The sequence below is a fragment of the Rickettsia tillamookensis genome, from assembly GCF_016743795.2.
In the GTDB taxonomy this organism is placed as follows: domain Bacteria; phylum Pseudomonadota; class Alphaproteobacteria; order Rickettsiales; family Rickettsiaceae; genus Rickettsia; species Rickettsia tillamookensis.
The window spans coordinates 980416-1211101 of record NZ_CP060138.2; the positions used below are offsets into that span (position 1 = coordinate 980416).

Genomic DNA, 230686 nt, shown 5'->3' on the forward strand with positions numbered 1-230686 from the left:
TTTTACAGGAGCAAATAAAAATTTTTCTAGAATAGTTAGCATATATAGTCATAATTATCTTATATACGAATATATATACTTTATAATAAAAGAAGAATAATAAAATATACAAATTATGACTAATATATTATTCCCGCAAAAGCGGAAATTCAGTACTGTTGCTGTCATACCGTGGCTTGTCCGGTCTTGTTGCATGGCTCGTTTTATGTCATTCCCGCATAGGCGGGAAGGAAATAAAAACATATAAAAAACTTGTTTTTTATATGTTTATTTTATCAAATGTGTAACTTCTTATAGATATTTAAAGTTATTTTTCTGGATTCCCGCCTACGCGGGGATGACATCGAGTAGACTTTTCGAGCCATGCAACAACGCTGGACAAGCCACGGGGTGACAATAATTCACTTCTCTTATAAATCTAATCTTAGCCCTGCTCTAACTATAGCTGAAGAGTTTAAAGGCATACCTTCGATAAATCCCGCTGTTTTGTAACCGCCTGAGCCGACTATCTTAAATGTTTCATTTAAGCTAAGCTCAAAATTAACTGCCCCAAGACCGCCTTGCTTACAGCTCTCTTTTAAAGGAGTAGCAGTTAACATTTTAGGCTGATTCCAAAATGCCGCTTCTAAACCTAAACCGACAAAATCGAATTCGATTAATTTATTTGCTTTAACTCCAACACCGTAAGACTTAAATTTCTGATTTTTGCCGTAATTAATATTAACTTGAATATATTTATTATCAACAACAAAATGGTTAACTAAACCACGCTCTAAACCGTATGGTGCAAGTATCGCTCTAGTCGCAGGTAAATATTTAACCGGTCCTAATTCAATCATCGGAATATTGTCAAGATCTCTATTCATTATAAAAGAATAAGCTGAATAGAATAAATAAGGATCAATTAAATCTAGATAAGCATAAGAACGTATCTTATTTTTAGTGATGTAATTTTTACCATATATTGAATTAATATTTTTTACGTAACCGTTAATATCATTCCCGGCTCTATCACTTTCATTAAGTTTAGTATTAAAAATATAGCTTGGCTGGTCTGTTCTAGTATGTATATATGCTATCCCGTAGGTAGGATTAATTTTGTTACTTGCCATATATCTATCTTTAATATTTTCAGATAGTACATAATCCCCTTGCATTCCCCCAACGTTTATAGCAGCTTGTTTATGCACTTGCAAAGAATTAAAATCTGTAGATTTAAACCAAGTGGAACCACCAAAAGGTCTTACTTCATATTTTGTTACTTTTAAGTCAAATTCTCTTGCTCTTGCTCCATGACCCCCTATTTCATGATTACCTACCATAATCCAAGATGTAGCAGTAAATCTTGTAATATAACTTAAGATTTTCATAGCTATATTATCTGAATCGGCAAACATAGCATCATCTAATTGACGATAACCTTCAATCAATGACATAGCAGCATCACTACTTGCTCTTGAGGACATATCTTTATCATAAGTAATTACATAGCTATAATTTTTTTTAGAATTTTCTTGAATTGTTATATCGTCATCAATATTTGATGCAGTTGCTAATACTGATGATGAATATAAAAGACAAGCAGCAATAGTTAAATTTAGTTTATTTAATTTCATAGTATCATTAATTTTTATTAATCATAAGTAGCTACAATATATACTATTTTAAATTTATGAATAAAATCTATCCTTCGGCTGAGGCTGCTCTTGAAGGACTTCTTTATGACGGCATGACTATAATGTCGGGCGGATTCGGTCTATGCGGTATTCCTGAAAATTTAATAAATGCACTTCTTAAAAGCAATGTTCAAAATTTAACGATTATAAGCAATAATTGCGGTGTTGATAATTTCGGACTTGGGCTTCTTCTTCAAACTAAACAAATAAAAAAAATGATTTCTTCGTATGTCGGAGAAAATAAGATTTTTGAGCAACAATATCTTGATAAAGTACTTGAGCTTGAATTAAACCCACAAGGAACTTTAGCTGAACGAATTAGAGCTGCTTGCATGGGAATTCCGGCTTTTTATACTAAAACAGGTATAGGTACAATAGTCGAAGAAGGTAAAGAAACAAAGGAGTTTAACGGCGAAAAATATATCATGGAAACAGCGTTGCAAGCCGATCTTGCTATTATTAAAGGCTTTAAAGCCGATAAAAGCGGCAACGTGATTTACAATAAAACTGCACGAAATTTTAATGCAGTCATGGCAGGTGCCGCTAAAGTTACAGTTTGTGAAGTAGAGGAAATAGTTGAGGTGGGAGAACTTGACCCTAACAATATTCACACACCTAATATTTTCATACAAAGATTAATAGTAGGTGAAAAATATGAGAAACGTATTGAGCAATTAACTGTCAGGGAAAAATAAGATATGGCTTGGAGCAAAGAAGAAATTTATCAAATAACCGCAGAGGAACTTAAAGACGGATTATATGTCAATCTTGGTATAGGTATGCCCACGCATGTAGCAAATTATATACCTAAAGGAGTGAATGTAATATTTCAAAGCGAGAACGGTATGCTTGGTATGGGACCGTTTCCTTACGCAGGAGAGGAAGATCCTGATTTAATTAACGCCGGTAAGCAAACTATTACTGCTATTCCTGAAAGCAGCTATTTCGACAGTAGCTTTTCATTTGGGATGATTAGAGGTTCACATGTCGATTTAACTATTTTAGGAGCTATGCAAGTCTCACAAAAAGGCGATCTTGCCAACTGGACTATTCCAGGTAAAATGGTTAAAGGTATGGGCGGTGCGATGGATTTGGTCGCTAACACCAAAAGAGTAGTTATTATAATGGAACATAATGCCAAAGACGGCGGTGCTAAATTATTAAAAGAATGCAGCTTTCCGTTAACAGGTAAAAAAGTAGTTAACAGAATAATTACCGATCTTGGAATTTTTGATATTGATAAAGATGAAATGATATTAGTTAGAAAGGCTGACGATGTTACTATTGAGGAAATAAAGTCTAAAACTGAAGCCGAGTTTATTGTAGGCTTATAGGAGAGGTGTGGTTTCGTATATTAGTAGTTTAGACGTCATTGCGAGGAAATTTACAATAGTAAATTGACGAAGCAATCTCAGGAGTTTGTTATTATTTCATGAGATTGCCACGCAGCCTACGGCTGCTCGCAATGACGATTTAGTTGTTATATGGAGAATAAAATGGTTAAAGTAGCTATCGTATATTATAGTGGATATGGTCATACTGCAAAAGTAGTTGAAGAACTAAATAAGAGCATAAAAGAAGCAGGAGCAAATGTTTCTATTATACAAATAAATAAAGAAAAACCTGATAATATCGATTGGGATTTATTAGATAATGCGGATGCTATCATTTTTGGAGTCCCAACCTATATGGGTAGCTTAGCCGGATCGTTTAAAATATTTATGGAAGCTACCTCAACTAGATGGGCACAGCAAAAATGGAAAGATAAAATAGCAGCAGCTTTTACTAATTCCGCCTCTTATTCAGGTGATAAATTATGTAGCATTCAGCAGCTATTTCACTTTGCTATGCAGCATTGTATGATTTGGGTTGGGCAAGCTGAAGCTGCTCCTAATTTTGCTGATCATGAGATGCCTGATCCGGATAAAATTAACCGCTTAGGTAGCTGGTCAGGACTTATGACTCAATCTAATCACAAATCCTCTCCTGATATTACTCCTACCGTGGGCGATTTAAAAACTGCTAATTTATTTGGTAAAAGAATAGTTGAAGTAACTAAGAAGTTTAAAGGGTAAAGTCCATAGCCGAGACAGCTTTGTTGCATGGTTCGGTTTTTCGTCATTGCGAGAAGAATTACGTAGTAATCAAGGCGAAGCAATCTCAGGAGTTTGTTATTACTTCATGAGATTGCTACGTCGCCTACGGTTCCTCGCAATGATGGCTTGGGTATCCACACAACAAAGTCTGCAGCCCACGCAGAGAAATAATATCTTAATTAACTTCTAACAAATGATGATGGTTTTTGTGAACTCCTATTACTTAGAATTTTTTGAGCATGCGTAGTCGTTTTAGCATCTCGTTCTCCTTTAGTTTTTAGAATTTTTGATTTATTACTATTAACACTAACATCACTCCAATTACCACTATCGCTTTCACTGCCACTACTGCTACTACTATCACTCATCTTCATAGCAACTCTTCGTGCTAAAATTGATGCAACTCCATTAGGTTTGTTAACATCCTGAGCAGGCTTACTATGCGAATGTGCAACCGGTTTTCCTGTATTAGGATCAAATTCAACTTTTCTTAGTTTGTGTTCACCTCTTATAGACTGCAGCAATAAGTCTCTAGAATCTTGTGTCTTAACATCCGTTTTTTCAACTTTTCTTAGATTTTTTGGTCCTGCTATTTCTCTCATTAAATCAGAAGTATCTATAGAAGGACGTGGTTGATTTTCCGGTTTTTTAACCGTAGTAGTAACTCCTACAGGTTTAGATAATGTCTCAGTCTGAGCCGGAGCCATAGTAGGCATAGGCGGTGGTGGCGGCGGAATGTTATTTTTCGATAAAGGAGGTGGCGGCGGTGGTGATGGAATATTATTTTGCGATAAAGGAGGCGGCGGCGGTGGTGATGGAATATTATTTTGCGATAAAGGAGGCGGCGGCGGTGGTGATGGAATATTATTTTGCGATAAAGGAGGCGGCGGTGTTACACTATTTTCCAAAGGTTTAGCTAGGGACGAATTTGCTAATATTGGTTCTTTTTTTGAAGCCATGTGATTTGTAAGGTTACTTACTATCTTTTGTAACTCCTCATTGTCAGGCAACTTTGCAATTATATCATTAATATTTCTTTCCTTATTTTCAATTAATTCCTCAAATTTATGCTTCGTTTTATATAATTGTTCATCAATCTTTCTAATTGTTCTAGTATTACTTTCTTTGTTTTTTGCTAAAACCTGCTCACTATTATTTACAAAAACATTTTTAACATTTTGCCAAATATTATTTAATTTTTCAAAAAATGTATAAGGTATTTCTTCCCTAATTTCAGCAACTCGTTTTTGTATTTCCTTAAGTTCTCTGATATTAGAATTCTCAGATATTAAATTTTGGATGTTTTGTTTTGTAGCATTTAAAGAATTATATTGTTTCTCTAGTTCTTCAGCCTTAATGAATTGTAAAGGATTTGTCATATTTAGAGCTGAAAATCTTTCAGGTTTACTCTTATAACTAAAATATACTTCCGATAATCTTTCTCTTTGTTCTTTAGATAAATCTTTCTTTGTTAAATCCTTAAAATTTTTTTCGATTTCTTCTTGTAATTCTTGCTTTAAAGGTGCAGATTTTTCCGCTATATTATATATCTTATTATCAATATCTTTTAATATTTTGTTATTATACTTTATTGCTTCATTTGTTAACTGTTCTTCACTTTTTACAAAAATATACTTTACATTAGAAACTGTTTTTACAAATCTTTTAAACCAAGGCAGCGATCTATTATGTTCTTTTTCTAGTTCTTTAGTTTCATTTTGTATTTCGATTAAACCTTGCAACTTCTTATTTTGTTCGCATAATTCATTTACTTGGCTTAATATAGTATTTAAAGCATTATTTTCTTGTGCTAATAATTTATTTATATCTATTTCTTTAGCCACGCCATACACCTACTATAAATTAATGTCGGCATTATAGTAAATTTCTCGTACAAAAGCAAAGGGAAAGTTAATTTATGTTAATATATTCTCAATAAATGAAAAGTAAATAGACGAAGTTCAACTTGGAAAAGAGCAAAGAGTTTGTAAACCGAGGAGCGGCAGCAGTTAATAAACGTTCAACATCCGAGGACTTACAAAGATATTGTCACCAATTTTGGGTGTTCAACGTTTATATCATTAACGTAATTTTAAGGATGATAAGCCTATAAGAGCAAATATAACTGAAATAATCCAAAATCTTATTACGACTTTTGATTCTGCCCAACCGTGTTTTTCAAAATGATGATGGAGCGGTGCCATTTTAAATATTCTTTTTCCTTTAGTAGCTTTGAAATAATATACCTGTAAAATTACGGATGCAGTTTCAATAACAAACAAGCCGCCGACTATAGCTAGAACTATTTCATGCTTAGTAATGACACTAATAATACCAAGTACACCGCCAAGACTTAGACTACCGGTATCGCCCATAAAAACTTCTGCCGGTTGTGCATTAAACCACAAAAATCCAAGACAGCTACCGACGAGTCCCGCACATAACACCGTTAACTCTCCGGTATTCGGTATATAGGTTAGCTGCAAGTAGTTCGAGTAAATTAGATTTCCTACTAAATAACTTATTAAAGCAAAAGAACCTGCAGTAAGAGCAATAGGAACGGTAGCAAGCCCGTCAAGCCCGTCCGTTAGATTCACGGCATTAGAAGAGCCGACTATAACAAATATAGCAAAAACTATATAAAAATAACCAAGATTCAAACTTAAATTTTTAAAAAACGGTACGTTAAGTAAATGACTTGGATTTTTATCTAGATATTCTAGTAAAATACATATGATTAAGCTAATAATTCCTTGCAGCAAAAGCTTACTTTTTCCCCTTACCCCGTAATGGTTATTTTTAGTTACCTTAGTATAATCATCCATAAATCCTATAATACCGAAGCTAATAAAACCAAATAACGTAATCCAAATATATTTATTAGTTAAATCAGCAAGTAATAAAGTAGAAAGACAACTAGACAAAATAATCATAATGCCTCCCATTGTCGGAGTACCTGCTTTTGTTTGATGCGATTCAGGTCCGTCTGAGCGTATAGGCTGACCGTTTTTTTGAAGAGATCGAAGAAATTTTATTAATATAGGACCGGTGATAAAACTAAGGCTTAGAGTTATAATAATAGCAAGACCACTACGGAAAGTAATATAGTGAAATAAATTAGCTATATGTGAATTATGAATATGAGGAAGTAAAAGATTGTATAACATTTGTAGATTTAAATTAAAAAGTGTGTTTTGATGTTGTTTATTGTTGCCTGGATATCAAATCGTCATTGCGAACAGGTATTGTTACGTGGACACCGAGCCGTCATTGCGAGGGGAGACATTGTTGCGTGGACCGGTAAAACCCACTGTGTCACCCCGTGGCTTGTCCACGGGGTCCAGAAAAACAATAAAAAATACTAATAATTTTAGTATTTTTAACTGGATCCCGTGGTCAAGCCACGGGATGACAGAGGTAAAATCGATCCACGCAGCCTACGGCTGCTCGCAATGACGATTGAGGAATCTTACAACATTAAAAATATCCTAGTGTATTTATTTATAATAATCAACAATCTTATCAAGTTTTATACCTCTTGAACCTTTTATTAAGATAAGCTCATTACCTTCAAATAAATCCGTAATATGTGTAATTAATTCATCAACATTTTTAAAGTATTTTTTAGCTATTTTGGGAGGTAGTAAATCATAAATATATTTAGCATTTACTCCTACTAAATAGACCTTAGAACAAGCCGCATCTAATATATACTGCACTAGTTCCTCATGTAATCGTTTAGAATTTTCCCCTAGCTCTAGCATATCGCCTATTATAGCGGTTTTATTCTTGGCAGGTACTTGTTTTAAATATTCTAATGCAGCTTTCATTGACTGGGGACTTGCGTTATAGTAATCACAAATTACACGAGAATTTTGTATATCGATAATTTTCCCTCTTCCTTCGGTTGGAGAAATATTTGCTAAGTGATTTGCAGCTATCTCTATATCTTGACCTAATATATCAACAATTAAAAGTACACCGGTATAATTTTCGGCAAAATGCCTAGGAATGAACGGTATAGTTACACTTAAGGACTTATTATTTATCTTGTACTTTAAGTGGACTTGCTCTCCTAGGTTCTCATATAAAACTAATTGTGCAGGTGTATTATGTGATGTGCCGAAGTTATATACCCTATTAATAGAGAGATTTTTTAATATCGATACTATTTTATTATAGAAATTAGTATCGGCATTAATAACGGCAATATCATTTTTGCTAAAATTTTCAAAAATCTCACATTTAGCTTCAGCTATATCTTTAAGTGAGCAAAAAAATTCTAAATGAGCTTCCGAAATATTAGTAATCATGGCAATATTCGGCTTTAATATTTGAACCAGCTCCCTTATCTCGCCTTTATGGTTCATGCCAAGCTCAAAAATAGCATATTCCGTATCATCAGCCATTGAGGCAAGATTAATGAGCATACCAAGCTTGTTATTAAAATTACCCCTACTAGCAAATACTAAAGAATTATGTTGTAATAATATTTTCAATGCTTCTTTAGTAGAAGTTTTACCGACGCTACCTGTTATAGCTATGAATTTAGCTTTTGAATTCTCTCGTTTATACAAAGCCATTTTTTGTAGAGCTTCAGAACAATCATCAACTAGGATAATTTTATCTTTATCATTTATCTCTACTTGCTTACTAACAATTACGGCTGCCGCCCCTTTATCTATAGCATCTAGAGCATAATCATGACCGTCTCTATTACCTTGAAGTGCTATGAATAAATCACCTTTTTTAACATCTTTGGAGTTGAATTGCACTTCATTACAATTGATGGAATTATTTATTGTTATACTAAGAGCAGCACTTAAAGTTTCAGAGTTCCAAATCATATTATAGTGTTTTGTATTGTTATGTTTATGTCATTCTTGCAAAATCAGAGCTTTAACCGTCATTGCGAGCGACTAAAAGGAGCGTGGCAATCTCAGGATTTTGGCATGAGATTGCCGCGTCAAGGCTTCGCCTTTCCTCGCAATGACGTTAGTTTCCTCACAATCTCAGCATCATCAAAAGGTAATTTCTTATCGCCTATAATTTGGTAATTTTCATGACCTTTACCGGCAATTAATAAGATATCGTCTTGTTTTAAATTATTTATACCATATTTAATAGCCTCTTCCCTGCCAGCTATTTCAATATAATTTGTTTTACTTATACCGCTTATGATTTCAGCTCTGATAAGCTTTGGATCTTCATTGCGTGGGTTATCATCTGTAATTATAACATAATCGGCGAGTTTTGCGGCTATGCTCCCCATAAGACTTCTCTTTGCTTTATCACGATTACCACCGCAGCCAAAAACTACGCTTAACTTACTATCACGTAATTTAATATTTTTCAGCTCTGTTAAAGCTTTTTCAAGAGCATCCGGAGTATGGGAATAATCAACAAAAATATTAGCGTTACCTATTCGCTCCATTCTACCTTTTACCGATTTAACTTGTGTTAGAATTTCGATGATTTTATTAAAATCAAATCCTGTATAATGAATACTAAGAGCGGCAATTAATAAATTACTAGCCTGAAAACTACCAATTATCGGTGTATTAAAATTATATTTTCTATTATTAAATATAAAGTCAATATTTTGTCCTTTTAAAGAACCATTAATTTTAGTTATTTCTAAATCACCTTTTTTTCCGACAGTTATAAATTTAATATTATGGTTATGTAGATAATCTTTAATAAATTCTATTTCTTCTATATCGGAATTTAATATTGCAAGACCGCCATGTAATAAATGGTCAGTAAATAATTTCAGCTTAGCTAATAAATAATTTTCTTTTGTATGGTGATAATCTAGATGATCCTGACTAAAGCTAGTAAAACATGCGATATTTACTTTTATTTCCCCAAGTCTTGCTTGATCAAGGCCATGGCTAGAAGCTTCAAAAGCTAAATATTCTATATTGTTTTCAGCTAAATTATGAGCGATTCTTCTAAAGCTTAAATAATCGAGTGTAGTCAACTCCGGCACATCATTTACAAGATAATCGCAGCCAAAAATCTCTACACCTATCGTACCTATAGATGCTGCTTTTTTCCTAAGTAATGAATATGTCTGAGCTATATAGGACACTACCGAGCTTTTACCGTTAGTACCGGTTACAGCTATTAGATTCTTTAGTTTTTTAGGATAGAAGATTTCTATAGCTTCATATAAAGCTGCTTGTACATCTTCTACGTAAATTACTTTATCATCTATAATAGTATTTTTTTTATTGTCTGTAATTACTAATGCTGCCGCCTGATTTAAAGCATCCTTAATAAAATCATTTCCATCGACATTTTGTCCTTTAATCGCAAAAAAGACATCATTCTCCTTAACGGTTTTAGAATTAATCGACAAACCTTTTATGTTATGTTTTTGGAATAATTGTTTTAGGTTATGGGGCATAAATAATATTACATATGTCATCCCGTGGCTTGACTACGGGATCCATAAAAAAAAGTGTTATCGTCATTGCGAGCAGACATAGGCTGCGTGGCAATCTCATCCAATATCCTGAGATTGCTTCGTCAAAATTTATAATTTTTCCTTGCAATGACGGAGTAGAAATGACATCAAACTTCTGCTAATTTCCAAAGTAACTGATTTGCTTCAACAATTATATTTTTATCTACCAATTTCTTGATATATACTAGCTTATTATCCGGTTTGATTTTTGCCTGATTAGAGTAAGTACTAACGAATTTCAAAATTTTATCGGTCATATCGGCATTTTTATAAAATTTAATCACAAATCCGTTATCTCCTGAATCTAAATTCTCAATATTTAACTTAAAGCATAATAGTTTTATTTTTACAATATCAAGTAAATTATTAAATTCAATCGGTAGTGAGCCAAATCTATCAATCATCTCATCTTTAAATTTCTCTACTTCTATCTCATTGCTTAAATTACCTATTCTTCTATATAGCCCAAGTTTAAGAGCTGAATCAGACACATAATTATCGGGAATAAAGACGGATAATCCTAAATTAATAGTCGGAATAAAGAGCTGCTCCGAGACAATCGGTTCATCTTTAAAAATAGCTATTTGTTCTTCCAGCATTTCTTGATAGAGTTCCGTACCTACTTCCTTAATTTGTCCTGATTGTTCTTCACCTATCAAATTACCAAAGCCCCGTAAATCCATATCATGACTTGCAATAGTAAAACCTGAACCTAAAGCACAACTATTTTGTATTATCTCTAAACGTCTTAACGAGTGCGATGTCATCTTTTTATGACTTGCTACCGTTAGATAGGCATAGCCTCGCACTTTACCTCGACCTATCCGACCACGCAATTGATATAGCTGGCTAAGCCCCAGCATATCGGCCTTATGTATGACCATGGTATTTGCTTCGGCTATATCAATTCCCGATTCTATAATAGTAGTTGAGACTAGTATATCGAATTTGCCGGCATAAAATTCACTCATAACCTCATCAATTTTACTCGGGGTCATTTTTCCGTGAGCTATTTTATAGCTTAATTCCGGCACGATTTGTTTTAATTGTTTTTCGATATCCTCTATATCTTTAATTCTTGGAACTACATAAAAGCTTCTTCCACCCCTAAAATGTTCGCGTAATAATGCATCTCTAATAATAACAGGATCAAACGGCATAACCACCGTCCGAACTTCCAGCCTGTTTAGAGGCGGCGTTGCAATAATGCTAAGTTCTTTTAAACCGGTCATTGACATTTGCAACGTTCTAGGAATCGGTGTTGCCGACATTGCAAGTACATGAGAAGAAGATTTTAGTGATTTAAGAAATTCTTTTTGACCGACACCGAAATGTTGTTCTTCATCGATTATTAACAATTTCAAATTAAAGAATTTTGTATTTTTGTGTAATAAAGAATGAGTGCCTATTATTATATTTATTTTACCGTTTTCAAGCTCTGATCTTATAATTTTTGCTTCTTTAGAACTAATAACGCTAGATAATTGCTTAATATTTAAACCAAATCCCTTAAACCTTTCTATGAACCTTGAAAAATGTTGACTACATAAAATAGTTGTCGGTACAACTACGGCTACTTGAGGTAAATGTTCATTTAGAGATTTTGCTACCATAAAGACGGCACGCATTGCTACCTCTGTTTTACCAAACCCGACATCACCGCATATTAACCTATCCATTAACATACCGTTTCTCAAGTCTTCTTTAATATCGTTTATAGCGGTTAACTGGTCTTCCGTTTCGCTGAAAGGAAAATTAGCACAAAATTTATCATATTCTTCAAGATCAAATTCAACGGAAGCACTGCTATTAAGTTTCCTTTTAGCTGCTATTTGTATTAAATGCAGTGCTATCTCTTTTATACGGTTTTTAAGTTTCGCCTTACTTCTTTGCCATGAGACGCTGCCAAGCTTATCAAGCTCTGCATTATCATTGCCGTATTTTTTTATTACCTCTATATTTTCAACGGGTATATATAATTTATCATTACCGGCATATAAAATCTTTAAAAAATCATGTAGTTTGCCTTTGATTTCTAAAGCTTCTAGCTTTAAAAACTGCCCTATTCCATGATCTTTGTGTACTACAAACTCACCTTCAGCTAAATTATCAAGCTCCAGCAAGATATTTTTAAGCTTTTTGTTAGTGTTTGTAGAGCTAGATTTTTCTTCTAATAATTCGCTAGCGGTAATAAATAAATATTCTTTAGTATAAAAGTTTTGATTTAAAGGAATTATCCCGACATTTATTACTGAAGCCTTAGCCTCATCTAATTTATTTATCTCATAATATTTATATTCATAATTTTGGGTGATGCTTTTAATTCTCTCAAGACCGCTTAAAGAAGCTGCACCTATTACGATTTTTTTAGAAGAATGAGCTTTAATAATCTCAAATAATTTATCGAAAACCGTTTTCTTTTCTATAAAGCTTGTAGCAGCTATATTTTCAATTAGAGTTGCTTGCTCAGAATTTTCATAACTAATCAATATATTATTTTTTTGTTCTAGTAATTCCGTTATTTCAGAAGCGGTAAAATATAAGCTAGTCGGTGAAAGGGTGGGATAGAAACTATTAAATTTAAGTTTATTCTCCTCTAACCTTGCTGAATAAAAATCATTATAACTATGCTCAAACTCTAAAATGGCTTGTTTTGATAAATTATCGAATATAAAAATAGGATCGTTTAGGTAATCTACTAAGTTAGAGCAGGAATTATAAAATAATGGAAGTAATTGTTCATATCCTGCGAATTTTCTTCCCGATATCACCGCCTCATATAAAGGATTATCGGTATGATTAACTCCAAAATTTCGTAAGTAATTATTCTTAAAATTACCGATTGTTTCAGAGTTTAAAACTATCTCATTTGCAGGACTAATAACGAGTTCGCTGCAAGATTTAGTTGAAATTTGTGTATCAATATCAAATTCTTTTATTGATTCAATATAATCCCAGCTAAAATTAATTCTATAAGCTTTAGGACCAGGCAATATTATATCAATGATTTCGCCTCTAACCGCAAATTCCCCGACATCGATGCTACTCGCATTTCTTGTAAAACTATTTTCTACTAGAAACATAGCAAGCTCATCCGTAGTAAATTTCATTTTAGGGGATAATTTCAAAAAATATTTAGAAAAAAAATCTTTCGGCGGTAATTTGTTTAATAAGTTCGCTGCATGAGTTATGAGTAATTTGCCGTTACTATTATCTGTTGTTAGCTTGGTTAATGTTTCTGCACGTCTAGATAAGATATTTGCATTTGGTGACGTATGGTCGTAAGGGATAGTATCATAGCTTGGAAAGTAATAAATATTTTCATTAGAAGAAAAAAATAATGCTTGCTTGTATAATTGCAACGCTTCATCTTCATTACTCGCACTTAATATCAAATCTTGCTTAAGATTCTTAGTAAAATTATGGATTGCAAAGAAAGATTTGGCAGCCGCCGGAAATTTTTGTTGTAACATTCTACAGGAGTTTATATTTTTGCTATTTTGCGTAATTTATCAATTATTTCGGCATCTAGATAAGAAGGAGCAGAAGATTTATTATTAATCCAATTATAAAGATCATTATCATTTTGATCAAGTATTAAAGTATAGCTTTCAAGTTTTTTTTCATCCATTAAGGATAGGTATTTTTCGGCAAAGCTACCGAGTATATAATCCATTTCTTTGCAACCACGATTTTTACTACGATAAAAAAGTTTCTTTTGTAAAGAGTTTTTATTTAATTTATTCATCTATAACATCTTGCAAAAATTTTTTATAATAATATTATTAAAATTATCAGATACCAAGATCATTTTAAAATGCTTTAATAATTAAGCACTCTAATAAATCCATATTCTATTAATTTTTATTTTTATCAATAACAGCAAAAAAGCGTAAATATGTCGGTTCAAAATATCTGTTCTACAAAAGCTTATGATATATTAATTTCAAATGATAATGCTTTTCTTGTGGATGTTAGAACAGAAGAAGAGTGGCAACAAGTTGGGATACCTCATTTAGATAATAAAAATAAGGTGATATTTTTGAGTTGGCAATTGAATAAAGATTTTGAAGATAATTTTTTATCTATAATTAAAGATAAAATAGGTGCAATAATATTTTTTCTATGCCGTTCAGGATATAGGTCATTTATCGCAGCAAATTTTATAGCTAATATGGGTTATAAAAATTGTTATAATATTAGTGACGGCTTTGAAGGAAATAATCAAGACAAAGGCTGGAAACAAAATAACTTACCGTGGCAGTTTTAAGTGAGTACTAATCAAATAATTTTAACGGATCAAGGTGATAATTATGTAAATGTCTGGAGTCACGTGGCTCAAGACCTTTACAATCATTACGGTGAAACTCTATATAATAGCTGGTTTAGTAAAGTCAATTTTATAGAATCTTCATTAAATACCGTTATTCTTTGTGCCCCTACTAACTTTGTTAGAGATTGGATAAAATCCAAGTACTCTATGGTCATATTGCAACTATTTCAACATTATAATAATACCATTAAGTCTATTGAAATAATTACTAAAGAGTTACCTGGGACAACCCAAACAGTTATAGAATTACCTACTAAGACTTTTGCCGATATCGGCAGCAGTGAGCTTAATTCGGAAAATATCTTTTCAACCCTTGACGTACGGTTTACTTTCGATAATTTTGTGGTTGGAGCCCCAAATGAGCTAGCTTATGCAGCAGCAAGAGCGGTTGCGGAATCATCAGGTGCGGTTTCTGAGTCTAATCCGCTTTTTCTATATGGCGGCGTAGGGCTTGGTAAAACTCATTTAATGCATGCAATCGGTTGGTATATCAAACAGAATAATCCAAGCCGCAAAGTGATATATATGTCGGCAGAGAAGTTTATGTATCAGTTCGTTAAAGCATTGCGTAACAAAGAAGTGATAGCATTTAAAGAAAAATTTCGCTCAGTTGACGTATTGATGATTGATGATATTCAATTTATTTGCGGTAAAGATAGTACACAGGAAGAATTTTTCCATACTTTTAATACTCTGATTGATAATAATCGTCAAATGGTTATTTCCTGTGATAGGTCACCTTCAGATTTAGATAATATTGAAGATCGGATAAAATCTCGTCTTGGGTGGGGCTTAGTTGCCGATGTTCATAGTACTACTTATGAGCTACGACTCGGTATTCTAGAATCTAAGATTGAGCAGATGAACGTTAAAATACCGAAAGACGTAATTGATTTTTTAGCATCTAAAATCGTTTCAAACGTTAGAGAACTTGAAGGAGCTTTAAATAAAGTGATTGCTCATTCTAATTTCACTTTAAAAGAAATTACCCTCGAAAATACACAAAATATTTTAAGAGATTTATTACGTTCTAATGAAAGAATAATTACCGTTGAAGATATTCAGAAAAAGGTAGCTAGTCGTTATAATATTAAATTATCCGATATGTCTTCTTCTCGAAGATTACGAGAAGTTGCAAGACCGCGTCAAATAGCTATGTATCTTAGTAAAGCATTAACGCCGAAAAGTTTAGCTGATATCGGTAAAAAATTCGGTAAAAAAGACCACACGACGGTTATGCATGCTATTAAGAAAGTAGAAGAATTGCTGGAAAATGATATAGAATTACGTGAAGAGATTAATTTGCTGATGAAAATATTGCAGAACTAACCCGTACCTTGACCAGTGTTGTTGCATGGCTCAGAAAACCTGCTGGGTGTCATACCGTGGCTTGTCCACGGTATCCAGTAAAACAACTAAAAATACTAATAATATTAGTATTTTTAACTGGATCCCGTGAATAAATCACAGGATGACAAAAAAAACTGAGCCACACAACAACACCGGCTTGACCACGGTATCTAGAAAAAAAAATAGACACATACTAATATTATAAGTTGTATTACTGGATGCCGTGGTCAAGCCACGGCATGACACAGTATGTTTTACCTATCATGCCCTCAAAAAACAATCCAGCAAAAGAAATCTTTTTAAGGCTATCCGGAAAATACCGAATTAACAGAATTATAGATAATTATGGTTATGGTGAGGGGATAGCGTATTTTCTACAGCTAAATTCACAAAGCTTCAGACAAGATAAATTTAAGAGCAAGCCTGCGGAGCGTACAAAAGTACGTGAGCAAAGGCTTGACTCAAAAAATTTGCTTGTATCAAGCTTTGTGAATGACGCTGTACCTGAAAGTTTAAACGAATTAATCTATAAAGAGGAATTGCAAATTCATTATAACGACTACGATTATCAAATCCCCGCTAATAAAGAATATAGATATGTTTTAGAAGATGATAATATTGTAAAATATTTTGCCAAAGCAGAAAATAGCTTATTTCATCGTTTAGATTTTATAGATAACTCAAGAGCTACAGGTAGCCATTTATGCGGCGAAGACCAATATAATGCTACCTATATATTTTTAAATCCTGATTCTTTTACTCTAAACTATAAAGTTCTAGGACCTCAAAAAGACTATAATATTAATACTGTTTTTAATCGTGTATAGTATACTCGATGAACTTGAAAAATTGGCTATGTCGTCTTTGTAAGTCCTCGAATGCTCAGGTATTATTATACGCTTCGCTCCTCGGCTTACAGCTAGATTACTCTTTTCCAAGTTGAACTTCGTATATCAACTCTTCATTTCATAGGAGTATATTAGCATCTTCTCCTATTAATTTAAAATATGCTTTCATATTATCGTCTATAGCATCAGGTACCAAAGTTTGATTAATGTTATCATCATTTTCATTATATATATCTATTTTTTTAGAAAGAGATATTTTTAATCTCTTTTTAGCTGAGACAGGAGAAATAGTTTGATTAAATTTTGCTGTAACATCTTTTAATACATCTTTGGTATATTCAGGTGCATCAATGTCATACCATTCTTTTATTTTATCGCATAAAATTTGTAGGATTTCTGGTAGGATTTTTTTAATATCTTTCTTTAGAGTTTCCTTTTTTTGAACTAAAAAACCTTCAATATTCTTTAAGCTTTCAGTAAATTCCAAGTAGGTTATTTCAATTAAATCCTTTAAATCTCTCGAAAAATCCTTTTTTTCAAGCAATTTAGTTTTTGTAAGCTTTAAATTGCGCTCTCCTTTATTATTTACTTCAAAAATTAAAGCAGTTAAATTTTGCTCTAATGAATTTAACAAATTCGTAGGACAAGGTTCTAGTTTATTAACTTTTTCTAAAAAAGATTTAATATCATTAAGGCTTATATTATCTATATTTTTACCTTTATTAAACTGTATTGCAGCCCTGACGCTTAAGCTTTGTGCTATATTTTCCAATTTAAAATTATTTAATTTTTCGCTAAGCCATTTTATTAAAATATTACCTTCTTTGATAAGTAATAGATCACCGTTTTGTACATTTGTAATGTCATAATCTATTGAGCAGGAATTTGGTAATACAGATTTATAGTTTTTAATTACGCCTCTTGTTTGAGCAACGGCATGCTCTATAGACATAGGAAAAAGCTCTTTATCAGATAGGAATATTCCATCTTTGTCAATAAGCTCTAAAAACATCGGAGCTGTAAATAAGGTCGCATTATTTCTATGCATCTCGACTATAAACAGCAAATGCGTTAATTTTTCAGCAAAGTAATTTAGTTTTCGCGGTAATTCTTCTGTATTTTGCGTTGGTTCTTTAGCATGTATAACTTCAAATATACGTTTTATAATAGCATGTTTATATTCGGATTCTTTCTCAAATTTGGATAAAACTTCATCGTATTTTCCTAAATCCGGTACATCGGTTTGTACATTACCGGTTTTATAATGTACTATATGATTAATCGTAAAGGTCTCTTCTCTAGTATTTGATATATTACATATAGTAGATAAAGCACTATTTGTTTCTTCTAAAATTCGATGCTTTAGCTGATTTTTATCATTCCTGTCAATCATTGCAGCAAAAGCTAAAAGCCCTTTGGAATCATGTATTGTATAATTTAATGGATTCTTACTTATGCTTCTTAAGTTGATATTACTGTTTTGTAATTCTTGTAATAATACTTTTTTAGCATAATCCGCAGTAATATTCTTATTTAAAGTAAACATCTTAGGAATAGAGCGATTCGGATTAAATACAGAATCTAATAGCCTTTGATAATCCTTATCACTTATATTTTCTTTGTTGTCATCTTTAAATAATTTACTTAAATGTTTATTAAAAGCAGTTTTAATAATATTAAAATTTTTTTCGCAATAATCATTATCTACAGTTAATATTTCGGATTTAATTTTTTTATAAATATCCCTAATAGCAGAATCTTTATAAAATCCATCGGCTAACTTATGCAATACTAAACCAAACCTAAGCTTTAGATCTTCAGAATCATTTATATACTTAATATCTAGTATATTTTTTAATAAAAAATCAAGATACCTTGGCAAAGTATAATTTTCTTTTGTCTCTTCATCAGAAGAGCTATCAAAAATTTTGTGTTTTAGTGTCATTATTTATAGTAGAATTAATATTAAATTATTCAGAAAAATATATTCCAAGGAGCGGGATTAAAGTTTTTTTTAAAGTATCTATAGCATCTAGAGTGTCTGCAGTATGTACATGAAACCCATCTCTATTTAATAATAAATCATCTATAATATCTATAATATTCAAAGTTTCACCCGTGGTACCTTCAAAGCAATTTTTAAGTGCTAAGATTTTAGTAATACTATTATTCTTAAAATACTTAAGTAATTTTTGTTTTGCATAAGTAATTTTGCCCTCTTCATTAGCAATGCTATCAAGCTTTGGTCCGACCCTACTCATCATTAAGTTTACTTCTTCAGCTAATAACTCAGGGTTTACACCCCTGTAGCTAACTAACATATCTTATACCCTTATAGTTATAATATTAGCTATATACTAAAATATTAATCATTAATCAAGTCTTCTTTACTAATAGTTACAATTTTTTGCATAAGTTAAATTTTGTTAAGTTTGTATAGATAAATTTATTGACAAAAGTTAATTTTTATTATATTTTGCTCTCTTAATATTTTTGAAAGGTGGTTATGGTAGATATAAGCAATACTAATAAGAGTAGCTTAGCACTATTTGAGGGCGGCGGAGTAAAAGGAGAGATCCATTTAGAAAAATTAAAAATAATAGAGCAAATAACCGGTAAGCCTACTTGCAAGATATTCGATTTTACTGGAGGGACCAGTGTTGGAGGACTTATTCCTATTTTGCTTAATTTACCGGATCCTAATAATCCCGGAAAACCTTTATTCAGTGCAGAGCAAGCTCAAGAACTGTTTGAAGAAATGGCACACGATATTTTTCCGGAAGGATTAACTTTTAGAAAATTTTGGAGTTTTAATGGCTTATTCAGCTATAAATTTTCTCCTGAACCATTAGTAAAGTTATTGAAAGAATATTGTAAGGATTATACCCTAAAGGATTTAATCGGTGATGTTGTAGTTACAGGTTATGATCTAAATAATAAACAAAATCCTCTTATGACTTTCTCTACTATAGAGGCTAGAAAAAGTGAAGATAATGATTATTACCTTTCAGATATAATACAAGGAATCACTGCAGCACCCGGATATTTCCCCAGCCACAATTTCAGTAATATAACCAATACTAAATTACATAAAATTATTGATGGTGGAGTATATGCTAATGACCCAACCTTACAAACATGGAAATTATTAAAAGAAAATAACTATAACATAGACAACGCTTTATATTTATCATTAAAAGAAGAAAATAATGATGATTACCAAACTGTTTGTTGCGGCGGAGGAATAATAGAGCTATTAAAAAATAATATGCCCGGTAAAATATTAGAAGCAACACAACAAGCTGATGAAATAACTGCCCAAAGAATTTTTGGTGATAAATTAATAGAAATAGCTACTTATATTCCGGAAAAACATGCTGAGATGAGTAATTCTAGTACTGAAAATCTTCAAGCACTAAAAGAATTTGCTAAAAAATCTATATATGAAAGCTCTACCTTTAGAGATGCACCTTATAATGAAAAGTTTAAAGAAGCTATTGATAAAATAATAAATAATTATAATGCAAATAATCCTGATGATAAAATTGTTATAAATGATTCTTATAAAGAGCTATTCCACATTAATACTTCTAATAACGAGCTTGATGAAGGCTTTGAAGAAGAGAATATAGCAAACAACGAGGATGCAGTTAATACACCGATAGCTCCAGCTCTAGATTCTAAAGATATAAAAGACATAGAACCTGGAAAAGAAGAATTATTAGCAGGTATCAAGGAATTTTTTAATCCATTTATCGAAAAAAATCCAGAAGCAAAAGCAGATATAGAGAATTTTTTACACGAAATAAAAAATTGGACATTAGAAGAAATTGAAAATGGTATTGTTAGTTTTAAAGAAGCTAGCTTAAAATGGCAAGCCGAGCAGAATAACCTTGATGTATTTAGTAGCTGTAGGATGGAAGCCTTAAAAGAGGATATTACTCTTGAGGGTGAAGAGCATACAGATGATGTACCGGGTTATAATGAGATTGTAGCATAATGATTTTTGGCATCTCTAACTTTCTTAATGTCATTCCTGCGTGGCATTGCCTGCGTGGATCAAAAACGCACTCGGTGTCATACCGTGGCTTGTCCACGGGGTGACACAGTGGGTTTTAGCGGTCCACGCAGGCAATGCCTCCTCACAATGACGAAAAACCGAGCCATGCAACAAGACCCACGGTCACTCTCAATGACGACACCTATCTTTAGTTAGAAATACTTGACTTTTTCTTATATAAAACCTAAATGCAATAAAACGAAATAGCAGAACTAATACTTAAAACGAAGCATAATAAAGCAAAATTGCTTATCGTTTCGCTGTGTATTTTAGAAACCAAATAAGTTACGGCAGCGATAACTACATAGTATATTGCACCGAATATAGATCCTGCTGTACCTGTTACTTTAGCGTAATCCTCAAGAGCATAACGAAGCGTTATAGGAATAAGTAGACTATGCCCAACCATATGAATCATCATCGGTACAAATATCATAGCAATTGCAAGATTTTGACTTGTTTGAACAAACTCTAATATAAAAGCATTTAGTGCAAATAATATACAACCACACACACTAAAAATAAATCCTAAGCCCATAACTTTTTTATCGTGTACATGGCGTTTTTTTATTAAATACCCTCCTAAAAACCCTCCAAAGATAGCGGCAAAAGATAATAGAAACGCTAATTTACCGTAAAAAGACGGGGCAACTTTCATTTTATCAATAAAAATAAAAGGAGCTTCTATGAAAAAACCATAATATATGCCGTTAAATGCACCAATGATAAAAGCATATAACCAAAGAATTTTATCTTTAATAATTACCTGCAAAACCTCAAAATATTTACTACTTTGCGAGAAATCTATATAAGAATTTGTTTCAGGTAAAACTTTATAATATAAAGCTAGTAATATAGTACCGGTAAGACTAAAAAATACAAACACATAATGCCAGTTTGAATATTCTATAATATAGCCCCCTATAGATGAACCGAGTGAAGGGATAAATAACAGCCACGGAGATAGACTAGCATAGACATATGATAACTCTGAGCCTTGTGATAGGAATCTCTAGCCATAGCCTGCCAATAACAGAGCCTACACTTACCCCAAAAGCTTGTACAAAACGAGCTATCATCAGCATTTCTATATTAACTGCAAAAATGCTAATAATTGAAGATACAACATAAATAAAAAGCCCGAGTAAAGCTATAGGTCTTCTACCGTAAATATCCGATAATCTGCCAAGCGTTAATATACCGAGAGCAAATCCTAAAAAATATAATGTAGAGGTAATTTGAGTAATACCGCCGTCAATGCCGAAATATTTGGTTAAACTCGGTAATCCTGAAGTATAAATTGTTTCCGTAGTCGGTGATAAAATAAATAAGCATAGAAGCATCCATGCCGGAATCTTCGCAATAATTTTCATAAGTGTTGTAAACTACATTTTTATGTCATTCTGTTGATTGCAGAAATCAGCTTTGTTGCATGGCTCGTTTATGTCATTCCCGCGTGTTATTGCCTGCGTGGATACCAAATCGTCATTGCGAGGAGCGAAGGGCGTTGTTGCATGGCTCGAAAAACCCGCTCGGTGTCATACCGTGGCTTGTCCACGGTATCCAGTAAAACAACTAAAAATACTAATAATATTAGTATTTTTAACTGGATCCCGTGAATAAATCACGGAATGACAAAGGTGAAGCCGAGCCACGCAACAATGCCACGCCTCCGCAGGAATAACATAAATAAATACTGCCGCTTTTACTGATTAATCCGCTCCAAACAAATTCTTTCCGTTAGCGTTTTTAATTTTTCTACTCTCTCAATCACGTAAAGTAGCTGTTCTTTAGTAATTTTATAATTTTTATCATATCTCGCATCAACGTAAGCTTTGCGAAGTAATTTAAAACATTCTTTTTGTTCGGGAGTTGCAATAGGAAACACTTGCAATAACTCACTATTATAATTTGCTGCTCTACTACCTAACTTTTTTATATCATGGAGTTTTGGTTTATAATTAGAAAAAACTAATAAAATAGCACTATATAAACTCTCGGTAGCTTGATGAAGATAAAAAGCACTTTTATTTAACTCACCTCTTTCAAATGGATATTTACAATCAATCAAAAATCCGCATCCACTTCTAAACCACTCTTCATAATAATCTTTAGCAATTTCTTTCATCTCACTCCAAGGTAAATCTTTAGCTTCGCTTAAGGTAAATTCCTTACTATCGTATAAAAGTATGCCTTCTTTTTTAATATCTGTGTAAAAATAACGCCCTATCTCTAACTGACTATTTACCTCGTCTATTGATTCAAGAATTATAGATATTTCTGAATCATATGGGATAATCTGATCTTTTATTACTCCCGTCTTTTCTAATCTTTTATATATTTTATCTTCCAACCTTAAAGTAACATGTCCTTTATATTTACCTTTTTTTAAAATTATTAAAATATCGGTATCGCTATGGTAACCGTTAGGCAAATCACGTACCCAATCGCCTCTAGCAAACGAACCATACAAGATAATCATGGCAATTTTATCTTGTGCAATATCTAAAATTTGCTGCACTATAAAATTAAGCCTTGCTTGGATTTTTAGCGAGCGATCAGGTAAAATTGTTTTCATAATATTACTTTTTTCGGTATTTTAAGTATTTTTCCGTCATTGCGAGAAGGCATTGTTGCGTGGATACCAACTCGTCATTGCGAGCGACCGTAGGGAGCGTGGCAATCCAGTAAAAATAATAAAAAAATGCTAAATTTAGCATTTTTTACTGGATTGCTTCGTCGAATTACTACGTAATTCTTCTCGCAATGACGGAAAACCGATCCACACAACAATGCCTCCTCGCAATAACGATATCCGCTTTTAGTTAGCAGTACCCATAGTAGCTATACGTTAAATCTAAAATGTACTATATCTCCATCCTGCATTTTATATTCTTTACCCTCTAAACGCATTTTGCCTACCTCTTTAGCTTTTGCCTCACTACCAAGATTTATATAATCTTCATAGCCGATAACTTCTGCTCTGATAAAGCCTTTTTCAAAATCAGTATGAATAATACCAGCAGCAGCCGGGGCAAACGTACCGTCTTTAAAAGTCCAGCTATGAGCTTCTTTTGGTCCTATAGTAAAAAAGCTTTTAAGGTTTAAGAGATTATACCCCTCTTTAATAACTTTACTAAGCCCAGTTTCCTCTAAACCTATAAATTTTAAAAACTCTTCTTTTTCTTCCATGCTTTCAAGCAAAGCAATCTCAGCTTCTATTTTTGAAGAAATTACAACGCTTTTAGCGTTTTCTTTCTTCGCTCTTTCTGCTACTAATTTTGTAAATTCATTACCGACTGCAGCATCTTTTTCAAGTACGTTACATATATATAAAACGGGCTTAGAAGTAATTAACTGCAATTGCTTTAAATTATCAGCTCCTAAAGTTTCATTTAACACTCTTGCAGGTTTACCGTCTGCCAGCACTTTATAAACCTCTTTTAACAGCTCTATCTGCTCTGCCATTGTTTTATCGCCTGACTTCAAGCGTTTTTCACTTGTTGCTAAACGCTTTTCAACCGATTCTATATCAGCAAGTATTAACTCTGTTTCAATAACCTCAAGGTCGTGAATTGGGTCGACTTTATTATGTACGTGCGTTATATCCTCATCTTCAAAGCAACGTAGTACATGCAATATTGCATCGACTTCCCTGATATGAGACAAGAACTTATTACCAAGCCCCTCCCCTTTACTTGCACCTTTAACGAGCCCTGCAATATCAACAAACTCAATATAAGACGGTATAATTTTACCGCTTCCGGCTAAATTTGCGAGTTTATGTAAACGCTCATCCGGGACTGAAACTTTGCTACTATTAGGCTCAATAGTACAAAACGGATAATTAGCGGCATCCGCAGCCTGACTTGCCGTTAAGGCATTAAATAACGTCGACTTACCGACATTCGGTAACCCAACAATTCCAAGTTTTAGTGTCATAAATTTTTCCTTAATAAGTACATAATAGAATCTTTCTCATAACCGTGTCTTGTAAATTCTATTTTATATCCTAGCTTCTCATAAAACGGTTTTGCTTGGAAGTCCATAGTCGATAAACAAACAAATGTACAGCTACGTTCACGTGCTAGATTTTCGGCTTTTTCTATTAACAAGCTGCCATAATTTTGGTTTCTATAATTTTCATTTACAAATAATGAACTAACATATAAAGCCCCCCAAAAACTTATTCCGCTAATTCCCCCGATAAAATCCTTATTTTGATCTAATAATGAAAAAGAAAAAGATTTTAGATCGCCTCTTAAATTTTTCTTTTCTCTAGCCTCTTTATTAAAAGCATCCCAAATTATAGCTGAATATGCTTTATCCATTTCTTCGGCATAAACAATTTCAAAACCTTGCGTCATAAATTTTTTCTTTTTATATCGTTCCTGCGTGGATACCAAATCATCATTGCGAGGAGGCATTACCAGCGTGGACCGGTAAACCCCACTATGTCACCCCGTGGCTTGTCCACGGGGTCCAGAAAAACAATAAAAAATACTAATAATTTTAGTATTTTTAACTGGATCCCGTGGACAAGCCACGGGATGACAGAGGTAAAATTGATCTACACAACAATGCCTTCTCGCAATGACGAAAAACCAATCCACACTTATCCAATCTTATTCTTAAATTCTTCTAATTTATTCTCTAATACTAAATCAAAGTTATTAGTGATTTTATCTATAGCTTGCAATGCGGTTTCATACTCGGATTTAGGGAAATTATTCAGTACGTAATCTGCTACATCCTGATTATTTTGCGGTCTACCTACCCCAACCCTAATGCGATTATAATTATTGCCTATAACACCGTCAATTGATTTTAAACCGTTATGCCCGCCGTTACCGCCACCCGTTTTGAATTTTATTCTACCTGTTTCTAAATCAATATCATCATGAATAACAAAGATTTTTGCGGGGTGGATATTATAATATGTTTTCACTGATATCACTGACTTGCCGGACAAGTTCATATAGGTAGTAGGCTTGATAAAAATTATCTTTTGTTCATCCCTAGTACTTTCAGCAATCTCGCAATTGAATTTTTTCTTTGTACTAAATGAGGAATTATATTGCTCTGCTATTTTCTCTATAGCAATAAAACCGATATTATGCCTCGTATATTGATACTCTTTTCCTGGATTACCAAGACCAATAACAAGAATCATAATATTTACCTAAAATGTAATGAATGGAAAATTTTTGAAGAAATATGGTTTGGAAGAAGTATATGAACATTCAGAATGTCATTCTCGTTTCTAACGGCATTGCCCGCGTGGATCGAAAAATGTTCTTATTGTCATACCGTGGCTTGTCCACGGTATCCAGTAAAACAACTAAAAATACTAATATTATTAGTATTTTTAACTAGACCCCGTGGACAAGCCACGGGGTGACAGTAGCGCATCCAAGCAGCTTACTTCCCTGCTTCAGCGGCTTGTTGTTCACTTTCAGCTTCGGTTTTTGCTCCTCTGCGTCCTATTATAGTTGCAAGGACAAATTCTTTTTTTGTAACAAAGCTACAGCCTTTCGGTAATTCTATTTTTGAAGATTTGAGCGAAGTAGCAATAGGCATATTAGTAACGTCGATAGTTACGTTTCTTGGGATATTATTAACATCACATAATAAAGTAACTCTTCTTTTTACTATATTAAAGTACCCACCTCTTTTAACGCCTAAAGCTCTTTCCTTCCCTTCATATACTACAGGTACTTCCATTTTTTGAGTTTTCTCTTCTAAAAAGACAAAATCAACATGGCGTACTATATCCGTAACAGGATGTAACTCCACGGCCTTCGGTAATACTTTATATTTTTTCTTATCAATCGTTAAATTAATTAACTGAGAGATAAAAGCCGGCTTTCTATAATATTTGGTTATTTCCTTTTCTTCTAAAGAAATACTGACAGGTGTTTTACCTGCACCGTAAATAATAGCCGGAACACGCCCTTCTCTTCTTAATGCTCTTGCCGCTCCTGTCCCGAATTCATTACGGGATTTAGCTTCAAGCTCTAATATTTCACTCATTATTTCAACACTTTAAACTTAAAAAAGATTATAATAGCTTCAATTAATATAAAATTCAAGTATTTTGTAAAATGCCTCATAAGGCATCGCTTAGAGAATGGTTGGTATCGTCATTGCGAGCGACTGAAAGGAGCGTGGCAATCCAAAAAAAAATAATAAAAAAAATTCTGTAAATCAGAATTTTTTACTGGATTGCTTCGTCGAATTACTAACGTAATTCTTCTCGCAATGACGTAAATTTTTCAAATAAAACGAGTATCTCACTCAATCCCTAAAAACTTGTGAGTTTGCAAGGACAACCTAGCACCACTTTCTAATGCTAATTTTACTGCTAACTCATTATTTTCGTCATTAAGTCTTTGGTTGTTTTGATCCATAGGTTGCACGAAAACCGGTATATTATAAGCTGTTTGCCCTACTTCCGGTATGAGATTATATTCTAAAATATTTTTAGCAACGATAAATTTCACTGCACTAATTTTAGGCAACAAATCTTCTCTTATTTTGCTATAACCGTTTTTACCCGCTTTCGGCGAACAAATTATAGACACTTCATTTGGCAAAGAGCGATATAACGTACCATTAGTCTCTATTTGGACTTTAAAATCTCGGTCTAATAACTTCTGGCATAGCAACTCTATAGGTTGACGCATCGGCTCACCGCCAGTTATTACTACTAAACTGATTGATTTTTCATTTTTAGAATTTAATGCCAAGCTTTCGACTTTATTCAAAATCTCAGCTATATCTACTAACTTAAAATCTTCAAACTTGGTATCACAAAAATTACAAGCAAGATTACACCCTCCGAGTCTAATAAAGATCGCAGGACAACCTACAAAAATGCCTTCTCCTTGTATAGTCTTAAAAATAGACTGTACCTCTAACTTAGTACCGTCACCGTTTAATATGCTTCTTTTAGGATTTTGTCCGAACATTTTCAGTATTAATTATGTATTCAGAATCCCCCATTATAGCAAATAGTTTTAAAAAATAATAGAGTTGTTTACTCAATAACAATTTAATCGAGTTCTGCAATATTATTCATAGGTGCATCACCTAAAGGAGTCATCTCTAACTTATCATTTATAATAAAAGGCTGGTAACTCTTCCCTAATTCTAATACTACTGATTCTGGATTTTCATCACATATAAATCTAATATAAGGTCTTCCCTCAAGTAACTGAAGCATTCTATCATCTACCGTAATGCTGCAATTTTTAGGGATATGAAATCTAATTGGTTTTCCGCTTGGTGCATTAAGGATATAATTAGTAATATCTTGAAAATTAGTATTTTTCATAGAATCTTAATTTTAGATTGAATTTATAACACTTAGAATATGATTTTTTCTTAAAAAATCAATAATTAATTTAGATTTAATTAAAAATTTATTTACATATGGTCTCTTAAAAAAAATCTTGCAATAATTAATAAAAAAATCTATTATCTAGTTTTCTATCTGTACGTGGCTTTGGTATGCCTAATTACGGTTTAAATCTAGTAAATACCAATTATAAGGAATAAATATGCCTAAATTAAAAACAAAATCTGCCGTAAAAAAACGTTTTAAACTTACTGCTACCGGCAAGGTTATCGCATCTCAAGCAGGTAAAAAACATTTTATGCGTCGTCGTACTAAAGCTCAAATTCGTAACCTTAGAGGAACTACAATACTTTGTCCTCAAGACGGATATAATATTAAAAAATATTTTTTACCGTACGGTATTAATTAATTTAATTAGGAGCTAAGCAATGACACGTGCAAAATCAGGAAAAATTTCCAAAAATCGACATAAAAAAATCCTTAAATTAGCCAAAGGCTATAGGGGTAGAGCTAATAGCTGTTTTAGAGTAGCTATTGAAAAAGTAGAAAAAGCCCTTCAATATGCTTACAGAGACCGTAGAAATCGTAAGCGTGATTTCAGAGGCTTATGGATTCAAAGAATAAATGCAGCAGTAAGAGAGCATGGGCTTGTTTACTCTCAATTTATGGGAGCTCTTAAAAAAGCAGAAATCGATATAGATCGTAAAGTACTTGCAGAACTTGCCGTCAATAACAGTGATGGATTCGCAAGTATCGTAGAAAAAGCAAAAGCACATATTTAGTTTAATTGTCATCCCGTGGCTTGTCCACGGGATCTCAGGACACAAGCTGTGATACAACATTCCGTGGACAAGCCATGGAATGACATGTTTATAACAATTAATTTTTATTTTCGTTCGGTATAAATATTATGAAACGTACATTTCAACCTAGCAATTTAGTTAGAAAAAGAAGACATGGTTTTAGATCTAGAATGGCTACTCCAACCGGAAGAGCAATCTTAAGAAAACGTCGTGCTAAAGGTAGACATAAATTATCTGCTTAAAATAATCTGACTTATCAAATTGTCTATTACCTCTTTAAAAAATCAAAAAGAATTTGAGCTTATAAATAAGCTTGGAAAGAAGTTCCATGAGAGATATTTTATTTTGGTAATAGCCAAAAAACTTCCTAAAATCTTCCTTGAATCAAAATATAACACCTTTTTAGGGATCAAAGTTAGCAGAAAGCTAAATAAAAAAGCTGTGGTTCGCAATAAAATTAAAAGACGTATAAGACATCTAGTTAGAATTATTGTTAGTGATTCTAAGCTTAAAGCTATAAAATTCGCAATGATTATTATTCCAAGAAAAGGATTTGAAGAGATAAACTTCTCACATTTGAATTGTGAATTAAGTAAAATAATTCTAAGAAATATTTAGATTTTATTGAATGGCTTAACATTGCTCGCTGTGGAGCGGTTTTTCCGTCATTGCGAGGAGACATTGTTGTGTGGATACCGATGTCATTCCTAGCTAAAAGCGGCATTGTTGCATGGCTCGGAAAACCTGCTGGGTGTCATACCGTGGCTTGTCCAGCTTTGTTGCATGGCTCAGTTTTTCGTCATTGCGAGAAGAATTACATAGTAATTCGACGAAGCAATCCAGTTAAAAATTCTGATTTACAGAATTTTTTTATTATTTTTTCTAGATTGCCACGTCGCTTCGCTCCTCGCAATGACGATTTGGTAGCTATGCAACAACACCGACTTGTCCAGGGGATGACAACAAAAAAACCGAGCCATGCAACAACGCCTTTAGTCACTCGCAATGATCATTAGATATCCATACAAGCAAACCTTCCACGGGAATAATATTGAATTTTATTACTTATGCTCCCTCTATCCCCTATCCTAATACCGGTACTTCTTCTACTACAGTAAGTGCTGTATCTATAGTAGCTTCTTCAGATATAATAGTATTTATAGCAGGATTATAATTTTTTACTAATTCCATAACTTCCAAATTATGCGTCTCTTCTGCCGTAGAAATAGTATAGCTGTTTACCTTTATAGTAGGATGCTCAAGTACAGCTTTCAGAATATCTAAATCACCTTTCTCTATAGCCTTATCAAGACTATAAGACTCTATCTTTGTAGTACTACAGCTTTTAGAATAGCTAAATCGCCTTTCTCTATAGCATTATTAAGATTAGAAAAGCTTATTTTAGTATTATCATACTTAAGTAAACAAATTAATAGTTCGTTATTCCCTTGCTCTATAGCTTTACTTATACTGCTATCAGTGTATAATCCCTTCTGATTTAACATAGTCTCTATCTTGCTTAGAGAAAATTTATTAAAATTATATGTTTCTAAGGTTAAAACTCTACTAAATACTCTGATTAACTCAGCTTGTGCTAGTTCTTTCGGTTCTGTTTCTATATTTAAATTAAATATTTCGGGATATGATTCATGATATTCCGAATGAATATTTTTATAAAACTTTACAAAAGCTTCATATTCTTTATGTAAAAAAGCCGGCAACTCCTCAATACTTTTCATGTTTTTAATTTTATCAGCACTTAAAGAAAAATTATGAATTTGATTGTCTAATTTATAGCTTATACTAAAATTTGATGCTGCTAATAAATGAAAATTATCTCGTATATACTCAATCAGTGAAGAGTCATTTTTTGTTCTAGCATCATAATTATTTTGAGCTAATTGCATAATATTTGCATCGCCGGCTTTGTTATAAGTACATAACACCATATTGCCCTGTACATAATCTAAATGATGTTGAGCTGCCCCTGAATGACAAGAAAATATATGAACAATGTTACATTGATTTTCAGTGGTATTATTTTGTATTTTATTAAGCAGTGTGATATCTAACACAGAAGTTGTACCTTCATCAGCAAATGTACTAATTAATAAGTAAGAAGGCTCAGGCATAAAATATGATTTAATTTTTCCCCATAAACCTAAATTAGTAGGTTTATAGAAAAACTCTGATCCATGTGCATTTATAAAATATTCACTATCTGTAGCTGAAGGTAAGTCAGCTAAGGTTTTTATTTCTTTGATATCAGGATTTTCATTTTTTATACTTACATCAGGGCCTTTAAGCAATATTTTTTGCATATTTACATCTTTATCCAATTAATTTAGTTACCATATTACGTGATAATTTCCATAGAATGTGGTAATTCTTAAAAAAGTCAAGAGAAAATTTAGAGTTGATAATTATAGATAATGGCATTACAAATAAGGCAAGAAAGGATAAGATTTAAAAAAATCTTATCCTAGTTGAGTTATACAAACAGAGTTTAGAAAGAACTTGAAAGATTGTTTATTGAATCTCCAGATCAGTATTTCCTAATATTGTTATATCTGAATTACTATCCGTATTTTCTTCCGTAAAATTTAAATTGAGTGCAATAGTCTTATTTAAAAGAATTTCAGGAGTTATTCCTTTATAATTTATATTTTCTATTATATTTTTTGAAACAATATTTGATCCTAGAGTTAGTGTACCCTCACCAGATATATTTAAAATGCTTCCTGATCCTATAGTTAGTAGACCAGCGATATTCAAAGATTTTCCTGTTTCTATAATTACGGTAGTATCAGAATTGAATGAGATATTAGTAAGAATCGTATTTGATTCTAGAACAAGTCTAAGAGTATTTATATTCATAGAGTCTAAATGAATATCTAAACAATCTTCAATCTTTATTTCTTTTAAATAATTTTCTTGTGCCTCTTGTGACATTTCAAGTAACTCATTTTTAGCAATAGTCATTTTTTCTGCTAGTTTATATAGATTTTTATCTTTTAAGAGATCTAATAAAAATTTTTTACTAGGTAACAACTGCAATAGTTCCTTATAAGTTATGGTATCGGAAAACCATTTTATTAACTTCCAATTTTCAAAAAAGAATTTTTTATCATTTTCCTCTGTTAGTGTTCTATAGAATTTTATCCGCTCATCATTTACCGTAAAATCCTCGGATAATTTTTTGAGAGTTTCTTCTAATCTACCTAATATTGCTAAATCAAAAAAATCATTACCGCTATGTAGCTGGTCATTATTAAGAGTAAGGATTGTACTATTTCCTGCTATTAACTCACATAACTTCTCTAACTCATTACCAACTACGTAATCAATATCTTTAAAACTAAGTTGCTTTTGTTTAAGTAATTTTTGAATATTTTCATTAAGAAGATAAGTTGCTTTTGTATAGTTTATTGCTCCAAGTTCATTTATGCCTTTTTGCTTATCATCTTCATAATAATTACGAGCAATTTCAAATAATCTTCTTACTATAATTCTAGCTTCAATAATTCTATCTTCATTTATGTTATTTTCCCTGGAATAACTACTAGCTAATATCTCTAACAATGGATAATTTGAAATAATAGATTCTATTTCTCCTGCACTTAACATTCCATCTTTAACTAACAAATGCTTTTCTGTTGATGCTTTAGGCCTTGACGCTTGCACCTCTACACTTAATTGTTTATAATTGTCTATACTTTCCTCATCTTGTTTTTTCTTATACGCATCTTCTATTTCTTTTTGCTTTAATTCATTACTCTTACTCCAGTTATAAGCCTCTTTTTCTTCTTCATTTTCAGCTTGACCGTTTTTAATACGCTCTATTTTGTTCTCTACTTCTACAATTTTTTCTTTTATAAATTTAGAAGACTCTATATATATTACCTTCAAAAACTCCTTATCTACATTCTTATCTTTATCTTTAATATATTTTCTAAATTCTGATTTTAATCTGAAAAACTCTTTCATAACCTCAGCATTCTCAATAGGCATTGATTGGTTAAGGTACTTTAAATTATTGTAAATATACTGAAAATTTTCTTTTTGCTTTTCATAGTCAAATAAAAATTCTGCTTTTATATACTCTTCAATAGCATCAATAACACTTACTACAAAACTTGTCTTTTCTACTTCAAAATCTAATTCGCTCATATTCAAATCCTAATTATTATTAAATTAAAATTTAAGAAATTTTAACTTTTGGTAATATAATAATTAATTAAGATAGTGTCAATGTCATATAGTCAATTCAATTGGATTTTCATACAAGAAGCAAGGAGCGAAACCTATAGACTAGTAGGCGAGTACAAATCAATTGACTATAAAATACGGTCATTGATTTTTATGTAAAATTCTCTCTAGGCTCTGTGAACATTTTTAATTGATTTACTATTTTGAGAGATTTTTTAGCGAAAATTAATAAGATTTTTGCCGGAATAGTTATTCATATTTCAAAAAAATCTTATAATTTGCAGCAAAAAATAATCAAAATTAAACCTTTTTAGAAATGCCCACAGAGCTTAACTATTATCAATAAAAACTTACAACCACTTCCGTTTCTTAAAATATTTATAGGTAATAATTGTAGATAATAGCATTAAGAATAAGGCTATAGGATAACCATATGGTGATTTAAGCTCAGGCATTACGGTAAAATTCATACCGTAAATACTGGCTATTAAAGTGGGTGGGAGAAAAAATATAGTAACCAACGAGAAAATTTTAATAATATTATTTTGTTCAATAGCAATCATACCAAGTGCTGCGTCTAGAGTTCTTGCAATCTCACTAGATATAAATTGTGAAAAATTAATTATTGAGTCTACGTCTCGAAGCAATGTATCTAATAGATCCTTAGATGCTTTATTTTGAGTTATTTGTGGAGATTTTAAAATATATTGAATAGCCATAGTTAAAGAAAATAAGCACTCACGACTTTTAGAAAGTAAATCACCCTTTCGACCTATTTTCTTTAATACATTGGTATGATCTATACGCAAATCATTAATGTTATTATCAAGTATTAAACGTCCATAATCATCAATATCCATACTAATCGACTGTACAATATTCGATAATCTTGTTACCATATTACGAAGTAACATAAATAAAATATTTTCTGCATTATGTTTGTTATTAAGCTGCTTAGCAAATTTATTTATACAGTCATTAAAGGGTATTAATTCTACATAACGAACTGTTATAAGACAACCTTTATGCAAAATAAATACTATAGAATGTGTTTCAGGAAATTCTTGCTCTTTATTAACGAGTTCCGTAATAGTTAGATATAACGCCTCATTTTCAACATATAACCTCTCGGAGATCTCAATTTGTGATATATCCTTTAAAGTCGGTATTTCTATATTTAATGTATTTTTTACTATTACTTTTTCTTCATCGGTTATATTGAATAAATCAATCCATAATGTGGATTCATTAATAATATATTCTTCATTTTTTACTATAGAATTATTTTCCTTTAAATATGTAGTTATCATATAATCTCAAATATGTTTTTGTAGAGATTAACAAATTTCATAATTTAAATCAAACTTTATAACTCTTCAGAAACATTTGGTTATATAATTTGAAGTTTTAATATTAACATTTTTAGAATATAATTAATGTACTTAACACTATAATAATACATTTGCTAGAATTATATGATAACTTTCGACAAGATGGAAACATTTCTTGGTTTGACAAAGAAGTTATTGAGTTAGGTATCTTATTTTTATTTCTAATAATTCCTACATATTTTGTAATAAAGAATAAGCTTTTTATAAATGCAATTTTTATAGCATTTTATCTTTTCTGCTACTTTGATCTTTTCGTATTGGTATATCGATTTTGTATCCCTTATTTTCTAAATAACAAATAATATACAATATAAAACCATCCAAAAAACCCATGAATGATAGCCCATAATATTGATTTATTCACATTAAATGATATTACTATTGCAAGTATTGTACCAAGAGAAATACCACCATATCCTAAGTAATTCATATATTTTACCCTTAATATTTTTTAATATTATTGTAGGATATTTATTATGTTTTATTAAGACATTTTATGAATTAAAAGTAATTAATTTATATATTATTGTTTAAAAACTACTTTATGAGACTGTTAACAAAATAGATTTAATGGATAAGATTTTTGAGAGGATATCTCCTATTTTAAAAAAATCTTATAATTTGCAGCTAAAAAAAGCAAAGAGTCCACAACATGAAAAATAACAACAGTTATTAAATGTTCAGCATTAGAGAACTTAAAAAGACATTACCGCCGATTTTTTAAGTTCTATCTAAATATATACGTTCCTTATAAAAGCAGAACTTTATATATTAATTATTTTTTCGCAGTAAGATTCCAAATTTTCTCTGCTTTACTTCCAAGCCACCAAAAGCTTATTCCTAGAATTGTAAAAAATACTGCTTTATGAGTTGTATTCCAAAAATATTCAAAAAATCTTGTATATAAATTAATAAATAAAAAAGTAACTCCGAATCCCTTAGTTATAGAATTATCTTGTTTTAAACCGTGATAAATAGCTGCTCCGGACATTAAAGCAAATAATAAAGACCAATGAAATAATTCTATCGGTTTTACCGAGTTTAAGTAATAATCTTCAGGGTCATAATTTCCAAATATTGATAATAACCACATTGCAATAAATGAATATAATAAACCAATTACAAGAGTTACTTGAGTAAAATGATTGAATTTTTTATTTTCCTCTAGTGCAAGAGCAAAAAATGTTAAGATTCCTCCAAATAATATAAAACGTAATGGATAATTCATACCTAAGTAATATGCTCCCCATCCTGACATATACCCGGTTTCTGCTCCCATCCAACTCCCTAGTGAAATTAAAGCAAAGCACCAAATTAAATTTGATTTAGAGAAATATCCTAATATGGCATAAACAATAAAAGATAAAAGCAATAAAATGGAAAAATGACCACTCCCTGAATCAAATGCTTTTCCTAGTTGATAAATAGCACAAGCAGTGGTTAAGACCCCTAAAAATAATATTGCCCAATTGCTAAAAATTTTCTCTGGTTTTTGTTGCTGTCTTTTAAAACCAACAAAATAAATTATTCCCGATAAAGTTGATAAGGTAATAAATTTCAGCAGATACGGAGCATTAAAAATATATTCTAATAATTCTCGTAGATAACGATCAGACAAAATAGCATTAATAGCAATAACTATACATATTAAAGAAATCCAAAAAGAATATCTAGCTAATTTCTTCCAATCAAAATTTAATATTTCTATATCGTTTTTAAGTAATATAGTCGTATTATCATCAAGTAAACCGGTGTTATTCCATTCATCTAATGCTGAAAAAAGTATCTTTGCCTGTGATTTAGCAATTTTCATAAGTTAATCTAAATATCTCCAAAATTTTAATAAAAAGATATTATTAATATAAAAATATGTCAAGAATTACTAGATTCTGTAGACAAACCTGCCTTTAGAAAGAGTATATGCAATAAGTCTAATGAGTACATAAGCAAATAAGTTTTGTTACCCATTACTTTAATTTTTTCTTTAGAAAAGATAGGATTGTTTTTGAGAAGAGATATAGGAAATTGAGAAAAGAAAATTATAGTCTTAAAAGCAAACAATTAGTTAAAGATAGTGACAGTAAATATTTGGACTGAGTAAAATTACTTATATAAATATAAGCAATATACTAATTTAGTCTTTAAGGAGGTAATCCAGCCGCAGGTTCCCCTACGGCTACCTTGTTACGACTTCACCCCAGTCGCTAATTTTACCGTGGTTGGCTGCCTCTTGCGTTAGCTCACCACCTTCAGGTAAAACCAACTCCCATGGCGTGACGGGCAGTGTGTACAAGGCCCGAGAACGTATTCACCGCGGCATGCTGATCCGCGATTACTAGCGATTCCAACTTCATGCTCTCGAGTTGCAGAGAACAATCCGAACTGAGATGTCTTTTAGGGATTTGCTCCACGTCGCCGTCTTGCTTCCCTCTGTAAACACCATTGTAGCACGCGTGTAGCCCAACCCGTAAGGGCCATGATGACTTGACGTCGTCCCCACCTTCCTCCGGCTTATCACCGGCAGTTTTCTTATAGTTCCCGGCATTACCCGCTGGCAAATAAGAATGAGGGTTGCGCTCGTTGCGGGACTTAACCCAACATCTCACGACACGAGCTGACGACAGCCATGCAACACCTGTGTGTGGTCCAGCCGAGCTGAAGGAAAGCATCTCTGCGATCCGCGACCACCATGTCAAGGGTTGGTAAGGTTTTTCGCGTAACATCGAATTAAACCGCATGCTCCACCGCTTGTGCGAGCCCCCGTCAATTCCTTTGAGTTTTAATCTTGCGACCGTACTCCCCAGGCGGAGTGCTTAATGCGTTAGCTGCGAAACCGAAAGAGATTCTTCCGATATCTAGCACTCATCGTTTACGGCGTGGACTACCAGGGTATCTAATCCTGTTTGCTCCCCACGCTTTCGTGCATCAGCGTCAGTTGTAGCCCAGATGACCGCCTTCGCCACCGGTGTTCCTCCTAATATCTAAGAATTTCACCTCTACACTAGGAATTCCATCATCCCCTACTACACTCTAGATTAGTAGTTTTGAAAGCAATTCCGAGGTTAAGCCCCGGGCTTTCACTTCCAACTTACTAAACCGCCTACGCACTCTTTACGCCCAGTAATTCCGAACAACGCTAGCCCCCTCCGTCTTACCGCGGCTGCTGGCACGGAGTTAGCCGGGGCTTTTTCTGCAAGTAACGTCATTATCTTCCTTGCTAAAAGAGCTTTACAACCCTAAGGCCTTCATCACTCACTCGGTATTGCTGGATCAGGCTTTCGCCCATTGTCCAATATTCCCCACTGCTGCCTCCCGTAGGAGTCTGGGCCGTGTCTCAGTCCCAGTGTGGCTGATCATCCTCTCAGACCAGCTACAGATCGTCGGCTTGGTGAGCCGTTACCTCACCAACTACCTAATCTGACGCGGGCTCATCCATCAGCGATAAATCTTTCCTCCGTAGAGAATATACGGTATTAGCTTTTATTTCTAAAAGTTATTCCGTACTGATGGGCAGATTCCCACGTGTTACTCACCCGTCTGCCACTAACTAATTGGAGCAAGCCCCAATTAGTCCGTCCGACTTGCATGTGTTAAGCATACCGATAGCGTTCGTTCTGAGCCAGGATCAAACTCTCAAGTTTGATTCTGTCAGTTTTACTTTAAAAAATTGACAGGTTTAATTATCACTTTTGTGATATGTACATGTTTACTGTCACTATCTATATCTAATTATTTACTTTTAAAAACAGCTGCGACTTTTTTTCATTTATCGCTTTGGATAGGTGTAGTTATATGCAATATAATCAGCCCTGTCAACTACAATTTTGAAATTATTTTATTTTTTTATTTAATACCTATTTATTTAACAAATTCTCTAATAATTCTTCAGAAGGAGTTTGCCCGTTTAACACTAAATTAGGGTTATTTAAAACCTCATCATCCAAGGGTTCAAACCTCCCTCCAAGATGCTTTGCTAGAAAGCGTTCTGTTATATAGTGATACGATATTTTACTATATGGATCACAAAAATTATGATTTTCATTTTTATATAAAGCATATATTACAGGAATATTATGTTTATTCATTACTTCTACCATTTTGTCCGATTCAGTTTGTTTTACTATTGAATCTTTAGCTCCTTGAATTATAAGTAATGGTTTTGTTATATTATTAGCATAAGTTATAGGGGATTGTTTTATTAACTTTTCCCTTTGCTTTTGCGTTTTATAAGGTCCTATGTTTATTTCTAATTTATTTCCTTTAAAATTGTAATTTTCAGGAAGATTTTTTAAAGATGCTATTAGGTCAGGAGGACCGGCAATATCTATACCGCAAGCAAAAAGTTCAGGTGTAAAAGTTAAACCCGCAAGTACTGCGTACCCACCATAACTAGGTCCCATAATAGCAATTTTTTTAGGATCGGCTATTTTATTTTTAATAGCCCAATTAACTGCATCTATTAAATCATATTGCATTTTTCTGCCCCACTCTCCATTTCCGGCATTTTGAAAACTTTTACCAAAGCCTGTTGACCCACGAAAATTAACACTTAAAACAGCATATCCTCGGCTTGCAAGCCATTGATGCTCTTTATTCATTCCCCATCTATCTCTACGGTTTGGTCCTCCATGAACTAAAAGAACTAAAGGCAAAGGTTTATTTGGATAAATTTTATTAGATAATACTGTAGTATTATTAGGCAAAGTAAGATAACTAACTAAATCTAAGCCGTCCCTAGATTTAATAATTACCGGATTCATAGGAGCAAGAGAATATTTTTCTAACTCAGATTTACTACTAAGTAAAAATTTAATTTGCTTATTTTCTCTATTATATTTGTAGTACTTAAAAGGTTTAATATCGCTGTCAAAAGCAACAATCCAAATTTTATCATCTAGACTACGATGTATAATATGCAAGTTACCTAAATTAAATTTTTCAAGATATTCAATATCTTCTTTAATAGAAAAATCTAATAATTTATACATAGCTTTATCATATTCAGTTACTACTGCTTGAACCTCTCTAGTAACCGGATGTACAGTTAAAATATTAATATCTGTCTTATCATCCTTAGCTAATAATTTCAATTTTCTGTTATTTAAATTTAGTAATTTAAGAGTAACCGTTCCATTACCTCGACCATCAAGTAAATAAATATTATTTCCACTAGTATCAAAATTAAGAAACTTGGTATTATCGATATCTTGAGGAGTTAACTTCATCAAAAATATCCATTTATTATTTTTTAACTGAAAATATTCTTTTTCACCTTTATTATTTTCACGCATTCCAATACGAATATTAAGATCATTATCAATTAGAAAACCAAAAAATTTGTTATTCTTCATGATAAGCTTTTTGGTATAATCAAGAAGATTTAATTCATAAATATCAAAATACTGCTGATCTAGAGACTTCAAGCCAATTAAGATTTTATGCGGCGTATTTACCCTTTTAGCAAAGAATTTAACTTTAATCTTACTTTCAAGAGTTATTAATGTTATATTTTTTGTTTCTAAATTATATATGTATAGTTGATTACTTTTGTAATTATCTTTACTTTGCAAATAAAGAATATGCTTACTATCATAAGCCCACATATAATCATATATACCTTGTTCCAAATTAAAAGAATCTATAATATTTTTTGAATTTTCACTATCTACAATCAGTAAACTTGCTCCTTTATTATACTTTCCAAAATAACTAATATATTTTCCGTTTGGGCTAAAATCTAACTTAAGTTGGTCAGGCGGTAAAAATAAAGTAGCCGTAGGAATAATATCATGTTTAAATTTTTCATCTGCATAAACATTAAAATTTGATAATATAAGTATTGATATAATAAAAACTATTTTTGATAGCATATTTTAAACCTTATATAATTTATAGTTGCATAATTACTATAAGCATAAAAATTATACTCATTTGATCGTATGGTTTTATTTTATACTATAAATTTTTAATTTACAATTATAGCTGCAAAAATAATTAGTTTTTGCAGCTATCAATAATTAAATAATGTAGAGGTTTTATGAGTAAAGACAAAAGTGGTTCTAAAAATGATAAGAGTGGTCCTTCAAATTTTTTCAGTGGTTTTTTTGATTCTATTACTAGAGCTGCGTGTGAAAGCACTAAAGAATCGTGGGGAGATAAGTGTCCTCACGATGTAAATGTTGGAGGGAATGTTTATGATCCTGGTGGTAAAGGCGATAATTACAGCGGCGGAGAAATCAGGCATGGGGGTGACTAAAAGAAACTTTTAAAAATTACAATCACAGGCTTTCTGAAAATAGAAATTCAATAAGCAATTTTTAGAAAGCCTAACTCACTACTGTAGCCCTACTTTTGACGTCCGGCTTTCAAATCCAGCTCTTTTAAATCGAATTTTATATCGATTACTGCTCCCTCTTCTTCTCTGTTCGCTATATCTAGAATGCCGCAATGTTCTTCAACTATTCTTTTGACTATAGCAAGCCCTACTCCCATACCTTTACTGCTGGTCGTAACATAGCTTTCGGTAGCTTTGCCTATTAGCTCAGGTGGGAATCCTTTACCGTTATCTATTACAATAACGCTAATAAAATCATCTTTAGCATCTATAGTAACTTCTATTTTTCCGGATTCTCGCCCTTCTATTGACTCTTCTGCGTTTTTCAATAAATTGATCATAACTTGATTTATTTGGGTAGCATCACACATAAAATCAAATTGATCTACGTTAGACTCAAATTTATATAAAATATTCTCATTAAGTAATTTACGTGCTTCAACAATATGCTTAACTAAATAAACTAATTCACTCTTCGTAAATTTAGGAGCAGGAAGACGTGCAAAAAGAACAAATTCGGACACTATATTTTTAATATCGTTAGTATGACGAATAATCATTTTTAAATAATTTTCAAATTCTGCCTTTTCCTTAATTTCAGGACTAAATTTCTTAAGCAATCTTTCAGAAGCAAGTAAAATAGGAGTTAACGGGTTTTTGATTTCATGGGCTACTTTTTTTGCAACATCCGACCAAGCCATCGCTCTCTGTGCTATAACTAAATCACGTTGCTGACGGGAAAGCTGCTTAATCATTCTATTAAATGCCGCATAAAGCGTACCTATTTCGTCTTTATCTACTTCATTTTCAGGCACTTGTACCGTTAAATCACCGTCTTTAACTTTGTCAGTTGCAGTAACTAATTTTTTAATAGGCTTTACTATTTTAGCGGTAAATATAACCCCAAAACTTATAGCTACAAAAAGAAGTAATAAGGCAATAAAGATAAACATTATAGAGAACTTAATCTGTATATTATCTATTTCGTTTTTAAGGCTATTATACTCGGCAGCTGCTCCGTTAGTTGCATCTACATGGTCGATAATTTTATTATCTACTAATCTACCGACTAATAAATACACATCATTATATTCTTTTAATTTAATCAGCATCCTTATTTTGGTTGGATCGGATTTTACTTCCACCGGTTCCCCTAAATCTGCTTTTTTAATTAAATGTGCGGGAATAGTTGCAAATGATAATGAAAAACTTAAATAACTATTAGCTACTATAGTATTAGTAGATTTGTTTAAAACTATAGCTTCATCAAGCGAACGCATCTCTGCTTCGGTATTAAGTGTTTTAGTAAATAAAGCGGGATTATGAATTAAATCATAATACATATCGCTTAAATCTTCAGCAACGGCTAGAGCCGTTTCTTTTAGCTGTAATTTATGCTCGGCAATATAAGATTCCGCAACTATTACCGATTGATCAAGAACCGTAGAAATCTTCTTATCAAACCAAGCTTGAACACTAAGATTAAAAAAATAAACAGAAAATACTGAGACAATTATAGTTGGAATAGCTGCAACTAAACTAAAAGCAATTACAATACGATTTTGTAATTTAGAACTATCGTTATTACTATTTTGAGTAAAAAATTTTTGAGTTAGTAAAACGCCTAAAATTAAAAAAATTGCTAAATCAACTAATAAAAATCCAATAATCGTACTAAAATTCTTTGATTCTAAAGATATTACATAAAAAGTAGCACAGGCAAAAATAATAGCTGCTATTGCTAAAGTAAAAATTAGTACTCTACTAGAAAAATAAGAACGTAAATTTTGTTTAAGATAACTAAGCATAGATACTGTTTAATATGACTATAACAGTTCTTTATAGCATAAAAAAAGCTAATTGGGAATATTTGTACTTTAATGTCATTCCTGCGGAAGCAGGAATCCAAAAAAAGCGAGATAAATCAAGCTTTTAAAAAGCTTTAAAGTAATGGATTCCCGCTTCTGCGGGAATGACATCGGACTATGGCATAACGACAGAAAATTACAAAGCAACCTACATAACAAAAAAGCTAGAAATATTAATATTTCTAGCTTTTTATTTAGTATTAAAATTGTTTGAAATTTTATTCATCAAACATTTTTTTACGAGCAAATTTTCTCTGTCTTCTTGCTGCTTCTTGTGCTTTACGAACACGCTTCGCTGAAGGTGTTTCATAATAACGCTGTTCTTTCATCTTACGAAAATAAAGCTCTCTTTGTAGCTTTTTCTTAAAATTCTTAAGCGTATTGTCACAATTACCGGCGTGAACATTTACTAGTATCACTAAAATTACTCTCCTTAAAAGATATTATAGGGTTAGACAATAACTTATATTATCTATATAATTAAGTTATTATGTCAAGGTTAAAAATATGAACATTCAGGAAGAACACAATATCAAAAAAATAAGCTTCGTGCAATCTTTATTAGAATTATTACCGTTTAATGAATGGAATAATAAGCTACTTGAAGAAGCAGAAGAAAAATGCGGCTTTGCTAAAGGCTATAGTTTAATAGTTTTTCCGGAAGGTTTATCTGAAATAATAGAATTTTTTGAAAGCTATTTAGATAATATTATGTTAGAGAGCTTAAGCAAGGTAGAAGAACCTCAAAAAATAAGAGAAAAAATATTTTTAGCGGTAAAGATCCGAATCAAATCGGTACTTCCTATTATTCATAGTAAGAATGCCGCTTATTTTGCGTTAAACCCAATGCAAGGAACTGAAGTTGCTTTCCGTAGTTGCGATGCTATTTGGCGTTATGCCGGTGATAAATCCCTTGATTTTAACTATTACACCAAAAGAGGTTTATTACTCTCGGTTTATGTCTCATCTATTCTTTTTTATATTCAAGACGAATCGGAGAATTACATTGAAACCGATAAATTTATTGAGACTTCCGTAGAAAATATAGTAAAAACTTTCTCACAGATGAAAAAATTACTCGACCCTTCAAATATTCCCATAGTTAGAATGTTTACGTAAATACACTCAGTTTTTATTGACTAAATTAAGTAATTTTTGGTCAAAAGTAAGTAAAGGCATATTTAAAGATTTGGCTTTAGCTAATAATATACAATCAACTATATGAATATTATATTTCGTATAATATTCTAAAGCATTTAGGTAACATTCTTTTTCACAATGTATACCTTTATAAGTAAGTAGATCTGATAAAGTAATAGAGATTTCATTGCGAGAAATTTTATAAACAGAAGATAGAACAAATATTACTTCAGTAAATATAGTTTGTTCTATTATTAAAATAATCTGTCCTACTTTGACTTGTTCAAATATTTCTCTTGTATGATTAAACATATCTTTATCATCGGCAAGCAAATATCTAACAATAAAATTTGTATCACATATATATTTCATTGTATTTCCTTAACATTTTTATGATGCGAAAATACACTATCTTTCCAAGCTTTATCTCTTACTTCTTCAAAAGAAAGTTCGGTATTTTTTTTATATTTTGCAAATCTGCCTCCTACATCTGAAACAGGAGATAATATAACTTTGTTATTATCATCAATTTCTATAGAAATAATATTACTATTTAAGATCTCTCTAACTTTTTTTGGTAGAACGATTTGTCCTTTAGAAGTAATGGCTAAAGTATTGATATACATGTTAATAATTATTTAATATGACTTACTAATAATATTATTATACCAAATTTAATAAGTAAGAAAAACTAAAAAAGTAATATATTAAAATTCTTGTATTATTACCTCTCTTGCATATAATTAAAATGTTTTTAATAAGTAATTTCTAAAATAATGACAAATACTAAATATTATCCTGAAGTTAGTTCAAATGCTGATTTTGCGGCTATAGAGCAAGAAATACTAAAATTTTGGCAAGACAATAATATATTCCAAAAATCTATTGATGATAGAAATGGAGAATCGGAATTTATTTTTTATGACGGACCACCTTTTGCCAACGGTTTACCGCATTACGGTCACTTACTTACCGGCTTTATTAAAGACGTATATGCTAGATACCAAACCGTAAAGGGTAAGAAAGTCGAACGTCGCTTTGGCTGGGATTGTCACGGTCTTCCTGCTGAAATGCAATCAGAGAAAGAGCTTGGTATTTCAGGGCGTCTTGCAATAGCTAATTTCGGTATAGATAAGTTCAATAGCCATTGTAGAGCTTCGGTAATGAAATATGCAGGTGAGTGGGAGCAATATGTAACACGTCAAGCAAGATGGGTGGATTTTAAAAATTCTTATAAAACAATGGATAAGAATTTTATGGAATCCGTCCTTTGGGCGTTTAAAGAATTATATAATAAAGGACTATTATACGAATCTATGCGGGTGATGCCTTATTCTTGGGCATGCGAAACACCGCTTTCTAATTTTGAAACAAGACTTGATAATTCTTATCGTGAGCGAGCAGATAAAGCTGTAACGGTGAGTTTTGTACTGAATGAGATTCCTGCGATCAATGGAATGACAAAAGGGAAAGAATATAGAATCCTCGCTTGGACTACCACCCCTTGGACATTGCCGTCAAATCTAGCCCTAGCAGTCGGTAGTGATATAGATTATGTATTAGTCCCTAAAGAAAATATTTGTTATATAATAGCCGCTTCTTCCGTCTCTAAATATGCTAAAGAATTAGGGCTTAGCGGTGAAGAAAATTTTGAGATAATTAAAGGCTCAGAGCTTCAAGGACTCCGCTATAAACCTTTATTTGACTATTTCGAGAATCATCCGAACAGCTTTAAGATATTTGCAGGCGATTTCGTGGTTGAGGGCGATGGCACGGGCGTTGTTCACATGGCTCCAGGCTTTGGTGAAGATGACCAAATACTTTGCGAATCAAAAGGAATCTCACTTGTTTGTCCTGTTGATAATAGCGGTAAATTCACTAAAGAAATTCCTGACTTAGAGGGTTTGCAAGTATTTGACGCAAACGACAAAATAATTATCAAACTGAAAGAACAAGGAAATTGGCTAAAAACCGAGCAGTATATTCATAATTATCCTCATTGCTGGCGAACAGATACACCTCTTATATATAAAGCCGTTCCGTCATGGTACGTAAAGGTTACGCAATTTAAAGATAGAATGGTAGAGCTTAATCAGCAAATAAATTGGATTCCACATCACGTTAAAGATAATTTATTCGGTAAGTGGCTTGAAAATGCCCGTGATTGGTCGATAAGCCGTAATAGATTCTGGGGAACGCCGCTGCCTGTATGGAAATCAGACGATCCAAAATATCCACGCATAGATGTTTACGGCTCTATAAAGGAATTAGAGAAAGATTTTGGGGTTAAAGTTACTGATTTACATCGTCCGTTTATCGATGAACTGACAAGACCAAACCCCAACGATCCAACCGGTAAATCAACAATGCGTAGAATCGAAGACGTATTTGATTGCTGGTTTGAAAGCGGCTCGATGCCATACGGACAAGCCCACTACCCTTTTGAAAATAAAGAATGGTTTGAGGATCATTTTCCGGCTGATTTTATAGTTGAGTATTCAGCTCAAACACGTGGTTGGTTTTATACTTTAATGGTGCTATCTACCGCTTTATTTGATCGTCCGCCGTTTTTAAATTGTATATGCCACGGTGTGATTTTAGACGCTACCGGTCAAAAACTCTCAAAGCGTCTTAATAACTATGCCGATCCGCTGGAGCTATTTGATAAATACGGCTCTGACGCTTTAAGAGTTACGATGCTATCTTCAAACGTTGTTAAAGGTCAGGAACTGCTAATCGATAAAGACGGTAAGATGGTGTTTGATACGCTTCGTTTATTTATCAAACCTATTTGGAATGCTTACCATTTCTTCACGATGTATGCTAATGCCGATTCGCTTAAAGGTGAGCTTAATTTTAGCTCTAAAAACGTACTTGATATTTATATATTATCTAAGCTTAAAATAGCTGTACAAAAAATTGAAGAGAGTTTAGATAATTTTGATACACAAACAGCTTATCATGCAGTTTCAGAATTTTTTGAAGTGTTGAATAACTGGTATATAAGACGAAGCCGAGCAAGGTTTTGGAAAAGCGAAAAAGATGCAGATAAACAAAATGCTTATAATACTCTGTATTCATGTTTAGAGACCATGGCTATTGCGATGTCGGCATTAGTGCCTATGATTTCGGAGGCGATATATAAAGGATTACGTCATTGCGAGGACACCTTGTCATCCCGTGGCTTGTCCACGGAATCCAGTAAATCAATAAACAGCCTGGATCCCGTGGACAAGCCACGGGATGACAGACCACTAGAATCACGAGATGACATTTCCGTCCACCTATGCAACTATCCTAATCTCTCAAACTTTGAGATAAATCACGAGCTAGTTGCAACTATGGATAACGTGCTTGATATTTGTAGTAATAGCCTGTTTATTAGAAGTACTGAAAATATACGAGTAAGACAACCGCTTGCTAGCTTAACTATCATTAGTAAACATAATGATAAACTAAAAAGCTTTGAAGATTTAATAAAAGACGAAATTAACGTCAAATCAGTAATTTATCGTGATGATTTAGAGAATTACGCAAGCAAAAAACTATCGATTAATTTCCCAATGCTTGGTAAACGTCTTCCCGCTAAAATGAAAGAGATAATAGCCGCTTCTAAAAAAGGTGAGTGGGAAGCTATCGCAGGTGGTTTAACTATATGCGGCGAAACCTTAAATAATGAAGAATATAAGCTAATTTTAGAGCCGTATTCACATATCAAAGGAGCAGCAAGTTTTGAGAATAATAGTAGCTTGTTAATACTTGATTTAGAGCTAACAGCCGAGTTAATAGAAGAAGGATACGCAAGAGACATTGTACGCTTCATACAACAGGCTCGAAAAGATGCCGATTTCTCTATAACCGACAGGATTTTAATTGAAATAATAAGCGAGTTTGATTTATCTAAGATAATTGATAATTATGGAGACTTTATTAAAGAACAAACTTTAGGCGAGTTTTCTAAAAATTTCACGCCTGATTATGTAAGTAAAGTAGAATTAGAGAACCATCAAATACAACTTAAAGTTAAGAGATCGTAAATTATTTTACTATCAATTAAGATATTGATAATTTACTTAGATTAATCTATAGTACGCACGCTATAAATTAATCTAGGTAAATTATGTCAAAAGACTCCTCCTTAAGCCCGAGAGAAAAAGGTTCTTGGATTAAAAACCGCTTAGGAACTAGTACCACGAAAACCACAAACACAGAAATTGTAATAACTCTAGAATATTTAAAACAATATTTTAATGCGTTTCATCCTCAAGAAGGAACAGCATTAAATATTGTAGCTAGCTTAGATAATCCGGATTTAAATAAAATAAATCTCATAGAAGGTCTTATATCGCAAGGTGCAAATAAATACAAAGCATTAGAATTTGCACTTAAAAACAATAAAGAACAAGCTGAATATTTACTTAATAATCTTACGTTTGAACCTAATTCTAGCAATACAAAACCAAAGTTTAACACTAGTAAAGTATTTTGTAGAAAAACAAGAAGCGGATGTCAATTTTAGTAATTTTGGTTTTAACCCATTAAGACTTGCTGCTGGCTTAGCAGAACCTTATAAAACAGATATTACATGTTATCTTTTAATAAAAGGAGCAACTTATTTAAATACAACCCTACAAGAAGCAACACAAGCTGGTCAAAATATAAACGATCTTCATAAGCAAATCTTTTTTAAAGCAATAAATGAAAATAACCTTGAAGTAATTAAAAAATTCGTCGATATATACGGTTTTGATGTTAATACTGAATATCGTTTTAACACACCGTTAAGTACCGCAAATTTAAAAAATAGAAAAGAAATTGCAAAGTATCTTTTATCTAAAAATGCTAATTCAGATGCAGCATTAGAAATAGCAATAATATCCGGTAATTTAAATGCGGTAAAAACATTATTAGATGCAGGGGCAAAGATTAACGGCAATAAAGATGCATCACCTTTAATGCTTGCATCAGAGCATGGACAAGTCACAGTAGTAAAATATTTACTTAAACACGGTGCTAACTATAATGTTAAAGGATGGGAAAAAGATAACTTACATAGTGATGTATCGTATCAACTAACTCAAATCACTGAGATTTCTAAATTATGTAAAAAAGCTAATTTTAAATATATATTAGAGAGGATATTAAAAACAAGTATAGCATCACATTATGACGGATATAAGGATTTATCATCAGAACAAATAAAGCAAAAATTTTCTAAATTCAAAAAATAACTGAATCAAGATTTACAAAATTTTACAGAAATTAAAGCACTGTTAGACGATTATTCTAACGGAAAGAAAATTCCAATAAATACACATATTATAGTAGAAGACGAGGGCTATGTTTCGGATTTTGACAAAGCTGAACCTAAATCAACAAAAACAAGCTCTAGGTTAGAACATACTCCTTCTAAATCAGGTATATTTCGTACTTTTTCGCTTAAGGAACTTAAGGAGCTGGATGAAGAAACTCCCTTAACCGGTGATATAAAAAATCTAAAAGATATATTTCATTCTGAACTTGAATAATGTTATTCAACAGAGAAAGGGAAGTATTGTTGAGTAGATACCCAATTCGTCATTGCGAGGAGGCATTGTTGCGTGGACCTGCTTTTCCGTCTGAGCTAAGAAGAATTACGCAGTAATTCAGCGAAGCAATCCAGTAAAAAATTCTGATTTACAGAATTTTTTTAATTATTTTTCTGGATTGCCACCTCGCTTCGCTCCTCGCAATGACGATTCGGGTATCCATGCAGCAACACCGATTTATTCACGGAATCCAGTTAAAAATACTAATAAAATTAGTATTTTTAGTTGTTTTTCTGGATTACTGATTTTAGTTAGAAATAACATCAAATAAAAAACCTCTTGTACATTTATTAGATACATATATATTACCATGAAACATGGGAATCATATTTCATGGTAATATATACTTTTTTATAAAAAAATCTAATTAAAATACGGAGGAACCATGGCTAATCCAAATCTTACGAAAGGAAATAATTATTTTAGGAATGAGCAATATAAAGAAGCTATAGAAGCTTATAGCAAAATAGATAAAAGTAGCACATCTTATCCTTATGCTCTGTTTAATATAGGAGAGTGTTACTTTCAACAAGGGAAATTTATAGAAGCCATAAAATATTATAGTCAGATCTCTGATAACCATTTCTCACTCTATCAAAGTGCTTTATTTAATTGCGGTAGTTCTTTTTACAATCTAGATAAATATGCTGAAGCTATAGAAATGTATAGTAAAATACACAAAAGCTCTAATTATTATCAAAAAGCACAATATTATTTAAGAGAGTGTCAATTTGAAGCTATAGAAATGTATAGTAAAATACACAAAAGCTCTAATTATTATCAAAAAGCACAATATTATTTAAGAGAGTGTCAATTTGAAGCTATAGAAATGGCTGATAAGGCGGACAAATCAATGATTTCATACATTGAGAAAAATTTTAACTTAATGGAATATATTCTCGAAGAAGAAACTAGCTTTAATATTTTATGTCTTGAGAAAGATACTAACTTTAGTATTTTAGGAGAAAATTTTGACTTAATGGATATATCTGAATAAATGAATATAGTAAACTGCTTTCTATTGTTGCATGGATAGGCTTTTCCGTCATTGCGAGGAGGCATTGTTGCGTAGATCGGCAAAACCTACGGTGTCACCTAGTTCGCTTGACCACGGGGTCCATAAAAACAATAAAAAATACTAATAATTTTAGTATTTTTAACTGGATCCCGTGGTCAAGCCACGGGATGACAGAGGTGAAATTGATCCACGCGGGCAATGCCCACTCGCAATAGCGATAGCAGAGTATATCAAGCAAATTCTAATAATACCTGTCCTCTTACAACATTATCCTTTTCATTAACAAAAATTTTAGCTATTTTTCCATCTCTTTCGGCAAGAAGCAGGTTTTCCATTTTCATAGCAGTTAAAATTATAATTTCTTGTCCTGCCGTCACTTCTTGCCCTTCTTTCACCTTTATCGCAGCAATCTGACCGCTTAGAGGAGCTTGTAGTTCGGAGCTTTCTTCTACCACTACTTTTGAGACCATTAACGCTTCAAGTTCTGATATACGAGGAGAACGTACAAAGGCTTTTACGCTAATACCGGCATGCGATAATAAATAACCGGTTCTAATATTCTCAATTTTTACATTTGTCTTTTTACCGTTAATTATAGCGGTAAAAAGTTCATTGCCTAAATTCCAGTTACTACGAATATATATTCTATCGCTTTCGTGACGTATATTATAGCCGTTTTCAACAGGTGTAATTAATACGGGAAATAGTTTATCATCGATAGTTACCACCCATCTTGTACCTATCTTGTTAGCCTGATTGTTAATATTGCCGGAAATTAAAGAAGCACGTCTTTGCTCTGATATATAAATAAAAATAGCTGTTGCTAAAAATACGGTAGTTACTTCTGAAGTTAGACTAGCTCCGGAAAAACCGTCAGGATATTCTTCTTGAATAAAGGCAGTAGAAATATCGCCGCTAACAAAGCGTGGATGCAGCATTACCGCTTCTAAGAAACTGATATTATGAGCAATACCGTTAATTATATAAGAACTCAAAGCAGAACGCATTACCTCAATCGCCTGCTCCCTTGTTTCACCGTAAGTACATAATTTTGCAATCATCGAATCATAAAACATACTTACTTCACCGCCAAGCCCAATCCCTGTATCTATACGGATATTAGGGCTCTTTGCAGGTTCGGAATAAGCTATAATTCTACCGCTAGAAGGTAAAAAACCTCGGCTTGGGTTTTCGGCACAAATTCGTGACTCAAACGCCCAACCTTTTAATTTTATGTCATCTTGCGTAAATGATAATTTCTCGCCGGCTGCGATTTTTATCATCTCTTCAACGATATCTATACCGGTAATTAGCTCAGTAACGGGATGCTCGACTTGCAATCTAGTATTCATCTCTAAAAAATAGAAATTTTTATCACTATCTACTATAAACTCAACAGTACCGGCCGAATAATATCCCACTTTTTGAGATAAGGATATTACCTGCCGATACATTTCTTGCCTTATATCTTCAGTAATAAAAGAACTTGGTGCTTCTTCGATTACTTTTTGATGGTGACGCTGTATTGAACATTCACGCTCTCCGAGACATACACTATTGCCGTATTGATCGGCAATTAGCTGAATTTCGATATGACGGGGAGTTTGAATTAACTTCTCAATAAATAACCTATCATCACTAAAACTATTGGCTGCTTCAAGCTTTGCCGACTCAAAAGCATTTGCCATTTCAGCAGGATTATTCACTACTCTCATACCACGTCCACCGCCGCCGGCTGCCGCTTTTACTATTACCGGAAAACCAATCTCTTTAGCGATATCCACCGCTTGCTTAACATCGTTTATAGTTCCCATATAACCCGGAACGGTGCTAACTCCGGCTTCTATCGCTATCTTTTTTGCTTCAATTTTATCGCCCATTTTTTTAATAGTTCCGGCACTCGGTCCTATTAAAACAACACCTTCTCTTTTAAGAATATTGGCAAAATTTGGATTTTCCGATAAAAAACCGTAACCTGGATGTACTGCACTTGCTCCACTTTCACGAATCGCTGAAATAATATTTTTAATAGATAAATAACTTTCCGTTGCAGGGGAATCACCTATATAATAAGCCTCATCTGCATGCTGCACATACATTGAGTTTGTATCTGCTTCAGAATATACTGCAACCGACTTTATTCCCATCTTTTTTAAGGTACGTATTATCCTAACGGCGATCTCGCTACGATTAGCAATTAAAATTTTATCAAATAATGGTTTATTCATAGTTTTATTATAAAGTAATCTTTATTATTATACTGCTGTCGAGGTCATTCCTAGCTCAGCATTGCCCGCGTGAACCGTTTTATGTCATTCCTAGCTAAAAGCGGGAATCCAGAAAAAAAGCATATATACAGCAAATTTTTGAAATTAAAAGCTCGCTTTATGCTGGATTCCCGCTTTTAGCTAGGAATGACAATTAAATATTACAACGGCAAATTATCATGCTTCTTCCAAGGTAATTCTACTTTTTTAGTACGCAGGAAATTTAACGCCTTACATATTCGCCATCTAGTATTTTGCGGTCTTATAATATCATCCAAATATCCCCTAGATGCCGCAACAAAAGGCGAAGTTACTACTTTTCTATATTCATCGATTTTTTGTTTTTTAGCTTCAGGGTCTTTACATTCTTCCTTAAATATTATCTCGGCTGCTCCCTCTGCACCCATAACAGCGATTTCCGAATTAAACCAAGCATAGTTTATATCGCCTCTAAGATGCTTGGAGTTCATAACTATATAAGCACCTCCATAAGCCTTACGGGTAATTACGGTAATCTTCGGCACTGTAGCTTCCGCATACGCGTATAACAGCTTAGCCCCGTGTTTAATAATACCGTCATGCTCTTGGGATGTACCAGGCAGAAATCCAGGCACATCAACAAGGCTTACTATAGGAATATTGAAAGCATCACAAAATCTAATAAATCTTGCTGCTTTTCTTGAGGCGTTTATATCTAAACATCCTGCTAAATGCAAAGGCTGATTAGCTACAAATCCTACCGGATAACCTTCCATATAACCAAAGCCAATAATGATATTCTTAGCAAAATCAGGTTGTAATTCAAAAAATTCTCCCTCATCAACAATACGCTCAACAAGCTCTTTCATATCATAAGGCTTATTAGGAGTGTTAGGTATTAACGTGCTAAGAGACATATCGACTCTATCGGCAGGATCAATAGTCGAACGAACAGGAAGAGGACTACGATTGGATGATGGAAGGAAATTAAAGAACTTACGAATTTCGAGCAATGCTTCTATATCATTATTGAATGCAAGATCGGCAACGCCGCTTTTAGTGGTATGCATTCTAACACCGCCGAGCTTTTCTTGGCTTACTTCTTCACCCGTAACGGTTTTTACTACATCGGGACCGGTTACGAACATATAAGAACTATTCTTAACCATGAATATAAAATCGGTTAAGGCAGGGGAATATACCGCACCACCGGCACAAGGTCCCATAATTAGGGTAATTTGAGGGATAACACCCGACGCTAAAACATTACGCTGAAATAATTCACCGTATCCGGCAAGAGCATCAACCCCTTCTTGAATTCTTGCTCCCCCTGAGTCGTTAATACCGATTACGGGAGCACCGGTTGCTATAGCTTGATCGATAATATCGCAGATTTTCTTAGCATGATATTCACCGAGTGAGCCACCAAGTACGGTAAAATCTTGGCTATAAATAAATACCAACCTACCGTTTATCGTACCGTGTCCCGTTACAACACCGTCACCTAAAAACTTTTTATCCTGCATCCCAAAATTATTGCATCTATGGGATACAAACATACCTGTTTCGGTAAAGCTATTCGGATCTAATAATACTTCTATGCGTTCTCGTGCAGTTAACTTACCTTTTTGATGTTGTGCGTTGATCCTAGCTTCACCGCCCCCTTGCCTTGCAATATTTTTTCTCTCATCCAGTAACTCAGGAGAGATTATATTACTTTGATTCATAGATATATTTTTTCTCTCATCCAGTAACTCAGGAGAGATTATATTACTTTGATTCATAGATTATTTATAGTTTTATTTCCAAAATATCCATAATATAATATAATAATGCTAATGTGAAAAGATAATTATTTATGTCATCTACCGAAGATACCAAAGAAGCATCGAAAAAAGCCAAACCGACAGCTAAATTTAATAACTTATCAACTGCTTTAAAAAAGAATTTACAAAGAAGAAAGAAAGTACAAAAAGAAAAGAATAATAAAGAAAAATATTGATATTAGGTCCTTATATCTATAAAGAGTGATAGAATAGAAAATAATTTTTAGGAGAATAAATGTGAGTTTACATGAAGTAATAATTAAAATTAGTAAAATTTTTTCTCTTTTTATTCCCAAACAGGATATAGAGGAATCTAATAATAATATTCCTGCTAATAGAGAAGCAATGCACGATTATTATGAAGATTTAAATAATCCTCATTAAAAAGTATTTATCTATATGCAATTTGACATATTAATATAAATTGCTAATATTTGGGGAGTTTAGATTTTGTTTTGAATCCTATGTCATTCCTGCGAAAGCAGGAATCCAGTAAAACCTACAAAAAACTTGTTTTTTTAGGTTTATTTTGTCAATATTAAGACTATTTTTTGGATTCCTGCTTTCGCAGGAATGACATAAATAAGCCATACGGGCAAAGCCAACACCTTGCAGCAATGACGATTTGAATCCAACAAAATTGGTATTTAAAATATTTTACATTATGGACACAAACAAATTATATCTTTTCAAAGATAGACGATTTTTACCAAACTTTATAGTACAGTTATGTGGTTGTCTTAATGATAATATATTAAAAAATGCTCTAGTAATCCTTATAACTTACGGTATTACTGGTTCTTTAAGTAAATATAATAATTTACTTGTTTTAATTGCTAATGCTACTTTTGTACTACCTTTCATAATATTCGCAAGCATAGCAGGACAAATTGCCGATAAATACGAACGTGCAAATCTTATTAAAATTATTAAGATTTGTGAAATCGGTATAATTGCCTTTGCAATTTATGGATTTCATCATAATAACCTGCTAATTCTATTCTGTTCTATTTGCTTAATGGGTATACACTCTACTTTTTTCGGTCCAATAAAATATAGCGTATTACCTGATCACCTAACTAAAGACGAACTACTTGGAGCTAACGGCTTTGTTGAAGCCGGAACTTTTATCGGTATTTTTATCGGTACTATAATCGGCAGCTATTATACAATCAGCAATAATTTTATAATTTATTCCTTAATTACCATCGCCTTTCTTGGCTTCATTACAAGCCTTTTCTCTCCAAAATCTAAAAATGCAAATCGTGATATTGAAATAAATTTTAATATTATAGATAAAAGCATAAATATGATTAAATATGCCAAAGCAAAAAAACAGATATATTTAGCTATACTTGGTATTTCATGGTTTTGGTTTATCGGAGCTGCTATAATTTCACAAATACCTTTACTTGCTAAGATAACTTTTAAAGCTGATGAGAATGTTGCTAACTTATTTTTAGCAGTTTTCTCGCTTGGTGTTGGGGTCGGTTCGTTTTTATGTAGCAAAATATTTGAAGATGAGATTACCGTAAAATATCTATTTATTTCAGCCCTAGGCATTAGTATTTTCGGTATTGATTTATTCTTCGCAAGTAGAATTAGCTCAGTTAACTATGAACCTACTCAGCTAAAAAGTATTTTGGTATTTTTATCAAAAAGACATAATTGGCGAATAGTTATAGATTTATTTTTCTTAGCAGCAATAGGCGGTTTATATATCGTTCCCCTTTTTGCTATATTACAGCATTATGCAAACCCTGCTCATCGTAGCCGAATTATTGCCGTTAATAACCTCATTAATTCCATTTTCATGGTGGGATCAACAATTATTTTATCTTTATTATTTTACCTAAATTTCACTATACCCTGGATTATATTATTTATTAGCCTAGCTAATATAATCGTCACTATATATATTTACCGTTTAATACCTGAAGTTAAAATTATTCCGTTTAAGCTATTACGAAGAATATTCCAAATCTGTTTTGATCTTATGTATAAGGTTGAAGTAAAAGGATTTGAAAATTTCCAAAAAGCCGGTAAAAAAGTAGTAGTTGTCGCTAATCATATTTCATATCTCGATCCACCGCTAATTGCTACTTACTTACGAGAAGAAATGACTTTTGCAATTAGTCCCGATATACAAAAAATATGGTGGATTAAACCGTTTTTACGTATGGCAAGAACTTTGCCGGTTGATCCAAGTAACCCAATGGCAATAAAGACTTTAGTAAAAGAAGTACAAAAAGATCAGAAAGTAGCAATTTTCCCTGAAGGTAGAATAAGCGTTACCGGCTCTTTAATGAAAATATACGAAGGACCGGGAATGATTGCCGATAAAGCCGGTGCTACTGTTTTACCGGTTAGAATAGACGGTACTCAATTTACTCATTTATCAAAATTAAAAAACATATTAAAAAGAAAAATATTTCCTAAAATTACTATAACCGTTTTACCGCCGGTAAAATTCGCTAATATGAATGCTGCAAGTAATCAAGAACGACGCAGTTATATATCTAGGACTCTTTATGATATCATGGCTGACATGATATTTGAGAGTTCAGACTATAAAAATACTTTATTCTCATCTCTTATAGAAGCTGCTAAAATTCATGGATTTAAGAAAAAAATAGTTGATGATTTTGAAAATAATACGGTTACTTATCGAGATTTAATATTAAAATCTTTTATCCTAGGTGATTTAATCAAAAAGAATAATATCTTTGGCAGAAATTTAGGCTTAATGTTGCCTAATACCACGAATACGTTAATTACTTTTTACGCCATGCAATCTAGCGGTTATGTTCCTGCTATAATTAACTGGAGCAGCGGCATAAGTACTATTATTAACTCCTGTAAACTTGCAGACATCAAGGTAGTTTACACTTCAAAACAATTTATTGAGAAAGCAAATTTACATGAATTAATAACTAACTTATTAGATTTCGGTATTAAAATAATATATTTAGAAGATTTTAAAAATCAGATTGGTACAGCTCTAAAACTAAAAGCAAAAATAGGAAGTTATTTTGCCCAAACTTATTACAACTATTTTTGTCGTAATCGTGATGACGAAAAACCGGCAGTGATAATTTTTACTTCAGGTACTGAAGGTGAACCTAAAGCCGTATTACTATCTCACAGAAATTTACAAACTAATAGATATCAAATAACTGCTAAAGTACCTTTTAGTCCTGAAGATATAGTATTTAACTCATTACCTTTATTTCATTGCTTTGGTCTTGGTGGTGCAATTATCACAACTTTAAACGGTATTAAGCTGTTTCTATATCCTTCTCCACTAAATTATCGCAGCATTCCTGAAGTTATATACGATATCGGAGCAACTATATTAATTTCTACCGATACTTTTTTAAACGGTTATGCTAATTATGCTCACCCATATGATTTTTACTCATTACGCTATATATTTGCCGGTAGCGAGAAATTAAAAGAATCTACAAGACAATTCTGGCTTAATAAGTACGGCATACGTATTTTTGAAGGATATGGGATTACAGAAGCCTCACCTATTATAGCTTGCAATACTCCTATGCATAATAAAGCAGGCACGGTAGGAAGATTATTACCGAAAATTGATTATAAGCTTGAGAAAGTAGAGGGAATAAATGAAGGGGGACGTTTATTTATTAGGGGTCCTAACATCATGCTTGGTTACTTAGACTTAGAAAGCAACCATACTTATAAAGAATGGTATGACACCGGCGATATAGTCAAAATAGATTCTGAAGGTTATATAACAATTTTAGGACGTTTAAAACGCTTTGCTAAAATAGCGGGGGAAATGATATCTCTTACAAAAATTGAAGAGCTTGCAAGCGAAATTGATCCTGATTCCTTGCACGCTGCTATTTCTATTCCCGATAAAACGCATGGAGAAAAGATTATTTTATTAACTACCGGTTCCGGTATAAATAGAGAAAATTTTGCAGATACAGTATCTAAAACTCAAATTTCTTTACTACATTTACCGAAAGTAATTATTACCGATTCAGAAATACCTCTGCTTGCAAACGGTAAAATTGACTATCTTGAGATTATGAAAAACGTGGATAGATTCTAACGTCATTGCGAGCGACTGCAAGGAGCGTGGCAATCTCAGAAATCTTGCCTGAGATTGCTTCGTCGACCCCTATGGCGTCTTCTCGCAATGACGAAAAAAAACTCTACACACAACAACGCCGGAGGGGTCACGGGGTAATATTTATTTTTTCTTTAGACTATTAATAGCAGCATTCAAAGCTAATTTAAACCACTTACCTAATAACTCTTGATCCTCCATAATTTCAGATAATACTTTCCAATATGATAGAGTTACAAGTTTACCTTTACTTTGATATACAAATGGCTCAGAACCGAAAGATTGAAAATATTCATAAGTGCTTAGGTCTGACTTAAAATATAATTCATTGCTCTTAATAATTCCTACCATAACACCACCCTTATATATACCATATCCACCAAACATTGGACGAACGGCTACTGAACCATATGGTTCTAACAATTCTTTGACATATTCAGTAAATTCATTTTTGTTCATAATAACCGCTTTAAATACAACAAACCATAAATAAACGTACCTAATATAATAAACAATGGAGTTAAAGGTAGGTCAAAATAGAAAGAGCTAAGGGCAGCACAAAAATTAATAAATAAAGAGATAAGAATTGATATTATAATCATCTGAGAGGGGCTATATGCTACAAACCGTGCAATCATAGCAGGAATAAGTAAAACAGCGGTTACCATCAATGCCCCGACAATCTTTATAGCAGAAAATACGGATAATGAGAGAAGAAGTAAAAATATTAGCTCAATAATATTAACCTTTAAGCCTTTTATGACTGCGATATCTCTATTGATAATGATAAGAAGAATTTGATTATAAAAATATACTATAAAGCTTATAATAGTTATTAGCACTACCCCTAGTATAATCAAATCATTAAAAGACACGGATAAAATATCCCCAAACAACAAATTCACTATATTATTCTGCAAAGAAGTAAAATAATTAATAACCAAAGCAACAGCTAGCATAAAGCTAGAAATCAAATTAATAACTGCATTTTTTTCAGCATTATTTTTAAAAATAAACACAAAAAATGAAAAAAGAATTGCAACTATTATTCCTGAATATATTAATGGGAAATGTGCTATAATGCTTATGCTAGCCGCTAAAAAACTACTATGAGCAAGCCCATCGCCAAAATAAATATATCTCTTCCATAGAGCAATGCAGCCAAGAGGAGCAAATATGCAGCTAATTAAAATTAAGGCTAGTATTATTAAAGTCATCTGAGTATATTATATATGTTTGTTATATGGCCTCTTGTCATCCCTTGAAGAGGACGGACTTGTTGCATGGTTCGAAAAACTCGTACGATGTCATTCCCGCAAAGGCGGGAATCCAGAAAAATAACTTAAATATTAATATAGAAGTTACATATTTGGTAAAATAAACCTAAAAAAACAAGTTTTTTATAGGTTTTACTGGATTCTCGCCTACGCGGGAATGACATATACTACTTGATAATAATATAATACCTATATCATAGACTATGTCTTCAATCGATAAAAAAGAATTAGAAAAATTTGAGAAAATTTCTCATAATTGGTGGAATAAGGACGGGGAGTTCGGTATTTTACATCGAATAAATCCTATTCGCCTTGAATATATAATAGAGAAAATAACCTCGCATTACAACGATATTTCTAAATTAGAAATATTAGACGTTGGTTGCGGCGGAGGATTAATTGCAACGCCTCTAGCAGCTGAGGGTTTTAACGTTACCGCCATTGATGCACTGCAAAGTAACATTGAAACGGCAAATGCTTATGCTAAGGAAAAGGGCGTAAAAGTAAATTATTTACAATCTACTATAGAAGAATTACCAAATGACAAGCTATATGATGTAGTAATTTGTCTTGAGGTTATTGAGCATGTAGAAAACGTGCAGCAATTTATACTGAATTTGGTGAAGCATATTAAGCCAAACGGTATGGCAATAATTTCTACGATTAACCGTACTAAAAAAGCTTATGTACTTGGAATAATAGTTGCTGAATATGCTTTAGGTTGGGTACCGAAAAACACTCATGATTATAGCAAATTCCTAAAACCGTCGGAAATTTATGAAATGCTTACGGATACCGACATTGAAATTAAAGAGCTGAAAGGCTTGGTATATGATCCGGTCAAAAATGAGTGGAAATTAAGCGATGATATAGACGTGAATTATTTTATGTGTTTGGGGAAGAAAACAAACCGTCATTGCGAGGAAATTGCATAGCAATTGACGAAGCAATCTCAGGATATTTGACGAGATTGCCACGCAGCCTACAGCTGCTCGCAATGACGTATATACATTTAAAAAAGATAATAAATGACTAATAACGTAATCACTAGATTTGCTCCGTCACCGACGGGGTTTTTACATATAGGTTCGGCAAGAACCGCTCTTTTTAATTATTTGTTTGCAAGGCATAATAACGGCAAGTTTTTGCTTCGCATTGAAGACACTGATAAAGAGAGGTCAACTAAAGAAGCGGTAGAAGCCATATTCTCAGGTCTAAAATGGCTAGGGCTTGATTGGGACGGTGAAGTTATATTTCAGTCTAAACGTAATGATCTTTACAAAGAGGCGGCACTAAAATTACTGAAAGAACATAAAGCATATTATTGTTTTACTAGCCAAGAAGAGATAGAAAAACAACGACAAAAAGCTTTAGAAAATAAACAGCATTTTATTTTTAATAGCGAGTGGCGTGACAAAGATTCGACCACCTACCCTACTGATATTAAGCCGGTAATACGTCTAAAAACTCCAAGAGAGGGCAGCATAACAATTCATGACACCTTACAAGGCGAGGTAGTAATTGAAAACTCTCATATCGATGATATGGTATTATTGCGTAGTGACGGCACTGCTACTTACATGCTAGCCGTTGTAGTAGACGATCATGATATGGGTATAACTCATATTATTAGAGGTGACGATCATTTAACCAATGCAGCAAGGCAAATCGCTATTTATCATGCTTTCGGCTATGAAGTACCGAGCATGACTCATATACCGTTAATTCATGGAGCAGACGGAGCAAAATTATCCAAAAGGCATGGAGCTTTAGGTGTTGAAGCTTATAAGGATATGGGATATTTACCGGAAAGTTTGTGTAATTATTTATTGCGTCTTGGATGGAGTCACGGTGATGATGAAATTATCTCACCGGCTCAGGCTATAGAATGGTTTAATCTTGATTCACTCGGTAAATCACCTTCTAAGCTTGATTTTGCTAAGATGAATAGCCTTAATGCCCATTACTTAAGAATGCTTGACAATGATAGCTTAACTTCAAAGACTGTAGAGATATTGAAACAAAATTATAAGATTAGTGAGAAAGAGGTAAGTTATATAAAACAAGCAATGCCGAGCTTGTTAGTTAGAAGCGAAACATTACTTGATCTAGCACGGCTTGCTCAAATTTATCTCATAGATTCGCCTATCATCTATAACCAAGATGCAAAAGAAATAATAGAAAATTTTGATACAGATTTAATCAAACAAGTTATAGAATCCTTAAGCAAACTTGAGCAGTTTGATAAGGAATCCGTACAGAATAAATTTAAAGAAATAGCAACTCATAATGGCTTAAAGCTAAATGACATTATGAAACCCGTAAGAGCTTTAATAACAGGTATGACTGCATCGCCTAGTGTATTTGAAATTGCAGAAATTTTAGGAAAAGAAAATATTTTAAAAAGGTTAAAAATTATATGAAAAATTGTATAAAAAAAATTGCTTTTGTTTTTAGCGGGTTAGTTATAATAACCGGTACTTTTGTTTTATATAGAGTAGAAAATGTCGATGCTTCATCAACTCCCAAAAAATACGGAGCTTGGACTTTAAACTGTACTCTTAATAATGAGAAAAAACAACTTTGCTTCTTATCGCAGCAAATTAATAATCTAGAGAAAGATAAAGAAAAAGAAATATTAGCCATTTATCACATAGGTTATTTCGATGGGGAGCAAGAAGAACAGGAATTAAAGATAATAGAAATAGTCCCGTCAAATGTTCAAATTCCGGCAGGTACAGTTATTAATAGCGGTGACAAACGAATATCAGCCGGAAAATACGTAAATTGTACGGTAAACGGCTGTCAGGCTTTAGCTGTTATTACAAAAGACGATCTAGACATGATTTTATCAAACGATAATTATATAGAACTAATTACCGCAGACGGCAAACAAGCTAAAATTTCCTTTATAAAAGACGGTCTAAAGGAAGGTCTAAAAGCTTTGGGTAGATAATAACACTGGAGCTTAAACCTTGATACTAAATCGTAATCGAACTATAGATTAATATTAATTTATAGTTCGGGTTACGAACCTTTATGCGGTACAGCATATTTCAGAAAGATTCAAACAAGATGAGTTTAAATGCAAACCTGCACAGCGTATAAAAATACGTAAGCACAGGCAAGTCATACAAAATTCGTTTGTATCAAACTTCATGAATCATGCTGTACACAACAATTGTTAGAGACTATCGATGCTCTGTCCTACTAATTCAGTTTCACCTTCAAAATAAAATGTACTCATGTCTATATTTTGCTTAATACATGTATGACCTAAACCTTCATGTGCAGAATTAGATAGTACTCCATTATCTAGATCTGTGGTCCATGTAAAAATTCCTCCAAGACCGTTTTTCTTTACATATTCTGCTTTAGCTTTAACAGTTCTAGGTGTGTCTATGGACATAAATACTTTTGATGTAGGATTGTAAAGAAAATCAGCATCAGCTATTTTATCAGTATAAAGTGTAAACCCATTTTTTCCTTTCCCTGTACTTGGATCAAAATAATTATTCCAAATATCATACTGCTCTGTAACACCGTTTTCAAAACTTCCAACTATATTAGAATCTACTTTAAATGTACCCTTCAATGGAGAAACTGACTCTATCTCTACCTCACGTGCATTACGGCTATAACTTGCATAACCTACATGCACATATTTCATATTGATACCCAGCCCTTTAAGATATTGTACAGATTGATCTATAGACCACTCTTTATCGCTACTATAAAGGTTAGTATGGTGTGCTAATTTTCCATCACCGTAGGTACCACCGAAAAGGTCATATGTCATCAAGTGAATTTGGGTCACTCCCGCATCAACCAAGTCTTTTATATTTGATAGTGCTAGTTTTGCAGGATCAGCTGCTGCTGCTATGGCAATGGCAACATCTTTATACTTATTACCAACGTCTAGTGCTGCTCTTAACTCTTTAACTAATAATGTATAATTCTTACCATCTTCCGGACCATGTGGGTTACCATTCCCTTCGGCTCCTGGATATTCCCAATCAATATCAATTTGTTTATACATTGGAAATTTGTCTAAAAACTTTACTACTGAATCAACGAATATTTTACGAGTTGCTGCAGATTCAGCCATTTTATGAAAAGCTTCACTCATAGTCCATCCACCAACGCTAAGAGCAAATTTTGTTCCTGCAGGACTTGCTGTTTTTAGATTATGAAAAGCACCTAATGCACCTTGAGCTTTTGCTTGACTGTATAAGTTTGGGTAGTCTTCACTATCCGTTAAAACCACAATTAACATATGCTGATATTAAAAAAATTTTTGATAAGAATATTGCCGATAGCGTAGAACGTTTAACAAGAATTAAGCCGTACGGTAAAATTAGCTCCGGTGAAATGTTAAATTTACTAATACAGGAACAAAGATATGATATCGCACTTATTAAAGTGTTTGATCGCCTACATAATTTACAAACTATAAATGCTAAATCTACGGAAAAGGCTTTAGAAACAGTAAAAGAAACTATAGAAAGCTTCTTACTCATAGCAGCTTATTTAGAAATACGAACCGTAGAACAACAACTATTAAATGTTTGCACTAATTTTATCAAGCAACATTTCCCTTCAGAACAAAAAGAAATATTTCAAAAAGTCGGTTTACGAAATTTCTTTTTTAAACTTCAAAATAATACAAAATAAATTAAAGAGTATGCAATACTACTTTAGAAAGAAAGTGTATATTAGCTAAAAACTATTTTTGTATTTCCAGTGTGCAGCTTCACCGCTCTCTGCATGATAATGCATCTTATGATCACGTATTTGTATCTCTATTTTATAATTATCCTCAGTTGTAATAATAGTATGTAAAGATTGATAGCCGTTTGGCTTAGGATTAAGAATATAATTTTTAAATTTATCCTTTTCATGCTCATAAAGATCATGAACTACTTTTAAAGCTTTATAACATTTCTCTTCATCTATTACCACTATTCTTATCGCAAAAATATCTGTTAATTCTTCTAACTTTATACCCTTACGATATAATTTATATAAAATTGATATTGGATGTTTGATCCTACCTGTTATTTGAGCAGTAATATCATGTTCAGATAAATTATGATTTAAATGTTTAATAACCCTTTGGAGCAAAACTACCTCCTTAATTTATACTAATTTAGTTAATAGTTATACTTACGAATAACTAAACACCAATTAAAGCAATAAACTTGATTAAATTCTATTAATATTTCTAATTAATTTGCTATTTTTAGTAAATATTCATAAAACCCAGCTTTAGTTGGATATTAATAGGAAAAATTAAGCTTGTGGCGAGCTTCGCACTACCCTACCCTATTATTTTTATCTTAGGTTTTTAGAAATGGCTACAAAACCTAGATTCACATTATTTAGATTTTTTTTAGAACCTAATTTTTTTAAGTTTTACATATAAAATTTAAATTATCTTATTTTAGTCTTTCTTAACTGTATAATTATAAGATTTTTTTAAAATAAGAATAGTAATTTTTCTAAAATCTTACTAATTTTAGTTAGCATAGTTAACCGACCAAAAACTAAAAACTTTTATTACTAATTTTTTAAATTAAACGAATATATATTATAGATTAAGCTTGCCTATAGCTTCAACAAAAAATTCATTCTTAATAATTAAGGCAAAACCGCTTTAAACCTTTTGATCTTCTATATGGGACTGTTAACAAAATAACTTTAATTGATAATTAATAAGATTTTTGAGAAGATAGCTATCCTTATTTCAAAAAAACCTTATAATTTGTAATTAAAAAGAATTTAATGAGCTTTAAAATTATTTTGTTAACAGCCTCATAGGATAAATACCAAAGGTTGAGCTATTATAATTAATTAAAAAATATTTGCAATCATTTATTGAAATAATTACAAGAAATTCTATATTTTATTTTTTAAGGAAGAGTTTTATTAAAGAATTTATTTTCAAATTAAGCAAAGAATCGCTTTAAAACCCATTTATTGCATAAATCAGTTTTTCAGTATCCTACTGATAATATGTTGTACGGTACGTTGTTAAAATCGTTATTATAAACAGGCATTGCCTGCGTGGACCACAAAACGCATTCGGTGTCACCCCGTGGCTTGTCCACGGTATCCAGTAAAACAACTAAAAATACTAATATTATTAGTATTTTTAACTAGACCCCGTGGACAAGCCACGGGGTGACGGCGGTAAAACCGATCCATGCAGCAATGTCTCCTCGCAATGATGGATAATAAGCAATGCAACAAGACGAGTTTATTAGATCTATTGCATAACCTATCTTATGGAGATATAGACTTAGAAGTCCATACCGCCCATGCCTCCCATACCACCACGCATTGGCGGCATTGAATCTTCTTTATCAGAAGGCTCGTCAACAATTAAAGTTTCCGTGGTAATAATTAACGAAGCAACGGAAGCAGCATCTTGAAGTGCAGTACGCACTACTTTAGCCGGATCGATAATTCCTGCTTTAATCATATCGACATATTGCATGTCTTGAGCGTTAAAGCCATAATTTTTATCCTTATGCTCTAGTAATTTACCAACTACTACGCCACCGTTTTCACCGGCATTTTCAACAATCTGTTTTAGCGGATCCTTTAAAGCTTCTATTACTATTTCAATACCTGCTTGTTGATCCTTATTCTCTACTTTAAGCTTTGTTAAAGTTTGTGATGCATGAAGTAATGTTACACCACCACCGGCAACAACACCTTCTTCAACCGCAGCTCTTGTAGCAGCAAGTGCGTCTTCAACACGATCTTTACGCTCTTTCACTTCAACTTCCGTAGCACCACCAACCTTTAATACGGCAACACCACCGGAAAGTTTGGCTAAACGCTCTTGTAGTTTTTCTTTATCATAATCAGAAGTAGTTTCAGCTATTTGAGACTTAATTTGCAACACTCTATCTTCAATATTTTTCTTATCACCGTTACCGTCAACAATTACGGTATTTTCTTTAGAAATTGTTACTCTTTTTGCCGTCCCTAGACTTTTAATACTCACATTTTCAAGCTTCATACCTAAATCTTCAGTAATAAGCTCGCCTTTAGTTAGGATAGCAATATCTTCCATCATTGCTTTTCTTCTATCACCAAAACCTGGAGCTTTTACTGCCGCAACTTTTAAACCACCACGTAATCTATTGACTACGAGCGTTGCAAGAGCTTCGCCCTCAACATCCTCAGCAATAATTAATAACGGGCGTTGTGATTGTACTACAGCCTCAAGTATAGGTAACATCGGTTGTAAATTTGATAATTTTTTCTCAAATAGTAAGATGAAAGGATTTTCAAGCTCAGCAACCATTTTCTCGGAATTCGTTACAAAATACGGTGATAGATAACCCCTATCAAACATCATACCTTTAACTACTTCAACATCGAAGCTAAAATTCTTTGCTTCTTCAACGGTTATCACGCCTTCTTTACCAACTTCCTCCATTGCCTTAGCAATTTTCTCACCGATTTCCTTATCACCGTTTGAAGAGATAGTACCAACCTGCGCGATTTCCTCTTGGCTATTGATTTTTTTACTAGATTTTTTAATTTCTTCTACTACTGCGTTTACCGCTAAATCCATACCACGCTTTAAATCCATAGGATTATAACCGGCAGCTACTAACTTATTACCCTCACGAGCTAATGCTCTAGCAAGTACCGTAGCTGTAGTAGTACCGTCACCGGCTACTTCTGCAGCTTTTGTAGCAGCTGATTTTAATAGCTGAGCTCCTGCATTTCTAATTTTATCTTTTAACTCGATCGATTTTGCAACCGTCACACCGTCTTTGGTAATTTTCGGTGAACCGAATGATTGCTCAATAAGTACATTTCTGCCTTTTGGACCTAAAGTAACTTTTACTGCATCTGCAAGTATATCAATGCCTTCTAGCATTTGCTCACGAGCTTTTGAGCCGTGTTTAATAAGTTTTGTTGCCATATTTAATTTCTCCTTAAAACAAATAATTAATTAATAATACCAAATACGTCGCTTTCTTTCATAACGATCAGTTTTTCGCCTTTAATTTCAATTTCGGTGCCTGCCCATTTACCGTATAAAACTTTATCACCTACTTTTAGCTCTAAAGGATGAATTTCTCCTTTTTTATTACGAATACCGTTACCTACGGCTACTATTTCACCTTGCATCGGTTTTTCTTTTGCGGTATCAGGAATAATAATTCCACCTTTAGTTTTTTCTTCGTGTTCGATAGGCTTTATTGCAATTCTATCATGTAATGGTTTAAAAGACATTTTAACCTCCAATTATTAAATCTTTAAATGTACATACTATATATATTTTATTTTTGCTAGTTCAAGGGGCAAGAATAAAAATTATTAGATTAAATGATTTTATTTATACTCTTCTGCTTTCAAGAATTGTTCTTTCATTTTATCAAGATTCGCATCTTCACCTATTAAGTACAGGCTGCGGGTACTCACCTCTCAAAATAAAATGAGGGTTCTAGAAATCATTTGAGTATACTACAAATAGCGAATTATTACATAGCCTCTAACATCCGAAGTTGTTTAAACAATTTATTTTGTAACCATATCCAACGACGATAAATATCTTCATTAGTTTGCTGAACGGCAATACTACGTGATTCAGCTATTGCTATAGTTAAATCATTATGCTTGCTTGGTGTTACTAAGAAACGTAAATAAGTTTCTGCAAGTTCTTTGTTCCCTAAAATCGGTGCAAGCGTATTTTGTATAAACTTATCCCAAGTCATATCAGCGTGATAAGCAAATTGTGCGAACGCCAAATAATTAATTTCATTTACTACATGAAAAGAACTAGCTTCAGCAAAAATCGTACAGCCTTTCATTCCGGTTTTTTTCATATGCGTAGCTATTTCTGCAAAATCTTCAGCAACTAATATATGCCGCTCATGATGCCACTGGCTGCCTATGTGAGTACGCATAATATTTCTACTACGCGGCATATTTTTTACATATTCACTAGTTAAATTCTTCTTTACTTGCGTATCCCAATAATTACGATTAACGCAAAATTGATAAATTACATTGTCAGGTAAATCTTTTTGAGAATCAATCGAATCTCGATTTAATATATTATCCCAATATACTTCTGCAACTAACCATAAATCGTTCTTTTTACTTGCTGCGACTTCAAAAAGTTTTGGGTAAAGTAGCTGCATATCTTTAAGAGACCAAGTGCTATCTACTTTACGTCGCTTTGTACAATCGTCACAACTACAGCTTCCATAATCACCGGTTTCAAAGTTAATACCGCCAATATCAAAAGTTTCAGTAAGCCATGAAATAGCTTCGATGTGGTATGCTAGATTTTCTTGCTTTGAAGGACAAGCAGCATCGCTATATGACGATTCCGGAAACCATAATTCCGGAAATTCAGGAATCGAAAAATGAACCGGCTTATCAAATTCTGCTCTCAAATGCGGGTTAGTTTTTAGCCAATTCGTTAGATTATATTTGTTATTACCCTCCCAATAAATACCGCCATACGCGTTAATTCCCACGCCCGGTAAAATACGAACTCCGCGTTCTTTTGCGTAGTTACAAAGTTCTTGAGCCGCCTTAATTCCTCCATGATTATCACGTAAAAAACCGTATATTGTAACCCCTGAAATACGATTAAGACTCATAAAATCGATTAAGCGTTTATAATCTTCTAAAAAACCGTTTGAAGGTTTCATATAATTATTAAAACATCCAAGTTCTTGCTTTCCGCCTTGATTCAAATACCAATTAGTACTGTGATCCCAAGTCCAAAAAACTCTATACGGTAATGCAGGTTTTTGAATAATATCTAGGTTTGGAATTATGTAATTATCCCTTTCCGACTTTATAAAATTATCACCTAATTCATTGACAGCATAAATAAGACCCGGTAAACCGCCTCCTATAGCTATTAAGAGGATTTTTCCTTTCCAAGGTAAAGTTTTTAACAAAAAGCCGTCTTCCGGTAAATCAGCAAGTCCTTGCTGTCTAATATCCTCAGGTAGTTTAATATATTGATCACTTGATAGAATTATGAGTATATCAGATTGACTTTGCAGCAAATCCTCAATACTATCTCTTTCCTGTATATAACATTCAGGGAAGTAATATCTTAACCTCCTCATAGGGTGAACAAACAACTTATGAGGATTCAATACGCAAACTCTTGATTGCCGTTTGATATGGTAATAATTCATAGTAAAAATCCTATTAGACCTCTTCGGAAACTCTACTTCTAGGGGTAATTTGTACGTCGATCCGGTACTCGAATCCTCACGTACTAGTATGTACGCTGCGGTTCTGCGTTCCGTGTCTCCTTCAAACTCCTCCCTATAAGCGAATTTCCGAAGAGGTCTATTGTTCATCAAAATTTTCTAAACTAACTCCATGTTTAGTTTTGCTCCATTTGAAAGGACAGAAAATTATTTCAAATACTGCTTTATATGAAGCTACGGTATGTAATATAAAATAACTAGCCCATAAGATCAAAGCTACTATATCCTGAAATTTTACTTTTCCGCTTTTTAAAGAATTCTTTAATATATACAGAGCAGTACTATAAAGATATAAAAGCGAAAAAATACTATTAACAAGCCATAAATAATTAATTATAGAATTTTTATTTATAACAATAGAAAATATTATAAAAGGTAAACTCCAAAAATTATAGGTAGATAAGCCGATAAAAATATAAATTGTTATTACTTGCAATAAAGTAAATTTTCGGTATTTATCTTTTTGTGCTTTAAATACAAAAAATGTTTGCAGAAAACCTTTAATCCAACGTGATCTTTGATTTAGCCAATTACCTAAACTATTCGGAGCTTCTTCTAGAGTATAGGAATCAAGGATAGCTACTTTATAGTTCTGTGAGTAAATTCTTATACCAAGCTCGGCATCTTCCGTTACATTATAAGCATCCCATCCGCCAAGCTTATTTAATATATCCGTTTTAAAATAATTACTAGTACCACCAAGAGGGGTAGGAAGTTTTAATAAACTTAATCCTTTCAAGATATATTCAAACCATAAACTATATTCTATATTAAACATTTTGGTTAAAATATTCTCATTTTTATTATAAAAATTGAGCTTAGCCTGAAGACAAGCATATTCTAGAGGCAAGTTTCTAAACATTTCTAGAGCTTTAATTAGCTGATCAGCTTCGGGCTTATCTTCAGCATCATATACTACTAGATACTCACCACGTGAATATTCTAAAGCATAATTAAGAGCCTTCGGTTTAGTTCTTGGTAGACTTTTCGGAACAAGTATAACATGAAAATAAGACGGTAAATTATATAAGGCTATTTCTTTAATCATTAGATAATCATCATCTTCAATAATAATTTTAACGTCTAGCTTATCTTTTGGATAATTAATTAATGAAATATTTTTAATTATTGACCTTAACTTACTTAATTCTTTATATAACGGTACTAAAACTGTATAAACCGGTAAAGCTTTTTCCTCATTCTGAGAAATTTGTGAGTTCGCCTTATGATTTTGAGTACTACTTGCTTTGCCGTCTATGTAGAGTCTCATGTCATTCCCGCGAAAGCGGGAATCCAGAAAAATAACCTTAATCTTAGTACAAAAATTACATATTCTTGATAAAATAAACCCATAAAAAACTTGTTTTTTATAGGTTTGACTGGATTCCTGCTTTCGCAGGAATGACATAGAGGAGTACAAGAATGACGTTTGTACCGAAGACGATTCTCTTACTGCCCTTATAAATAACAGAGATTTTAAAATATTTTGCAAACAATAGCTTATATTATTAGCAACATGAAATAAAACCGGCAGATAAATCAATGTGGCTATAAACACGACGAAAAATATTATTACTTTATTGGTATAATTAATATTCTTAGCAATAATCGGTCCAACTTTAAATCCAAGAGCATATTTTGCTTTGATACTAGTTAAATGAGCGAAATTTTTTTCTAATAATTTATAAAAATAATATTTCTTGATTAGCATTATAGGTCTAAAAATATTATTATTACTAAACAATATTTTTAGATCATTTATAGCAGTTATTTTATTACCATAAGCATCTTCATATATAAAATAACCATTCACTACATAAGCTTGTATACAAGAATAATTATAAATTTTAATATAAGAAATATTGCTTATTAGCGGTAATATTTTATTTTCATATAATATATCAATCATTATCTCATTATCGATAATTGCTTCTTCAATAATAGTTTTTAAATTAGTAATCTGCTCTTTATCTAATAAGTTTTTATCTTTAATTATCTGCAATATTATATCTTCATTTATACATCTAACCATGCTGAAAAATTTATTCCTGATATTTTATATTTCTTATTTGAAAGACTATAGTCCCAAAAATAACCGATTTGAGCCGTTAATGAATTTCTATTCTCTTTACCGAAATTAATTATCTTTGCAATTCCTAACTGTTCATAAACTGAACTATCATATACATAACCGTAATTTTGCCGAGTATGGTATTTTGTAAAACTAGTAAGCATCATGCCGTTTTTAAATTTAATTCCCTCGCAAGTAGAAAAATTATAATACATCTTCCGAGAAGAGAGATTATTAATTGAATGTCCAAGGCTAAATACATTTTGATTAAAGATAGTAACAGAGCGGATATTTTTAGACATTCCCATTAATAATGATACTTCTCCTAAAAAATCTTCTTTAAGTTTTTTACTCTTACTCATCAAAATTTTAGGCTGAGCCGAAATAACAAAATCGTTATCTTCAAATAACTTTAATTTATAGTAAATAGAAGCATCCGTGCTTATGTTTTTTTCATTCAAAAATTTATCTTCTTTATACAAAAAATGTATCCCTATATTCTGATTATCGGTAATACCGTATTCTATGCTACTATTTACAAATTGCTCATCTTGGTAAGATGATAATTCTACTATCTTCTGCTCTAATCTTTTTATTTGTCGCAAGATTTTTGCACGAAGACCTGAATTATTTATCATTTTCAGATATTCTTGTAGAGCTACTAACCTCTGACGTATGTATAAAACGGCTTCTTCTCTTTGCTTTTTCTCGTTTTTTGATATCTTATTAACTTTATTACCACCTACAATATATCTATATCTTCCCTGCTCTAACAACCATGCCGAGGCATGTACCTTATTAATATCAAAAACAATTATAAGGCATATTAGACAATAATATAATCTTAATGCCATAGCCGCTTAAATTTAAAAAACGTATTATAATAACAATTATAAATTGAGTAAAGGGCTGAATTAAAAAATTTTTAATTGAAGTAGTATATGAAATATTGTAGTAATGATTTTACAACTTAAAATTCATTTAAAGAGGAAAATATGGACGATCCCAAATATAGAACTATTACTTTTATCGAAAAAAATAGAACAGCAAATATTAACATATCCCCAGATAAAATAACAATTGGAGCTAATCAGCGGGTCATGTTTAAAAGCCTAGGTAATGTTGAGGAATTAATCTTAGGACCACATAGTAGTGTTAAAGTAACAGATCTTAATCATAAGGTATTTATAAATAATACCAATCGAGATAAGATAATTATATTATCAGGTGAACATATTGCTTTTGATGACCAAGACAATTCGTATACTTAAATAATCCTGGCGAAAGCTTGGTTGCGTGGATCAAAAAACGTTGCTATTGTCATCCCGTGGCTTGTCCACGGTATCCAGTAATTAAATAAATATAATAAGTTTTTAAAACTAAAAGCTCGATTTATCTCGCTTTTTCCTGGATCCCGTGGTCAAGCCACGGGATGACAGCGGGTGTAGCAACATCTCTAAGCCCCAAGCAATACTTGATTTTGTAGTTTAAATAATTCTGCTACGCCACCTTTAGCAAGTTTTAACATTGCTATAAACTGCTCTTCGGAAAAAGGTTCTTTCTCTGCCGTGCCTTGCACTTCGATTAAATTACCATTACCTGCAAATACAAAATTACTATCCACTTCAGCATCACTATCTTCTAAATAATCCAAATCTAGTATCGCCTCACCTTTATATATCCCGCAGGAAACAGCTGCAATTTGACTAATTAACGGATTTACCTTTAAAATTCTCTTTTTCATCAATGATCTAATAGCAAGGTGTAATGCTACGTAGCTTCCTGTTATCGCTGCCGTTCTAGTACCGCCATCGGCATTAATAACGTCACAATCTATAATAATCTGCCTCTCACCGAGTTTTTTTAGGTCAATTACACATCGCATGCTTCTTCCTATCAAACGCTGTATTTCTTGGGTTCTTCCGCCTTGCTTCCCTTGTGCCGCTTCTCTTTTAATACGCTGGGATGTAGAGCCTGGGAGCATGCCGTACTCAGCAGTAATCCAACCTTGATTCTGCCCTCGTAAAAACGGCGGTACGGTAGTTTCGCAAGTAGCACTACACATTACATGCGTATTACCGATTTTAATAAGGCATGAACCTTCCGCATTAACAAGAGGTGATAATTCTAATGAAATAGGACGTAATTGGTTGCTTTTTCTTCCTGACTGTCTCATAATACAATTTGTACTCCATAGGTAAAAATTAAGTAGTAGACGAAGTTTAATTTTTCAAATTAAACAACTATACCATTGAAAAATTTAGATTTTTTATTATATCTATATATATCTCAAAAAAGAATATAAATATAAAGTAAATAATATGATAGATGATAATATAGAAAATAATGAACACACAATAAATGATATTGCTGAAGAGATAGTTGAAACGGCAAATCCGGAGATAACAGCGTTAAAAGCAGAAATTGAAGAGCTAAAAGACAAACTAATTAGAACTACTGCCGAAATAGACAATACAAGAAAACGTTTAGAAAAAGCACGTGACGAAGCAAAAGATTATGCAATTGCTACATTTGCTAAAGAACTACTAAATGTTAGTGATAATCTTTCAAGAGCACTAGCACATAAACCGGCAAATTCTGATATAGAAGTCACAAATATTATTGCAGGCGTTCAGATGACTAAAGATGAACTGGACAAAATCTTTCATAAACATCATATTGAAGAAATAAAGCCAGAAATAGGATCAATGTTCGACTATAATTTACATAATGCAATTTCGCAGATAGAACATCCTGATCATGCACCGAATAGCATTATTACTTTAATGCAATCAGGATATAAAATTAGGGATAGACTGCTTCGCCCGGCTACCGTACAAGTAGTTAAAAAATCTTAATACTAAGATAGAACTTCAAAAATTGGCTACGTCGTTCTACAAGTTCTGCGGTACTGAACGTTTAAGTAACGGCTTTCGTTCCTCGTCTTGTGAACTCCTTGCTCTTTTTGAAATTGCGTCGAAGTATAGAAAATGGAAAAAATAATATGAATAGAACCGCTATATTTTGGCTAGTTTTTTTAGGGCTTTTTATAAGCGGTTTTATGCTAATTTCAGACGCAGTAAAACCATTTTTTATCGCATTTATAATATCTTACTTACTACAACCTGCTATAGGTTTTATCGCATCAAAATTTAAAATATCAAATAAATTTGCATCAAGCATAATTTATCTAATATTTTTGAGCATATTTTTCTTAAGCTTAACTATTTTAGTGCCGATAATTTATGGACAAATTTTTACTTTTATAAATAATATTCCAAAATATAAAAATTATTTACAAGCAGAAATATTACCGCCTATAATGGCAAAAATTTATTCGATAGAACCTGATATTGCCGATAAAATGAAGAATTCTTTAAGCAATTTTATAAATAGTATATTTACTATACTTGGCAGTATTGCTAATAATTTTTGGCGTTATACCATTATTACTATTAACATATTTGTTTTATTTTTGCTTATACCTATAATATTATTCTACTTCCTACGTGATTGGGCTAAAATTATTGCAAATATGAAATCATTATTACCTATAAAAACCCGACCGAAAATCCTTGAAATATTATCGGCAATTAATAATCTGTTATCTGCTTACATAAGAGGACAGCTAAATATTTGCTTATTATTATCTACTTATTATAGTATTGCATTTACTATAATAGGTATTGATCTCGCTCTTTTACTTGGCATTTTAACAGGATTTTTAGTTATTATTCCTTTCCTTGGTACTTTTATATCGTTTCTCTTAACTCTAATTATCGGCTATTTAACTTTTGGTGTAACTACCAAATTACTATATATAATGATAATTTATCTAGTTGGGAATATTTGTGAGTCTTATATTTTATCACCTAAAATTATCGGTGATAAAATAGGGTTGCATCCTCTTTGGATTATATTCTCGATTTTTGCCTGCGGCAGTTTATTTGGAATTATTGGAATATTTTTTGCTATACCGATTGCAGGTATTACAAAAATTTTACTTCTAAATCTAATTAAATTTTATAAATCTAGCAAATTCTATCGAATAGACGGCTAAAGATAAGATTGTTGTATGATTTTTAAAAAGCGATTGATGTCATTCCTAGTTAAAAGCGGCGTTGCCCGCATGGCTTGGAAAACCTGCTGGGTGTCATACCGTGGCTTGTCCACGGTATCCAGTAAAACAACTAAAAATACTAATATTATTAGTATTTTTAACTGGATCCCGTGAATAAATCACGGGATGACAACAAAAAAACCAAGCCATGCAGCAATATATATTTCGTTTTACTACTTCTAATAAATATCATCCTGATGAGTTTATTGTTTCTAGTTCTAACGAGCAAGCTTATAATATTATAAAAAATTGGCAGTACAACTTTGGCGTTAATCCTTATAAATTTACTTTATTAATTAAAGGACCTTCTTCGTCAGGAAAAACTTATTTAACCAAAATATGGCAAAATTTAAGCAGTGCCTATATTATTAAAGATATTTTTTTTAATGAAGAAATTTTAGAAAAATATAATGCTTTTATCATTGAAGATATTGAAAACTGGCAAGAACCAGCATTATTTCATATATTTAATATTATTAACGAAAAACAAAAATATCTTTTACTTACCTCATCTAATAAAAGCAGAAATTTTACTTTACCCGATTTATCTTCACGTATTAAATCAGTACTTAGTATTGTATTAAACTCACCTGATGATGAATTAATCAAAATTCTAATATTTAAGCATTTTTCTATTTCTTCGGTAACAATATCAGGACAAGTAATAGATTTTCTTTTAGTAAATTTACCTAGGGAATATTCTAAAATTATAGAAATATTAGAAAATATTAACTATTTTGCTTTAATTTCCAAAAGAAAAATAACAACTTCATTAGTCAAAGAAGTTTTAAATAAGTATAATAATAAAATATTGTAACTTTTCCCTTGACTTTAAATCTTCTTAATATAACCTTTCTATAAATTAACTTTTTAGAAAAAATTGTGTTGGGATACGAAAAAAAACAAAAAAATTTAAATAGAGAACAAAAACAGGCTATAGGCTTACTATCTATAGGTACTTTTTTAGAGTATTTTGATCTTATGCTATATGTTCATATGGCAGTACTACTTAATGAGCTTTTCTTTCCGCAATATGATACTCACGTTAATCGCCTTCTTGCAGCTTTTTCTTTTTGTTCTACTTTTGTTTTTAGACCCTTAGGAGCTTTATTATTTGGCTGGATAGGAGATAATATAGGCCGGAAATCTACAGTCATTATTACCACTATTTTAATGTCGTTTTCTTGTATCGTTATGGCTAATCTTCCTACTTATGCCCAAGTAGGTGCTAGTGCCGCTTGGATAGTAACAATATGCCGTATAGTGCAAGGTATGTCATCCATGGGAGAAAGAGTAGGAGCAGAATTATATTTAACGGAATCCGTAGGAGTTCCTAAACGCTTTCCTGCCGTAGCATTTGTAGGGGTATGTGCCAGCTTAGGATTAACTGTTGCTCTGGGCGTAGCAACCTTAGTTACATCCTATGACTTTAATTGGCGTATCGCATTTTGGGTAGGTGCAGGAATTGCTTTAATAGGGAGTGCTGCTAGGACTACTTTACGTGAAACACCGGATTTTGTTGATGCTAAGCGTAGAATACAAGAAACTATAAAAGATAGTAATATAATTGATGTAGCAAAGATAAAAAATAATCCTGTATGGCAAGAAAAAGTTAATAAGAAGACTGCAATCTATTATTTTTTAATACAACTAGCACAACCGGTATGGTTCTATTTTGCTTATATTCATTGTAGTAATATACTTAAAGATTCGTTACACTATACCGCTGAAGCAGTAATACATCAAAATTTCATTATTTCTATAGTAGAATTTTTTGTAGCACTAGCACTTACGTGTTTATGCTATAAATTTCATCCACTAAAAATTTTAAAAACGCAATTAGTAATATTTTTAACTTTTCTTCTATTTAGTCCATTAATATTAGATAATATAACACAAGGCTGGCAAATTCTCTTAATTCAACTAATTGTAGTTACTTTTTCTCCAAGTGAATTTCCGGCAATTCCAATATTTTATAAAAGTTTTCCGGTTTTTAAACGATTTACCTATGCTAGCTTTATATATGCTTCTTCACGAGCCGCTATGTATGTAATTAGTTCTTTTGGGCTTGTTTATTTAACAGAACGTTTTAATAATTTAGGATTGTTGATGATAGTAATTCCTATTATTATAGGCTATAGCCTCGGTATATCACATTTTAAAAAGCTAGAAGTTGAAGCAGGAAATTATTATTGAATATAAAAGGCGAAATGCGGCTTTCACCTTTTATATAAATTAAATTAGTTATATACTTTATCTTCTTCAGAGAGTTCAGTTTTAATTATTTCAAGCAGAGAAAAAACCTTACAATATTCTTCAAGCTTTTCGTTTATTTTTTGCAGCTCATCTAAAGCACTACTAAAATCTTCTTGTATTAAATAGGTTTCTACAGTTTTATTCTGCTCTAATGTTTTAAGCATAATATCTTGTAACAATTTATTATAGTGATTTTCTAACTTAGTTGTATTTGACATAATGATTAATAAATAGCTTTGTATTTTAATTAATATATGAATTTTTTAATAATACAATAACTTTTAGTTAGTTTATGTTATTATTTATCTCTCTTTGTTCTATTAACACTAATTCATGATAAAGATTTACCTTAAATTTGCATTTTAAGTAATTTAGTTATAGATAGCTATTAACAAATTTTAATAATTATTTATAATGCACTCTAAAACAGATTAAAGGCATACAAATAGAGCGAATAGAATGGCAAGACCTATAGAAGAAGAAAATAAATATGCACAATCACTAGAAAAAGATTTAGATATTGTAAAGGAACAGAAAAAAAAGGCATCATATAATAATATAGACACAGCACCTAAAAAGCGGTCTCCAATATTTAGAAGTATGGATGATATAGAAGTTATACAAAGGCGTAACTTGGAGCGTATAATTTCTCAAGAAACAGCAAAAAGTAAAGATGATTTATATATAATAGAGCAAGAACGGATACAAAAATTAATGAATAGAGGCACAAACGCCTTAAAAAACCATGAACAACAGCCAAATAGTGAGCATAAAGCACAACCTAACTCAAGAACCTCTAATATTCTAAATAGTATTAAGACCTCAAAAACATGAGGTAATATAAAGAAAGTAAGTAACATAACAGGAAAGATTCTTTTTAATAAAACCACAGCTAGTGTACTCGGATTAATAGCAAGTAGTATTATGCTGGCAACTATAGCACCAGCAACAGCTCCGTTTATGTTTGTATCAGCTGCTGCTATGGCAACATCTATAGTAGGTAAAGCAATAATAGATGTAGTACATACTCGAAAGATACGTCTTCTTACACAAGAAAATAAATTATTAGTAAAACATCGTGACGATTTGAGTAAACAACAAGCTCTTTTAAAAATTGACCCGAAGTTAAAAGATATTTTAAAAGATGATTTATATATACATAATGATCCGAATCAAACGAAAGGTAAAAATACTCAAAATACCAAATCATTATTTATAGCATCGGTTATAACAAACGGAATAAGTAATATAGTAAACGTAGCAGGGGTATCTGCAGCTATAATCGGTGGTGGTGTAGCACAAATAATTTCATCAATAAATATAGGATTACAATCATTAAAAGGTTCTAAAGATTCGGTAAATCAGATTCAGGATAGAATAAAGTTAATTAAGGAGTTAAACCATAATATTAATCAAGAAAAACAAAAAACAGATATAGGTAATTATAAAAATATCCAAGAATTAGCAGAGATAGGATATAAACAAGCTGTTCAAACTGAAGCATTAACCGCTTTATTACAAGATAAGAATTACTTTAAATTTAACGATCAAGAAAAACAACAAAGATTTAACCAGCTTAGTAAAGAAATAACACTAAGGACAGCATTAGAATATGCTGATACAAAAAAAATAACATCACAAAATATAATAGTAGACGTACTAAAAGATATAAATAGAACACATAATCCTTTTTATAAACAGCCAGAGCAAATAACTACCCATAAAAGCGTGTTAACAAAAGCAGTTGAAAATACAAATACTAATGATCATAAGGAATATAAAACGATACAGTTAAAAAAGAAATTAGATCTAAGCGGAACAGAAAATATAGTAAATAGAATCGGGAAACAATTAATTAATAACAATACTATTTCTAATAAAAATACAGATACGCCAAATAATTATATAAAAAGAATTGCAAAAAAAGATTTAGGGTTAATAAGGTAAAATAGGAAATCATCAATAAACCTCTTGCATAAGCTAATCTTATAAAGAGGAAACCCTCACCTCACACTGTAATATAAAAAAAGTATGTGAGAATATGAGTACCGGATTGACATACAAATATTTTTTTCTCTCAATTAGTTTATTATCATATTATTAATATCATTAATGAATAGGTAAAAATAAGCTAATAGTAAGTTGCACTTCATTTCCTTATTTATCGCATAAGGCGAAAATTCCTATTGACTTTTATGTAAAACAGTATAGATTTCTTTACAATTTAATTTTTTGTAAAGAATTTATGCTCGGCTATGAGAAAGAACAAAGAAGCTTAACAAGAGAACAGAAAGAAGCTGTAGGTTTATTATCTGTAGGAACTTTATTAGAATATTTTGATTTGATGTTATATATTCACATGGCTTCTCTTCTTAACGAATTATTTTTTCCTAAATTTGATGCACATGCAGCATTTCTTTTAACTGCTTTTTCGTTTTGTTCTACTTATGCTTTTAGACCAATCGGTGCTTTAATATTTGGATATTTAGGTGATAAGATAGGCAGAAAAAGCACAGTAGTTATTACAACTTTTTTAATGGCAGGTTCTTGTCTTGTTATGTCGGCTTTACCGACTTATGCTGAATATGGTGCCTTTGCTGCAGTAATAGTGACTATATGTCGAGCTGTTCAAGGAATATCGTCTTTAGGTGAAATAGTAGGAGCAGAATTATATATAACAGAAACTAATCAACCTCCAATTCAGTATCCTATGGTTGCTTTATGCGAAGTATTCGGTAATATAGGTGGAGTAGCAGCTTTAGGTGTAGCTGCTCTTGCTACTTCACACGGTTTTAATTGGAGATTAGCTTTTTTATTTGGAGCTGTTATAGCAATGGTGGGAGCTGTTGCTAGAACTCGGTTAAGAGAAACACCTGAGTTTACAGACGCCACAAAAAGACTTACAAATAAATTAGAAAATGTAGGTATTAAAAAAAATGATATTAATATTTCTATCTTAAATGAGGATAAGCTTAATATAAAAACTATATTAGCTTATTTACCCTTGGAAACTACAGGTCCTATTTGTTTTTATTTTTCATCTATTCAAAGTGGTGAAATATTAAAAAATAAATTTGATTATACTGCTCACCAGGTTATTAGTCATAATTTAAATGTAGGTATAACTTCATTAGTAGCTACTATTATACTCAGTTATTTAAGCTACAAAATACATCCGCTAAAAATTTTAAAAATACGTTGGACAATATTTACTACTGTATTTTTATTTTACCCTTACTGGCTAAATAATTTGCAATCCCCTTCACAGTTATTATTATTACAATTATTTGTTCAAATATTTGCTGTAAGAATATTTCCTGCTGCCCCAGTGTTTTATAAGCATTTTCCTGTTCTAAAGCGTTTTAGATGTGCCACTATTTCATTTGCTGTAGTACGAACTGTAATGTTTTTGCTAATCTCTTTTGGTCTAATCTATTTGATAGAATATTTTACTTATTGGGGATTATTAATTCTTGCTCTTCCTTTTATCATTTTATACAGATTTGGGTTAAATTATTTTGAAAAACTAGAAAATGAAAGAGCAGAAAATTTATTAAGCTAAAAAAGATTTTCTTGAATATTAAATTCTTTCTCTGAATATAGAGTAATATAACATAACTTATATAAATAATCTTCAAGTCTTATATTTTCTAATAGGATTGGAATAAACAAAAAAGACTTTAAAGTCTCTTCAATAATCTTTTTAGCCTTTTCAGGCGATTTAGCTCCTAAGGTTTGCACATTATGTATTCGATCAAACAATTTTATAAGAGCTGTGTCATGTTTTTTTTGTTTGATTAATAGATTTAAACTCTCTTCGGCACTAATTTTACCATATGGTTTGATTCTAGTTAAACCCTCTACGTGGTTTGCAACTTCTAGCCCAAAAATTGTAGCTATGACTTCTTCGGTAAGCTCTGTATCCTCAATAGTATCATGAAGTAGAGCAGCATTTATCATGTTAGAAGTAAAAAGCTTAGGGGCTTCTTCAGCTACAAACACCGCAAGCATAATCGCCACCTCAATCGGATGCGAATAATATGGATCGCCTGACTGACGCATTTGTGATCCATGATATTTACGGGCATAGAAAATACCTTTTTTAACTTCCTCTATATCGACAGGATTTTTTACTTTAGTGTTTAAATATTCGAGTTTATTAAGTAGTTTCTTAGCGTAAGCACATACTTCAAACTTTTCTTTCCAAGAGCTTAAATCTTTCATAAAAGTTATTTCTTATTTTTGTTAATAATTGGTTGATTATAATTAAAGTAAAAATTAAAAAATTGCAATAACAAATAGCTTTTTAACTTTAAATATATTAATAACCTTTGGTTAAATTGTATTTAAGCAACTATCATTTTATTTTATTAGCTGCTTTAACTTCTACTTCCTCTTGCAATTTATACTTTGCTATTTCTTTCCTCTACATTTGAAAAGCTAGTAAAAATAACGGCAAAAGTAATAAATAATGCGGAAAAGAATTACAGTAAAATTTAGAAAGGTTCCGGACAAGATAAATTTAAAGGCGAGCTAGCTAGGCGTATATTAACATGTGAGCGAAGGCGATAGTACCAAAATTCGCTTGTATCAAGCTTTATGAATTATGCTGTATATGAAAGATTCTAAAAACTCGTATGAATCAGGAAATTTATTCAGTGTTATATCGTGGCTTATTGACCACTATATAGAATTATTACGTGGATCGATTCCACCCATATCATCCTAGCTCGCTTGACCGCAGGTTTCAAAAAAGATAGCCAAGTAATGTAATATTATAATGAAATACGTAACTACGACTACAGCGAGATAAAAAAGATATAAACTGTCATACCGGGACTTGTTCCCGGTATCCAGAAAACCTTAAAAAGTTTTGGATCCCGTGTCAAGCCTATAGTACCAGACAAGGCTGAGCCATGCAACAACGCTCTGCTTTCGCAGGGATGACATATAGAGCTTTTTAAAAACTGTCCGGTACTATGGGTCAAGCCACGGGATGACAAATTAATAGCATACCGTTTTTATTTAACCCTAGCTATATCAATGTCTAAATGGACAATCTCTCCTTGTTTTCTTCTTGTCAATGAATTCGTAAACTTTATTAGACTTCTTCGGAAATGAGGATTTAGAGAGGAATTTGCAAAGAGACACTTCACTTTAAACTGGAGCGTACATACTAGTATGTGAGGATGAGTGGTAAGGATCGACGTACAAATTACCTCTAGAAGTAGAGTTTCCGAAGAGGTCTATTGCATGACACTAAGCGTGCTTCCTGATCTACGCAACAAAAAACTATAACTGTAAAGAACGTAGGAATTTAGACAAAGTAATAAAAATGCTAAAATTTAGTATTTTTTTACTAGATTATTTCGTCAATTACTTTGTAATTTTCTTGCAATGGCATTAAATTATTAACTAATATATACTTAGTTAATAATGCCATTTCACAAAGATACTGTTTTTCTTGATAGGTTTAACTATTGTAACATTTAAGACTGAAAAGCTTGAGTTTAAGGCTCATAGATTGCTTGATGTTTTCGTTGAAATACTAAAAACTTTCGATTGGTGGGCGATGACGGACTCGAACCGCCGACACTCTCGGTGTAAACGAGATACTCTACCAGCTGAGCTAATCGCCCATATTTTTTATTAATTAGTAAAATAACATTATTTATAATTAATAAGAAGTATACATAAGTAATTTATAGCAAAATTTTATTAGCTCTTGCTTTTAAATTACCTATAAAGTGTTATTTACTTTCGTTCAAACTTTTTATTTGTTTTGATAACCTGCTGATTTTTCTTGAGGCGGTATTTAATTTAATTATATTTTTTTTCACACCTTGCATTATCTTAGACTGAGCAACAGATAAAGCTAAGTTAGCATTTTCTTTATTACCAAGATTGATTTCATGTACAACTTTCTTTATAAAAGTTTTTATTGCACTAGATCTTTTTTTATTGATTAGAGTTCTTTTTACTGTTTGCCTAGCAGCTTTTTTTGCTGAAGAATGATTAGCCATTACCGAGTTCCTTATATTTTAATTTTTAATTTCTTCATTAGCATCTTGCTGTATGTTTCCTTTAGCATTAATATCTCTATCTACAAATTCAATATATGCTATCGGTGCTAAATCACCATAACGGAATCCGGCTTTTATTATTCTAGTATAACCGCCAGGTCTATCTTTATATCTGGTACCTAAAATATTTATAAGCTTTTCTACTGCTTTTTTATCTTTTATTTTTGATAAAACGCTTCTTCTTACCGTTAAATCAGCTTTTTTAGCTTTAGTAATTAGAGTTTCAATGTAAGGTCTTAATTCCTTAGCTTTTGGTAAAGTAGTTTTAATTTGTTCATGGGTTACAAGTGCTACAGCCATATTAGCGAGCATTGCTTGCCTATGGCTACTTGTTACATTTAACTTTCTACCTTTAATTTTATGTCGCATTTTTATTAGTCCTTAATTATAAGAATCTTCATAACGTTTAGATAATTCTTGAATATTTTCCGGTGGCCAATCCGGTACATCCATACCGAATCTTAAATTAAATTTTGCCAATATTTCTTTAATCTCATTTAAAGATTTTCTACCGAAATTTGGAGTTCTCAGCATATCGGATTCTGTTCTTTTTACTAGATCCCCTATATATATTATATTATCATTTTTCAAACAATTTGCCGATCTAACTGATAATTCCAATTCATCAACTCTCTTAAGTAAATAAGGTGAAAATGGTAAAGCATCAGTTTTAACTTGCTTATCTTCTTCCTGTTCTTCAAAAGAAATAAATAATTGTAATTGCTCTTGTAGAATACGTGCAGCTAAACCTACAGCCATTTCAGGTAATAAATCACCGTTAGTTTCTACAAACATAATTAATTTATCATAGTCGGTAACCTGACCTACTCTAGTATTTTCTACTTTATAAGTAACACTCTTTACTGGGTTAAATAAAGCATCTATAGCTATTTCACCAATAGGTAAATTATCCTCATAACTATTTGTGCTAAGTACATATCCTTTACCAACCTTACAGGTTAATTCCATTTCGAGCTGCTTATTCTTAGCTAGATTACAAATTACATGATCCGGATTCAGTATTTCTACATCATGACCTGTTTCAATCATACCGGCCGTTATAACACAAGGTCCTGTTGCTTTTAACTTGATGATACGTTTTTCCGCAACATGCATTTTTACTTCAATACCTTTAATGTTTAAAATCACTTCCGATACATCTTCTTTTACACCGGGTATAGAAGAAAATTCATGTTCTATAGCAGGGATCTTTATAGAAGTGATAGCTGCTCCTTGTAAAGAAGAAAGTAATACTCTTCTCATAGCATTACCGAGTGTTAAACCAAAACCTCTTTCTAAAGGTTCAACTACAATTTTAGCTTTATTATTGGTTTCCGGAAAATTTTCATAAGCGACTTTATTCGGCTTTATTAAAGTATTCCAATTTTTACTTAACGATAACATTTAATACCTATGATTCTCTTATACTCTTCTTCTTTTTGGCGGTCTTACTCCATTATGAGCAATTGACGATACATCTAAAATTGATGTAACCACAAAATTTTGCCCGAATAAAGCTCTCATTGCTGATTCACGCTGAGCTCCCGGTCCTCCAATCCTAATAGAAATAGTTTTTAGACCATATTCTTTTGCTTTTTCCGATGCTCTATCAATTGTTACTTGAGCTGCATAAGGTGTTGCTTTTCTTGCCCCTTTAAACCCATTACCTCCTGCCGATGCAGAAGAAATAGTATTACCTTGGATATCAGTAAATGTTACTATAGTATTATTAAATGATGCTCGGATATGCACAACACCAAGAGTGATAGTTTTTTTCTTTTTCTTAACTTTAACCGTCTGATTCATTATTTATACTCTATACTTAAACTATTATTTTACAGCTTTTTTCTTTCCGGCTATCGCAATAGCTTTACCTTTTCTAGTTCGAGCATTAGAATGCGTGTTCTGTCCTCTCACCGGCAACTTACGTATATGTCTAAGCCCTTGATAACATCTTATATCTTTCTTCTTCTTAATATTAAGCGTAACTTCTCGTCTTAAATCACCCTCAACTTTATACTCACTTTCAATAATATTACGTAAGCTTATTAACTCTTGATCCGTAAGTTCTTTAACTTTTTTATCTTTCGATATTTTTGCTTTATTACAGATCTCTGCTGCCATAGTAGGCCCAAGACCGTAAATGTAAGTTAAACTCACAACTAAACGTTTATTATCGGGAATATTAACACTTGCAATTCTTGCCACAAATAATCTCCAAAATTTTACTGGTAACTAGAAAATAATATAAAAATCTTTGATAAAGTCAATTTATTTTTAGTATTTTCTGTATATCAATTTCTATTTCTTGTTCATTTTTACTTCCATTAACTATATAAAAATTACCACTATTTTTATAATAATCTATTAATGGATATGTTTCTGTTTTATATACTTCAATTCTTTTTTTTATTACTTCTTCATTATCGTCTTTCCTATAATCAAATGTACTTGAACCGCAAACATCGCATACATTATCAGTTTTAGGCTGCAAGAAGTAACTATTATATATTTTACCGCAATTTTTACAACTATATCTTCCTAAAACTCTTTTAATTAATAATTCATCTGAAACATCAAAATATATTATTTTAATTCTTTCTTTAATAAATGATTCAAAGAATTTTGCTTGCTCTAAATTACGTGGATATCCATCTAATATATAGCCGTTTTTATATTCAGAGGATAATAAAAAATTTTTAATTACTTGATTAACTATTTCATTAGGGATAAGCTCCCCTTGCTTAACATAATTATTAATTAATTCTGCTTCACTAGTTGATGTTTTAATAATTGTTCTAAATATATCACCGATTGCTATATGTGGTAAATCAATTTTTTTAGCTATCTTTTTTCCTTGTGTTCCCTTTCCGGCTCCTGGAGGACCTAAAAAAATTACTATCACTATTTAAGCTCATTTTTAATTTTTTAATTTTACTTTCTTCATTAAACCTTCATACTTACTACTAAATAAGTAAGTTTGAATCTGAGTCATAGTATCAAGTACCACGTTCACTACAATTAAAAAACTCGTACCTCCTAAAGAAAGAGAAATTACATACTTATTCATTAATAGCTCCGGAATTACACATATTACACTTAAATATATCCCACCTATAACCGTAAGCCTTGTAAGTATATAATCAAAATAATCAGACGTATTTTTCCCTGGTCTTTTACCCGGAATATAAGCACCGTATTTTCTTAAATTATTAGCAGTTTCTTCAGAATTAAATACTATTGCAGTATAAAAAAAACTAAAAAACATAATTAATGCTACATATAATAAAATATATACGGGTTTTCCATGCCCTAAGTAATAAGTAAGCATGCCCATAGTTTCTGAATTACTATTAGAAAAATTAGCAAGCGTAGCAGGAAACAGTAAAATTGAACTAGCAAATATTGGAGGTATTACACCAGAAGTATTTAACTTGAGAGGCATATGCGTTGCTTCTCCTCCATAAATTTTATTTCCTACTTGTCTTTTAGGATACTGCACCAATAATTTCCTTTGGGCTTTTTCAAAAAATATAATTATAGCTATTAATACAACTACTCCAATACAAACAGCTAACGCTATTAAAGGCGATAATGCTCCTTTTCTTGATAATTCAAACATACTAATAATAGCACTAGGTACTCCCGAAATTATACCTATAAATATAATTAAAGACGTACCGTTACCTATTCCGCGTTGTGTAATTTGTTCCCCTAACCACATTAATAGCATAGTGCCTACAACCAAAGTAATTACGGTTGTAACCCTAAAGAAAAAACCCGCTAAAATTACTACAGGACCGGTATTTGTTACAATTGACTCTAAACTTATAGCAACTCCATAAGCCTGAAAAGAAGCAAGCAGAACCGTTAAATATCTCGATAGCTGATTTACTTTTCTTTTACCTACTTCCCCTTCTTTTTTTAAATTTTCTAAAGGTTTATATGCAACTGACATTAATTGGATGATAATTGAGGCGGTAATATACGGCATAATTGCTAAAGCAAAAATAGACATTCTACCTAGCGATCCTCCGGATAGCATGTTGAACATTCCGAGTATTCCGGATTGATTCTTTTCAGCCACACTACTTAAAGCAATTGAATCTATACCGGGTATAGGTATAAAAGACCCAAATCTACATACTATAAGAATGAGAATAGTAAAAACAATGCGACTAACTAAATCATTACCGGATTTTTTAGAAAAATTCTGCCCCATATACTATAATAATTTTCCACCTGCTTTTTCGATTAAATCCTTAGCTTTAGAAGAATAAGCATCTAATTTTAATGATAGGGGAGAAGCGAAATCATCACTACAAATAGATAATAATTTCACTAATTTCTTATTATTTTTATTATTAACTACTCCGGCTTCTACCAATTTTTCTTTTGTAATAGTATCAGCAGCACTTAAACGCCCATGGGCTAATGCTTCTTCAATATTATAAATATTTATTATATTGTATTTTTTAGTTGAAATACAATTAAATCCTCTTTTAGGTAGTCTTTTGATCATAGGTGTTTGACCACCTTCAAAACCTTTTATTGCAACGCCAGATCTAGATTTTTGACCTTTAATCCCTCTACCGCCGGTTTTTCCTTTACCGCTACCAATACCGCGTGCTATTCTTTTCTTATTTTTTTTAGCACCTATATTATTATATAATTCATTTAATTTCATTTTAAAGCTCTAATTACATATTTCCGTTTTTAACAAATGCTTTACCTTTTCAATCATTCCCTTGACTGAATTAGTATTTTGAAGAATAACACTCTTATTAATTTTGTTTAAACCAAGCCCGATTAATGTTGATCTTTGATCATATTTACGACCTATAGCACTTTTAACTTGAGTAACTTTTATATTATTATTCATAACTTCACCTATACTTAACGCAACATTATTCATTAACTTGAATATCAGAAGATTTTACAGATATTTCATTTACTTTTTTATCTCTTCTCATAGCAATAGATTTTGGTGATGCAAGTTTATTTAATGCATCAAATGTTGCAGAAATCATTGCGTAAACATTCGTTGAACCTATTGATTTAGCAACAATATCATGAACGCCTAAAGAATCAAAAATTGCTCTCATAGAACCTCCGGCTATAACGCCCGTACCTGCTTTAGCTCTTCTTAAAATCACTTTAGCAGCTCCACTTTTACCGACAACGTCATGGTGAATAGTCCTATTTTGATATAACGGCACTTTCATCATTCTCTTTTTAGCGGCTTGTTTTGCTTTTCCTCGAGCTTCGTTTACTTCTTTAGCTTTTCCGTGTCCCGCTCCGACTCTGCCAGCTTTATCACCGACAACTACATAAGCAGAAAAAGCAAATCTTCTACCGCCTTTTACTACTTTTGTAACTCTATTTACATCAACTAAAACTTCGCTTAAAGTCTCTTCATTTTTTTTAACTTTAGACATTACTACAACCTTATAACCTAAAATTTTATTTTCTCTCTAGCTGCATCAGCTAGAGCTTTTACAACACCGTGATACTTATATCCGCCTCTATCAAATACTACTTCTTTTATCCCTGCAGAATCAGCTTTTTTTGCTATTTCTTCACCTACTTTGATAGCATTTTCAATATTACAATGAGATTTTTTTAATTTTTTTATTTTCTCATCTAAAGTTGAAGCAGAAGCAATTGTTATAGACTTAGAATCATCAATAATTTGTGCATATATATGTCTACCTGATTTAAATATCGATAATCTAACTCTATTAGATGTTTTAGATATTTTATGTCTTATTCTACTTCTTCTTTTTTCAAATTTTAGCTTAGCACTACGCATATTTAACTCTTAAATTTAATTTTTCTTACCTTCTTTACGCGGTATAAATTGATTTTCAAATTTAATCCCTTTTCCTTTATAAGGCTCAGGCGGTCTCTGTTTTATAATAATTGAGGCAAATTGTCCTAATTTTTCTTTATCTGTTCCCTCAAGAATAATAATATTTTGCTTAGGCACCTCTATTTTAATATCTGAAGGTATTTCAATTTTTGTATTATGGCTTTTAGCAAGCATTAAATTTAAATATTTACCTTTTACCATTGCTCTGTAACCGACTCCGTTAATTTCGAGTTTAAGCTTAAACCCTTCTTTAACGCCGGTAACCATATTTGATATTATGCTTCTTGCAGTACCCCACATAGCACGTGCATTTTTATTTGCGGCTAAAGGTTTTACTAAAAGCTTATTTTCTGCCAATGAAATTGTTATATTACCTTTAAAAGTTTTTGATAATTCGCCTTTAGGTCCGGATATTTTTACTTCTAAATCGTTTAAACCAACTTTTACACCTTCAGGTATAGTAATCGGCAATTTTCCAACACGTGACATTTTTTTACCTTAAAATACTTTACAAATTACTTCGCCGCCGACATTTTTAATATGAGCTTCTCTATCAGACATAACACCATAAGGAGTAGAAAGAATATATATACCCATATTATTATAATATCCTTTCAAATCTTTAATAGCAGAATATACTCTTTTTCCAGGCTTTGATACTCTATGAATTTCACATATAGAAGCATCACCGTTAGCAGAGTATTTTAAAGCTACCTCAGTATAACTAATATTATTTTTTTGAGTAGTTATATAATCTTTTATATAACCTTCTTTTTGCAAAACATCTAAAATTGAAGTTTTAATTTTAGAACTAGGAAAAGAAACATTTATCAATTTGCTTTTATAAGCATTTCTAATTCTAGTTAACATATCTGCTACATTATCCGTCATTGACATATTATTTACCTATCGACTTTTACCAACTTGACTTAACTACACCAGGAACTAAGCCTCTACCTATTAATTCCCTAAGCTTATTCCTAGATATACCGAATTTTCTTGTAACACCTCTTGGTCTACCTGTAAGCTCACATCTATTTCTTATTCTAGTAGATGATGAATTTCTAGGTAATTGTGCAAGTGACATTACCAAAGAAAAACGCTCTTCTAATGAAATATTTTTATCATAAATTTTACTTTTTAGTGCTGAACGTTTATTATGTAAACTTTGTGATTTTTTTTTCCTACTTTCGTTCTTTTTTATAGAACTTACTTTTGCCATTATATATATCCTAAAAATTAATTATAAAAAGGTAAATTAAACCCTGATAACAAAAACTTACTTTCTTTATCTGTTTTAGCAGATGTAACGATTGTAATATCCATACCCCTTATTGTATCGATTTTATCGTAATTAATTTCAGGAAAAACTATCTGCTCTTTTAATCCAAAAGTAAAATTCCCTTTACCGTCGAAACTTTTATAAGAAAAACCGCGAAATTCTTTAACACGAGGTAACGCAACAATTACTAGCCTTTCTAAAAAATCATACATTCTATCTTTACGTAATGTAACCTTGCAGCCTATTTTCATACTTTCGCGTAACTTAAAGGTTGCAATAGATTTTCTTGCTAACGTTACAACCGGCTTCTGACCGGAAATCAAAGTAAGATCATTTACCGCATTATTAATTACTTTGGAATCGGCTATCGCTTCCCCTACTCCCATATTTATAACAATTTTCTTAATTTGCGGTATTTCATGCTTATTTTTATAAGAAAATTCTTTTTGTAAGTTTTCAATAATTTTTTGCTGATATAATTCTTTAAATCTTAACATTATTTACCTTCCTTACCGATAATTTCCCCTGATTTCTTTGCTACTCTAACCTTAGAACCGTCTTCTAAGAATTTAAAAGCTACTTTGGTAGGGTTACCAGTTTTTGGATCGATGTGTGCAATATTTGAGATATGTATAGGTAATTCTTTAGTTATTATCCCGCCTTCACTCATTTGATTAGGTTTAGTATGTTTTTTTACTAAATTTACTCCAGAAACAATTACTTTACTGTCCTCAGGAAAAACTTTTAATATTTTACCTTTTTTTCCTTTGTGCTTTCCGGTAATAACAACAACTTCATCACCTTTTTTTACTTTTAATTTAATCATTTATAATACTTCCTCTGCAAGCGACATTATTCTAACATATTTTTTCGCTCTAAGTTCTCTTGTAACAGGACCGAAAACTCTAGTACCGATAGGTTCATCTTGTTTATTCAAAAGCACTAATGCGTTTTTATCAAATTTTATTGTACTACCGTCAGGTCTTACTACTCCGGTCTTTGTACGAACAATCACGCCTTTATAAACATCACCCTTTTTAACCTTACCGCCGGGTATAGCTTCTTTAACAGATACAACTATAACATCACCCAGCTTTGCCACCATATGGTGAGAGCCACCTAAAACTTTAATACACATAACTTTTTTAGCACCGGAATTATCTGCAACTTCCAAGATGCTCTGCATTTGAATCATAAACTACTTCCAATTTTTTATACACGAGAGATAAAATAAACAATCTACCTTATAAAGTCAAAGATTAAAAAACTTTATTCCCCATTTACCACTAACCATGTTTTGGTTTTTGAGATAGGACGACTTTCAATTATACTAACTTTATCTCCTTCTTGATATTTATTTTCTGAATCATGAGCAGCATATTTTTTAGATACTTTCACGAACTTTTTATAAATAGGATGCTTAAACTTTCTTTCTACTTTTACTGTAACCGTCTTATCAGCTTTTGAACTTATAACCACGCCTTGTAACACTCTTTTCGGCATTTTAATATTCCTCACTATTAGATCTTTTTGTTAATTCAGTTTTAATACGTGCTATAGACTTTTTGACTAACGAAAACCTACTAGTATTTTTTAACTCACCTAAAGCTTGTTGAAATCTTAAATTAAACAATTCTTTTTTTAAAAGATTAAGGTTTTTATAAAGCTCTTCTATTGTTTCAGTAGATAACTTACTTCTTAATAATTTTAAATCATTCATAACGTCTCACTATCCTTGTTCTAACAGGTAATTTTGCACTTGCAAGCTCCAAAGCTCTAAGTGCAACATTTTCTTCTACCCCTTCAATTTCAAACATAATTCTTCCAGGAGAAACTCTAACTGCAAAAAATTCAGGAGAACCTTTACCTTTACCCATTCTTACTTCGGCAGGCTTTTTAGAAACAGGCAAATCCGGAAAAATGCGAATCCATAATCTTCCTTGCCTTTTCATACATCTAGTAGCAGCTTTTCTTCCTGCTTCTATTTGCCTTGCAGTAACACGCCAACCGTCTATAGATTTTAGACCAAATGATCCAAAAGCAAGCGTCGTACCTGCTTTTGCTTTTGAAGCAACTCTACCTTTATGAGCTTTTCTAAATTTTTGTTTTTTCGGAGCTAACATTTTAATACTTAAAATTAATTATATCTTTTATTTTCTGTATATTCACCTTTATAAATCCACACTTTAACCCCTATAACTCCATAAGTAGTTATAGCCTCAGCTGTTGAATAATCAATATCAGCTCTTAAAGTATGTAACGGCATTCTTCCTTCTATATACCACTCGGTTCTAGCAATTTCAGCACCTCCAAGTCGCCCTGAACAACTAACTCTTATACCTTGTCCACCTTGCTTAAATGAAGCCTGAATTGCTGTTTTCATAGCTTTTCTAAAAGAAACTCTTTTTTCAAGCTGTAGTGCTATAGTTTGAGCTACTATAGCAGCATCTATATTAAATTTTCTAACTTCGTGAATATTTATATAAACTTCTTTTAAAGAAGTCATTTTCTCAATAGCTTTTTTTAGCTTATCAATTTCACTACCGTTTCTACCTATAATGATATTTGGTTTTTTGGCATTAATATTAATTATAATACTTTTATTAGAAGGACGTTCAATTAAAACTCTGCTAACTTGAGCTTGATTAAAACCCTTATTTATTAAATCCCTAATTTTTAAATCTTGTATAAAAAGAGTTTTATAATGTTTTTCTGCATATAATACGGAATCCCAACCTTTAATTAAAGTCGGTCCAACTCTAAAACCATGTGCACAAACTTTCTGCCCCATTTTAATTATCCTCTTTTTCTGTAACAGTTATATAAAGATTACTAAAAAACTTATTTATTCTAGTTGCTCTTCCTTTTGCTCTCGGCATAACTCTTTTCATTACTAAAGCCTTACCTACAGTTGCTTTAGTAATAACCAATCTATCTATATCTAGACCTAAATTATTTTCAGCATTTGCAACAGCAGATTGTAAACAATCTTTTACAACTTTTGCAATTCTTTTAGGAGAAAAAGTTAATTGTACCAATGCTTCAGATACTTTCATATTTCTAATAAAGGCTGCAACTAAATTTAGCTTCCTTGGACTTACTCTAATAGATTTAGCTTTTGCCGTAGCAAAATTTTTATTTTCCTGTACCATATAAATCTTTACTTTCTTTTGACTTTTTTATCTGCTCCATGACCGTGAAATGTTCTAGTAGGAGCAAACTCACCTAATTTTCTTCCAACCATTTCTTCATTTACAGAAACCGGAATAAATTTATTTCCATTATGAACAGAAAAGGTAAATCCTACAAAAATAGGCAAAATTGTTGATCTTCTAGACCAAGTTTTAATCATTTCAGATTTACCTGATTCCATTAATTTTTGAACTTTCTTTATTAAATAACCGTCTACAAAAGGCCCTTTCCATATTGAACGTGCCATACTAATACCTAATTAATTTAAAATCTATTTTCTTTTCTTTACGATAAATTTTGAAGTACGTTTATTTTTACGTGTCTTCTTACCCTTTGTTGGGAATCCCCAAGGAGTAACAGGATGGCGTCCTCCTGAAGTTTTACCTTCACCACCACCATGAGGGTGATCTACAGGATTCATTGCTACACCTCTAACATGTGGTCTCCAACCGAGCCATCTATTTCTACCTGCTTTGCCTAAATTAATATTTTTTTGATCCGGGTTAGATATACTACCTATAGTAGCTTTACAATCTAAAGGTACTAACCTAAATTCACCTGATCTTAATTTAATCTGAGCATATCCCGAATCTTTACCCACTAGATCTACTGAAGTACCTGCAGACCTTGCAATTTGCCCGCCCTTACCAACTTTCATTTCAACATTATGTAAAGTAGTGCCGATAGGAATGAATTTTAAAGGTAAACAATTTCCTATTTTTATATCAGCATCTTGACTTGATATTACTCTATCACCTACAGATAATTTTTGCGGTGCTAGAATATAAGAATATTCCCCATCTTCATATTTTATTAAAGCAATAAAAGCAGTTCTATTAGGGTCATACTCTATTCTTTCAACAATAGCAGAAATATCTATTTTATTTCTTTTAAAATCAATAATACGATATAATTTTTTGTGTCCTCCACCTCTGTGCCAAGAAGTAATTCTACCTTGATTATTTCGTCCACCGGTTTTAGATATACCTTTGGTCAAAGATTTTAAAGGTCTGCCTTTCCATAAACTAGTTTTATCAACTTGAACTAACTCTCTAAGAGAAGGAGTAATTGGATTAAAGTTTTTTAAAGCCATTTATTTAATTCCTCCGGCAAAATCGATATTATGGTCTTTTTCTAATGTAACAATAGCTTTCTTTCTATTGATTTGAGTCCCTATAATTCCTTTAAATCTTTTCTTCTTACCTTTAACGTTTAAAATATTCACTTTCTTTACTTTTACTTTAAATATTTCTTCTATAGCCTTTTTAACGGTAAGTTTTTCAGCAAATTTATCTACATAAAAAGCGTATTTATTTTGTTCTGAAAGGGTTGTAGTTTTTTCTGTAATAATAGGTTTTCTAATTAAATCGTAATATTTATAAGAACTCATCTTAACCTCTCTTCTAAAACACTCACTGCTTCTTGTGATAATAGGACATATTCATGTCGTATTATATCATAAACATTTGCTCCTATTTGTGGAACAATCACAGTATTATAAATATTTTTTGCAGCTAAAGAAAAATTAGTATCTACTTCATTTCCATCTATTACAAAGAAACTTTTCCCTTGAAATTTGTTTAATATATTTACAAGAGCAGAAGTTTTAGGCTTATCTAACTTTAAAGAATCTATTACTAATAATTTTCCTTCAGCGAATTTCTCGGATAAAGCATGAATTAAACCAAGTTTTCGTACTTTTTTAGGTAACTTTGTTGCATGACTACGTACTCTAGGTCCGTGAGCTACACCACCACCACGCATCTGTACCGATCTAAGGGAGCCTTGTCTTGCATTACCTGTACCTTTTTGCTTAAAAGGTTTTTTTGTGGTTCCTGATACTTCTGATACTGTTTTAGTTTTATGGTTACCGGACATTGCTTTAGCTCTCTGCCAATCAATAACCTGCTTTATTATATCATCTCTGATAAATTCAACAGCAAATATATCTTCGTTTAAGCTAATCTCACCAACTTCTTCATTAGCAAGACTTAATATTTTAGTTTTCATCTTTATTTAACCTTATACAGTCTTATATAAAACTTTTATATAAATAATATTGCATGGCGTTTTGTTAATTTGATAATCTTTAACCTCAACAAACATGTCTAAATATCTATTATACAGTTATTGAAATCTTTTTTATTGCATCTTTTACTGAAAGATACGAATTTTTGTGACCTGGTATACTACCCTGAATCATAATAAGCTTACGCTCTTTATCAACGGCAAATATTTTCAAATTTTGAATAGTAACTTGGTTACATCCCATATGACCAGCCATTTTTTTGCCTTTGAAAACCTTTCCTGGATCTTGTCTTTGTCCTGTAGAACCGTGAGAACGATGGGATATAGAAACACCGTGAGAAGCTTCAAGACCTCTAAAATTATGTCTTTTCATACTACCAGCAAACCCTTTACCTATAGTAGTTGCCGTTATATCCACAAATTGTCCTGCCGTAAAATGATCTACTTCTAGACTTGCTGCTATATCAATAAAATTCTCTTCAGAAATTCTAAATTCTTTTAATTTAGTTTTAGGAAATATTTTAGCATTAGCAAAAACTTGTTTCATAGGCTTGGTTACTCTAGATATTTTTTTATCTTTTACACCTATAACCAAAGCATTATATCCATGTTTTTCTAGAGTTTTATGCCCTACTACTTGACAATCATCAACTTTTACTAATGTTAAAGAAATTCTTTCTCCTTTATCATTAAAAACACTAGTCATCCCAATTTTTTGAGCAATTATACCGGTTCTCATTTATTCCCCACTCTCTAATTCAATCACTACATCAACACCTGCTGCTAAATCAACTTTACTTAAAGCATCAACAACCGCCGGATTTGGATCATCTATAACTAATAATCTTTTATGCTTTCTAATTTCAAATTGTTCTCTTGACTTCTTATGTACATGAGGAGACCTATTTACGGTAAATCTTTCAATTTTTCTAGGTAAAGGAATAGGACCATTAATGTTAGCAAATGTTCTTTTAACAGCACTAACTATCTCTTTTGTAGCTTGATCAAGACTACGGTGATCAAATGATTTTAAACGAATTTTGATTTTATTTTTCATTCAGTAAACCTAATATTTAAACAGCAAGATGTTTTTCAGACATCTTAAAATATAAATACCTATTATTAAAAAATAATAGGTATTTATAAAATCAATTAATTAACTACTTTTGTTACTACGCCAGCACCAACTGTTCTACCGCCTTCACGTATAGAGAATTTTAACCCTTCCTGCATAGCAATCGGAGCAATTAGCTTAACTTTAAAATTTGCATTATCTCCAGGCATAACCATCTGCTTATCAGCCGGTAATTCTATCGTACCGGTAACATCAGTTGTTCTAAAATAGAATTGTGGGCGATAATTGTTAGTAAATGGAGTATGGCGACCACCTTCATCTTTACTAAGCACATACACTTCAGCTTCAAATTCATCATGCGGTTTTATACTACCCGGTTTTGCAAGAACTTGTCCTCTTTGTACTGCTTCTCTCTCTACGCCACGTAATAATATACCAACATTATCACCTGCTTCACCGCTATCAAGCAGCTTTCTAAACATTTCAATGCCAGTACAGGTAGAGGTTGTTGTATCTCTCATTCCAACTATTTCAACCGGCTCACCAACTTTAATTTTACCTGCTTCTATTCTACCAGTCACAACAGTACCTCTTCCTGAAATAGAGAACACATCTTCTATCGGCATTAGGAAAGGCTTTTCAGTTTCTCTAGTAGGTTGCGGTATATAGCTATCCACTGCAGCCATTAACTCATTTATAGCTTCTTCTCCTTTAGCTTCTCCATTTAAAGCCTGAAGAGCAGAACCTTTAATGAAAGGTATTTCATCACCCGGGAAACCGTATTTTGATAATAATTCCCTTACTTCCATCTCTACTAGTTCTAATAGATCAGGATCATCCACCATATCTACTTTATTTAAGAATACTACCATAGCAGGTACACCTACCTGTTTTGCTAGTAATATATGCTCTCTAGTTTGCGGCATAGGACCATCAGCAGCAGAAACTACTAATATTGCACCGTCCATCTGAGCAGCACCGGTTATCATGTTCTTTACATAGTCAGCGTGTCCCGGACAATCTACGTGTGCATAGTGTCTATTTTTAGTCTCATATTCTACGTGTGCAGTAGAAATAGTTATACCTCTTTCTTTTTCTTCAGGAGCAGCATCAATTTGATCATACGCTGTAGCTTTTGCTCCACCTGTCTTAGCAAGTACTATAGTTATTGCTGCCGTTAAGGAAGTTTTACCGTGATCTACGTGACCGATCGTACCTATATTAACGTGCGGTTTAGTTCGTTCAAATTTTGCTTTTGCCATGTTATTACTCTCTACAATTAGGTTTAATACAAGTTAATTTTTTATAAGTGCATTTTTTGCTAAATTTATTTGTTACCACTATCTCTGGAGCGGGTGATGGGAATCGAACCCACACAGCCAGCTTGGAAGGCTGGAACTCTACCATTGAGCTACACCCGCATTGTGGCACTGTTAATAAAATAATTTCAAAGCTATTTTGCTAACAATGCTATATCAATTTTATTCAGATTTATAAATATACACAATTATGTTTTATTTTTAAATAAAATTAAACATATATACATGAATCTTTTAAAATAAAATGATACGCTTCCCTGAACCATTTAAGTGGTGGAGGGAGAAGGATTCGAACCTTCGAACGCTTACGCGGGCAGATTTACAGTCTGCTGCCATTGACCACTCGGCCACCCCTCCTAAAGAACTTTACTGTATTAAATAGACTAATTCACTGTAAAATACAATATATAATTAGTATTAGGACTTAATAAAACTTCTTGCCGAATCATCAAATAAACAAATAGCAGCTTGCACATTTATTTAGTTGTAACTTTCTATAATAAATAGTAGTTTCTGTCAAGAACAAATTACTGACGGTTTTCAATAAGATGCAAAATAAAAAACTTGATTCTAAAAATTGTTATTATATGTATGGGAAACATCCTGTATTTTCTGCTCTAAATAATCCAAAACGTCAAATTGAAAATATTTTATGCACTAGGGAAATTTTTGATACAAACAAAAAATTAATAGGTACCAGATCTTATGAAATTGTTAATAACGATATCTTATCTAAATTACTGGAAAACCAAACACATCAAGGAATAGCTGCAAAAGTTAGACCAATTTTTTCTTACAATCTAGAGGACGTAGATATAAAAAGCCCAAAATGTAAAATTGCGATTCTTGATCAAATAACAGACACACAAAATATTGGAGCAATTATTCGTAGTGCCGCTGCTTTTGATATAAATGCTATAATATTACCTCAAGATAATTCTCCAAATGAAAGCGGCAGCATTGCTAAAGCGGCTTGCGGTACTTTAGAATTAATACCTATAATTAAAGTTACTAACTTACGCTCATGTATGAATTATCTTAAAAAACACGGCTTTTGGATTATAGGTCTAACAGGTTCTGCAAATGACTACTTTACCGATAAATTAATTTCCGACAAAATGGCATTAGTATTTGGCTCAGAAGATAAAGGCATGCGAAGATTAGTCGAAGAAACATGTGATTATTTAGCCAAAATCCCTATTTCTAAGAGAGTAGAAAGTCTTAATGTATCAAATGCCGCTTCTATAATTTTTCATTCATTACATAAATAATATTTTTAATAAATCAAATATTGTTTTTTATTTACTTCGATATAAATATTTAGTCTACTAAAATTAAAGTCATAAACTTTTATTATATCAATTAATTTGAGAGAAAAGTCATGAAAAGGGGACCAAATGAACAAATTATCGAGAGTTTTGAAAAACAATTAGACATATTTATAAATGAACTTACAGAAGAAGAGATAACAACGGCTATATTAAACAATTTTTTTGATAAAGTGATCAATAACCTCAAGAATGAAAGATTAATTAATGATACTATATTTGATATATATCAAGGTAAAGCAGTAATTACTAAACCTATATATTCCGATTATATAGAATCTTCCGAACCTAAATATAACGAACATTGGCAAAAATTTTATAGTTTTAATCGTAATCTTATGATAGAAAGCACATTAATATTTATTGCTAAGAATCTAAAAAAAGCTTCTTTAACAGACAAATTATATTATAGCTTTGCTAAATTAGCCCAGCAATTAGACTTGAATGCAGTAAGTGATCATTTTATGAAAAAAATAGATAATTATATAACATTTAACAATTTATGAAAAATTACAGAACCGAAAGCGATTCTTTTGGAGAAATTCAAATAGAAGAAAAATTTTATTGGGGGGCTCAAACTCAAAGATCTTTAGAAAATTTTAAAATAGGCAAACAACAAATGCCTGAAATTTTAATTCGTGCTCTTGCTATTTTAAAAAAATGTGCAGCACAGGTTAATTATGAGCTTGGTGATTTAGAAGCTAAAATAGCTACAAGTATCGATAAAGCCACAGATAGAATCTTAGAAGGCAAATTTGAGGATAATTTTCCTTTAGTAGTTTGGCAAACAGGTTCAGGTACACAAACAAACATGAATATGAACGAGGTTATTGCCTCTATAGCTAATGAAGAATTAACAGGTAAGAAAGGCGGTAAATCTCCAGTACATCCTAACGATCATGTTAATAAAGGACAATCATCCAACGACTCTTTTCCAACCGCTATGCATATAGCAACCGTACTTGCAACTAAACAGCGACTTATACCGGCTTTGAATAATTTACTTACCTCTTTGCAAGACAAGTCAAAAGATTGGGATAAAATCATAAAAATAGGACGTACCCACTTGCAGGATGCAACTCCTTTAACTCTTAAACAGGAATTCTCCGGATATATTACACAAATAGAGTATGCTTTAGAACGCATAGAGGATGCACTAAAAAAAGTTTATCTACTTGCTCAAGGTGGAACAGCAGTCGGCACAGGTATTAACTCAAAAATAGGCTTTGATATAAAATTTGCTAAGAAAGTGGCAGAGTTTACTAAACAACCTTTTAAGACGGCTCCTAATAAATTTGAAAGTCTAGCTGCCCACGACGCACTAGTAGAATTTTCAGGAACTCTAAATACTATAGCAGTTAGCTTAATGAAAATAGCAAATGATATAAGACTGCTCGGCTCCGGTCCAAGATGCGGTCTCGGTGAATTACATCTACCTGAAAACGAGCCTGGTTCTTCGATTATGCCCGGTAAAGTAAACCCTACGCAAGTTGAAGCTTTAACAATGGTGTGCAGTCAGGTGATGGGAAATCATGTTACGGTTACTATTGCCGGCTCTAACGGGCATCTTGAACTTAATGTATTTAAACCTGTAATAATATACAATATTCTACAATCTATAGAGCTATTATCCGATAGCGTAAATAGCCTTGTCACTCACTGCATTAATGGAATAGAACCTAACATAGCACGCATTAATGATTTACGTGATAAATCTCTAATGCTTGTTACGGCTCTTAATCCGCATATAGGCTATGATAATGCTGCAAAAATTGCTAAAGAAGCACATAAGCACGGAATAACTTTAAAAGAAGCAGCTAAAAAACTCAATCTTTTATCCGAAGAAGAGTTTGATAAAATAGTAGTTCCTGAAAAAATGGTTGGATAATCTTAGGTTTTTATAAGGATATTAATTTAAACTATTAATATTACTGTACAAAATCTTATAAATAGGCTATAGTAAATTAGTCTATTTATTATATTACCTATGTGAAGCAAAAGCTCATTTTTCCGATCTAATACAGCGTGTACAAGACGGCGAACAAATTACTATTTGTAAGCATAATACGCCGGTTGCCGTGCTTTCACCAATCACACACAGACCAAAAATAGAAAATGTAGTGGAAAAATTTGCTGAATTTAGTAAGGGTAAAACATTAGCACCTTATACTATTAAAGAGCTTCGAGATGAAGGTAGAAGATGAGTTCTAAACCATTTATAGCCGATTGCTCCATAAGCTGCTTCATGGTTCTTTAATGATGAACGTGATGAATATTCAGACTTTACATTAGATTATTGTTATAAATTTAGAGCAGTAGTACCATTTCTTTGGAAATTTGAAGTAACTAATACAATATTAATAGCAGCAAAACGTGCTAGAATAACTTCAGCAAAAATTATTAAAACTATAGATTTTTTAAACTCCTTACCCATCAATATATCAAATTTTGATTTTCCTATGTACGAAATTATGAATACTGCAAGAGCCAATAATCTTACTTCATACGATGCGACTTATTTATTAACTGCCATGCATGAAGGGCTTCCTATAGCCACTAACGATAAAGCATTAATAAAAGCATGTCATAATAACGGTGTTCCACTATTAAAAGAAAACTTATCTTAAACTTTTCATAAAATACTGTGGAAATTTTTAGACCGTGTGAAGAAAAATTTAATTATTTATATTTTTAGATATTTTTGAGCAAAAATTAATAAGATTTTTGCAGCAAATAGCTGTTCCTATTTCAAAAAAATCTTATAATTTGCAGCCAAAAAGAACAAAAATATATTAATTAAATTTTTCTTCACACAGCCTTAATCTTTTATTATACTTAAACATTAATTATATAAAATAAAAGAGTATCATGGTTTTAAATATAAAAGCTCCTGAAAATATAGTATTAAAGCCGACCATTACGGTTTTCGGCGTTGGGGGTGCAGGTAGTAATGCAGTAAATAATATGATTAGTGCTAATCTACAAGGTGCTAATTTTGTAGTAGCTAATACCGATGCACAATCGCTTGAACATTCTTTATGCACTAACAAAATACAACTTGGTGTTTCTACGACTAGAGGTCTTGGGGCAGGAGCTTCTCCTGAGGTTGGAGCACTTGCTGCTCAAGAATCAGAAAGCGAAATTCGTAGTTACCTAGAAAATAGCAATATGGTATTTATTACGGCAGGTATGGGCGGCGGTACAGGTACCGGTTCTGCACCGGTTATTGCACGCATTGCTAAAGAACTAGGCATCCTTACGGTTGGGGTAGTAACTAAACCTTTCCATTTTGAAGGCGGTCATCGTATGAAAACTGCCGATAAAGGACTTATTGAATTACAGCAATTCGTTGATACTTTAATTGTAATACCGAACCAAAATCTATTCCGTATTGCTAATGAACAAACGACGTTTGCCGATGCTTTCAAAATGGCAGATGACGTATTACATGCAGGCGTTAGAGGAGTAACGGATTTAATGATTATGCCGGGACTTATTAATCTTGATTTTGCCGACATTAAAGCAGTAATGAGCGAAATGGGTAAAGCAATGATGGGTACGGGTGAAGCTAGCGGTGAAGATAGAGCTATTAAAGCGGCAGAATCTGCAATTTCAAATCCGCTGCTAGATCATAGCTCAATGTGCGGTGCAAGAGGTGTATTAATCAATATTACAGGCGGTTCCGACATGACCTTATTTGAAGTTGACAACGCTGCTAATAGAATTAGAGAAGAAGTAGATAACCTTGATGCTAATATTATTTTCGGTTCAACATTTAATCCGGAACTAAAAGGAATTATCAGAGTATCGGTTGTTGCTACCGGTATTGATGCCGATAAAGTACCGACATATAAACCCGCAATAGCTGAAACTACCAATATAGTTCCTGAAGAAACTTATAATGAAGCTATAGTACAACCTACACAAATAGAAGAAATTCCTGATTTTAACAGCTATAGTACCGAAAATATTGAAATTACCGACTCTCCAATAAATCAAAATTTTATCGGAAATGAAAAAGAGCTAGGGTTACATGCAAATAGTTTCAACAAATCTGAAGATGACTCACCAAAACCATCATTTTTAGGAAAAATATGGGGTTCTCTGCGTGCTTCAAATAATCAAACTTTAGAACGCAAAAACATTGTTGTTAATACTCTAGATCAAGATAATAAAGAGTCTGATATTCATGACATACCGGCTTTTTTAAGAAAGAAACGGGATTAGATTAGAAAATGAATATAATTTCAGAACAGCATAAAAAAGAATTATTAGAAATAACTAAAAATTTTCCTGCAGATATTGCATCACTAATAGATTATTTTGAAGAGAAATTACAGCGTAAAATTGAATCTTATAAACCTTCACAATTAGAAGATTTTAAATTTTTTGTAATGAAAAGCTTTGCAGATGAAATTAATAATTCTAAAGGTGATAATAAGTATATTCAAGAGTTATTAGGAGAATTACAAATAATATGGCAAGACTTATTTGATGCAATGCTCGAAGGACAGCATATATATACTTTAAATATCGGTGATAAAATATACTCTACTAAATTAGATTTTACCGAATTAAATCAAAATAATATGCTGAATACCGAATTCAGCGAAACCTCTCTTGATCTTAATCCAATAGAAACACTGCCTAACTTTTCTAGTGACAAACACAAATATAAGACTGAGTTAGCCGTTATACAAACTATTCTAAATATACAAAATAATTACATATTATTTCCTAAGAATATAAGCCTAAAAGAACCAGTTACTATAGATATATTGAACGATTTACTATTATTAGGTGCTTATACTAAACATAATTTTTTTATTCTAATAACGGATCAGAAGTATATTTTAAATTACCGAATAACGAAAAACTTGCTATGAAAGTTTTTAGTCTCAATAATCAAAATATATATGAAAACAGCAAATTTAAAAATGCTATATTGTTTTTAAGTAAAAAAATAAACGAAAATGATGAAGCTGATTATAGTGAAGGCTTTAGTGCTGATATAACCGATGGCAAAATAAATTCTTTTTACATAACTCCTTTAGGCGAGATAATGGATTAATTAATTTAAAAAAACAACCATATGCAAAATAAAATTATACTATTTCTTATATTATGTTTTTTAAATACTCATTTATTAGCTAATACCGATAAGCGGTTAAAAGATATTGCCCCCTACCCTACGCCACTTGAAAATCAAAAGCGTTATGTAATTCATTTACCTACAGAGTCTAATGAAGAAAAGCTAAAAGTAGAATTGCAAGCAACAAAAAATGCAATGAAAGATTGTAATCGTGTTTGGTTTGGCGGTAAGCTGGAAACAAAAACTTTAGAAGGATGGGGATATAATTATTATATAATTGATCAAGTTAGCGATCAGCCTGCTAGTACAATGATGGCATGCCCTGGGGTAAAAGCAACCATAAAACCGGTTAGTGTATTTTTAGGCGATGAAACATTTTTAAGATATAATAGCAAACTACCTATCGTAGTATATGCTCCAAAAGATGTTGAACTACATTACGTTATTTGGCATCAAAATGATATAATAAATTCTGCAAAGGAAGGTTAGTATTATAGATATCGTCATTACAAGTAGCTGAAGTTGTTATTACATGACTTCTAGGTCATTCTCGCAGAAGCGGGAATCCAGCATAAAGCGAGCTTTTAATTTTAAAAATTTGCTGTATTTATGCTTTTTTTTCTGGATTCCCGCTTCTAGCTAGGAATGACATAGAATGCGGGAACGACATCGAAACTTAAAATCAACTCTTTTTAGTCAATACCTAAATTACTCAAAATCTTCCTCTACAGCTTCAACTTCTTGCACTTCCGGTACAAAATGTTTAAGCATGGATTCAATGCCGTTTTTTAAGGTGATAGTAGAGCTTGGACAACCAAGACATGCACCGCGAAGAGCTAATTTAACTACACCGTTTTCAAAGCCTTTATATATTATATCACCACCATCTTGTGCAACAGATGGACGCACTCTAGTTTCAATAATCTCTACGATTTGCTTCTCTATTTCCGAAAGCCCATCAAGGTTATGATTTACATTATCTGCTTTTGTACTTTCTTCAAATACCGGCAATCCTGAAATAAAATGATCCATAATAACCATTAAAATTTCAGGCTTTATAACTTGCCAATTACCTTCAGCTTGTTTAGTTATCGTTATAAAATCACTACCGAAAAATACTGATTTCACGTTATTAATATGAAATAGCGATTCAGCAAGCTTACTTCTTCCTTTCACTTCGGCAATATCGCTAAAAAATACCGGTTGGTCGCTACTTATTTCCTGACCCGGGAAAAACTTTATTGCACCCGGGTTTGGAGTATCTTCAGTTTGAATAAACATAATTAAATCACATTAATAAATTTGTTAACCATAATAACTTGATAGTACTATTTTGACAATAATATTTGTATTTATCTTAGAGATTATTGTATGGCACTGTTAACAAACTTTTTAATTTCACCATTGATCTTATTAAAATAAATTATTATTTTAATATATTATTAATTAATAACTAGATTATTATGCCTAAAAAATTTACTACAAGCAAAGGCGATATATATACTATTGATACTCCAAATGAAGAAAATTTATTTAAGAGCGTTATAAATAAGAATACTAGTGAAGCCTTAAATTATATTTTAAGCTTTGGTAACCCTCTTCCTGACAATATAAAAACAATATGTTATTTTGCTTTCGATGAAGCTAAACCAAATAATGTTATAACATTAAATAATGTTGGAACATCTCATAGTACTCTATCTTTAATTGCGGTTATTAATAATGATTTTGAAATGCTTAATTTATTAATAACATTTGGATTTGATATAAATAGCCATAGCGGAATAAACTATATTACCCCTTTAGGGTTTGCAGCAGACAAAGGATATGTAGAGATAGTAAAATTGCTTTGTGAGCAAGATGGTATTAAGGTTCAAAATGGATTGTTTTATGCGATTAGAGGAGAAAACAAAAGCAAAAGCATCGAAATAATAGATCTTTTAGTTCAAAAAGGTGCAATCATTGAGCCAGAGCATATTGAATTGGCAATTAGTCATTCAAATTTAAGCACATTTGAATATTTGTTTAAGAAGAAATTACCGGATATTGAAAAAAATAATTTAAAACTCATCGGTTCCTCACCGGATATCTCATCCATTGGCTATTTATTAGGTGAAGCTTCAAAATATCAAAATACAGAGGTAATAAAATTTTTATTAAATAGTGGATATAAACCTGAACAAAAATATATCGATAAATCTTTTGTATCAGCTGCAGACAATGGACGTCTAAAAACTTGTATTACACTAAAAGCTAATATAGAAGAACATACAAGACTAGAAGGTTTAAGCAAATACAAAAAATATCTTAGAGACACATATAGTGATTATTATAAAACTCATATAATATTTCTTTCCAAATTCTCTTATACGGACGAACCTGCGGAAATGTTCATGTTAGACAATGAATCGAATCTATTACTATTATCTATGAGTAGACCATTGAGGTCTAAATTATCTTCAAAAGATAGCTATATAATACACGATGCAATCAAGGAAATTTTTAATAACACACATCTTAATATTAAAGAACTTGAATTGGCACGATTTAAGGCAAGGATTGAATTTATAAAGATAACTACAGATGAAGACTTAGTTCCATTATCTAACAAATTAGCACCTCTATTTAGTCCGGAGCTAATACACGACCTATCAAAATTGGAAGAAGAATTATTTCCTGAAGTAAAGCTAGCCGGATTAGCGGATTAATTTAGGTGTTGTTGCATGGTTTGGAAAGCACGTTCAGTGTCATACCGTGGCTTGTCTACAGTATCCAGTAAAACAACTAAAAATACTAATAATATTAGTATTTTTAACTGGATCCCGTGAATAAATCACGGGATGACAAAGGTGGAGCCGAGCCACACAACAACAACCCTTTTAGCTAGGAATGACATAAGTCGGTAAATGCCTTATTAATATATAAGCCGGTATAAAACAAAATCCTGCTACGATAAAAAAATAAGTCCAACCTAAATAAGTAGCTGCATAGCCTGAAATACTACCAAACAATATGGTACTAATATAAGCAATAGAAGTAATTAAAGCAATTTGGGTTATACAATATTTAGAACTACAACATCTTAATTGGTAAGAAAAAAACGGCGACATAGTTAAGCCTTTGGTAAATTCTTGAAAAAAGACCGCTATATACAGACTTGTAATATCTCGATTATAAAAATAGAGATATAAAAAAGATAGGCTAGATAAAGCATGATATATTAATGCTCTTTTAAGCAAATAAGAATATTCATATTTCCGGCACAAAAAACCACCTATAAAACCTCCAAGGATTGTAGCACACATACCGAAAGCTTTATATCCAAGAGCTAAATCTTTCTTCGTATACCCGATATCGAGATAAAACATATTCGGCATAATTGAAAGAAAATTATCCTGAAGACGATATAGAAGCATAAAACTAACAATTATTAGCCATTTAGGTTTCTTGATAAAGTCATAAAAAGCATGCCAAAATCTATCAAAATCATTAATAATTATTTTATCTTTAAATTTAAGCGGATAAATTATAATTAATAGTAATGACGGTATACATAAAATTGCCATAGCACGATAAACATCTTGCCAAGATATGATAGTTGATAAATATAACGCTCCTGAACCTGCTATAAGTATACCTATTCTAAAGCCTGTAGTACAAGCTGCCTCACTTATACCCCAATTTTTATTTGTAATAAGTAACATCTGTGATGATTGAAGCAACATATCATAAATGGAAGAAAAAAATGCCACAGCTACTAAACATAAAGCAAATGGTATAAAATGAGTATTAGGGTTAAAATTTGTTAGAACATATACACAACAAATACAGCTAACCAAAGCAATAATTAAACAATATTTATATCCTCGCTTACTTAAAGGAGCAAAACTTACTTTTTCTAGTAAAGGACCCCATAAAAATTTAAATATATGAATAAAATTAACTAAACTAAAAAGCCCGATAGTGATTTTATCAAAACCGGATTCTCGAAGCCAAAAAGAAAGAGTTGAACCGGTAAGTAAATAAATTAAACCTCCGGGAAAAGAAATTATTAATATAAAGAAAATATTAGATATATATTGAAATCGTGAAAAATTTAAACTTATGAGCTTATTCTCCTTATATAAAATGATTTGATGTTATCCTTGTAAAATCTATGTCATTCCTGCGAAAGCAGGAATCTAGTTTCTAAAGCAAATTATATACTAAATTTTATATAATTCTTTTTGTTTTATAATTTTTTTACTAGATTCCTGCTTTCGCAGGAATGACATGAGAACCATGCAATACGTCCTACAAACTACGAGACTTTCTTTCTTTTATTACCGTAGTTGTTACCGTCAAAAGTTTTTTTGCGATTATTATCAAAAGAATTAAACTTTTTACCCTCACCATCGGCTCTTTTACCGAATGATCTTTTACGATTATTTTTATCACTCCTAAACTCACCGCGTGGTGTAGATTCTCCTTTATTTACTAGACGATCAATTGCACGCCATCTAATAACATCATCAGGAGAAATAAAAGACAACGCATGTCCGGTAGCCCCTGCTCTACCCGTTCTACCTATTCTATGTAAATAATCTTCAGGACACATAGGTAAATCATAATTAATAACATGCTGTGTGTGAGGAATATCAAGCCCACGAGCCGCTACATCAGTTGCTACCATTATTCTATGATTTGACTTACGAAATGATAAAATTACTCTTTCACGTTGACGCTGACTTAAATCACCATGTATAGCTTCTGCTTTATGATTTTCATATTTTAACATTTTAGCTAATTGATCGGCAGAGCGTTTAGTCTTCACAAAAATAATTACCGATCCTTCTCTATTACCAAGTTGTTTAGTTAATTCACTAAATTTTTCTTTATCAGAAACATGCATTGATTCCTGCTTTATTTCTGCGGCTGCTTTATTAGTAGCACCTACCGTAATACGTACTGGATTGTTTAGATATTTTTGAGAAACAGCAATAATATGTTTTGGCATAGTAGCAGAAAACATTAAAACTTGTCTTTTTTCCGGTAAAAATTTATTGATTTCTTCTAACTGTTCTTTCATCCCCATATCAAGCATTCTATCCATTTCGTCAAGTACGGTTATGCCTATGCGATCAATTTTTAAACTTCCTCTATTTAAGTGATCGATAATACGCCCCGGCGTACCGATAATCACTTTCGGATTCTTTTTTAATTGCATAAATTGTTTAGGCATCGGTTCACCGCCTATCAAAACTGCACTATTAATTTTATAGGATGTAGTTACTTTATTTAAAGTACTGTGTATTTGCGTTGCTAATTCTCTAGTCGGAACAAGAATTAAAGCAGTAGTTTTATTTTTAATAAATGAATCAATTAAAGGCAATAAATAAGCAAGAGTTTTTCCTGAACCTGTTTGGCTAGAAGCAAGTATGTCCGCCCCCGCCATTGCAACCGAAATCGATTGCTTTTGTATTTCAGTCGGCTCAGTGATATTCATTGTCTCAAGAGCAATAATTAATTCTTCAGATAAATTAAAATTTTTCATTATATAATCCAATATAGTTTTAAATCAAAATATGCACATTATTGATTAGACCTCTTACATAACCCATTTCTTAAAGATATATGAAACGCTCTCTCAGCCTTACATACTTAACTATAGTACGCTTGCGTAGAGTAGAAATCTCTTATTCCCTTTATTAAGAGCCTATCTGTAAATAAATTTTAACCGATAATTTAATCTTTTTGACTGCAAATTATAAGATTTTTTTGAAATATGAATAACTATTACTTCAAAAATCTTATCACTTTGTCGCTAAAAAAACTCTTTAATTACTAATTAAAATCTATTTACAGATAGCCTCTAAGATAAGTTATGCAGGTCTATTGTATAAAAAATAAGTTATAGTAAATTAAAATAACGACTTATATAATTATCCTGAATCAAAAAATATGCTTAAGCTAGATTACAAACCAACTAAATATATAAAACGATAATGAATAATGAAACTATTTTAGAATCTTATTCAAGCCAGAATAATATTATTAGATTTAGGGCATTTTCATGCCCTTTAGTAAAAATAATTTATTATACTTAAAATTATATAGGTTATTATAAGACAAAAACAAAATATTTACTATTTTGATAAAGATGACTAGGCTACCCTAAATTATAAACAATTTTGGATAGCTGCTTTTGGTATTATAAATATATTTATTTAATTTTGAGGTTAACAGCATAGGCTTTTCCTTGCTTTTCTTCAAGATCAAAAATTACATCTTGTCCTTCTTCAAGGCTATGTAAACCTGCTGCGTCTACGGCTGATTTGTGTACAAACACATCTTTGCCGCCATTTTCCTGTTCAATAAATCCAAAATTCTTCGTAGAATTATACCACTTAACTTTACCTACTATATTTGTAGCCATAAAAACCTTTATTAGATAGAAATTACTTATTTGAACTTAACACACGCTTATAATAACTAAAACTTAAATTTTACTTTAAATCTTACTTAAATATAAGAGCCGATAAAAATTCATTATGCAAAACTACCTTACCTTGCGGCATTTGTCAATAAACATGTCAATAACATGCAAGAGAAAGTATTACTTTCTGAAACTAATCTATCATATTATTACTATTTTGTCACTATTTAAGTTAATTATCTAATAAATTAATGAGTAAACTAACTATTTTAAAGAGGTTTAATAACTTTTTCATATCAGACTAATATATTAACGATAAAAGTACTTGCTTTTTTGTATTTTTTTTATTAATCTGTCCACTTAGAAAATACAGTTCTGTATTTATAACTGCCCGCGTGATGGAATGGTAGACATAACGGACTTAAAATCCGTGGAGCGTAAGCTCTTGCCGGTTCAAGTCCGGCCGCGGGTACCATTCGCCATTTTTAGGCAAATTCGCCAATGTATCAAACGGCGAACGCAGCATAAAGTCAAGCTTTTCAGCATTTTTTACTCAACAATACATACGCTTTAATAAATGTTGTTTATTATATTGTGCTTCAGAATTTGTAGGATCAAGTTCAATTGCTTTATTATAAGACTCAAGAGCTAACGCATATTTACCTAGTAAATAGAAAAAGCCGTATTTTTGAGTAAGATAGATTTATTAAATATATAATAATTACAATTAACAATTATAATTATTGACTTCTTTTAATTCCCCCTATAAATTACTTCTCTCAAATGATAATTAAACTCTATCATTAATATATAAGCTAATTTTAAAGAGTTAAAATATGGAAAATAAAGAAGAAGAAATTTTAACCTCTGAGTCTTATATTGATGAAGAGGAAGAAAAGCGATTAAAAGCTCAAAATGCAAGGAAAGAGCTTAAGTTAATACTAATAACTCTTGGAATAGTTTTGACTAGTTTTTTAACTTTCTGTTATTTCTTTTTTAATTATGCAGAAGAAAAAGCAGCAGAGTATAAATTACAGCAAGAACAAGAAGCTAAAGCAACTAATAAAACAGAATGAAGTTATTTAAATACCAAAGGATTAAAATTATTAATACTTCTTTAGGATTTAAAAGCTAATTATTATTGCAATTTTTTAACTTTTGCTTTAATTGTAATCAACTATTATTAATATAAATAAAATAACTTTTATGGAAGATATAAGCTCTTGGAAAGAAAAGTTTGAAATTTGCATTTACGCTAAAAAGCTACTTGATAAACTCGAATATTTAAACACTAAAGTAAAAAATCCTGTTGATATAGAGGAAGTCAAAAAAGCTATCTACTACGCTCGTAAATATCACGGTTCACAAATGCGTCAATCCGGCAATCCTTACTATTCTCATCCTATTGAGGTGGCGATTATGCTTGCGGTGTTTGTAGCTGAAGAAGCCCCCAAGCTTTTTACTTCTAACATGATAAATGCTGCTCTACTTCATGATACTATTGAGGATACAGAACTTACTGAAGAAATGATAAACGAAATTTTTAATAAAGAAATAGCAAAGCACGTAGAGGGATTAACTAGGGTAAAACCTTATGGAAAAATAAGTGCCGAGGAAAGCTTAAACCTATTAATCAAGCAAAAAAGATATGATACAGCAGTTATAAAACTTTTTGATAGAGTCCATAATATACAGACTTTAGGAGCTAAATCACCTGAGAAAGCTAAAAAAGTAATAAAGGAAAATCTAAGTGCGTTTGTAGCAATTAGCATGCACTTAGAAATACCTACACTAGTACAAAAATTAACTCAACTATGCTATACACATTTATCAATACAAAACCAACAAAAAGAATTGTTTATAGAGGATAATTCCCAGCTTCTTTTTCTACCTTTTCAAAATGAGATAAACCAATTGCAAAACCAGTTGCTACTAAAGCAAAAACAATAAATAGTCCCCAATAATTAAAAAACTTAGTTAAATAAACAAGACCAAAGGATACCACTACATACATTATAGCTCTTGATAAAGCATATGTAAGAGTAGCTGAAGTGAAACGTTTAAAAATTGGAAAATGTTTGTAAAAAATTGGAGCCGCAGGCATACTATCTGAAACAAATAAAATAACTAAACTCTGTAGGATAAACAATTCGGTAGGGCTTGTCATATTACTTAGAAAATAAGGAATAGCTACTGTAAAGATTATAAATGCCCCAAATTTTACTTTTAAGATTTTTAATGGATAAATCCAATAGCTTAAAAATGTTAATATTAGAAAGCCCAATAGATTTACTAATGAAATAAAGAAATTATGATTAATAACCTGTGCTGGGGTGTAATTGAAAACACGCTCTAGTACTTCACCACAATAAACATATATAAAGTAAAACATTACTGGCCAACAACATTCTATTAAAAAATATGCTAGAAAATTTTTGTTTAAAAGTTTAGTACTTATTACAGGATTATTTTTTATAATAGATAAATCTTGATTTGCAACTTCTAAAGTTTTTTTCAATTGACGTTTAGCGTCTGCAAATTCCGGGGTTTCTCGAAGGCTCCTTCTAGCTGTTGTACCTACAAGTGCTATTGCAGCCCCTATCCAAAAAACAGCACGCCAACTAAAACCTTGAGAAGTTACTAACGATGCAACCCCAAGTGCCGTAGTTCCTCCTAATGTTGCAAATACTGATACTACTGCAACAGCTACATATCTAATCGGGGGAGATATCATTTCAGTTAAGTAAATCTCTGCCCCTACTACTTCTCCCATTGATGAAATACCTTGAATAGCACGACATAAGGTTATAATCACCGAGACGGCAAGCCCTTTCTCTTCATAAGTTGGAAGATTTGCCATAATTATACAGCATATAGACATTAAGAAAGTCGTTATTATAACTGTAGTTTTTCGTCCGATAGTATCTCCAATCCAACCAAAAATTAAAGCACCAAGAGGTCTAAGAATGTAAGTAGAACAAAAAGCTAATGCTGTAAAAAGTGAAGAAGTAAAAGCATCTGTCTGAGGAAAGAATAGTTTATTAAGAAGCACTGCCATATGAACATATAACATAAGATCGAAGTATTCTAAAAAAGTGCCAGTCGATAATATGCCTATTGCTTTCTTTTGTTCTAAGTTTAAACTTCTCTGTTCTTTTTCATAGCCGAGCATAAATTCTTTATAAAAAATTAAATTGTAAAGAAACTTATACTGTTTTATATAAAAGTCAATAGGAATTTTCGCCTTATACGATAAATAGAGAAATGAAGTGCAACTTAATGCACTTACATATGTACTGGAATGTAAGAAGTTAAGATATTTCGCAGTTTTCTTTAGATATCTGCCCTATATATTTTACTTCATATTTCTTTTCTTGAGGTAATAGACAAGTATAGATTATTATTACGCATAAAACTTGTTGTTTAAAGATGTTTTAAACTATTCTAACGATAATCTTGAAACAACTATAATAAATAGATTTTTTAAATCAATAAATAGTAATTATCATTAACTATTAAAATCTTCTATTATTTTCTTTAAATCTATATTATTTAGGGAAATATGAGTTCTCAGTCCTTATCTTATGAGAAGACTATAGAATTAGATCCAAAAAATTTTGCATTTTATACTAATCAAGGTGCATCACTTCAGGCACTTAACAAATATGAATCAGCATTAGAAGCATATGATAAAGCTATAAAGCTAAATCCCAATAGCACCGGCTACAATAATCAAGGTGAAATATATAGAGTCTTAGGAAAATATGAGCAAGCAATTAAATCATTGAATAAAGCTATAGAATTAAAACCTGATAGTCCTAGTGCATATTATAATAAAGGTCTTACCTTGCATCAATTAGGAAAGTATGAGCTAGCAGTTGAGGCATATAATAAAGCCATAGAGTTGAATCCTGAAAGCTTTGAGGCATATTTTTTTAAAGGTTACACCTTGCATCGATTAATGAAATATGAAGAAGCACTAGAAGCATATAATAAAGCTATAGAAATAAATCCTAATTATTTTAGTGCATATTTCTATAAGGGAGTTATTTTTTATGTACTAGGTAATCAGATGTTGGCTATTGATTTATTTAATAAAGTGCTTGATGGAAATATTGATGACTCAAAGGATTACAATGATTACGGCGAAAAATTGATACTTTTGGAAGAGTATGAACTTGCTCTTAAAGCATATAATAAGGCAATTGAATTAAATCCAAATAAATTTGAAGCTTATATTAACCAAGGAGCAATGTTAAAAATGCTTGGTAAATATGAATTAGCACTTAAAGCTTATGATAAAGCAATAAAATTAAACCCTAATTATTTTGGAGCCTTTTATGATAAAGGTAATCTTTTATTTGAATTAGGAGAATATAATTTAGCTTTAGAAGCTTTTTCGAAAGCCATAGAATTAAATCCTACATACTCTAATATATATTTTAATCACGCAACTACATTAGAAAAATTAGGTAAATTTGATTTAGCATTGAATTCATACAATAAGATATTAGAATTAAATCCTGATGACTTAGAAGCAAAAGAAAAAAAGCAAGAAATATTAGATATGCAAAAATCTAAATGATTTAGTCGGCTGTACTGGGGCTTATGAAAAATATTTACAATTTTTATTTGAACTATCTCATACATATTTATTTTTTCTTTATTATCTTTATAATATTTGATAGATCATTCCAGGCATAGCTTACTTGATTTGGTGGTTTTATATTGATTTCTTTTAACTTCTCAAGTAACTGCTTATATACTATTTTTGAATTCATAATCTAATTATTTCTTAAATGGTTTGATTGGTTTATAATAAATTTTCGCAGCATCTACAGAGACTAACTCTTTTTCTGGATAACGAAGTGCAGTAAGTTTACCTCCAAATACACATCCTGTATCAATATTTATAGTATTATTAAGCCACTGTGCTTCACAAACAGGGGTATGCCCATAAACAATCAGCGTATTTCCTTGATATTCTTGGTCCCACGGATAACGAAGCGGTAAACCAAACTCATCAATTTCACCGGTAGTTGCACCATACATACAAAATTTACTTATTCGCTCAGAACTACGCCCTAGATCTTTTTCTTTAATGCCGGCATGTGATACTGCTAATTTTTCATTATCTAATATGTAATAGCTACTTAAACTTTCTAAAAATTCAAGAACAGATGCTTTAAATTCCGCCGGCTCGTTTTCTAATTGCTCAAGTGTTTCCTGAAGTCCATGAGCAATAACCACATTTCTTCTCTGAAGTTTTCGTTTTAGCTTGTCATCATGGTTACCGTTAACGCAAAAGGCAATAGATGAGGAAACACTATCCATTACTAAGCGTAATACCTCCGGTGAGTTTGGACCTCGATCTACTAAGTCCCCTACGAAAATAATTCGTCTTTCTTGAGGATGAGTAATAATATATTTATTACCTTTTTTAATTCTATAACCGAGCTTTTCTAATAAATTTTTTAACTCATCAAAACAACCATGTACATCACCAATAATATCAAATAGTCCTTTTTCTTGCTGCCTATTTATCTGCATTAATTGATGTTCAACTTCTTTATTTTCTTATATTTTAATATATTTTTAAGCAAAAATTAATAAGATTTTAGAAATTTATTTTTTAATAACTTTCTTGTCCTAGATATAAAAATTGATTAGTTGAGTTGAAAGTTAATTTATACAAATCTCATGTTCTATTAGTAGCACAATAAATATGTGATAAATAAACTAATTGAAAGAAAAAAATAAATAATATATAGTAATGGTTCATTTTTAGATTGAAAAGCAAAAAATACTATACTATCGTTGGTAGTTATAATTAAATATATTAAAAATATGCTTTTTCAATCACTAAATTTATACTCTATCTTAGTTGCAGGTCTTACAGCTACAATTATCGTTTTTATGCGTCAATTATCTTATTACAAACAACAAATTATTAATAAGGATTTAAAAATGATACCTGCATATTTTGATAAAAAAATGTTATATAAAATTCTTAATAATAACTGCGATAGATATTCTGCTCTTGAAATGATTGAATCATATTTTAAGTTGAAAACTGCAAGATCGTTATCATATGAAGAACTTGAAAATGATCAGCAATTAAGCGAATTATTTAGAGATTCTTTAAACTATTTTATTGATGATTTTACATCAAAATCTGATAAATCAGTTGCAATAAATAAAGTGTTTAGTATACAAGATGAACATAACCATACTCACAAATTATATGCGTTTTTAGAGAAAAATAAAATATCGGACAAAACACATCAAATGCTTATATATGTTAAAGCACCTTATATAATGACCAAAGATGACGAAGAAAGCTTAAACACTTTCATACACTTGGCTAAGATAATGTAGATTTCCCAAAATCAAAATCAGAAACTCTAGGTTCTGTGAAAGAAAATTATTTTAAAAAGCACCAGTAATTTATATTAAATCACAACTAAGGATTAAAAATTGTTGACTTATTTTAAGTATCTTTATATCGTAATTTACTTGAAATGATATTTAAACTCTATCATTAATTTTTAATAAACTTAAGATATTGGTAACGCATGGAAAATAAAGAAGAAGAATCAAATATATTACCTGAGTTTATAATTGATGAAGAGGAAGAAAAGCGATTAAAAGCTGAAAACTCTAAAAAAGAACTTAAGTTAATATTAATAACGTTTGCAATCATTTTAACTAGCTTTTTAACATTTTGTTATTTCTTTTTTAACTATATAGAAGAAAAAGCAGCAGAATATAAACTACAGCAAGAAGCAGAAGCAAAAAAGTTAGATAAAACTGAATGATGTGTCATCCCGCAATTTATTCTATTAGTACTGGATATTTTTTATTCTATGTCATTCTTAGCAACGGCGGGAATCCAGAAAAATAACTTAAATATTGATATAGAAATTACATATTTGGTAAAATAAACCTAAAAAAACAAGTTCTTTATAAGTTTTATTGGATTCCCGCCTACGCGGGAATGACATCGAGGTTTTTTCAAAAATTGTCTAGTACTATAGGCAGGGCCACGGGGTAACAGTGTCTAACATTTCGGCAATTCTTAAATAATCTTGAGGGGTAAGATTTTCAGCACGATAATTATCATTGATTTTCAACTGAGTTAATATTTCATGTATATTAGGTACAAGATTTTTCAGTGATGATTTAATCATTTTCCGTCGTCCTGCAAAAGCAAGTTTTGTTATTTGCTCAACTTTATTTATTAGAGCGATAGACGGCGGATTCTCTAAAGGTATTAGTTTGACTATCGCAGAATATACTTTAGGAGGTGGATAGAAAGCAGTCGGTGCTACGTCAAAGCATTTTTCAACTTTAGTAATTAACTGACATATTACCGATAACCTGCCATATGCTTTAGTTGACGGCATAGCACAAATACGTTCCACTACTTCCTTTTGTAGCATTAGCGTCATATTAGTAATTAACCGTGCTTCTTTCAGCCATCTAATTACTAACTCAGTACCTATATGATATGGTAAATTAGAGATTATAGTTACTTTATAGTCAATTGATTTGGGCTCGCCTACAGCGTCGCTTGTCGCTCTCCTATTAGTTATAGGCTCTACTCTCGGCTCCTTGTATCCAAATCCAACTGAATTGACTATATCATAGCCTAAATCCGTTAAATTTATTTTAAGAGCATCCTGCTTAATAATATTTAGATTAGGATAATATTCTTTAATCTCATTAAGGAGCGGGATACATCTCTCATCTGTTTCTATAACAGTTAAGGATTCAGGATTTTTCTGCAATATTGACCTAGTTAACCCTCCGGTACCGGGTCCTATTTCTAGCACTCTGCTATTTTCTACAAGGTTACTCGCACGTACAATTTTATCACATAGACTACTGTCAAAAATAAAATTTTGTCCGTGCTTTTTAAGGGGATTAATTTGATGAGATGCTGCATGTTTTGCAATTGAAGGGAGCATATGGCAGGTCATTCCCGCGTAGGCGGGAATCCAGTAAAACGTTTATTTTTATTCTGTTAATAATCAAGGTTATTTTTCTGGATTCCCGCCTTTGCGGGAATGACATAGAATAACCACATACTAAGACGGCAGCATTATTTTTATAGCTGCTTTCTTACGCATATTTTCAAACATTTTTTGTGCTTTTTGTGAAATCTTTTTATTGGTGAGGAAGTTTACTATATAATTATTTTCATCTTCATTAACATTTAAGATTTTTTTGCTACACACTAATATTATTTCAAATTTGTTATTTACTTCAAAAACATTGCTTGCTTTATCCGAGTTTAAGTCCTTTACAATAGTTTGTTTTACGCCTTCTATCTTGCTAAGCTTATCGGTAATAATTTGCATAGTAGCAAAATTATCATAAAGCGATTTTTTAACATCTGCACATTTTTTTAGTCGAGTTTTCAAATTATTCATCTGTGTAAACGCTTTATTGCCACCATCTTTAGATGTAAATATTTGCATTGAAATTTCTACGTCTTTTTGATCGCTAGATAAAATTGCGACATCTATTTCTTTATTACTTACTTGTACCGATCTTGATAGACTTGATAAAATATTCATTTTAATCAACTCGGATTTAATTTGGGAAATAAAACTATCAGGATTAACCGACCTGCTTTTTAGATATTGAAGAAGAGAACCGTGAGGCATTTTATTACGATCTTCAATAGATTTAATAGCGTTATCTATCTCTTCTTGCGGAATTTCTCTATCTCCGGCATATTGAAAAAGCAAAGATTCGTCAATTAAGCTCTTGATTGCTAAGTCACTTAGCTGCTTATCTTGAGCAGGCGTTAGACTTTCAACATTATTTAGTGCCATAATCATTTTTTTTCTAGCACGGAACTCATTAAGAGTAATAGGTTCATCATTTACGGATGCTACTATATTCGGCAGCGAAGCTTGTGCTACATTAAAAGCAAAAAAAACAGTAATGATTAATAATAATTTTCTCATATTTCTAGACTCACATAACGTAATAATTAGAATAATTTTTTATGTGGATAGCAACTCGTCATTGCGAGGAGATTACGAAGTAATTGACGAAGCAATCCAGTAAAAAATTCTGTAAATCAGAATTTTTTTATTATTTTTTCTGGATTGCCACGCAGCCTATGGCTGCTCGCAATGACGATTAAATATCCACACAAGCACAATGCTAAACTCACATGTTTAAAACTTTTAAACCAATAGAAATAGTCGGCGAAGAGGTAGTCTTTTTGATTCCTCTACTTCCATCGGCTAGATAATCGGAATAAATCTTTGCAGTAATTCTAACACAATCTTTAGCATATGTCACCCTAATAGTTCGAGTAAGTAAATTTGGAGAACGTCTAGAGAGATCAATACGTGCACCAAAGCCTACAGTCCAATTTTCTGCTAGCTGATAATTTATGTCTCCATAAAATTGTCGTACTCTATTATTTGAAACCTTTATACTTTCTACGGAATAATATTTTTTAAGGTTTGTAAGCTGAATAAAACTACCTAGCAAGTTAATCTTATCATAGTTAAAATTTCCTCCCACCTCATCTCTAATAGGTCTGAAATATTTATCTTTCCGAAAGCTATAAAACACTTCTAAATTATTAGAAAGATTACCTAGAATCTGCCCTACATTTTCCGTATCATCTGCAGGCAAATCTATACTATATCTTGTATTACGCGACTGTCCTAAAAATAATTTTAAATAATTTTCTTCTTTAGCAATACTAGTATTTAAGCCGTAACTTAATCTATTACCGAAATCATGACAATCAATACCGCTATAACGATTTGATAAAAAGATATTTTTTTCGGATAATTCATATTTAGCAGGATCAATTATAACAAATTTTTTATCTTTCTTAGATAGTTTACGTCCCATAGTAAAAGAAACTACCGGCTCAATAAGTAAATTTATCGTTTTTGTTATATTACCTACTAACGGATAACGCCATAAGGTTTGCAGTTCCGGTATATTTCTTTGAAATGATTTACTTTCTCTCGTCTTATCTAAATAAGCCCGTCTAGCAAGATAAAAATCACCTCTATCTTTTGCTACAAAATCAAAAATTTGCCCTGAAGAAGTCAGCACATTATGCATAAAGGATAGTTGCAAAGAGGTTCTAGCAACTTGTTTCCCTATTCTTTCTTTGTACATTAACGTATTATTTTCAACAACGATATGGCTGTTGTCATTATCATTCAAATTTATCACGTTTTTTGTATTGATTTTCGGTAATACTAACGGGTCAGTATACTTACTATCATTACTACCTAAGCCTTGAAAACTTAATCCTTCCGCCGAAAAATAATCAGCCTCATGAATTTTATTTAAGAATATTTTAGAAGTTAAATATGAAGCGTAGTTATTATAATAATTTTTTAAATAAGCTTTATCCGATGTACGTTCCACCCTGAAGCCGTAATCATAAACTTTATCGGTACTAATAAAATTACCGCTTGCTATATAATGATAAGAAGAAACTTTTTTATTTTTTACTATATTTCCGTCTTTTTTTAGAAAATACGGTAATTTACCGTAACTACCTTGAAAATTCATATTATCGGTATCATTCGGGCGATAACGTGCTTCTAGCTCATAAGTTTGATATTTACTAAAAATCCTTGGAGTAAGAGTAAAATCCATATTAGGTTTTGCACGTAGATATAGAGGTATACCAAACCCTTTATTTTTGACGTCAGGTACCAATAATCCGGAAGTTGCAGGGGCCGTAGGAGTCGGATGGAAAAAATACGGTAAGTAAAAAATCGGTACGCCGTATACTTCAAAAAATACGTTTTTATAAACTATTCTATGCTCTTCAGACTGAATATAAGTATCCTTAGCAGCAATTTGCCAAATAGGGTTTCTATTACAAGTAACATCGCAAGGGGTAAATTTGGCATGGTGCAGCTTAAGATTATTTTCATCTATTCTTTCGGCAAGTTTAGCAATTAAAAGATTATTATCACCGGAAAGCAAAATGAATTCCGATATGATCCCTTTCTTAAATTCGTCTTTTAAAACTGCTTTATCACCCTCTATTATTCTGTTTTGTTTATCCTTAATTCGGATATTACCTTCTGCCCATAAAATATCGTTTTCTATATCATAAAGTAAATTATCTGCCGTTAATAAATACTCATTCGTGATAATTCTTATATTACCTTTAGCATATATCAAATCCTGACTTTCGTTATACTCTACAAAGTCAGCAATTAGATTATTTATTTTAACACTTTGATTTTGCTTAAACGGTTGAGTAAAACTAACTAGAGGAAATATTACGATAATAATTAGGTATATTAGTCGCATTTATTATGTTATCTAAATATTCAATAGTAAAAAATAATAGCAGTTATCAATAATATAGCAAATAATAAAAAATTTTGCTTGCTCTTTTGCAGTGCAAGGTTATTCTATGGGGAGATGTATGACTGTGTCATACCGTGGCTTGTCCACGGTATCCAGCAAAATAACTAAAAATACTAATATTATTAGTATTTTTAACTAGACCCCGTGGTCAAGCCACGGGGTGACAAAAATAATATCAAAATGCTAGATAATTTCATTGCAAATCAAGCAACCAAAGAGTTTTCAGTTAGTGAGATTTCTAATAAAATCAAAGAATTATTAGAAAATAATTTTGGCTATATTAAGGTAAAAGGAGAAATTTCAGGTTTAAAAATAGCAAGCTCAGGTCATGCTTATTTTAACTTAAAAGAAAATACCGCTATTTTAGCTTGTACTTGCTGGCGTCCTATTCTTGCTAAAATCAAATTTCCTTTAAATGACGGTATGGAAGTGGTGATTAGCGGCAAACTTTCAAGTTATGCAGGTAATTCACGCTATCAATTATCGGTAGATAATTTGCAACCTGCAGGACTTGGGGCTATGTTGCAAATTCTAAATGAACGCAAAGCTCGTTTAGAAAAAGAGGGACTATTTAATAAGAAACGTATTCCTATACCTTTTTTACCTGATAAAATAGGCGTTATCACTTCAATAACCGGTGCCGTTATTAAAGATATTATTCATCGTATTCGTGAACGTTTTCCGACTCGGATAATAATATGGCCGGTTAGTGTACAAGGCGAAAATTCCGGTAATGAAATTGCTGAAGCAATTGAAGGATTTAACAATTTAGAAGAGATAAATAAACCAAGTGTTATAATTGTTGCTAGAGGCGGCGGTTCTATAGAAGATCTTTGGTCATTTAACGATGAGATATTAGTACGTGCCGCTTATAACTCAAAAATTCCTATTATTTCCGCAGTAGGTCATGAAGTGGATTATACTTTAATAGATTTAGCAGCCGATAAAAGAGCTCCAACACCGACTGCTGCCGCAGAATTTGCTGTACCGGTACGATCTATTTTAAATAATACTCTACAATCTTATGAAAAAATATTATTGAATAATACTAGCCGGTTAATTAAGTATCACGAACAAAATATAATAAATTACGATAAAATACACAGATATCTCTCTCACTATATGAATAATAGACAGCAATTACTGGACGAAACCGGTTTTAATTTGCTAGATGCTTTACCGTGCTTTATTGAACTACAAGAAACAAAGATTAAATCTTTTTCTAAAGAAAGAGTTAACCCTGCTAAAATACTCAATTACAAAACATTAGAATTAACACATCAAACAGCTTATCTATCAAAATCGGCAAATAATACTTTGAAAAATTTTGAGTATAAATTAGAATTAAATAGTATGTTACTTGCAAGCCTTGATTATAATAACGTATTAAAACGAGGTTTTGCTATAGTTAAAGGGGAAACGGGTAATTTTTTATCTTCTAAAATTACTGCTGCAAATGAAAAAATTTTTAATATTAAATTTTCTGACGGCGAAATTAAAGTAGTTCGTAATACCGTCATTGCGAGCGACTAAAAGGAGCGTGGCAATCTCAGGAATTAGTATTACCTCATGAGATTGCCGCGTCGCTTCGCTCCTCGCAATGACGATAAAGTATTGCCGCGGGATGACACGTTAATTTAAAAAAATACAAACCATGAAAATTTTAAAGCTTTTTATTTTTATACTTCTCATTTCTAAAAATTTTTATGCTTTGAGCATAGGTGCAAACGAACAACAAGCAATTTTAGAATGCGAAGGGACAGCCGATAAAAAAACTTTGATAAGGTATATAAATGAGCCTTACCAATACTTAATTGCTACTTCAAACGGTCATACTACCGTTTCCGGTATGGATATAGAATTAATTAACGCTATTGCTGCAAAAATAGGTATCAATATTGAGTATAATCAAGATAGCTGGTACCAAGATCAATTAGATATTCAAAGCGGCCATGCTGACATGACAGCAGGAGCTACTTATACTACTGAGAGAAGTAATTATGCTCATTTTTCAAAACCTTATCGTCTTGAAGAATTATCATTATTTATTATTGAACCACTTGCCAAAAAGTTAAATTTCCAAAATGTTAATGAACTAACAGCACAAATACGTCTATTTAATCTTCAGTTAGGAATAGTGAAAGGTACTGTATACGGAGATCCTAAATTTACGGAGTTTTTATATAATGAGAAAAATCAAGATATAATTAGAATATATCAAAATAATATGGAATTGATAAATGGAATAATAAAGAAAGAAATTGACGGTTTCATTAGTGATCGAATTGTCGGTGCCGTTAATATTTTAGGAAGAACAATAGACAGGAATATATTAGAAGTTCCCTTAAATATTAAAACTCCTCTACATTTAATGTTTAGCAAAAGAACTGTATCTTTAAATATAGTTGAACAATTTAATTTTGCGATAGATGATTTTCTTGCAAGTAACGAGTATAAAAAAATTATTAAGACATACATATACCATATTCTGTTGCCTAAATCTATAGATTCTCGTTGGTGCCATGTTATAGGTTTACTTGGTTGCCTTGCTTTTGCTTTTTCGGGAATTATTTTGAGTAGCAGAAAAAATAGTACTTTATTCGGTACATTTTTATTTGCGGTATACCATCTGTTAGTAGCTGTATAATGCTAGATTTAATAGTAAACCATGATACCGGGCATTTAAACTTCTATTTTACTCCTTCTTATTTCTATTACATATTTGTAGTAGTTTTACTCGGTTTTACAATTATTAAATTATTCAGCTATTATAATAAACAGATTGCTGAAGATAATTATTTAGAACAATCATTAAATAATATAGTAGCAATTTGCGATTCATTCGGACAAGCAACTTTTATAATTATAGGAGTTGCAATGGTTATTATTCACAAAATTGAGCCTCTAAGTTTTTGGGGACCGTTTTTTGCTTTCATTACGGCTAATTGCGGTGCAATATTACGAGATTTTATTATGAAAGAAAATTCAATTAAGAGGATACCAAGAGGAGTTAGTATTGAAATCACTGTATTATGGGGTATAGCTTTTAGCGTATTATTAGATATGTATGGTAGTAATCCAAATTATCATACAATAAAATATTCAATGATTATAGTAATTTCCGGAGCATTTATTACTAGTCTCTTAGTTTATCATTTTGGTTTTCTTGAGTGGCGATTCCGTAATGAAAAATTAGAAGATATAGAAAAACAAACATGAAGATAGCTACTTGGAATATTAATTCCATAAAAACAAGACTTAATTTATTGCGTAATTTTTTATCTAAAGAAAATCCGGATATTTTATTATTGCAAGAAATAAAATGCGAAACCGAAAAATTTCCTTTTGATGAATTATCCGATCTACCTTATAATTTTTATGTTCACGGGCAAAAATCATATAACGGTGTTGCTATAATTTCAAAATTTCCTGCCGATGAAATAATTAAGGATTTTCCGAATAATTACTGCAGTGATCAAGCAAGATTCTTAGAAATAAAATTATCATTACCTATAGGGTTTTGTAATATAATCTCGCTCTATGCTCCTAACGGTTCATTTGTCGGCAGCGATAAATTTGCAGCAAAACTAGCATTTTATGATAATTTTATCAATTATCTATCAACTAAAAAATCTTTTGACGAAAAAACTATTATAGGCGGTGATTTTAATATTGCCCCGTTCGATATTGACGTATATTCACCTAAAGCCCTTGCTGAAACTACTTGTTTTACTGAAATTGAACAAAAAAAATTACGTACTATTCTAAATTTCGGGTTTGAGGATTTATATAGATTGATACATCCGAGTAAACAAGAATTTTCATGGTGGGATTATAGAGCCGGATGTTTTGAACAAAATAAAGGTATGAGGATTGATATGATTCTTAGTTGTAATAATACTATTGACTATTTAGAAAATTGCTATATGGATTATAATTTAAGGACTCAAGAAAAACCTTCAGATCATATACCGGTAATTGCTAGTTTTAGGGGATAGCATGGATCGGTTTTCCGTCATTGCGAGAAGGCATTTTTGCGTGGATATCTGAGTCGTCATTGCGAGGAAAAACTGCAAGTTTTGACGAAGCAAGGAAAAAAAATTCTGATTTACGAATTTTTTTTATTATTTTTCTGGATTGCCACGCAGTCTACGACTGCTCGCAATGACGGGGTGGTGTCCACGCAGGCAATGCCTCCTCGCAATGACAATAAAATAAGAAATAAACATATGTCTCCAAAATTCATGAAATTTTACGAAAAATATATGACGATTGTCGGTACAATCGGCAATTTTATGTTTTATGTACAGGCTCATAAGATTTTCACCTGCAAATCTTCGGCTTCCGTTTCTATGCCTGCCTTTACTATAAGTGCTGTTGCTCTTTGTAGTTGGCTTGTATACGGTATTTTAATAAAAAACACCCCTATTATAATAGCAAATATAGTAGGTTTTATCGGGGCATTATTAGTTCTCTTAACCATAATAATATATTAATAATGACTAAGAAAATCATTACTTTAGTTGGTCGTCCGAATGTAGGCAAATCAACACTTTTCAATAGATTAAGCATACGTAAAAAAGCTATTGTTCACGATTTGCCGGGTGTCACTAGGGATAGAAAATATACAGACGGTAAAATCGGCTCTTTTGAATTTTTGTTAATTGATACCCCAGGACTTGAAGAGAATCCTGATAGTATGGGAGAAAGGTTAATGGAACAGACTACTAAAGCAATTTTAGAGGCAGATTTAATTTGTTTTATGGTTGACGGTAGAAGCGGAATATTGCCCGATGATAAGCTACTTGGTAGCTTTGTTAGAAAATATAATAAGCCTGCTATATTGGTAGTTAATAAATGCGAGAAAGCTTTTGATTTTGATAAAGAGTACTACAAATTAGGGTTTGATAGTATGGTGGCTATCTCTGCCGAGCATGGCACAGGCTTAATTGATTTATATGATGAGATTATTGCCAAGTTACCTGAAGAAGAATCAATCGAGACAAATATAGCCGATCCAATTAAAGGATATTGTTTACAGATAGTAGTTAGCGGCAGACCTAATGCCGGAAAATCTACTTTTATAAACGCTCTTATTAATGATGAAAGATTATTAACCGGTCCTGAAGCCGGTATTACTCGTGAATCGATTGAAATTGATTGGCAATATAAAAATAATCATATTAAATTAATCGATACTGCAGGACTCCGTAAAAAATCTACTATCACAGAATCTTTAGAAAAATTATCGGCATCAGATGCTATTAACTCTATTAAATTTGCTAATACCGTAGTCTTAATGATTGATGCTTTAGCCCCTTTAAAACAGCAAGATTTAAATATTGCAAGCCATGTGGTAAATGAGGGAAGAAGTATAGTTATAGTAGTAAATAAATGGGATTTAGTTAAAGAATCCGAAAAAGAAGCATTTCAGGAAGAGTTTTATTATCAGATAACTACTCATTTACCTCAGGTTAAAGGAGTCCCGGTGCTATTCATTTCAGCGATAAATAAACAAAATATTGAACAAGTTTTAGATGCTTGTCTTAAAATTTATAAAATTTGGAATAAGAAAATAACTACCAGCAAATTAAATGAATGGCTTAATTTTACTACGGAAGCACATCCACTGCCTCTACAAAAAGGCGGTAAAAGAGTGCGTGTAAAATATATGACTCAAACAAAAACCCGCCCACCTACTTTCAAATTATTCTCCAATAATCCGGAAAAAATTACCGATAGCTATACCAGGTATTTAGTAAATAATATGCGTGAAGCTTTCGACATGCCCGGCATTCCTATTAGATTTACTTATGTAAAAACCAAAAATCCTTATGTGTAGTTTAACATTCACTAATAACAGTTTAAGCACAGAAAAATCTGAATTAGATATATTACTAGATAATATTACTGACTCTAATTGTCATCATGAATTATTAAGTGATGATAAGACTAAAGGTAATGAAACATGGTAAATTATATACATGTTGAGCGGCTTATTATTTCTCTCTGTCATCCCGTGATTTATTCACGGGATCCAGTAAAACATATAAAAATTTATTTTTATATGTTTATTTTGTTAAACATGTAATGTAAGTAACAATGTTGAAGTTATTTTTTTCTAGCCCCCTAGTCAAGCTATGAGGTGACAGTGAAAAGCCCATGAACACTCACATTTTTCTATGCTCCTCTAACGGATTTTCCCATCTCTCTTTGTCTTTCTTCTAATACTTTACTTGTATGCGTTCCTATCGGTTCTTTATCTTTACTAAATTTACTTTTTCCTAAATTAACTATAGTTTCTGCTACTACTCCTAGAACTTTCGGATCTGACAATAATTTTAACGCCGGCACTATAACTTTACCGTATTCATGTTTGCTAAATTTATCGGCAATTTTAATTAATTCAGGTGCATGTTTACCGACTATCTTTACTAATTTTTCACCATCTAGTTTTAATTCTTGACCCTTAGGTGTTTTGTTTAAAAACTCATCTACAACAGGTCCTAAACTACTTGCATGTTTTGTTAATAGTTCAGGAAGGTCTTTTTCAATGATTTTACTTATTTCCGGATTATTATTTTTAATTTGTATCAAAGCACCAATCAATTCCTTTACCTCTTTTACCTTTTCTTCTTTTGATTTCTCTTCCTTCGGAAATGACTTAATTAACTGGGCTTTTTGTATTATATCGGCAATTTTATCGCTATCGGAAAGAGAGAGGCTTGCAAGTTTATTAATTGACGGCAGAGCATCTTTTAAAAAAGGCGTAGATGCGTCTAGTGCCTTATGTATAAACTCCGGATCTTTTCCTTTTGATTCTATTCTTCCCATTACTTTAGGATGTTTTAAAACATCTAATATACCCTGTTTATTACTATCTAAATATCGCGGTAATTCTTTTTCTAAAACAGGATATAAATTATCAATAATTTTTTTAGTATTTTCAACTAAATCTACTATTTGAGGCTTTTTGCCTTTTAATAATTCTTTTTTAGTTTCAGTATCTAACCCTTCCATATTTAGGTTAATTTTAGTCCAACGCTGATTTTCTTTAAGCTGACTATAAGCTTTTATAGCTGGAGGAACAGTTTTAATTAATTCCTCACTGGAATTTGCAAGTAGTGCTACTGTATTTGCAATTAATTCAGGTCTAACAATTTTTTGTGCCTTATTATTTATTATATTTTCCGTAATCTGAACTAATCCCTTTTGATTATCAGGATTTTTTAAAAATTGTACTAAATCTTTATTAATAAGGGGCTTTACTTTGTCTGAAGTAATAATGTCATGTATATTTTTTAATATAGCACCTTGAGATGACTCGTTTTTTTGTTTAACATTCTTATATATTTCTTGTACTTTTGGGTTTAAATCGCTTTCTAGTGCTTTAGATATTAAATCTACCCCTAATGTAGATAATTCTCTGATAAATTTAGGACTTATTTTGTCTAATACATTTATTTTGTCTGTTTCGGAAGTTTGAAAGTTTTTTGTTATTTTATTAAGTCGTTTGTTTAAAATAGGTGTAAGAAGATATGGGATAACGGTAGATTGCAAGATATTTTCTTTTGAACTAGCTGAGATAGTTTCGGAATGTAAAACAGTAGCACATTTTTTTATAAGCGGTTCTGCATCTACTATCATCTTGCAACCGGCTTCAATAGAACCTGCACTAGTAGCAGCACTTTTTGCATTTCTCAGGTTATTAATTTCTGTTACAAGGTCTGGTAAAACTTGAGCCGCTTCCCATGTAAATTGCAATGCACTCGCACCATCTCCGACTGCTTGTATAACACTTTGTATTATACCTAAATTATCTTTATTACGATCTAGATATTGTTTATTTAACTCATCATATTTTTTGTTACCTGTTTCAGCCCCAATAGCTGCCCATCCTGCTTCAACCCAAGAAAGGTTTTGATATTCTTCATCAAGTTGTTGCTTTATATCATCAATGGATTTCTGCTCTTGGCTTTTAGACATTTAAATACCTTTATATAATTTAGGTTCTTACGTACGATTTCTAAAAAGATTTAATTTTGTTAATTTTTAAAATCATGGTTATCTTGCAATGTTTTTTTACTATAATTCTTCATTTACCGGTAAATCCATATTAACCTCTCCACATAATGAAACAATATTCTCCCTTACCTGAGGATCTATATCCAGGTTGTTATGCTCTTTATTTCCCTGAGTCCAGTCGTAGTAATAAGGGTTAGGCCATAATTCCGTGACTTTTGGCAAAGATTCTGGCTGTATAGTACCAAACTTATACTCGCGTTTTAAAGCTTCAGCCGGTATCCCCCCTGTATCGCCAATACGATATATTTGCGAGTAATGCCAAATCGATTTAATATTATTATCAATATCTATATGGATTATATAATGTTTACGTTGTATATCATTAAAAAATGCCGCTGCTATAAGCGATATATCAGGATATTTTTCTATATTTACTAAAGCTATATTTTCTAAGTTTTCGGGGCATTGAACAATTCTATCTGAAGCCGTTAATCTTTTAAACTCTTCCTCGCCTATTTTTTCTTTTAGTCTACTTTTGTATTCTTGTTCTTTATCTGAAGGAAATACTATTTTATCGTTTTTACAATCAACTAAAAAAGGAGTTTTAATAGCATATTTAATAAATAAATCTTTTAGTTTCATAATAATAAATTTTTTAATATATGCGGCTATAATATTAATAATTTGTTATATGTCAAATCATATCTTCTAGTCTATCTAGGTAATGCTTTAAAAATCGTAACAACTTCGCTTCAGGGCTTAAGTTTTTCACAGCCCATTTTTTTATCCAAGGTTCGGCGAGCTGCCACATATTAACATTCCCGTCTAACTGCCTGCCTATCCCTTCAACCATTATCAAAGTCTTTTGCAATAGCAATAATTCCGGTTGTACTTCCATACCGAAATCTTCAGTGATTTTAAATAAATGTGCAAGTAACTTACCTATGGAAATATTTTTCGTGGGCGTACCTACAATAGGCTCAGTAACTGCTCTACAACTCCCTGCGAATAAATCTAAATCGGTATTTGATGGGATGTAGCCGGCTCTTAAATGTACTTTAGCAACCAATTTATAATCACGTTTTAAAAAACCAAATAAGCTTTCAGCAACGGCTAAACGATCTTTTTCTTTAAGTCTACCCATAATGCCAAAATCTAGTAGAATTATCTTACCTTGCTTGTTTACTAAAATATTTCCTGCATGTAAATCAGCATGAAAAAATCCATCTCTATAAGCTTGATTGAAAAACATTACGGCAAAATCCTGAGCTATTTTTGCGGGCTTTAATCCCATTTCTTTTAGCAGAACAGTATCATATATAGATGTTCCGTCTAACCACTCGGTGGTTAGGATATTTTCTGATGTTAAGTCCCAATATATTTTAGGGATTATCACATTAATATCATTTCGCATATTATCCATAAGCTCAGAAGAAGCTGCCGCTTCTAGCCTTAAATCAAGCTCAAATCTCATAGTTTCATGAAATTTATCAACTACTTTAATCGGTTTTAGCCTTTTTGCTTTAGAAAATTTTGAGATAATTTTTGCAAGAAAATATAGCAGCTTAATATCTCTATTATATTTTTTATGAATACCAGGACGCAGAATTTTCACCGCAACATATTCACCGGTTGTGAGTTGTGCCTTATGTACTTGCGAGATTGATGCGGCTGCGACTGGGTTGTCGTCGAAATGTAGGAAAGGGAGGGTGTCATTGCGAGCATTCGTAGAATGCGTGGCAATCTTTTGCTTACTTGCTGAGATTGCTTCGTCGACATAAATATCTCCTCGCAATGACGCTATCAACTTCCTCGCCACCCCACCATCAAACGGAGGTAATTTATCTTGCAGTAACCTTAAATAATCTGCTATCTCTGCCCCTACTAAATCCGGTCTTGTTGAAAGAGTTTGTCCGAATTTAATATAAATAGGTCCAAGATCACTTAAACAATCTATTAAACGTTTGCCGTAATCTTCTTGTGATTTTTTTATTAACGAGACAGGAGCAAAAAATAAAGCTAATATATAACCGATAAACCTGAAATATTTAGGACTTTTTGAATCAATTAGGATTTGTTTTTTACTGATGATACGAAAAATACGTATTAAATTAAAAAAATTACTTATCATATCTTATACGCACTGTGGATAGCAACTATTCCGCCGCTCAAATTTTTATAACTAACTTCTTCAAATCCTGCTTCTTTAAGCATTATTCTAAACTCGTCTTGCGAGGGAAATAACTCGATACTTTCAACCAAATATTCATATGCCTCTTTATTACCGGTGATTGCCTGACCGATGGTAGGTATAATACTAAATGAATAAAATTTATAAAAATCTTTAAAATAACTTTCTTTTACCTTTGAAAACTCAAGGCATATAAACTTACCCATCGGTTTTAGAACCCTATAAGCTTCTTTTAAAGCTTTATTAATGTCAGGGACGTTTCTAATACCGAATGCTATAGTATAATAATCAAAACTATTATCTGAAAAAGGCAGTTCTTCGGCACTTGCTACAGTAAATTTAAGGTTCTGAAATAAATTAAGATCAATTGCTTTTTTCTTAGCATTCTTTAGCATCTCTTCATTTATATCACTTAAAGTTAAAGCAATATTATTGCCTCTATCTCTTGCTTTTTTAGCAAGCTTTAAAGCTATATCACCGCTACCACTAGCGACGTCTAATATATTAGAGTTAAGATTTGGAATTTGCTTAATAAATTCATCTTTCCATAAGCGATGTAATCCAAAACTCATTAAATCATTCATTAAATCATACTTATCAGCAACATTAGAAAAAACGTTATTTACTAACCCTTGTTTTTTAGTGTAGTCTACTTTTTTAAAGCCAAAATTTGTTTGGTTCATAGTTTTTTATTATAAATATTAGTATCAAATGCCGGAACTTCCTGAAGTAGAAACTCTTAAAAACTCCCTGAAAGATAAGCTAATCGGGCTTATTATAGAAAATGTAGAGTTAAAAAGAGATAATTTACGTTATAAGCTATCCCCGCTTTTATCTACAGAAATCTCAAATACTAATATACTGGATGTTAGGCGTCGTGCAAAATATTTAATTATAGATTTTAATAATGATTATTCTTTAATAGTTCACTTAGGCATGAGTGGTAGATTTACTCTGCAACCTTCTAACTATGAAGCTAAAAAACACGATCATGTAATTTTTGATTTAAATAACGGTGAAAAGTTAATTTTTAACGATACTAGACGATTCGGAATGGTTTATAGCTATAAAACTAATTTTTTGGAGAAAGAGTTTTTTAATGATTTAGGTATAGAACCGTTTGCTGATTTATTGACGCTAGAATATTTAAAGGATAAGCTAACGACTAGAAAAGTACCTATAAAAAATTTAATTATGGATAATAAAATTATAGTCGGAGTCGGTAATATTTACGCTTCAGAAAGTCTTCATTTAGCTAGAATTCATCCGGATAAATTAGGTAGCGATTTAAAGGATGATGAAATAGAAAATTTAATTAAATCGATTAGAGAAGTGCTCGCTAAAGCTATAACTGCCGGTGGTACTACTCTTAAAGATTTTGTAAACGGCGATAACAAACCTGGCTATTTTACCCAGCAACTTACGGTTTACGGTAGAGAGGGACAAAGTTGTTTAAACTGCTCCGGTAATATTATCAAAGCAAAACATTCAGGAAGAGCTACTTTTTATTGTAAAACCTGCCAATATACTTGACATATTTTTTAAAACTATTTATAAAGCATTAATTCAACTAATGATTGTAATAGTATATGAAAATAAAGCCGGTGGTTATGGCAGGTGGCAACGGTAAAAGATTATGGCCCTTATCATCTAAGGATAAACCGAAACAATTTAAAAAAGTACTAGGCGAGCTAACGCTACTACAAGAAACTTTAAATAGAAATAAATTTCTAGGAAAACCTACAATAATAACTTCTGAAAAATACGAATTAATTACTAAAGAACAAGCAAAAGAAATAGATGTAGAAATAGAATTAATTACCGAGCCTTTACAAAAAAATACTGCCGTTTGTGCCATTATTACGGCATTATCGGCTAAAGCACAAGGATTTGATATTGTAGTATTACTACCTTCAGACCATCATATAGTGGATAATATAAATTATCTTAATACTATAAATAAAGCTTTACATTATGTTAATGAATTCGGTATTTGCACTATAGGTATTCCTATAAATGTTATAAGTACCGAGTATGGGTATATAAACACAGAAATATCAATTGCAGAAAATATTTATCTAGTCGATCATTTCATCGAAAAACCTATATTAGAACAAGCAAAAAAATATTTTCAAAGTAATGAATATTTTTGGAATTCAGGAATTTTTGTATATGATATTAACTTCTTCTTAAACTTAGCAATGAATCTTCAAGCTGACTTATTTTGTATTGCAGAAAAAGCATTTAATACTGCAGTAAAAAATGAGAATAGTTTGGCAATAGATGAGGAGGCTTATAATGAAATTGAAGCTATTTCTATAGATAATGCCATAATGGAATATATTTCGGGTATGGTCATGATAAAAGCTGATTTTGCTTGGAACGATCTTGGTACTTGGCACTCCTTATTGCAGGTAAAACATCAAAATATAAATGATAATTATTGCGAGGGAAACGTAGTAACAAGCAATACTACAAACTCTTTCATTAGTTCTAATAATAAATTAACTACCGTAGTAGGTCTTGACAATGTCATAATTATCGATACTATGAACGGTCTTTTGGTTGCCGATAAATCAAAAATGAATGAAATCAAAGAATTAGTAATGAAAATAGAACAAAATTAAAATGAATGATTTAGAGAAAGCTAAAATCCTATTTACTGCTCTTTTTAACGGAAAATCTGATTCATCACCGAATTATGAAATATATGAAAAAGCATTTCTAAATAATATTTTATCTTCTGAAGAAATAAAATTAGAAATTATGAAAGGAAATAATGAAGCTTGTTACATTCTTGCTAAAACTTACGAAATAATTAATCGTAATCCCCAAGATGAATATAACTCTATGTTATTAATATTGATTGGAAGTAAACTCGGAAATACAGAATGTACACAGCTTGTTCGTTCATATCCTACAAAATATACAAGCTTTGAGTCTACTGTTAATAATTTTATTCAGAATTATATAGGACAATCTAATATCACTTTTGATGATGCTATATTATCAGCTGCTTACTCCGATACTTTAAATACTTCAATTTTAGGAGACCAAAATTATAATAATATATATAACCATAGTTGAACACATATTATTACATAATTTACTACTAATATTCAAGGCTATTGACATAGTATTATTGCTTATATATCCTATTTTTATGAGGCTTAAACCTCATCATTATAGTAAAAGATGTTGAATTATATCCAATTTATAGGAAATATTTTATTTTTTTAAGAATATAGCGAATACCGGCAAATAGCTAACCCATTTACGGTATGAGGTATGTTTTTAAAAAATTAAAAGCTAATGGATAAATTGAACATAATTCAACTTCTTTTACTATGGGACTGTTAACAAAATAGCTTTAATTGATAATTAAATAGGTTTTTTAGCGAAAATTAATAAGATTTTTGCCGGAATAGTTATTCATATTTCAAAAAAATCTTATAATTTGCAGCAAAAAAGATTTTAATTAGCTTTAAAATTATTTTGTTAACAGTCCCATAAATATAGCTAATCTTATAAACTTCAAAAATCTGTAAGTTATAGGAACAATTTAGTAATAAAGAAGTTCATTTTAGTTGAGTTACAACATGGAAAATACTACAGAAGAACAAATAATAATATCTGAATTCAAAAATGATGAAGAGATAGATGAAGAAGAGAAAAGATTAAAAGCAGAAGATTCACGAAAACAACTTAAAGCAATACTAATAACATTTGGTATTATTTTGACCGGTTTTTTAACTTTTACTTATTTCTTTTTTAATTACATAGAAGAAAAAGCGGAAGAATACAAACAACAGCAACAACAAGAAATTCAAAAAACTAATAAGAGTTGAATATTAGATTACCACAATTCTCCTTTAATTATGGTCTTGTTACATGGATACTATATCATTCCAGCAAGGCATTGTTGCGTGGATACCACCCCGTCATTACGAGCGACTGCAGACCTTGTTGCATGGCTCGGCCTCGCTTTGTCATCCCGTGATTTATTCACGGGATCCAGTTAAAAATACTAATAATCTTAGTATTTTTAATTGTTTTACTGGATACCGTGGACAAGCCACGGTATGACACCGAGCGGGTTTTTTGAGCCATGCAACAAGACCGGAAATTGCTTAGCAATTGACGAAGCAATCCAGTAAAAAATTCTGTAAATCAGAATTTTTTACTGGATTGCTTCGTCAATTACTTACGTAATTTCCTTGCAACAACTATTTTTATACTGCCTTAAGTTTAGATTGCTTGAAATTAGTTTTATCAAAATCATAGATAAAATCTTTGATAATAGGTACTATAAACTGTTTAAATTTACTTCCGCTAAATACCCCGTAATGCCCTGCCCCTTTTTGTAAATGGTATCTTTTCATTGATTCAGGTATATTTGAACAAAGTTTTAAAGCAGCTTTTGTTTGCCCTACCGCTGCAATATCATCTAATTCCCCTTCAATACCAAGTAAAGCACATTTAGTAATATGTTTTAAATTAATCGGACGCTTCTCAGAAACTAATTTACCTCTTGCTAATGAAAATTGTTGGAATACTTCATCTATAGTTTGTAAGTAAAACTCTGCCGGCATATCCATACCTGCTAAATACTCATCATAAAATTTAATAGTATGATCGGCTTTTTTATAATCAGAATTTAATAAACTTTGCCATAATTCTAAATGTGAATCTATATGACGAAATAAGTTTAAACTCATAAAGCCGGCAAGTTGGAGGAAGCCGGGATATACTTTTCTTCCATGACCGGGATAGTTTGGCGGCACCTGCATTGTAACCATTTTGCAGAACCATTCTAAACTTTTACTTTGAGCAAATTCATTAACTGCCGTGGGGTTTTTTCTAGCATCAATAGGTCCGCCCATCAAAATCATCGAACTCGGCACATTCGGGCTATTACTCTCCGACATTAAGCTAATGGCGGCAAGCAGTGGAACAGTAGGTTGGCAAACTGCCATAGTGTGAACATTCGGTCCTATAAAATTGATAAACTCCATTACGTAATCAATATAATCATCCATATCAAAATGCCCGGCTTCAAGCGGCACGAAACTTGCTTCCGTCCAATCCGTAATATAAATATCGGTATACGGTAATAATTCTTGTACGGTTGATCTAAGTAAAGTAGCGTGATGCCCCGCCATGGGTGCTACTATTAATAATTTAGGTAATTCTTTTTTAAAACCTATTTTCTGAAAATGCCTTAGTTCACAAAAAGGCTTTTTTAGTATAACTTTTTCATTAATGTTATAGGTTTTATTATCAATAATTGTTTCAAGAATATTAAATTCGGGTTTTTCATATTTTCTAGTCATGCGTTCACAAAGCGTTAAATAAGAATGCATAATTCTTGCAAACCCATTATCCTCTAGAGACTCATGTTCATACGCCTCTTTCAGGATTTTTATACCTAAATGTATTGGAGCAATTTGTGCTCTAAGCCCCTCTAACATATAATATGTATAATTAGTACTTAAATCACAGTTCATCATAATTTATCCCCAAATCTAAAAATAATTAATATAATCATTTAGTTTAACATCAAAAATTTCTTTAGTAACATTAATTTTAGGGTTCACAACTTAAATTTTTATAAATGCGTGATAATAATGGTCTATGAGACTGTTAACAAAATAGCTTTAATATAAATAATATTTATTTTTTCTTCTTGTTTTGATTAGGAATTTTATTTACGTGGTCATTAATATTAAACCAAGTACTATCATTTACTTTCTGTTTTTTATAGAATGTATCAATATTATTTATATAATTTTCAAAATCTTTATTCTCTTCTGCTAACCTATTAGCCATATTCCAATCTATTTCCGGTCTTTCTCTAGCAGGAATTGATATTTTACTATCTTCAGGATTTTCTATATCTACTAAAATAAATCCTATACCATGCCTAGTACATAGCATTTCAAGTTCATGCCTGGTATCATTTTGTCTACTTTCAATTAAATCAGCAGCAACTAAATAGCCATAATGTGCCCATGAGGAATTTGATAAAGCCTGAAAAAAATATTCTCGTAAATTACTACGGTTGATTTTTGTTTTTGCTTCAAAAGACCAAAGTCGTGCTTGTTTTCCTGCATAATATTTAGCACAATCTTTAATTAGTAATCCCCATTTTTCATTAAGAACCTCCATACCTACCCAATCTGGATGTAACCACTTATTACCTTTAGTTCCTTGTTTATTTGAAGAAAAATTATGCTTAATAGGCATATTATGAATCTTCAATTTGTTTTGAAGATATAATGCAAGTGTATCACATACTTGCTCTTCGGTTATTTTATCTTCTTTATTTGCATTTATTTTAGGTTCTGTGGCTTGTTCATTATTGACATAGTAATCAGGGTTTTGCGAATAATAAAATTTTAGCTTAGGTTTTAGCTCCATTCTAATATTAGGTTCTTGTCTTCGTTCAGCAGAAAGCTTACTACTACTAATTTCCCCTGCATAAATTCCTATAATTTCCTTATCTTTTTCTTCTTGAGTCTTTGCTTCTAACAATCTCTTATTTGTACTTGCATTTGCTTTGAGTCTTGCTTCTTCAATGTGATTTTCTACAAGCCATTTTGCTATGCTATAAGGAGTAAATTTCTGCCCTTCATTTTCTTTTAAAAAACTAATGATAGCATTTTTGCGATCAAATTCCATATTAAATATACTAATAATTGAAACACTATAAAATATACCTGTTATTTTAAAAATTTCAACTTTAAATTATCAATCTTGATGATTTTATAAAGTATTATTTACATATTTTTCAAATTTAGAAAATAATATTTTAAAGTTACGAGTAGTAATATTTGCTACTTCTTTTGAGGTGATATTTTTGAGTTCGGCAACTTTCTCGACAACATATCTAACGAAAGCCGGTTCGTTTTGTTTGCCTCGCATAGGCGTAGGTGCTAAATAAGGAGTGTCGGTTTCAATCAATAATCTATCAAGCGGTACATATTTGACTATTTCTTGTAAATCAGTAGCATTCTTGAAAGTTATAATCCCTGACATCGAGATATATAAACCGATATCCAGCATTTTTGTTGCTAGATTTTTTGATGAGGTAAAACAATGGATTAGCCCGGGAAATTTACTATTACGCATTTCCGAGGTTAAGATATCTATTGTATCTTCGTCGGCTTCTCTTGTATGAACTATAATAGGGATATTAGTAGCGGCTGCAGCATGTATATGTGCTACAAACGAATCTTTTTGTAATTTTTTATCGTAAGGCTCGTGATAATAATCAAGCCCCGTTTCACCGATTCCGATAATTTTAGGGTGCTTAGTAAGCTTAATAATTACCTCAGCGTCTGAGCTCGGAAAGACGTAGTCTTGACGTGGCAATCTTTTCCAAGCTTCCTGAGATTGCCACAGCACTTGCAGTGCTTCGCAATGACTAATAGAAGAATTCACTTCACACGGATGCACTCCAACACTTGCAAAAACATTTTCATATTTTTCGGCTATTTCTAAAACAATAGGAAAATCTTCAAGCTTAGTACAGATAGTTTGCATATACTGCACATTATTTTCTAACGCTCTTTGAATGACGGAATCTAAATCCGTATCTTTAGTAAGTAAATTAAGATGACAATGTGAATCTATTAGCATATTATACTCTTAGTCAATGTGTCATACTGTGGAAAATCGTCATTGCGAGAAGAATTACGTAGTAATTCGACGAAGCAAGGAAGAAAAAAAATTCTGTAAATCAGAGTTTTTTTATTATTTTTTCTGGATTGCCACGTCTCTTCGCTCCTCGCAATGACGATTAGGTATCCATACAACAACGCCGGCTTGTCCACGGTATAACACATTATTCAAATCTTGGAAATATTATGGTAGGTTCTAAAATATCGCTACCCGCCCTTAAAGCATAATCACGTCCTAAATGCTTAAATAAACGCTCTTCTTTATTTACACCTAACTGATCAAGCATTTTATTTGCTGAATTCGGTATAAAAGGCAGAAGCATTATCGCAATATAGCGTAACACCTCTAGTAAAGTGTATAACACTTCTAGCATTTTATCCGGATCGGTTTTTTTCAAATTCCACGGTGCTTCACTATCAATATAGATATTTGCCTCTTCGGCTAAATTAATAATATTTTCAAGAATTTTATTAATCTCAGTTTTTTCCATCAATAAAATATTCTGCTCAGCAAATTTACTTGCGGTTTTTAAAATCGGTAGCTCATATATTTTATCTATAACATCTTGCGTAAGTAGCGGCACTTTGCCGTCATTATTCTTATACACAAAAGCTGTAGTACGCTGTAATAAATTACCTATCTTGTTTGATAGCTCGCTATTAATCCGGGTAATTAAATTACTACGAGCAAAATTACCGTCCGCACCAAAAGTTACTTCACGTATTAAAAAATACCTAACTTGATCAACACCGAATTCATCAATTAACTCAATTGGATCAATGGTATTACCAAGAGATTTAGAGATTTTCTGCCCCTCATTCGTCCACCAGCCATGAGCCATAATTGTTTTCGGCAGCGGAACTTCGGCAGCCATTAAGAAAGCCGGCCAATAAACCGCATGAAAACGTAAGATATCTTTACCGACTACATGCAAATCAGCCGGCCAAAATTTACCGTAATTACTTTGCTTGTCAGGATAACCGAGTGCCGAAATATAATTAGCAAGTGCATCAAGCCAAACATAAATCACGTGTTTTTCGTTATTCGGTACTTTTATACCCCAGTTAAAAGTAGTACGCGATACTGATAAATCTTTTAAACCTGATTTAACAAAGCTAATTACTTCGTTACGCCTTGATATAGGTCTGATAAAATCAGGATTTGCTTCATAAAACTCAAGCAATTTATCTTGCCATTTTGAAAGATTAAAGAAATAGCTTGGCTCTTTAACCCATTTAACAGGGGCACCTGTCGGTGCTAAACCGTCACTTGTAAGTTCCGACTCATCATAAAAAGCCTCATCTCGCACTGCATACCAGCCCTCATAAAATCCTTCATAAATAGTACCGTTATCTAGTAATTTCTGCCAAAAAATAGCGACTGCTTCTTTATGCCTGTTCTCTGTTGTTCTGATAAAATCATCATTGGAAATATTCATAGCATTCATCAGATGACGAAAACTTTCGGATGTCTGATCGGTAAATTTTTGTGGGTCGATATTTTTATTGATAGCTGCTTTTTCTACTTTCTGGCCGTGTTCGTCAGTCCCAGTTAAAAATATAACATCGAAACCTCGAAGTCGCATAAAACGAGCGATTACATCACTTGCAACGCTAGTATAAGCATGACCTATATGGGGAACATCGTTAACATAATATATAGGAGTCGTAACGTAGTAAGTGTTATTCATAAATGTTTTTTTATTAACTCATGTACTTCAACTGGACTTAAATCTGAAGCTTTAATTGTTTTTATTCTCTCAGGAAATCTATTACTTAATTCTTTAAAGCAATCATAGATTTTTTTATAAAAATCTATACCTCTTATGTCAAATTTATTACTCATATTTCGTGAATTAACTCTCTTAATAGCAGTATCCGGCTCTACGTCAATAAAAAACGTAATATCCGGCATAAGAGACGGCATTAAAGTTTTGTGCAGATTATAAACTAAATCTATACCGTTTTCTAGCTCTAATCCTTGATAACATGCAGTTGAATCAATAAACCTATCGCATATTACAATATATCCCTCTTGCAGAGCGGGCATAATCTTCCGTACCATATGATCATAACGTGCTGCCATAGCTTGTAATAGCTCGGACATGGGTAATAATTCTTCATGTACTAGAATTTCACGCATTTTTTCGGCTACAATAGTACCACCGACTTCACGAGTTAAAATAACGGGAGTATTTTGAGATTTTAAATATTCATAGAGCATTTGAGATTGAGTAGATTTGCCTATCCCTTCCCCTCCCTCAAATGTAATAAACTTTCCTTGTTTCAAATTATTCATTAATTACAATTACTTTAAGCTATAACTTTATAATCATATCTCTTAAAAAATTATTTACAAGGAAGATTACATACTTATATACTGCTGGTATTTCAAGAATTGAATTTTATTTTGATAGGCGAGTGAGCACAGCGTACACTATAATAGTACGTGAGCATCACGAGTCCTTGATAAAATGAAAGAACAATTCTTGAAAGATAAGTAGTATAATCCATTATAAATTTTAAATTATTAATAGATGAACAATTCATTAAGCAAAAGAGATATTTCTATCCTAATCGGTAATGCGATGGATCATTTTGATACCGCACTTTATGGGTTTCTTGCTCCGCTACTTGCTGGTATCTTCTTTCCGAATCATGATAAAATTGTCGCCTTAATACTTACTTATAGCGTTCTTGCCACCTCTTTATTTACACGTCCCATAGGCTCTTATTTTTTTGGCGTAATTGCTAAAAAATACGGCGGGATTTTTGCTTTATCTCATTCTCTAATCGGGGTTGCTTTAAGCACTGCTCTAATTGGTTTAATACCTTCACATGCACAAATAGGCTGGCTTGCACCGCTATTATTAGTTGTGCTTAAGACGTTGCAAGGAGTATATTCCGAGGGAGAATGTACTATTGCTAAATTATATATTCTAGAGAATAAAACCGAAACAAAAGCGTTTAAAGCTTCTTACCTTTATCAAACCTCTACTATGGTCGGTATTATTCTTGCTTCATTTATCAGCACTATAGTTTTAAATATAGAGTATAATGAATATTGGCGGTTATGTTTTATATTTGGTGGGGTTACAGCACTGATAGGTTACTTTTTAAGGAAAAGCAAGGATTACACATCATTGCGAACAACTAAAAGGAGCGTGGCAATCTCAGGAATTTTGTCTAAGATTGCTTCGTCAAAACTTACAGTTTATTCTTGCAATGACATAGCATCGTCACTATTATCCGACCTAACAACAATCTGGCATAACAAGCTAAATATCACACGAGTTATTTTTGTATCAGGTTTTTGGTATTTAACTTATATGATACCATTTGTATTGATGAATAGCTTTATTCCTCTTATTACTGATATATCTTTAGAAACAATGATGATTTTTAATACCGAGCTTACAATTTTTGATACATTTTTGATCCCAATAATTGGATATTTAACTAAAAAATTTCATTATCTTAAAATACTAAATGGTACTCTTATTTTAACGATTTTAACCATACTTCCTCTATGGTTCTTTTTAAATAATTCGTCTATATGGTATGTTAATTTTGTACGTATTTGGATCATAATACTCGGAGTTACTTTTTCAGTACCGTTAAATTGTTGGCTAAATGATTTATTTAAAACTGACTATAAATATATGCTAGTAGGTGTCGGGAATAGTATAGGTTCTTCACTAATTGGACGCCTTACCCCGTCAATCTGCCTAATGCTTTGGCATGTAACCGGCAGCTCTTTATCAATTGCGGTTTATATAACTGTAATCTCGATGATAACTTTATGGGCTGTTAGGGCGGGACGTTAATGAGATACCGCTTCTAAGTAAGCATCAGGAGTTACTCCTATAATGTCTGTTAGTTCTTTATAGCAATCCTCATTTACAAGTCTACAAAACTTAGGTACTTTATAAGATTCACAACCTGCTCTAATGTGTCCGGCGTACTCGATATCCATATAATTATTACGGATAATATGTATATATTCTTTAAATGCAGATTTATCTTTAGTGCCGTATTTGTCTGCTACTTTATCAAATATCATGCTATTCACATCTTCACGATTATAAACTTTCTGACTATTATACTCACTGCTACTCCAAAACTTTTTAGAATCAGTATACAAGCGATATTTCTCCCCTCTTGAAACCAAAGGGTCAGTAAATTTTTCTATAAAACACAAAAAATATGCTGAATAATAAAATTCTGCTGTTGGGTCTTTTATTAATGCTGCAAAAGATTTTTTATAAGTATTGTTTCTTAACATAGTTCATATCCTTTTTATTATTTAGAGTAATTGTACTAATAAAAAGTTAAAAAGTAAACTATTTTTTAATAAAATACTAAACTTAAAAGCAGTCCAACGTAATTATTAGCTCTGAACCTTGTCATGCAATTAACAGGTTCTTCAATGTCAAGAGTTACTACCTGCAATATCAGTAAAATTAAAGCAGCTAAAATAGGTAAATAGTCGATATTACATTTAGCTATATTTGTTGCTAGGATAAATAGCAATATAAATCCTATATACAACACATACAGCCAAAACTTATAATGCTTGTTCTCTAAATATATGCTTAAAGATTTCACTCCTATTTTCTTATCGTCTTTTATATCCATATATCCGTAAATCGTATCATAGCCGGTTGCCCAAAAACAGCATGCTAAATACATAATAATTGCTGCTAAATCAATTTTATCCTGAACTGCCGCATATGCTATTAACGCTCCTAATTTAAAGGTAACACCCAAAAAGATTTGCGGGAAGTAGGTAATACGTTTCATTAATGGGTATGTGCTAATCATTATTACCGCAAAAAAACCCGTATATACGGCTGTTTTACTTAAAAGCAGCAAAATACAAAGTGAGATAATGCTAAGAATTAAGAGTATAAAAACAGCATAAGAAATAGATAAAGCACCACTTGCTAAAGGTCGACCTTTAGTCCTTGCTACATACTTATCAAATTTTCTATCAAATATATCGTTAATAATACATCCACTACTCCTTGCAGTTATGCTACCTAGAATAAATAACGGCAATAAATGAGCTAATTCCGTGTTAGAAGGATTTGCAAGCAATAATCCAAATAAAGCAGGGAAAAAAACCAGCAAATAAGCTACCGGCTTATCCGCACGCATTAATTTTAAGGTAAGTAAAAGTTTGTTTGATGTCATTAATATTAAACTTTAAATTTAAATAAATGTAGCTATTTTATATGAATTAAGATAAAATACGCTGCAAGATAAAGCTACTAAATATTTTATGGTCAAAAAATTAAAGCATGATTCATTAGTAAAAACAGTAATGAGTGATCCAGTAGCAGCACAAGAATTTCTAGAATATTATTTACCTGATGATTTTAAGAACTTAGTAGATTTATCAAAAATAGTAGTAGAACAAGAAAGCTATATAGAGGAATCTTTAAACAAAAAATATAGTGATATAATATATAAAATTAGTACTAAGAGTAAAGAAGAAGCATTTGTATATGTGTTAATAGAAGCCCAATCAACAATTGATTATTGGACGGCTTTGCGGTTATGGAAATATACCTTATTGTTATGTGAAAGACATAAAAAAGGAAGAAGTAAATTACCGCTAGTTTATAATTTAGTTATTTACAATGGAAAAGAAGTTTATAATGCTCCAAGAAATTTGTGGAGTTTATTTACTGATAGTGTGATGGCAAAGAAATTAATGATGGAAGATTATCAGTTAGTCGATTTGCAAGCTATGTCAGATGATGAAATCGTCAAGAAAAAACATTTAGGTATGCTAGAATATATGATGAAGCATATCCATATGCGGGATATGATAAAACTATGGGAAAAGTTTTTAACAGAGTTTAAACATATTATAATACTAGATAAGGAAAGAGGTTATATTTACCTAAGATCATTCTTATGGTATACTAATGCAAAATTATCAAAACAAAAACAACCAGAATTAGTAGAAGTATTTACTAAGCATTTATCATCTAAAGATAAGGATACTATTATGAAAACTATCGCTGACACATATAGAGATGAAGGAAGACAAGAAGGTATACAAGAAGGCATTCAAGAAGCCAGAGGTGAATATAATAACTCAGTGAGTATAGCAAAAAGCATGTTTGCTCAGGGTTTTGAGATTCCTATTATTGCCAAAACTACCGGTTTTAAAGAAACTTTTATTCGTTCAATTGTAAAAAATTAATTAATCGTGCAAGCACCACTTGCACAAATTCTAAATCTCCAAATCATATCAATAGTAATAGCTCTATTGTCATAATCATATATAACCTTTATAATAAGATTCTTGAATCAACTATAAAATCTATGAAAGAATTTCCAAAAAATTACAATTTTACCGAAAATGAAAAAAAACGGCAGCAAATTTGGCAAGAGAAACAAATTTATGCTTATGATCCAAATATTTCAAAAGAAAACACTTATATAGTGGACACTCCGCCGCCGACTGTTTCAGGACAGCTACATATCGGGCATGTTTACAGCTATACGCAAACGGATTTTATCGTACGCTTTCAGCGTATGATGGGTAAGAATATCTTTTATCCTATGGGTTTTGACGATAACGGACTACCAACCGAAAGGCTTGTTGAAAAGCAGAAGCAGATCAAAGCTTATAATATGGGGAGAGATGAGTTTATAAAAATTTGTGAAGAGGTAGTAGCAAGTGAAGAAGAGAAATTTAGAAGCCTATTTAACCAAATAGCTTTATCGGTTGATTGGAGTTTAGAGTACCAAACTATCAGTCCGTTATCACGAAAAATATCACAAATGTCTTTTCTTGATTTAGTTAAGAAAGGCGAAATTTATCGTAATGATCAACCAATTTTATGGGATTCGGTAGATGGTACAGCTCTTGCCCAAGCTGATATTGAGGACAAGGAAAAAACCTCGTTCATGAATTATATAACTTTTAAAACCGAACAAGGATACCCGCTTACTATAGCAACTACAAGACCTGAATTATTGCCTGCTTGCGTAGCCGTATTCTATCACCCTGATGACAAGCGTTATAAGCATCTAGCAGGTAAATCAGCTATAACTCCGCTTTTTAATGGGAAAGTTCCGCTACTTGCCGATCCTTTAGTACAACAAGATAAAGGGACGGGACTGGTAATGTGCTGTACGTTTGGTGATCAAACGGATATTACTTGGTGGAAGACGCATAATTTACCTTTAAAAACTATTATTACTAAAAAGGGTACGATAGATTTCTCTCATGATATTGCTATAGACGGATTAAAAATTAAAGAAGCTCGAGCAAAAATAATAGATATTTTAAAAGAGCAAGAATTGCTTACTAAGCAAGAAGAGATAACTCATACCGTTAAATGTGCCGAGAGGTCAGGTGCACCTCTTGAGATATTAACCGTACCGCAATGGTTCGTTAAAACGATATCACATAAAGAAGCTCTACTTAAAAGAGCAAGTGAGTTAAACTGGCGTCCTAACAATATGAAAATTCGTTTAGAGAATTGGATTAATGCCATTAGCTGGGATTGGTGTATTAGTAGGCAGCGTTATTTTGGCGTACCCTTCCCTGTTTGGTACTCTAAAAGAGTAGGTGAAGAAGGAAAGATTTTATATGCCGATATTTCGCAGCTACCTGTCGATCCGTTAAAAGATTTACCTATTGGTTATAGTAAGGAGGAAGTAGAACCTGATTTTGATGTTATGGATACTTGGGCAACAAGCTCCGTTTCTCCTCAACTTTCCACTCATGGCATTTCTGATGATTTTGCTGTTAATAAAGATAGACATGATAAATTATTTCCGATGGATTTAAGACCTCAAGCACATGAAATTATTAGAACTTGGGCATTCTATACTATCTTAAAAGCTCATTTACACCAAAATACTCTACCGTGGAAAAATATCATGGTAAGCGGTTGGTGTTTAGCTGAAGATCGAAGCAAAATGTCAAAATCCAAAGGCAATGTTTTAGTTCCTGAAAAGCTGCTAGAACAATACGGTTCTGACGTGATACGTTATTGGTCGGCAAATTCAAAGCTAGGTGCTGATACTGCCTATTCTGAAGACGTTATGAAAAACGGCAAACGACTAGTCAATAAGCTTTGGAATGCTGCTAAATTTGTTTCTATACATTTTGAGAAATTAAAAGAGGAAGATAAACAAGCAAAGCTTTTAGATGTTAAAGAAAAAATCACTAACGAGTTTGATCAGTGGATGATTAATAAGCTAGTGGCGTTGGTTAAGCTAGCCACAAATGAGTTACAAAACTACGAATATGCAAATGCCATGCATCTGACGGAAAAATTCTTTTGGGCGATATTTTGTGATAATTATTTAGAAATAAGTAAAACAAGAAGCTATGACGAGGAGAGTAAAAATCCTAGCGGACAATATAGTAGCATATTAACTTTATATCATGTGATGCAAACTTTACTGAAACTATTTGCACCGTTCATGCCGCATATTACTGAAGAGTTATATCAGATATTATATAGTGAAAATTCTGTACACGAAAAAGGTAATTGGGTTAATTACGGTGACTTAAACTATAAAATCGACGCAAAAGGAGCAGAAGGACTGCTTGAAATCCTAGATATCGTCAGAAAATTCAAAGCTGAGAAAAATCTTTCTATTAAAGCTCCGATAAAATTGCTTGAAGTTAGCGGCATAGAATTATCTGCAGAATTAATAGAAGATTTAAAAAACGTCACATCGGCAGAAGAAATACAATTTGAGGACCAAGGTGATAAAATTAAAGTCAATGTTATCCTTTAAAAATATTATAGGCTTAATATTAATTATATTTGCCGGTATATTTTTTTATGCTTATATATTAGAACATGACTGGCGATATGTAACCTTAAGTGACGAACAAGTAAAAAAATATAGAATTAGCGAGGAAAAAGCTATTGCCCTTTATCAGTTAATGAAAGACACTCATGAGCTACTTGGTAAGAATAATATTAATTATTGGATAGAAGGCGGCACTCTGCTTGGAGCTGTTAGACATCAAGGTATAATTCCTTTTGACGATGATTTAGATATAGGGATAATGCACGAAGAAGAAATACACTTGCAGCAAATATTACCGCAATTTGAGCAACTCGGTTATACTGTTTCCTACGAGAGAGCTTATAATATATGCAAAAAAGCTTGTTTAGATATTTTTATTTTTCATAAAGAACAAAACAAATTTATATATACTAATTTAGCAGCTCGAGATAAGTATCCGAAGAGTTCATTTTATGATAATGAATTATATCCTTTAAAAAAATATAGATTCGGTAGTATAGAGGTTTATGGTCCCGCTGATCCTATAGGAAATCTAAATAGGCAATATCCAGAATGGGATAAGTATGCAGTGATAGAGCATTCCCATAGCTTACATTTACCTTTTTTATCGAATATCGAGAAAAAAACCAAATTTATACTAACGCAGGAATTGTTAAAACCGGCTCAGCCACTCGAACCACTAGAGGATAGAGTAACTTTTTAAAAAATATTATATTAACAGAGAAAATATAATTTAAGGTTCAAGGTGATAAAATTAAAGTTGATATTATCCTTTAAAAATATTTTACTCTTAATTCTTACTATTTTCGTCGGTGTATTGTGTTATGCTTATCTACTAGAACATAATTGGCGATATGTAACCCTAAGTGATGAACAAGTAAAAAAAATATAGGATTAGCGAGAAAAAAGCTATTGCCCTTTATCAGTTAATGAAAGATACTCATGAGCTACTTGGGAAGAATAATATTAATTATTGGATAGAAGGCGGCACTCTGCTTGGAGCCGTTAGACATCAAGGCATAATTCCTTTTGACGATGATTTAGATATCGGTATTATGCATGAAGACGAAATATTTCTGCAACAAATATTACCGCAATTTGAACAATTAGGATATCGTGTTCAACATCATAAAATTTATGTAATTTGCGGGGAGAGATGCTTAGATATTTTCGTATTTCATAAAGAAAATGATAAATTTGTTTATTCTAATCAGAGTATGCGTAATAAATATCCAAAGAGTTTATTTTATGATAATGAATTATATCCTTTAAAAAAATATAAATTCGGTAGTATAGAAGTATATGGTCCCTCTGAATATAAAGATTATTTGGATAGACAATATCCCGAATGGGAGAAATACGCAATAATATACAGCCCTCATAGCTTACATTTACCTTTTTTATCGAATATCGAGAAAAAAACCAAATTTATATTAACGCCGGAATTGTTAAAACCAGCTCAGCCACTCGGACCTCTAGAAGATAAAGTGAATATAGTCAATTCAGCTACATTTATTGGTATGTGCGAGGATATGGCTTATAATTAATGTCGAAATGGTCACATGATTTACATTTGACTAGATTACCTTTTTTACAAAAATTCATATCAAACAAATTGAGATAAGAAAGTAATAGCCGGTACTATCCATAAGCCCGGTTTATCAAAGCAAGAACCCGAAATAGCTTGTTTATTTTGAATCACTTGAAAACTAAACTTAGGTTTAAGTAATTCATGAAAATATTTTAAGCTTGAAGAAACGGTTGAGTCACTTACTTTTGCTTCCACTAAAATCCAAGGCTTCTCATCTTTTGTTATTACTAAATCGACTTCACGTTTTTGTTTATCACGAAGATAGTATAAACCAAAATCACCGAGTCCCGTTTCGTTCCAAAAATATACGGCTTTTAAAAGGTGAGAAGCTACAAGATTTTCAAATCTCGCTCCTATATCTTTTATTTGTGACCAGTCCCAAAGGTAATATTTAGGCTCTTTTATTAAGCTTTTTACAACATTTTTAGACCAAGGTTTGATCGCAAAACAATAATAATGCTTTTCTAGCAAAGATAGCCATCTTCTTATTGTTTGATCTGAAACTCTAACTTTATTAGCAAGGTTTGTATAGCTTATTAATGAACCGGCTTGCTCGTTTATAATACTAGCAAGCAATTCTAATGCATAAATATTATTTATATCTTCAGTATTTCTTACATCTTCTCTAAATAACTGCTCGAATCTTTGATTACTCCATATTCTATGAAATGTAGCCGTTGCTTTTAAATAGCTTTCTGCAAACCCTCCAAAATTTATTAGAGCTTCAAATTCATCTATAGTGATATTTTTGGGGCTTTTTATATAATCAATATTATTATCAAAATTTTTAGCTATTTCAGATACCGATAACGGATGCACGGTTAAATTTATATAACGCCCCATTAGGCTATCGCCGCCTTTTTTATATATATTTAATTTGGCACTACCTGTTATAATAAATTCAATATCTTCTCCGAATTTATCATAAAACCCTTTTACAAGATTTTTCCAATCTTTATATTTATGAATTTCATCTAATATTAAGCACGGTTTCTTATCGGATACGGTAGATAGTAGACTTTCAAAAAGCTCAGCATGTTTGTTTAAGATTTTATTTCTATCTTCTAGATAGTCCCAATTTAGGTAAATTGAATTGGGATTAGGCTTGATTACTTGTTTTGATATTGTAGTTTTTCCTACCTGTCTTGCTCCGCTTATAAATACAAGCTTACCATAGTTTGTTAGATATTCTTCAACTTGCTTTTTATATAACCTATCCATTATAATATCTCTATAAGTATTGCCAACATAAGACTTTTTTATGTCATTCTTGCTTTCGCGGGGCTTTGTTGTATGGATCGAAAAACCTACTCGATTTCATCCCCGCTTTTAGCTAGGAATGATATACAAGTCTGCTGGTAATGCCATAAGTTTATAAAAATATTATAAGTAAATGTCGAAATGGTCAAGACTATTCCGATATTTATAACGAAATGGTCACATAAATTACAAAACATATGCCTTATTTATTACCGGTTACCGCAACTACGATAGTTATTTTATTAGCTTTAATAATTTGGTTTTATGTGAAAACTAAAACCTTAAAAACGCAGCTACAATTCTTATCGGAGCAGAATTTAGAAATTAACAATAATAACCAATTATTGAACCAAGAAAAAATAGGATATTTACAGAAAATTGAGCAATTGAAGTGCAAAGTAGAATATCAAGAGCAAACTATTAAGGATTCAGAAAAAATAAGAGAGGAGTCATTTTCATCAGCAAAAGCTGCTTTATTTGACCTTGGGAAAGATTTATCCAAGCAATTAATAGAGATACATAAAATGGAAAACAATGCAGCAAGAGAGTTAGCCGAGAAAAATATCGCTACTGCTTCCGGAAAGTTTAATAGTGAGTTTGAGCGGTTGATTACGATGGTAGGAGCGTTAAATAAAGATATAGAACAATCGAAAGGCACGGTTGATTTGATAAAACAGTCGCTACTTTCTCCAATCGGTGCGGGGCTGCTTGCTGAAATTACGCTTGAGAATATTCTAAAATCTTCGGGCTTACGTCCTAATTTAGATTTCATTATGCAATACGGCTTAACTACGCTCGACAGTGGAAAGTTAAGACCCGACGCTCTTATTTTTCTTCCTTCCGGTAATTTAATGGTTATTGATTCTAAAGCTTCAAAGTTTCTAGTTGATGAGCAGGATAATAGCGGGAATCTTAGCAAAACTATGAATTATCATTTAAAATCTCTAGCTAATAAAGACTATGCCGAAAATATTTTAACTAATCTAAACAAAAAGGATCAGAGCTTTAACAATGTTATTACTTTAATGTTTTTACCAACTGAACAAGCGGTCGAAAAAGTCATTGCAGCCGACCCTGAATTTTTACAAAAAGCTTGGAGCTGTAATATCTTTCCCGTAGGACCTGCCGGGCTTATGAATATGCTATCATTTGCAAAATTTCAAATTACCGATCATCGTCGTTCAGAAAATTATAAGGTAATTATTGAAGAAGTAAGAAAATTACTAAGCTCTATCGGTACTATGGCTGATTATTCTCAAAAAATCGGTAATAACCTGCATAATATGGTTACTAATTACGATAAATTTGCCGCCTCGTTTAATCGTAATTTTATGTCGAGAGTTAAGAACATTCACAAACTCGGCATTGATTCAGGAAATAAAGCCATGCCAGCAGCATTAGAGCGTTATCAAATCGTTTCTTCTAAATCTGAGATTATCGAAGTAGAAGCAGAAAATCCACCACAAATAGAAGAAAAATTATAGAGGTATACTATAACCTTACCTATAATGCTCATAACGAATAATTTGTGTCGGATTCATAAATATCCTTGCATTATGCTTAGAACGCATACACTCATGTAGATACACATGCTCGCAATCTTCTTTTATAGAATCGTAAAAGCAGTTTTCAAAGAATTTTCTTTTATATATGGCAAGACTATTAAAACACGAATTTACCGGTAGTAAATCTGAATCCGGAGGATATATTTTCTGCATTAAAGCAAGGTTTTCCGTATCAAAATAACTCTTGCCGGTTTTTAGGTTATACTCATACGGTGTATAGGAAAATTCTTCATTACGAAAGGCAAAAGCATCATACATTTGTCCTTTGGAGTTAAATATTCCATTTGAGCATACAACATCCCAACGATCAATTTTGCTAAAACTGTCTAATATTCCCCTAATATCAATACCGTAACCTATATCCATATCAAGAATAATTACTATATCAAACTCATCAAATTCACTTGTATTTAAAATTTCTAGATATTTATTCCTAATATCCGCTAGGAACTTTATAGAAGGTCTTTTTTGGTTAAAAAAGTCCTGTGATATAATTTTTACTTTATGATTTATTAACTGCCACAAGTTTAGCATTAATTTTGTAGAATCGGTAGAATCATTTTCAAAAATTATTATTCTGTAATCTGAAAAAAACTGTCCTATATATTCTATATGACGCATTGCGTTTGGTAAATGAGGTACATTACTCCTTGTAATGCCGGCAAAAACAACCTTATGTTTACTCATCTCCAACTTACCGGTCTGCAGGTTTTCATCACTAATAACATCCAGTTTAGTAATTTTTTCTACAGGTAAAAATCTATAATAAAAAAAACGGATAAATGAAGAGTCGTACACATTTATTGTTCCCCAAATAATCATAAAAATTATAAGTATAACTTTATACACTCTCTGCCCCCCTAATTCTCCCGGCTTACAATATTATTATGCATATTAGCTACGTTTGTAAGGATTTGTTCCATAGTAAATTTATCGAGATAAATCTGATGAGCTTTTTTTGCCTTTTCATAAGCTTCTTCAGGATGAGACTTAATCCATTCTAAATGTTGATTTATTTGAGAGTATATTTCCTCAGGAGATTTGTTTAAAGTTTCTATATATAGTATATTATCACCAAAAGTTTCTTTTGCCCACGGCATTTCATCAACAATTACCAATGCTGAAGAACTAACAAGTTCTAAAACTCGTCCGGAAGGAAAGTTTTCCATAATATGATCTTCCGAATGCAATGCTAAACCAATACCGCTTTTTCTTATTGTATCAACAAATAACTGATCGTTATAAGGTATAAATCCTCTATAGGAATTAAGCAGTAACCAACCTGATCTAGGACCATACATGTCTACATCCTTACGTTTATCAAGTAGTTTATATAACTTTTTATATTTGAGACCAGAGCGAGTATTATCCCAATTATAACCACACATAAATAACCTCGAATAATTAATTTTAATAAACTCTGTTTTAGGTCGTGAAAACTTGAAATCAATTATAGGTATGGAAATATCTTCATAATATTGATTAATTTTTTTAAAATCCGTAACAGCAAGCAATCCATCAGATTTAATAGGTTTAGGACAATAATAGGGAACCAAAGCAATGTCTATCAAATATTTAGCATTATTTCTCAGACAAGGAAAATGTAAAATAAAATAGTGTCTAATATCCCCAACCTTACCAAAATCAGCTGCGGATATAGTAAAATCAGGATTAAATTGTCTAACTATACTATACATTCTAAAAATATCTATCGGATGCATATTAGTGCTTATTGAAATAAATAATGATTCCCACCCAAGATTATTCGCTGCTTGCTGTATCCTCATACAGGCCAAACGATCATGTCTGCATAGTATTGCAATTCTGTAAGGAACATTTGGATTTTTAGGAAGCTGTACGGTATAATTGTACTTTTCTAACTGTTTCTGTAATGAAAGGGACGAAAAATTATAATAAAGCCCCTGATATAGATCCTTGCGATATATACCATTTTTTCCTAGATCATAAATTTCTAATAACAAATATATTGGTAAAATTACTGCTAATAATATAAATGGAAAAATTAACACAAGTTTCGATTTATTTTTAATACGCATAAATACTCTAAAAAAAGAAATTAGTAATATTATAATTTTTTATACTAGATTCTGTCTACTTTTAATAGAATAATCATAATTAATCAAATATCCACAGAACCTAGACATGGTACTTCTTCTGTAGCATCAATATCAATAACTGTATCATCGTTTGTGCCTGAGGCAATTTTATTAAGCCAAGTAAGGGTAGTAGCGGTTTTCTCAGCAATATTTTTACCTGCACTACTAATTGCCTTACCAACATTTAAATCCGATATAGCAGTTGTTAAAACATCTATTAAAGTTGCAAGACTTAAGAATTTTAAATCTTTAATAGACTCAAACATTATTAAAGGTACTATCGCTACAGTCAATCTTGCCGCATCATTATAGTAAAACTTTTGAAAAAACACATCATTAGTTAATTTTTCGCCGGTGATATTTTCTATAACTTTATTGCCACAATATGTTGATACTAATAAAGAAGCAAGACGCATTAATTTAACAGAAGTAGAGGCATAAAACATTGGATCTTCATAAAATTCTAATTCTGGATTACGAAAATAAAAACAGATATAATCTAAAATCAGTGTGGCTATTGCCGAACACATAGCAGTACTCTTCCATACATGATAGGCACTAATGTCTGGTTCAATATTGTTAAAATCTATATCTTGATTGGTAAGTTTATTATATATTGCCTGAAGTTTTATTTGCGTATTCTTATCTTTTTCAGAATGTTTATATAATAACTGAAAATATGGTTTAATTTCTTCAGCTGTAAATTTCTTATTCTCAATTAAAGCCGGTACAATTTTATCATGCAAAAATTTAATTAATTTATTTTGCATAAAATTTGTAACTTTACTTTGTTCTTCTACTACTCCTGCAGCTGCAGACCATCGTAAAGCCGTATATACAATTATACGATTAATAATATCATTATTTAATAAATCGGGCTGTAACCCTAAATTAGCAGCATATCTAAAACAAATCGCAGTTGTATTTACGGCATCATTAGCAAAGCTTGGAGTGTGATCAAATAAAAATTTAATATCTTCAGCATTTTCATTGTCATTGTTATTTTCTAATGCTTGAAACATATTATTATTAATCTCTTTAGTTTGTCTATTTGATAAGACCGTACCTGGAAAAGATAATAAAATTTGTAGCATCGCAAGGCTAGTGGTCGGTAAAGCACATAACTCATACCAAGGATCCTCTTCATCAATTACATACGAACGTAAAGCAATTACACCGGCTATAAGAGCAGCATAAGTAGCTGCTATTTTACCTGAATGGTTGCTAACTAAATCTGATTTTTCAGTTAACCAAGAAGCAATTTTATGATCTTCATTATATTTATCAGTAGCTTTTTCTATTCTAGTAAGACTTTGCTCTAATGAATTAAGATAATTTGCAAAATTTAAATAAGCTTTTTTTACTATATTAAACTCAGCTTCATAAGAGGAAGATACATTTAAAGTATTTGTAAGTAATATTGCTTTAGCTATATAGCGATATAAAAAATACTCTCTCGTCAGAGGATATGCCATAGCATCGATTTCTTTGGCTGCTTTAATCAAGTTTTCAGATTGATCTAAATTATTTTTTAAAAATACTTGGGCTTTAGTAACAAGGATGCTAAACTCTAGTAAATTTATATCCCCTATATTATCTAGCATAGAATCAATGATATTCTTGTTTTCTACTCCTATTAGCTCCTGTAGCTTCATACATAAAAAATGATCTCGATTATTTATCTCTTCAAAACAATTGCTCCATTGAGAATGACCTATATTCTCATCTTGATACTTTCCGGTAGCAGCTACTTTACTTAACATTGTTTCTAAATATTGAGTATAAATAAAACTTTGATCGAGTAGCGTTAAATCTTTAAAATTTTTATCACAGAACCATATTTTCAATACCTCACCTAAATTAAAACTAGCAAGTGCTGTAGTAGTTTTCCATAATCTTACGCCTAAATTTGATATATCATTATAATATTTTATTATTACTTCTAGTTTATTACTCATAATTTCAATTAAATAAATATTAAAGTTAAAATAAAAAATATAAAAATCTCTTAATATTTATTCAAATCTTTTATATGTAATTATTTATAATTTTTAATTATTTTATTATGAGATAACATTAAAATCACACACGGGCAACGCCGATTTATGATAAGAGAGAAGAGTATTGGGGTACAAAAATTTTTAACTAAAAAATAATAGTTATGTACATAACATATCCTTTTTTATCTTCTATTTGCAACAGGATTTGATTAATGATATAAAAAATGTCAGTACCTAAATCGTCTATATTATAATGAGAATACTAGTAACAGGAGCTAACGGCTTTATTGGATCATATATTACCGCTGAATTATTAAAGAATAATTATGAAGTAATATGCTGTGTTAGAGATGTTGAATCTACCAGGAAAAAATTCCCTACTGCAGAAGTGATATATTGTGATTTTAATATAGACCTAACCCCACAAAGCTGGATAAATAGATTAAATAACATAGATATAGTTATTAATGTATCAGGTATATTAACGTCTAGTCATGCTAATAATATTGAAAATGTTCATGTCAATGGTCCAAAGGCTCTATTTAAGGCTTGCACCCTTACTAATGTAAAAAGAATTATTCATATTTCAGCTCTTGGAATAGATGAGGAAAAAAATACAGCTTATGCTTTAACTAAAAAAGCAACTGAAGCATATTTACAAACATTAGAAAATATAGATTGGGTAATTTTACAGCCATCTCTTGTTTACGCAAGCGGTTGTTACGGTGGTACCTCACTATTTAGGGCTCTTGCAACATTACCGTATTTTATTCCTTTAATAGGCGATGGTTTACAACAATTTCAACCTATTCATATTGATGATTTAACGAAAGTAATTATTCACTGTATAGAAAGGGAAGGAAAAATCCACAAATTATTAAAAATAGTTGGACCAGACATAATTACCATGAAGGATATCTTGCTTGGATTTAGAAGATGGCTTGGAGTTAATCCTGGAAGACTAATTAAAATTCCTCTAATATTCATTAAAATAGCAGCTAAATTAGGGGATTTTCTAAAAATAGGACCTATTAATTCTACTGCGTATAATATGTTACTTCAACCTAATATTGCTGATAAAAAAGATTTTATCGATTTTACTTCTATAATCCCTAGAAACTTGCAACAAGGTCTTGCAACCGAACCTTTAACCGTACAATCCATATGGCACGCTAGGCTCTATTTTTTAAAACCTATAATAAAAATTGTCTTAGGGCTATTTTGGATAATGACAGGAATTATTTCAAGCATTTTTGCTTATGATGCTAGTATGCAAATTATAATATCACTAGGATTTGACAAACAAATAGCACCTTATATATTATATGGAAGTTGCTTTACAGATATTATTCTTGGAATTCTACTAATTATCAAAAATAAAATAAGTAAGATATGTAGTTTACAAATTTTATTAATATTAGCTTATACTCTACTATTAACATATCTTAAGCCAATATTATGGCTAGATCCGCTTGGTCCGATATTTAAAAATATTCCAATAATATTACTTACTTTAGTATTAATGGCTATAGAACGAGATAAATAATGGATTATCTTTTTATAAAAACTATTCATATTATTAGCTCTACCATTTTATTTGGTACTGGAATCGGTACTGCTTTTTTTATGTGGTGGGCAAATAAAACCGGCGACTTGAATGCAAAGGCATACGCAGCTCGCACTACAGTTATAGCTGATCTTCTTTTTACTACTCCAACTGTGATAATTCAACCAGTTAGCGGCATAATATTAGTAAATATGCTTGGCTATAATTATTCTGATTTATGGCTTATCTTAACTTATATCGGATACATAATCGCCGGTAGTTGTTGGCTTCCGGTGGTATGGATTCAAATTCAACTACGAAATATGGCATTTGAAGCATTAAAACAGCGAACTCCCCTACCGGAAAAATATTATAAATTATTTAAATTATGGTTCTACCTAGGCTGGCCAGCATTTATCAGTTTGATTATTATTTTTTTCTTAATGGTATTTAAACCATTATAACATTAGTTTAGGATAAATTTTATCCTAAATTAGTGTTGTCCTATGGTCAAGCCGGTGTTGTTGCATGGCTCGTTTATGTCATTCCCGCGTGGCATTGTTGCGTAGATATCAAAACCGTCATTGCGAGGAGCGAAGCGACGTGGCAATCCAGAAAAATAATAAAAAAATTCTGATTTACGCAATTTTTTACTGGATTGCTTCGTCGAATTACTATGTAATTCTTCTCGCAATGACGGGAAAACCGAGCCATGCAACAACGCCGGTCAAGCCACGTGATGACACCGAATGCGTTTTTCGATACACGCAGGCAAGCCCGTAAGAATTACATAGAGAGGAAACAATATTTACGCCGGTATATCTTCAATAATCGGTTGTTTTTTGTTTGATTTTGTAGAAATGAGAGAGGTCATTATCGGTTCTACTAAGCCGTTAACTACCTCTTTTGTAATAGTAACGCGTTGTTTCTTTAGCTCAGCAACTTTATACATACTATCAAGCAAAAGATGTTCAAGTATTGAACGAAGTCCCCTTGCTCCCGTCTTTTTAGCTAGAGCTTTTTCGGCAATGGCTTCTAAAGCTGAATCGTCAATTACAAGCTCAGCATCATCAAGCTCGAATTGTTTCTGATATTGCTTTACTATGGCGTTTTTAGGCTTAGTTAGAATTGTAATTAAAGCTTCTTTATCTAACTCGTCTAAAGTCGTAACGATAGGTAACCTACCGATAAACTCCGGAATTAAGCCGAATTTAGTTAAATCTTCGATTTCTAGAGATTTAAGAATCTCACTATTATTTTTCTCTTTATCAATATTTACGTTAGCCGCAAAACCTATAGAACTATGATTAGTTCTTGCGGTTATAATGCTATCAATCCCCATAAAAGCACCACCGCAAATAAATAAGATATTTGAAGTATCTAACTGTACGAAATCTTGTTGCGGGTGTTTCCTACCGCCTTGAGGAGGCACGGAAGCAACTGTTCCTTCCATAATTTTAAGTAGTGCCTGCTGTACGCCTTCTCCTGACACATCTCTAGTAATGGAAGGGTTTTCCGATTTACGGGCAATTTTATCAACTTCATCAATATAAATTATGCCTTTTTGTGCTTTCGCTATATTAAACTCAGCTGCTATCAATAAACGTAGTAATATATTCTCAACATCTTCACCGACATAACCGGCTTCCGTTAAAGAAGTAGCATCTGCCATAGTAAAAGGTACGTCTAGAATTTTAGCAAGCGTTTGAGCAAGTAAAGTTTTTCCTGAGCCGGTAGGACCAATTAGTAAAATATTCGACTTATTAAGCTCAACGTCATTATTGCCGGATTGTACATATTCAAGTCTCTTATAATGGTTATAAACCGCTACTGCTAAAATCTTTTTAGCTTGGTCTTGCCCAACTACATAATCGTTTAGAATTGCACATATTTTTTGCGGCGTTGGAATTGAAGAAGTAATTTGCTTTAACTCAACTTTACTTTCTTCTTTCATAATATCCGTACATAAATCTATACATTCATCACAAATAAATACCGCAGGACCTGCTATTAGTTTTTTTACTTCATGTTGTTTTTTACTACAAAACGAACAAATCAATTCTTTTTTATCAGCTTCTACTACCATTAACTTTCTTTTTTATGTTTATTTTAATAGTTCTTATTATCGTCATTGCGAGGAAAAACTATAAGTTTTGACGAAGCAATCTCAGGAGTATTATTTTATGAGATTGCTACGCTCCTTGCAGTCGCTCGCAATGACGGTCAACAACACCCTATACAATCCTACCATACATATAATAATCTTTATGCTCATTTGCAACTATTTCGTATTTTTTAAGGATTCCCTCCCTAGCAAAACCACATCTCTCAAGAAGATTAATTGAACGAAAATTATCAGTAATTACTGTTGCCTGTACTCTTATAATACCAATATAATCAGCAAATTTTAATATATTTTTTATAGATTTTAACATCATACCTTGACCCCAAAAACTAGGATCTAGATCATAGCTTATTTCTGCTCTATGATGCTCTAGATTTATTATATTAAACCCTGCTGTACCTATCAATTTATTATCGTCTTTAAGGGCAATTCCCCAATAAAAGCTTCTATGATTTTTATATAAACTAGACCAATAACGTATTTCTTCTCTAGCTTCTTCTAAGTCTTTAGGTCTATTACTATCAGTTATATAAATAGCCATTTCTGACTTACTCATATAATTAAAATAATCTTGTGCATCATCTTCGACTAACGCACGTAAAACTATATCGTTTAAATCAAGTGCAGGAAAAGGAGCATATAAATATTCTCTATTTATCATACATAATTAATCGGGTCTTGTACATTATTCTTTTTAAAAGCATCGAGTCTTATCATGCAAGCAAGGCAATTACCACAAGATAAATCATCCTCCGTAGGGTCGTAACATGAAATTGTATTTTTATAATCTACTCCAAGCTCCAGCCCTGTTTTAATTATTTGCTCTTTTGTCATATCAATTAAAGGAGTATGAATGGTAATTCTGTTTCCTATATTGGTTGCCAAATTCGCCATTTCTTCAAAAGATTTAATATATTCAGGACGACAATCAGGGTAATTTGCCGAATCGCTTGTATGCACGCCTATAAAAATGTCTTTTGCTCCTATTACTTCTGCATACCCTAGTGCATAACTTAAAAATATCGTATTACGAGCAGGCACGTAAGTAACCGGCACATCTTCAGGTAGTTCGTTTACATCGTGATAATGCGGAACATCTATATTATTATCGGTTAAAGCAGAACCGCCGAAAGCTCGTAAATCTATACCAACAATCTTATGCTGCTTGACGTTATATTCTTTTATAAGCTCCTTAACTTTCCGAAGTTCTGCATTATTACGTTGTCCGTAATTAAAACTCATAGCATGAATTTCATACCCCATTTCTCTTGCTATTGCAAGAACCGTAGCAGAATCTGCCCCGCCGCTAACTAGAATAACTGCTTTTTTTTCTTCTTTCATTTATATATACTAATTACTTATAAAAATAATTATAATATAATTAAATAGAAATTATATAGAAATTTTTATGACTATGAAAATATTACCTAAAGAACAAGCTACTACTAAAAACAAAGACATTTTTTTAATTAAAAAAGAAAAAAACTTTAATCCAAAAGATATAAAATTAATACAACAATTATCAGGTAAGAGTACATCAACATGTCTACCGATGAAATAATGAAATTAACACGAGGTGAGTTCGTATAAATAGATTCGGCGTCATTGCGAGCGACTAAAAGGAGCGTGGCAATCTCGTCAAGTATCCTGAAATTGCTTCGTCAATTACTTCGTAATTTCCTCGTAATGACATTAAAATAGTCATAAATATTCTTGACTAAATCCTTCTGATAATCTAAATTTACGTTGTTAATTTATGGCGGGTGTAGCTCAGTTGGTTAGAGCATCAGGTTGTGGTTCTGAGGGTCGCGGGTTCGAAACCCGTCACTCGCCCCATATTTTAGTTTTATTGCCGTCATTGCGAGGAGCGAAGCGACGCGGCAATCTAGTACAAACATCCTGAGATTGCCACGCTCCTTTTAGTCGCTCGCAATGACGTTTTTCTTATGGATATCAAACTTTTATATAGACTAGCTAAATATCTAAAGTTCTATAAAAAAGACTTGATCATCGTTATGATCTCTTTACTTAGCGTATCAGCTTCATTATTACTAATCGGTAGTGTTTTTAGAAATTTAGTTGATAACGGCTTAAGCCAAGATCATATTTTATCGGTTGATAAATCTATATTATATATTTGTTTATTAATTATAATTTTAAGTATTGCTAGTTTTTTCCGTTCATATTTTATCAATAATGTTGCTGAAAAGGCAGTTAATCAAATAAGAAAAGAAGCTTATAGTAATTTAATTAATTATGAAATTGAAGAGTTTGAAGAACTAAAAATCGGCGATATAATTTCACGCCTAACAAATGATATAGATCAAATATCTACTCTCATAGTTAATTTCTTATCTTTTTTTATTCGCAATTCAGTGATGCTAATTGGCGGCGTTACTTTAATGTTTTTTGAAAGCTTTAAACTCGCTTCTATAGTAATTATTACCATTCCTATCTTATTAATTCCTTTAATTAAATTCGGCAAGCATGTTAAGGCTTTATCTAAAAAAGCCTTGGAATCTAAATCACTTTTAGCATCGGATATTGATGAAACTTTTAATAATATTAGAGCTATCTATGCTTTTAACAATCAAACAAATAAAATTACCGATTTTGATACTAAACTACAAAACTATTTAACATACTGCAAAACCCGTTTAAAAATTCGTGCTTTATTCTTTGCGATTTCAATAGCAATTATATTTCTTGCAATTACTTTAGTTGTTTGGATTGGAGCTTCGGATATAGTTAAAGGGAATTTATCTGCCGGTCAAATTATCTCGTTTATTTATTATGCTATTATTGCCGGCTTTAGTAGCGGCGGTATTTTCGAACTATTAAGCGAAATACATTTGCCTGTTACAGCCCTTGAGAGAATAATTACAATTATAGATAAGACGCCTATAGCACATAATAATTATTTAGAATTAAATAATCTAGGTCCAATCTCGATAGAATTTAAAAATGTTGATTTTACCTATCATTCAAGACCTAATTTAAGGATTATTAATAATATGTCTTTGAATATAAACGCCGATAAATTTATTGGTATTGTAGGTAAATCAGGCGGAGGTAAAAGTACCTTGATGCAGTTACTGTTGCGTTTTTACCGACAAGAAAGCGGCACTATCCTTATTAACAATCAAGATATAACTCTTTTAAATCCTACTGAAATTCGTAAATTAATTGCCTATGTTCCCCAAGAAGCTAACATTTTTTCCGGCACTATAAGGTCCAATATTATATTCGGTAATACGCAAGCAAGCGAAGACGAAATAAATGAGATAATAAAAATTACGGGAATAGAAGAATTTGCTGCTAAACTTCATGACGGTATCAATGCTAAAATCGGTGAGAGAGGAGTTAGATTATCAGGAGGACAAAAACAAAGGATAGCTATTGCTAGAGCATTATTACGTAAACCACAAATCTTACTTCTTGACGAAGCAATGAGTGCTTTAGATACGATGAGCGAACAGAAATTACTAGAATCTATAAAAGAAATAATGAAAGGGAAAATTATTATATCAATTGCCCATCGAATTAGTAGTATAGAATCAGCTGATTATATTTTAGTGATAGATAAAGGAGGAGTAGTCGCTGAAGGACCACATAATGATTTATCTAAAAACTCAGAAATCTATCGCAATATTTGTAGAGAACAGTTAACAGTATAAAGGGGCATGTCATTACTGCAAAAGTATTGCCTGCGTGGCTCGGTTTTCCGTCATTGCGAGAAGAATTACAAGGTAATTCGACGAAGCAATCTCAGGAGTTTGTTATTACTTCATGAGATTGCCGCCCTCCCTACGGTCGCTCGCAATGACGATTTGGTATCCACGCAATAATGCTGAGCTAGGAATGACAATAAAGTAGATAATTGATATATTTGTTACAATAAAAGCTCCGTAGTATAAAAAAATTTAAATATTAAATATAATTTAGCTTGAAAGCTGCCGTGGCTTTGTTATAATCGTAATTACAAAACAAAAAAGGTTTACAAAATGAAAAATTTATTAAAGATTTTATTAATTCTAGCTTTCGCAAGCCCAGTATTTGCTTCATCAATGCAAATGCCTGACCCAGCTTCAGTTACAACAACCCAAATACAAGCTATGAGTACTGACAATCAACAAGCTTGGGTTGCTAGTTTAACAGCAGATCAGTATAATATGCTAAGTCCTGATGTTCAAAAATGGGTAATGGAAAATACTACCGATGCTCAAAAACAAGCTTTAGGAATTAATCAGTAATATTTTAATTGATTTTTAAAATTGATAGGGGACTGTTAACAAAATAATTCTAATTGATAATTAAAAAGAATTTTTAGCGAAAATTAATAAGATTTTTGAAGGAATAGTTAATACTATTTCAAAAAAGTTTTATAATTTACAGCAAAAGTAAACTTAATTAGCTTTAAAATTTATTTTGTTAATAGTCCCATATGTTAGGAATAATTATTCTTAACATGTATCACTAAAAGTTTCTGCTTTCACTTCCTTTCAGTCTTCCTGTTATCGTGTCATGTATATACTCATTGATAAATAAAAATTGCTAGACGAGTATAAATATTCATTTATTCTTTCTTTAGTAAAATAATACATTGTCATTCCTGCGGAAGCAGGGCTCGGTTTTTCGTCATTGCGAACGAACATCGTTCGTGCGGCAATCCAGAAAAATTAGCAAAAAATGCTAATTTTAACATTTTTTTACTGGATTGCTTCGTCAATTACTACGTAATTTTCCTCGCAATGACGGAGTGGGATCCACGCAGCAACGCCTCGCAGGAATGACATTAGAGCCATACAACCACACTTTATTAAACTAACAATTACTTATGAAATTACTTATTACCGTAATCATCATGGAAATACTCGCTGGAGCGGAAATAGATTTATTCGTTCCAAGCTTCCCTGAAATACAAGATACATTCAACCTTTCAACTTTTATGACGGAACTACTACTCGGTGTAAATCTAACCGCTTATTGTATTACTTCGCTTATAGTCGGTAATTTAGGAGATAGGTACGGACGCAGACCGATTATTATACTCGGTTTACTGATTTTTAATCTTGGTAGTTTATTTTGTGTATTTGCAAATAATTATGAAGCTATATTATTTGGAAGATTTTTGCAAGGATGCGGGATATCATCGGTTGCAGTGCTAGTATATGTTGTTCTTGCCGATATTTATTCAGTACAAGAGCAGCAAAGATTAATGGGCATTTTAAACGGCACTATTGCCCTTTCTATGGCAATAGCACCGGTTATAGGTAGCTACGTCAATTTATTTTGGGGCTGGCGTGGTAATTTTGTTTTATTGCTTATAGTAGGTTTGATTAGTCTAATTCTTGGTATATTATTTATTCCGAAAAGAAAAGTTAATAAAAAAATACGTATTTCCTTAAAAGAATATATACCTATCTTCAAATCGCCAAAAGCTATATATTATATACTTACAATGATATTTCTTGCACAAGGATATTGGATATTTATTGGGATTGCTCCTATTTTATATATGCAAGATTTAGGTGTAACTTTAGAATATTTCGGACTTTATCAAGGAGCAATGGCGGCTCTATTCTCAATTATGAGCTTTTCAAGCGGTTATTGTTTTAAAAAATTCGGTATTAGAAATTGCTTCTATTTTGGAGTTATATTTATAATACTATTCCTACTAGGAAATAGCATATTAGTTATATATAATATTAATAATCCTTTAACTATAACAATAGTTACTTTATTATTATCTCTTGGCGTGATATATCCGATTAACATATTATGGCCATTGCTTTTAGAAGCTATTCCGGACGGTAAAGCTCGTATGACGGCTATGTTTACTGCGGCTAGATTGATTTTAACGGCATTTGGGCTGCAATTAGTAGGATTTTTATATAACGGTACTTTTACCCCTCTTGGCATTACTATATCCATTGTTACGCTATTTGGGTTAATAACATTACCTAAATTATTTAAGTACGATAAAGTCTTTGAGATTTCTGATAGAGTGTAGATAACATAACCGTCATAGCCTACTCTGTCACCCCGTGGCTTGACCACGGGGTCCAGAAATATAGCATAAAATACTAATAACTTTTTACTGGATCCCGTGGTCAAGCCACGGGATGACAATGAACAAAAATGATCAATAACAATTTTATTTTCAAGATAGCTTTCAGATATTTTAGAGCTAAGAAAAACGAAAAATTTGTTTCTATTATTTCTGCCTTTTCTTTAGTAGGCGTAATGATCGGCGTTGCAGCATTGATAGTAGTCATGTCTGTTATGAACGGTTTTCATATAGAGCTTACTAAAAATATTATCGGCTTAAACGGGGATATAGTGATAAATCGGCAAGGCGGTAGTATTGATAACTATGAAGAAATTAAAGCTAAACTCCTAAAACAAGATTATGTAAAGCATGTAACATTCATCGCTCACGGTCAAGCTTTGGCTCTTGGTAAAAGTAATAATAGCGGCGTGCTTGTTAAAGGTATGAAATTAAAGGATCTAAGTTTAAGAAATGAAATTTTTAAAAATGTAAATTTCGGTAGTTTTGATGATTTTCACGGCAAAAACGTAATAGCACTCGGAGAACAATTAGCAAGTAATTTAGGCGTAACAATTGGGGATAAGATTAGATTAATTTCACCAAATTCAGTTTCTACCGCCTTTGGCAGTATGCCAAGATCAAAAGAATTTAAAATTATCGCAATTTTCAATAGCGGTATGTATGATTATGATTTGACAACGATATTAATGCCGCTTACCGCAGCACAAAATTTCTTATCTCTCGGCGACGATATTAATTTAATCGAAATTAATAGTCTAGACCCCGATAAAGCTCTTGCATATTCATATAAAATACAATCATTATTAGGTCCAAACCTATACGTATTTAATTGGCAAACCTTAAATTCACAATTTTTAAGTGCCCTTGCTGTCGAGCGTACGGCTATGTTTACTATTCTATCTTTAATTATTACGGTTGCCGCCTTTAATATTATTTCAAGCTTATTTATGCTTGTTAAAGATAAAACTTCAGATATTGCAATTCTTAGAACTATGGGAGCAAGCACTAAACAAATAATGCTTATTTTTATCTATAACGGAATGTTTATAGGATTACTTGGCACAATACTAGGTGTAATCCTTGGTATTACTTTCTCTTATAATATTCAAACTATCAAGAATTATTTGGAGCGTATAACCGGTACTAAAATTTTCGAGGCAGCTATTTATTTTCTTTATAGTTTACCTTCAAAAGTAAGAGCTGAGGATATTATTTTAATTACCTCTTTATCTATAATATTGTGTTTTCTTGCGACAATTTATCCTTCTTATAGAGCCTCAAAATTAAATCCCGTGGATGCCCTAAGATATGAATAATACAGTCCTCATTCTAAAAAACATCTCAAAACATTACAGCCAAGGCAAAACTATTGTTAGAGTACTCGATGATCTTAATTTAACGGTTAATGATGGTGAATTAATCGCTATAATAGGTTCTTCAGGTAGCGGCAAATCGACTTTACTACATATTGCCGGCTTGCTTGATAAACCTACAAACGGTCAAGTCATCATACCAAATAGCAAGTATCAAAAATATCATCTCATTCGTCTTCATTATTTAGGTTTTATCTATCAACAACATCACTTACTTAAAGATTTTACCGCTCTTGAAAATGTTATTATGCCAAGGCTTATTAGCGGTCTGGATCAAAAAGAAGCAATAGAAGATGCAACAAAGATATTAGATGATTTAGGACTTGGGAAAAAACTCTATAATATGCCTGGAGAATTATCGGGAGGAGAACAGCAGCGAGTTGCTATAGCTCGGAGCTTAATTAATAAGCCGAAAATTATTTTAGCTGATGAACCGACAGGTAATTTAGACCCTAAAACCACAAATGAAGTATTTAATTTATTTTTAAAAGTAGCAAGAGAACAAAATACCGCAGTTATTATGGTAACACATAACCATGAGTTAGCACATAAAATGGATAAATTATATAAGCTAAAGCACGGATTATTAAATATAGCTTGATTTAAAGCTCAAAAATTTTAATAATTATATATAGATTCTGTGAAAATTTCTAAAAAGATTTAATTTTGGCTCTTTTTTGCTGCAAATTATAAGATTTTTTTGAAATATGAATAACATCCTATCAAAAATCTTATTAATTTTCGCTAAAAAATATCCCAAAATAGTCAATCAATTAGAAATTTTCACAGAACCTAATATTCTTTTAATAAAGGTTAGTAATGGCTGAGCCTATTATATTTACTCTTTTACTTGGCAATAAAGATCAGATATTAGAAAGAATAAACAATCAGGAAGCTCAAAATAAACTACCTATTATCCCGCTTCAAGTTAATAAAGAATCACATATATCCGATAAAGAACGTATTTTTTCGGAAATCTTAGAAAAATCCCGCAAAGAGGGCAAAACACCGATTTTTAACATTCAACTTAATAATAATGCAAAACCAATTTTTCGGGTACAAGATTTAATTAATTCACAAAATTTAAATATAAAAACTACTATTACTTTTGATCAATATAATTCATTAACCCAAAATCCTGAGCTAGAAGCTTATTGGAAGCAAATTATGGAAAAAGTTGATCATGTTTTTTTCACAAATGAAGCGGATCAAAATTTAGCTATAGCCGATGGTATAGTACCAAAAGATAAAACCACTACAATTACGGATATAAGTTTAGTAACATCTGTTTTTAACAATCTTGTATATGATCGTGAAATTGACCAGTTGCTCTCCAGTACGATACCTGACAAAGCAAAATTAGATAAACTAATAAAAACAGCTAAAAATCAAGGTGGTAGAGTAATTATAGAAACGTGGCCTATCTCTACGGATGAAGCAACGAATCTTATAACTGCTAAATTCGGTATTACCTCTGAAGATCAAATTTATGGATTGAAACTTGAAATTAATGAAATTTTAAAAGATCCAAATAACGCTGCTGAAAATTTTAAAAAATATGTATCACAAATATCTAGGCAATTTCAAAAAGATTTAGGTAAAGCTGAGGTAAATCCTATTGACTTTAATTTTAATACAAAGAAAGTTATGAAAGATAGAACTGAGGATATACAAAAAGAACAAACAACATCATATGAACCTCTACAAGAAAATCAACCACAACAGCAAGGTTTTTTTAGAAGAGTTTTTAACTATTTTAAAGATATAGTAACTAGTTTTAAAGAAACAATATTCGGCAAAAAAGAAGAACCTAAAACTCAAGAATCAACAACTCCAACTACGGAAGCAATGACGCAAGAACAGCAAGTAGCTGCTGCCCCTTCTATAACTCAACCGGAGCAACACATTTCTAAAAGCTCTCCGGTTATAGATTCAAGCTCGAGTCAAAAGCAGCAAGATAAGCCATTTGGTATGACGGAGCAAGACTATAAAGCGATGAGGGCTGCTAGTACTACTTTGCACCATGATAATCCAAGTAATAATATTAATATTAATGATTTTAAATATGATCTTTCACAAAAAGATCTCAATAACATAAAAAAACCTAAATATTGGTATACTGAAAATGATATTGTAAATATCTTGACAGCAGCGTTAGATGACAAAAAAGTTTCAATACAACCGGCCATAACTTTAGCAAATACAGTAGTTAAGGAAGAAATGCTTAGAGATCTTACTATAAAAGGTGAAGAGAAAGAAAGAGCCTTAGCAGAAATTCAAGAGACAAAAGCAATGTTTAAAGATGCTCCGGAAGTAGAACGAAACAACGTTTTAAAAGACCTTGAGGCTAGAGAAAAAATAATTACTCTACCGGGGATGCGGAACGTGCAAAACAGAGTAATGCACTATTAAAAGAAGCAGAATCCAAACAAAAAATTAACACGGATATTTTAAATAGAGCTACTAAAGATATACAAGAAAATGGGAAAGAATGTGCAGTGATACCGATAGAGATGGGTACCGGACATTGGTGTAACTTATTTATGACTCATAGTAAAGAAGATAATCAAACTATTATAACTTTTAATGATTCTTTCGGGCATCCTATAGGTAGTAATAATAATATATTACCTGATACAATAAATAAAGCATTTGAAAATAAAAGACCTCCGCTTGTTATTGATGAACAAATCAAGCAGCAAAATAATAATTTTGATTGTGGTCCTTATTCCGTAGAGACTATGATTAGAAAAGCTAACGGTCAGCCTATTCTTACTGAAAGTGAAGCACTAAATAAAGGACCAGAGTTAAGAGCAAAGCATGCACAGCTCGTTAGAAATAAACAGCAAGCTAGGGAAGTGACGAGTCAAGTCAAGGCGAATCCTTTACAACAATCAAGTAATAAATTTCAAAATATGATTAGTCAGAGAAAAAATGATTCATCGATAAGACGCTAGGTTCTTATGAGAAGAGATAATATATACTCGCCTCACTTTAAAAATTAGACCTATTCGAAAACTCACCTTATAGAGAAATTTGAAGGAGACACTTCAACTCGAACCGCAGCGTACACTTTAGCACGTGAGGATTCAAGTACCGGATCGACGTACAAATTACCTCTAGAAGTGAGTTTCCGAATAGGTCTATTAAAAAAACATTAGGCAAAATTTCTAATTCCTAATATAATTATTTATAGTTAATTTATATTTAACAAAAATGACTACCATACTTGTGATCGTTATTATAATAATGATTGCCTTATCTGCTTTATTTGCTGCTACCGAAACTGCTATTACCGCCTCCTCGCCGGGGAAGATTCATAAGCTTAAAATCGCCGGTAATAAGCGTGCTAAAACAGTTTTAGAGGTTCTTAAGAAAAAAGAAAAGGTCATAGGAACTTTACTAATAGGTAATAGTTTAATCAATACTGTTTGTACCACTATTGCTACTACTCTCTTTATTAGCTTTCTCGGAGATAACGGACCGTTAGTTGCTTCCGGCGTTATGGCTTTTATAATTATTGTTTTTGCCGAAGTAGTACCGAAAGCAATAGCCGTTGCTAAGCCTGAACAATTAGCATTAAAAATGGCTTCAACTATCGTAATATTTTTAAAGCTTTTCAAACCTATTAATATTGCTCTTGATTATATTACAAAAATATTTTGCTTCATATTTCGTATTAATTTAAATCCTCAAATATCAGGAACGGAAGAAGTAAGAGGCGTGATTGAGCATTACCACCAAGAAGGCGGAGTTTATAAATCCGATCGTAATATGCTCGGCGGGATATTAGATATACGTAATATGACGGTATCGGAAATTATGACTCACAGAAGTAGTATTATAGCCCTTAATATCGACCTACCTCATGAAGTGATAATTAAAACTTTATTATCGGGTGCTCATACACGTATACCTTTATGGCAAGATAATAGAGATAATATAATAGGGATTCTCAATCTAAAAGATTTACTTAAAGCATTATACGAAAATAATAATGATGCAAAAAAAGTTGATATTAATAAACTTCTAACTCCACCTTGGTTTATCCCTGAGAACGCACTTGTAGTAGACCAGCTACACGCATTTAGAGAACGTAACAATCATTTTGCTTGTGTTGTAGATGAATATGGTGATTTACAGGGAATTATTACTCTTGAAGATGTTATAGAAGAAATCGTAGGACCTATTACCGATGAACATGATAGACTTAATAATGAAATTATTAAGAAGTCTAATACCGAGTTCATTATAAAAGGAACTACGACTATTAGAGATATTAACCGAGAACTTGATTGGAATTTATCGGATGAGGATGCAAACACTATAGCAGGATTAATAATCCATAAAATTGCTAGAATTCCAAATCAAGGAGAGGTAATCGAAATATTTAACTTTAAAATAATAATTTTAAAGAAAATTGCCAATAAGATTGACAGTGTAAAAATTACTGTATTACCTACTACCGAGGAAACAATAAGCAGTGAGTGAAATCGGTAATTTTTTACTGCTAACAACGATGTGCTTAAGCGGGATGTCGATACTATTGTCATTCCCGCGTAGGCGGGAAGCCAGTATAACATATAAAAAATTAACTTCTTTAACAATAGTAAAATTATTTTTTCTAGATTCTCGCTTTCGCGGGAATGACATTTATTTCTACACAGCCGCTTTATGTTCTATACTTGCCTTTTTTGCCCTAGTCTATGCTTTTATTATTTCTGACTTTTCACTACAAAATGTTTTCTTAAATTCCAGTACTTTAAAACCTTTAATATATAAAATAGCCGGTAGTTGGTCGAGCCACGAAGGCTCAATGTTATTATGGTTTTGTTTATTACAAATCGTTAGTTGCTGTTATATATTTTTACTTGAAGATAACCGTCTTAAATTTTTATCTATTATTATTCTATCAGCCATACAACTATTTTTTAGCAGCTTTATTTATTTTACCTCCAACCCTTTTAATGTATTTTCTTTTGTACCTAAAGAGGGACTTGGCTTAAACCCTATGCTACAAGATATTGCTTTAAGCATCCATCCACCTCTGCTTTATTTAGGCTATGTCAGCTATGTAGTGCCTTTTACTATTGTTTGTACGAAGTTGGTATCATCCCGTGGCTTGTCCACGGGATCCAGCATAAAGCGAGATAAATCGAGCTTTTTGTATTTTTTATTACTAGATCCCGTGGACAAGCCACGGGATGACACGTTGCATCTCCTCAAAACATTTTCAAATATCGGTATTTTATTTACGACCATCGGAATTAGCCTAGGTTCTTGGTGGGCCTATAGAGAACTCGGCTGGGGTGGATTTTGGTTTTTCGATCCGGTAGAGAATATTTCACTATTTCCTTGGTTATCCGGAATTATGCTACATCATTCTATAATAGTTACTACCAAAACAAACCGTATAGTCCCCTTGCATAACTGGACGATAATCTTATCAATTGTTACTTTTTTGCTCGTAATATTTAGCACTTTTTTAGTACGATCAGGTTTTATTACCTCAATTCACTCTTTTGCATTCTCACCTGAGAGAGGAATATACTTACTTGGGATATTTTTGATTTTGAGTATTGGAAGTATAGGGTTGTATACTACAACGTCATTGCGAGGAGGTGCATTAGCATCGACGAAGCAATCTCAGGAAACTAGCCGAGATTGCTGCAGCCACTTTCGTGGCTTCGCAATGACGAATTGTGGAAACGGGATATTCTTAGGCAATATATCCTTCCTCCTTAGCCTTATCGTACTAATAGCCGCCACGCTTTATCCACCAATTTACTCTTTATTTGACGATAAACCAATTATTATTAATGAGACATTCTTCATTAATAATTTCATTATATTCGTTATCCCTATTCTTTGTACTATAGGATTATTTACTACCAGAAGCTCTATTAAAAAACATATTATAATTCTAATATTATCTCTAATAATTACTTATTTAATATCATTAAAATTAACATTTAGTGTTATATCGATTTTAACTATAATCGCATCCATATTTTTGATGCTTCATAATGTTCATTATCTTTTGATTAAAACTAATTATTTTAGAAACAGACTTAAAGCAAGTGCTGCTAGCATGATACTTGGGCATTTTGGTTTTGCACTAATTGCTTTTAGTATTACCCTGAACTCATTATTGCAAAGCGAAATGGATTTTACCGGCAGAGTAGGAACAAGTAAAACATTTAACGAATTTAAAGTAACATTGCAAAATATTAAGTTTGCTCAAGGTAAAAATTATTATAGACAAATCGCTGAATTTTGGCTTGAGGATAATAGCCGTAATATAACTATATTAAAGCCGGAAAATAGGCTTTATATAGTTGAGAAGAGCTTATCGCAAGAAAGTGATATATATTCTTACTTATTATATGATCTTTATGCAGTTTTAAGTAATATAGACGGCGATATAATTCATGCTAAAATATATTATAAGCCAATGATGAGCTTTATTTGGCTTGGAATTATTCTTACCGCTTTCGGCTTTTTTATTGCACTAATCAGAAAAAATTCTAGCTAATTTGAACCATCACATTTAAGGTTTAAAATTTTTATACTATTCGGATGATCAGCTCCAAATTTTTCTATCTGATTATTACGGAATTTTTCATACCAAAATTTCTTAGGTAAAGTACAGCTAGCTTTAGCGGCTACAAAATACATATTACTTATTTCATACACATTTTTCATATTTTCTTTATAGTTATTCCAATATATATTTTCAGCAGTAGCATAAGCATCTACCGCCTCCTCATTTTGATTAAGTAATACTAGTGCATCCCCTTCAGCAACAAACGTTTTTGCCAAATCTATATCCGGTGATATAATAATCTCTTTATTAGGTCTAGTTGTATCATTAAAGAAAATTGCTTTAGCTTTTTTGGCATATTCTAGAGCTTCGGTAACATCACCAAGTCCTAGCTTTGCTCTTGATTTTTGGGTAAAAATTCGTCCAAATACTTGATTTTCCTCTTTTTTATTCGATTTATTCATATCATATACTTGTTCTAATAAAGAAAAAGCTTCCTGATATTTCTTAAGATTATTTAATACATCTACTTTAATTAGATATGAACCGGTAAGAAATAAATCTTGAGGTTTCATGCCGTTTTCAATACAAGCATTTATAGTATCATCAATTCTTCTTAATGCTTCATAATTTTTACCCTGGATATTAAATAATTTAGCTTTTGCATAATATATAGTTGCTATATCAGTTTGATCTACTAGATTTTGATCGAACATAGCTTCCATAATTTGGATATTTTTTTCTGCTTCCTCTAGATTTCCTAGCTGAATATTGGATATAGCCGAACCGAAAACTACATTACATTTTATGGAATCATATCCTTTTACTTCCTCAAATACCTGCTTAGTTTTCGTATCATATTCAATTGCTTTTTTAGGATCCGACCAAGTTCTATAATACCACCCTATGCGTCCTAAATATGCAGCATAAGCAAATTTTTCTTCATTATTCATTGTCCATAATTTAAATTTACCTTTTTGATCGTTTTTATCAAACCAATTTACTAATTTTTTTGAGTTATATAAATCGGAAGAATTAGCATATTGTATTAATAAATTTAATTTTAACTCTAAAATTTTATATATTGATATATCGTATTTTTCTGCATTTTTTGTCATTATCTCAATATTATCCGATATAGTTTTAGCATTTCTAAAAATACGCCCCTTTACTAAACTTTTAGGTATAGAATTTAAAAGATTAGTAACACTAAGTTCAAGATATTCTTTATTTCCTTTATCTCCATTTATTTGTAATATTTTTTCATCTATAACATCATGCATTTCAAATATCGGATTAACTTCATTAGGTTCAATATTAGAGATCAAAGCAAATTTAGAAAGCTGATAAATATCATCATCTAGACTGTTCTTATCTTCAGTAATAGAATTTAATAATTCTTTTGAAAAACTTTGATTATTAAGCAGTGCTATCCCATCTAGTAATCTTTTAGCACTAGGCTTTAATTCATTGCTAACAAGTTTTATATTTAGCTCAATTTTATCCTTAGAGGCTTTTATCTTTTTCTTATATTCCTCTAAGTTCAAACCTTGTACTTGATTTAATATTTGTGCTCCTTGAACTACGAGAATCGGATATCCTCCAAATTCTTGAGTCAAAAAATTTATTAATTCCGGATTTTTATTTTCCAATATATTTTTTGCAAGTAATGCAGTTTCCGGCTTAGTGAAAGCATTTGCTTTGATTATATTAGATAATAATTCATCATCTTGAGAACAAACTATAATATTACCGTTATATTCCCAATTAATAAAATCTTCTATTTTCTTATTCTCACCTATTTTTAAATTATCAAACACCAACAACCATTTATCTTTACTTGCTAGATAAGCTATTAAATCTTTCCTCATCACTGCCATATCTTCTGAAATCACCGGTGATTTTACCTCGGTATTAATAGCTTTAGATAATTTGAGTAATTGCTGCTCTATATTTAGATTACAATCAATAAACCAAATTATGTTATAGTTTTCTTTATTTTCATAAGCGTACATCCTAGCAAGCTGAGTTTTACCCATACCGCTTATACCTACTACACTCGATTGCTTATATTTATTAAGATTTTCTTTTAGTTTTTCCAATTGCGATATATGGTTTATGAAATAACTAACCGGTACCACTAAATTTGATATTTGACTTTGAGCAAATATACTTCCGCTTATTAGAAGCATAATAATCCCTAATATATATTTTTTCATAATATTTATTAATTTTAAATTTCTAGCTGTAAAGCTTTATATCTTTTCGACTAAAAGTCAATAAAAATTTGAGGTTAATGAAGATATTGCACTGGGTGGAAAATTAGGTGATGTCATTCTCGCATAGCATTGCCCACGTGGATACTGAAAGTCGTCATTGCGAGGAGTCATTGTTAAATCCGTCATTGCGAGGAAAAATTGAAAATTTTGACGAAGCAATCTCAGGATATTTCGACGAGATTGCCAAGCTCTCTACGTTTGCAGCCTTGTTGCGTGGTTCAGGAAATTTGCTGGGTGTCATACCGTGGCTTGTCCACGGTATCCAGTAAAACAACTAAAAATACTAATATTATTAGTATTTTTAACTGGATCCCGTGAATAAATCACGGGATGACAAAGGTGGAATCGAGCCATGCAACAAGGCTTTTCGCTCCTCGCAATGACGACCTTCAGTATCCACGCGAGCAATGCCACGCGGGGATAATATAGAGTAGTTTTTGAGCCACGCAACAAGACCTGTAGGCACGAAGAAAGAATAAAAAAAAGCCCCCTTTTTTCAAAGAGGGCTTTTTCTTGGGGAACTTATAAACTTGCTAATCGGGAGCGATTAGAAGTTTACACGGACTTTTAGAGTACCTTGATGTGCAGTATATTTACTTGCAATCTGAGCATCGTAACCGATTCCGTATTCCATCTTAGCATCAGGTCTTATGCTTGCACTTAAACCTAAATTATAAGATGTTTTAGCAGTTCTGTCAGGCTGGCTGATGAACGGAGTAACTTGTCCATCTAACTGAGACTGAGTTTTAGATAATCTACCATTTACTTTGTGAACTACAAAAGCATGAGCTTCTGGATATACCGCAAGATCAGTTATATTCATAGTACCACCGGCTACTTTAGCACCTACTATTAAATCGGTTCTATCGCTAAACTTGCTGTTAACTTGCTTGTTTGCAACTGTTGTACCGGTTTCTTTGTAGTTTTCGTCAGAAGACTTTAAGTAGCTAAGTCCTGCCATTGGAGTTACTAATACACCTTGCATTGCGTTGTAATCATAACCGACCATTAAGTTACCACCGAATGTCATGTTATCGTAATTACCGGCAGCAATTTGCTTATTCATAGTACCGTTAGCATCGAAGAAGTAACGCTGACTTTTGTTCTTCACTTGGTTTAAGCTAAATATTGCACTACCTTGAGCAAAGAAGTTCTCAACAAGCTGCTGGGCACCATATAGAGAGAATGAGAAACCGTTAATGTCGGTTTTATCACCTTTCTTATAATCCTGGTGTTTTATATCAGTTTTAGTAATACCGATAGCAGCACCGATCATTAAGTTATCGTTAGCTAGCGTATCTAAACCGATTACAACACCAGTGGTTTTAGCTTTATAACCAGCTAAACCGCCTTTCTTACTTTGATGTGCATCAGTATAGAAAGGTTTTGCCCATATACCGTAAGCTACATTGTCAACAGCTTCGTCACCTGAAGAGACCGGACCTTGCGGAGTAGACATTAACCCCCCTTCAGCTCCTGCCATTTCAGCAGTTTCAGGAGTACCTAAATATCTAAGAGCCCCTAATCTGTTCCCAAGTTGAGCTTGGATGTCTTTTGCTACATCTAATTGTGCATTAGTTACGGCTGCACTTGTATCGGTAGTAATAGCTCCAACAAAGTTAGCAGAATCAGCACTATTTTTAGCTAAAAGAAGATTATTATACGCCGCAGTATTAGTTGAATTTACGAATGTCGTAACGTTCTGGCCTACACCCGGTACACCTGCAAATGGGCTATTTGCGATATCATTAGTAACTACTTTTGCTGCATCGTTAGTACGTGTTATTACATAATCTTGGTTAGCAGCACGTATTAAACCGTAATCTACGAAACGATTACTTCCGGTTACAGCAAAGTTAGGACCTCCTAAAGTACCGTTAAATCTAGCACCACCTTGGATTAAAGTATAAGTTTGTGTACCGCTGAAATTTGCATTGGCATTATCTTGTACGTTAATGGTTGTGGTTCCTGTAGTTGTTGCATTAACTTGAGCATTTTCCGCAATAACGATGTGACCTATATTGCCGTTTGATACCGTTAACGTTGTGCTAAGAGAAGTATTGCTTCCCCATGTTGAAGTACCACTTGCAAATGTTAAAGTGTTTGTAACAAGATTGATATTACCGTTAATAGCAGTAGTACCGCCGCCTAAAGCTACATTTGGTGATACAACAATTAAGTTAGTACTACCAAAATTGGTTGCCGTAGAATATATATTTCCTAGTAATTTTTCTAATGAACCGGTAGGACCTGTAAATTGTACGGAAGCTACAAGAGTCTCAGAGCTACCTATGTTGCCAACAGTTGCACTACCTAAGTAAGTTACATTACCATCATTAGCTTTAACGGTAACAACTGTACTTGTAGCAGTAGAGTCTGTTCCAACAGCAAAAATTACATTAGAGCCACCGTTAGCACTTCCAAGAGTAATTTTACCGTCGAAATCTGCTCCACCTACACCGCCTGCTTCATAGGTTAAACCATCATTAACTATTAAATTAGCTACAGTAGTATCACCTAAGTTTTTATAGTTTGTAGTTACTGTTACTTGCTTTAACTTTGGTGTACCATTACCAGCACCTAAACAGTAAATTGTACCTGGAGTATTAGGAATACCGCCGCTAAGTGTTACAGTACCTTGAGTGTCTTTTGTAGTACCGATACCTGCATATAATGTAGTAGCATTAACGATTATGCCGTTATCACTTCCAAGAACAAGACCTACGATATTATCCTGATCACCGATTGCTTGACCGTCAGCGATTGTACTATCAATACCAGATACGAATACAGCAGGAGCAGTAAAACCTGTAGCTGTTTTATTACCAACCTTACTTGTAATTGTTAAGCCGTCAAATGCGATACCGCTAGGTAAGAATAAACTTGCACCTAAACTTGCATTTTCAAAAGAAATTGTATCGGTTACAACAGCATTCCCAGCTCCATTACCGATTTGATTAATTACTATGTTACCGGGACCGGAAACTGTGAGTTGTTTTAAATCATTGACATCTACAACTTGTTTGTTTAATGTTACGATAATAGGATCAGCGTTAACGAATTCTACTATACCAGTATTATCAGCAGATTCGATAAAGTCTGCAGTATAGTTACCGCCAATTTGCAAGGTTGAAGCAGCTTCAATTGTAGTTTCACCGTCAAATATTGCATTACCTAAGAACTGAGCCGTAGTACCATTATTTAATTCTACAGTATTAAACTTATTACCTTGCTGTCCACCGACTATACCGCTTACTATATTTGTTCCACCGGCAGTAAAGCTGAACGTACCAACGTTAGGAGTAGCAGTAGTAATATTAGTAGCATATAAATTAACACCTTTACCGACATTTAATGTTGTGTCTACAGCTGCTGCACCAGCTGGAGCTCCAAAATTAATCTCTGCAAGTGGGTTTGCAGCACTACCTAAATTTGTACCGTCTGCAAGAGTTGTATTATCATTTACAATAGGATTAAATATTATTTTACCCTGATTTGCAGAATTTGTAGTTTTTGTTATTAAATAAGTATTGTGAGCAAGTTGTACTGAACCGTTATTTCCAATAACTAACTCATTAATAGCAACATCACCGCTATTTAAAGCTGTTTTACTTGAGCCGATATTAAATTGTCCAAGAGTTTTATTATTAGCTGCAATAGTACCAATATTACCGCTAATAGTTAAAGTTTGATTATTTGTTAGGCTACTTGCATCAACAACACCTGTTTTATCAGTAGTGATAGCTAAATCAAAATCAACTAAAATATTATTTTGAGTACTTGTTAATTTAATAGTACCACCATTAGCTTGGAAATCAATCGTTCCACCGGCATTAGCACCGATAATATTTGCTCCGCCAAGTGTTAATGTTTTTGAAGCATCGTTAGCTAAAGTAATACCTTGTAACGCAGCATTACCACCACCGTTACCTATATCACCGGTAATTGTAGCACTTCCATCTAACTGAATAGCACCGGCTGCAAGAGCAGCATTACCGACAAGAACAGTTTGGTTAACTTTACCGTTTATAACCGTACCATCAGCAAGTTTAAATACAGAACCAGCGTTTCCTAAACGTAGCTCAGCATTATGTGTTCCTGATAATTGGACAACTCCGACACCTGCTGCTTCGATTGCTGTAATTTTATTTGTTACCGCAACATTTGCATCAGCATTACCGCTTGCTAAAGTACCGTTAGCAGCAAAAGTTATCACACCCGCAGTATTACCGTTATTGCTAGTATCACCTGTGAAGTTACCTGTAAGAACCTTAGTATCAGGAACTGTAATTTGTGATGCAGTATTACCGAAATCAACGGCACCAAAGTTCGAGTTCTGGGTTATTGCAACTGTAGTAGCTGCTGTTTTAAATGCAGTAGTACCATCTGTACCAACATCAACTATGTGTCCAAAATTTACTTGTCCGCCTGCATTAGCACTTTGTATAACCATGTCTTTAGCATAAACTTGTCCAGCGATTGTTGCTGCATTACCATTATCTACGCTAACAACAAATCCTGCAGCTCTACCTGCTCCATTATTAGTACCTATTACTGCATTAGCAGGACCTGCATTAGCTATAAGTTGACCAGCTACTGCAGTAGTGTTAAATTCGATAATACCTTTTAGATCACCGCCTAAACTTCCTGTAACGTTAAAGTCGGTAGCAGCACCGTTGTTACTTAATAATACTAATCTACCTGTGCCGTCTGTTCCGTTAAAATTAATAGTAGCACCACCTACTTGTAAATTTAAAGCATTACCGGCAGTAGCATCAGTATTGAAAATGAAACCTTGACCATCACCGATATTAATTGTCTTAATAGTAGCAAAAGTTTTATCTGAAACTTGAATAAATCCATTAGTAACATTTAATGTACCGTTAGCACCATTAGCTATTACAGCATCACCTCCAAGTATAAGAGGAGCTTTTTGAGTTGTAGGGTTTGTTAAATTAAATACTAATGTAGAAGCCGCAGCACCAAAATCTATTGTTCCTATACCACTAAGATCATTATTGGCAATAGCATTACCACCATTAAATTGTGCAACAACATTTTGAGCATTTTTTGTAACAGCAGCTTGTGCAGCAGTAATACCTTGTCCTGTTATGGTAAGAGCTTTACCGGCACCAAGAGTAAGATTAAAGAAGTTACCGTTATTAGCAGCATTAGTGATAAATCCTAAAGTAGTATCTTCACTAACTGTCACTGCTAAATTGTTTGCAGTATCTAAAAACAAACCGTTAAAACTACCTGCTGGAGTATTAAAATTAATAGCGTTATTAGCATTAGCCGTAATAACTGCATTTAGAGCAACCGCAGCGTTTGCATTAGCGGCAGTTTGGTCAAATCCCGCACCGTCAACAGTTGTAGCAGCTCCAATTGTCGTTCTATTCTGCTGTGTAGCAGCACCCATAGCTGAGCCTGCGAAGCCTGCTACTATGGTAGCAGTAGACGCTGTTACCAATCCTGCGGAAATTAATTTTTTTAGAAAATTTGGTTTTTGAGCCATAATTTTTTTCCTATATTTAAGTTAAAATTTAGTACCTAGTATTAAAACAAACTTATCAAATGCGAGTCAAGATATCCCACATTTGATAAGGAAATAACCTAATATTTTGTTTCAATAGTTTCTAAACTACGGGCTGAGCATACTATATATTGTATATAATTACAAGCATCGCTGTAGTTTTTTTATAAAGTTTTAATAAATGTTATATTTTTATCACATTTACATCATGCTGTGACATACGGACCGTCATTGCGAGAAAAATTACGTAGTACTCAAGGCGAAGCAATCTCAGGAGTTTGTTATTACTTCATGAGATTGCCACGCCTCCCTACGGTCGCTCGCAATGACGGTTCTGGTATCCAACAATGCCTCCTCGCAATGACGAAAAAACTACTCTTCATTAAATATTAGCACTTCAGCAGTATTTTCCCATTTTAGCATTTCGTCGTATTTAGTATCCCAAATACGCATAATTTCTTTTTCATATTCTACAATTTGTTCTTCTAATCCTTCAAATTGTTTCACCATTTGACGTGCTTTAGAAAGTATCGTGTCATTACTAACATCAAAAACTTTTTTCAAATGACGGTCTTGTTCTTCTTTGTAATTTAAATGAGCTGCTCTACCAAGCTCAGCATCTTTATGCATATCTTCACTTCTTATCTGTATTTCAAAATTACGTTTAGAATGTAAAAGCTGCATTATATTATGAAGAGACTGATAGCCGTTGCTTTTTGGTCTATTGATATAATCTTTGGTGTATAACCAATCTAAATGCGGAGAACTCTTAACTACGTCCAAAGCATTATAGCATAGAGCTTTAGATTTAACTATAATCCTACATGCAATTAAGTCTTTCAATCCATCAATTGCTACTTCTTTCCTTTTCATCTTTTTTAAAACAGAATAAGGTTCTTTAAGACGCATATATATCTCATTTTCTATATCTGCTTTATTTAAATCTTCTTTAAGCAGATTAATAATATCACAAATCAAATCCCCTCCTGCTACCTAAAATTCTATATATCTCTATTCTTAGTAAATATTACCTATAGCTTTTAGAACTTAAATCCACAAGATTGTTCATAATACTATTCAAGTAATTTATAAAATTAATTCTTTAACTAAAAATTAAAAAACAGATTAATAGTAAAAATAAATTTTTTCAATAAAATTGTTTAATTAATTTTAACTTAGGTTAATTGAACGAATCTATTTCATCGTCATTGCGAGGAAATTATGGAATAATTGACGAAGCAATCTCAGGATGTTTGACGAGATTGCCGCGTCGCTTCGCTCCTCGCAATGACGAATAGCATTAAGCAATAAGTAAATCAGAAAATTTATCCATAGAAACTTCCGAAACACTACGTAGAACTTCAGACATTTTGTTAAATTCTCCGGTACATTCAAGCACTATATCTACGCCTGCATCTAAAACTCCTTTGGTAATATCTGCCATATTACCGCTTAAAGCTTTCATATCTATTGCATCGGAAATAATAAGCCCTTTAAAGCCGATATTATTTTTAATATAGTCTATAACTTTTTTTGATAGGGTGGCAGGATTCTCAGAATCAAGAGCTTTGTAAATTATATGTGCCGTCATAGCAAGTTTAATATTATCGTGCTTCGCTAACTCTTTAAATACTTTAAAATCTGTTTTTTCTAACTCTTCTATACTAGCATCGACAATCGGTAATTTTTTATGGCTATCCACCGTAGCTCTACCATGACCCGGAATATGTTTTATACAAGCCCTGACTTTCTCTTCTTGTAACCCATCTATAGCAGCTAAACATAAAGGTACAACTACTTCCGGCTCACTGCCGAAACTTCTATCTCCGACTATCTCGTCTGCTCCTTCGTGAATCAAATCCGCTACCGGAGCAAAATCTAAATTAATACCTACTTCTCTTAGCTCTTTGCCTATAGTGCTATAATTGCGTTTACATGTTTGTGGTTCAGTAAAGTCCTTCGCAGCCGGAGCATCATAAAAAGTCGGTGCTATGAGCCTTTTTACTCTACCGCCCTCTTGATCTATAGAGATGATAGTATTTTCCCCTAATACTTCTTTTATATCTGCAATAAGCTTAATAAGGGTTTCTTTATCCTGCTCACCGTTATCATTCTTTCTAACATTACGACGGAATAAAATTACACCTAAAGGATTATGTTCTTCAAATAATTCTCTTTCGGCATCGGTTAATTCAGGACCGGATATACCTATAATTACCGGCTTTACCATTTGTCTTATTGTCATAATATGCTCCTTTCTTTCCTTTAAAACGTAATATGACAAGTACTATACGCAAGTCATAGAGGAATCGGCAAGAATTTTTTTTATTTGAAAGGATAAATTATGGAAGTTGGTAAGTAATATATGAACTTTATCGGTAGACGGAGATGTAATATCTTTCTTTAAAGATTTTTGAAGTAGATCAATATCATTAACAGTATAATATTTTCTATTATTTATTTTATAATTAGATAAATCAGGGATTTTTGTCTCTAGATATCTTAATTGATGTAAAGCAATATTTAAATGCTTAGTTACTTCACTAGCAGAATAATATTTTTTTGTTAGACTTTTTGCATAACTTGCTTCTAAAGGTAATTTGTAAGTCAATCCGGTACTCGCATCCTCCGTTACTTGCGTGTACGCTGCGGTGCTGCGTTCCGTGTTTCCTTCAAATTCCTCTTTATTAGCTTTGTTATGCAAAAAGTCTATTGATCTATTGTTTTTCATGTTCGTTAACTAGGGCTTTTAATTTGGAAGAAGGGGCAAAGCGTAAATTCTTTTTTGATTCTATAATTACCGGTGATTTAGTATGAAAATTTATTCCAGGACGTGGATTTTTTTGTTTAACCTCAAAGCTACCGAAATTCTTTAAAGTTAATTTTTGCTCCTTTGCTATTTCTAAAATATTAGAAAAAACCGTATTAACTATTTCCTCGCATAAATTATTTGAAAAACCTAATTTGGAGCTTAACATAGCTGAAATTTTTTCTTTGGTAATAGTCATAAATAATACCGATTTTTTGTCCACAGTCATTGCGAGCGACCGTAGGGAGTGCGGCACAATCTCAGGAAGTTTGACGAGATTGCCACGCCGCTTCGCTCCTCGTAATGACGTTAAAAAATTACGAATTTGCTTTTTCTTTATTATATTCGTTAATATTTTTATTTAGCTCTTCTAATTTATCCACTAGGTGCTGACGTATTTCTTCTTGCTTCTTGCTTCCTGCTTTTTTATAATCTTCCATTTTTGCTTTTACATCATCTATAGATTTTTGCAGTTCTTCACTTTTTTTATCTTTCTGATCTTTCACATTCTTTTTTATCTCTGCAACGCTTTGTGCTATCTGATCATAAGTATCGCTTAAACTCTGATTAAATTTATCAGCCCCTGTTTGTGCTAGGTTTGTTAAATTGTCTTTTAATTCCTGTAAGTTTTCGGTAATTGTTTTTGTACTGCTTGTAGCTACTTCTTCAGTTTGCACTTCATTTGCTTTTGCTTTCTCCTTAGTAGGCGAATCTGCAAAAATGCTAGGTGTTAATAATAAGGTAGCAGTAGTAGCGAATGTTATTAATATTCTTTTCATTATATTCTCCGATTATTTATGTTTATTGTTATATTGTTCAATTTTCTTACTTAAATCATCAAGTTTTTTTACAAGAGTTTGTCTATATTCTTCTACTTTATCATCTTTAATTTTCTGATAATCCTGCAACTCTTTCGTTAAACTTTTATATTGCTCTTTTATAGTTTCTAAAGAGTGGTCTTTACTATCCTTAGCATATTCCTCTAAATCATTAATTTTGACAGATAATTTATCCGCTACTTCATGACATTTTTTATTAAAGTCGGCAGTAATAATTTCAGCAGAATTCTTAAGGTTTTTATGTAATTCTTCAAGTGCTTCAGCTATAGTTCTCATAACACCTCTTTTTGAAATAGACCTCTTGGGAAACTCTACTTCTAGGGGTAATTTGTACGTCGATCCGGTACTCGAATCCTCACGTACTAGTGTGTACGCTGCGGTTCTGCGTTCCGTGTCTCCTTCAAATTCCTCTCTAAATCCTCGTTTCCGAAGAGGTCTAATAGTTAATAAAAGTTAAACTTAAATATTATATATTCAGAATCATAAATAATATAATCTTAAAAAGCAATTTTAAAAAAAATATATCTAATGTATAGTTAATTATATCAAATAAATTTGAGGATATTATGACATTAGAACTAGGAAAAAAAGCTCCTGATTTTTCGCTGCACATAGGTAACGATAAAATAATTAAACTATCGGATTTAAAAGAAAAATTCGTAGTATTATATTTCTATCCGAAAGACGATACACCAGGATGTACTATTGAAGCACAAGATTTTAATAGGCTAAAACCGGAATTCGATAAACTTAATACGGTAATTATTGGAGTATCTAAAGATAAGCTTGACTCTCACGATAAATTTAAAGAAAAATATAGTTTGGGATTTGATTTGGCCTCTGATGCAAATTCAAATTTGTGTGAACAATTAGGGGTATGGATAGAAAAATCAATGTTCGGTAAAAAATATATGGGCATTGATAGAGCTACGTTTTTACTTGATAAGGAAGGTATTGTTAAGCATATTTGGCGTTCGGTAAATGCTAAAAATCACGCCCAAGAAGTACTGGAAAAATTAAAGACTCTACTCTGAATAAATGAAAAATAGTAGACGAAGTTTAATTTGGAAAAGAGCAAGGCGTTTTATATTTTTTGACCGCAGCGTACACACTAGTACGTGAGGATCAAAAAATATAAAACAACGACGCCAATTTTTCAAATTAAACGAGTATACATTATTTTTTCCATCTGTTGTGAAACCAGAACCATTGAGCTGGATTTTGCTTAACCCATGCTCCTAGCATTTGGTTAATATTAAGCATAATATTATAGCAATCGGCTTTATTATCGCCGGTTTGCTTAAAACTCAATTGCGGGTGAACTATTACTTTAAAATAACTGCCTTTAGTTCTAATGATTTGGCAAGGTATAATTGGATATTTATACTGCAAAGCAATTTTAGCTATGGCGTTTGCAGTCATAGCAGGATGTCCTAAAAAAGGCACTTCAATTCCATCATTCATTTTTTGATCAACAAGCATAACAATAGATTCACCCTCCTTGATAGCCCTGACTAAAGCTCTGCTACCTTCAGGACCTTTCGGTATAAGTCTTAATTTGTCACCAGCACGGCTTTCATTAATTAACTTATTAACATACGGGTTATTTGCCTTACGATAAATTACGGCAAATTTCGGATAAGATTTATGCAGAAGATTAAGACCGATATCCCAATTGGCAAAGTGACCGCTAAATAATAAAAATGGTTGCTCTCCTAGCTTTTTAATATTCTCAATACCTATTATCTCAGCTCTATGTTCTAACTCGGTTTCGCTCATTTTATTAACATAAGCACTCTCGCCTATAAATCTGCCAAAATTATCCCAAGTTTGATCTATGATTTTTTCAACATCACACATATCGCCGAATACTGCTTTAATATTTCGTCTAGCAATTTTATTAACGGCAAATAATATACCGACTTTTCTTGCTATAAAACTACAAATATCTGCTGCTTTATCTACACCGAATATTCCTATTACTTTAAGAAATATAACGACGATAAAATACTCAATTAAATATCTGAGCTTTTTTAAAAATTTTTTCATTTAATAAATCAGGGTTGTTTATAGATAGTTCTACATCTAAACAGACAATATTATTATTTAAATCATTGAACTTAATATGATCTTTTCTTGTAGTAATTAAGGTAGCATTATGCTCTTTAGCCAATGAATATAAATTTTCTAAATCCGCTTGTAAATAATTATAATGATCAGGAAAAATTTTGTAACCGATTATATTCAGTCCATAATTTTTTAAAGTCGAAAAGAAACGCTCAGGATTACCGATACCGCTAAAAGCAAAATAATTTTTAGTTTTATCTATATTATTTGAAGGAACTATTTGAGCATTGATTAGCTTATCAATATAAGGAGTTAAAATATTCGGTATTTTATCATTGGTACTATTGACTAAAAAAATTAAATCAGCTGCATCAAGAGCTTTATTTGGATATTGTCTTAAAGGACCGGCAGGAATTAGAAAGCCGTTGCCGAAAAGCCTTTTGCTATCTACTGAAACTATAGTAAAATCTTTATGAAAATGAGGATTTTGTAGAAAATCATCAACTATTATTACCTCAGGCTTAAGCTCGTTAATAAACAGTAAAATTTCTTTAATATTTTTAGTAGCAATAACTGTTCCATATTTTGCAAGTATTACTCCCTCATCTCCTACCTCTAATGCTGTATGTCCTTGATGTATGGTAGTTGCACTTTTAAGGTTACTACCATAAGCCTTAGTTACTATTACAAAACTTACATTTTTAGCTCTCAGTAATTTGGCTAGATACATTACTATCTGTGTCTTACCCGTACCTCCCACGCTACAATTACCGACACAAATAACTTTAGCAGGCAACATAATAGGACGTGCTAAACTAGCTCGTAAATAGCCTAAAAATTGATATATCAAGCTTATAGGCAAAAGCAAATAAGCTATAATATTTCGCTTCTGCCAAAATTCAGGATATAAAAGTTTGATCATATTAATATAAATTAGGTTAATATTCGTGTTGTTGAGTGGCTCAAAAAACGCCTCGGTGTCATACCGTGGCTTGTCCACGGTATCCAAAAACAACTAAAAATACTAATAATATTAGTATTTTTAACTGGACCCCGTGGACAAGCCACGGGGTGGACGGTGGTGGAGTTGATCCGTGCAACAACGCTCCTTTTAGCTAGGAATGACATAAAACTATACAATAAAACCTATTTATTAACATTTACGGCAGTTAAAAATAAAGTCAAACGGATTTATTGCTTTATTATCTAGCAGAATTTCAAAATGCAAATGTTCACCCGTAGCATTACCAGTTTTTCCTTGTATACCGATAAATTGACCCCGCTTAATTTTACTTCCTTCCTTAACTGACATTTCCTTTAAATGAGCATATTTCGTAACAAATTTGCGTCCATGTTTAATCTCAACAAAATTCCCGTAGTCAGGTGCTCTAGCAGCTTTTATAACAATTCCGCTTGCTGCTGCATATATCGGTGCTGCTTTTTTAGCTTGTAAATCAATACCGCTATGGAAACATTTCTTTTTTCTTTTCTTTTTATGAGGACTTTTCCTAGTTCCGTAATGGCTAGTAATTTTCGGCTCATATTCCGGCATCATAAGCGGAATCGTGCTAATTATTTTATCAAGCTTGGTTAATTCCGAGATGTTATTCCTATAAGTTTGTTTTTTTGCAAAATAGCTAGCTTCCGGTTTAGAGAGAAACTTATATTTTGAATTTAGTTTTGTTACAGCTGCCTTTATATCGGCTATTTTTATTTCGGCTGCTTTATTAAATTCTGCCGGGTTTTTATTATGAAATTTTTGTAAAAAAATCTTATTTTGTTTAGGGTTATTAATTATTAGACCTAAGTTTTTTGCATATATACATTTGCTATTTTTGTTTGTTAAATCATACTGTACTACTAAATCCGCATGGCTGATTTTATATTTTTGCTTTAATTGAGATGAAGTAGTAGAAAGTAATGTAGTATCACCAGATTCTTTAATACTGCTGCAACCCTGAACAAGAAAAACTATAAACAGTAAAAAGATATATTTTTTAAAAGACATTAAAGATCACTATACTCCTGTGAAATGAAGAGTTGTTATACGAAGTTCAACTTGGAAAAGAGTAAGGAGTCTGTAAGCCGAGGAGCGGAGCGTATAATAATACGTGAGCATTCGAGGTCTTACAAAGACGACGTAGCCAATTTTTTAAGTTCAACGAGTATAATACGTAAATTTTAAATTAAGAGATGCACTTAAATATTCCATTAATTTTTCTAATTCTCCTTTAATATTTGGAGGATTAATTAACATTAACCCACACTTTACCATATTTTTATCACTATTTAAAAGCTCATATTCAATAATTATAGTTTCTTTAAATCCGATATTCTTGTAATTGTGGTAAAAATCACGGACTAAAGGTACATCTTTTATAGGATACCAAATTAAGACGGTATTATTAAGAACTCGCAACTTCATTTTTTTAAGTGCCTCAAGCAATTTTTGAAACTCATTTTTTACTTCAAAAGGCGGATCAAGAAAAATTAATCCTCTATTCTCTTTAAAGGGCAGAAAAGCTTTTATAGCATTATAAGCATCAAGGTTGTGAGTATTAGTTGGAAATAGTTTTTTTAAACTCAAATAATCGCTTGGATGAAGTTCGCAAGCAATTAGGCGATCATTTGGTCTTAGTAATTGTTTAATTATAAAAGGTGAACCAGGATAATGATTAAGACCTGCTAGATTTACTATATTTAAGAAAGTTTGTAAGAGCTGTGGAATAGGATAGGTAGATTTAAGAAGTCTATTAATACCCGTATCGCTTTCTAGAGTTTTAGAAGCCGCCTCAGAGTTTAAATCGTAAAGACCAAGACCTGCAAAAGCATCTAAAACCGCAAAAGATTTTTCTTTTTTCTTGAGTTGTTCTAAAATGCTAATTAGCACTAAATGTTTGACTATATCAGCAAAATTGCCTGCATGATAAATATGACGATAGTTCATTTTAGATTAATTATCAGCCTTATTGTGGAGTTTAACGAACCAAAATAATATCACAGCTTAATTGCAATTTAGCCCAAGCTTTATCTGCTGTATATATAGGATAACCCATAAGTAATCCTAAGCTAATACAAGCTCTATCTCCAAGAGACAAACCAAATCGTTCAGTTTCTTTTTTTAAGCGTCCAATTTCCATAGCTTGTTCAAAATCTACCGATATAATTTTATTTATTGCAGCAGATATCATCTCTTTACTCTGAACATACGATATATCCAACTTCTTATCTAATTCTGCTACTACTTACAGCTATATTTACAGTGGACATAATGGATAAAGGCAATAATTCCTCAACCTTTTCACTACCCTTTTCTGAGTTAAATAATGCGAGTAAAGCTGAGGCATCTAAAATGCACTTATTCATTATTAAGTTCCTTTTTTCTTGATTCAATTAAAGATTCAACTAAAGATATATTATTTTTATTTTTAGATTTTACTAATGCTTGAAATTCTTTAATTTTATTTTTAATAGGAATTAATTTTAGCTCCTTATCAAGTACCAACATTAATTGATCACCTGAAGAAAGATATAGCTGATCACGAATTTTTACAGGGATATTTATTCTGCCATTTTCTGAAATAGTAACTTTATATTCTAAGTGCATAATTTAAAAATAGTTAGAAGTTAGTTAAGTATAAATATAAAATATTATACTTAAAACTACAATAACAAAATAATTATAGGTACATATTTAATTTCTTTTGAGTAATTTTATCATGATTAACGCTATTGTTGTAAAAAATGCAACAGTTGCTTTTCCTAAACATTTTTTACTATGACAAGCCATTCTTCTTCATCAATAATTTTAATATTAAGCTCTTTAGCTTTTTTAAGCTTACTGCCTGCATCTTCGCCTGCTACGACTAAATCCGTGTTAGATGATACGCTAGCTGCAACTTTAGCTCCAAGCTTCTCAGCCGTTGCTTTAGCTTCCGCTCTAGATATCGTCGGTAAACTACCGGTAAATACTACTATCTTGCCTGTTAAGCTGCTTTGTTCTCTGGTCTCTTTGTAATCTTCAATATTTAATATTTCACCAAGTTTTTTGATAAGCTGGGTATTTTCTTTGATATCAAAGAAATCAATAATATCTACTAGAATCTTATCGCCGATACCCTCTAAATCGTTTAGTTTTTGATAAATATCAGAGTCATTTTTGCTAAGTAATTCCATTTGAGCTATAAAATTAGCATAGCTGACAAACTCTCTAGCAAGTAATTTAGCGTTTTGCTCACCGATATGCCTTATACCTAACGCATATATAAATCTTGGCAAGTTAACATTTTTTGATTTTTCTATATTTTTAAAAAGATTTTCTACGGATTTTTTACCCCACCCATCCATATTTTCAAGTTTTGCTAAGCTAGCTTCATTTTTTTCTTTTAAAAAGAATATATCGAGTGGATTGCTAATTAATCCCTTATCTATTAAAAACTCAACTTGCTTACGTCCAAGCCCTTCAATATCCATAGCGTTTTTCGAGACAAAATGACGAATACGCTCATAATTCTGAGCAGGACAGTTAAGACCGTTATCACATCTAATAATAATATCCTCAGCATCATAGTGCAGCTTAGAATTGCATGATGGACAAAATAACGGAGTATCAAACATTGCTGTATCATTAGGACGCTTCCGAGTATCAACTCCCGTAATTTTAGGAATAACGTCACCGGCACGTTGCAAGAATACATAATCACCAATCCGTACGTCTTTTCGCATGATTTCTTGAAAATTATGCAACGTTGCTCTGCTAACAGTTACCCCGCCTATTTCTATAGGTTCAAGCTCGGCTACCGGCGTTAATGTACCGGTTCTACCAACTTGCACTGTAATAGAAAGTAGTTTTGTTTGTCCTATTATAGCTGGAAATTTATGAGCGGTAGCAAATCTTGGAGAACGAGCTATAAACCCCATTCTATTTTGTAGTGCAAAATCATTTAGCTTATATACTACCCCATCAATTTCATAAGGTAAATTTTCTCGATTTGTTTTTAAATATTCGTAAAAGATGAAAATTTCTTCTTCGGAATCTGCAAGCTTAGATATTTCATTAACACTAAAGCCGAATTCTTTTAATTTTGTAAGTAGTTGATCTTGCGAAGAAGCAAGATTCTGTTCGGTTACTCCTCCTGAATATACAAAATATTTGAGCGGTCTTTTAGCCGTAATAGAAGCATCAAGCTGACGAAGCGAACCGGCAGCAGCATTACGGGGATTTGCAAATTTATCTCTGCCCTGCTCTTCTTGCTCTTTATTCAGGTTAAAAAAATCTTGTTTTTCAATGTAAATTTCCCCTCGTACTTCTAAAAACTCCGGAGCATTATCTATTTGATGAGGAAAATTTTTGATTGTTTTTACATTTGCCGTTATATCCTCGCCGATATATCCGTCCCCTCTGGTAGCTCCCGTTATAAGCAACCCGTTTTTATAAATAGCAGAAAAAGACAACCCGTCTATTTTAGGCTCACAAAAAATAGGAGCAAACTCATCAAGACGTAAGAAATTCTTAATGCGATCTACAAAATCTTTTACGTCTTGCTCATCAAAAGCATTACTAAGAGATAGCATCGGTGCTTGATGCGTAACTTTTACAAATTTATTTGCTATTTTAGCCCCTACTTTTTTGCTAGGACTATTTTCTAAAACTAAATGAGGAAATTTTTGTTCTAACTTGAGATTGATATTAAATAGCTGATCATACTCGGCATCTGAAACTAAAGGATTATCTTCTATATAATAAGCATGATTATAAGCTGCTATTTTATCAGCTAATTCTTCTAGTAACTTTTTTGCTTCTTCTTCAGATATTAAATCAATATTTTGCATTAGTAGTTCATATTTTTATTTAAAACTAAGGATAGGATATCTAAGCCGTCATTGCGAGAAGGTATTATTGCGTGGATATCTTAATCGTCATTGCGAGAAGGTATTATTGCGTGGATATCTTAATCGTCATTGCGAGGAGCGAAGCGACGTGGCAATCCAGTAAAAAATGCTGAATTTAGCATTTTTTTATTATTTTTTCTAGATTGCCGCACTCCCTACGGTCGCTCGCAATGACGATTAAGGAGCCATGCAACAAAGCTTTAAGTAGCTTGCAATGACGGCTTAGGTATATATTTTAAAATTTTTATTTGCTTCAAAATCATTAATTGCTCGTTTTAGTCTTTCAGCATTTTTAGGGCTTTTTAACAAATATAAAGTTTCCTCCATAGAATTATGATTTTCAAGCGACATAATAACCACTGGTTTTTGTTTTTGTCTAGTTACAACCACGGCAGTGTGATCTGCACAAACTTTTTCCATAACATAACCTACTTAAGTACGTTTACATGTAATAAGGCATACTTTATAATTAGTCAACTTAAGACTCAAAATCAAAATCTTTACCTAGTTTAATATATTCTCTAATACGGCTCATGAGGTTTTGAAAATATATTAGATTATGCCACGTCATTAACATTGCACCAAGTATTTCACCGATTCTGACTAAATGATGTAGATAAGCTTTGCTATAGTTTTTACAAGCAGGACATAGGCAATCATGTTCAAGCGGCTCGTTATCATCGGCATATTTGCTATTGCGGATATTTACCGTGCCGTATTTGGTAAAAGCCTGACCATTGCGTCCTGAACGTGTCGGGATTACGCAGTCAAACATATCTATACCTCGACGTACAGCACCGATAATATCAGTAGGCTTACCGACTCCCATTAAATAACGCGGCTTATTTTGTGGCAGAAAATCAGGAGCATAATCAAGTACTTTAAACATAAGCCCCTGCCCTTCACCTACTGCAAGCCCGCCTATAGCATAGCCCTCAAAATCGAGTCCTACTAAATCTTTAGCTGATTTCTCACGTAATTCTTCGTAAACACTACCTTGAATAATACCGAATTGTGCATATCCATCTCTTTTAACAAAAGCATTACGTGATCTATTCGCCCATCTAGTCGTTAACTGCATAGAAGTTTTGGCTTCTTCAAAGGTTGCAGGGTAAGGCGTACATTCATCAAAAGCCATAGTGATCGTACTACCGAGTAAATGTTGTATTTCAGTAGAACGCTCAGGCGTTAACATATATTTATCACCGTTAATATGAGAGCTGAAACTTACTCCTTCTTCGGTTATCTTGCGTAATTTCGATAACGACATTACCTGAAAACCACCGGAATCGGTTAATATCGGCTTATCCCAATTCATGAATTTATGCAGACCGCCAAGACGTGCTATACGCTCGGCAGTCGGCTGAAGCATTAAGTGGTAAGTATTTCCGAGTAATATGTCCGCTCCAGTTTCGGCTACCGATTCAGGTAGCATTGCCTTAACGGTTCCTCTAGTCCCGACCGGCATAAAAGCGGGAGTACGAATCTCACCGTGTGCAGTTGTGATAACACCGCTTCTAGCTTTTTTATTCTGATGATGAATATTAAAAGAAAATTTTGACACTGATAATTACTTATTTTTAAAAGCAATATCTTAGCATACTATAATTTATCCTGGAATATAAAAATTAAGATTAAAGGTCGCAATACTTAAAAAATCATCAAGTATTGAACCACAAAGTTTTAACTCAGTATAAGATTTATTATATATTTCCGTTTTAATCAGTCCAAGTAAATATAAAGTCCCAATTACTGAAAAGAGAACTATACTGTTTGGAGTGTTTAATAATTTATCTTCAATAAAAGCAGTAATGGTTCCTTTAGGCTCGTGTATGATTTGATTAACCAGCTCTCGTAAAATAGCATGATCAAATGAGCTTTGTTCTAAGATTTTTAATATAGTGAAATTATTTTGCCGACAATATGAATTAAGAAGTGCGTTGCGACGCTTACGATTTTCAGAATTTGAGAGTGGTGTTAGAAAGATTATTATTTTTTTAGTGGAAGTCATTTTGATTTACCCCGTTTAGTTAAACTTAGATTTTTAAGTTTTAACCACCACAAAATATTTCATGGTGGTTGGGGAGTTAGAAAAACCGCAATAACAGTTCACAATAGATTTTAAGCTCAAAGTAAACTTTAAGCTCTGGACATGTCTATCGTCATCCCCAACCATAAGTACTGAGGATTGCATCATATAAGACATCTTTCTAAACTTCGCTTCTAGAGGTAATTTATACGTCGAGCCTAGACTCGCATCCTCACGTACTAAAGTGTACGCTGCGGTGGCAAGCACTTCCGTGTCTCCTTTAAATTCCTCTCTATAAGCTGGTTTGGAAAGATGTCTAATGGCTGCTGCATATACCATATTGCAAGAGGTTTCTAAGCCCCGAAATAGTGTTTTACTATTTCGGGTATAATTCTATATATAACTTCCCAAAAAAGTCAATTAAACTTTACGTTTTATTATTTTTTTCCTTTTCTAATCTAGTTTGTACCTCTATAAGCTTTTGGCAAAATGCGATAAAATTCCTCGCTGCTTGTCGTGCTTGTTCTTCTGTGATTTCACCGTTATAAGCATTGTAAATAGCTTTAACTACATTATTAAATTTTTCTTTTATTGTTTTTTTATTCATAATGTTATTCCTTTCTGTTAATGATAATCTTTTTCAACTTTAAATAATTGATATTTATAGGCGAACTAAATTTATAAAACTATAATTATTACAATCAATAATTATAGTTATTGACTTATTTTAATTACTTCTATAGATTACTTCTCTTAAATGATAATTAAACTCTGTCATTCATAATATAATCTAATTTTTAAGAGTTAAAATATGGAAAATAAAGAAGAAGAAACTTTAATCTCTGAGCTAATAATAGATGAAGAGGAGGAAAAGCGTTTAAAAGCTCAAAATGCAAGGAAAGAGCTTAAGTTAATATTAATAACATTTGCTATTATTCTCACTAGTTTTTTAACTTTTTGTTATTTCTTTTTTAACTATATAGAAGAAAAAGCAGCAGAGTATAAATTACAGCAAGAACAAGAAGCTAAAGTAAATAATAAAACAGAATGAAGTTGTTTAAATACAATGTAATCAAAAGTTATTAATCTATTTAAAGTTAAAAAATTATTTGTTATTGCAATTTTTTAACTTTTGCTTTAATTGTAATCAACTATTATTAATATAAATAAAATAACTTTTATGGAAGATATAAGCTCTTGGAAAGAAAAGTTTGAAATTTGCATTTACGCTAAAAAGCTGATTGATAAACTCGAATATTTAAACACTAAAGTAAAAAATCCTGTTGATATAGAAGAAGTCAAAAAAGGTATCTACTACGCCCGTAAATATCACGGCTTGCAAATGCGTCAATCGGGCGATCCTTACTACTCTCACCCAATTGAAGTAGCGATTATGCTTGCGGAGTTTGTAGCAGACGAAGCCCCTAAGCTTTTTACTTCTAACATGATAAATGCCGCTCTACTTCACGATACTATTGAGGATACTGAGCTTAATGAAGAGATGATCACCGAAATTTTTGGACTAGAAGTTGCAAAGCATGTAGAGGGTTTAACTAGAATCAAACCTTATGGAAAAATCAGTGCCGAGGAAAGCTTAAACCTATTAATCAAACAAAAAAGATATAATACAGCACTCATAAAATTATTTGATCGTATTCATAATGTACAAACCTTAGGTGCTAAATCGCCTGAAAAAGCGAAGAAGATCATTGTGGAAACATTTAAGAAATTTCTAGTTGTTGCTATACATTTAGAGTGTTATGAAATTGAAGAAAAATTTAATGAAATTTGCTATAGGTTTTTATACAAAGATAAATTTTCTCAACAAAAACAAATATCATTATTCACTATGAATAACCTGCTTCTTTTTCCAGCTTTTGAAAATGATTCAGACCAAACATACAAATTATAAGTAATGGAACCATCACAACAAACAAACCATATTGACCCAAATATTTTGTTAAATATATAATTCCAAACGAAGTGATTATATACATTAATGCTCTAGAAACAGCATATATCATACTACTATAAGTAAAGCGTTTAAAAACCGGGAAATGTCTAAAAAAGATTGAAACAGCAGGAACGGTATCAAATGAACATATTATTAAGCATATTTGAACTAAAAGAAGCTGAGAAGGTGTGGTTATACTTTTCAAAAGATATGGCGAAAATAGCATAAATATAAAAAGCAAAGCTAATTTTACTCTAAGAATTTTTAAAGGATATATTTTATAACTTAGAAAACATATTAAAGACATACTAACTAGGTGGAACATTGAAATAATAAAATTATGATGAATAACCTGAGCTGCACTATATCCAAATGAATTCTTTAAAACTTCACCACAAGTAATATAAGTATAGTAGAAACATATAGGCCAAGCACAACTCATTATAAAAAAATATATAGTTGTTTTCTTATTAGGTTTCTGGTTAAAAATCTCATCATTTTTTAATTCTTTTTTGTCGATATTTGCTTTTTCATATTTTCGTAAAAGTCTAGCACTTGCATCTACAAAATCAGGCGTTTCTCTAAGATGAGTTCTAGCATAGCCTCCTACAACTGCAATAATTGCACCTATCCAAAAGGCAAGACGCCAATTAAATCCTTGAGTAGTAACCAAAGATGCTATAGCTAAAGCAGCAGTTGTCCCAATTACTGATGCTACGGCGATAAAAGAAACTACGGGATATTGTATAGGTGGTTTTGTAATTTCAGTTAAATAAAGTTCTGCTCCCACTATTTCACCTACAGAAGCCATACCTTGAATTGCACAGCAAATTGTGATTAATACAGCAGCAAAATAACCTACTTGTTCATAAGTAGGAGCATTCGCCATAATTATACAGGATAAAGCCATTAAGGTAGTTGTCATAATAACAGTAGACTTTCGTCCTAATTTATCACCTATTCGACCGAAAACATATGCTCCTAGTGGTCTAAATATAAAGGTAGAACAAAAGGTAAAGGCAGAGAGAAGAGAAGCTGCACTAGAATCATATTTAGGAAAGAACAATTCATTTAACAATACTGCTAAATGGACGTACAACATTAAATCAAAATACTCAAGAAAAGTAGCTGTAGATAAAATTCCTGTGGCTTCTTTTTGTTCTCTTGTTAAGCTTCTCTGTTCTTTTTCATAGCCGAGCATAAATTCTTTACAAAAAATTAAATTGTAAAGAAACTTATACTGTTTTATATAAAAGTCAATAGGAAATTTCGCTTTATACGATAAATAAGAAAATGAAGTGCAACTTAACACACTTCGTGGATTGAATAAGATTTTTTAAAGAATAGCTAATCCTATTTCAAAAAAATCTTATAATTTGTAGCAAAAAAACATTTAATTATTTATTAGCACAATAAATATGTGATAAATAAACTAATTGAAAGAAAAAAATAAATAATATATAGTAATGGTTCATTTTTAGATTGAAAAGCAAAAAATACTATACTATCGTTGGTAGTTATAATTAAATATATTAAAAATATGCTTTTTCAATCACTAAATTTATACTCTATCTTAGTTGCAGGTCTTACAGCTACAATTATCGTTTTTATGCGTCAATTATCTTATTACAAACAGCAAATTATTAATAAGGATTTAAAAATGATACCTGCATATTTTGATAAAAAAATGTTATATAAAATTCTTAATAATAACTGCGATAGATATTCTGCTCTTGAAATGATTAAATCATATTTTAAGTTGAAAACTGCAAGATCGTTATCATATGAAGAACTTGAAAATGATCAGCAATTAAGCGAATTGTTTAGAGATTCTTTAAACTATTTTATTGATGATTTTACATCAAAATCTGATAAATCAGTTGCAATAAATAAAGTGTTTAGTATACAAGATGAACATAACCATACTCACAAATTATATGCGTTTTTAGAGAAAAATAAAATATCGGACAAAACACATCAAATGCTTATATATGTTAAAATACCTTATATAATGACCAAAGACGACGAAGAAAGCTTAAACACTTTCATACACTTGGCTAAGATAATGTAGATTTCTCAAAATCAAAATCAGAAACTCAAATAACAAGTTTAAAAGTGAGCTTAACGAAACGAATAAGACAGAGTTATTTAAAGCTCGGTTTAGAATTACCTAAACCGAGAAATAAATTACTACTTACCTAAAAGTGGATATGTAACATTTTTTAAGAATTTTCTTTTAATATAAGTACATACTAAAAATGTCAGTATGGTACTTGGAACATAGCGAATTATCGTAGGTAAATATCTTACTAAGGTCTTAGTTGAGACTAAGTCAGTAAACGGCGTACTTATGCTCTCTACTAACTCTCTACTTTTTGATCTTAAAGAATCTAAAGTACGATATCTATTTTTGTATTTTAAATAACATCTAACAACTTCAATAACCATAGAATATATAATAGAAATTATTCCGCTTTGCATAAGAAAATAAAATTCCATACTATCCGAACAATAACAATAATTAGCAATAATTATTAAAACTAAACCTAGAATATTAAAAAAATAGACAAATGGTTTGCCATAAGATTTCTCTTCTTGCTTAATGCTACTTTTTAATAATTCATATATTAGAGATTTTAACATTGAATTACCTATTTCATAAGAATAGCGAGCAACACGCCTGCACCAAAAGCGTAGGCGAGATTCCGCAAAGGGTGGTCACGTGTCGACTCACATAAATCCGCTACATTAGCTTTACCTTTATCCATTCCTTTATCTTTATAATGTTCCATAACGGATGATAAATTACCTAACTGCTCATCAAGAATATCTCCGGATTTACCTTTTAAATTACGTAATCTTGACACTAAGCTTTCAATATCTTTTTTGATACCTTCAACATCTTCTTTAGCAGAGTTTGAATTTGATTCTTTCATAATTTACTCCTTTATTAGTTTACATTTTGTTAAGCAAATTACTTTGCTTACAATTATAAGATACTCTTCTTATAAACACTTTACAATAGCTTAAATAACATTATTGAAATAAAAAAACCGAATCTAAAATAGATTCGGCTGAAATTTGTATTACTTCTACTGACAGACCTTGTTGTATGACTCGAAAAACCCCTTCTATGTCATCCCCGCAAAAGCGGGGATCCAGAAAAATAACTTCAAATATCCATAAGATAGTTACATATTTGATAAAATAAACCTATAAAAAAACAAGTTTTTATAGGTTTTACTGGATTCCCGCTTCCGCAGGAAGGTATTGTTGCGTGGATATCTAATCGTCATTGCGAGGAGCGAAGCGACGCGGCAATCCAGAAAAAATAATAAAAAAATTCTGTAAATCAGAATTTTTTACTGGATTGCTTTGTCGAATTACTACGTAATTCTTCTCGCAATGACGAAAAGCAGGTCCACACAGGCAATGCCCCGCAGGAATGACATAAAACGAGCCATGTAACAAAGCTCTACTTACTACCGAATGAAGAAACAATTTTATTAATTAATGATTCAATATTAATTGCTGATTGAGTATATCTTATCTCTTCATTAGCCGCTAAATTTTCATCATCATTACCAGGTACAATTGAAATATATTTACCTCCAAGTAACCCGCTGGTGACTACTTGGGCTTTAGAGTCTTTAGGTATTTTAACATCATCATTAATATTTAGATATACACTTGCATAAAAGCTATTCGGATCTAAAGTAATTTTCTTTACACTACCTATTTTTATACCTGAGATCATTACGTCGCTTCCGACTGCTATGCCCTCTGCACTCTGAAAATTAGCAGTTACCTGATAACCTTTTGAGCTAGTTATAGAACTACCAGTCTTGTAGGCAAAAATCAAAAATAGCAAAGCAATAATTAATACTACAAAGCCGATAATTGTTTCAATAATGTTCTGTTTCATTGTTTTTTTATATTTTGTTAATTAATTACGGTTGCCATCTACTATATTTAAGATTTGATGTTTTAGACGGCTTTTTAACTATTTTATTATTCTTTTGCCACGGGAAAAGCTGAATATTTTTCGGTATCTCATTTACTAAATGATGTAACCAAGCGTGCCAACTTGGCGGAATTTTTGTAGGTTCATTTACATTCTTATAAATAACAAATCTCCTTGGACGCCCTAAATAATCAATATTACGGCTTTCATAATATTGATTCAAAAATTCATCTTCTCCTACTTTTTTGTGAAAAAAAGTAATAAAAAACTTATCTATCCATAACATTTTAAAATTTCTATAGCAGTTTCTCTTCCTTGCACTGCAAGTTTATCGGCAGCAATATTACCGCTATTATTTGCATGACCTTTTACCCATTTCCAAATAATAGTATGTTTACTCAATTCTGCGTATAATTTTTGCCATAAATCGGCGTTTTTAACGGGCTCATTGTTGCTTTTACACCAATTATTTTTTATCCAATTATGAATCCAAGCGGTAATTCCCTGTTGCAAATATTTACTATCGGTATAAATCTCAACATTACAAGATTTTTTTAAAATCCTTAATGCTTCAAGTGCTGCAGTAATTTCCATACGATTATTAGTCGTATCCAACTCATACCCAAATATTTCTTTGCTAGTATGATTAAATTGAAGCAAAGCTCCCCATCCTCCGGGACCAGGATTACCTGCACATGCACCATCAGTATATATAACTACTTTTGAATCCATAATGTGCATTAACTAGGTTTTGGTTTAGAAGAGTTACGAAACTTATCTAACATTATAACATTTAGATTTGGAGATAATGAAGTTTTATAACTTTTATTATTACTTATTTCCTCTTCATGTTGGTGATTTTCTTGTATATTTAACGACTGATTAAAAGTTAGGCTGTAATTATTATTGGAATCAACAAAGCTAATAAGTGCATCAAAAGGTACGTAAATTATTTCTTTAACACCGTCAAAACTTACCGTTAAGGAAAAACCGGTATCATTTACTATTAAATTTTCAAACTGATATTGAAGTACTATTGTTATCTGTTTTGGATATGCCTGTTTAACTTTTGAAGGTAAAATTACCGCAGGGTTATCGGTTCTGTACGATATGTATATTAACTGATCCCAATATAAATTTTCATGCTGAATCTTTGTTAGAATTTTTTTCACAAATTCTAGCATATATTCATTCACAAATTTTTTATATTCAATATTCATACGAAAAAAATAAAATATACACTCTAAAAATAAAAATAGGTATATGAGTTATGTGGGGTTTTTCTGTTGCCCGGCAAACCCCCAGCCGCGTAGGATTAAGCTGCAGCTAAAGCTGGAGCACCTACATAACGATTATTATCGTTTGCGTTTCTTTGTTTTGACCCATATGACAAAAGCCATCGGCGGAATCATCCCGAGTAAAAGCAATCTTTTTATTAGGTACGTCGATCCTATTTCGCCCCCATAAAATAATGCTTATCTTTTTAAAATTGCTCTTTCATTTTATCAAGGATTCGCATACTCACGTTACTTGCGTGTACGCTCCGTTTGCTCACCTTTCAAAATAAAATTCAATTTTTAAAATACAAGCATTATTCGTATATTATTGTAAATATACGAAGATCAACTTCAAAAAGAGCAAGGAGTTCACAAGACGAGGAACGGAGCGTATACTTAATACGTGAGTACCGCAGTACTTGTAGAACGACGTAGCCAATTTTTGAAGTTCATCGAGTATTGGTGGAGGCGTCGGGTACTGCCCCCGAGTCCGCAACCTCTATTCTAAATTACGTTTATTACTATAGCTATATTAGCACCAAATATTATGCCTTAATTTGATTAAAATGTAAAGGTCAAATAAGAATTCTAGATTTATATTAAAAATGGACTTATAATAAATTTTTAGAATTCTAAATTAAAAACTTAATCATGCTACCAAATCTTGGAATTATTGCAGGCAGAGGTTCATTACCTTACTTAATAGCAAGTAACTATACAAAGCAAGGCGGCAAGTGTTATATAGCGGCGATTAAAGACGAAGCTGATATAGAACAAATTAAAGATTTTGAATATAAGATTTTAAAAATCGGTATGATTGGTGAAGCTATAAAATATTTTAAGGATAATGAGGTACAAAATATTATTTTTATAGGCGGAGTTAATAGACCGAATTTTAAAAATTTATCTGTAGATAAAATAGGCGGTTTATTGCTTTTCAAAATAGTTAGGCAAAAAATTCGAGGAGATAATAATTTGCTAAAAATAGTAGCAGATTTTTTTGAAAGCTACGGTTTTAAAGTAATTTCAAGTAATGAAATATATAAAAATCAACAAGGTAACTCCAATATTATAACCGATACTAGCCCTACAAGTTCAGATAAAAATGATATTGAGCTTGGAGTGAAATTATTGAATCATCTAAGTTCATTCGACATCGCACAATCGGTTATAGTTGAAAGTGGTTATATACTTGGTATAGAGGCTGCCGAAGGGACGGATAATTTAATAGCGAGATGTGCAGATTTACGTAAAAAATCCCGTGAGGGAGTGCTAGTAAAAATACCGAAATTAGGTCAAGATAATAGACTAGATATGCCAACAATCGGTCCTGATACTATAAAGAATCTTGCTAAATATAATTACAAAGGAGTAGCGATTCAGAAAAATAACGTAATTATAGTCGCAGAAGAATTAACTATAAAACTCGCTAATGAACATAAAATTTTTATAACAAAATGTTAGCAATAGGTATTACCGGTAGCTATGCATCGGGCAAAACTTTTATTTTGGATTATTTAGCAGAAAAAGGATATAAAACTTTTTGTGCCGATAGATGCATAAAAGAATTATATCAAGATTTGAACGTACAAACTCAGATTCTAAAGTTATTACCTGAACTTGAGTCTTTCAATATTGGGAAAATCAGTAATTTAATTTACAATAACGACTTAGCTAGAGAAAAACTACAAAATTTTATTTATCCCTTACTAATAGATAAACTCATTTTATTTAAAAAAGAAAATGCTAATTCTAAATTTGGCTTTGCCGAAATACCGTTGCTTTATGAAGCTAAATTTGATAAATATTTTGATTTTGTCGTAACAATATATTGCTCTGAAGAAATAAGAATGCAAAGAGCGATAACGAGATCTTCATTTGATATAGAGATTTATAATAAAATCAAAGAAATTCAACTATCACAAGAGAGCAAAATAGCAAAAGCAGATTTTGCTATAAATAGCGGCGTTGATATGTTAGACTTGGAAAAACAAATAGAGAAGCTAATTCTCGTCATTGCGAGGAAATTGTGAGTTTATTGCATGAAACGAAAAACGCATTCGATGTCATACCGTGGCTTGTCCACGGTATCCAGTAAAAAATAAAAAAAGACTGGACCCCGTGGTCAAGCCACGGGGTGACACAGTGGATTTTACCAGTCCACGCAACAATACCCTCTCGCAATGACGATTTTAAATACCAATAAAGGATTTGGAATGTCAAGTTTAAGAGAAATAATTTTAGATACCGAAACTACGGGACTTGACCCACGACAAGGTCATCGAATCGTCGAAATTGGTGCTATTGAGATGGTGAATAAGGTATTAACAGGCAGGAATTTTCATTTTTATATTAATCCTGAGCGAGACATGCCGTTTGAGGCTTATAGAATTCATGGCATATCCGGCGAATTTTTAAAAGACAAGCCTCTATTTCATACAATAGCCGATGATTTTTTAGAATTTATTTCAGATAGCAAACTTATTATTCATAATGCTCCTTTCGACATTAAGTTTTTAAATCATGAATTATCATTATTAAAGAGAGCCGAAATCAAACTTTTAGAACTGTCCAATGCTATAGATACTCTAGTTATGGCTAGAAGTATGTTTCCAGGCTCAAAATATAATCTTGACGCATTATGTAAAAGATTTAAAGTTGATAATTCAGGTAGGCAGCTTCACGGGGCTTTGAAAGATGCGGCATTACTTGCAGAAGTATATGTAGAACTAACGGGTGGTAGACAATCTGCTTTTAAAATGGTTGATAAATCTGCCGGAATAAATAATTTAGCAACTAATCAAGTAAATAACAAAACAGAGCAAGCTATTATTGTTATTAAACCTACAAAAGAAGAGCTGCAAAAACATAAAGAGTTCATAAATAAGATTTTAATACCGGCTTAATTAATGTTATTCCCGCAAGGCTTTGTTGCGTGGATCTAAAAATACGTCCGGTGTCATACCGTGGCTTGACCACGGTATCCAGTTTTTTTTTATTTTTATGGATGCCGTGGTCAAGCCACGGCATGACACTACAGGCTTTTTTAACAACAATCCCCTTAAAACTTACCTATGAAAACAAACATCCTTGTACTTATAACTTTTATAATACTTATCTCTTTAGGCGTTTGGCAGCTTAGTCGTTTAAAAGAAAAGAAATTATTTCTAGCTTCTATGCAAGCTAACCTCACCTCACCGGCAATTAATTTAGCAGAAATTCAAGATAGTTTACCTTATCATAAAGTAAAAATTACCGGTCAATTTTTGCCTAATAAAGACATTTATTTATACGGTAGAAGGTCAATGTCGACTGAAAAAGACGGATATTATTTAGTTACTCCTTTTAAAACCATAGAAGATAAAGTTATTTTAGTAGCACGAGGTTGGTTCAGTAATCGCAATAAAAATATTATCATGCAAGCTACAAACGACCAGCAGCACGAGATTATCGGTGTTACTATGCCGTCTGAAAAAACTCGTAGCTACTTACCTGCTAACGATATAAAAAATAATGTGTGGCTAACTTTAGATTTAAAAGAAGCATCTCAAACCTTAGAATTAAATCTAGAGAATTTTTATATTATTGCGGAAGGAAAAGATATTAGTAATCTAGATATTTTATTACCTCTTTCAATAAATCATTTAGCAGCAATCAGAAATGACCATTTAGAATATGCCCTAACTTGGTTTGGTCTTGCTATTTCCTTAATCGTAATATATGTAATTTATCGGCGTAATGTCATTTCTGTGTAGGCAAAACAACCTTAATATCAGTAAAATTATACATTATTGATAAAATAAACCTATAAAAAACAAGTTTTTATAGGTTTTACTAGATTCCTGCTTTCGCAGGAATGACATAACCGCTATACAATAAAGATTTATAAATGAGCAATCTACAACAACAAGCATCTGATCCTAATACTTCCGTTTGGGTATCGGCATCTGCCGGTACCGGTAAAACCAAAATCCTAACCGATCGGTTTTTACGTTTGTTAATAACAGGCGTAGAACCTGCAAATATTTTATGCCTTACTTTTACTAATGCTGCTTCTATAGAGATGCAAGCAAGGATTAATAGCAGACTTAAACATCTTTCTCTTTGCGATACCAAGAAACTAGAAGAAGAACTCTTCTTAATAAGCGGCAATAAGCCGCTACCGCAAGAAATAGAAAACGCAAAAACTTTATACGATAAAATACTAAATAGCAACGAGCCTTTAAATATCTATACAATTCATGCGTTTTGTCAAAAAATCCTTAACACTTTTCCTTTAGAAGCAGGCATAACACCGGAATTTAAGATTCTTGAAGAAACCAAATTGCAAGATATTTTTCTAAATATCAGAAATAAAATTTACCTAAACGATGAACATAATGATTTAATTAAAATTTTACTTAACCGCTTTCATGAAATAACTCTGCAGGATATTTTTACTGAAATAATCGAGCAGAAAATTAAATTCAAGAAGTTATTTACTCATAAAACTATTCCAAATGAAATATATAATAAAAGATTAGCGTTAGGGGAATTAAATAATATTTACGATAAGGTGAAAAATTTATTTGCAGAATATGATTTGGAAATAGAACCGAAAGAAATTTTTTTTACCAAAGACGGAAAAAAACGTAAAAGCCTTTTATCGAAAGAATTAACAAGGAAATATCCTAAATTATTACTAGAGCTAGAAAAAATTATCTCTGAAATTTACCGTTTGGAGGAGTTGCGTCGTATAGAGGAGCTAGAATATCATACGAATTTACTTACTAAACTTGCTTATATTATTTTAAAAAAATACGATTCATATAAAGAAGAAAATAATTTACTCGATTACGACGATTTAATTTACTACACCGAGAAATTACTGAATAATAAAACTACGCATGAATGGTTGTTGCATAAGCTGGAGAGTGAAATAAATCATATTCTTGTCGATGAAGCACAAGATACAAGCCCCCAGCAGTGGAATATTATCACTACTTTAATAACAGAGTTTAATGCTGTAGATAAACCAAGTAATAGTACCTTTATAGTAGGTGACGATAAACAATCTATCTTCAGTTTTCAAGGAGCTGATCTTCATAATTTCAGCTTAGTGAATGAGCAACTAAAAACAAATCTTACAAATGCTAATAAGAAGGTCAAAAATATCACGCTTGAATGCTCATATAGATCATGTGCAGAGATTTTACAATTTACTCATAATGTTTTGAAAAATATAAAATCTAATTACCCTGATTTATTCCTTTCAGATAACCCTTTAATATCCTCATTTCGTACACATCAAGGCTCTATAACGGTATGGTCGTTAGTAACCATTGAAAAACAAGAAGAGCTTTTTTGGGCATTACCTGAAGATTATAAAAATTCTAAATCCGTCGCTGATTTACTCATAGAGAAAATCGTAAATTTCATAAAAGGACAAATAGAAAGCAAAGAAATTTTACCGTCTACCTCAAGCAGAATATCCGAAAAAGATTTCATGATATTAGTACGAAAACGAGATGAATTTAGTAATAATCTGATAAAAGAACTTAATCAAGCTAAGCTTAAAGTTGAGATAAGCGATAGAATTAACCTTAAAGAAAATCTAACAATAATGGATTTAATGTCCGTGGCTAAATTTGTGTTATTACCTGAGGATGATTTAAACCTTGCCGGTTTACTAAAATCACCGATTATCGGCATGAACGAGCAGCAATTATATGAACTTCTTGTAAATAAAAACGATAATAGTTTATGGGATAATCTATCTGCTTGTGAAGAAATATACGCTAAGTTAAATTCCCTAATTGAAATTTATAAAATATCGACTGCCAAAGATTTCTTTGATTTAGTGGTGAATAATCTAAATTTACGAGAGATTTACGATGATGATATGATAAATGAGCTATTAACATTAAGCAAAAACTATACAAATGATATAGATAATTCACTGCAAGGATTCATTGCTTGGTTTGAGAATAACGATATCTATATTAAACGTGATATGGAGCATTCAGACAAAATAAGAGTAATGACCGTCCACGGCTCTAAAGGGCTTGAAGCTCCTATCGTTATATTATGCGATTCTACTACTTTGCCGGTAAGTAGCAATAAATTTATTTGGGACGATAAAGGGGAAATGTTTTTTTCTGCTAATGCTGCGGACATACCCGCATTTTTACAAGATCTGAAAGAAGCTGAAAAATTAAAAGACTTACAGGAATATATAAGACTACTCTATGTTGCAATGACAAGAGCTAAAGACCGGCTAATTATATGCGGTTTTAGCAATAAAGCAGCCGCTCCTGAAAATTGTTGGTATGAAATAGTCAAGCAAACTTTTAATTAACAGCTGCTTTATTAAGGGCATTGCTAATTAAAGAGAGATGTCATACCGTGGCTTGACCACGGTATCCAGGAAAACAACTAAAAATACTAGATGTTTAGGTATTTTTTTGGATCCCGTGAATAAATCACGGGATGACATCGAGTTTTTTTATTATCATCTCTCTTTAGTTAGCAATGCTTTATTAAGTCATTATTCGGCTTTCCAACTCTCCTAAACGTTGCTCGATTCTCTCTATATCTTCTTTTGTGACAGGATTTTTTAATAAAAATGCAATTTCATCTTTTAGCATGTTTATCTCTTTTTCATTAGAATCTAATACTATATCGTAAATGCTTTTTTTGCCTTGATTTGACACTTAAATGCTCCCAAACTTAAATTGCTCAAGTTTCAACCACCAAAGATTTTGACCTTGGGTGGTTGGGGCGTTAGAAGAACTGTCACAGAACAGTTATAATAGCTTTTAGGTTTAAAGTGCAAACTTTAAACCCTGAACATAGCTAAAATCACCCCAACCATGACAAAGTTGAGGAGCATTTTTAAATGGATAATGTTAACCATCTGTGATAAAGGACTTCTACACCCCGGAATAACGTTACCGCTATTCTTGCGGAAGATTTTAATTAATTTTTAAAAAAAGTCAATTAGCTATTGTCAAAGAACGGCTGCATGGATCGGAAAATGCTCTTAATATTATTCCCGCTTTTAGCAATTACTTCCTAGCTTACTCCGAACTAGTATTAAATAACTGCACTAAATGTATATAAATATCCAGTGTTTCAATTTCTTCCTTAGTAAATTTATAAGGAGATTTTACATAAATAAGTTTTTTGGCGTCTTTCTTCTTTATTTGATCAGGCGGTAAATATATATATAATCTATGTTCTTCTTGATCCTGAGACTCTTTATTAGCATGCAGCACCTCATATAAAGCTGTTATATCTTTTTTTGTTTCATCTAAAAAAGAGGCAGCAACTTCCTCTAACTTGTCTTTAAATAAACTACTGAGTTCCTGATTGCTTTCTAGCTCTTTCTGCGAAATTACTCTTATATCATCTAATTTAAAATAAGATTTGATATTTTCTAAAAAAGAATTAGCATAATTCTCAGTTCTCGGGCTTTTAAGGTTTTTATTCAAATGATTATGAAGAAATTTTTTATCTAGATAAAATTGAATAATACTTAAATTTTTTTCTTTTAAGGTTTTTTTATACCCTGTTATTTTAGAAATAACGACTACAACAAGAAAAATAAAAATACTTATTAACAGAGGATATAAGATATTTAACTGATCAAACATTATTAATTTCACAGAATTTAGTGGATATTACATAATAGTAGTAACATTTATTTAAATTTCAACTTAAATATTTTTTATTTCAATTTAACTCCTATATCTTAAATTAAATCATTTATATTTAAATATTGTCATAAGGAAATTAATAAGATTTTTATTGAAACCGCTACTTCAGATAGCATAATAATTTATGCATTATAGTAATAACCATGCCCTAATAAATCAGATTTAGGAATATCACACTTATATTCATATGAACCTAAATATGCTTGTAATTCATGAACATTTTGTTCTATTTTTTCATAATTATATTTATATGAGTTTTGGAATTTTTCAACTAATTTACCTTTATTAACAACTTTTTTATAAGCATCTTCTTTAAAAAACCCGTCTTTTTGTTCTTCACTATGAAAATAATCCTTAAATTCACTATGCTTTTTCGGTAAATTAGAGATAAATTCTGCAAATTTTTCTAATTGAATATTGGTAATTGCGGTAAATGCCAAAACTATATTTTCTTTATATTTGCTAACTCTTGAAATTTCATGCTCTATTGTATCTTTTTGTTCAATTTCAATAACATTATTAGATAAAATAACTAAATCTTTTTTATTAACCTCTTGCTTTTCAGATTCCTTTAGTTTTATATTCATTATTTCCTCTTCTAACTCCTTTTCTGTAAATAATCTTTTAAATGCAGCAAGCCATGGACCAAAAGCTGTACTTTCTAACTTTTTAAAATATTCTTTTAACTTCATAAATAATTTCCTTGTTTATATTTTCTTAGTTTAATTTATATTACTAGTTGGAAGTAATCAAGTTATAGAGCTAAGAAAAATTAATACTTTTGTAAAAATTATATGTAGCGTAGCAATTGAAAAACAGTTTTAAAATGCTTAAAATAATTTGACTATTTCAGAAAGTTTTAATAATATTTGTTAATAAACTCAATCGATAATACAAAATATGAAAACAGCTTTTATCTTCCCAGGTCAAGGATCTCAATTGATCGGTATGGGAAAAGATTTTTACGATAATTTTAAACCAGCCAAAGAAACTTTTCAAATCGTTGATGAAGCACTAAATCGAAAACTTACCGACATAATTTTTAACGGTACTTCCGAGGAACTAACCCTAACTACCAACGCACAGCCGGCATTAATGGCAGTATCTATGGCAATAATAAATATTATCAAAGCTGAAACCGGTAAAAGTTTGGATAGTCTTTGCGATTATGCTGCCGGTCATTCGCTAGGCGAATATAGTGCTTTATGTAGCACTGAAAGTATTAACCTTGAGACAGCAGCAAAACTACTGCATATACGTAGTACATCTATGCAAGAAGCATGTCCCGAAAGCGAGGGAAGCATGGCAGCTTGTATCAATATTCCACTTCAAAAACTTGAAGAAATATTAGAAGATATCAACAAAATAAATTTATGCCAAATTGCCAATGATAACATCGAAGGACAAATAGTTATTAGCGGCAAGACCACAGCTATAGATCATGCTATTAGCATAATTAAAGATTTAGGCTATAAAGCGATAAAACTGAAAGTCAGTGCTCCATTTCATTGTAGCTTAATGAAGCCGGCAGAAGAAAAAATGCGAGTAGCTCTTGATAAAGCTGTAATTAATAAGCCTTTGATACCGGTAATCCAAAATTATACCGCAAAACCTACTTTAGATCCTACAGAAATCAAACAAAATTTAATTTTTCAAATATGCGGACGAGTTAGATGGCATGAAACTCTAGAGCTATTTAATACGCTAGACGTTAATCATATAGTAGAAATAGGAGCTGGAAGCGTACTAACAAATATGCTCAGAAAAATTAATTATCCATATAAATTAAGTAATATTAGTAATTTAGAAGAACTACAGAATTTTTTAGACAAAGTTAACAAATAACCGACTCTAGGTTCTGATTTATAAGGTTTTTAAATTAACTTAATATTATTATTATATGAAAATTAGTTTTAGTTTTTTTAAGCAATTGCTAGAATTATTAACTAGTGATTGGCGGAGCTATTTAAATAAGGTAATAACGGAACTTGAAAAGTTAGCTTTAACAGATACTAATGATTCCTTTTTGAAAGAAGAATGTTATAAAAAAATTGGTCTTATCAAAAAAGATATTAAAAAAGGTAAATATCCATCGTATATTGCTCCTTTTGATAAAATAGAGCATGCAAGTTTATTACTTACCAATATTCATATATTAGAACTTGATTACCTAAATCAAAATACTGTGAAAGCAGTAAAAAATATGCTACGAAATAATTTCAAAGATGTATATAATCCGGAAATTTATATTATCGCTAATTATGAAGAACCTATAATTAAAAACTATACAATAATAGATAAAATAGCCAAAGGGAAAGTTATTACCTTTGAAGATTTAAATATTAATTATGAAGAACATACAAATGAAGAGTTAAAATATATAGATGATATAGTAAATGATATTAGAAAACTAGACAGCGAGTTAGTAGCAGATATATCAAATATCATCAAATTTATTTATCAATTTTATTTTGTAGATTCTGCTATTACTCAGTATACGATCATTTTTATGGCTGCACATTTTGAAGAACTACAAAATTTTCATCAAAATTTAGATAACCTCAATTTTATAGTACCATCACAAAAATATAATCCTGAATACCAACCAAAAAACTATGATAGTTTTGTCAATCTTGAAGCAATAGCTTGGAATAGGTTTTTGGTTAAATATGAGAAATTATTTAATAACCTCAGCGAAGAACATTCAGAAATATTATTTAGTATTTGTAGTGATAATGATGATTTTGTAAAATTGTTAATTTCAGACTCTTATCATCTTAACTTAAAAAAACGAGTCGAAATTATAAAATACTTAATAGACGAATATAAAAATGATACCGAATCTGTTTATCCTATAGCCATAGAACTTTTAAATATTTGTGACGATAAAGATGGTCTTATAAAATTATTACTTTCAGATTCTTATAATCTTAGTTTAGAAAAGCGGATTAAAATTGTAAAATCCCTAATAGATAAATATAAAAATGATACCAAATCTATTTATTACATAACCGAACAACTTTTTAATACTTGTAACGATAATACAGATATTAAAGCTATAGACATAAAGATTAAACATTTTGACAAATATATTAAACATTCTCGTAGTTGGGATGGCTTACCTAGTTATTGGTGTATGGACTTTAAAGGGCTACCTGGTTATGATACAAAAGCTTTGATTATTGGCAATTCTGCATTATCAGAAAATGATTGCGAATAATATTTAAATCAATGATAAAAATTCTAAAATAATTCTAGAAATTTTTACTATTAACTGGTATAAAGTAAGTCCATGAACGGAGAGATGGCCGAGTGGCCGAAGGCGGCGGTTTGCTAAACCGTTATACGGGTCATACCGTATCGAGGGTTCGAATCCCTCTCTCTCCGCCAACTCATATTTTGCTTAAAACCGAGTTACTTCCAACAAAAGTGCTTACACATTATTTTATACTTCCATAAAAAGCATATTCTTTATTATTATGGTAAGCCCAATATCTATCTCCGTATGACCAATGCCAATATTCTGTAGGATAATTTACAAAACCTGATTTTATCAAAACATTACTCATAATTTTTCGATAATATTTGGCTTTTTGAGAAATTATATTAGAGTCCGTTTTGGAGAGTAATCCCTCTATATCTTTTATCCAATCTTTAGGATGAATTCCCATATCAACAACATTTCCTTGCTCATCAAGTAAATAAATATCTATAGCTCCTCCTGTCGAATGAGGTGGTATGTTGTGGCTTCCATCTAAATTTACAACAGGAGACACTAGTCTAATCGATTCTAAAAAAATCTTGTCACTATTATAATAAGGATATTCTTTTTTCACTTCATTATAACGTTTGTTAAAAATCATTTCTTGTAGGGCAAGACTACGGTATACTTCATAAAGACAAAATCTTAAACCTTGCGGCAACATATTTTGAGCTTCCACAAGTTTATTGTAAACTGTTAAACGTATTTTTGTATAATCAGTATTATTAGGAATTTCAGGCGAATCGCCAAATGCAATAATTTTTTGATTTTTTAAATCAATTAAGGCATCTTGATTTTCTTTTATAGGAATAGCTAAAACTTGCGGATCAACAATTGATACAATTTTACTCTTTAAACAACCTTGTAGCATAAATAATATTAATGAAATAATAATATATATTTTAGAATGCATTTCTAGCCATCAGTCAATTAATTAATAATGTAGAAAGTTAGCCAATTCTTGTAGTTTATCGAACGGGAAAGCCAAGGAGTAATCAAGGTTCCGCCTTTCAAATTTAGGTCAGAGAATACAAATTATCGCCTTATTTCCTTTATTTAACAAGGAAATAAGATTTACATGCAAAATGTCTTTTCATACCTTACCTTTTTAAATTTTATTAAAAACTTTAACTATTTAAGATTATATAATATCATCTTCTTCACCCATTAATTTAATTAAATCTGCATAGGTTTGCTCATATTGAGCTATAAGCTCAAGTGTTTCTGTTTTATCATGAGATGATAATTTAACTTTATCATTTTCTACTAAATCTCTTAATCCTTTTATTTCTTGTAAGGTAGCATAATGAACACTAACCTCCTCGCCATCTTTTGCTGCATACCATTGATTTTGAGCATCGCATGAAAGGGCATTTAATATATTAATATTTTCTCTAGCATTTATGGGTTCTAAATCTAGTTTTACGAAGAAATTTCTTGTTAATCTGAATTGTAGAGTTTCGGTGATAGGTACGTATGATAGTCCAAAAGATTCATTATTAAATATACAGAATGGCTCTGTTTTCTTTTGAAAACTACTGTTAGGAACAAAACCAAAAATTTTTATTGTATAGTGTTGATTTATATAATTCATATCATTTATAAATAATTTTTGTTCTTTCATTTTTTACCTCTTACAATAGCTAAATTCTATTTATTAAAATAGCCTAGCTATTTCAGCTTTTGATTACAACCTAAAATTTGTAAAAACTTAATAAACATATTGTTTGTAGTAAAAAGTAGAAAAAACTATATAGATACAAGATTTATCTCCTGTAGTCTTAAGTTTAATATGATTTATATATGAGTAACAATTATACACCAAAAAATGAATGATAGTTTGTTAAAAAAAATCTTTCGAGATTTAGAGAGATTAAAAGAATTTATCAATACAGTTCTTGGACTTCAGGAAAGTTTTAGAATCAAAGAAATAGAGTTTATACCCATAGAGCAAGTCCTATGCTCAATAAAGGAATAAATCCAAGGCGTTAACTACGCACACAACATAAAAGAGGTCGTATCCCGCTACGCAGTAAACGACCTCTTCAGCTCATTGGTGGGAAAGGACGAACCCACATAGATATTATAACACCTAAATAATCAACTTACAATAATTATTACATAATGATTATTGCCTAGTAGTTGAGATATTATTTAAGGTGTTAAATTATGACTGACTTAGTTAAACAATTTGAGGGGCTAGTGTCCTTCCTGCGAGGCTTTGTTGCGTGGATACGAGTTGTCATTGCAAGCATTCGTAGACTTCGTGACAATTTTATGAAATAACAACAAACTCTTGAGATTGCTTCGTCAATTGCTACGCAATTTCCTCGCAATGATGATTTGGTATCCACCCAACAATGCCTTTCCGCAAAAGCAAGAATCTAGTACTTTAAAGCTTTTTTAAAGTTTAACCTTTAAAAAAATGATATAATAAAAATCTTTAAAATTAAGATTTTTTAGCCTGGTTCCCTGTTTTCGCAGGGGTTACATCAAGGGCTTTTTAAAAATTGTCCGGTACTATACTTAGTGACATGCCGGCAAATAGAGCGGTCATTGTTCTTAGGTTAAATAGCTACAATCTAATCGTTAACGAGATTTCCGTTGCTTCAATTATAGAATTTAATAAGGATATAATTATGCTTAGATGGTTTCAAAGTTCATATGATAAATTAATGAAAGCAATTAAGGCAAAAAATGAAGCAGGAAAGTCAGTAATAGAGTAATAGAATAGCCGATAAGATGCAGAAGCTAACAGATAAAAACGATATAATAAATATATTTAAACTAAATATTTGGAGCCGGTACTAATTCATAAAAAGGCTTAAGCGTAGCCTGAACTAAGGCTAATCTAAACTAGTTAAAGGTTCGCATAATGTACCACGCTCTTGTCAACTCTAGAAAGCTAGCTACTTCTTACAGTTCTATCTAACTATAATCTTTATCACCCAGCATATTATAGATTTCTGGCATATATTTATGTTTCAACCAGATCTCAAGATTACCGATAACATAAAGGTTATTTTTAGCTCTACTAATACCAACGTTTAGGACGTTTGACTTATCGGTCATAACACTTCTTGCTCCCCAATCTTCAGGGTGTTGTGCTCCTAGTACCATAATAACCGTATCTGCTTCTTTCCCCTGAAAAGCGTGAATAGTACCGATATTACTAATACAAAAACTACCAACTTTATTTTCTATTTTAAGTTTACGTGCTTCTTGCTCTAACCTAAATTTTATATAAGAGCTATAATTTTTATACATAGTTATTATGTAGATTTGATTTAATAATTGAATACAATTATCTTGTGCAAAAACTGATTTTAATAATTTAAACAATTCTTGAAACTCGGCTTCCGATTCATAATGAGATTTTTTAGTATGATCATCTTGAACATCAATCCATCTTGATTTTTTTAGAATTGTTCTAAGATAAGAATCAGGTTTAGGAGCAGCAGAAATCATTTTATTGTCATAAGCAATCTTATTACATATATCAAACATTGGGCTTTGGCATCTTCTATGTACTAATAAAGGAAAACCTACGGAAATATTACCGTATCTTGTTTGATATAAAGAATTACGATCCGCTAGGTGTTGCACCGATACTTCGGAAGGTGACCATGCTGAGTAATCTACTTTAAGTTTTTGACAAAGCTTATCTATTAACGCTTGACCTAAAATTGATATAGGAGCCGTTTGCATTGGGTCGCCGACTACTATAACATTTTTTGATTTATAAATAGCACTTGCCGCATATTGCGGCGGGGTTTGTCCTGCTTCATCAATAATAAGCCAAGCTAGATCATTATGACTAAAATTTTTAAACATATTATCAAATGAATGAAAAGTTGTTGAAACCACCGGCACAATCATAAAAAAGTTTTGCCACACGGCTTTCCACATATCCGGTTCTATGTTACTAAATTTTCCATTCATTATTTCAGAAAATAAACTTAAACTATCCCAAAAATTACGAGCATTAGCATTTATAAATATTTCATGTAGTTTAGATGCTTGAATAAATAATTTTGATCGTAATTTTTCTACTTCTTGATTAAAATAAGGCGTGATTTTATGAAATGCGTCATAATCAGTAGAATAATTTTGTTCAAAATCATTATCGTTAAAGATTGTAACGGCAAAATTTTTAGAAATTAAAAACTCCATACTAACAGATAAGTATTCTTCTATTCTTGTAAGCTTTTCTATATCGAGCTTTAATTGCTTAGATTTATCTTGAAGTTTTTTGATATCGCTTTTAATTTTTTCTTTTAACTCTAATTGTTCATTTTTTGAGCGAATTAAACGTAAATGATTTTGAACAAAATTATTATATCTTTTTGTTTTAAAAAAAGTATGTATAGGTTTTAAAAATCCTAATGATACTGAACCAATTTCATAATCAAATTCTTGAATTTTTGAGTCAATATATTTTAAGGTGGATTCAAAATTTTTTATTTCTTCTACATATTCGTTTAAAATAGCTAACAAATCTTTATTTGGATAATCTTTTAATAAATCACTTTTTTGTTTATTAAGAGTAATAACTTTTTCTATTGTATCGTTAATTTTTAAGATTTCTTGATATAATTCATTAAAATATAAACATTCTTTTTGCCATTCTTCCTTAGTATCTATATATGAGTTACAATATTTAGGCATTAAATAGTTTAAGCTATGAGCTTCAGCTTTACCTTTTAGTAAATTTAAATATTGAAACATTGTTTTACATTTATAGCCTTCATGCTCTTTAGGAAATTCAGGTTTCCAAAATTTTTCCATAAAACTTTGACGATTAGCACTTCTTCCAAGTACCGCCGTAAATATTCCCCAGTTTGTATTTTTATCCGTATCGTTTACTAACCAATCAAAAAATTTTAACTCGTCATGATAAATTTTATCTATCTTTGCATAAAGAGGTAACTCTTTAGAAATGTTTTCAACTGCATTATTGTTAGAAGAAGCTATAACAATCTCATGATTTTGAAGAGAAGGGACAAGAGCTTTTATTTTATATTCAAATCCTGCAACTTTAAAGCAATGCTGATCATCATTAAATCCTTCATCAGGAGTTTTCAATTTAGCAAGGTTTAATGCTCTTTTGACGTAAATATTTGCTATTATGTCAAATAGTAAAGTAGTTTTACCGGTTCCAGGTGGACCATTAACTGCAAAAATATGCTCTGTATTTTCTGTTTTTTGTAATATTGTATTAATAGCAGCAGTTTGTAAAGCAGCTAAACAATTTTTGGGGGATGAAGGCCATCTAGCAAACTGCATTTTAGAAGGCTCAAGTAACTCTTTAAATAATAACGGTTCATTCAAAACATCTTTTATATCAGGTTTATCATTAGCTCCAAGATATTTAGTAATTGAAGAATTTTCAGTAAATTTATCAATATTATTGCGTACTAAATCAAGGGGTTTTAGAAAAAAACTATTAAACATTTCTAAAGCCGGAGCAGGTGCCCAATCCAATTCCTTTTTAGTATCTTCTTTTAAATCATTATCTGTTACTTTTTGATTAGTATAAGCATTTTTAGTTTTTTCATTTTTCCTAAGTTTCCTATAAGTTATTTTTCTAACGCATATTTCAGGATTACTGAGTAAAAATTTTCCATCAATCTTTAATTCGTTAATTATAAAATTAGCAATATAATTAACTCTTTCTAAATTAAATTTCTTTTGCTGACCGGTTTTATCAAAAGAATCTTTTAAAGCATTTACTATTAATGCAGCACTATTATCTTCAAACTCAATTAAATCTTCAAAATCATTTTCTGAAAACCCTTCTCGTACAACTTTACCTAGAACATAAGCACCCGTAGATATAACTACCGAATTATCTATAAGATTCATATCTTCATCAAGCGTTAGTGCAACGACCGGAGTTAATACAGGGTTTTTTCGATTCTTAGGGCTATGCAAAATTTTAGGTCTTACACTAAATAATTCATTGATTTTTTCTTCAATAGCAATTTCAGCTTCAGTCCAATTTAAATAACTAAGATATAGATGCCAATGAACACATATATCATAATCAGGCAACTCTGCTTTTAATTTGTCCTTATTAAATTTTTCAAACGGTGCATCTTGTAATAAAAAAAGAGCTTCTTTCTTATTAATTTCTTTATAAAACTCTCTTTGCTGAGTAGCATGTTTTTGTGCGTAAGCAAAATAACTACTTAAAGTTTCATTTTTAGGAGGGGTTGAAAGTTCAATAATCTTCCATACATCTAGGATAGATTTAATTTGTTTGTCCGATTGGTTGTACATAAAGACAAGCTCATAACTTAAAATAAAAATATCCTAAGTATGAAAATATAAGTTGTAAACAACTTTTTTGTGTTATTAATTTATATTTACTGTTAACAGTGCCATAGTTAAACCACTTCAACGCACATAGCCATACCCATACCGCCACCGATACATAAAGTAACTAAGCCTTTTTTGGCTTTAGCTCTTCGTAAGGCGTGTATTAAAGTAATAAGAACACGCCCGCCACTTGCACCAATTGGATGACCAATTGCTATTGCACCGCCATTTATGTTAACCTTATCCATATCCCATTTCATTTCACGGTTTACATAAATACTTTGAGCAGCAAACGCCTCATTAACCTCGATAACTTCCAAATCATTAACGCTCCAACCTGCTTTACTTAAAGCCTTTTGGGAGGCAGGAACGGGGGCAGTACCCATAATACTTGGATCAACACCGGCTGAAGCATAAGAAACAATTCGAGCTAGCGGCATCAAATTATGCTTTTTCAAAGCTTCTTCGGAAACTACCATAAGACATGCCGCACCGTCATTAATTGAGGAAGCATTACCGGCAGTAACTACACCGTTTTTATCAAAAGCAGGACGTAATTTACTTAAGATTTCAAGGCTGGTATCAGGTCTTACCGTTTCATCATGTTCAAACAAACTAGTAGTTTTTTTAATCGTTACTTCAATAGGTAAGATTTCATCTTTAAAAATTCCTGCTAGTTGTGCTTTAGCTGCTTTTTTATGAGAGCTTAAGGCGAATTCGTCCTGCTCTTGTCTGCTAATATTAAACTGTTTTGAGATATTTTCGGCAGTAATTCCCATAAATACTCCTGAAAATACATCAGTTAACCCGTCATACTGCATTAGATCAACCATTTTAATATCGCCGAATTTAGCTCCTGCTCTGATATAGCTACCGTGCATACCGAGCGACATATTTTCCTGCCCACCTGCTATAACTATTTCATTATCTCCGGTCATAATCGAATTTGCAGCAAGTACCACGCTTTTAAGACCTGAGCCGCATACTTTATTAATCGTATAGCCAGGCACTTCTTTCGGTATCCCCGCATGAATCAGAGTTTGCCTTGCCGGATTCTGCCCGCTACCGCCTGTTATTACTTGTCCAACTATTACCTCATTTACCAAAGCAGGATCGATTTTGCTATTTTGCAATATATCCTTTATTAAATGAGCAGCAAGCATAGGTGCAGCTGTTGTACTAAGGCTACCCATAAACGAGCCGAAAGCCGTCCTTTTCGCATGAGTTATATAAACCGGTTTTGTCATAATGTGTACTCCTTAAATAAAATTAAAAATATAAAAAAATTTAGCAAACGTAAAAAGCTTTTTTGCGTGGATACCATATCGTCATTGCGAGGAGCGAAGCGACGCGGCAATCCAGAAAAATAATTAAAAAAATTCTGATTTACAGAATTTTTTACTGGATTGCTTCGTCGAATTACTATGTAATTCTTCTCGCAATGACGATGAAGCAACCTCGTTTACAACCTTTCAAAACCTAACAGCAAAGTTTATCATACTCCTTAAATAATTTATCTAATTTATCATTTATCAAATAGCTAATATGTCCGCCTTTTACCTCTATAAGTTTAGAGTTTTTTAATAATTTTTGCAAAGATAAAATGGAAGATTTAGGCACTATTTTATCATCCTCCGCTGCTACTATATATACAGGACAATCAATTAAACTCGGAGCAACAATAAAATTATCGATTTTCCATTCAAGATTCATAAACATATTTTTATCTAATATATTTTGCATAATTTGATTATAAACCCCCTTAGAGATATTATTACCTGACATAAGCCAATGTTCTATTCTAAATGCTAATTCCTGCTCCTTACCTGCAGTTATAGAGAAAAATTTTTTTAATTTAGCATTGAAATAATCAGGGAATAAAAGAAAAAATAAAATCTGAATATGAATTTTAGGAATTATCGGTAAATTTTCTATGCCACTATCTAGTTTTAAATATCGATGCAACATTCTTATATAGAAAAAATGAGAAAAATCCCACGGACAGGTAAGTAAAGTCAGAGTTTTTATAAATTTAGGCATAAGTATGTTTGTAGCTATCGCAAGATTACCGCCTATACAATGACCTATTAAATTAATGTCCTTAATTTTCAAACTATCTATTACTTCAATTACTTTATGCACATAGTCATCTAGTAAATATTTAGGTTCCTCAATCTCTAGCCAATCTATTAAATAGACTTCACCATAGCTTCTCAAATTTTCAATAAAATTTTTGTCACGAGCTAAAAAAAATATTTCCGGTGAGTTGAAGATAGAAGGGATGATTAGGAAAGCATGCGTGTCATCCCGTGGCTTGTCCACGGAATCCATAGGATGACTCATATCATTACTGGATCCCGTGGACAAGCCACGGGATGACGCCGAGTAATACAATACCCTATAATGCTCTGTTTGCATTACTATTTTACCGGATTTTAAATATTTATTACCTAAATTATGTGTCTTTGCATAATTATTATAAAGGTCAAAATATTCCTGTAGTTTATTACTATCTAGCATTGAGAGTATCTAATCTTATATTAGTAATTCTTGACAAAAGGCTAAATATATTGTATAAGTTCAGCACCTTCAGAATGTAATAACAGTATATAGGCTCTAAAGTTTTAGGGGAAATATCTTTTCATAAAATCTTGAAGTGCTTAAGTTTTTTTTTTTGTCCCTAGGGATTTATAATGCTAAGTACCTCACCATCACGATCGTTTAAAAGCAAGTTCAGAGCGGCATTTTGGCCTGTGCATAATTACGAACTCGGAAAGTTTATTCCGATGAGTGCCTTAATGTTTTGTATCTTATTTAATCAAAATGTTTTACGAATCTTAAAAGATAGTATTTTAATCTCCGAGATTAGTGCAGAAATAGCAGGTTTTACTAAAGTTTATTGCGTTACGCCTGCCGCTGCTTTATTCGTAATTATTTATGCTAAGATGATTAATCACCTCACATTTGAAAAAATCTTTTATTATCTAAGTGCATTTTTCATCAGCTTTTTTGTTTTATTCGCTTTTGTAATCTATCCTAATATTCATATTTTTCATGTACATCCCGATAATTTAGCTGACTGGATGGAACGCTATCCTCATTTTAAGTGGTATATCTCATTAGTAGGTAATTGGGGTTATATAGTATATTATAGCCTTGCTGAGCTTTGGCCTAATATTTTTTACGTATTATTATTTTGGCAGTTTGCTAATGAACTTACTACTACCGAAGAAGCAAAAAGATTTTATACTCTCTTTTCACTATTTGGCAACTCTTCTTTAATATTAGTCGGCTTTTTAATGATGAATCTATCATCGGAAGATACTATTATTAAGAAGTTTATGAGTATTTCGGATAGCAAAATCACTTTAGTTCAAGTATCCACGACAATAGTAGCAATTGTTGCTATTGTTTGTTGTTTGTTAGTTAGGTTTATTAGCAAGAACGTTTTTACTAACCCGTTATTTTATGCTAAAGCAAAAAGCGGTAGATCAACTTCAGAACGGATGGGACTGATTAAAAGCTTTAAATATATTGCGAAATCAAAATATTTATGGCTACTTTTAATTTGTTCGGCAGCTTTCGGATTTGCTATTAACTTAGTCGAAGCCGTATGGAAAGCAAAAATTAAGGAATTATATCCGACTGTAAATACCTATGCTGAATTTAACAGTCTGTATATACTTTGGACAGGCGTTGCAATAATGGTTATGACCATCATCGGTAATAACGTTATGCGTATGCACAACTGGTTTGTAGCAGCAGTTATTTCACCGGTTATAATAATGGTGACCGGCATTTTGTTCTTTGTACTTATCGTATTTGATCAACAAATTTTATCATTATTTGATGGAGCAATTTTAATGTCACCGCTTGCTCTTGCCGTTTCGATCGGCGGTATTCAAAATATTTTAGCTAAAGGTACTAAATATTCTATATGGGATACTTCAAGAGAAATGTTATATATACCTCTTGATGAGGAGCTTAAAACCAAAGGCAAAGCTGCTGTTGATGTGATAAGTGCGAAGGTCGGTAAATCCTCTAGCGGTCTTGTGCAATCTATTATTTTCACTTTAGTTCCAACCGCTACTTTTACCTCAATCTCACCAATTCTAATGGTGGTATTTACTTTTGTATGCTTAGCGTGGATTTATGCAGTAAGGAAAATATATTTTGAATATCAAAAAATAGCGTAATGATATTGTTGTGTGGTTCTCGATGTCATTCCCGCATAGGCGTAGTGGATATTAAATCGTCATTGCGAGCAGCCGTAGGCTGCGTGGCAATCTCATGAACCTTATACTACTTACCTTATGAGATTGCCACGTCGATGCTACGCATCTCCTCGCAATGACGTCCCTAATATCCGTACAACAATGCTCTTTTCAGCTAAAAATCTTACAGCATAAAACTATAGATTTTACTATCAATCAATCTCTCCTAAAGCTTTAGTATCTATATTATCTAAGAAAATCTCAAAATCCTTTAAGATATTTTCAACATCTTTTAAGATAGGATCAAATTCGTCTTTACTTTGAGAAGAAGGCGGTTTAAATGAAGTTAGAACAACTTTTTCACTCTTTATAAAATTATGAGGCTGAGGCTGATCCTTAAGTTTAATAGTAACAACTTCACCGGCTAGAGGTTTACATATCCAATCTCATTAATTGGCTTTGGATGCGTAATTTTGAGGTTTTTTGGAGTGTTAGTTTCCTTATTCTTACTACGGAATGAAAAAATTCTAGATAATGGCATTTGATTTATATTTTATTTAAAAAATGCCATTATAGAGAAATAACTTATATTTAACAAGCAGGATGGTTAGGTTCTGTGCACTTTTGATTAATGATTATAATTATAAGATATTTTTAAGCGAAAATTAATAAGATTTTTGTCGGAATAGTTATTCATATTTCAAAAAAATCTTATAATTTGCGGCTAAAAAGAGCTATAATTATGATTATTCTATTAAAAGTGTACAGGACCTCAGTTTTATAAACTTTTCTATCATTCTAGTAACAGAACGTTCTAGCTTAATATCTAATTTTGAATAATCAGAAAAGTTAAACCATTTAAGTTCATTCGATTCGTTATTTTTTATAAAATTATCATTATTTACTGTTTTTAGTAAAAATCGTACATCATAATGATAATGAGCAGGCTCCTTATGAGTTTGCGGAATATAATGGGTGTCTATATCAAAAATCTTTTTATCTATAGTTTTTATTTCATTAATTCCGGATTCTTCTATAGCTTCTTTAATCGCTACATTTAATATATTACTATCTCCGTCACAATGACCACCTGGTTGAAGCCATTTATCAAGCTTTTTATGGTGCATCAATAAAAATTTCGTTTTATCATTATTAAGTAAAAAAGCCGAAGCAGTGAAATGCCCTATTTGTAAATCTCGGCTAAAAGGGTTGTCATATTCATTTAAAAATTCAAGCATTTTTGTTTTTGTAACAATTTCTTCAGGATATGGGCTACTATAATTTTGTAATTTAATATGTAATTCATTCATAACGATAATTTTTTATGTATAGAGCTTCGATATTTAACTCAAATTTCTCTTCTAAGTCAAATAAAAATAATATCATAAAATTATGTTTTACCATGTTTCGTGGTAATTATCATTGACAATTAATTAATACTTAGTTATATATTATGCTTCTAAAATTTAATATTAATTAATAGATTTATATTTATGCTTAAAGAAATAATCAATGATATAGTAAACGATAATACAAACCCTTGGTACGGTAAGCTTGCAGTAGTAGGAGCGTGTGCTGTTGGAATTTATGTAGTAGTAATTGATCCACCTTTAAAAATTGCTATGGCATGTGCTGCCGGCATAATGGGAACATTAGATGCAATTAAAGTAGGAGAAGCCTGTTATAATTATTATATGGAAACAAATACCCAAGAAGAAGGATTAATTGGAGAAGTAGAATATAATATTGAAATATAATAACAAAATATTTTTAATGAATTTAGAGGGCAAGCCTCTCTAAATTCATATTTATTTAATTAAATTTTATTACTATTCAAGCCATTTTTTAGTCTAATTTTGACTTGTTTTAAAGAACGAGGAGTTGCGTCCGTAACTTCAATTTCAATATTTTCTGAAATATCTATTCTAGTACCGATAGCCGGAACACTACCGACTCTAGTCAATACGAGTCCTCCTATCGTATCAAACTCATCATCATCATTTTTTAGCTTTTCTCCTATTATTTCTTCAAGCACTTCTACTTCAACACGTGCATTTGAAATAATTGTTGAGTTATTAATAACCTTGAAATTATCGCTATCTAATTGCTGATCATGCTCATCATCAATTCGCCCTACTATTTCTTCTATAAGATCTTCAATAGTAACTAAACCGTCAGTACCGCCATACTCATCAACAACTATTGCAATATGTGTTCTCTCACGACGCATTTTTGCTAACAAATCTAATAATTTCATAGAAGGAGCTGCAATTATATGCTTACGTATAAGCTTTTTTAGACGACCATTTTGCTTTGTAGCCAATGCTTTAAATAAATCCTTGATATGAATGAACCCTACTACATTGTCTAAAGTACCGTCATATATAAGAGTTCGTGTATGTGGGACTTCTAACTTAATAGACTCACTTAATTCTTCTAGATTCGTAGTTAATTTTATTGCCGCAATATCGGAACGCGGTACCATTATATCTTCAATAGTTTTATCTTCTAGCTCCAATAAATTAGCTAAAATATTACGCTCGTCTAAAGGCGTTTTTGTTTTTCTAAAAAAATTTTTTATCGGAGAGAATAATTTTCGTACAGTAAAAATTAACTTATTATTTTGATTTTTTTTACTAGAATCTTCTTTTTTTGAAGATTTTAACATAAATTTTTTTATTTAGTTAATAAGGGGAAGAAATACCGAAATATGATAATATTTCAATTTCTAGATTTTCCATAATATTTGCTTCTGTGTCATTTTGATGATCAAACCCAATTAAGTGTAAAATACTATGTATTAAAAGATGAATAAAATGATTCTCAAAATTTTTTTGCTGCTCGCACGATTCATTATATATTACCTCATAACAAAATGCTATATCACCTAAATGTATATAATCAGAGTCGCCTAAAAATTCAAGTTTAGAATATAAATCCTGCCAATTTAATTCGTTGCTTGGAAAAGAAAGAACGTTAGTAGCTTTTTCTATATTACGAAATTGTTTGTTTAAGGTCAATATTTCTGCAGTATTTGTTAGTAAAATTGATAATTCAAATTGTTTTATTTTACTAAAATTATCAAACCGCAATAAAACATTTTGAGTTATTTTTTTGATTAAACTCTTATTTATCTGCTTATGCTCACGCCATTTGTCGTAATTTTTTATGATTTCTACGTTTATCATTTCTTAATCCTATCACATCAATGTCATTCCCGCAAAAGCGAGAATCCAGTACTTTTCACTGTCACCCCGTGGCTTGACCTATAGTACCGGACAATTTTCACTTTATGTCATCCCTGCTTTCGCAGGGATGACATCGAGAGCTTTTTAAAAATTGTCCGGTACTATAGGTCAAGCCACAGGATGACAAAGGTGAAATTGATTCACGCGGGCAATGCCTCCTCGCAATGACGCTGTTGATAATTCTCTTTTAATTTTTGAAAATCCTCATCGGCATGGTATGAAGAACGGGTTAGCGGGGTTGCCGAAACCATCAAGAATCCTTTTGTTCTTGCTATTCGCTCTAAATATTTAAACTCTTCGGGAGTAACATATTTTGCGACCTCAGCATGATTTTTAGTAGGTTGCAGATACTGCCCGATAGTTAGAAAATCAACCTTTGCTTCTCTTAAATCATCCATAACCTGTATTACTTCACTTATTTCTTCTCCAAGCCCTACCATCATACCGGATTTTGTAAAAATTTCAGGAGATAATTTTTTGATATTGTGAAGTAAGCTTAAAGAATTATAATATCTAGCCCCTGGTCTAATCGTTTTGTATAAAGATGGTACTGTTTCAACATTATGGTTAAAGACGTCAGGCTTTGAATTAGCTATTATTTCAGCTGCTCCTTCTTTTCTTAAAAAA

The 230686-nt window shown here is 31.8% G+C and carries 220 protein-coding genes, 6 tRNA genes, 1 rRNA gene, 1 other RNA gene and 15 pseudogenes (2 of these 243 running past the window's edge); 98 read left to right on the top strand and 145 right to left on the bottom strand.

The window, feature by feature from the left end; genetic code table 11:
* Together H6P87_RS04815 and H6P87_RS04820 are read right to left on the bottom strand one after the other, a co-directional pair.
* A pseudogene (locus tag H6P87_RS04815) lies at nt 1-42 on the bottom strand (ATP-dependent DNA helicase RecG) (it extends 2076 nt beyond the left edge of the window).
* A gap of 368 nt (nt 43-410) precedes the next feature.
* On the bottom strand, nt 411-1616 hold the full coding sequence (locus H6P87_RS04820) for a hypothetical protein (RefSeq protein WP_202068741.1): 1206 nt from the start codon (nt 1614-1616) through the stop codon (nt 411-413).
* A 56-nt stretch (nt 1617-1672) separates the two neighbouring features.
* Between H6P87_RS04820 and H6P87_RS04825 the strand changes: the two genes are divergently transcribed.
* From H6P87_RS04825 to H6P87_RS04840, 4 genes and pseudogenes are all read left to right on the top strand, one after another.
* Nucleotides 1673-2371, top strand: coding sequence for a CoA transferase subunit A (locus H6P87_RS04825; protein WP_202068743.1), 699 nt, complete (start codon nt 1673-1675; stop codon nt 2369-2371).
* Between the two features lie 3 nt (nt 2372-2374).
* A complete protein-coding gene (locus H6P87_RS04830) occupies nt 2375-3010 on the top strand; it encodes a 3-oxoacid CoA-transferase subunit B (protein ID WP_202068744.1) in 636 nt (211 codons plus the stop codon).
* Nucleotides 3011-3172: 162 nt separating this feature from the next.
* Nucleotides 3173-3493 (top strand): annotated as a pseudogene (locus H6P87_RS04835) (flavodoxin family protein); the annotation flags it as partial.
* Between the two features lie 42 nt (nt 3494-3535).
* Nucleotides 3536-3751 (top strand): transcriptional regulator, encoded by a 216-nt coding sequence (locus H6P87_RS04840; RefSeq protein ID WP_081427746.1) that lies wholly within the window; start codon nt 3536-3538, stop codon nt 3749-3751.
* A gap of 200 nt (nt 3752-3951) precedes the next feature.
* Here the strand turns inward: H6P87_RS04840 and H6P87_RS04845 are convergent, their stop codons facing one another.
* The 6 genes from H6P87_RS04845 to H6P87_RS04875 form a co-directional block, all read right to left on the bottom strand.
* Complete coding sequence (locus H6P87_RS04845) at nt 3952-5616, bottom strand: V-type ATP synthase subunit I domain-containing protein (protein ID WP_202068747.1); 1665 nt, start codon at nt 5614-5616, stop codon at nt 3952-3954.
* Nucleotides 5617-5853: 237 nt separating this feature from the next.
* Nucleotides 5854-6939: a phospho-N-acetylmuramoyl-pentapeptide-transferase gene (gene mraY, locus H6P87_RS04855; RefSeq protein ID WP_202068749.1), complete on the bottom strand. Its 1086-nt coding sequence runs from the start codon at nt 6937-6939 to the stop codon at nt 5854-5856.
* A 330-nt stretch (nt 6940-7269) separates the two neighbouring features.
* Nucleotides 7270-8619, bottom strand: a complete 1350-nt coding sequence (locus H6P87_RS04860) for a UDP-N-acetylmuramoyl-tripeptide--D-alanyl-D-alanine ligase (protein ID WP_202068751.1) — start codon at nt 8617-8619, stop codon at nt 7270-7272.
* Between the two features lie 119 nt (nt 8620-8738).
* Nucleotides 8739-10184: a UDP-N-acetylmuramoyl-L-alanyl-D-glutamate--2,6-diaminopimelate ligase gene (locus tag H6P87_RS04865; protein ID WP_202068753.1), complete on the bottom strand. Its 1446-nt coding sequence runs from the start codon at nt 10182-10184 to the stop codon at nt 8739-8741.
* Nucleotides 10185-10351: 167 nt separating this feature from the next.
* A complete protein-coding gene (gene mfd / locus H6P87_RS04870) occupies nt 10352-13717 on the bottom strand; it encodes a transcription-repair coupling factor (protein WP_202068757.1) in 3366 nt (1121 codons plus the stop codon).
* Between the two features lie 11 nt (nt 13718-13728).
* Entirely contained in the window at nt 13729-13992 is a 264-nt protein-coding gene (locus H6P87_RS04875; RefSeq protein WP_202068759.1) for an FAD assembly factor SdhE, read from the bottom strand.
* Between the two features lie 150 nt (nt 13993-14142).
* Here H6P87_RS04875 and H6P87_RS04880 point away from each other — a divergent pair, with 150 nt between their 5' ends.
* From H6P87_RS04880 to H6P87_RS04890, 3 genes are all read left to right on the top strand, one after another.
* A complete protein-coding gene (locus H6P87_RS04880) occupies nt 14143-14514 on the top strand; it encodes a rhodanese-like domain-containing protein (protein ID WP_202068760.1) in 372 nt (123 codons plus the stop codon).
* Nucleotides 14515-15906, top strand: coding sequence for a chromosomal replication initiator protein DnaA (gene dnaA, locus H6P87_RS04885; RefSeq protein WP_202068762.1), 1392 nt, complete (start codon nt 14515-14517; stop codon nt 15904-15906).
* Nucleotides 15907-16190: 284 nt separating this feature from the next.
* The gene (locus H6P87_RS04890; RefSeq protein ID WP_202068766.1) at nt 16191-16754 is read left to right on the top strand and encodes a DUF6314 family protein; all 564 of its coding nucleotides are present in this window, start codon (nt 16191-16193) and stop codon (nt 16752-16754) included.
* A 139-nt stretch (nt 16755-16893) separates the two neighbouring features.
* Here the strand turns inward: H6P87_RS04890 and H6P87_RS04900 are convergent, their stop codons facing one another.
* Together H6P87_RS04900 and H6P87_RS04905 are read right to left on the bottom strand one after the other, a co-directional pair.
* On the bottom strand, nt 16894-18720 hold the full coding sequence (locus H6P87_RS04900) for a hypothetical protein (RefSeq protein WP_246437771.1): 1827 nt from the start codon (nt 18718-18720) through the stop codon (nt 16894-16896).
* 25 nt (nt 18721-18745) lie between these two features.
* Nucleotides 18746-19096 carry a hypothetical protein gene (locus H6P87_RS04905; RefSeq protein WP_202068770.1) on the bottom strand — a complete coding sequence of 117 codons (351 nt, stop codon included), beginning with the start codon at nt 19094-19096 and terminating at the stop codon, nt 18746-18748.
* A 185-nt stretch (nt 19097-19281) separates the two neighbouring features.
* Between H6P87_RS04905 and H6P87_RS04910 the strand changes: the two genes are divergently transcribed.
* The gene (locus H6P87_RS04910) at nt 19282-20775 is read left to right on the top strand and encodes a patatin-like phospholipase family protein (RefSeq protein ID WP_202068776.1); all 1494 of its coding nucleotides are present in this window, start codon (nt 19282-19284) and stop codon (nt 20773-20775) included.
* Between the two features lie 244 nt (nt 20776-21019).
* Here the strand turns inward: H6P87_RS04910 and H6P87_RS04915 are convergent.
* The 5 genes and pseudogenes from H6P87_RS04915 to pth form a co-directional block, all read right to left on the bottom strand.
* Nucleotides 21020-22208: pseudogene (locus H6P87_RS04915) on the bottom strand (Bcr/CflA family efflux MFS transporter).
* Between the two features lie 332 nt (nt 22209-22540).
* The gene (locus H6P87_RS04920) at nt 22541-23413 is read right to left on the bottom strand and encodes a HEPN domain-containing protein (RefSeq protein ID WP_202068784.1); all 873 of its coding nucleotides are present in this window, start codon (nt 23411-23413) and stop codon (nt 22541-22543) included.
* 266 nt (nt 23414-23679) lie between these two features.
* The gene (gene ychF / locus H6P87_RS04925; protein WP_202068786.1) at nt 23680-24777 is read right to left on the bottom strand and encodes a redox-regulated ATPase YchF; all 1098 of its coding nucleotides are present in this window, start codon (nt 24775-24777) and stop codon (nt 23680-23682) included.
* Nucleotides 24774-25262, bottom strand: coding sequence for a GNAT family N-acetyltransferase (locus H6P87_RS04930; protein WP_246437773.1), 489 nt, complete (start codon nt 25260-25262; stop codon nt 24774-24776). The genes ychF and H6P87_RS04930 overlap by 4 nt, the downstream gene beginning before the upstream one ends.
* A gap of 188 nt (nt 25263-25450) precedes the next feature.
* The gene (gene pth / locus H6P87_RS04935) at nt 25451-26008 is read right to left on the bottom strand and encodes an aminoacyl-tRNA hydrolase (protein WP_202068792.1); all 558 of its coding nucleotides are present in this window, start codon (nt 26006-26008) and stop codon (nt 25451-25453) included.
* Between the two features lie 127 nt (nt 26009-26135).
* Between pth and H6P87_RS07555 the strand changes: the two are divergent.
* Nucleotides 26136-26208 (top strand): annotated as a pseudogene (locus H6P87_RS07555) (permease); the annotation flags it as partial.
* 48 nt (nt 26209-26256) lie between these two features.
* Here the strand turns inward: H6P87_RS07555 and H6P87_RS04945 are convergent.
* From H6P87_RS04945 to H6P87_RS04955, 3 genes are all read right to left on the bottom strand, one after another.
* Nucleotides 26257-26868 (bottom strand): 50S ribosomal protein L25/general stress protein Ctc, encoded by a 612-nt coding sequence (locus tag H6P87_RS04945; RefSeq protein ID WP_202068796.1) that lies wholly within the window; start codon nt 26866-26868, stop codon nt 26257-26259.
* A 260-nt stretch (nt 26869-27128) separates the two neighbouring features.
* A complete protein-coding gene (locus H6P87_RS04950; protein WP_202068798.1) occupies nt 27129-27806 on the bottom strand; it encodes a 7-carboxy-7-deazaguanine synthase QueE in 678 nt (225 codons plus the stop codon).
* An 83-nt stretch (nt 27807-27889) separates the two neighbouring features.
* Nucleotides 27890-28171, bottom strand: a complete 282-nt coding sequence (locus tag H6P87_RS04955; protein WP_202070173.1) for a hypothetical protein — start codon at nt 28169-28171, stop codon at nt 27890-27892.
* Nucleotides 28172-28397: 226 nt separating this feature from the next.
* Here H6P87_RS04955 and rpmI point away from each other — a divergent pair, with 226 nt between their 5' ends.
* From rpmI to rnpA, 4 genes are all read left to right on the top strand, one after another.
* On the top strand, nt 28398-28604 hold the full coding sequence (rpmI, locus tag H6P87_RS04960; RefSeq protein ID WP_202068800.1) for a 50S ribosomal protein L35: 207 nt from the start codon (nt 28398-28400) through the stop codon (nt 28602-28604).
* A 19-nt stretch (nt 28605-28623) separates the two neighbouring features.
* Nucleotides 28624-28977, top strand: a complete 354-nt coding sequence (gene rplT / locus H6P87_RS04965; RefSeq protein ID WP_040256020.1) for a 50S ribosomal protein L20 — start codon at nt 28624-28626, stop codon at nt 28975-28977.
* 128 nt (nt 28978-29105) lie between these two features.
* Nucleotides 29106-29240: a 50S ribosomal protein L34 gene (gene rpmH / locus H6P87_RS04970; protein ID WP_011270688.1), complete on the top strand. Its 135-nt coding sequence runs from the start codon at nt 29106-29108 to the stop codon at nt 29238-29240.
* 19 nt (nt 29241-29259) lie between these two features.
* Nucleotides 29260-29616 (top strand): ribonuclease P protein component, encoded by a 357-nt coding sequence (gene rnpA / locus H6P87_RS04975; RefSeq protein ID WP_202068802.1) that lies wholly within the window; start codon nt 29260-29262, stop codon nt 29614-29616.
* A 465-nt stretch (nt 29617-30081) separates the two neighbouring features.
* Here the strand turns inward: rnpA and H6P87_RS04980 are convergent.
* The 7 genes and pseudogenes from H6P87_RS04980 to H6P87_RS05010 form a co-directional block, all read right to left on the bottom strand.
* Nucleotides 30082-31319, bottom strand: a pseudogene (locus tag H6P87_RS04980) (hypothetical protein).
* A 208-nt stretch (nt 31320-31527) separates the two neighbouring features.
* Nucleotides 31528-33168 carry a hypothetical protein gene (locus H6P87_RS04985; RefSeq protein ID WP_246437776.1) on the bottom strand — a complete coding sequence of 547 codons (1641 nt, stop codon included), beginning with the start codon at nt 33166-33168 and terminating at the stop codon, nt 31528-31530.
* Nucleotides 33169-33557: 389 nt separating this feature from the next.
* Nucleotides 33558-34517, bottom strand: coding sequence for a magnesium transporter CorA family protein (locus H6P87_RS04990; protein WP_202068804.1), 960 nt, complete (start codon nt 34515-34517; stop codon nt 33558-33560).
* Between the two features lie 361 nt (nt 34518-34878).
* The gene (locus H6P87_RS04995; protein WP_011270767.1) at nt 34879-35028 is read right to left on the bottom strand and encodes a hypothetical protein; all 150 of its coding nucleotides are present in this window, start codon (nt 35026-35028) and stop codon (nt 34879-34881) included.
* 345 nt (nt 35029-35373) lie between these two features.
* Nucleotides 35374-36411, bottom strand: a complete 1038-nt coding sequence (locus tag H6P87_RS05000) for a hypothetical protein (protein ID WP_246437778.1) — start codon at nt 36409-36411, stop codon at nt 35374-35376.
* A 329-nt stretch (nt 36412-36740) separates the two neighbouring features.
* Nucleotides 36741-38239 (bottom strand): 16S ribosomal RNA (locus H6P87_RS05005).
* A gap of 213 nt (nt 38240-38452) precedes the next feature.
* Nucleotides 38453-40468, bottom strand: coding sequence for an alpha/beta hydrolase family protein (locus tag H6P87_RS05010; RefSeq protein WP_202068806.1), 2016 nt, complete (start codon nt 40466-40468; stop codon nt 38453-38455).
* 167 nt (nt 40469-40635) lie between these two features.
* On the opposite strand from H6P87_RS05010, the gene H6P87_RS05015 reads away from it, so the two are divergent.
* Entirely contained in the window at nt 40636-40854 is a 219-nt protein-coding gene (locus H6P87_RS05015; RefSeq protein WP_202068808.1) for a hypothetical protein, read from the top strand.
* Between the two features lie 89 nt (nt 40855-40943).
* On the opposite strand, the gene H6P87_RS05020 is transcribed toward H6P87_RS05015, so the two are convergent.
* Nucleotides 40944-42740 (bottom strand): sensor histidine kinase NtrY-like, encoded by a 1797-nt coding sequence (locus H6P87_RS05020; RefSeq protein ID WP_202068810.1) that lies wholly within the window; start codon nt 42738-42740, stop codon nt 40944-40946.
* Between the two features lie 278 nt (nt 42741-43018).
* The gene (rpsU, locus tag H6P87_RS05025; protein WP_012148483.1) at nt 43019-43219 is read right to left on the bottom strand and encodes a 30S ribosomal protein S21; all 201 of its coding nucleotides are present in this window, start codon (nt 43217-43219) and stop codon (nt 43019-43021) included.
* A gap of 88 nt (nt 43220-43307) precedes the next feature.
* Between rpsU and H6P87_RS05030 the strand changes: the two genes are divergently transcribed.
* Entirely contained in the window at nt 43308-43919 is a 612-nt protein-coding gene (locus H6P87_RS05030) for a COQ9 family protein (protein ID WP_202068812.1), read from the top strand.
* 6 nt (nt 43920-43925) lie between these two features.
* Here the strand turns inward: H6P87_RS05030 and H6P87_RS05035 are convergent, their stop codons facing one another.
* Together H6P87_RS05035 and H6P87_RS05040 are read right to left on the bottom strand one after the other, a co-directional pair.
* Nucleotides 43926-44312 carry a PIN domain-containing protein gene (locus H6P87_RS05035; RefSeq protein WP_202068820.1) on the bottom strand — a complete coding sequence of 129 codons (387 nt, stop codon included), beginning with the start codon at nt 44310-44312 and terminating at the stop codon, nt 43926-43928.
* The gene (locus tag H6P87_RS05040) at nt 44309-44566 is read right to left on the bottom strand and encodes an AbrB/MazE/SpoVT family DNA-binding domain-containing protein (protein ID WP_202068829.1); all 258 of its coding nucleotides are present in this window, start codon (nt 44564-44566) and stop codon (nt 44309-44311) included. Before H6P87_RS05040 ends, H6P87_RS05035 begins: the two co-directional genes overlap by 4 nt.
* 150 nt (nt 44567-44716) lie before the next feature.
* Here H6P87_RS05040 and ileS point away from each other — a divergent pair, with 150 nt between their 5' ends.
* The 5 genes and pseudogenes from ileS to H6P87_RS05060 all read left to right on the top strand — a co-directional run bounded on the left by ileS (nt 44717) and on the right by H6P87_RS05060 (nt 50525).
* Nucleotides 44717-47977: an isoleucine--tRNA ligase gene (ileS, locus tag H6P87_RS05045; protein WP_202068842.1), complete on the top strand. Its 3261-nt coding sequence runs from the start codon at nt 44717-44719 to the stop codon at nt 47975-47977.
* An 83-nt stretch (nt 47978-48060) separates the two neighbouring features.
* Nucleotides 48061-48459 carry a hypothetical protein gene (locus tag H6P87_RS05050; RefSeq protein WP_246437781.1) on the top strand — a complete coding sequence of 133 codons (399 nt, stop codon included), beginning with the start codon at nt 48061-48063 and terminating at the stop codon, nt 48457-48459.
* Nucleotides 48374-48811: pseudogene (locus H6P87_RS07375) on the top strand (ankyrin repeat domain-containing protein); the annotation flags it as partial. The gene H6P87_RS05050 and the pseudogene H6P87_RS07375, both read left to right, overlap by 86 nt.
* A gap of 3 nt (nt 48812-48814) precedes the next feature.
* Nucleotides 48815-49081 (top strand): annotated as a pseudogene (locus tag H6P87_RS07380) (ankyrin repeat domain-containing protein); the annotation flags it as partial.
* A gap of 832 nt (nt 49082-49913) precedes the next feature.
* A complete protein-coding gene (locus tag H6P87_RS05060) occupies nt 49914-50525 on the top strand; it encodes a tetratricopeptide repeat protein (protein ID WP_202068844.1) in 612 nt (203 codons plus the stop codon).
* Nucleotides 50526-50776: 251 nt separating this feature from the next.
* Here the strand turns inward: H6P87_RS05060 and H6P87_RS05065 are convergent, their stop codons facing one another.
* Both H6P87_RS05065 and H6P87_RS05070 read right to left on the bottom strand, forming a co-directional pair.
* Entirely contained in the window at nt 50777-52774 is a 1998-nt protein-coding gene (locus H6P87_RS05065) for an acetyl-CoA carboxylase biotin carboxylase subunit (RefSeq protein ID WP_202068846.1), read from the bottom strand.
* A gap of 200 nt (nt 52775-52974) precedes the next feature.
* Nucleotides 52975-54519, bottom strand: coding sequence for an acyl-CoA carboxylase subunit beta (locus tag H6P87_RS05070; protein WP_202070137.1), 1545 nt, complete (start codon nt 54517-54519; stop codon nt 52975-52977).
* Nucleotides 54520-54650: 131 nt separating this feature from the next.
* On the opposite strand from H6P87_RS05070, the gene H6P87_RS05075 reads away from it, so the two are divergent.
* From H6P87_RS05075 to H6P87_RS05085, 3 genes are all read left to right on the top strand, one after another.
* Complete coding sequence (locus H6P87_RS05075; RefSeq protein WP_187145856.1) at nt 54651-54794, top strand: hypothetical protein; 144 nt, start codon at nt 54651-54653, stop codon at nt 54792-54794.
* A 61-nt stretch (nt 54795-54855) separates the two neighbouring features.
* Nucleotides 54856-55002, top strand: coding sequence for a hypothetical protein (locus H6P87_RS05080; protein WP_199402718.1), 147 nt, complete (start codon nt 54856-54858; stop codon nt 55000-55002).
* 280 nt (nt 55003-55282) lie between these two features.
* Nucleotides 55283-58705, top strand: a complete 3423-nt coding sequence (locus tag H6P87_RS05085) for an acyl-[ACP]--phospholipid O-acyltransferase (protein WP_202068848.1) — start codon at nt 55283-55285, stop codon at nt 58703-58705.
* Between the two features lie 141 nt (nt 58706-58846).
* On the opposite strand, the gene H6P87_RS05090 is transcribed toward H6P87_RS05085, so the two are convergent.
* Entirely contained in the window at nt 58847-59182 is a 336-nt protein-coding gene (locus H6P87_RS05090) for a TfoX/Sxy family protein (protein ID WP_202068850.1), read from the bottom strand.
* Entirely contained in the window at nt 59179-59940 is a 762-nt protein-coding gene (locus H6P87_RS05095) for a metal ABC transporter permease (protein WP_202068851.1), read from the bottom strand. The genes H6P87_RS05090 and H6P87_RS05095 overlap by 4 nt, the downstream gene beginning before the upstream one ends.
* Nucleotides 59941-60203: 263 nt before the next feature.
* On the opposite strand from H6P87_RS05095, the gene ubiG reads away from it, so the two are divergent.
* The 3 genes from ubiG (at nt 60204) to H6P87_RS05110 (ending at nt 62956) form a co-directional block, all read left to right on the top strand.
* Nucleotides 60204-60935, top strand: coding sequence for a bifunctional 2-polyprenyl-6-hydroxyphenol methylase/3-demethylubiquinol 3-O-methyltransferase UbiG (ubiG, locus tag H6P87_RS05100; RefSeq protein ID WP_202068853.1), 732 nt, complete (start codon nt 60204-60206; stop codon nt 60933-60935).
* 93 nt (nt 60936-61028) lie between these two features.
* Nucleotides 61029-62423, top strand: a complete 1395-nt coding sequence (gene gltX / locus H6P87_RS05105; RefSeq protein ID WP_202068855.1) for a glutamate--tRNA ligase — start codon at nt 61029-61031, stop codon at nt 62421-62423.
* Nucleotides 62420-62956: an invasion associated locus B family protein gene (locus H6P87_RS05110; protein ID WP_202068857.1), complete on the top strand. Its 537-nt coding sequence runs from the start codon at nt 62420-62422 to the stop codon at nt 62954-62956. The genes gltX and H6P87_RS05110 overlap by 4 nt, the downstream gene beginning before the upstream one ends.
* Nucleotides 62957-63184: 228 nt before the next feature.
* On the opposite strand, the gene H6P87_RS05120 is transcribed toward H6P87_RS05110, so the two are convergent.
* Nucleotides 63185-64276, bottom strand: a complete 1092-nt coding sequence (locus H6P87_RS05120; RefSeq protein WP_202068859.1) for a glycosyl hydrolase family 18 protein — start codon at nt 64274-64276, stop codon at nt 63185-63187.
* Between H6P87_RS05120 and H6P87_RS05125 the strand changes: the two genes are divergently transcribed.
* On the top strand, nt 64237-64674 hold the full coding sequence (locus H6P87_RS05125) for a guanosine polyphosphate pyrophosphohydrolase (protein WP_246437801.1): 438 nt from the start codon (nt 64237-64239) through the stop codon (nt 64672-64674). The two genes, H6P87_RS05120 and H6P87_RS05125, sit on opposite strands and share 40 nt — an antisense overlap.
* Nucleotides 64675-64719: 45 nt before the next feature.
* Here the strand turns inward: H6P87_RS05125 and H6P87_RS05130 are convergent, their stop codons facing one another.
* The 6 genes and pseudogenes from H6P87_RS05130 to H6P87_RS05155 all read right to left on the bottom strand — a co-directional run bounded on the left by H6P87_RS05130 (nt 64720) and on the right by H6P87_RS05155 (nt 72824).
* Nucleotides 64720-65124, bottom strand: a complete 405-nt coding sequence (locus H6P87_RS05130) for a bifunctional (p)ppGpp synthetase/guanosine-3',5'-bis(diphosphate) 3'-pyrophosphohydrolase (protein ID WP_040256063.1) — start codon at nt 65122-65124, stop codon at nt 64720-64722.
* A gap of 1177 nt (nt 65125-66301) precedes the next feature.
* Nucleotides 66302-67948 carry a chaperonin GroEL gene (gene groL / locus H6P87_RS05135; RefSeq protein WP_202068864.1) on the bottom strand — a complete coding sequence of 549 codons (1647 nt, stop codon included), beginning with the start codon at nt 67946-67948 and terminating at the stop codon, nt 66302-66304.
* Between the two features lie 26 nt (nt 67949-67974).
* Nucleotides 67975-68262, bottom strand: a complete 288-nt coding sequence (locus H6P87_RS05140) for a co-chaperone GroES (protein ID WP_014412487.1) — start codon at nt 68260-68262, stop codon at nt 67975-67977.
* A gap of 1928 nt (nt 68263-70190) precedes the next feature.
* Nucleotides 70191-70358, bottom strand: a pseudogene (locus tag H6P87_RS05145) (palindromic element RPE1 domain-containing protein); the annotation flags it as partial.
* Complete coding sequence (locus H6P87_RS05150; RefSeq protein WP_202068867.1) at nt 70351-72303, bottom strand: glycosyltransferase family 2 protein; 1953 nt, start codon at nt 72301-72303, stop codon at nt 70351-70353. The pseudogene H6P87_RS05145 and the gene H6P87_RS05150, both read right to left, overlap by 8 nt.
* Nucleotides 72288-72824, bottom strand: coding sequence for a hypothetical protein (locus H6P87_RS05155; RefSeq protein WP_202070139.1), 537 nt, complete (start codon nt 72822-72824; stop codon nt 72288-72290). Before H6P87_RS05155 ends, H6P87_RS05150 begins: the two co-directional genes overlap by 16 nt.
* A 513-nt stretch (nt 72825-73337) precedes the next feature.
* On the opposite strand from H6P87_RS05155, the gene H6P87_RS05160 reads away from it, so the two are divergent.
* Nucleotides 73338-73613, top strand: a complete 276-nt coding sequence (locus H6P87_RS05160) for a hypothetical protein (protein ID WP_202068869.1) — start codon at nt 73338-73340, stop codon at nt 73611-73613.
* A gap of 185 nt (nt 73614-73798) precedes the next feature.
* Here the strand turns inward: H6P87_RS05160 and rph are convergent, their stop codons facing one another.
* Entirely contained in the window at nt 73799-74518 is a 720-nt protein-coding gene (rph, locus tag H6P87_RS05165; RefSeq protein WP_202068871.1) for a ribonuclease PH, read from the bottom strand.
* 145 nt (nt 74519-74663) lie between these two features.
* Here rph and grpE point away from each other — a divergent pair, with 145 nt between their 5' ends.
* The 4 genes from grpE (at nt 74664) to H6P87_RS05185 (ending at nt 78658) form a co-directional block, all read left to right on the top strand.
* Nucleotides 74664-75200 (top strand): nucleotide exchange factor GrpE, encoded by a 537-nt coding sequence (gene grpE, locus H6P87_RS05170; protein ID WP_202068873.1) that lies wholly within the window; start codon nt 74664-74666, stop codon nt 75198-75200.
* A 146-nt stretch (nt 75201-75346) separates the two neighbouring features.
* Nucleotides 75347-76402: an AI-2E family transporter gene (locus tag H6P87_RS05175; protein WP_202068875.1), complete on the top strand. Its 1056-nt coding sequence runs from the start codon at nt 75347-75349 to the stop codon at nt 76400-76402.
* A gap of 208 nt (nt 76403-76610) precedes the next feature.
* Entirely contained in the window at nt 76611-77279 is a 669-nt protein-coding gene (locus H6P87_RS05180) for an HdaA/DnaA family protein (RefSeq protein ID WP_202068877.1), read from the top strand.
* 65 nt (nt 77280-77344) lie between these two features.
* The gene (locus H6P87_RS05185; protein WP_202068879.1) at nt 77345-78658 is read left to right on the top strand and encodes an MFS transporter; all 1314 of its coding nucleotides are present in this window, start codon (nt 77345-77347) and stop codon (nt 78656-78658) included.
* Between the two features lie 44 nt (nt 78659-78702).
* Here H6P87_RS05185 and H6P87_RS05190 read toward each other — a convergent pair whose 3' ends face one another.
* The gene (locus H6P87_RS05190) at nt 78703-78936 is read right to left on the bottom strand and encodes a hypothetical protein (RefSeq protein WP_202068881.1); all 234 of its coding nucleotides are present in this window, start codon (nt 78934-78936) and stop codon (nt 78703-78705) included.
* A gap of 241 nt (nt 78937-79177) precedes the next feature.
* Here H6P87_RS05190 and H6P87_RS05195 point away from each other — a divergent pair, with 241 nt between their 5' ends.
* The 3 genes from H6P87_RS05195 (at nt 79178) to H6P87_RS05205 (ending at nt 82280) form a co-directional block, all read left to right on the top strand.
* Nucleotides 79178-79552: a hypothetical protein gene (locus H6P87_RS05195; RefSeq protein WP_246437803.1), complete on the top strand. Its 375-nt coding sequence runs from the start codon at nt 79178-79180 to the stop codon at nt 79550-79552.
* Nucleotides 79553-79642: 90 nt separating this feature from the next.
* Nucleotides 79643-80665: a hypothetical protein gene (locus H6P87_RS05200; protein ID WP_246437805.1), complete on the top strand. Its 1023-nt coding sequence runs from the start codon at nt 79643-79645 to the stop codon at nt 80663-80665.
* A gap of 298 nt (nt 80666-80963) precedes the next feature.
* Entirely contained in the window at nt 80964-82280 is a 1317-nt protein-coding gene (locus H6P87_RS05205) for an MFS transporter (RefSeq protein ID WP_202068883.1), read from the top strand.
* Here the strand turns inward: H6P87_RS05205 and H6P87_RS05210 are convergent.
* The 33 genes from H6P87_RS05210 to H6P87_RS05370 all read right to left on the bottom strand — a co-directional run bounded on the left by H6P87_RS05210 (nt 82277) and on the right by H6P87_RS05370 (nt 99926).
* Entirely contained in the window at nt 82277-82942 is a 666-nt protein-coding gene (locus H6P87_RS05210) for an HD domain-containing protein (protein ID WP_202068889.1), read from the bottom strand. The two genes, H6P87_RS05205 and H6P87_RS05210, sit on opposite strands and share 4 nt — an antisense overlap.
* Nucleotides 82943-84281: 1339 nt before the next feature.
* Nucleotides 84282-84357, bottom strand: a tRNA-Val gene (locus H6P87_RS05215).
* 111 nt (nt 84358-84468) lie between these two features.
* Complete coding sequence (rpsT, locus tag H6P87_RS05220) at nt 84469-84741, bottom strand: 30S ribosomal protein S20 (RefSeq protein WP_202068891.1); 273 nt, start codon at nt 84739-84741, stop codon at nt 84469-84471.
* An 18-nt stretch (nt 84742-84759) separates the two neighbouring features.
* Nucleotides 84760-85170, bottom strand: a complete 411-nt coding sequence (rplQ, locus tag H6P87_RS05225; RefSeq protein WP_014409457.1) for a 50S ribosomal protein L17 — start codon at nt 85168-85170, stop codon at nt 84760-84762.
* Nucleotides 85171-85182: 12 nt separating this feature from the next.
* Nucleotides 85183-86205 carry a DNA-directed RNA polymerase subunit alpha gene (locus H6P87_RS05230; RefSeq protein ID WP_202068892.1) on the bottom strand — a complete coding sequence of 341 codons (1023 nt, stop codon included), beginning with the start codon at nt 86203-86205 and terminating at the stop codon, nt 85183-85185.
* A gap of 18 nt (nt 86206-86223) precedes the next feature.
* Nucleotides 86224-86607 (bottom strand): 30S ribosomal protein S11, encoded by a 384-nt coding sequence (rpsK, locus tag H6P87_RS05235; protein WP_008580920.1) that lies wholly within the window; start codon nt 86605-86607, stop codon nt 86224-86226.
* 24 nt (nt 86608-86631) lie between these two features.
* Nucleotides 86632-87009, bottom strand: a complete 378-nt coding sequence (gene rpsM, locus H6P87_RS05240; protein WP_008580923.1) for a 30S ribosomal protein S13 — start codon at nt 87007-87009, stop codon at nt 86632-86634.
* A gap of 58 nt (nt 87010-87067) precedes the next feature.
* Nucleotides 87068-87706 (bottom strand): adenylate kinase, encoded by a 639-nt coding sequence (locus H6P87_RS05245; RefSeq protein ID WP_202068893.1) that lies wholly within the window; start codon nt 87704-87706, stop codon nt 87068-87070.
* 15 nt (nt 87707-87721) lie between these two features.
* Complete coding sequence (gene secY / locus H6P87_RS05250; RefSeq protein ID WP_011270647.1) at nt 87722-89023, bottom strand: preprotein translocase subunit SecY; 1302 nt, start codon at nt 89021-89023, stop codon at nt 87722-87724.
* A 3-nt stretch (nt 89024-89026) separates the two neighbouring features.
* On the bottom strand, nt 89027-89488 hold the full coding sequence (gene rplO, locus H6P87_RS05255) for a 50S ribosomal protein L15 (protein WP_202068894.1): 462 nt from the start codon (nt 89486-89488) through the stop codon (nt 89027-89029).
* Nucleotides 89489-89497: 9 nt separating this feature from the next.
* Complete coding sequence (gene rpmD / locus H6P87_RS05260) at nt 89498-89683, bottom strand: 50S ribosomal protein L30 (RefSeq protein WP_202068895.1); 186 nt, start codon at nt 89681-89683, stop codon at nt 89498-89500.
* A 25-nt stretch (nt 89684-89708) separates the two neighbouring features.
* Nucleotides 89709-90239, bottom strand: a complete 531-nt coding sequence (gene rpsE / locus H6P87_RS05265) for a 30S ribosomal protein S5 (RefSeq protein ID WP_011270644.1) — start codon at nt 90237-90239, stop codon at nt 89709-89711.
* 17 nt (nt 90240-90256) lie between these two features.
* Nucleotides 90257-90613, bottom strand: coding sequence for a 50S ribosomal protein L18 (gene rplR / locus H6P87_RS05270; protein ID WP_202068896.1), 357 nt, complete (start codon nt 90611-90613; stop codon nt 90257-90259).
* A 15-nt stretch (nt 90614-90628) separates the two neighbouring features.
* On the bottom strand, nt 90629-91162 hold the full coding sequence (gene rplF, locus H6P87_RS05275; RefSeq protein WP_202068898.1) for a 50S ribosomal protein L6: 534 nt from the start codon (nt 91160-91162) through the stop codon (nt 90629-90631).
* A gap of 9 nt (nt 91163-91171) precedes the next feature.
* Nucleotides 91172-91570, bottom strand: a complete 399-nt coding sequence (gene rpsH / locus H6P87_RS05280; protein WP_202068900.1) for a 30S ribosomal protein S8 — start codon at nt 91568-91570, stop codon at nt 91172-91174.
* Nucleotides 91571-91589: 19 nt separating this feature from the next.
* On the bottom strand, nt 91590-91895 hold the full coding sequence (gene rpsN, locus H6P87_RS05285; protein WP_011270640.1) for a 30S ribosomal protein S14: 306 nt from the start codon (nt 91893-91895) through the stop codon (nt 91590-91592).
* Between the two features lie 17 nt (nt 91896-91912).
* Entirely contained in the window at nt 91913-92452 is a 540-nt protein-coding gene (rplE, locus tag H6P87_RS05290) for a 50S ribosomal protein L5 (protein WP_040256101.1), read from the bottom strand.
* Entirely contained in the window at nt 92452-92781 is a 330-nt protein-coding gene (gene rplX, locus H6P87_RS05295; RefSeq protein ID WP_011270638.1) for a 50S ribosomal protein L24, read from the bottom strand. The genes rplE and rplX overlap by 1 nt, the downstream gene beginning before the upstream one ends.
* On the bottom strand, nt 92782-93150 hold the full coding sequence (rplN, locus tag H6P87_RS05300; RefSeq protein WP_008580952.1) for a 50S ribosomal protein L14: 369 nt from the start codon (nt 93148-93150) through the stop codon (nt 92782-92784).
* A gap of 74 nt (nt 93151-93224) precedes the next feature.
* Nucleotides 93225-93458, bottom strand: a complete 234-nt coding sequence (gene rpsQ / locus H6P87_RS05305) for a 30S ribosomal protein S17 (protein WP_039594825.1) — start codon at nt 93456-93458, stop codon at nt 93225-93227.
* A gap of 1 nt (nt 93459) precedes the next feature.
* Nucleotides 93460-93675 carry a 50S ribosomal protein L29 gene (gene rpmC / locus H6P87_RS05310; protein WP_004596213.1) on the bottom strand — a complete coding sequence of 72 codons (216 nt, stop codon included), beginning with the start codon at nt 93673-93675 and terminating at the stop codon, nt 93460-93462.
* Nucleotides 93668-94078 (bottom strand): 50S ribosomal protein L16, encoded by a 411-nt coding sequence (gene rplP / locus H6P87_RS05315; RefSeq protein ID WP_202068908.1) that lies wholly within the window; start codon nt 94076-94078, stop codon nt 93668-93670. Before rplP ends, rpmC begins: the two co-directional genes overlap by 8 nt.
* Before the next feature lie 14 nt (nt 94079-94092).
* The gene (gene rpsC / locus H6P87_RS05320; RefSeq protein WP_202068910.1) at nt 94093-94746 is read right to left on the bottom strand and encodes a 30S ribosomal protein S3; all 654 of its coding nucleotides are present in this window, start codon (nt 94744-94746) and stop codon (nt 94093-94095) included.
* A 1-nt stretch (nt 94747) separates the two neighbouring features.
* Nucleotides 94748-95107, bottom strand: coding sequence for a 50S ribosomal protein L22 (gene rplV / locus H6P87_RS05325; protein WP_008580961.1), 360 nt, complete (start codon nt 95105-95107; stop codon nt 94748-94750).
* An 8-nt stretch (nt 95108-95115) separates the two neighbouring features.
* Complete coding sequence (gene rpsS, locus H6P87_RS05330; protein WP_008580964.1) at nt 95116-95394, bottom strand: 30S ribosomal protein S19; 279 nt, start codon at nt 95392-95394, stop codon at nt 95116-95118.
* A gap of 24 nt (nt 95395-95418) precedes the next feature.
* Nucleotides 95419-96240 (bottom strand): 50S ribosomal protein L2, encoded by an 822-nt coding sequence (gene rplB, locus H6P87_RS05335; protein ID WP_017442486.1) that lies wholly within the window; start codon nt 96238-96240, stop codon nt 95419-95421.
* Complete coding sequence (gene rplW / locus H6P87_RS05340) at nt 96241-96537, bottom strand: 50S ribosomal protein L23 (protein ID WP_011270632.1); 297 nt, start codon at nt 96535-96537, stop codon at nt 96241-96243.
* Nucleotides 96534-97157 carry a 50S ribosomal protein L4 gene (gene rplD / locus H6P87_RS05345; protein WP_202068912.1) on the bottom strand — a complete coding sequence of 208 codons (624 nt, stop codon included), beginning with the start codon at nt 97155-97157 and terminating at the stop codon, nt 96534-96536. The genes rplW and rplD overlap by 4 nt, the downstream gene beginning before the upstream one ends.
* 109 nt (nt 97158-97266) lie before the next feature.
* A complete protein-coding gene (gene rplC / locus H6P87_RS05350) occupies nt 97267-97914 on the bottom strand; it encodes a 50S ribosomal protein L3 (protein ID WP_202068914.1) in 648 nt (215 codons plus the stop codon).
* A complete protein-coding gene (rpsJ, locus tag H6P87_RS05355) occupies nt 97915-98232 on the bottom strand; it encodes a 30S ribosomal protein S10 (protein ID WP_011270629.1) in 318 nt (105 codons plus the stop codon).
* Between the two features lie 95 nt (nt 98233-98327).
* Nucleotides 98328-99512, bottom strand: coding sequence for an elongation factor Tu (gene tuf / locus H6P87_RS05360; RefSeq protein WP_202068916.1), 1185 nt, complete (start codon nt 99510-99512; stop codon nt 98328-98330).
* Between the two features lie 85 nt (nt 99513-99597).
* A tRNA-Gly gene (locus tag H6P87_RS05365) sits at nt 99598-99671 on the bottom strand.
* A 169-nt stretch (nt 99672-99840) separates the two neighbouring features.
* Nucleotides 99841-99926, bottom strand: a tRNA-Tyr gene (locus tag H6P87_RS05370).
* A gap of 191 nt (nt 99927-100117) precedes the next feature.
* Between H6P87_RS05370 and rlmB the strand changes: the two genes are divergently transcribed.
* The 8 genes and pseudogenes from rlmB (at nt 100118) to eco (ending at nt 106478) form a co-directional block, all read left to right on the top strand.
* Nucleotides 100118-100840, top strand: a complete 723-nt coding sequence (gene rlmB, locus H6P87_RS05375; protein ID WP_202068918.1) for a 23S rRNA (guanosine(2251)-2'-O)-methyltransferase RlmB — start codon at nt 100118-100120, stop codon at nt 100838-100840.
* Between the two features lie 110 nt (nt 100841-100950).
* Nucleotides 100951-101403 carry a hypothetical protein gene (locus H6P87_RS05380; protein ID WP_202068924.1) on the top strand — a complete coding sequence of 151 codons (453 nt, stop codon included), beginning with the start codon at nt 100951-100953 and terminating at the stop codon, nt 101401-101403.
* Nucleotides 101400-102785, top strand: coding sequence for a class II fumarate hydratase (gene fumC / locus H6P87_RS05385; protein WP_202068930.1), 1386 nt, complete (start codon nt 101400-101402; stop codon nt 102783-102785). The genes H6P87_RS05380 and fumC overlap by 4 nt, the downstream gene beginning before the upstream one ends.
* Nucleotides 102786-102846: 61 nt before the next feature.
* Entirely contained in the window at nt 102847-103101 is a 255-nt protein-coding gene (locus tag H6P87_RS05390; protein ID WP_202070141.1) for a type II toxin-antitoxin system Phd/YefM family antitoxin, read from the top strand.
* 108 nt (nt 103102-103209) lie between these two features.
* A pseudogene (locus H6P87_RS07385) lies at nt 103210-103524 on the top strand (type II toxin-antitoxin system VapC family toxin); the annotation flags it as partial.
* Between the two features lie 241 nt (nt 103525-103765).
* Nucleotides 103766-105124, top strand: coding sequence for a cell division protein FtsZ (ftsZ, locus tag H6P87_RS05405; protein ID WP_202068932.1), 1359 nt, complete (start codon nt 103766-103768; stop codon nt 105122-105124).
* Nucleotides 105125-105486: 362 nt separating this feature from the next.
* A pseudogene (locus tag H6P87_RS07390) lies at nt 105487-105968 on the top strand (hypothetical protein).
* Between the two features lie 21 nt (nt 105969-105989).
* A complete protein-coding gene (gene eco, locus H6P87_RS05420; protein WP_202068937.1) occupies nt 105990-106478 on the top strand; it encodes a serine protease inhibitor ecotin in 489 nt (162 codons plus the stop codon).
* 219 nt (nt 106479-106697) lie between these two features.
* On the opposite strand, the gene H6P87_RS05425 is transcribed toward eco, so the two are convergent.
* Nucleotides 106698-107270 carry a NifU family protein gene (locus H6P87_RS05425; protein WP_202068938.1) on the bottom strand — a complete coding sequence of 191 codons (573 nt, stop codon included), beginning with the start codon at nt 107268-107270 and terminating at the stop codon, nt 106698-106700.
* A 182-nt stretch (nt 107271-107452) separates the two neighbouring features.
* Here H6P87_RS05425 and H6P87_RS05430 point away from each other — a divergent pair, with 182 nt between their 5' ends.
* On the top strand, nt 107453-108697 hold the full coding sequence (locus H6P87_RS05430) for an ankyrin repeat domain-containing protein (protein ID WP_202068939.1): 1245 nt from the start codon (nt 107453-107455) through the stop codon (nt 108695-108697).
* Between the two features lie 171 nt (nt 108698-108868).
* On the opposite strand, the gene H6P87_RS05435 is transcribed toward H6P87_RS05430, so the two are convergent.
* From H6P87_RS05435 to H6P87_RS05445, 3 genes are all read right to left on the bottom strand, one after another.
* Nucleotides 108869-110095, bottom strand: coding sequence for an MFS transporter (locus H6P87_RS05435; protein ID WP_202070142.1), 1227 nt, complete (start codon nt 110093-110095; stop codon nt 108869-108871).
* Between the two features lie 194 nt (nt 110096-110289).
* The gene (locus H6P87_RS05440) at nt 110290-111522 is read right to left on the bottom strand and encodes a DEAD/DEAH box helicase (RefSeq protein WP_202068940.1); all 1233 of its coding nucleotides are present in this window, start codon (nt 111520-111522) and stop codon (nt 110290-110292) included.
* A 669-nt stretch (nt 111523-112191) separates the two neighbouring features.
* On the bottom strand, nt 112192-112404 hold the full coding sequence (locus H6P87_RS05445; RefSeq protein ID WP_202068942.1) for a cold-shock protein: 213 nt from the start codon (nt 112402-112404) through the stop codon (nt 112192-112194).
* Nucleotides 112405-112793: 389 nt separating this feature from the next.
* Here H6P87_RS05445 and H6P87_RS05450 point away from each other — a divergent pair.
* A tRNA-Leu gene (locus tag H6P87_RS05450) sits at nt 112794-112879 on the top strand.
* Nucleotides 112880-112957: 78 nt separating this feature from the next.
* Here the strand turns inward: H6P87_RS05450 and H6P87_RS05455 are convergent.
* Nucleotides 112958-113107 carry a tetratricopeptide repeat protein gene (locus H6P87_RS05455; RefSeq protein ID WP_202070143.1) on the bottom strand — a complete coding sequence of 50 codons (150 nt, stop codon included), beginning with the start codon at nt 113105-113107 and terminating at the stop codon, nt 112958-112960.
* 133 nt (nt 113108-113240) lie between these two features.
* Between H6P87_RS05455 and H6P87_RS05460 the strand changes: the two genes are divergently transcribed.
* Both H6P87_RS05460 and H6P87_RS05465 read left to right on the top strand, forming a co-directional pair.
* Entirely contained in the window at nt 113241-113480 is a 240-nt protein-coding gene (locus H6P87_RS05460; protein WP_202068944.1) for an RP671a family tick cell line-upregulated protein, read from the top strand.
* A 130-nt stretch (nt 113481-113610) separates the two neighbouring features.
* Nucleotides 113611-114354: an HD domain-containing protein gene (locus H6P87_RS05465; RefSeq protein WP_202068946.1), complete on the top strand. Its 744-nt coding sequence runs from the start codon at nt 113611-113613 to the stop codon at nt 114352-114354.
* Here H6P87_RS05465 and H6P87_RS05470 read toward each other — a convergent pair.
* Complete coding sequence (locus tag H6P87_RS05470) at nt 114263-115576, bottom strand: MFS transporter (protein ID WP_202068947.1); 1314 nt, start codon at nt 115574-115576, stop codon at nt 114263-114265. The two genes, H6P87_RS05465 and H6P87_RS05470, sit on opposite strands and share 92 nt — an antisense overlap.
* A gap of 390 nt (nt 115577-115966) precedes the next feature.
* Between H6P87_RS05470 and H6P87_RS05475 the strand changes: the two genes are divergently transcribed.
* Nucleotides 115967-116989, top strand: coding sequence for a tetratricopeptide repeat protein (locus H6P87_RS05475; RefSeq protein ID WP_202068950.1), 1023 nt, complete (start codon nt 115967-115969; stop codon nt 116987-116989).
* A 67-nt stretch (nt 116990-117056) separates the two neighbouring features.
* On the opposite strand, the gene H6P87_RS05480 is transcribed toward H6P87_RS05475, so the two are convergent.
* On the bottom strand, nt 117057-117185 hold the full coding sequence (locus H6P87_RS05480) for a hypothetical protein (protein WP_265738129.1): 129 nt from the start codon (nt 117183-117185) through the stop codon (nt 117057-117059).
* A gap of 7 nt (nt 117186-117192) precedes the next feature.
* A complete protein-coding gene (locus tag H6P87_RS05485; protein ID WP_202068952.1) occupies nt 117193-117954 on the bottom strand; it encodes a metallophosphoesterase in 762 nt (253 codons plus the stop codon).
* 267 nt (nt 117955-118221) lie between these two features.
* Here H6P87_RS05485 and H6P87_RS05490 point away from each other — a divergent pair, with 267 nt between their 5' ends.
* Both H6P87_RS05490 and H6P87_RS05495 read left to right on the top strand, forming a co-directional pair.
* Nucleotides 118222-118782 carry a hypothetical protein gene (locus tag H6P87_RS05490; RefSeq protein WP_202068954.1) on the top strand — a complete coding sequence of 187 codons (561 nt, stop codon included), beginning with the start codon at nt 118222-118224 and terminating at the stop codon, nt 118780-118782.
* A 197-nt stretch (nt 118783-118979) separates the two neighbouring features.
* Complete coding sequence (locus H6P87_RS05495) at nt 118980-119222, top strand: RP671a family tick cell line-upregulated protein (protein WP_202068956.1); 243 nt, start codon at nt 118980-118982, stop codon at nt 119220-119222.
* 213 nt (nt 119223-119435) lie between these two features.
* Here H6P87_RS05495 and rsmA read toward each other — a convergent pair whose 3' ends face one another.
* The 3 genes from rsmA to H6P87_RS05510 all read right to left on the bottom strand — a co-directional run bounded on the left by rsmA (nt 119436) and on the right by H6P87_RS05510 (nt 123726).
* Nucleotides 119436-120374, bottom strand: a complete 939-nt coding sequence (gene rsmA, locus H6P87_RS05500; protein WP_202068958.1) for a 16S rRNA (adenine(1518)-N(6)/adenine(1519)-N(6))-dimethyltransferase RsmA — start codon at nt 120372-120374, stop codon at nt 119436-119438.
* A 120-nt stretch (nt 120375-120494) separates the two neighbouring features.
* On the bottom strand, nt 120495-121382 hold the full coding sequence (locus tag H6P87_RS05505) for a SurA N-terminal domain-containing protein (protein ID WP_202068960.1): 888 nt from the start codon (nt 121380-121382) through the stop codon (nt 120495-120497).
* A gap of 208 nt (nt 121383-121590) precedes the next feature.
* Nucleotides 121591-123726: an LPS-assembly protein LptD gene (locus H6P87_RS05510; protein WP_202068961.1), complete on the bottom strand. Its 2136-nt coding sequence runs from the start codon at nt 123724-123726 to the stop codon at nt 121591-121593.
* Between the two features lie 240 nt (nt 123727-123966).
* Between H6P87_RS05510 and xseA the strand changes: the two genes are divergently transcribed.
* From xseA to H6P87_RS05550, 7 genes are all read left to right on the top strand, one after another.
* Nucleotides 123967-125319 carry an exodeoxyribonuclease VII large subunit gene (gene xseA / locus H6P87_RS05520; RefSeq protein ID WP_202068963.1) on the top strand — a complete coding sequence of 451 codons (1353 nt, stop codon included), beginning with the start codon at nt 123967-123969 and terminating at the stop codon, nt 125317-125319.
* A gap of 121 nt (nt 125320-125440) precedes the next feature.
* The gene (locus H6P87_RS05525) at nt 125441-126433 is read left to right on the top strand and encodes a substrate-binding periplasmic protein (RefSeq protein ID WP_246437815.1); all 993 of its coding nucleotides are present in this window, start codon (nt 125441-125443) and stop codon (nt 126431-126433) included.
* A complete protein-coding gene (locus tag H6P87_RS05530) occupies nt 126433-127005 on the top strand; it encodes a trimeric intracellular cation channel family protein (RefSeq protein ID WP_246437817.1) in 573 nt (190 codons plus the stop codon). Before H6P87_RS05525 ends, H6P87_RS05530 begins: the two co-directional genes overlap by 1 nt.
* On the top strand, nt 127002-127784 hold the full coding sequence (gene xth / locus H6P87_RS05535; RefSeq protein WP_202068965.1) for an exodeoxyribonuclease III: 783 nt from the start codon (nt 127002-127004) through the stop codon (nt 127782-127784). Before H6P87_RS05530 ends, xth begins: the two co-directional genes overlap by 4 nt.
* A gap of 231 nt (nt 127785-128015) precedes the next feature.
* On the top strand, nt 128016-128282 hold the full coding sequence (locus H6P87_RS05540) for a SemiSWEET family sugar transporter (RefSeq protein WP_202068967.1): 267 nt from the start codon (nt 128016-128018) through the stop codon (nt 128280-128282).
* Between the two features lie 2 nt (nt 128283-128284).
* A complete protein-coding gene (der, locus tag H6P87_RS05545) occupies nt 128285-129628 on the top strand; it encodes a ribosome biogenesis GTPase Der (RefSeq protein WP_202068974.1) in 1344 nt (447 codons plus the stop codon).
* Entirely contained in the window at nt 129621-129761 is a 141-nt protein-coding gene (locus tag H6P87_RS05550; RefSeq protein ID WP_202068976.1) for a hypothetical protein, read from the top strand. Before der ends, H6P87_RS05550 begins: the two co-directional genes overlap by 8 nt.
* 205 nt (nt 129762-129966) lie before the next feature.
* Here the strand turns inward: H6P87_RS05550 and H6P87_RS05555 are convergent, their stop codons facing one another.
* The 4 genes from H6P87_RS05555 to ubiE all read right to left on the bottom strand — a co-directional run bounded on the left by H6P87_RS05555 (nt 129967) and on the right by ubiE (nt 134685).
* The gene (locus H6P87_RS05555; protein WP_202068978.1) at nt 129967-131772 is read right to left on the bottom strand and encodes a hypothetical protein; all 1806 of its coding nucleotides are present in this window, start codon (nt 131770-131772) and stop codon (nt 129967-129969) included.
* 99 nt (nt 131773-131871) lie between these two features.
* On the bottom strand, nt 131872-132090 hold the full coding sequence (locus H6P87_RS07395) for a hypothetical protein (RefSeq protein WP_202070144.1): 219 nt from the start codon (nt 132088-132090) through the stop codon (nt 131872-131874).
* 415 nt (nt 132091-132505) lie between these two features.
* On the bottom strand, nt 132506-133942 hold the full coding sequence (gene ubiB / locus H6P87_RS05565) for a 2-polyprenylphenol 6-hydroxylase (protein WP_202068989.1): 1437 nt from the start codon (nt 133940-133942) through the stop codon (nt 132506-132508).
* The gene (gene ubiE / locus H6P87_RS05570; protein ID WP_202068991.1) at nt 133939-134685 is read right to left on the bottom strand and encodes a bifunctional demethylmenaquinone methyltransferase/2-methoxy-6-polyprenyl-1,4-benzoquinol methylase UbiE; all 747 of its coding nucleotides are present in this window, start codon (nt 134683-134685) and stop codon (nt 133939-133941) included. The genes ubiB and ubiE overlap by 4 nt, the downstream gene beginning before the upstream one ends.
* Nucleotides 134686-134713: 28 nt before the next feature.
* On the opposite strand from ubiE, the gene mutM reads away from it, so the two are divergent.
* The 5 genes and pseudogenes from mutM to H6P87_RS05590 all read left to right on the top strand — a co-directional run bounded on the left by mutM (nt 134714) and on the right by H6P87_RS05590 (nt 137850).
* On the top strand, nt 134714-135535 hold the full coding sequence (mutM, locus tag H6P87_RS05575) for a bifunctional DNA-formamidopyrimidine glycosylase/DNA-(apurinic or apyrimidinic site) lyase (protein WP_202068993.1): 822 nt from the start codon (nt 134714-134716) through the stop codon (nt 135533-135535).
* Between the two features lie 62 nt (nt 135536-135597).
* Nucleotides 135598-136368: pseudogene (locus tag H6P87_RS05580) on the top strand (mannose-1-phosphate guanylyltransferase); the annotation flags it as partial.
* The gene (locus tag H6P87_RS07560; RefSeq protein ID WP_410528059.1) at nt 136360-136629 is read left to right on the top strand and encodes a hypothetical protein; all 270 of its coding nucleotides are present in this window, start codon (nt 136360-136362) and stop codon (nt 136627-136629) included. The pseudogene H6P87_RS05580 and the gene H6P87_RS07560, both read left to right, overlap by 9 nt.
* A gap of 1 nt (nt 136630) precedes the next feature.
* On the top strand, nt 136631-137089 hold the full coding sequence (locus H6P87_RS05585) for a hypothetical protein (RefSeq protein ID WP_246437831.1): 459 nt from the start codon (nt 136631-136633) through the stop codon (nt 137087-137089).
* 512 nt (nt 137090-137601) lie between these two features.
* A complete protein-coding gene (locus H6P87_RS05590; protein WP_202068999.1) occupies nt 137602-137850 on the top strand; it encodes an RP671a family tick cell line-upregulated protein in 249 nt (82 codons plus the stop codon).
* A 384-nt stretch (nt 137851-138234) separates the two neighbouring features.
* Here H6P87_RS05590 and H6P87_RS05595 read toward each other — a convergent pair whose 3' ends face one another.
* The 5 genes from H6P87_RS05595 to tmk all read right to left on the bottom strand — a co-directional run bounded on the left by H6P87_RS05595 (nt 138235) and on the right by tmk (nt 143983).
* Nucleotides 138235-139512, bottom strand: coding sequence for a polyhydroxyalkanoate depolymerase (locus tag H6P87_RS05595; protein WP_202069001.1), 1278 nt, complete (start codon nt 139510-139512; stop codon nt 138235-138237).
* 163 nt (nt 139513-139675) lie between these two features.
* The gene (locus H6P87_RS05600) at nt 139676-140683 is read right to left on the bottom strand and encodes a hypothetical protein (RefSeq protein WP_202070174.1); all 1008 of its coding nucleotides are present in this window, start codon (nt 140681-140683) and stop codon (nt 139676-139678) included.
* Nucleotides 140684-140767: 84 nt separating this feature from the next.
* Entirely contained in the window at nt 140768-141643 is an 876-nt protein-coding gene (locus H6P87_RS05605) for a TatD family hydrolase (protein WP_202069003.1), read from the bottom strand.
* A 205-nt stretch (nt 141644-141848) separates the two neighbouring features.
* On the bottom strand, nt 141849-143375 hold the full coding sequence (metG, locus tag H6P87_RS05610; RefSeq protein WP_202069004.1) for a methionine--tRNA ligase: 1527 nt from the start codon (nt 143373-143375) through the stop codon (nt 141849-141851).
* Complete coding sequence (tmk, locus tag H6P87_RS05615) at nt 143372-143983, bottom strand: dTMP kinase (protein ID WP_202069006.1); 612 nt, start codon at nt 143981-143983, stop codon at nt 143372-143374. The genes metG and tmk overlap by 4 nt, the downstream gene beginning before the upstream one ends.
* 238 nt (nt 143984-144221) lie before the next feature.
* On the opposite strand from tmk, the gene H6P87_RS05620 reads away from it, so the two are divergent.
* On the top strand, nt 144222-145511 hold the full coding sequence (locus H6P87_RS05620) for an MFS transporter (protein WP_202069008.1): 1290 nt from the start codon (nt 144222-144224) through the stop codon (nt 145509-145511).
* On the opposite strand, the gene H6P87_RS05625 is transcribed toward H6P87_RS05620, so the two are convergent.
* Both H6P87_RS05625 and ubiA read right to left on the bottom strand, forming a co-directional pair.
* A complete protein-coding gene (locus H6P87_RS05625) occupies nt 145508-145969 on the bottom strand; it encodes a hypothetical protein (RefSeq protein WP_202069010.1) in 462 nt (153 codons plus the stop codon). The two genes, H6P87_RS05620 and H6P87_RS05625, sit on opposite strands and share 4 nt — an antisense overlap.
* A 65-nt stretch (nt 145970-146034) precedes the next feature.
* Nucleotides 146035-146880: a 4-hydroxybenzoate octaprenyltransferase gene (gene ubiA / locus H6P87_RS05630; protein WP_202069012.1), complete on the bottom strand. Its 846-nt coding sequence runs from the start codon at nt 146878-146880 to the stop codon at nt 146035-146037.
* An 88-nt stretch (nt 146881-146968) separates the two neighbouring features.
* On the opposite strand from ubiA, the gene H6P87_RS05635 reads away from it, so the two are divergent.
* The 4 genes and pseudogenes from H6P87_RS05635 to H6P87_RS05650 all read left to right on the top strand — a co-directional run bounded on the left by H6P87_RS05635 (nt 146969) and on the right by H6P87_RS05650 (nt 152027).
* On the top strand, nt 146969-147901 hold the full coding sequence (locus H6P87_RS05635) for an Rpn family recombination-promoting nuclease/putative transposase (RefSeq protein WP_202069014.1): 933 nt from the start codon (nt 146969-146971) through the stop codon (nt 147899-147901).
* A 122-nt stretch (nt 147902-148023) separates the two neighbouring features.
* Complete coding sequence (locus H6P87_RS05640; RefSeq protein WP_202069015.1) at nt 148024-150462, top strand: valine--tRNA ligase; 2439 nt, start codon at nt 148024-148026, stop codon at nt 150460-150462.
* Nucleotides 150431-151183 carry a LicD family protein gene (locus H6P87_RS05645; protein WP_202069016.1) on the top strand — a complete coding sequence of 251 codons (753 nt, stop codon included), beginning with the start codon at nt 150431-150433 and terminating at the stop codon, nt 151181-151183. Before H6P87_RS05640 ends, H6P87_RS05645 begins: the two co-directional genes overlap by 32 nt.
* Before the next feature lie 42 nt (nt 151184-151225).
* A pseudogene (locus H6P87_RS05650) lies at nt 151226-152027 on the top strand (LicD family protein).
* A 59-nt stretch (nt 152028-152086) separates the two neighbouring features.
* On the opposite strand, the gene H6P87_RS05655 reads toward H6P87_RS05650, so the two are convergent.
* On the bottom strand, nt 152087-153292 hold the full coding sequence (locus H6P87_RS05655; RefSeq protein ID WP_202069022.1) for an ATP-binding protein: 1206 nt from the start codon (nt 153290-153292) through the stop codon (nt 152087-152089).
* Between the two features lie 236 nt (nt 153293-153528).
* Here H6P87_RS05655 and H6P87_RS05660 point away from each other — a divergent pair, with 236 nt between their 5' ends.
* Nucleotides 153529-154815, top strand: coding sequence for a DNA recombination protein RmuC (locus tag H6P87_RS05660; protein WP_202069024.1), 1287 nt, complete (start codon nt 153529-153531; stop codon nt 154813-154815).
* Between the two features lie 15 nt (nt 154816-154830).
* Here H6P87_RS05660 and H6P87_RS05665 read toward each other — a convergent pair whose 3' ends face one another.
* The 3 genes from H6P87_RS05665 to H6P87_RS05675 form a co-directional block, all read right to left on the bottom strand.
* Complete coding sequence (locus H6P87_RS05665) at nt 154831-155745, bottom strand: hypothetical protein (protein ID WP_246437844.1); 915 nt, start codon at nt 155743-155745, stop codon at nt 154831-154833.
* Nucleotides 155746-155756: 11 nt separating this feature from the next.
* A complete protein-coding gene (locus H6P87_RS05670) occupies nt 155757-156953 on the bottom strand; it encodes a glycosyltransferase family protein (protein ID WP_246437846.1) in 1197 nt (398 codons plus the stop codon).
* Nucleotides 156954-157036: 83 nt separating this feature from the next.
* A complete protein-coding gene (locus tag H6P87_RS05675) occupies nt 157037-158971 on the bottom strand; it encodes a hypothetical protein (RefSeq protein ID WP_202069025.1) in 1935 nt (644 codons plus the stop codon).
* A gap of 295 nt (nt 158972-159266) precedes the next feature.
* On the opposite strand from H6P87_RS05675, the gene H6P87_RS05680 reads away from it, so the two are divergent.
* The gene (locus tag H6P87_RS05680; RefSeq protein ID WP_202069027.1) at nt 159267-160559 is read left to right on the top strand and encodes an NAD(P)H-binding protein; all 1293 of its coding nucleotides are present in this window, start codon (nt 159267-159269) and stop codon (nt 160557-160559) included.
* Nucleotides 160559-161023 carry a DUF2269 family protein gene (locus H6P87_RS05685; protein WP_202069029.1) on the top strand — a complete coding sequence of 155 codons (465 nt, stop codon included), beginning with the start codon at nt 160559-160561 and terminating at the stop codon, nt 161021-161023. The genes H6P87_RS05680 and H6P87_RS05685 overlap by 1 nt, the downstream gene beginning before the upstream one ends.
* A gap of 344 nt (nt 161024-161367) precedes the next feature.
* On the opposite strand, the gene clpX is transcribed toward H6P87_RS05685, so the two are convergent.
* The 3 genes from clpX to queC form a co-directional block, all read right to left on the bottom strand.
* A complete protein-coding gene (gene clpX / locus H6P87_RS05690; RefSeq protein ID WP_202069031.1) occupies nt 161368-162645 on the bottom strand; it encodes an ATP-dependent Clp protease ATP-binding subunit ClpX in 1278 nt (425 codons plus the stop codon).
* A gap of 148 nt (nt 162646-162793) precedes the next feature.
* Nucleotides 162794-163345 carry a GNAT family N-acetyltransferase gene (locus H6P87_RS05695; protein ID WP_202069033.1) on the bottom strand — a complete coding sequence of 184 codons (552 nt, stop codon included), beginning with the start codon at nt 163343-163345 and terminating at the stop codon, nt 162794-162796.
* Nucleotides 163342-164025 carry a 7-cyano-7-deazaguanine synthase QueC gene (gene queC, locus H6P87_RS05700; protein ID WP_202069038.1) on the bottom strand — a complete coding sequence of 228 codons (684 nt, stop codon included), beginning with the start codon at nt 164023-164025 and terminating at the stop codon, nt 163342-163344. Before queC ends, H6P87_RS05695 begins: the two co-directional genes overlap by 4 nt.
* A gap of 67 nt (nt 164026-164092) precedes the next feature.
* Between queC and H6P87_RS05705 the strand changes: the two genes are divergently transcribed.
* From H6P87_RS05705 to H6P87_RS05760, 11 genes and pseudogenes are all read left to right on the top strand, one after another.
* Entirely contained in the window at nt 164093-164245 is a 153-nt protein-coding gene (locus tag H6P87_RS05705; RefSeq protein ID WP_246437848.1) for a hypothetical protein, read from the top strand.
* Nucleotides 164246-164443: 198 nt separating this feature from the next.
* Nucleotides 164444-164520, top strand: a tRNA-His gene (locus H6P87_RS05710).
* A 110-nt stretch (nt 164521-164630) separates the two neighbouring features.
* The gene (locus tag H6P87_RS05715; protein ID WP_202069043.1) at nt 164631-166361 is read left to right on the top strand and encodes an ABC transporter ATP-binding protein; all 1731 of its coding nucleotides are present in this window, start codon (nt 164631-164633) and stop codon (nt 166359-166361) included.
* 327 nt (nt 166362-166688) lie between these two features.
* Nucleotides 166689-166937 (top strand): DUF2673 domain-containing protein, encoded by a 249-nt coding sequence (locus tag H6P87_RS05720; RefSeq protein ID WP_202069044.1) that lies wholly within the window; start codon nt 166689-166691, stop codon nt 166935-166937.
* Between the two features lie 584 nt (nt 166938-167521).
* The gene (locus H6P87_RS05725; RefSeq protein WP_202069045.1) at nt 167522-168697 is read left to right on the top strand and encodes a multidrug effflux MFS transporter; all 1176 of its coding nucleotides are present in this window, start codon (nt 167522-167524) and stop codon (nt 168695-168697) included.
* Between the two features lie 128 nt (nt 168698-168825).
* Entirely contained in the window at nt 168826-170073 is a 1248-nt protein-coding gene (locus H6P87_RS05730; protein WP_202069052.1) for a lipoprotein-releasing ABC transporter permease subunit, read from the top strand.
* The gene (locus tag H6P87_RS05735) at nt 170066-170731 is read left to right on the top strand and encodes an ABC transporter ATP-binding protein (protein WP_202069059.1); all 666 of its coding nucleotides are present in this window, start codon (nt 170066-170068) and stop codon (nt 170729-170731) included. The genes H6P87_RS05730 and H6P87_RS05735 overlap by 8 nt, the downstream gene beginning before the upstream one ends.
* 218 nt (nt 170732-170949) lie before the next feature.
* Nucleotides 170950-172027, top strand: a pseudogene (locus H6P87_RS05740) (Ulp1 family isopeptidase); the annotation flags it as partial.
* A gap of 574 nt (nt 172028-172601) precedes the next feature.
* Nucleotides 172602-173087, top strand: coding sequence for a Ulp1 family isopeptidase (locus H6P87_RS05745; protein ID WP_246438121.1), 486 nt, complete (start codon nt 172602-172604; stop codon nt 173085-173087).
* Nucleotides 173088-173346: 259 nt separating this feature from the next.
* Nucleotides 173347-174621, top strand: coding sequence for an HlyC/CorC family transporter (locus H6P87_RS05755; RefSeq protein ID WP_202069061.1), 1275 nt, complete (start codon nt 173347-173349; stop codon nt 174619-174621).
* Complete coding sequence (locus tag H6P87_RS05760; protein WP_202069063.1) at nt 174614-176665, top strand: heme lyase CcmF/NrfE family subunit; 2052 nt, start codon at nt 174614-174616, stop codon at nt 176663-176665. The genes H6P87_RS05755 and H6P87_RS05760 overlap by 8 nt, the downstream gene beginning before the upstream one ends.
* On the opposite strand, the gene H6P87_RS05765 is transcribed toward H6P87_RS05760, so the two are convergent.
* A complete protein-coding gene (locus H6P87_RS05765) occupies nt 176662-178893 on the bottom strand; it encodes an ATP-binding protein (protein WP_246437850.1) in 2232 nt (743 codons plus the stop codon). The genes H6P87_RS05760 and H6P87_RS05765 overlap by 4 nt on opposite strands.
* Nucleotides 178894-179063: 170 nt before the next feature.
* Here H6P87_RS05765 and H6P87_RS05770 point away from each other — a divergent pair, with 170 nt between their 5' ends.
* The gene (locus H6P87_RS05770) at nt 179064-179222 is read left to right on the top strand and encodes a hypothetical protein (protein WP_202069065.1); all 159 of its coding nucleotides are present in this window, start codon (nt 179064-179066) and stop codon (nt 179220-179222) included.
* 278 nt (nt 179223-179500) lie between these two features.
* Here the strand turns inward: H6P87_RS05770 and ompB are convergent, their stop codons facing one another.
* The 8 genes and pseudogenes from ompB to H6P87_RS07565 form a co-directional block, all read right to left on the bottom strand.
* On the bottom strand, nt 179501-184468 hold the full coding sequence (ompB, locus tag H6P87_RS05775) for an outer membrane protein OmpB (RefSeq protein ID WP_202069071.1): 4968 nt from the start codon (nt 184466-184468) through the stop codon (nt 179501-179503).
* A 390-nt stretch (nt 184469-184858) separates the two neighbouring features.
* A complete protein-coding gene (locus H6P87_RS05780; protein WP_202069073.1) occupies nt 184859-185464 on the bottom strand; it encodes a bifunctional (p)ppGpp synthetase/guanosine-3',5'-bis(diphosphate) 3'-pyrophosphohydrolase in 606 nt (201 codons plus the stop codon).
* A gap of 322 nt (nt 185465-185786) precedes the next feature.
* Entirely contained in the window at nt 185787-186731 is a 945-nt protein-coding gene (nagZ, locus tag H6P87_RS05785; RefSeq protein ID WP_202069075.1) for a beta-N-acetylhexosaminidase, read from the bottom strand.
* A 42-nt stretch (nt 186732-186773) separates the two neighbouring features.
* Nucleotides 186774-187097, bottom strand: coding sequence for a MerR family transcriptional regulator (locus H6P87_RS05790; RefSeq protein ID WP_246438125.1), 324 nt, complete (start codon nt 187095-187097; stop codon nt 186774-186776).
* Nucleotides 187098-187203: 106 nt separating this feature from the next.
* On the bottom strand, nt 187204-187494 hold the full coding sequence (locus tag H6P87_RS05800; protein ID WP_202069084.1) for an HU family DNA-binding protein: 291 nt from the start codon (nt 187492-187494) through the stop codon (nt 187204-187206).
* Between the two features lie 118 nt (nt 187495-187612).
* Nucleotides 187613-188074 (bottom strand): hypothetical protein, encoded by a 462-nt coding sequence (locus tag H6P87_RS05805; RefSeq protein ID WP_202069086.1) that lies wholly within the window; start codon nt 188072-188074, stop codon nt 187613-187615.
* 12 nt (nt 188075-188086) lie between these two features.
* The gene (locus H6P87_RS05810) at nt 188087-188410 is read right to left on the bottom strand and encodes a hypothetical protein (RefSeq protein ID WP_202069088.1); all 324 of its coding nucleotides are present in this window, start codon (nt 188408-188410) and stop codon (nt 188087-188089) included.
* Between the two features lie 35 nt (nt 188411-188445).
* Nucleotides 188446-188548, bottom strand: a pseudogene (locus H6P87_RS07565) (palindromic element RPE1 domain-containing protein); the annotation flags it as partial.
* 152 nt (nt 188549-188700) lie between these two features.
* On the opposite strand from H6P87_RS07565, the gene bcp reads away from it, so the two are divergent.
* Nucleotides 188701-189168, top strand: a complete 468-nt coding sequence (bcp, locus tag H6P87_RS05820) for a thioredoxin-dependent thiol peroxidase (RefSeq protein ID WP_040256262.1) — start codon at nt 188701-188703, stop codon at nt 189166-189168.
* Nucleotides 189169-189310: 142 nt separating this feature from the next.
* On the opposite strand, the gene H6P87_RS05825 is transcribed toward bcp, so the two are convergent.
* The 12 genes and pseudogenes from H6P87_RS05825 to H6P87_RS05885 all read right to left on the bottom strand — a co-directional run bounded on the left by H6P87_RS05825 (nt 189311) and on the right by H6P87_RS05885 (nt 198729).
* Nucleotides 189311-190183, bottom strand: coding sequence for a lipid A biosynthesis lauroyl acyltransferase (locus H6P87_RS05825; protein WP_202069090.1), 873 nt, complete (start codon nt 190181-190183; stop codon nt 189311-189313).
* Nucleotides 190146-191123, bottom strand: coding sequence for a tetraacyldisaccharide 4'-kinase (lpxK, locus tag H6P87_RS05830; RefSeq protein WP_202069092.1), 978 nt, complete (start codon nt 191121-191123; stop codon nt 190146-190148). Before lpxK ends, H6P87_RS05825 begins: the two co-directional genes overlap by 38 nt.
* Before the next feature lie 231 nt (nt 191124-191354).
* Nucleotides 191355-192209: a M23 family metallopeptidase gene (locus tag H6P87_RS05835; RefSeq protein ID WP_202069094.1), complete on the bottom strand. Its 855-nt coding sequence runs from the start codon at nt 192207-192209 to the stop codon at nt 191355-191357.
* A gap of 150 nt (nt 192210-192359) precedes the next feature.
* Nucleotides 192360-193148 carry a 23S rRNA (adenine(2030)-N(6))-methyltransferase RlmJ gene (locus H6P87_RS05845; protein WP_202069098.1) on the bottom strand — a complete coding sequence of 263 codons (789 nt, stop codon included), beginning with the start codon at nt 193146-193148 and terminating at the stop codon, nt 192360-192362.
* 31 nt (nt 193149-193179) lie between these two features.
* Nucleotides 193180-193567: pseudogene (locus H6P87_RS05850) on the bottom strand (type II toxin-antitoxin system VapC family toxin).
* Entirely contained in the window at nt 193560-193808 is a 249-nt protein-coding gene (locus H6P87_RS05855) for an AbrB/MazE/SpoVT family DNA-binding domain-containing protein (RefSeq protein WP_202069100.1), read from the bottom strand. Before H6P87_RS05855 ends, H6P87_RS05850 begins: the two are co-directional and overlap by 8 nt.
* Nucleotides 193809-193963: 155 nt before the next feature.
* Nucleotides 193964-196033 (bottom strand): NAD-dependent DNA ligase LigA, encoded by a 2070-nt coding sequence (gene ligA / locus H6P87_RS05860; protein WP_202069101.1) that lies wholly within the window; start codon nt 196031-196033, stop codon nt 193964-193966.
* 282 nt (nt 196034-196315) lie between these two features.
* The gene (locus H6P87_RS05865) at nt 196316-196513 is read right to left on the bottom strand and encodes a type II toxin-antitoxin system Phd/YefM family antitoxin (protein WP_202069104.1); all 198 of its coding nucleotides are present in this window, start codon (nt 196511-196513) and stop codon (nt 196316-196318) included.
* A 58-nt stretch (nt 196514-196571) separates the two neighbouring features.
* Nucleotides 196572-197657 (bottom strand): tRNA guanosine(34) transglycosylase Tgt, encoded by a 1086-nt coding sequence (gene tgt / locus H6P87_RS05870; protein ID WP_202069110.1) that lies wholly within the window; start codon nt 197655-197657, stop codon nt 196572-196574.
* Between the two features lie 45 nt (nt 197658-197702).
* Entirely contained in the window at nt 197703-198104 is a 402-nt protein-coding gene (locus tag H6P87_RS05875) for a hypothetical protein (protein WP_202069112.1), read from the bottom strand.
* Nucleotides 198105-198137: 33 nt separating this feature from the next.
* Entirely contained in the window at nt 198138-198461 is a 324-nt protein-coding gene (locus tag H6P87_RS07570; RefSeq protein WP_202069119.1) for a palindromic element RPE1 domain-containing protein, read from the bottom strand.
* 88 nt (nt 198462-198549) lie between these two features.
* Nucleotides 198550-198729 (bottom strand): hypothetical protein, encoded by a 180-nt coding sequence (locus H6P87_RS05885; protein WP_202069121.1) that lies wholly within the window; start codon nt 198727-198729, stop codon nt 198550-198552.
* A gap of 204 nt (nt 198730-198933) precedes the next feature.
* On the opposite strand from H6P87_RS05885, the gene H6P87_RS05890 reads away from it, so the two are divergent.
* Both H6P87_RS05890 and H6P87_RS05895 read left to right on the top strand, forming a co-directional pair.
* A complete protein-coding gene (locus H6P87_RS05890) occupies nt 198934-199173 on the top strand; it encodes an RP671a family tick cell line-upregulated protein (protein ID WP_202069123.1) in 240 nt (79 codons plus the stop codon).
* A 129-nt stretch (nt 199174-199302) separates the two neighbouring features.
* Nucleotides 199303-200034 carry an HD domain-containing protein gene (locus H6P87_RS05895; protein WP_202069124.1) on the top strand — a complete coding sequence of 244 codons (732 nt, stop codon included), beginning with the start codon at nt 199303-199305 and terminating at the stop codon, nt 200032-200034.
* On the opposite strand, the gene H6P87_RS05900 is transcribed toward H6P87_RS05895, so the two are convergent.
* Complete coding sequence (locus H6P87_RS05900; protein WP_202069126.1) at nt 199970-201277, bottom strand: MFS transporter; 1308 nt, start codon at nt 201275-201277, stop codon at nt 199970-199972. The two genes, H6P87_RS05895 and H6P87_RS05900, sit on opposite strands and share 65 nt — an antisense overlap.
* Before the next feature lie 309 nt (nt 201278-201586).
* On the opposite strand from H6P87_RS05900, the gene H6P87_RS05905 reads away from it, so the two are divergent.
* Nucleotides 201587-202147 (top strand): hypothetical protein, encoded by a 561-nt coding sequence (locus H6P87_RS05905; protein ID WP_202069128.1) that lies wholly within the window; start codon nt 201587-201589, stop codon nt 202145-202147.
* Nucleotides 202148-202266: 119 nt separating this feature from the next.
* On the opposite strand, the gene H6P87_RS05910 is transcribed toward H6P87_RS05905, so the two are convergent.
* The 7 genes from H6P87_RS05910 to ssrA form a co-directional block, all read right to left on the bottom strand.
* On the bottom strand, nt 202267-202719 hold the full coding sequence (locus H6P87_RS05910; protein WP_202069130.1) for a hypothetical protein: 453 nt from the start codon (nt 202717-202719) through the stop codon (nt 202267-202269).
* Between the two features lie 8 nt (nt 202720-202727).
* Nucleotides 202728-203012, bottom strand: coding sequence for a hypothetical protein (locus tag H6P87_RS05915; RefSeq protein WP_202069132.1), 285 nt, complete (start codon nt 203010-203012; stop codon nt 202728-202730).
* A gap of 539 nt (nt 203013-203551) precedes the next feature.
* On the bottom strand, nt 203552-204001 hold the full coding sequence (gene mlaD / locus H6P87_RS05920) for an outer membrane lipid asymmetry maintenance protein MlaD (RefSeq protein WP_023507540.1): 450 nt from the start codon (nt 203999-204001) through the stop codon (nt 203552-203554).
* A gap of 25 nt (nt 204002-204026) precedes the next feature.
* Nucleotides 204027-204326 carry an NADH-ubiquinone oxidoreductase subunit NDUFA12 family protein gene (locus H6P87_RS05925; protein WP_202069134.1) on the bottom strand — a complete coding sequence of 100 codons (300 nt, stop codon included), beginning with the start codon at nt 204324-204326 and terminating at the stop codon, nt 204027-204029.
* The gene (gene rnhA / locus H6P87_RS05930; protein WP_202069139.1) at nt 204314-204781 is read right to left on the bottom strand and encodes a ribonuclease HI; all 468 of its coding nucleotides are present in this window, start codon (nt 204779-204781) and stop codon (nt 204314-204316) included. Before rnhA ends, H6P87_RS05925 begins: the two co-directional genes overlap by 13 nt.
* Nucleotides 204781-205260, bottom strand: a complete 480-nt coding sequence (locus H6P87_RS05935; protein ID WP_202069140.1) for an SspB family protein — start codon at nt 205258-205260, stop codon at nt 204781-204783. Before H6P87_RS05935 ends, rnhA begins: the two co-directional genes overlap by 1 nt.
* Before the next feature lie 51 nt (nt 205261-205311).
* Nucleotides 205312-205894: a transfer-messenger RNA gene (gene ssrA, locus H6P87_RS05940) on the bottom strand.
* Nucleotides 205895-205968: 74 nt separating this feature from the next.
* Here ssrA and H6P87_RS05945 point away from each other — a divergent pair.
* The 5 genes from H6P87_RS05945 (at nt 205969) to H6P87_RS05965 (ending at nt 211654) form a co-directional block, all read left to right on the top strand.
* Entirely contained in the window at nt 205969-206781 is an 813-nt protein-coding gene (locus H6P87_RS05945; protein ID WP_202069141.1) for an LpxI family protein, read from the top strand.
* Nucleotides 206775-207350 (top strand): dephospho-CoA kinase, encoded by a 576-nt coding sequence (gene coaE / locus H6P87_RS05950; protein ID WP_202069142.1) that lies wholly within the window; start codon nt 206775-206777, stop codon nt 207348-207350. Before H6P87_RS05945 ends, coaE begins: the two co-directional genes overlap by 7 nt.
* Before the next feature lie 183 nt (nt 207351-207533).
* On the top strand, nt 207534-208223 hold the full coding sequence (dnaQ, locus tag H6P87_RS05955; RefSeq protein WP_202069143.1) for a DNA polymerase III subunit epsilon: 690 nt from the start codon (nt 207534-207536) through the stop codon (nt 208221-208223).
* A 168-nt stretch (nt 208224-208391) separates the two neighbouring features.
* Nucleotides 208392-209072 (top strand): SURF1 family protein, encoded by a 681-nt coding sequence (locus H6P87_RS05960; protein ID WP_202069144.1) that lies wholly within the window; start codon nt 208392-208394, stop codon nt 209070-209072.
* 134 nt (nt 209073-209206) lie between these two features.
* On the top strand, nt 209207-211654 hold the full coding sequence (locus tag H6P87_RS05965; RefSeq protein ID WP_202069153.1) for a UvrD-helicase domain-containing protein: 2448 nt from the start codon (nt 209207-209209) through the stop codon (nt 211652-211654).
* Nucleotides 211655-211835: 181 nt separating this feature from the next.
* On the opposite strand, the gene H6P87_RS05970 is transcribed toward H6P87_RS05965, so the two are convergent.
* The 3 genes from H6P87_RS05970 to H6P87_RS05980 all read right to left on the bottom strand — a co-directional run bounded on the left by H6P87_RS05970 (nt 211836) and on the right by H6P87_RS05980 (nt 213706).
* Nucleotides 211836-212009, bottom strand: a complete 174-nt coding sequence (locus H6P87_RS05970; RefSeq protein ID WP_202069157.1) for a DUF5320 domain-containing protein — start codon at nt 212007-212009, stop codon at nt 211836-211838.
* A gap of 366 nt (nt 212010-212375) precedes the next feature.
* Nucleotides 212376-212951, bottom strand: coding sequence for a hypothetical protein (locus H6P87_RS05975; RefSeq protein ID WP_202069158.1), 576 nt, complete (start codon nt 212949-212951; stop codon nt 212376-212378).
* A gap of 185 nt (nt 212952-213136) precedes the next feature.
* Nucleotides 213137-213706, bottom strand: a complete 570-nt coding sequence (locus H6P87_RS05980) for a hypothetical protein (RefSeq protein WP_202069160.1) — start codon at nt 213704-213706, stop codon at nt 213137-213139.
* Between the two features lie 208 nt (nt 213707-213914).
* On the opposite strand from H6P87_RS05980, the gene fabD reads away from it, so the two are divergent.
* From fabD to H6P87_RS05995, 3 genes are all read left to right on the top strand, one after another.
* A complete protein-coding gene (gene fabD, locus H6P87_RS05985; protein ID WP_202069162.1) occupies nt 213915-214859 on the top strand; it encodes an ACP S-malonyltransferase in 945 nt (314 codons plus the stop codon).
* A 55-nt stretch (nt 214860-214914) separates the two neighbouring features.
* The gene (locus tag H6P87_RS05990; RefSeq protein WP_246437852.1) at nt 214915-216234 is read left to right on the top strand and encodes a hypothetical protein; all 1320 of its coding nucleotides are present in this window, start codon (nt 214915-214917) and stop codon (nt 216232-216234) included.
* Between the two features lie 78 nt (nt 216235-216312).
* Nucleotides 216313-216404, top strand: a tRNA-Ser gene (locus H6P87_RS05995).
* A 50-nt stretch (nt 216405-216454) separates the two neighbouring features.
* Here H6P87_RS05995 and H6P87_RS06000 read toward each other — a convergent pair.
* Both H6P87_RS06000 and H6P87_RS06005 read right to left on the bottom strand, forming a co-directional pair.
* A complete protein-coding gene (locus H6P87_RS06000; RefSeq protein WP_202069164.1) occupies nt 216455-217189 on the bottom strand; it encodes a M15 family metallopeptidase in 735 nt (244 codons plus the stop codon).
* Nucleotides 217190-217417: 228 nt separating this feature from the next.
* On the bottom strand, nt 217418-217900 hold the full coding sequence (locus H6P87_RS06005) for a hypothetical protein (protein WP_202069166.1): 483 nt from the start codon (nt 217898-217900) through the stop codon (nt 217418-217420).
* Nucleotides 217901-218104: 204 nt separating this feature from the next.
* On the opposite strand from H6P87_RS06005, the gene H6P87_RS06010 reads away from it, so the two are divergent.
* Both H6P87_RS06010 and H6P87_RS06015 read left to right on the top strand, forming a co-directional pair.
* Nucleotides 218105-218254, top strand: a complete 150-nt coding sequence (locus H6P87_RS06010) for a hypothetical protein (RefSeq protein ID WP_202069168.1) — start codon at nt 218105-218107, stop codon at nt 218252-218254.
* A gap of 532 nt (nt 218255-218786) precedes the next feature.
* Entirely contained in the window at nt 218787-219002 is a 216-nt protein-coding gene (locus H6P87_RS06015) for a hypothetical protein (protein ID WP_202069170.1), read from the top strand.
* Between the two features lie 202 nt (nt 219003-219204).
* Here H6P87_RS06015 and H6P87_RS06020 read toward each other — a convergent pair whose 3' ends face one another.
* The 3 genes from H6P87_RS06020 to H6P87_RS06030 form a co-directional block, all read right to left on the bottom strand.
* Nucleotides 219205-222558 (bottom strand): DEAD/DEAH box helicase, encoded by a 3354-nt coding sequence (locus H6P87_RS06020; protein ID WP_202069179.1) that lies wholly within the window; start codon nt 222556-222558, stop codon nt 219205-219207.
* Between the two features lie 107 nt (nt 222559-222665).
* Nucleotides 222666-223844, bottom strand: coding sequence for an acetyl-CoA C-acetyltransferase (locus tag H6P87_RS06025; protein ID WP_202069181.1), 1179 nt, complete (start codon nt 223842-223844; stop codon nt 222666-222668).
* 232 nt (nt 223845-224076) lie between these two features.
* Nucleotides 224077-225117 (bottom strand): alpha/beta fold hydrolase, encoded by a 1041-nt coding sequence (locus H6P87_RS06030; protein WP_202069183.1) that lies wholly within the window; start codon nt 225115-225117, stop codon nt 224077-224079.
* A 173-nt stretch (nt 225118-225290) separates the two neighbouring features.
* Between H6P87_RS06030 and tlc5 the strand changes: the two genes are divergently transcribed.
* Entirely contained in the window at nt 225291-226793 is a 1503-nt protein-coding gene (gene tlc5 / locus H6P87_RS06035; RefSeq protein WP_202069185.1) for a GTP/GDP exchange transporter Tlc5, read from the top strand.
* Between the two features lie 764 nt (nt 226794-227557).
* Here tlc5 and H6P87_RS06040 read toward each other — a convergent pair.
* Entirely contained in the window at nt 227558-227938 is a 381-nt protein-coding gene (locus H6P87_RS06040; RefSeq protein ID WP_246438128.1) for an NUDIX hydrolase, read from the bottom strand.
* 366 nt (nt 227939-228304) lie between these two features.
* On the opposite strand from H6P87_RS06040, the gene H6P87_RS06045 reads away from it, so the two are divergent.
* Nucleotides 228305-228568 (top strand): hypothetical protein, encoded by a 264-nt coding sequence (locus H6P87_RS06045; protein WP_202069189.1) that lies wholly within the window; start codon nt 228305-228307, stop codon nt 228566-228568.
* A gap of 59 nt (nt 228569-228627) precedes the next feature.
* On the opposite strand, the gene tlyC is transcribed toward H6P87_RS06045, so the two are convergent.
* The 3 genes from tlyC to lipA form a co-directional block, all read right to left on the bottom strand.
* Nucleotides 228628-229479 carry a hemolysin C gene (gene tlyC, locus H6P87_RS06050; protein ID WP_202069191.1) on the bottom strand — a complete coding sequence of 284 codons (852 nt, stop codon included), beginning with the start codon at nt 229477-229479 and terminating at the stop codon, nt 228628-228630.
* A gap of 16 nt (nt 229480-229495) precedes the next feature.
* Entirely contained in the window at nt 229496-229999 is a 504-nt protein-coding gene (gene ybeY / locus H6P87_RS06055) for an rRNA maturation RNase YbeY (RefSeq protein WP_011271491.1), read from the bottom strand.
* A 200-nt stretch (nt 230000-230199) separates the two neighbouring features.
* A protein-coding gene (gene lipA, locus H6P87_RS06060; RefSeq protein WP_202069193.1) for a lipoyl synthase crosses the window boundary here: on the bottom strand, nt 230200-230686 show its 3' portion. Its footprint extends 419 nt past the window's final position; 487 of the gene's 906 nt are visible here — the last part of the coding sequence; its start codon lies beyond the right edge, outside the window; it ends in the stop codon at nt 230200-230202.

Bases quoted from the DNA above. Each gene is read 5' to 3' on its own strand.
- H6P87_RS04820 (WP_202068741.1), bottom strand. From the start codon at position 1,616: ATGAAATTAAATAAACTAAATTTAACTATTGCTGCTTGTCTTTTATAT.
- H6P87_RS04825 (WP_202068743.1), top strand. From the start codon at position 1,673: ATGAATAAAATCTATCCTTCGGCTGAGGCTGCTCTTGAAGGACTTCTT.
- H6P87_RS04830 (WP_202068744.1), top strand. From the start codon at position 2,375: ATGGCTTGGAGCAAAGAAGAAATTTATCAAATAACCGCAGAGGAACTT.
- H6P87_RS04840 (WP_081427746.1), top strand. From the start codon at position 3,536: ATGATTTGGGTTGGGCAAGCTGAAGCTGCTCCTAATTTTGCTGATCAT.
- mraY (WP_202068749.1), bottom strand. From the start codon at position 6,939: ATGTTATACAATCTTTTACTTCCTCATATTCATAATTCACATATAGCT.
- H6P87_RS04860 (WP_202068751.1), bottom strand. From the start codon at position 8,619: ATGATTTGGAACTCTGAAACTTTAAGTGCTGCTCTTAGTATAACAATA.
- H6P87_RS04865 (WP_202068753.1), bottom strand. From the start codon at position 10,184: ATGCCCCATAACCTAAAACAATTATTCCAAAAACATAACATAAAAGGT.
- mfd (WP_202068757.1), bottom strand. From the start codon at position 13,717: ATGTTACAACAAAAATTTCCGGCGGCTGCCAAATCTTTCTTTGCAATC.
- H6P87_RS04875 (WP_202068759.1), bottom strand. From the start codon at position 13,992: ATGAATAAATTAAATAAAAACTCTTTACAAAAGAAACTTTTTTATCGT.
- H6P87_RS04880 (WP_202068760.1), top strand. From the start codon at position 14,143: ATGTCGGTTCAAAATATCTGTTCTACAAAAGCTTATGATATATTAATT.
- H6P87_RS04890 (WP_202068766.1), top strand. From the start codon at position 16,191: ATGCCCTCAAAAAACAATCCAGCAAAAGAAATCTTTTTAAGGCTATCC.
- H6P87_RS04900 (WP_246437771.1), bottom strand. From the start codon at position 18,720: ATGACACTAAAACACAAAATTTTTGATAGCTCTTCTGATGAAGAGACA.
- H6P87_RS04905 (WP_202068770.1), bottom strand. From the start codon at position 19,096: ATGTTAGTTAGCTACAGGGGTGTAAACCCTGAGTTATTAGCTGAAGAA.
- H6P87_RS04910 (WP_202068776.1), top strand. From the start codon at position 19,282: ATGGTAGATATAAGCAATACTAATAAGAGTAGCTTAGCACTATTTGAG.
- H6P87_RS04920 (WP_202068784.1), bottom strand. From the start codon at position 23,413: ATGAAAACAATTTTACCTGATCGCTCGCTAAAAATCCAAGCAAGGCTT.
- ychF (WP_202068786.1), bottom strand. From the start codon at position 24,777: ATGACACTAAAACTTGGAATTGTTGGGTTACCGAATGTCGGTAAGTCG.
- H6P87_RS04930 (WP_246437773.1), bottom strand. From the start codon at position 25,262: ATGCCTCCTCGCAATGATGATTTGGTATCCACGCAGGAACGATATAAA.
- pth (WP_202068792.1), bottom strand. From the start codon at position 26,008: ATGATTCTTGTTATTGGTCTTGGTAATCCAGGAAAAGAGTATCAATAT.
- H6P87_RS04945 (WP_202068796.1), bottom strand. From the start codon at position 26,868: ATGAGTGAAATATTAGAGCTTGAAGCTAAATCCCGTAATGAATTCGGG.
- H6P87_RS04950 (WP_202068798.1), bottom strand. From the start codon at position 27,806: ATGTTCGGACAAAATCCTAAAAGAAGCATATTAAACGGTGACGGTACT.
- H6P87_RS04955 (WP_202070173.1), bottom strand. From the start codon at position 28,171: ATGAAAAATACTAATTTTCAAGATATTACTAATTATATCCTTAATGCA.
- rpmI (WP_202068800.1), top strand. From the start codon at position 28,398: ATGCCTAAATTAAAAACAAAATCTGCCGTAAAAAAACGTTTTAAACTT.
- rplT (WP_040256020.1), top strand. From the start codon at position 28,624: ATGACACGTGCAAAATCAGGAAAAATTTCCAAAAATCGACATAAAAAA.
- rpmH (WP_011270688.1), top strand. From the start codon at position 29,106: ATGAAACGTACATTTCAACCTAGCAATTTAGTTAGAAAAAGAAGACAT.
- H6P87_RS04985 (WP_246437776.1), bottom strand. From the start codon at position 33,168: ATGAGCGAATTAGATTTTGAAGTAGAAAAGACAAGTTTTGTAGTAAGT.
- H6P87_RS04990 (WP_202068804.1), bottom strand. From the start codon at position 34,517: ATGATAACTACATATTTAAAGGAAAATAATTCTATAGTAAAAAATGAA.
- H6P87_RS04995 (WP_011270767.1), bottom strand. From the start codon at position 35,028: ATGAATTACTTAGGATATGGTGGTATTTCTCTTGGTACAATACTTGCA.
- H6P87_RS05000 (WP_246437778.1), bottom strand. From the start codon at position 36,411: ATGAAAATTGCTAAATCACAGGCAAAGATACTTTTTTCAGCATTAGAT.
- H6P87_RS05010 (WP_202068806.1), bottom strand. From the start codon at position 40,468: ATGCTATCAAAAATAGTTTTTATTATATCAATACTTATATTATCAAAT.
- H6P87_RS05015 (WP_202068808.1), top strand. From the start codon at position 40,636: ATGAGTAAAGACAAAAGTGGTTCTAAAAATGATAAGAGTGGTCCTTCA.
- H6P87_RS05020 (WP_202068810.1), bottom strand. From the start codon at position 42,740: ATGCTTAGTTATCTTAAACAAAATTTACGTTCTTATTTTTCTAGTAGA.
- H6P87_RS05030 (WP_202068812.1), top strand. From the start codon at position 43,308: ATGAACATTCAGGAAGAACACAATATCAAAAAAATAAGCTTCGTGCAA.
- H6P87_RS05035 (WP_202068820.1), bottom strand. From the start codon at position 44,312: ATGAAATATATATGTGATACAAATTTTATTGTTAGATATTTGCTTGCC.
- H6P87_RS05040 (WP_202068829.1), bottom strand. From the start codon at position 44,566: ATGTATATCAATACTTTAGCCATTACTTCTAAAGGACAAATCGTTCTA.
- ileS (WP_202068842.1), top strand. From the start codon at position 44,717: ATGACAAATACTAAATATTATCCTGAAGTTAGTTCAAATGCTGATTTT.
- H6P87_RS05050 (WP_246437781.1), top strand. From the start codon at position 48,061: ATGTCAAAAGACTCCTCCTTAAGCCCGAGAGAAAAAGGTTCTTGGATT.
- H6P87_RS05060 (WP_202068844.1), top strand. From the start codon at position 49,914: ATGGCTAATCCAAATCTTACGAAAGGAAATAATTATTTTAGGAATGAG.
- H6P87_RS05065 (WP_202068846.1), bottom strand. From the start codon at position 52,774: ATGAATAAACCATTATTTGATAAAATTTTAATTGCTAATCGTAGCGAG.
- H6P87_RS05070 (WP_202070137.1), bottom strand. From the start codon at position 54,519: ATGAATCAAAGTAATATAATCTCTCCTGAGTTACTGGATGAGAGAAAA.
- H6P87_RS05075 (WP_187145856.1), top strand. From the start codon at position 54,651: ATGTCATCTACCGAAGATACCAAAGAAGCATCGAAAAAAGCCAAACCG.
- H6P87_RS05085 (WP_202068848.1), top strand. From the start codon at position 55,283: ATGGACACAAACAAATTATATCTTTTCAAAGATAGACGATTTTTACCA.
- H6P87_RS05090 (WP_202068850.1), bottom strand. From the start codon at position 59,182: ATGAACAAAAATGAATTTACTGAATATGTCAAAGAATTGTTAGAACCA.
- H6P87_RS05095 (WP_202068851.1), bottom strand. From the start codon at position 59,940: ATGACTTTAATAATACTAGCCTTAATTTTAATTAGCTGCATATTTGCT.
- ubiG (WP_202068853.1), top strand. From the start codon at position 60,204: ATGTCTTCAATCGATAAAAAAGAATTAGAAAAATTTGAGAAAATTTCT.
- gltX (WP_202068855.1), top strand. From the start codon at position 61,029: ATGACTAATAACGTAATCACTAGATTTGCTCCGTCACCGACGGGGTTT.
- H6P87_RS05110 (WP_202068857.1), top strand. From the start codon at position 62,420: ATGAAAAATTGTATAAAAAAAATTGCTTTTGTTTTTAGCGGGTTAGTT.
- H6P87_RS05120 (WP_202068859.1), bottom strand. From the start codon at position 64,276: ATGTTAATTGTGGTTTTAACGGATAGTGAAGACTACCCAAACTTATAC.
- groL (WP_202068864.1), bottom strand. From the start codon at position 67,948: ATGGCAACAAAACTTATTAAACACGGCTCAAAAGCTCGTGAGCAAATG.
- H6P87_RS05140 (WP_014412487.1), bottom strand. From the start codon at position 68,262: ATGTCTTTTAAACCATTACATGATAGAATTGCAATAAAGCCTATCGAA.
- H6P87_RS05150 (WP_202068867.1), bottom strand. From the start codon at position 72,303: ATGGTTAGATGTATAAATGAAGATATAATATTGCAGATAATTAAAGAT.
- H6P87_RS05160 (WP_202068869.1), top strand. From the start codon at position 73,338: ATGGACGATCCCAAATATAGAACTATTACTTTTATCGAAAAAAATAGA.
- rph (WP_202068871.1), bottom strand. From the start codon at position 74,518: ATGAGACAGTCAGGAAGAAAAAGCAACCAATTACGTCCTATTTCATTA.
- grpE (WP_202068873.1), top strand. From the start codon at position 74,664: ATGATAGATGATAATATAGAAAATAATGAACACACAATAAATGATATT.
- H6P87_RS05175 (WP_202068875.1), top strand. From the start codon at position 75,347: ATGAATAGAACCGCTATATTTTGGCTAGTTTTTTTAGGGCTTTTTATA.
- H6P87_RS05180 (WP_202068877.1), top strand. From the start codon at position 76,611: ATGCAGCAATATATATTTCGTTTTACTACTTCTAATAAATATCATCCT.
- H6P87_RS05190 (WP_202068881.1), bottom strand. From the start codon at position 78,936: ATGTCAAATACAACTAAGTTAGAAAATCACTATAATAAATTGTTACAA.
- H6P87_RS05195 (WP_246437803.1), top strand. From the start codon at position 79,178: ATGGCAAGACCTATAGAAGAAGAAAATAAATATGCACAATCACTAGAA.
- H6P87_RS05200 (WP_246437805.1), top strand. From the start codon at position 79,643: ATGCTGGCAACTATAGCACCAGCAACAGCTCCGTTTATGTTTGTATCA.
- H6P87_RS05205 (WP_202068883.1), top strand. From the start codon at position 80,964: ATGCTCGGCTATGAGAAAGAACAAAGAAGCTTAACAAGAGAACAGAAA.
- H6P87_RS05210 (WP_202068889.1), bottom strand. From the start codon at position 82,942: ATGAAAGATTTAAGCTCTTGGAAAGAAAAGTTTGAAGTATGTGCTTAC.
- rpsT (WP_202068891.1), bottom strand. From the start codon at position 84,741: ATGGCTAATCATTCTTCAGCAAAAAAAGCTGCTAGGCAAACAGTAAAA.
- rplQ (WP_014409457.1), bottom strand. From the start codon at position 85,170: ATGCGACATAAAATTAAAGGTAGAAAGTTAAATGTAACAAGTAGCCAT.
- H6P87_RS05230 (WP_202068892.1), bottom strand. From the start codon at position 86,205: ATGTTATCGTTAAGTAAAAATTGGAATACTTTAATAAAGCCGAATAAA.
- rpsK (WP_008580920.1), bottom strand. From the start codon at position 86,607: ATGAATCAGACGGTTAAAGTTAAGAAAAAGAAAAAAACTATCACTCTT.
- secY (WP_011270647.1), bottom strand. From the start codon at position 89,023: ATGGGGCAGAATTTTTCTAAAAAATCCGGTAATGATTTAGTTAGTCGC.
- rplO (WP_202068894.1), bottom strand. From the start codon at position 89,488: ATGAAATTAAATGAATTATATAATAATATAGGTGCTAAAAAAAATAAG.
- rpmD (WP_202068895.1), bottom strand. From the start codon at position 89,683: ATGAATAATAATATAAAAGTTACTCAAGTTAAAAGTGCTATAGGTCGT.
- rpsE (WP_011270644.1), bottom strand. From the start codon at position 90,239: ATGTCTAAAGTTAAAAAAAATGAAGAGACTTTAAGCGAAGTTTTAGTT.
- rplR (WP_202068896.1), bottom strand. From the start codon at position 90,613: ATGCGTAGTGCTAAGCTAAAATTTGAAAAAAGAAGAAGTAGAATAAGA.
- rplF (WP_202068898.1), bottom strand. From the start codon at position 91,162: ATGTCACGTGTTGGAAAATTGCCGATTACTATACCTGAAGGTGTAAAA.
- rpsH (WP_202068900.1), bottom strand. From the start codon at position 91,570: ATGTCAATGACGGATAATGTAGCAGATATGTTAACTAGAATTAGAAAT.
- rpsN (WP_011270640.1), bottom strand. From the start codon at position 91,895: ATGGCAAAAGTAAGTTCTATAAAAAAGAACGAAAGTAGGAAAAAAAAA.
- rplE (WP_040256101.1), bottom strand. From the start codon at position 92,452: ATGTTAAGATTTAAAGAATTATATCAGCAAAAAATTATTGAAAACTTA.
- rplX (WP_011270638.1), bottom strand. From the start codon at position 92,781: ATGATTAAATTAAAAGTAAAAAAAGGTGATGAAGTTGTTGTTATTACC.
- rplN (WP_008580952.1), bottom strand. From the start codon at position 93,150: ATGATTCAAATGCAGAGCATCTTGGAAGTTGCAGATAATTCCGGTGCT.
- rpsQ (WP_039594825.1), bottom strand. From the start codon at position 93,458: ATGCCGAAAAGAGTGTTACAAGGCGTGGTTATAAGTTCAAAAGCTGAT.
- rpmC (WP_004596213.1), bottom strand. From the start codon at position 93,675: ATGAATGATTTAAAATTATTAAGAAGTAAGTTATCTACTGAAACAATA.
- rplP (WP_202068908.1), bottom strand. From the start codon at position 94,078: ATGTTAGCTCCGAAAAAACAAAAATTTAGAAAAGCTCATAAAGGTAGA.
- rpsC (WP_202068910.1), bottom strand. From the start codon at position 94,746: ATGGGGCAGAAAGTTTGTGCACATGGTTTTAGAGTTGGACCGACTTTA.
- rplV (WP_008580961.1), bottom strand. From the start codon at position 95,107: ATGGTACAGGAAAATAAAAATTTTGCTACGGCAAAAGCTAAATCTATT.
- rpsS (WP_008580964.1), bottom strand. From the start codon at position 95,394: ATGGCACGTTCAATATGGAAAGGGCCTTTTGTAGACGGTTATTTAATA.
- rplB (WP_017442486.1), bottom strand. From the start codon at position 96,240: ATGGCTTTAAAAAACTTTAATCCAATTACTCCTTCTCTTAGAGAGTTA.
- rplW (WP_011270632.1), bottom strand. From the start codon at position 96,537: ATGAGTTCTTATAAATATTACGATTTAATTAGAAAACCTATTATTACA.
- rplD (WP_202068912.1), bottom strand. From the start codon at position 97,157: ATGAAAACTAAAATATTAAGTCTTGCTAATGAAGAAGTTGGTGAGATT.
- rplC (WP_202068914.1), bottom strand. From the start codon at position 97,914: ATGAGAACCGGTATAATTGCTCAAAAAATTGGGATGACTAGTGTTTTT.
- rpsJ (WP_011270629.1), bottom strand. From the start codon at position 98,232: ATGAAAAATAAAATCAAAATTCGTTTAAAATCATTTGATCACCGTAGT.
- tuf (WP_202068916.1), bottom strand. From the start codon at position 99,512: ATGGCAAAAGCAAAATTTGAACGAACTAAACCGCACGTTAATATAGGT.
- rlmB (WP_202068918.1), top strand. From the start codon at position 100,118: ATGCAAAATAAAAAACTTGATTCTAAAAATTGTTATTATATGTATGGG.
- H6P87_RS05380 (WP_202068924.1), top strand. From the start codon at position 100,951: ATGAAAAGGGGACCAAATGAACAAATTATCGAGAGTTTTGAAAAACAA.
- fumC (WP_202068930.1), top strand. From the start codon at position 101,400: ATGAAAAATTACAGAACCGAAAGCGATTCTTTTGGAGAAATTCAAATA.
- ftsZ (WP_202068932.1), top strand. From the start codon at position 103,766: ATGGTTTTAAATATAAAAGCTCCTGAAAATATAGTATTAAAGCCGACC.
- eco (WP_202068937.1), top strand. From the start codon at position 105,990: ATGCAAAATAAAATTATACTATTTCTTATATTATGTTTTTTAAATACT.
- H6P87_RS05425 (WP_202068938.1), bottom strand. From the start codon at position 107,270: ATGTTTATTCAAACTGAAGATACTCCAAACCCGGGTGCAATAAAGTTT.
- H6P87_RS05430 (WP_202068939.1), top strand. From the start codon at position 107,453: ATGCCTAAAAAATTTACTACAAGCAAAGGCGATATATATACTATTGAT.
- H6P87_RS05440 (WP_202068940.1), bottom strand. From the start codon at position 111,522: ATGAAAAATTTTAATTTATCTGAAGAATTAATTATTGCTCTTGAGACA.
- H6P87_RS05445 (WP_202068942.1), bottom strand. From the start codon at position 112,404: ATGGCTACAAATATAGTAGGTAAAGTTAAGTGGTATAATTCTACGAAG.
- H6P87_RS05460 (WP_202068944.1), top strand. From the start codon at position 113,241: ATGGAAAATAAAGAAGAAGAAATTTTAACCTCTGAGTCTTATATTGAT.
- H6P87_RS05465 (WP_202068946.1), top strand. From the start codon at position 113,611: ATGGAAGATATAAGCTCTTGGAAAGAAAAGTTTGAAATTTGCATTTAC.
- H6P87_RS05470 (WP_202068947.1), bottom strand. From the start codon at position 115,576: ATGCTCGGCTATGAAAAAGAACAGAGAAGTTTAAACTTAGAACAAAAG.
- H6P87_RS05475 (WP_202068950.1), top strand. From the start codon at position 115,967: ATGAGTTCTCAGTCCTTATCTTATGAGAAGACTATAGAATTAGATCCA.
- H6P87_RS05480 (WP_265738129.1), bottom strand. From the start codon at position 117,185: ATGAATTCAAAAATAGTATATAAGCAGTTACTTGAGAAGTTAAAAGAA.
- H6P87_RS05485 (WP_202068952.1), bottom strand. From the start codon at position 117,954: ATGCAGATAAATAGGCAGCAAGAAAAAGGACTATTTGATATTATTGGT.
- H6P87_RS05495 (WP_202068956.1), top strand. From the start codon at position 118,980: ATGGAAAATAAAGAAGAAGAATCAAATATATTACCTGAGTTTATAATT.
- rsmA (WP_202068958.1), bottom strand. From the start codon at position 120,374: ATGCTCCCTTCAATTGCAAAACATGCAGCATCTCATCAAATTAATCCC.
- H6P87_RS05505 (WP_202068960.1), bottom strand. From the start codon at position 121,382: ATGAGAAAATTATTATTAATCATTACTGTTTTTTTTGCTTTTAATGTA.
- H6P87_RS05510 (WP_202068961.1), bottom strand. From the start codon at position 123,726: ATGCGACTAATATACCTAATTATTATCGTAATATTTCCTCTAGTTAGT.
- xseA (WP_202068963.1), top strand. From the start codon at position 123,967: ATGCTAGATAATTTCATTGCAAATCAAGCAACCAAAGAGTTTTCAGTT.
- H6P87_RS05525 (WP_246437815.1), top strand. From the start codon at position 125,441: ATGAAAATTTTAAAGCTTTTTATTTTTATACTTCTCATTTCTAAAAAT.
- H6P87_RS05530 (WP_246437817.1), top strand. From the start codon at position 126,433: ATGCTAGATTTAATAGTAAACCATGATACCGGGCATTTAAACTTCTAT.
- xth (WP_202068965.1), top strand. From the start codon at position 127,002: ATGAAGATAGCTACTTGGAATATTAATTCCATAAAAACAAGACTTAAT.
- H6P87_RS05540 (WP_202068967.1), top strand. From the start codon at position 128,016: ATGTCTCCAAAATTCATGAAATTTTACGAAAAATATATGACGATTGTC.
- der (WP_202068974.1), top strand. From the start codon at position 128,285: ATGACTAAGAAAATCATTACTTTAGTTGGTCGTCCGAATGTAGGCAAA.
- H6P87_RS05550 (WP_202068976.1), top strand. From the start codon at position 129,621: ATGTGTAGTTTAACATTCACTAATAACAGTTTAAGCACAGAAAAATCT.
- H6P87_RS05555 (WP_202068978.1), bottom strand. From the start codon at position 131,772: ATGTCTAAAAGCCAAGAGCAGAAATCCATTGATGATATAAAGCAACAA.
- ubiB (WP_202068989.1), bottom strand. From the start codon at position 133,942: ATGATAAGTAATTTTTTTAATTTAATACGTATTTTTCGTATCATCAGT.
- ubiE (WP_202068991.1), bottom strand. From the start codon at position 134,685: ATGAACCAAACAAATTTTGGCTTTAAAAAAGTAGACTACACTAAAAAA.
- mutM (WP_202068993.1), top strand. From the start codon at position 134,714: ATGCCGGAACTTCCTGAAGTAGAAACTCTTAAAAACTCCCTGAAAGAT.
- H6P87_RS07560 (WP_410528059.1), top strand. From the start codon at position 136,360: ATGATAAAAGCTGATTTTGCTTGGAACGATCTTGGTACTTGGCACTCC.
- H6P87_RS05585 (WP_246437831.1), top strand. From the start codon at position 136,631: ATGAATGATTTAGAGAAAGCTAAAATCCTATTTACTGCTCTTTTTAAC.
- H6P87_RS05590 (WP_202068999.1), top strand. From the start codon at position 137,602: ATGGAAAATACTACAGAAGAACAAATAATAATATCTGAATTCAAAAAT.
- H6P87_RS05595 (WP_202069001.1), bottom strand. From the start codon at position 139,512: ATGATGAACTGTGATTTAAGTACTAATTATACATATTATATGTTAGAG.
- H6P87_RS05600 (WP_202070174.1), bottom strand. From the start codon at position 140,683: ATGGAATTTGATCGCAAAAATGCTATCATTAGTTTTTTAAAAGAAAAT.
- H6P87_RS05605 (WP_202069003.1), bottom strand. From the start codon at position 141,643: ATGCTAATAGATTCACATTGTCATCTTAATTTACTTACTAAAGATACG.
- metG (WP_202069004.1), bottom strand. From the start codon at position 143,375: ATGAATAACACTTACTACGTTACGACTCCTATATATTATGTTAACGAT.
- tmk (WP_202069006.1), bottom strand. From the start codon at position 143,983: ATGAATAATTTGAAACAAGGAAAGTTTATTACATTTGAGGGAGGGGAA.
- H6P87_RS05620 (WP_202069008.1), top strand. From the start codon at position 144,222: ATGAACAATTCATTAAGCAAAAGAGATATTTCTATCCTAATCGGTAAT.
- H6P87_RS05625 (WP_202069010.1), bottom strand. From the start codon at position 145,969: ATGTTAAGAAACAATACTTATAAAAAATCTTTTGCAGCATTAATAAAA.
- ubiA (WP_202069012.1), bottom strand. From the start codon at position 146,880: ATGACATCAAACAAACTTTTACTTACCTTAAAATTAATGCGTGCGGAT.
- H6P87_RS05635 (WP_202069014.1), top strand. From the start codon at position 146,969: ATGGTCAAAAAATTAAAGCATGATTCATTAGTAAAAACAGTAATGAGT.
- H6P87_RS05640 (WP_202069015.1), top strand. From the start codon at position 148,024: ATGAAAGAATTTCCAAAAAATTACAATTTTACCGAAAATGAAAAAAAA.
- H6P87_RS05655 (WP_202069022.1), bottom strand. From the start codon at position 153,292: ATGGATAGGTTATATAAAAAGCAAGTTGAAGAATATCTAACAAACTAT.
- H6P87_RS05660 (WP_202069024.1), top strand. From the start codon at position 153,529: ATGCCTTATTTATTACCGGTTACCGCAACTACGATAGTTATTTTATTA.
- H6P87_RS05670 (WP_246437846.1), bottom strand. From the start codon at position 156,953: ATGCGTATTAAAAATAAATCGAAACTTGTGTTAATTTTTCCATTTATA.
- H6P87_RS05675 (WP_202069025.1), bottom strand. From the start codon at position 158,971: ATGAGTAATAAACTAGAAGTAATAATAAAATATTATAATGATATATCA.
- H6P87_RS05680 (WP_202069027.1), top strand. From the start codon at position 159,267: ATGAGAATACTAGTAACAGGAGCTAACGGCTTTATTGGATCATATATT.
- H6P87_RS05685 (WP_202069029.1), top strand. From the start codon at position 160,559: ATGGATTATCTTTTTATAAAAACTATTCATATTATTAGCTCTACCATT.
- clpX (WP_202069031.1), bottom strand. From the start codon at position 162,645: ATGGTAGTAGAAGCTGATAAAAAAGAATTGATTTGTTCGTTTTGTAGT.
- H6P87_RS05695 (WP_202069033.1), bottom strand. From the start codon at position 163,345: ATGATAAATAGAGAATATTTATATGCTCCTTTTCCTGCACTTGATTTA.
- queC (WP_202069038.1), bottom strand. From the start codon at position 164,025: ATGAAAGAAGAAAAAAAAGCAGTTATTCTAGTTAGCGGCGGGGCAGAT.
- H6P87_RS05705 (WP_246437848.1), top strand. From the start codon at position 164,093: ATGACTATGAAAATATTACCTAAAGAACAAGCTACTACTAAAAACAAA.
- H6P87_RS05715 (WP_202069043.1), top strand. From the start codon at position 164,631: ATGGATATCAAACTTTTATATAGACTAGCTAAATATCTAAAGTTCTAT.
- H6P87_RS05720 (WP_202069044.1), top strand. From the start codon at position 166,689: ATGAAAAATTTATTAAAGATTTTATTAATTCTAGCTTTCGCAAGCCCA.
- H6P87_RS05725 (WP_202069045.1), top strand. From the start codon at position 167,522: ATGAAATTACTTATTACCGTAATCATCATGGAAATACTCGCTGGAGCG.
- H6P87_RS05730 (WP_202069052.1), top strand. From the start codon at position 168,826: ATGATCAATAACAATTTTATTTTCAAGATAGCTTTCAGATATTTTAGA.
- H6P87_RS05735 (WP_202069059.1), top strand. From the start codon at position 170,066: ATGAATAATACAGTCCTCATTCTAAAAAACATCTCAAAACATTACAGC.
- H6P87_RS05755 (WP_202069061.1), top strand. From the start codon at position 173,347: ATGACTACCATACTTGTGATCGTTATTATAATAATGATTGCCTTATCT.
- H6P87_RS05765 (WP_246437850.1), bottom strand. From the start codon at position 178,893: ATGAAAAAATATATATTAGGGATTATTATGCTTCTAATAAGCGGAAGT.
- ompB (WP_202069071.1), bottom strand. From the start codon at position 184,468: ATGGCTCAAAAACCAAATTTTCTAAAAAAATTAATTTCCGCAGGATTG.
- nagZ (WP_202069075.1), bottom strand. From the start codon at position 186,731: ATGACAATAAGACAAATGGTAAAGCCGGTAATTATAGGTATATCCGGT.
- H6P87_RS05800 (WP_202069084.1), bottom strand. From the start codon at position 187,494: ATGACTATTACCAAAGAAAAAATTTCAGCTATGTTAAGCTCCAAATTA.
- H6P87_RS05805 (WP_202069086.1), bottom strand. From the start codon at position 188,074: ATGAAAAGAATATTAATAACATTCGCTACTACTGCTACCTTATTATTA.
- H6P87_RS05810 (WP_202069088.1), bottom strand. From the start codon at position 188,410: ATGAGAACTATAGCTGAAGCACTTGAAGAATTACATAAAAACCTTAAG.
- bcp (WP_040256262.1), top strand. From the start codon at position 188,701: ATGACATTAGAACTAGGAAAAAAAGCTCCTGATTTTTCGCTGCACATA.
- H6P87_RS05825 (WP_202069090.1), bottom strand. From the start codon at position 190,183: ATGAAAAAATTTTTAAAAAAGCTCAGATATTTAATTGAGTATTTTATC.
- lpxK (WP_202069092.1), bottom strand. From the start codon at position 191,123: ATGATCAAACTTTTATATCCTGAATTTTGGCAGAAGCGAAATATTATA.
- H6P87_RS05835 (WP_202069094.1), bottom strand. From the start codon at position 192,209: ATGTCTTTTAAAAAATATATCTTTTTACTGTTTATAGTTTTTCTTGTT.
- H6P87_RS05845 (WP_202069098.1), bottom strand. From the start codon at position 193,148: ATGAACTATCGTCATATTTATCATGCAGGCAATTTTGCTGATATAGTC.
- H6P87_RS05855 (WP_202069100.1), bottom strand. From the start codon at position 193,808: ATGCACTTAGAATATAAAGTTACTATTTCAGAAAATGGCAGAATAAAT.
- ligA (WP_202069101.1), bottom strand. From the start codon at position 196,033: ATGCAAAATATTGATTTAATATCTGAAGAAGAAGCAAAAAAGTTACTA.
- H6P87_RS05865 (WP_202069104.1), bottom strand. From the start codon at position 196,513: ATGGAAAAAGTTTGTGCAGATCACACTGCCGTGGTTGTAACTAGACAA.
- H6P87_RS05875 (WP_202069112.1), bottom strand. From the start codon at position 198,104: ATGACTTCCACTAAAAAAATAATAATCTTTCTAACACCACTCTCAAAT.
- H6P87_RS07570 (WP_202069119.1), bottom strand. From the start codon at position 198,461: ATGGTATATGCAGCAGCCATTAGACATCTTTCCAAACCAGCTTATAGA.
- H6P87_RS05885 (WP_202069121.1), bottom strand. From the start codon at position 198,729: ATGAATAAAAAAACAATAAAAGAAAAATTTAATAATGTAGTTAAAGCT.
- H6P87_RS05890 (WP_202069123.1), top strand. From the start codon at position 198,934: ATGGAAAATAAAGAAGAAGAAACTTTAATCTCTGAGCTAATAATAGAT.
- H6P87_RS05895 (WP_202069124.1), top strand. From the start codon at position 199,303: ATGGAAGATATAAGCTCTTGGAAAGAAAAGTTTGAAATTTGCATTTAC.
- H6P87_RS05900 (WP_202069126.1), bottom strand. From the start codon at position 201,277: ATGCTCGGCTATGAAAAAGAACAGAGAAGCTTAACAAGAGAACAAAAA.
- H6P87_RS05910 (WP_202069130.1), bottom strand. From the start codon at position 202,719: ATGTTAAAATCTCTAATATATGAATTATTAAAAAGTAGCATTAAGCAA.
- H6P87_RS05915 (WP_202069132.1), bottom strand. From the start codon at position 203,012: ATGAAAGAATCAAATTCAAACTCTGCTAAAGAAGATGTTGAAGGTATC.
- mlaD (WP_023507540.1), bottom strand. From the start codon at position 204,001: ATGAAACAGAACATTATTGAAACAATTATCGGCTTTGTAGTATTAATT.
- H6P87_RS05925 (WP_202069134.1), bottom strand. From the start codon at position 204,326: ATGTTATGGATAGATAAGTTTTTTATTACTTTTTTTCACAAAAAAGTA.
- rnhA (WP_202069139.1), bottom strand. From the start codon at position 204,781: ATGCACATTATGGATTCAAAAGTAGTTATATATACTGATGGTGCATGT.
- H6P87_RS05935 (WP_202069140.1), bottom strand. From the start codon at position 205,260: ATGAATATTGAATATAAAAAATTTGTGAATGAATATATGCTAGAATTT.
- H6P87_RS05945 (WP_202069141.1), top strand. From the start codon at position 205,969: ATGCTACCAAATCTTGGAATTATTGCAGGCAGAGGTTCATTACCTTAC.
- coaE (WP_202069142.1), top strand. From the start codon at position 206,775: ATGTTAGCAATAGGTATTACCGGTAGCTATGCATCGGGCAAAACTTTT.
- dnaQ (WP_202069143.1), top strand. From the start codon at position 207,534: ATGTCAAGTTTAAGAGAAATAATTTTAGATACCGAAACTACGGGACTT.
- H6P87_RS05960 (WP_202069144.1), top strand. From the start codon at position 208,392: ATGAAAACAAACATCCTTGTACTTATAACTTTTATAATACTTATCTCT.
- H6P87_RS05965 (WP_202069153.1), top strand. From the start codon at position 209,207: ATGAGCAATCTACAACAACAAGCATCTGATCCTAATACTTCCGTTTGG.
- H6P87_RS05975 (WP_202069158.1), bottom strand. From the start codon at position 212,951: ATGTTTGATCAGTTAAATATCTTATATCCTCTGTTAATAAGTATTTTT.
- H6P87_RS05980 (WP_202069160.1), bottom strand. From the start codon at position 213,706: ATGAAGTTAAAAGAATATTTTAAAAAGTTAGAAAGTACAGCTTTTGGT.
- fabD (WP_202069162.1), top strand. From the start codon at position 213,915: ATGAAAACAGCTTTTATCTTCCCAGGTCAAGGATCTCAATTGATCGGT.
- H6P87_RS05990 (WP_246437852.1), top strand. From the start codon at position 214,915: ATGAAAATTAGTTTTAGTTTTTTTAAGCAATTGCTAGAATTATTAACT.
- H6P87_RS06000 (WP_202069164.1), bottom strand. From the start codon at position 217,189: ATGCATTCTAAAATATATATTATTATTTCATTAATATTATTTATGCTA.
- H6P87_RS06005 (WP_202069166.1), bottom strand. From the start codon at position 217,900: ATGAAAGAACAAAAATTATTTATAAATGATATGAATTATATAAATCAA.
- H6P87_RS06010 (WP_202069168.1), top strand. From the start codon at position 218,105: ATGAATGATAGTTTGTTAAAAAAAATCTTTCGAGATTTAGAGAGATTA.
- H6P87_RS06020 (WP_202069179.1), bottom strand. From the start codon at position 222,558: ATGTACAACCAATCGGACAAACAAATTAAATCTATCCTAGATGTATGG.
- H6P87_RS06025 (WP_202069181.1), bottom strand. From the start codon at position 223,844: ATGACAAAACCGGTTTATATAACTCATGCGAAAAGGACGGCTTTCGGC.
- H6P87_RS06030 (WP_202069183.1), bottom strand. From the start codon at position 225,117: ATGCTAGATAGTAATAAACTACAGGAATATTTTGACCTTTATAATAAT.
- tlc5 (WP_202069185.1), top strand. From the start codon at position 225,291: ATGCTAAGTACCTCACCATCACGATCGTTTAAAAGCAAGTTCAGAGCG.
- H6P87_RS06040 (WP_246438128.1), bottom strand. From the start codon at position 227,938: ATGCACCATAAAAAGCTTGATAAATGGCTTCAACCAGGTGGTCATTGT.
- H6P87_RS06045 (WP_202069189.1), top strand. From the start codon at position 228,305: ATGCTTAAAGAAATAATCAATGATATAGTAAACGATAATACAAACCCT.
- tlyC (WP_202069191.1), bottom strand. From the start codon at position 229,479: ATGTTAAAATCTTCAAAAAAAGAAGATTCTAGTAAAAAAAATCAAAAT.
- ybeY (WP_011271491.1), bottom strand. From the start codon at position 229,999: ATGATAAACGTAGAAATCATAAAAAATTACGACAAATGGCGTGAGCAT.